We start from the raw sequence: 229,591 nt of genomic DNA on the forward strand, positions 1-229,591 counted from the left end.
CGACGGGTGCGCGGGGCCGGAGCGGCCTCCTCGGCGGCCAGGGCGGGAGCCTCGGCGACCGGCGCGACCGGCGCGGCGGGGGTGTCGGTGGTCTCGGCGGACCCGGCGGTCACCGGCGGGCCGGCCGGCCGGGAAGCGGCGCGGCGCCTGCGGCGCGGCGGCAGCTTGTCACCGGGTGCGTTGTCGACGCCTTCGGCGGCGTTGTCTTCGTGCTGTTCGAGCATGTCGGGCGGTTCTCCCGTCACGCCCCCGGGCGCCGCGTCTGAGTCCGGTCCGGCGGCACGAACGCGCGAAGTGCGCGGTGCCGCCGTCCGGGGCGCGGGCGCCGCACGGGAGCTGTATGTCTGGCTCGCCGGTTCCGTACGCCTTCTGCGGACGGCCTGGCGAAAGTCTTGTGGTCAACGCGCGGCCCGACCCAGGTGGCTCCCGGATACGAGGGCTGCGCTACGACGACCGCTCCCTACGCGGTGCCCGCACCCGGCGCCGTCGCTGAGGCGGTCGCGGCGGCCGTGGATGGGGCGGCCGTGACTGCCTCGCGGTCGGGCGCGAGCGGGTCGGTCACCGTGCCGGACTCCTCGTCGAAGAGCCCCTGCGCCAGCCTGGTCACCGCTGCGGGGACCGGCGGCGCCAGGTCGGCCACAGCTCGGAGACCGGACAGGACGTCGTCAGGTCGTACGGCAGGTGTCACGTGCCGAACAACCAGCCGCAGTATCGCACAGGCGCTGTCCAGCGGCCTATCACCCTGGGGATCGCCCGGGGCGGCCGAGGTCAGGTCGACGACGGCGGCACGGGTGTCGAAGGTGCGGATGCCGTTCTTGGTCTTGCGCTGTACTTCCACCGTCTCGGCCGCGAGAAACGTCTCGACGGCCTTCCGCGCGTCCTCGGGGTCCACGCCGTCGAGGCGCAGCTCCCAGACGGAGGCGGTCAGCCGGTCGGCCAGGCCGGAGGTGCGGGCCTCGACGGCGTCGGTGATGTCGAGCCCGTCCGGCAGGGACTCGTCGAGCAGGAGCCGGAGCGTCTGGGGGTCGCGCGCCTCGGCGAGGGCGATCTCCAGGTACTCGGCCTCGGAGCCCGTGCCCGTGGGGGCGGCGTTGGCGTACGACACCTTGGGGTGCGGGGTGAAGCCGGCCGAGTACGCCATGGGCACCTCGGCGCGGCGCAGCGCGCGCTCGAAGGCGCGCTGGAAGTCACGGTGGCTGGTGAACCGGAGGCGTCCGCGCTTGGTGTAGCGCAGTCGGATGCGCTGCACCGCCGGGGCGGGCGGCGGGCCTTCGGGCTGTCGCTTGCCCAGTGGTTCTTCTCCTCGGTGCGGGGCGGGCGCGGTGTGGCGCCGCCCACGAAATGCGGTGTGCCCTGGGGGGCCCGCCCGGCTCACCCCCGCCGGAACGGGGAGATCTCGGGTGCGGGGGCCGCGCCGGGTACGTTCGTTGTACTACCCAGAGTACGCGCCCGGGCCACCTCCGGTTCCCCGGGCCGGTCAGACGGGGCCGCCGAAGAGGGCCCGCCACACCTCGCGGGTGGCGGCGCGCACGGCCCGCGCGGCTTCGGCGGCGGGGCGTACGGCGTAGGTGTGCAGCCAGTGGCCCATGGGAGTGAGGATCACCCGGTACGCCCAGGCGAGGGGGCGGCCGACGCCGTGCCAGAGCGTCCAGGCGAGGGCCCGGCCGAGGGCGCGGGAGAGGATGCCGGCGACGTCCCAGGCCCAGCGGAGGGACGGCGCGAGGAGCCACTGCCAGAGCCATCCGGCCGGGGTGAGGAGGATCCGGTCGAGCAGCCACCACAGGGCGCGGGCGACGGGGACGACGATCCAGCGCCACAGCCACCGCAGCGGGACCAGCAGCAGGTGCTCGGCCAGCCAGGCGAACGCGCGGCCGAGCGGGACGAGGGCCTCGCGCCACAGCCACCGCAGCGGGACGAGCAGCAGGTGCTCGGCCAGCCAGGCGAACGCGCGGCCCACCGGCACCAGGACCCGGCGCCACAGCCACCGCAGCGGCACCAGCAGCAGGTACTCGGCCAGCCAGGCGAGCGCGCGGCCGACCGGGGCGAGGACCAGGCGCCAGAGGTGTTTCGCGAGGTACCGCAGGGCGTCCCAGAGCAGTCGGACGGGGACGACGACCACGAGGGCGACCGCGCGGGCCACGGCGGTGAGGCAGCCCCTGTTTTCCATGTTCACGACGAGAACGACGCGACGGCCCGGCGAAGGGTTTCCCCTTCGCCGGGCCGTCACCGGAGCGTTATGGCGCTACGTGTTCACGACCGACAGCGGCAGCAGCTTCTTGCCCGTCGGGCCGATCTGGATGTGGGTGTCCATCTGCGGGCAGACGCCGCAGTCGAAGCACGGGGTCCAGCGGCAGTCCTCGACCTCGGTCTCGTCGAGGGCGTCCTGCCAGTCCTCCCAGAGCCAGTCCTTGTCGAGACCGGAGTCCAGGTGGTCCCAGGGCAGGACCTCCTCGTAGGTGCGCTCGCGGGTGGTGTACCAGGCGACGTCCACGCCGAAGTCGGGCAGCGTCTTCTCGGCGCACGCCATCCAGCGGTCGTACGAGAAGTGCTCGCGCCAGCCGTCGAAGCGGCCGCCGTCCTCGTACACCGCGCGGATGACCGCGCCGATCCGCCGGTCGCCCCGGGACAGCAGGCCCTCGACGATGCCGGGCTTGCCGTCGTGGTAGCGGAAGCCGATGGAGCGGCCGTACTTCTTGTCGCCCCGGATCTTGTCGCGCAGCTTCAGCAGGCGCGCGTCGGTCTCCTCGGCGGAGAGCTGCGGGGCCCACTGGAACGGGGTGTGCGGCTTGGGCACGAAGCCGCCGATGGAGACGGTGCAGCGGATGTCGTTCTGGCCGGAGACCTTGCGGCCCTCGGCGATCACGTTGATCGCCATGTCGGCGATCTGCAGGACGTCCTCGTCGGTCTCCGTCGGCAGGCCGCACATGAAGTACAGCTTCACCTGGCGCCAGCCGTTGCCGTACGCGGTGGAGACGGTCCGGATCAGGTCCTCCTCCGAGACCATCTTGTTGATGACCTTGCGCATCCGCTCGGAGCCGCCCTCGGGGGCGAAGGTCAGGCCGGAGCGGCGCCCGTTGCGCGTCAGCTCGTTGGCGAGGTCGACGTTGAACGCGTCCACGCGGGTCGACGGCAGCGAGAGACCGATCTTGTCCTCGGTGTAGCGGTCGGCCAGGCCCTTGGCGATCTCGCCGATCTCCGTGTGGTCCGCGGAGGACAGCGAGAGCAGGCCGACCTCCTCGAAGCCCGTCGCCTTGAGGCCCTTCTCCACCATCTCGCCGATGCCGGTGATGCTTCGCTCCCGCACGGGGCGCGTGATCATGCCGGCCTGGCAGAAGCGGCAGCCTCGGGTGCAGCCTCGGAAGATCTCGACGGACATGCGCTCGTGGACGGTCTCCGCGAGCGGGACGAGCGGCTGCTTGGGGTAGGGCCACTCGTCGAGGTCCATGACGGTGTGCTTGGACACCCGCCACGGCACGCCGGACTTGTTCGGCACGACGCGGCCGATGCGCCCGTCCGGCAGGTACTCGACGTCGTAGAACGCCGGGATGTACACCGAGCCGGTCTTCGCGAGGCGGAACAGGACCTCCTCGCGCCCGCCGGGGCGGCCCTCGGCCTTCCACTGGCGGATGATCTCGGTCATGTCGAGCACGGCCTGCTCGCCGTCGCCGATGATCGCCGCGTCGATGAAGTCCGCGATCGGCTCGGGGTTGAAGGCGGCGTGGCCGCCCGCGAGCACGATCGGGTGGTCGACGGTCCGGTCCCTGGCCTCCAGCGGGATGCCCGCGAGGTCGAGGGCGGTGAGCATGTTGGTGTAGCCGAGCTCGGTGGAGAAGCTGAGGCCGAAGACGTCGAAGGCGCCGACGGGGCGGTGGCTGTCCACGGTGAACTGCGGCACCTGGTGCTCGCGCATCAGCTCTTCGAGGTCCGGCCACACGCTGTAGGTGCGCTCGGCGAGGACGCCCTCGCGCTCGTTCAGCACCTCGTAGAGGATCATGACGCCCTGGTTGGGCAGGCCGACCTCGTACGCGTCCGGGTACATCAGCGCCCAGCGGACGTCGGCGGACTCCCAGGGCTTGACCGTGGAGTTCAGCTCTCCACCGACGTACTGAATCGGCTTCTGCACGTGCGGGAGCAGAGCTTCGAGCTGTGGGAAGACAGACTCGGCAGCAGACATCTCGAACCTTCGTGAGCTGGCAGGGGGGCGACTCTCAAGCGTACCCCGGGGCTCAGCGGCCCAAGGACGCCCGCAGCGCCGGGGCCCCGGCCCGCTTCCGGAGTCCGGGCAGCTCCCGCTCCCGCGCCGCCGCCTCGGCCTCCTCCCGTCCGTACAGGAGTCCCCAGGTGAACGCGGACTCGCCGGCCCCGTGCGCCTGGGCCGCGAGCTCGCGCAGGGCGGTGCGGGCGACGACGCCGTCCTGGTGCTCGCCGAGCAGGGTCTGCACCGCCTTCATCCGCGTGGCCAGGCGTTTCGCGGGCTTGCCGAGGACGGGGCGGGCGGCCTCCCCGGCGTAGCGGGCGCGTTTGGCGGCCTTGCGGGCCTCGTGCAGGGCGAGGTCACGGGCCGGTCCGGGGCCGAGCGCGAGGGCGTGGCCGAAGCGGCGGTCGACCCGGTCGAGGTCCTTGCGGGCGGCGCGGGCGAGCACCCGGTCGGCCTCGCGGGCGGCGGCCGGGCGCAGCGGCGGGTCGGCGAGGAGGGCGTCGAGGGCGTCCAGGAGCGCGAGGTGGCGCGCCGAGTCGAGGGCGGCGAGCGCCGTGCGCCGGGCCTCGTCCGCGCGCCCCGCGCCGCGCCGGCGCAGCCGGGCGTGGACCGGGCCGATCCGCAGGCTCCCGGGCAGTGCGTCGAGGCGGCCGGCGAGCCGGGTGCCGAGGACCTCCTCGTCGCGGGCGGCGCCGAGCTCGCCGGCGAGCCACTTGAGCTCCGCGCCGAGCGGGCCGGTGCGATCCCGGTCGAGGACCGTGCCGTACGTCCGGAGGGCGCTGCGCAGGCGGCGGCAGGCGACCCGCATCCGGTGCACGGAGTCGGGGAGCTCGCGGCGCACGGCGGGGTCGAGGGCGACGAGCGCGTCGCGCTGGGTCCGGAGGTACGCGAGGACGGCGTGGCCCGCGGTGCCGGGGGCCGGGGCGGGGGCCGGGCCGCCGTCCGGGAGGCGGTCCGGGGCCGCGGCGCCGGTCTCGGCGAGCGCGCGGGCCAGCTTCGAGGGGGCCGCCGAGGGCCGGATGCCGGCCTTCTCCAGGCGGCGGCCGACGGCGTCGAGGACCGCCGGGTCGGCGCCGTCGGCCAGCTCGACCTCGATCTCGGTCCAGGCGGCCTCGCCGGGGCCGGTGAGGCGTTCGGCGCGCACGGTGTCGACGGAGAGCTCGGCGAGGAGGGCGCCGTCCTTCCCGGTCAGCAGGCGCACGTCGCGCCGGGAGCGCAGCCGCACGACGGGGCGGACGGGCTCGTCGCGGACCAGGGAGCGGACGAGCCCCGCCAGGGAGCCGGGCAGGGTCTCCGAGAGCGGGGCTCTGATCTCGTCGCGGATGCCGGTGGCGACGGGGAACTTCAGGTGCCAGCCGGCGTCCGCGCCGCCGGTGCGGCGGCGCAGGGTGAGCGAGGCGGCGGCGAGCCGCAGGTCGGCCGTGTCGTAGTAGACGGCGTCGAGCTCGGTGACGCCCTCGTCGGTGACGGCCGCGACCCCGGCCGCCCGGGTGAGGTCGGGGAGCACCGTCCCGTCGTCGGCCTCGTACTTGCGCTCGATCTCGCGCTTCGTCTCCGCCATACTTCGAATCTAGACGCGGAAGGGGCGCGGGGGCAGTACGGCTCAGGCCGTTATCTTCGGCTGCACCCGGATCGACTGGAGCAGTCCGATCGCCACCCAGACGGCGAACATGGACGAGCCGCCGTAGGAGACGAAGGGCAGCGGGAGTCCGGCGACCGGCATGATGCCGAGGGTCATGCCGATGTTCTCGAAGGACTGGAAGGCGAACCAGGCGATGATGCCGGCGGCGACGATCGTGCCGTACAGCTCGGTGGTCTCGCGGGCGATCCGGCAGGCCCGCCAGAGGATGACGCCGAGCAGGACGAGGATCAGTCCGGCGCCGACGAAGCCGAGCTCCTCGCCCGCGACGGTGAAGACGAAGTCGGTCTGCTGTTCGGGGACGAACTGGCCGGTGGTCTGGGAGCCCTTGAAGAGGCCCGCGCCGAGCAGCCCGCCGGAGCCGATGGCGATGCGCGCCTGGTTGGTGTTGTAGCCGACGCCGGCCGGGTCGAGGTCGGGGTTGGCGAAGGCGGCGAAGCGGTTGATCTGGTACTCGTCGAGCATCCCGAGCGCGGTGACCAGGACGGCGCCGAGGACGCCGGCGCCGATGAGGCCGAGGACCCAGCGGTTGGAGGCGCCGGAGGCGAGCAGCACGCCGAGCACGATGACGGCCATGACCATCACGGAGCCGAGGTCGGGCATCAGCATGACGATGCCCATGGGGAGCGCGGCGAGCGTGAGCGCCTTGGCGACGGTGCGGTGGTCGGGGTGGAGCTGGTCGCCCGCGTCGACCTTCGCGGCGAGCAGCATCGCCATCACCAGGATGATCGTGATCTTCACGAACTCGCTGGGCTGGAGCGAGAAGCCGCCGCCGACGACGATCCAGGCGTGGGCGCCGTTGATGGTGGCGCCGAGCGGGGTGAGGACGGCCAGGATCAGCAGGATCGACAGGCCGTAGAGGATCGGCACGGCCCCGCGCAGGGTGCGGTGGCCGAGCCAGATGGTGCCGATCATCAGGGCGAGCCCGATGCCGGTGTTGAGGACGTGCCGGAAGAGGAAGTAGTACGGGTCGCCCTGGTTGAGCGCGGTGCGGCCCCGGGTGGCGGACCAGACGAGCAGCGAGCCCATCAGGGACAGGCCGAGCGCGGAGAGCAGGATCGGCCAGTCGAGCCGGCGCAGCACCGAGTCGCGGGCGGTCAGCCGCGCCAGGGTGCCGCGCTCGGGGGCGTAGCGGGAGACGGAGAAGCCGTGGGGTGTGGTCATCCGTTCAGAGCCTCCCTCGGGTGGCGGGCGGACCCGCGAGCGGGTCGTCGGGCTTCTTCGCCGGTACGGCGGGGTCCGCGGGGTCGGCGGGCGGGTTGCCGCCCTGGTCGGCGACCTGCTTGAGCGGGTCGGCGGGGTCGACCTTGCCGGCGTCGGGGTCGTACGGGCCGATCTTCGGGGCGTCGATGGAGCCGTCCGGCTGGATCTTCGGCAGCGCCCGCTGCGGCTGCGGCAGCAGGGCCCGCTTCAGGTCCTGCTTGCCGGCGTCGTCGAGCCCGTAGAGCGCGTCGTAGATGTTGCGCACGGCGGGGCCGGAGGCGCCGGAGCCCGTACCACCCTGGGCGATCGTCATGATGATCGCGTAGTCCTTGGTGTACGTGGCGAACCAGGAGGTCGTCTGCTTGCCGTAGACCTCCGCGGTGCCCGTCTTGGCGTGCATCGGGATCTTGTCCTGCGGCCAGCCGCCGAAGCGCCAGGCAGCCGTGCCGCGGGTCGCGACTCCCGCGAGGGCCTCGTTTATCAAGTCGCGGGTGTTGGCGTCGAAGGGCAGCCGGCCGTGCGACTTGGGCGCGATCTCGGTGGTCTTCTTGCCGTCGGCACTGATGACGGCCTTGCCGACGGTGGGGTTCCACAGGGTGCCGCCGTTGGAGATGGCGGCGTAGATGGTGGCCATCTGGATGGGGGTGACGAGGGTGTCGCCCTGTCCGATGGAGTAGTTGACGGAGTCACCGGCGCGCATCAGGTTGCCTTCGAGGCAGTTCTCGTAGGAGAGCTGCTGGACGTAGTCGCCGCCGCGCTTGCCGTTCTTGCACCACCAGTCCTTGTTGGCCGCCCAGAACTTCTGCTTCCACTGGCGGTCGGGGACGCGGCCGGTGACCTCGTTGGGGAGGTCGATGCCGGTCTCGGCGCCGAGGCCGAACTGGTGGGCGGTCTTGTAGAACCAGTCCCCCGGGTTCTTCTTCGGCTTCATCCCGCCGTCCTTCTGCCACTGCTGGTGCGCCAGCGCGTAGTAGACGGTGTCGCAGGAGACCTCCAGGGCCTGCCCGATGGTGATGGAGCCGTGGCCCTGGGACTCGAAGTTCTTGAAGACCTGGTTGCCGATGGAGTACGAGGAGGGGCACGGGTAGCGCCCGTTGAAGTCGTACCCGGCGTTGACGGCGGCCGTGCTGGAGACCACCTTGAAGATGGAGCCGGGCGCGGCCTGGCCCTGGATGGCGCGGTTGAGCAGCGGGAAGTTGGAGTTCTTGCCGGTGAGGGCCGCGTAGTCCTTGGCGGAGATGCCGCCGACCCAGGCGTTGGGGTCGTAGTCGGGCTGCGAGGCCATGGCGACGATCCGGCCGGTCTTCGCCTCCATGACGACGACGGCGCCGGCGTCGGCCTTGTAGTTCTCGCTGGTGTTCTTGTCGTAGACCTTGCGGGCCTCGACCATCGCGTTGTGCAGCTCCCATTCGGCGACCGCCTGGACGCGGGCGTCGATGGAGGTGACGACGTTGGCGCCGGGGACGGCCGCGTCGCTCTTGGCCTGGCCGATGACCCGGCCGAGGTTGTCGACCTCGTAGCGGGTGACGCCGGCCTTGCCGCGCAGCTCCTTGTCGTAGGTGCGCTCCAGGCCGGAGCGGCCGACCTGGTCGGAGCGCAGGTACGGGGAGTCGGTGTCCTTGGCCTTCTCGATCTCGCCGTCGGTGACGGGCGACAGATAGCCGAGCACCTGGGAGGTGCGGGACTTGCCGGGGGCCGGGTAGCGGCGGACGGCGGCGGGTTCGGCGGTGATGCCGGGGAAGTCCTCGGCGCGCTCCCGGATCTGGAGGGCCTGCTGGGTGGTGGCCTCGTCGGTGACGGGGATCGGCTGGTAGGGCGAGCCGTTCCAGCAGGGCTTGGGGGTCTTGGAGTCGCAGAGCCGGATCTTGTTGACGACCTCGTCGGGCTTCATGCCGAGGACGCCGGCGAGCCGGGTGAGGACGGCCTTGCCGTCGTCCTTCATCTTCATCAGCTCGGTGCGCGAGGCGGAGACCACGAGCCGGGTCTCGTTGTCGGCGAGCGGGACGCCGCGGGCGTCGAGGATGGAGCCCCGGACGGCGGGCTGGACGACCTGCTGGACGTGGTTGTTCTTCGCCTCGTCGGTGTACTCCTGGCCGTTGCGGATCTGGAGGTACCAGAGGCGCCCGCCGAGGGTGAAGAGCAGGGAGAAGACGAGGACCTGGATGACGACGAGCCGGATCTGGACCCGGGGGGTCCGCCCGGTCTCGGGGATGTTGCTCATGCTGCCGCTGCCCCCTGGGTCACAGTCGCTTGACTCCCTTGATGCGTCCGGCGCGCGAGGCGCGGGTCCGGGCGGCCTTGACGCGCAGGCCGCCGCGCTGGTTGCCGATCCTGAGGCCGGTGCCGGAGGAGAGCCAGCCGGAGGCGACGTCGGCCCCGTTGGCGCCGGTGGCCTCGGCGAGCGGGTCGTTCTCGGCGCGCCGGGCCAGCGCCATGATCAGCGGCACGGTGAAGGGCGCGAGGAGCAGGTCGTAGAGGGCCGCGGTGAACAGCAGGAAGCCGAGGCCGACGTGGCGGGCGGCGGTGTCGCCGACGAGGGCGCCGACACCCGCGTACAGCAGGGTGGAGCCGAGGGCGGCGGCGACGACCACGGCCATGGGTCCGGTGGCGGACTTCAGGCGCCCGTTGTCGGGGCGGGCCAGGCCGCAGAGGTAGCCGACGACGCAGAGCACCAGGGCGTAGCGGCCGGCGGCGTGGTCGGCGGGCGGGGCGAGGTCGGCGAGCAGGCCGGCGGCGAAGCCGGTGAGGGCGCCGGTGACGTGCCCGTACGACAGGGCGAGGGCGACGACGGTGAGCAGGACGAGGTCCGGGACGGCACCGGGGAGCTGGAGCCGGGCGAGGACGGAGACCTGGACGACGAGCGCGACGACGACGAGCGCGGCGCAGAGCAGGATGCGGTTCAGCTTCACGGTGTGGCGTCCCCCTGGTCCTGCGGCGGCTGGTTCTGCTGGTCGGCGGCGGCCTGCCCGTCGGGCTTGCGCTGGTCGGCGGCCTGCCCGTCGGGCTTGCGCTGGTCGGCGGCGGCCTGGCCCTGGGCCTGGTCGGCGGGCTTCTGGCCGTCGGCGGGCTTCTGGCCGTCCGGCGGCGGCGGGGTGACCGTGACGGTGACGGTCGGCGCGGGCTTGGGCTTCTGCGGCAGCACCATGTCGCGGGGGTCGCTGCGCGGGGCCTGGACGACGACGCCGACGATGTCGAGCTTGGTGAAGCCGACGTACGGGCGGACGTAGACGTTGCGGGTGAGGCCGCCGCCCGCCGGGTCGACGCGGACGACCTCGCCGACCGGCACTCCGGGCACGAAGGGCTTGTCGGCCTGCGAGCCGAAGGTGACGAGCCGGTCGCCCTTGTTCACCTTGGCCTTGCCGTTGAGGAGCTGGACGAGGAGCGGGCGGTCGCCCTGGCCGGTGGCGAAGCCGAGTTCGTCGGTCTTCTCCATGCGGGTGCCGACGGTGAAGTCGGGGTCGTTGGCCAGCAGCACCGTGGAGGTGGAGGGGCCGACGGTGGTGACCCGGCCGACGAGCCCGGAGCCGTTGAGCACGGTCATGTCGCGGCGGATGCCGTCGCGGGCGCCGACGTCGATGGTGACGGTCCAGGAGAAGCCCTGGGCCGCTCCTATCGCGATGACCTCGGCGCCCTTGATGCCGTACTGGCCGGCGCCGGCGGTCTTCAGCATGGCGTCGAGCTCGCGCAGGCGGTTGCGGTTGCGGTCGTCGCTGCCCAGCTTGGCCTTGAGGGCGGCGTTCTCCTGCTCCAGGGCGGCGATCCGGTTGTGCCGCTCCCCGGAGTCGCGGACCGCTCCTATGGCGTTGCCGATGGGGTCGACCGCCGAGGCGACTCCGTTCTCGACGGGGCCGAAGACCGCGGCCGCGGCCTGTCGGGCACCGTCGACCGGCGACTCCTGGCCTCCTCTGATGTCCACCGTGATCAGTGCGAACGCGATGGCGATCAGCAGCACCAGGAGCAGCCGGCTCTCTCGTGTGTCCCTCACGTGCGGCGGCCGTGCCCTTCCTCGATGGTTACGGGGGGTGTGACGCGCCCCCGGGCCCGGGAGCCCGGGGGTGGATGGAGTTGTCGGGGCCGGCCCTCACGGGCCGGTCGCGCGGTGCCGGGTCAGCGGCGGGGCTGGGCGTCGAGGACCTGCTGGAGGGCCTCGAACTCCTCGACGCACTTGCCGGAGCCGAGGGCCACCGAGTCCAGCGGGTCCTCGGCGATGTGGATCGGCATCCCGGTCTCGCGGCGCAGGCGCTCGTCGAGCCCCCGGAGCAGCGCGCCGCCACCGGTGAGAACGATGCCTCGGTCCATGACGTCACCGGAGAGCTCCGGCGGGCACTTGTCCAGGGTGGTCTTCACGGCGTCGACGATCGCGTTCACCGGCTCCTCGATGGCCTTGCGGACCTCGGCGGCGGAGATGACGACGGTCTTGGGGAGGCCCGAGACGAGGTCGCGGCCGCGGATCTCGGTGTGCTCGTCCTGGTCGAGGTCGTAGGCCGAGCCGATGGTGATCTTGATCTGCTCGGCGGTGCGCTCACCGAGGAGGAGCGAGTACTCCTTCTTGATGTGCTGGATGATCGCGTTGTCGAGCTCGTCGCCGGCCACCCGGATGGACTGTGCCGTGACGATTCCGCCGAGCGAGATGACGGCGACCTCGGTGGTGCCGCCGCCGATGTCGACGACCATGTTGCCGGTGGCCTCGTGGACCGGGAGGCCCGAGCCGATGGCGGCGGCCATGGGCTCCTCGATGATGTGCACCTGGCGGGCGCCGGCCTGGGTGGAGGCCTCGATGACGGCGCGGCGCTCGACTCCGGTGATGCCGGAGGGCACGCAGACGACGACCCGGGGCCGGGCCAGGTAGCGGCGCTTGTGGATCTTGAGGATGAAGTAGCGGAGCATCCGCTCCGTGATCTCGAAGTCGGCGATCACGCCGTCCTTCAGCGGGCGCACGGCGACGATGTTGCCGGGCGTGCGGCCGATCATCTTCTTGGCCTCGGCGCCCACCGCGAGGATGCCGCCGGTGTTGGTGTTGATCGCGACGACGGACGGCTCGTTCAGAACGATGCCTCGACCCCTGACGTACACCAGCGTGTTGGCGGTCCCGAGGTCGACAGCCATGTCACGGCCGATGAACGACATTGAGTTCCCCTTGTTTCCCATGAGGATGCGTCGGGCCTTCCCTAGCGGAGCGTTGACGGCTTCTCAGGTCGGCGAGGTGGTGGCTGAGGAGGGTACGGCGTGGAGTTCTCCATCGTAGTGCCGCCCGCCCGGATACCGCGCGGCGGACCGCCTCTGCCCACCTCTGTATAGGTGACGGTAGGACGCGGCGATCCGTTCCCGGGAATGGCGTTCATATGCCTGGGGGCGACCGAATTCCTTCGGTCGCCCCAGGGGGTGGCGCTGTTCGGCTGACACGCGGTCAACCGGGGTGGGCCGGATCAGACGAGGCCCGGGAAGAAGATCTTCAGCTCGCGCGTGGCGGACTCCTCGGAGTCCGAGGCGTGGATCAGGTTCTCCCGCACGATGGTGCCGAAGTCGCCGCGGATGGAGCCGGGGGCGGCGGCGATCGGGTCGGTCGGGCCGGCCAGGGTGCGCACGCCCTCGATGACCCGCTCGCCCTCGACGACCAGCGCCACGACCGGGCCGGAGGCCATGAAGCCCATCAGCGGCTCGTAGAAGGGCTTGCCCTTGTGCTCGCCGTAGTGCTGCTCCAGGGTCTCCTGGTCCAGCTCGCGCAGCTCCAGGGCCGCGAGGGTCCAGCCGGCCTTGCGCTCGATGCGACCGATGATCTCGCCGACCAGGCCACGGCGGACGGCGTCGGGCTTCAGCAGGACGAGCGTGCGCTGGCTCACGGGGGAACTCCTTCGGAAAAACGGTGCGGGCCTTGAGGCTACAGGGCCCGCACCGGCCGCGATCACGCAGCGTCAGGCCCTGCGGAGCCTTCCCGGGCGGCCCAGCCGGCCTTGATCTCGTCGATCTTCCGGCCGTAGTGCACGGACGCCCACCACAGCACGGCGAAGACCGCGCCGAGGAAGAACATCACGGGCACGAAGAAACCGCTGGCCACCAGGCCCAGCTGGAGGACCCAGCCCGCCTGCACACCGCCCGGACGGGTGATCATCCCGCACAGCAGCACCGACAGGGCCATGGCGATCCCGCAGACCGTCCAGACGGTGGACATCTCCAGGGAGTCGTCCTTCATGGCGACCAGGCCGGCGAAACCGATCACGAAGAACTCGCCGATCAGCGTCGAGGAGCAGAGCGTGCGCATCGGTCAGCCTCGCTTCAGCAGCAGCCGGGCGTCGCCGACCGTGAAGATCGAACCGGTCACGAGGACACCCGCGCCCGCGTACTCGTCCTGCTCCTCGGCGAGGGTGATCGCCGCCTCCAGGGCGTCGTCGAGCCGGGGCTCCACGACCACCCGGTCCTCGCCGAAGACCTCGACCGCGATCGCGGCCAGCGCGTCGACGTCGGTGGCCCGGGGGTTGGAGTTCGCCGTCACCACGATCTCCGCGAAGATCGGCTCGAAGGCCTCCAGGAGCCCTCGGGCGTCCTTGTCGCCGCTGGTGGAGACGACGCCGATCAGCCGCGAGAAGCCGAAGGACTCGGTGATGCCGTCGGCGGTGGCGCGGGCGCCGTGCGGGTTGTGCGCGGCGTCCAGGATGACCGTCGGCGAGGAGCGCACGACCTCCAGGCGGCCCGGCGAGGCCACCTGGGCGAAGGCCCGGCGGACCGTGTCCAGGTCCAGGGTGCGGGCGTGCTCCGAGCCGATGCCGAAGAAGGCCTCGACGGCGGCGAGCGCCACGGCCGCGTTGTGCGCCTGGTGCGCGCCGTACAGCGGCAGGAACACGTTGTCGTACTCGCCGCCCAGGCCGCGCAGGGTCAGCAGCTGGCCGCCGACCGCGATCTCGCGGGAGACGATGCCGAACTCCATGCCCTCGCGGGCGACGGTGGCGTCGACCTCGACGGCCTTCTTCAGCAGCACCTGGGCCGCGTCGACCGGCTGCTGGGCCAGGATGACGGTGGCGTCCTGCTTGATGATCCCGGACTTCTCGCCGGCGATGGCGCCGGTGGTGTCGCCGAGCCGGTCGGTGTGGTCCAGGTCGATCGGGGTCACGACGGCGACGGAGCCGTCGATCACGTTGGTCGCGTCCCAGGTGCCGCCCATGCCGACCTCGACGACGGCCACGTCGACCGGGGCGTCGGCGAAGGCCGCGTACGCCATGCCGGTGAGGACCTCGAAGAAGGAGAGCCGGTACTCCTCGCGGGCGTCGACCAGCTCCACGTACGGCTGGATGTCCCGGTACGTCTCGACGAAGCGCTCGGCCTCGATCGGGGCGCCGTCCAGGCTGATCCGCTCGGTGATGGTCTGCACGTGCGGCGAGGTGTAGCGCCCGGTGCGCAGGTCGAAGGCGCCGAGCAGGGCCTCGATCATGCGGGCCGTGGACGTCTTGCCGTTGGTCCCGGTGATGTGGATCGAGGGATACGCGCGCTGCGGCTCGCCGAGCACGTCCATCAGGGCCGCGATCCGGGTGACCGAGGGCTCCAGCTTGGTCTCGCCCCAGCGGGTGGACAGCTCCGTCTCCACGTCCCGCAGCGCCTTGTCGACCTCGGGGTCGAGCGGGCGGGAGGGGACGGGGTCGCCCTGCGGCGGGCCGGACACGGCGCGCAGGGTGCGGCTGCCGGCCTCGATCACCGCCAGGTCGGGGTCCCTGTCGGTCTCGGTGTCGATGATCTGATCGAAATCGTCGATCCGATCGACATCGTCGAAGGCATCGGACGGGTCGTCGCTGCGGTCGCTCGGCTCACTCACGCCCCTCAGTCTACGGAGGGGGGCCGACAGGACGTTGGACCCACCCCATTCGGGACCTTCGGCCCACCGTCGCCCCGGCCCGCCGGGCAAACTTGGCGATCATGGACATAGGCATCGACCTCGGCACGGCCAACACCCTCCTCTACGCCCGTGGCCAGGGCATCGTCCTCAACGAACCCTCCGTGGTGGCCGTCCAGGCCGGCTCGCGCACGGCGCTCGCGGTCGGCGCGGAGGCCAAGGAGACCATCGGCCGCACGCCCGGGTCGATCACCGCGATCCGCCCGCTGCGGGACGGCGTGATCAGCGACTACGAGGCCGCCGAGGAGATGATCCGGCACTTCGTCCGCAAGGCCGTCCCCGGGCGCCGGCGCCCGCGCACCCGGATGGTGGTGTGCGTGCCGAGCGGGGTGACCCCGGTCGAGCGGCGGGCCATCGTGCACGCCTCGCGCTCGGCGGGCGCGCGGGCGGTGCACCTGATCGAGGAGCCGATGGCGGCGGCGATCGGGGCGGGCCTGCCGGTCTCCGACCCGCGCGGCTCGATGGTCGTGGACATCGGCGGCGGCACGACCGAGGTGGCCGTGATCTCGCTCGGCGGGATCGTCACCGCCCAGTCCCTGCGGGTCGGCGGCGACCGGCTGGACACCGCCATCGCGGACTTCGTGCGCAAGGAGCACTCGCTGCTGGTGGGCGAGCGGACCGCCGAGGACGTCAAGATCGCCATCGGCTCGGCCTGGCCGGTGCCGGGCGGCGAGGAGTTCGAGGAGTCCACCTTCACCGTGCGGGGCCGCGAGAAGGTCAGCGGGCTGCCGCGCACGGTCGAGCTGACCGTGCCCGCGGTGCGGGCGGCGCTCGACGAGCCGGTGGAGGCGATCATCGCGGCGGTGCGGGTCACCCTGGAGGAGTGCCCGCCGGAGCTGTCCGGAGACGTCATGGAGCACGGCATCGTGCTCACCGGCGGCGGCGCCCTGCTGCCCGGCCTCGACCTCCGGATGGCCTCGGCCACCGGCATCCCGGTCTTCGTCGCCGACGATCCGCTGGACTGCGTGGCCCTGGGCTCGGGCCGCTGCGTGGAGGAGTTCGACGCGCTCCAGCGGGTGCTGGGGAAGGCGGAGGTCGTGCGCTGACAGCCCCCGGGCCGTCAGCCGGCGGGTGCCTCGGGGAGACCGGCCGGGGCCTGCGGGAAGCCGGTCGGCAGCAGGGCCGTCACCACGTACGCGCCGTGCTCGCGGCGGGCCCGCAGCGAGCCGCCCATACTGCGGACCCGCTCCGTCATGGAGAACAGCCCGGTGCCGGTGGAGACGGGCGCGCGGTCCGGCGGGGTCTTGGCCAGCGGGTTGCGGACCTCGATCCGCAGCTCCCGGCCCTCGACCGCGATCGAGACGGTCACGGGCAGGCCCGGCGCGTGCTTGGCCGCGTTGGTCAGGCACTCCTGCACCACCCGGTGCACCGCCGTCTGCCGCAGCGGCGACAGCGCCCGCGCCTCCTGCGCGACCGTCAGCTCCACCGGGCTGCCCATCCGCTCGCTCTCCTCGGCCAGCGCGGCGAGCCCTTCGAGACCGGGCGTGGCGGCGGCCCCGTCGGCCCGCCGCACGATCGTCTCGTTGAGCATGTGGTGCGCGCGCCGGGCGGTGTCCGCGAGCTCCTCGAAGTCCTTCTGGCGCGCGTCGCCCCGGGCCCGTACAGCCAGCACCTCGGCCCGCACCGCGAGCACCGTGAGCTCCCGGCCCACCAGGTCGTGGACGTCCCGGCCGACCGAGATCCGCTCCTCCTGGACGGCCTGCCGGGCCGCCGACTCGCTGCGCTGGACCTGGAGGGCGAGGACGAGGTCCTGGCGGTACGCGCCGATGCCGACACCCGCCGCCAGCGCGCCGATCGGGACGACGAGGCTCAGGAACTCGCTGAGCGTCTCGCCGTGCTTGGCCGGCCAGCCGGGCAGGTTGAACAGCACGTAGGCGGCGGCCACGTAGACCAGCGTGGCGAGGACGGCGGGCCGCCGGCCCCGGAAGCGCCCGAGCGAGTACAGCGCGAACTGGATCATCGTCAGCTCGTGCAGCCACCCCATCAGGCCCAGCGCCACCACGAACGGCACCCAGGGCGCCTTCCGCCGCAGCACGAGCGTGGCCGCGCCGGCCGCGAGGACCAGGGTCGCGGTGATGCCGGTGAGCGAGTTGTCGGCGCGGGCGAGCCCGGGCACGTCCAGAACCATCAGGCAGAAGGCGCTGACGGCGGCGACGACGTCCATGGCCCGGCGCGACACGGCCCACCGGTCCGCACAGCGGCGCAGCGCGGGGAAGGCGGGGAGGCGGAACATGTCTTCCATCATCCAGGGTCCTTCGTCCCGTCGCGGTGGACTGAAGTCCCTTCTGGTGTGAGATCGGGCACTTCGCCCGGATTGCTGTTTGACTCTTAAATGTGTACGAACCACCCCAAGGGTCCGTGGACGCCACGGCCGCCGTGCTCGACGCCCTCCCCCAGGCGGCCCTCCTCGTCGACCGCGACCTGCGCATCGTGCGGGCGAACCGCCGGGTCGCCGGACTGCTGCGGCTCCCCGAGGACCTCGACCTCTCCCCCGGCACCGCCCCCGGCCCCCTTCTCGACCACCTCGCCGGGCTGCTCGACCGGCCGGACGAACGCCGCCGCCTGCTCCAGGAGTCGCGCACCCGCGCACCCGTCACCCGGGTCGCCGACTACCACCTGCGGGACGGCCGCACCCTGCGCCGCCGCCGGGCCCCGGTCGGGCACGGCGACACCTTCCTGGGACACCTGTGGCTGATCGAGGACGTCACCCGGCAGCACGAGGCGCAGGAGGGCATGTACGAGCAGGTCCGCAAGCTGGCGGCGCTCGCCGACGAGCGGGCCGCGTTCGCCGGCCGCGCGCTGCACGAGCTGCGCACCCCGCTCGCCACGGTACTGAGCTTCGCCGAACTGCTCCTGGAACCGGGCGGCGGGCGCCTCGACCCCGAGCAGGCCGAGTTCGTCGACGCGATCCGCCGCAACGCCCGCCGGATGCAGGCCGTCGCCGAGAACCTGCCGAGCGCCGCCGCCGGGGCGCCCGCCGAGGCGCCCCGTCCCGCCCCGCTGGCGGTCCACGAACTCGTCGGCCGGGTGGCCCTGGAGGCCCTCCAGCGCTCCGACGAGGGCGCCCCGTACCTGGTCGCCGACTGCCCGTCCGACGGCCCGCTCCTCCACGCCGACCCGCATCTGATCGCCGCCGCCCTGGAGGAACTGGTGGCCAACGCCTTGCGGTACACCCCCGAGGACGGGCGGGTCGAGATCATCGGCCGGCCCGGGGACGGCCACTGGACGATCCAGGTCCGCGACACCGGCATCGGCGTCCCGCTGGAGTACCAGGAGGAGATCTTCACCCCCTTCGTCCGCGCCCCCAACGCCCGCCGGGGCGGCTTCCCCGGCACCGGCCTCGGCCTGGCGGGCGCCCTGGACGCGGTCCGCCTGCACGGCGGCACCATCACCGTCCGCGACCGCGACAACCGCCCGGGCGCGGTCTTCACGCTCCGGCTGCCGCTGGGCCGCGAGAGCGGCCAGGACCCGCCGGGGGCGCCCCGTACGCCGCCCGCGCGGGAGGACGGAGCCGCCGGACGATGACCCGGGTGCTCATCGTCGAGGACGACCCCGACCTCTCGCTCGCCCTGCGCGTGCTGCTCACCCGGCGCGGCTACGAGGTCTCCCTGGCCGCCGACGGGCGCGAGGGGCTGCGGCTGCTGTTCGCCCGGCACCCCGCGCTCATGGTGCTCGACCTGCTGCTGCCGAAGCTCGACGGCTGGCAGGTGCTCGACCGGACCCGGGACATGAGCGACCTGCCCGTCCTCGTCCTGTCCGGGCTCGGCGACGTCGACGACCGGGTGCGCGGGCTGCGCTCCGGGGCCGACGACTACCTGGTCAAGCCCTTCGCGCAGGAGGAGCTGCTGGCCCGCGTCGAGGCCCTGCTGCGCCGCGCGGGACCCGGCCACTGGGCCGGCGAGCCGGTCGAGGAGGACCTGCGGCTGGTCCCCGAGCGCCGCTCCGCGATCTGGCACGGCGGGGAGATCCGGCTCAGCGACATCGAGTACCGGCTGCTCCAGCTCCTGGTCCGCAACCGGGGCCGGGTCGTCACCACCGAACAGCTCCTCGACCAGGTCTGGGACGACACCACGGCGATCGGCCGGGACCGGGTGAAGTTCGCCGTGCTCCGGCTGCGGCGCAAGCTGCGGGCCACCGGTGGCCCGCAGGCCCGCGACCCGATCGAGGCGGTCCGCGGCCTGGGCTACCGTTACGACAGCTCCGGGTGACGCGGAACACCCCGGTCCCGGGACCAAAGTCCCGCCCGTTCGTCCCGCTCCGGCGGGTCCGACGACACCGCAACCGTAGGGCAACCGTCCATCACCGCTGCGCGCGACCAACGGCCCGCAGCGTGAAGGCATGAAGACTCTCCCCGCCCGTAGCGTCGCCGTCGTCCTCGGTACCCGCCCGGAGCTGGTCAAGCTGGCCGAGCTGATCCGGGTGCTCGGTCCGGCCGCCCGTGTGGTGCACACCGGGCAGCACTACGACGAGGAGCTCTCGGGCGGTTTCCTGACCGAACTGGGGCTGCCCGAGCCGGAGTACCTGACCGGTGTCGGCGGGCAGCCCCGCGCCGTGCAGATCGCCGCCGCGCTCCAGGGCCTGGACGAGCTCTTCGCCGCCGAGCCGCCGCTGGCGGTCGTGGTCCAGGGCGACACGAACGCGGCGCTGGCCGGCGCGCTGGCCGCCAACGCCCGCGACCTGCCCCTGGTCCACGTGGAGGCCGGGCTGCGCAGCCACGACCGGGCGATGCCCGAGGAGCACAACCGGGTCCTCATCGACCGGCTCGCCGACGTGCTGTGCGCCGCCACCCCCGACAACCGCGCGCTGCTGCTCGCCGAGGGCGTCCCGGACGAGCGGATCGCCGTCACCGGCAACCCCGTCGTCGAAGCCGTCCGCGACCACCTCCCGGCGGCCGGGGACCGCGCCCTGCTGCTCGCCGCGCACGGCCTCGACGCCGACCGGTACGTACTGGCGACCGTGCACCGCCCGGAGAACACCGACGACGAGCTCGCGCTCAGCGCCGTCCTGCACGAGCTGGCCGCTCTCGCCCGCGAGCTGCCCGTCGTGCTGCCGCTGCACCCGCGCACCCGCGCCCGCGTCGAGGCCGCCGGGCTGCTGCCGCTGCTCGACGGCGTGACCGTGCTGCCCCCGGCCGGCTACGGCACCTTCCTGGCGCTGGCCCGGCACGCGGCCCTGATCGTCTCCGACTCCGGCGGCGTCCAGGAGGAGACCACCGTCCTCGGCCGCCCGCTGATCGTCGTCCGCAACTCCACCGAGCGCCCCGAGTCGCTCGCCGACTTCGCCGAGCTGGTCGGCCCGGGCCCGGGGATCGGCGCCGCCGCCCGCCGCCGCCTCTCCGAGGGCGCGCGGGGCCTGCACCGCCTCGCGAGCCTCCCCAGCCCGTACGGCGACGGCACCGCCTCCGGGCGCATCGCGGCCCTCATCGCGGAGCTCGCCGCGCGGCACCCGTCCGCGCCGACCGCCGCCCTCGCGGCCTGACCCGCGCCCGGCCCCGCGCCCGGCCCCGCGCCCGCTCCCCCGTCGCCCTCGCCCTAGCCCTAGCCCCACCGGAGACCCGACCCCCATGAGCCTCCACCTCCTCCTGTACGTCTTCCCGTTCCTGCTGCTCGGCGGCTTCCTCGTCTACTGGGCCGGCGCCCGCACCGCGTACGCCCGCCGCGAGCCCGCCCGCCCCGGCGACCCCAGCGCCTTCGACTGGCACTTCTTCGTCCCCTGCCGCGACGAGGAAGCCGTCATCGCCACCACCGTCACCCGCCTGCGCGCCGACTTCACCCACGCCCACGTCTGGGTCATCGACGACGCCAGCGACGACCTCACCGCCCCCATCGTCACCGCCCTCGCCACCCGCGACCCCCAGGTCCACCTGGTGTCCCGCCACCGCCCCGACGCCCGCGTCGGCAAGGGCGCCGCCCTCAACTCCGCCTACGACGCCCTGAACGCGCACCTCGGCGACACCCCCGGCACCGACCGCGCCCGCGTCGTCGTCTGCGTCGTCGACGCCGACGGCCAGGTCTCCCCGCACGCCCTCACCCACGTCAGCGGCCCCGACGCCTTCGCCGACCCCGACATGGGCGGCGTCCAGATCGGCGTCCGCATGCGCAACGTCGACGACGACCAGCCCCTCCCCGACCGGGGCCGCACCGCCAACGCGTACGCCCGTCTCCTCATCCGTATGCAGGACGCCGAGTTCGCCGTCTCCAACACCGCCATGCAACTCCTGCGCCGCCGCACCGGATCCGTCGGCCTCGGCGGCAACGGCCAGTTCACCCGCCTCACCGCCCTCGATCGCATCGCCGCCGCCGAACGCCGCCCCTGGCAGCACGACGCCCTCCTGGAGGACTACGAACTCGGCCTCCACATGCGCCTCGCCGGCTACCGCGTCACCCACGTCCACGACACCTGGGTCTCCCAGGAGGCCCTCCCCTACACCCGCCGCTTCCTCACCCAGCGCACCCGCTGGGCCCAGGGCAACATCCAGTGCGTCCGCTACTCCGGCCGCATCATCGGCTCCCGCCACTACACGGCCTCCGGAGTCCTCGAATCCCTCTACACCTTCTTCCAGCCCCTCGCCCACCTCGCGACCCTGGTCCTGACCGCGGTCATGCTGGTCGCCCTCGTCATGGGCGGCGGCGTCGCCGAGGTGCTGCTCTCCGCCTGGCCGCTGGCCCTCGCGCTCGGCCTCGCCTCGATCGTGCCCTTCCTGCTGTGGGGCCCGGTCTACCGCCGCGAGTTCGCCCCCGACCGCTCCCGCCTCACGGGCCTGCTGTGGGGCCTGGCGCTGTGGCTGTACGCGTACCACCTCTTCCTCGTCTCCGCCCGAGGCTTCGTCCGCCTGCTGCGCGGCCGCACCGGCTGGGCCAAGACCCGCCGCAACGCCGAGACCGCCGGCGTCGGCCCCATCGCCACGGAGTCCTGAGCGGGGACGACGTGCGGGGGTACGCGGAAGGGCCCGGAACCAGTCGTGGTTCCGGGCCCTTCCGCGTACCGTTCGTCAGGCCTGCGGCAGCTTCTCCAGCTGGGCCTGGATGCGGGCGATGTCCTCGTCCGCCTTGGCGAGCCGGCCACGGATCTTGTCGACCACGTTGTCCGGCGCCTTGGCCAGGAAGGCCTCGTTGCCCAGCTTGCCCTGGGCCTGCGCCTTCTCCTTCTCGGCGGCGGCGAGGTCCTTGGCCAGGCGCTTGCGCTCGGCGGCGACGTCGATCGTGCCGGACAGGTCCAGCGCGACCTCGGCCCCGGCGACCGGCAGGGTGGCGGTGGCCGAGAAGCCCTCGCCCTCCGGCTGGAGGCGCAGGATCTGGCGGATCGCGGCCTCGTGGGCGGCCAGCGGGGTGCCGGCCAGGGTGAGGCGGGCGGGCACCTTCTGGGCGTCCTGGAGACCCTGCTCCTTGCGGAACCGGCGGACCTCGGTGATGACCCGCTGGACCAGCGCGATCTCCTCCTCGGCGGCCGTGTCCCGGAAGCCGCTGTCCTTCGGCCAGTCGGCGATGACGACGGACTCGCCGCCGGTCAGCGTGGTCCACAGGGTCTCGGTGACGAAGGGGACCACCGGGTGCAGCAGCCGCAGCATGACGTCGAGGACCTCGCCGAGGACCCGGCCGGAGACCCGGGCGCCCTCGCCGCCGGCGAAGAACGTCGTCTTCGACAGCTCGACGTACCAGTCGAAGACCTCGTCCCACGCGAAGTGGTAGAGCGCGTCCGACAGCTTCGAGAACTGGTAGTCGTCGTAGAAGGCGTCGACCTCGGCGACCGTCTCGTTGAGCCGCGACAGGATCCAGCGGTCCGTGGCGGTCATCTCGGACGGGTCGGGCAGCTCGCCCTCGACCGTCGCGCCGTTCATCAGCGCGAAGCGCGTGGCGTTCCAGATCTTGTTGGCGAACTTGCTGGACGCCTGGACCCAGTCCTCGCCGATCGGGACGTCGACGCCCGGGTTGGCGCCGCGGGCCAGGGTGAAGCGGACGGCGTCGGAGCCGTACGTGTCCATCCAGTCCAGCGGGTTGACCACGTTGCCGAAGGACTTCGACATCTTCTTGCCGTTCTGGTCACGGACCATGCCGTGCAGGGCGATGGTGTGGAACGGCGGGGTGCCGTCCATCGCGTACAGACCGAACATCATCATCCGGGCGACCCAGAAGAAGAGGATGTCGTAGCCGGTGACCAGGACCGAGTTCGGGTAGAACTTCGCGAGGCTGTCGGTCTGCTCGGGCCAGCCCAGCGTGGAGAACGGCCACAGGCCGGAGGAGAACCAGGTGTCCAGGACGTCGCTGTCCTGGGTCCAGCCCTCGCCGCTCGGCGGCTGCTCGTCGGGTCCGACGCAGACGACCTCGCCGTTCGGGCCGTACCAGACGGGGATGCGGTGGCCCCACCAGAGCTGGCGCGAGATGCACCAGTCGTGCAGGTTGTCGACCCAGTCGAAGTACCGCTTCTCCATCTCCTGCGGGTGGATCTTGACCTTGCCGTCGCGGACCGCGTCACCGGCGGCCTTGGCGAGCGGGCCGACCTTGACCCACCACTGCATCGACAGGCGCGGCTCGATGGTGGTCTTGCAGCGCGAGCAGTGGCCGACGGAGTGGGTGTACGGGCGCTTCTCGGCGACGATCCGGCCCTCGGCGCGCAGCGCGGCGACGATGGCGGAGCGGGCCTCCAGGCGGTCCAGGCCGAGGAAGGGGCCGTGCACGGTGATGACCGCGTGCTCGTCCATGACGGCGATCGACGGGAGGTCGTGCCGCTGGCCGATCTCGAAGTCGTTCGGGTCGTGCGCCGGGGTCACCTTGACGGCGCCGGTGCCGAAGGCCGGGTCGACGTGGGTGTCGGCGACGACCGGGATGCGGCGGCCGGTGAGCGGCAGCTCGATCTCGGTGCCGATCATGTGCTGGTAGCGCTCGTCGTCCGGGTGGACGGCGACGGCCGTGTCACCCAGCATCGTCTCGGCGCGGGTGGTGGCGACGACGATCTCGGAGTCGCCCTCGCCGTACCGGATGGAGACGAGCTCGCCGTCGTCGTCCTGGTACTCGACCTCGATGTCGGAGATCGCGGTGAGGCAGCGCGGGCACCAGTTGATGATGCGCTCGGCGCGGTAGATCAGCTCGTCGTCGTAGAGCTTCTTGAAGATGGTCTGGACGGCCTGGGACAGGCCCTCGTCCATGGTGAAGCGCTCGCGGGACCAGGCGACGCCGTCACCGAGGCGCCTCATCTGCCCCGAGATCTGGCCGCCGGACTCGGCCTTCCACTGCCAGACGCGCTCGACGAAGGCCTCGCGGCCCAGGTCGTGGCGGGACTTGCCCTCCTTGGCGAGCTCGCGCTCGACCACGTTCTGGGTGGCGATGCCGGCGTGGTCCATGCCGGGCTGCCACAGCGTCTCGTAGCCCTGCATCCGCTTGCGGCGGGTCAGGGCGTCGATGAGGGTGTGCTCGAAGGCGTGGCCCAGGTGGAGCGAGCCGGTGACGTTCGGCGGTGGGATGACGATGGTGAACGGCGGCTTGTCGCTCTTCTCGTCCGCCTCGAAGTAGCCCCGCTCTACCCAGCGCTCGTACAGCTTCCCCTCTACTTCGGCCGGCGCGTACGCGGTCGGCAGTTCGGTGGGGGCGGCTGTCTGCTGCTGAGTGTTCTCGGTCACGAGCCCAGTTTAGGGGGCTTCCGGGGTCTGCCCGAAACGCGATTGTTCGGTAACGGTGTGGCCCCCGCCGCCCCGGTGGGACACGGCTTCCGCCAGGATGTCCGCCAGGCATAAACATCTTGTGAGGGGAACCTGTCCATGAGCTACAACCAGCCGGGCCCGTACGGCGGCCAGCCGCAGCAGCCCGGTCCGTACGGCCAGCCCGGCCCCTACGGCCAGCAGCCGCAGCAGCCCGGCCCGTACGGTCAGCCCCCGCAGGCCCCGCCGCCGGGATACGGCTACCCGCCCCAGGCCCCCCAGGGTGTCCCGCCGCAGCAGCAGCAGCCGTACGGCTACCCGCCCCAGGGCCAGCCGCCGCAGCCCGGCTACGGCCAGCAGCCCCCGTACGGCGCCCCCCAGGGCCCCGGCGGCTACCTGCCCCCGCCGCCGCCCGTCAAGAAGAGCAAGGCCGGCTGGATCATCGGCGGCGTCGCCGTGGTCGCGGCGCTGGCGGTGGGCGCGTACTTCGTCATAGGCGGCGGGGGCGGCGGGAACGGCGCCGTCGCCGACTCCACCAAGGGGTACAAGATCACCCCCGCGGCGACGGTCGGCGAGTACAAGAAGGAGGGCGCCGACAAGACCGACGACCCGACCGACAAGCAGAAGGCCAGCGCGGAGCTGATGGGGATCAAGAACCCCCACCCGGTCACGGCCTCCTACAAGGCGGGGGACTCGACCGACCCGCTCAAGGGCAAGAGCATGAGCCTGAACGGGATGTGGGGCGACATCGCCGACCCGTCGAAGGCGCTCGACGCCGCGTTCGCGAACTACGAGAAGGACCAGAGCGCCAAGGCCGAAGGCGTCAAGGTGACGCCGGTCGGCAGCCCCGAGGCGAAGACCCCGGCGGGCTTCGACGGTGCGCTGCTCAAGTGCCAGTACCTCAAGCTGGAGAACACCGGCGCGCAGACCTCGCCCGGCCCGAAGTCCTTCCAGGTGCCCACCTGCATCTGGGCCGACTACAGCACCCTGGGCGCCGTGAACGTCATCGACCTGTCGACGATGATGACCGGCGGGCAGGGCCTCAGCCTGGACCAGGTCGCCGAGGTCGCGGCCCAGCACTACAAGGCCTCGCGCAGCAAGGCGTAAGCCCGGCACGGCACATGGAGATGCCTTCCGTCCGACCGGGACGGAAGGCATCTCCCCACGCGGGGAACGGTCAGGCGGACTTCTCGTGCCTGCCGTCGTTCTTCACGATCCGCGGCACCAGCGTCGGGTTGACATTGTTGCGGACCACGTCGGCGGTGATGACCACGCGGGCCACGTCCTTGCGGGACGGGACCTCGTACATCACCGACTGGAGGACCTCCTCCATGATGGCGCGCAGGCCGCGCGCGCCGGTGCCGCGGAGGATCGCCTGGTCGGCGATGGCCTCCAGGGCCGGGCGGTCGAAGTCCAGCTCCACGCCGTCGAGTTCGAAGAGGCGCTGGTACTGCTTGACCAGCGCGTTGCGCGGCTCGACGAGGATCTTCAGGAGGGCTTCGCGGTCCAGGTTGTGGACCGAGGTGATGACGGGCAGACGGCCGATGAACTCCGGGATCATCCCGAACTTCACCAGGTCCTCCGGCATGACCTCCTGGAACTGGTCGCTCGCCTCGATCTCACGCTTGGAGCGGATGGTCGCCCCGAAGCCGATGCCCTTGGCGCCCGCCCGCGACTCGATGATCTTCTCCAGGCCGGCGAAGGCGCCGCCCACGATGAAGAGCACGTTCGTCGTGTCGATCTGGATGAACTCCTGGTGCGGGTGCTTCCGGCCGCCCTGCGGCGGAACGGAGGCGGTGGTGCCCTCCAGGATCTTGAGGAGCGCCTGCTGTACGCCCTCGCCCGAGACATCGCGCGTGATCGACGGGTTTTCGCTCTTCCGGGCGACCTTGTCGATCTCGTCGATGTAGATGATCCCGGTCTCGGCCTTCTTGACGTCGTAGTCCGCCGCCTGGATCAGCTTGAGCAGGATGTTCTCGACGTCCTCGCCGACATAGCCGGCCTCCGTCAGCGCCGTCGCGTCCGCGATGGCGAACGGGACGTTGAGCATCCGGGCCAGCGTCTGGGCCAGGAGCGTCTTGCCGGAGCCGGTCGGGCCGAGCAGCAGGATGTTGGACTTCGCCAGCTCGATGGCGTCGTCCCGGCCCTGCGCGCCGCCGTTCTCGCCGGCCTGGACGCGCTTGTAGTGGTTGTACACCGCGACGGAGAGCGCCTTCTTCGCCGGCTCCTGGCCGACGACATAGCCCTCCAGGAACTCGTAGATCTCGCGGGGCTTGGGAAGTTCCTCCCAGCGCACCTCGCTCGTCTCCGCCAGTTCCTCTTCGATGATCTCGTTGCAGAGGTCGATGCACTCGTCGCAGATGTACACACCGGGTCCCGCGATGAGCTTCTTCACCTGCTTCTGGCTCTTTCCGCAGAACGAGCACTTGAGCAGATCGCCGCCATCACCGATGCGTGCCACGAGGTGCTTCCCCTTCGCCTGGGAGCGCCTGGTTCAGCGACTCCTGGTGCCTCATATTCGACGGTACCTTGCCGGGCCCCCCGTTCGGGCCCCCCTTGGCACGGTTCACATGGTCGGGATTCGGCCACATGCCCCGTGCCAGGGGAAGGTCGGGCGTCAGTGCGCGGCGGCGGCCGTGCTCTTGCGGGTCGAGACGATCTGGTCGACCAGGCCGTACGCCAGGGCGTCCTCGGCCGTCAGGATCTTGTCGCGCTCGATGTCCTCGCGGATCTTCTCGATCGGCGTCGAGGAGTGCTTGGCCAGCATGTTCTCCAGCTGGTCGCGCATCCGGAGGATCTCGTTGGCCGCGATCTCCAGGTCGGAGAGCTGCTCACGGCCGGTGCCGCCGGAGGGCTGGTGGATCAGCACCCGGGCGTTGGGCAGGGCCATCCGCTTGCCGGGGGTGCCGGCGGCGAGCAGCACGGCCGCGGCGGAGGCCGCCTGGCCCATGCAGACCGTCTGGATGTCGGGCTTCACGAACTGCATCGTGTCGTAGATGGCCGTGAGGGCGGTGAAGGAGCCGCCCGGGCTGTTGATGTAGATCGAGATGTCGCGGTCCGGGTCCATCGACTCCAGGCACAGCAGCTGCGCCATGACGTCGTTGGCCGAGGCGTCGTCGATCTGGACGCCGAGGAAGATCACGCGCTCCTCGAAGAGCTTCGCGTACGGGTCGTACTCGCGCACGCCCTGCGAGGTGCGCTCGACGAAGCGCGGGACCACGTAGCGGTTGTCCATCGGCGCGCCGGTGTAGAGGCCGCTCGCGGAGAGGTTGTTCTGCATCTGGGTGTTCACCGTCCTGGTGGCGTTCGGGGGGCTGGGGCTCTTCGGCGGGCTGCCGGCGCTCAGGCGCCCGTGCCGCCGCCGCCCGGAACACCCGCGGCGTGCGTGATGATGTCGTCGATGAGGCCGTAGTCCTTGGCCTCCTCCGCGGTGAACCAGCGGTCGCGGTCGCCGTCGCGGATGATCGCCTCGACGGTCTGGCCGGAGTGGTGCGCGGTGATCTCGGCCATGCGCTTCTTGGTGCGGAGCAGGTACTCGGCCTGGATCTTGATGTCGGAGGCGGTGCCGCCGATGCCGGCGGAGCCCTGGTGCATCAGGATGTCGGTGTTCGGCAGGGCGAAGCGCTTGCCGGGGGTGCCGGCGGTGAGCAGGAACTGGCCCATCGACGCCGCCATGCCCATACCGATGGTCACGACGTCGTTGGGGATGAACTGCATGGTGTCGTAGACGGCCATGCCGGCCGTCACGGAGCCGCCGGGGCTGTTGATGTACAGGTAGATGTCCTTCTCCGGCTCGGCGGCCAGGAGGAGCATCTGGGCGGTGATCTTGTTGGCGATGTCGTCGTCGACCTGCTGGCCGAGGAAGACGATGCGCTCGCCGAGCAGCCGGTTGTAGACATGGTCGCCGAGGCCGCCACCGATGGACGGCTCACCCGCGGCGTAAGGCTTCAGATTCGTCACGTATCCACCTGCTCGTCTCCGACGGCCAGGGCCGTCTCAGCGTCTCGTTCGGAGGGCACTGCCCTCGTATTCATGGACCCTAACGCGCAGGTGGGACAACGCCATCCCGGTTCCCGAACTGTTCGCTGGGAGCGCAAGGTAGTTGGGGGCGCATAATCCGTGCGCGGATACGTCCACGGGCCCGGACGCACAGCCGTGCGTACGGGCCCGTGGCGCGGGGCTCGGCGGGCGGCCGGGGCCGCCCGCGTCCCCCCGGGTGAGGCTTACTTCTCCTCGGAGACCTCGGCGTCGCCGGTGACGGCCTCGACCGTCTCGGCGGCCTGCTCCTCGTCCTCGTCGGACAGGTCGACCTCGACGCCGTTGGTGTCGACGACCTTGGCGGCCTCGACGACCAGCGCGAGCGCCTTGCCGCGGGCGACCTCGCCGACCAGCATCGGCACCTGGCCGCCCTGGACGACGGCCTGGGCGAACTGGTCGGGGGACATGCCGGAGGAGGCGGCGCGGCGCATGAGGTGCTCGGTGAGCTCCTCCTGCTCCACGTTCAGCTTCTCCTTGTTGACCAGCTCGTCGAGGATGAACTGGGTCTTGATGCCCTTGACGGCCTGGTCCTTGGTCTCGGCGTCGAACTCCTCGACCGTCTTGCCCTGGAACTCCAGGTACTTCTCCAGGCTCAGGCCCATCTGGCCGAGCTGGTGGTGCTCCAGGTTGTGCTTGCGGGTGTTGATCTCGTCCTCGAGCAGCTTCTCGGGGACGGGGATCTCCGCGAGCTCCAGGAGCTTCTCCAGCACGCGCTCCTGGGCCTGGGTGGCCTGGTCGAACTGCTTCATGTTCTCGAGGCGCTTGCGGCTGTCGGCCTTGAGCTCGTCGAGGGTGTCGAACTCCGAGGCGAGCTGCGCGAACTCGTCGTCCAGCTCGGGGAGCTCGCGGGCGGCGACGGTGAGGACCTTGACGGTGACCTCGGCGTCCTTGCCCTCGGCGGAGCCGCCCTTCAGCTGCGAGGTGAAGGTGGCCTCGCCGCCGGCCTCCAGGCCGGTGACGGCCTCGTCGATGCCGTCGAGCAGCTCGCCGGAGCCGATGGTGTACGAGACACCGCTGGCGACACCGTCGGGCAGGACCTCGCCGTCGACCTTGGCCTCCAGGTCGATGGTGACGACGTCACCCTCGGCGGCGGCGCGCTCGACCGGGTTGGTCGACGCGAAGCGCTCGCGGAGCTGCTCCACGGACTTCTCGACGTCCTCGTCGGTGACCTCGACGGCGTCGACCTCGACCTCGATGCCGGAGAAGTCCGGGATCTCGATGGCCGGGCGGACGTCGACCTCGGCGGTGAAGGCCAGCAGCTCGCCGTCCTTCAGCTCCGTGATGTCGACCTCGGGCTGGCCCAGCGGGTTGACCTCGGCCTCGTTGACCGCCTCGGTGTAGAACTTCGGGAGCGCGTCGTTGACGGCCTCCTCCAGCACCGCACCACGGCCGAACCGCTGGTCGATCACACGAGCCGGGATCTTGCCCTTACGGAAGCCCTTGACCGTGACCTGCTGGTTGATCTTCTTGTACGCCGCGTCGAGGCTGTCCTTGAGCTCCTCGAAGGGCACCTCGACAGTGAGCCGAACCCGGGTCGGGTTCAGGGTCTCCACGGCGCTCTTCACGGTTCGGTCTCCTTGGTGGCTGATTCCTGGGTTGCGCCGGTACCGCCTGGGGGCGGTTCCGGCCGATCGGCCCGGTCAGAGAGACACACGGGCACGCAGCTTGCATAGTAACCGCAAGCGCCTCACGGCCCACAATGTGATCTTGGCTGGTCGGGGTGGCGGGATTTGAACCCACGGCCTTCCGCTCCCAAAGCGGACGCGCTACCAAGCTGCGCCACACCCCGTCGGTGCGACACGTAGGGTACATGGACGGAGACCGTCCGACGTCCCCGTTTCCCGAGGGGTGTGCGGGGACCTGCGAGGACCCGCTACGATGGCGTCCGTCGCCGCGGCCATCCGCCCGGCGTGCACTGTGCGGGCGTAGCTCAATGGTAGAGCCCTAGTCTTCCAAACTAGCTACGCGGGTTCGATTCCCGTCGCCCGCTCCATACGGCAGAGACGCCCGGTCAGAGCCGGTCCCGTGATCCACGGGACCGGCTCTTTCCGTTCGCCCGCGCCGCCCGTGCCGGGGGGCGTCATTCCTGTGGCGGTGCGCGGGATGCCGGGCGTGGACGGGGGTTGAAGAATGGGCGCTGTCCGTTTTATTGGGCTTTCCCGCACCACCCCGGGCCGGAGGCAGTCATGAAGGACCTGAAGTTCGAACAGAAGCGCGCACTGTCCCGGCTGGAGGCCGCCGACCAGCTGGCGGCGCTCGCCCAGGCGCTCCGGAAGGGCGGGGAGGCCGAGCTGCGGCTGGGCGCCGGGACCCTGGCGCTGCGGATCCCCGACGAGCTCGCCGGCGAGGTCGAGGTCGAGATCGAGGACGGCGAGATCGAGCTGGAGATCGAGCTCAAGTGGTCGACGGGCAAGCCGAAGACGAAGCCCAAGGCCGAGCCGAAGGGCAAGGCCGAGGCGAAGGGCAAGGCCGAGGCGAAGGGCAAGGCCGAGGCGAAGACGAAGCCCGTCGCCACGACCAAGCCCAAGCCCGCTGCCAAGCCGGCCCCCAAGACCAAGACCAAGGCCGCCGAGAAGCCCAAGGTCTCGAAGAGTGCCGCCAAGCCCCCCGCCAAGCCCGCCGCGAAGAAGGCGCCCGCCAAGAAGGTGCCCGCCAAGGCGGTCAAGAAGTCCGTCAAGAAGGCTCCGGCCAAGCCCGCGACCAAGGCCGCCGGCAAGGCGCCCGCCAAGAAGGCGCCCGCCAAGGCCGTCAAGAAGTCCGTCAAGAAGGTTCCGGCCAAGAAGGCCGTCACCAAGAAGGGGTGACCTCGTCAGAACTTGATGGAGCCGACCGTCTGCGTTATCGAGTCCAGGAAGCGCTGGATGTCGTCGGCCATGCCCGTCGAGGCGAGGAAGAAGCCGAACAGGACCGCGACGACGGCCGGGCCGGCCTTCAGGTTTCCGCCGCGGATCAGCACCACCAGGATGATCGCCAACAGCAGCACCACAGACAGTGAAATGGCCACAACTGATCACACCCTCGGTCGGTCTTCGCCTTGCCGCCCGGGAGCGCACGCCACAGAACACCCCCGCCGCATCTATCGTGCCATCAACTACCTTCCCAGCAGGGGCGGGTGGCCAATCGTCGCTGTAGAAATCCGGCCAACCTGACGAGATTCGTCTGGATCAGGTCGGCGGGGTCAGCCCCAACAGGGCGTGGACGTAGGTGTACTTGGCGGTCAGGCGCTCCCGGGTCGGGGGGTCGAGGCGGGCCAGGCGGGCCGGATCGGCGTTGTGGGCGAGGTCCGCCTCCTTCACCAGGAGGGCGCCGGGGGTGGTCAGGATCCGGGCCGTGTAGGAGGCCAGGTCCTCCCCCGCGCGCTTGGTGAGCGCGCGGACCATCGCCTTGACCTCCGGCGGCAGGGCCGCCCCCGCCAGCCACCGCTCCGGCAGCGCGTCGTCCTCCACGGAGTCGTGCAGCCACGCCGCCGCGATCTGGTGCTCGTCGCCGCCCCGGGCCCGTACCCCTTCGGCCACCGCGCGCAGGTGTTCCGCGTACGGGCGCCCCGCCTTGTCCGTCTGGCCCGCGTGGGCCTCGACGGCGAGGGTCTCGATCTCGGGGAGGATGAGGTACCGGGGCGGGGTGGCCGTCATGGGCGTCAGCGTAGTGCGGCTCGTGCGGGCAGGGCCGTCGCCGCCAGGCCCAGGGCGAGCGTGGCCGCCACGAAGGAGCCGTACAGGAGCGGTGGGATGTACGGGGCCTCTCCGGTGAGGCCGTTGGCCATCGGGATCAGGGTCGCCAGGGCGATGCCCGTGCCCAGCGCCACGCCCGCGCCCGTGACCAGCAGCGCCTCGCAGCGGATCATGCGCAGCACCTGGCGCCGGGTGGTGCCGACCAGGCGCAGGGTGCGCAGTTCGCGGCGCCGGTCGAGGACTCCCATCACCAGGGTGTTGGCGGCGGCGACCGCCGCGAAGCCGCCGAGGACCGCGGCCATCGTGGTGTTGGCCCAGGCGTTGAGCTCGCGGTCCCGACTCCGCGCCGCCGACCAGCCCGTGGCGTCGGCGACCGTGCCGAGCGGGGCCAGGGCGGCGGGCGGCGACGAGTCCGGCGAACAGCGTGGTCAGCGCGGTGGCGGCGACGGCCGCGGCGAACGGCAGCGGGCCGGTGTCCAGGCGGACGCCGTCGGGGATCGCGCCCTTCTCCTGGAGCCGGCCGAACCACCAGGTGGCGAGCGCCAGGCCCGGAAGGCAGCCGAGGGCGCCCGCGAGCGGCGCGACCAGCAGGGATTCGGTGGCGATCGAGCGGCGGAGCTGGCGCGGGGTCGCGCCGATCGCCCGCAGCAGGGCGAACTCGCGGGAGCGCTGTCCGACGGACAGGGCGACGGTCCCGGTGGCGGTGAAGACGGCGACGAGGGTGGCGGTGCCGCCGAAGGAGCCGCCGAGGCCGATGAGGAGCTCTTCGGCGGCGGGCAGCGCGGCGCCCTCGGCGCGGGCGCGATCGTCGCCGGTGTGCACCCGGGCCTTGCCGTCCAGGGCCTGGGTGACCTGGGCGGCGAGCGCGGCGGGGGTGGTGCCGGGTGCGGGCAGGACGGCGATGGCGGCGACGGTGTGGGGGTGGCCGGAGAGGGCGAGGGCGCGGGCGTCGGAGAACCTCGGTGGGGCGGTCGAGTCCGGCGGCGCACTGGAGGAAGGTGGACTTGCCGGAGCCGGAGGGGCCCATGACGGCGGTGAAGCTGCCGTGGGCGAGGCGCAGGTCGATCCCGCGCAGGGCGTGGACGGCGCCGGCCCCCTTGCCGTACCGGCGCCGTACCCCGGTCAGTTCGACGGCTGCCGTGCCGGGGGCGGTGTGGGGGGCCATGGGTGTCCTCCGTGCGTTCCTGGGCGCGTTTCTGGCCGCGTTCCCGAATGAGCGGCCGACGCCTCGTCGACTCTTCGAACGTACGGATTCGCGCAGGTCACGGCGATGGTGGCGGCCGGTCTCCCGGGGGTGGGGGCACCCCTACCCCCGGCCCGGCGGGTCAGCCGGTGCGGCTGATGACGAGGAGGGCGCGGTCGTCGTTGACGTCCTTGGCGCATGCCTCGATGAGGTGCCAGGCGGCGCCCTCGAAGCCGGCCGCGACATAGCGGTCGGCCTCGCCGGTGAGGCGGTCGATGCCCTCGGCGATGTCCCGGTCGGCGGCCTCGACGAGGCCGTCGGTGAAGAGCATGAGGACGTCGCCGGGGCGCAGGGAGCCCTTGACCGGGTGGAACTCGGCGCCGTCGTAGACGCCGAGGAGGGGCCCTTCGCCGGACTTCTCCTCCCAGCGTCCGCTGCCCGCGTGGAGCTGGAGGGCGGGCAGGTGGCCGGCGGAGAGGAGTTCGTAGTCGCCGGACTCCAGGTCGAGGACGAGGTGGATGGAGGTGGCGAAGCCCTCGTCCCAGTCCTGCCGCAGCAGGTAGCCGTTGGCGGCGGGCAGGAAGCCGTGCGGGGGCAGCGAGCCGAGCAGTCCGCCGAAGGCGCCGGAGAGCAGCAGGGCGCGGGAGCCCGCGTCCATGCCCTTGCCGGAGACGTCGGTGAGCAGGACCTCCAGGGTGCGTCCGCCGTTGGTGCGGGCGGCGACGACGAAGTCGCCGGAGAAGGACTGGCCGCCCGCCGGGCGCAGCGCCATCTCGCGGTGCCAGCCCTGCGGCAGGCGGGGCAGGGCGCTCTGCACCCGGATGCGTTCGCGCAGGTCGAAGAGCATGGTGCCGCCGCGCCGCCAGGGCACGCCGACGCGGGCCCGGAACTGGGCGATGAGCAGGCCGAAGAGTCCGCAGGCGGCGACGACGAGGACGGTGCCGGGGGTGACCCGGGCGGGGCCCTCGGTGTACGGGCCGAGGACGAGCGACTCGACGATGAGGGCGCCCGCGGCGGCGGCGTACAGGCCGAGCAGGCTGGCGGGCCGCAGCAGCAGTCCGCCGGCGACGATCGGGAGGGCGAGGGCGACCGGCGAGCACCACACCGGGTTGAGGAGGGTGCCGACGGTGATGGCGGGGATGGTGAGCAGGAGTCCGGCGAGGGCGATCCAGTCGGAGCCGTCGCCCCGGAAGTAGTCGACCCCGGAGCGGCGCAGCGCGATGCGGACCCGGTGGGCGCTCTTGCGCATCCGGGCCGGGTACGAGTCCACTCCGCCGCGAGGTGTCATTGGCTTGGACCCTATCCACCCGATCGGCCCTCGTGCAGGGGGACCCAGGTGACATGGCATCCGAAACCGGGTCGCGACGGACGCGGGGGCGCTGATATCGATGGCATATGACTACTGAACTGCGGGTTCTCGACCCGGCCGAGTGGGACGACTGGTTCGGCGTGCTGGAGCTCGCCTTCGGCGGGGTTCCGGAGGCGCCGGAGGAGCGGAGGCTCTGGCGGGAGCTGACGGAGTACGAGCGGTCGATCGGCGCCTGGGACGGAGACCGCTGGGTCGGCACGGCGGGGGCGTACTCGTTCCGGCTGACGGTGCCGGGCGGGGCGGCGGTCCCGGCGGCCGGCGTGACGATGGTGAGCGTGGCCGCGACGCACCGGCGGCGCGGGATCCTGACCTCGATGATGCGGCGGCAGCTCGACGACGTGCGGGCGGCGGGCGAGCCGCTCGCGGTGCTGACGGCTTCGGAGCCGGAGATCTACGGGCGGTTCGGTTACGGGGTGGCGGTGCTGTCGGCGCGGGCGACCCTGGACACGACCCGGGTGCGGCTGACCCCGCCGCCGGGCGCGGACGAGGTGTCGCTGCGGTACGCGGCGCCGGCGGAGGCGCTGGACGCCTGTGAGGCGGTGTACGCGCGCCTGGTCCCGGGCCGCCCCGGGATGCTGGAGCGGCGGCCCGGCTGGGAGAAGCTGGCGCTGCTGGACCCGCCGGACCAGCGGGAGGGGGCTTCGCCTCGGCTGTGCGTGCTGGCGGAGCGCGGGGGCGAGGTCGTCGGCTTCGCGCTGTACGCGATCAAGCCGGACTGGTCGTTCAACGGCTCGGACGGCTCCGTGCTGCTGCACCAGCTCGCGGGGCTGGATCCGGCGGCGGAGGGGGCGCTGTGGCGGTTCCTGTGCTCGGTGGACCTGACCTCGCGGGTGCGGATCCACAGCCGTCCGGTGGACGACGCCTGGCAGCACCTGGTGAGCGATGTGCGCCGGTGCCAGGTGTCGCTGCGGGACGCGCTGCACGTGCGGCTGGTGGAGCTGGGCGCGGCGCTGGAGGCGCGGACGTACCAGGCGCCGGTGGACGTGGTGTTCGAGGTCGAGGACGCGTTCTGTCCGTGGAACGCGGGGCGGTGGCGGCTGACCGGGGACGCGAAGGGCGCGGTGTGCGCCCGTACCGAGGACGCGGCCGATCTGGCGCTGTCCGTACGGGAGCTGGGCACGGCGTATCTGGGCGGGGTGTCGCTGGTCTCGCTGGCCGCCGCGGGGCGGGTGCGGGAGCTGCGGGACGGGGCGCTGGTGGAGGCGTCGGTCGCCTTCGGCTCCCCCGTCGCGCCGTGGCTGCCGCACGGCTTCTAGCCGGGCCGGGGCCGGCCGTGCCCTCCCGGGGGCAGGGCCGGCTCCGCGTCACGCCGGCTGGCAGCGGGGGCACCAGAAGAGGTTGCGGGCGGCGAGGTCCGCGGTGCGGATCTCCTCGGCGCAGACGAGGCACGGGAGGTGGGCGCGGCGGTACACGTAGACCTCGCCGCCGTGGTCGTCGACGCGGGGCGGGCGGCCCATCGCCTCGGGGGTGTGCTCGGGGCGGACGGTGTCGATGCGGTTGAGCCGGACGCCCTCGCGCATCAGCGGGACGAGGTCGGCCCAGATCGCGTCCCACTCCGCCGCGCGCAGGTCGCGGCCCGCGCGGTACGGGTCGATGCCGTGCCGGAAGAGGACCTCGGCGCGGTAGACGTTGCCGACCCCGGCGATGACCTTCTGGTCCATGAGCAGGGCGGCGATCGTGGTGCGGGACTTCGAGATCCGGCGCCAGGCCCGGCCGGGGTCGTCGTCGGGGCGCAGCGGGTCGGGGCCGAGCCGCTCGTGTATCGCGTGCTTCTCGGCGTCGGTGATGAGCGCGCAGGTGGTCGGGCCGCGCAGGTCGACGTACGCCTCGGGGTTGGCGAGGCGCAGCCGGACGGTGTCGGTCGCGGGCGGCGCGGGTGTGCCGCCGAAGTTCACCTTGCCGAAGAGGCCCAGGTGGATGTGGATCCACTCCTCGCCGGGGAAGCCGAGGAAGAGGTGCTTGCCGTGGGCCTCGGTGGCGGTGAGGACCGCGCCGTCGAGCAGGGCGGCCGAGTCGGCGAACTTGCCCTGGGGGCTGGAGGCGCGCACGGGCCGGCCGCCGAACCGTTCCCGGTAGTCGGCGGCCAGCCGGTGGATCGTGTGCCCTTCAGGCATGGGTGCTGATCAGGCCTCGTGCTGCGGGTGGTGGGCCGGGATCGCCGGGAGCTCGCCGGTCTCCTCGTAGCGGGAGAGCATGTCGATGCGGCGGGTGTGGCGCTCGTCGCCCGAGTACGGGGTGGAGAGGAAGATCTCGACGAACTTGGTCGCCTCTTCCTGGGTGTGCATCCGGCCGCCGATGGAGACGACGTTGGCGTTGTTGTGCTCGCGGCCGAGGGCGGCGGTCTGCTCGCTCCAGGCGAGGGCGGCGCGCACCCCCTTGACCTTGTTGGCGGCGATCTGCTCGCCGTTGCCGGAGCCGCCGATCACGATGCCGAGGCTGTCCGGGTCGGCGGCCGTCTTCTCGGCGGCGCGCAGGCAGAACGGCGGGTAGTCGTCGAGGGCGTCGTAGATGTGGGGACCGCAGTCGACGGGCTCGTGGCCGTGGGCCTTCAGCCATTCGACGAGGTGGTTCTTGAGTTCGTAGCCGGCATGGTCGGAGCCGAGGTAGACGCGCATGGCTCCGAGTGTGGCACGGCGGGGACGGGGTAGCGGTCAGCGGGGTCGGGACCTTGGTCCCGTCTGGTCCGGACCTTTTGTCCCGAATCTCTCCTGAATCACGATCCGGAGTCATCCCTTCCGTACCGATCGGACTCCGGGTTACATGTCTCCAGCTCGCGACCCGAGCAGCCCCCACACCTAAGGAAGCGTCCATGAACACGCAACCGACCCTGGCGAAGGAAGGCGGCGACACCGGAACCACCGGTGGCGCGCGGCAGTCCGCAGGACAGCCCGGCGGCCGGCCCGACGGCTCGAACGGCCTCCAGGCGGGCCTCAAGAACCGTCACCTCTCGATGATCGCCATCGGCGGCGTGATCGGCGCCGGCCTCTTCGTCGGCTCCGGCTCCGGCATCGCCGCGGCCGGCCCCGCCATCCTCCTGTCGTACGCGCTGGTCGGCGCGATGGTCGTCTTCGTGATGCGGATGCTCGGCGAGATGGCGGCCGCCCGCCCCTCCTCCGGCTCCTTCTCCGCCTACGCGGACCAGGCGCTCGGCCGCTGGGCCGGGTTCACCATCGGCTGGCTGTACTGGTTCTTCTGGGTGGTCGTGCTCGCCGTCGAGGCGACCGCCGGCGCCAAGATCCTGGAGGGCTGGGTCCCGGCCGTCCCGCAGTGGGGCTGGGCCCTCATCGTGATGGTGGTGCTCACCGCCACCAACCTCGCCTCCGTCGCCTCGTACGGAGAGTTCGAGTTCTGGTTCGCGGGCATCAAGGTCGTCGCCATCGGCGCCTTCGTCGTCATCGGCCTGCTCGCGGTCTTCGGCGTGCTGCCGGGCTCCGACAACCCGGGCGCGGGCTTCGCGCACCTCACCGACGCCGGGGGCTTCTTCCCGATGGGCGCGGGCGCCGTGCTCACCGGTGTGCTGATGGTGGTCTTCTCCTTCATGGGCAGCGAGATCGTCACCCTGGCCGCCGGGGAGTCGGAGGACCCGCAGCGGGCCGTCACCAAGGCCACCAACAGCGTGATCTGGCGGATCGGCGTCTTCTACCTGGGCTCGATCTTCGTCGTGCTCACCCTGCTGCCGTGGAACGACGCGTCGATCGTCGAGAAGGGCTCGTACGTCGCCGCCCTCGACTCCATCGGCATCCCGAACGCCGGCCAGGTCATGAACGTGATCGTGCTGACCGCCGTCCTGTCCTGCCTGAACTCGGGCCTCTACACCGCCTCCCGGATGGCCTTCTCGCTCGGCCAGCGCGGCGACGCGCCCCGCGCCTTCACCCGGACCAGCGCCCGGGGCGTGCCCCGGGCGGCGATCCTGTCCTCGGTGGTCTTCGGCTTCGTCGCGGTCTTCTTCAACTACAAGTGGCCCGACACCGTCTTCGCCTTCCTGCTGAACGCCTCCGGCGCCGTCGCCCTCTTCGTGTGGCTGGTCATCTGCGTGACCCAGCTGCGGATGCGCGGGATCATCCTGCGCGAGTCGCCCGAGAAGCTGGTCGTGCGGATGTGGCTCTTCCCGTACCTGACCTGGGTGACCATCGCCATGATCGTCGCCGTGCTCGGCTACATGGTCTACGACGGCGGCGCCAACCGGGAGCAGGTGCTGCTCTCGCTGCTGGTGGCCGCGCTGGTACTGGCGGTCGCGGTGGTCAAGGAGCGGCTCGTGAAGCGGGACGCGCCGGCGGCCGAGCGGGACTGACACCCCCGCATGACATGGGTGAGGCCCCGCCGGTCCGGCGGGGCCTCACCCATGCGTACGGCGGTGCCGTCAGCCCTTGCGGCCGACGAGCTTCCAGGCGGCGGGCAGCGCGCCCATCGCGAGGGCGGCCTTGAGGGCGTCGCCGACGAGGAAGGGGACGAGACCGGCGGCGACGGCCTGGCCGAGGGTCATGCCGGTGGCGAGGGCCAGGTACGGCACGCCGACCGCGTAGATGACGGCCGAGCCGAGCACCATCGTGCCCGCGGTCCGCAGCACCGAGCGGTCCGCGCCGCGCCGGGCGAGCGCGCCGACGACGGTGGCGGCCAGCAGCATCCCGAGGATGTAGCCGAAGGAGGGCATCGACCAGCCGGAGCTCGCCTCGGCGAACCAGGGCAGGCCCGCCATGCCGGCCACCGCGTACAGGCCGAGCGCGAGGAAGCCCCGGCGGGCGCCGAGCGCGGTGCCGACGAGCAGAGCGGCGAAGGTCTGGCCGGAGACCGGGACCGGGGAGCCGGGGACCGGGACGGTGAGCTGGGCGGCCAGGCCGGTCAGCGCGGCGCCGCCGACGACCAGCGCGACCTCGCGGGCGCGGGACGCCGGGATCAGGTCGGCGAGGACCGTCCCGGAGCGGAGGGAACGGACGGGGGCTATGGCGGTGCTCATCGGTACTCCGCGGGGTGAGACGACGGGGGGCGGGTGGGGACAGGCTCGACCGTATGCCAGGGGTGAGCGGCCGATCACCATCAGCCGCCCACAAAGCGAGGGTTGAGTCATTCATGGAGATCAAACAAACCCGCCCGGCCACACCGCGCGCCACGTGACGCTTGTCACTGGGGACTCGCACCCTGAGGTCCCTTTTGCGCCGAACGCCCCCCAACGGAGAGACTGTGGGGTCTCCATAAACCCTTCCAGAGCGCGAGTCCCCCACATGCACGACGCCCCAGCACCCGGACCGGAGCCCCTCGCACCCGCGCCCGAGCCCCTCTCGCACGGACTGAAGCAGCGGCACCTCACGATGCTCGGGCTCGGCGGGGTGATCGGCGCGGGGCTCTTCGTGGGCTCCGGGGCGGGCATCGCGGTCGCGGGCCCCGGCATCGTCGTCTCGTATCTGATCGCGGGCGCGCTCGCGATGCTGGTCATGCGGATGCTGGGCGAGATGTCGGCGGCGATGCCGGCCTCGGGCTCCTTCTCCGTGCACGCGGAGCGGGCGCTGGGCCGCTGGGCGGGCTTCTCGGTGGGCTGGCTCTACTGGTTCCTGCTGGTGGTGGTGCTCGCCGTGGAGGCCACCGGCGCGGCGCTGATCGCGCACGGCTGGGTGCCCGGGATCCCGCAGTGGGGCTGGGTGCTGCTCTTCATGGTGGTGTTCACCGTGACGAACCTGGCGGCGGTGAAGAACTTCGGCGAGTTCGAGTTCTGGTTCGCGGCGCTCAAGGTCGGCGCGATCGTGCTCTTCCTGATCCTGGGCACGCTGGCGATCCTCGGCTGGCTGCCGGACACCGACCCGGTCGGCCTGACGAACCTGACCGGGCAGGGCGGCTTCCTGCCGCACGGCTGGTCGGGGGTGATCTCCGGGGTGCTGGCCGTGGTCTTCGCCTTCGGCGGCCTGGAGGTCGTCACGATCGCGGCGGCGGAGTCGGACGACCCGGCGCGCAACGTGGCCCGCGCGGTGCGCAGCGCGGTGTGGCGGATCCTCTTCTTCTACGTGGGCTCGATGCTGGTGATCGTGGCCCTGCTGCCGTGGACGGCGATCGAGCCGGGCCAGTCGCCGTACGTGGCGGTGCTGGACTCCCTCGGGGTTCCCGGCGCCGGGCAGATCATGAACGTGGTGGTGTTCGTGGCGCTGCTGTCGGCGCTCAACGCCAATCTGTACGGCTCCTCGCGGATGGTGTTCTCGCTGGCCGAGCGCGGGGAGGCGCCCAAGGGGCTGCTGAAGATGTCCGGCGGCTCGGTGCCGCGCCGGGCGGTGCTGGCCTCGGTGGCCTTCGGCTTCGTCTCCGTCCTGCTCAATCTGAAGTGGCCGGATTCCGTCTTCCTCTACATGCTCAACGCGGTCGGCGCGGTGCTGCTCTTCGTCTGGGCGCTGATCGCGGTCTCGCAGCTGCGGCTGCGCCGCCGGATCGAGCGGGAGGCGCCCGAGACGCTGATCCTGCGCATGTGGGGCTTCCCCTGGCTGACCTGGACGGCGCTGGCGGCGATGGGTGCGGTGCTGGTGCTGATGCTGACCGACGACGGCGCGCGGCCCCAGGTGCTGTGGTCGGGCGGGGCGACCGTACTGGTGCTGGCGGTGGCGTGGGCGCGGGAACTGCGCACGAAGCGGAAGTAAATCTTCACCTTGTGTGAACCTGGTGACCGTATAGCGGACACTCGTTCCCTGTGAGCGGTGCGGGCGCCCAGACTGTGGGCCACCCTCCCCGTCTCAGCTAGTGAACAGGGCCCGCTCATGTCCCGGACTCCCGCGCCCGCTCCGGCCGACCGCAAGGACGCCGCGCCCGGCGCCGCCGCAGCCCCCTCCGGGGGCCTCTCGCACGGCCTCAAGCAGCGCCATCTGTCGATGATCGCCCTCGGCGGCGTCATCGGCGCCGGCCTCTTCGTCGGCTCCGGCGCCGGCATCGCCGCCGCCGGCCCCTCGATCGTCCTCGCGTACGCGATATCCGGCGTGCTCGTCATGCTCGTGATGCGGATGCTGGGCGAGATGTCGGCGGCCAACCCGGCCTCCGGCTCCTTCTCCGTGCACGCGGAGCGGGCGCTCGGCCCCTGGGCCGGCTTCACGGCGGGCTGGGCCTTCTGGTTCCTGCTGTGCGTCGCCGTGGGCCTGGAGGGCATCGGCGCCGCGAAGATCATGACCGGCTGGTTCCCGGGCAGCCCGGAGTGGGCCTGGGTCGCGCTGTTCATGCTGGTGTTCTGCGGCACCAACCTGGCGGCGGTGAAGAACTTCGGCGAGTTCGAGTTCTGGTTCGCCGCGCTCAAGGTCGGCGCGATCGTCCTCTTCCTCGGCATCGGCGTCCTCGCCATCACCGGCGTCCTGCCGGGCACCGACGCGCCGGGCACCGCCAACCTCACGGGGGCGGGCGGCTTCTTCCCGAACGGCTCCGAGGGCCTGATCGTCGGCCTGCTGGCCTCCGTCTTCGCGTACGGCGGCCTGGAGACCGTCACCATCGCGGCGGCCGAGTCCGAGCACCCCGTCCAGGGCGTGGCCAAGGCGGTCCGCACGGCGATGTGGCGCATCGCGCTCTTCTACATCGGCTCCATGGCCGTCATCGTGACCCTGGTCCCGTGGGGCGACAAGGCGGTCGTCGAGAAGGGCCCGTACGTCGCCACCCTCGACCACCTGGGCATCCCGGCGGCCGGCCAGATCATGAACGTGGTCGTCCTGATCGCCCTGCTCTCCGCGATGAACGCCAACATCTACGGCGCCTCCCGGATGGCCTGCTCCCTGGTGGCCCGCCGGCAGGGCCCGGCGGCGCTCGGCCGCACCTACGGCGGGGTGCCCCGCCCGGCGGTGCTGGTCTCCTCCGTCTTCGGCTTCGCCTGCGTGCTGCTGAGCTACTGGCGCCCGGACGACGTCTTCATCTGGCTGCTCAACACCATCGGCGCGATCATCCTGGTCGTCTGGTTCTTCATCGCCGCCTCCCAGCTGGTGCTGCGCCGCCGCACCGAGCGCGAGGCCCCGGAGAAGCTGGTCGTGCGGATGTGGGGCTTCCCGGTGCTGACCTGGGTCGCGCTCGCGGGGATGGCCGTCATCTTCTTCCTGATGGCCCGCGAGGAGGGCACCCGGGTGCAGCTCTACGCGACGGGCGGCCTGACGCTGGCGCTCGCGATCGGCGGCTACGCCCTCCAGAAGACGCGCGCCGCGCGCGGGACGGCGCCCGAGGAGGCCTGACCCCGCCCCGGCACACCCGCACCCGACAGCCCGCACCCCGAACGCAGCGCCCCGCCGAGCCTCAAGCCCGGCGGGGCGCTGCGGCGCGTCCGGCGGACCTAGGCCCAAGGTCCGATCGACCGCATGACGGGACGTCTGATCAACTTGGACAGCATCTACTGTTAGCCTGCACCTGCAAAAAGGTTGCAATAAGAAGACGTCGGCGAGAGGCTCGGCAACATGGCCATCTACACCCTTCCGGAACTGCCGTACGACTACGCGGCCCTGGAGCCGGTGATCAACCCGGAGATCATCGAGCTGCACCACGACAAGCACCACGCCGCATACGTCAAGGGTGCGAACGACACCCTGGAGCAGCTGGAAGAGGCGCGGGACAAGGACGCCTGGGGCGCGATCAACGGCCTGGAGAAGAACCTGGCGTTCCACCTCTCCGGCCACATCCTGCACTCCATCTACTGGAACAACATGGCCAGCCCGAAGGGCGGCGAGGGCGGCGGCGAGCCGCTGGCCGCCGACGGGGTCGGCGAGCTGTCCGACGCGATCACCGAGTCCTTCGGCTCCTTCGCGAAGTTCAAGGCCCAGCTGACCAAGGCCGCCGCGACCACCCAGGGCTCCGGCTGGGGCGTGCTCGCCTACGAGCCGATCAGCGGGCGCCTGATCGTCGAGCAGGTCTACGACCACCAGGGCAACGTCGGCCAGGGCTCCGTCCCGGTCCTCGTCTTCGACGCCTGGGAGCACGCCTTCTACCTGCAGTACAAGAACCAGAAGGTCGACTTCATCGACGCCATGTGGGCCGTCGTGAACTGGCAGGACGTGAACAAGCGCTACCAGGCCGCCAAGGCCAGCATCCCGCTGATCTCGTTCTGACCCCCCGGGCGCCCGGCGCCCCCCGTTCGTCCTGCTCGTGATCGTCTTCTCAACCTTCACTTGCGGGCGGAATGAAGAAGAACCCCCGCGATGACGTGAATCGCGGGGGTTCTTCCGTACGGGGGTTCTTCCGTCCGAGGAGCCGGGGCGCCTACTCGAAGCTGGGCGCCGCCGTCCGCGTGCGCTTGATCTCGTAGAAGCCGGGCACCGCCGCCACCAGCAGCGTGCCGTCCCACAGCCGGGCGGCGGCCTCGCCGCGCGGGGTCGGGGTGACGACCGGGCCGAAGAAGGCGACCTCCTCGCCGTCCGGGCCGGGGACCGCGATGACCGGGGTGCCGACGTCCTGGCCGACCTTGTCTATGCCCTCCTTGTGGGAGGCGCGCAGCTCGGTGTCGTAGGTGTCCTTGTCGGCGAAGTCCGCCAGCTCCTCCGGCAGGCCCACATCGCTCAGGGCGCCGACGATCGCCTCGCGGGTCGGGCCCTCGCCGTTGTTGTGGAAGCGGGTGCCGAGCGCCGTGTAGAGCTTGCCGACGACCTCGTCGCCGTGCAGCCGCTGGGCCGCGATCACCACGCGCACCGGGCCCCAGGCCTGGGTCTCCAGCATCTCGCGGTACTCCGGCGGCACCTCGTCGAGCCGGTCCTCGTTCAGCACCGCCAGGCTCATCACCTTCCACCGCACGTCCACCGGGCGGACCTTCTCCACCTCCAGCATCCAGCGCGAGGTCATCCAGGCCCAGGGGCACAGGGGGTCGAAGAAGAAGTCGGCGGTGGTCCTGGTCTCGGACATGTCTCTCCTCGAAAAGGGCGGGTGCGGTGCGCCTGACGGCAACACCGCCGGCCCGCCGCGCATTCCCCGGGTACGCGCGGTCATGTGCACATGGGAGGATCGGTGCTGTTTCGAACGAGCCACGAAGGAGTGACCGTGCCCGGTGAGAACCTGTCCCGCGACGAGGCCCACGAGCGGGCGGAGCTGCTGTCCGTCGACGGGTACGAGGTCCGCCTCGACCTGCGCTCGGCGGTCGGCGAGTCCACGGAGGACGTGCGCACGTTCCGCTCCGTGACGACGATCCGCTTCCGCCGCACGGGCACGGGCGACTCCACGTTCGTCGACCTGATCGCCCCCGCCGTCGACGCCGTCACCCTCAACGGGCGCGCGCTCGACCCGGCCGTCGTCTTCGACGGGGCCCGGATCGCGCTGGACGGCCTGGCCGACGAGAACGAGCTGGTGGTCGACGCCCGCTGCGCCTACAGCCGCACCGGCGAGGGGATGCACCGCTTCGTCGACCCCGAGGACGGCGAGGTCTACCTCTACACGCAGTACGAGCCGGCCGACGCCCGCCGGGTCTTCGCCACCTTCGAGCAGCCCGACCTCAAGGCGCCGTTCCGCTTCGAGGCGCTCGCGCCCGAGGGCTGGACCGTGTGGTCGAACGGGGCGGGCGAGCGGGGCACCGACGGGGTGTGGCGGTTCGCCGAGACCGCGTCCATCTCCACGTACATCACCTGTGTCGTGGCCGGCCCGTACCACTACGTCACGGACCGCTACACGCGCGTGCTGCCCGACGGCACCGAGCTGGACATCCCGCTCGGCGCGATGTGCCGCAAGGGCCTCGCCAAGCACTTCGACACGGACGACGTCTTCCTGGTCACCAAGCAGGGCCTGGACTTCTTCCACGACAACTTCGACTTCCCGTACCCCTTCGGGAAGTACGACCAGGCCTTCGTCCCCGAGTACAACCTCGGCGCGATGGAGAACCCGGGCATGGTCACCTTCCGCGAGGAGTACATCTACCGGGGCAAGGTGACCCAGGCGGCGTACGAGCGCCGGGCCAACGTGATCCTGCACGAGATGGCCCACATGTGGTTCGGCGACCTGGTCACCATGGTGTGGTGGGACGACCTGTGGCTGAAGGAGTCCTTCGCCGACTTCATGGGCTCCTTCTCGCTGGCCGAGGCGACCCGCTTCACCAACAGCTGGGTCACCTTCGCCAACGGCCGCAAGGCCTGGGCGTACCGCGCCGACCAGCTCCCGTCCACCCACCCGGTCACGGCCGACATCCGTGACCTGGAGGACGCCAAGCTGAACTTCGACGGCATCACCTACGCCAAGGGCGCCTCCGTCCTCAAGCAGCTCGTCGCCTACGTGGGCCGGGACGCCTTCCTGGAGGGCGCCCGCGTCTACTTCAAGCGCCACGCCTACGGCAACACCCGACTCGCGGACCTGCTGACCGTCCTGGAGGAGACCTCCGGCCGGGACATGAAGGGCTGGGCCAAGTCCTGGCTCCAGACCTCCGGAGTCAACACCCTCACCCCGGCCGTCACCTACGACGCCGAGGGCCGGATCACCGAGCTCGCCGTCCTCCAGGAGGGCGACGAGCCCCGTCCGCACCGCGCCGCCGTCGGCCTCTACCGGCTGACCGGCGGGGAGCTCGTGCGCTACGCCCGCGCCGAGCTCGACATCACCGGCGCCTCCACCGTCGTGACCGAGCTGGCCGGCGCCGAGCGCCCCGACCTGGTGCTGGTCAACGACGACGACCTCACCTACGGCAAGGTCCGCTTCGACGAGGGCTCGCTGGCCACCCTGCGCGCCCACCTCGGCGACCTCACCGACCCGCTGGCCCGCGCGCTGTGCTGGTCGGCGCTGTGGAACCTGACCCGCGACGGCCTGATGCCGGCCCGCGACTTCGTCCGGATCGCGCTGGAGTTCGCGGGCCGCGAGACCGACATCGGCGTGCTCCAGATGGTGCACGCCTGGACCCGGACCGCCGTCACCTTCTACGCGGTGCCCGACTGGCGCGCCGAGGGCGGCCGGCTGCTCGCCGAGGGCGGGCTGCGCGAGCTGCGCCAGGCCGAGCCGGGCAGCGAGCACCAGCTGACCTGGGCCCGCTTCTTCGCCTCGGTGGCCTCCTCCGACGCCGACCTCCAGCTCCTCACGGCCCTGCTCGACGGCGGCGCCGCGATCGACGGCCTGGAGGTCGACCAGGAGCTGCGCTGGGCGTTCCTGGAGCCGCTGACCGTGCGCGGGCGCGCCGACGAGGCCCGGATCGCCGCGGAGGTGGCCCGGGACGACACCGCGACCGGCAAGCGCCACCAGGCGCGCTGCCTGGCCGCCCGGCCCTCGGCGGCGGTCAAGGCGCAGGCCTGGGCGCAGGTCGTCGAGTCGGACGCGCTGTCCAACGCCTTGGTCGAGGCGACGATCTCGGGCTTCGCCCAGTCCTCGCAGCGCGAGCTGATCGCCCCGTACGCGGAGAAGTACTTCGCGGCCATCGAGCGGATCTGGACGGAGCGCTCGATCCAGATCGGCATGGACGTGGTGCGGGGCCTGTTCCCGGCGCTCCAGGACACCCCGGAGACGCTGGCGGCGACGGACGCCTGGCTCGCCGCGCACGCCTCGGCCGCCCCGGCGCTGCGCCGGCTCGTGCTGGAGTCGCGCGACGATCTGGCGCGTGCGCTGCGTGCGCAGGAGTGCGACGGGCGCGCCTCCTGACGACCCCTCGTGAGCAGCGGCCCCCGGCGGAATGCCCGCCGGGGGCCGCTGTTCATCGGCAGTCGAACGCGCGTACTTTAGTGCGGAGTTGTCCTGATTAGGCGACCGATTCGTAACAGCGGTTAGGGGCGGTCCGCGCGGCGGAAGACCGACGACATGAACCACAACACCCCCAAGACCCCGCTCCCCGCCCTCCCCGCCCTCCCCCGCAGCGGGGACGAGCGCCTGCGGGAGGCCCTGGAGCTGGCCGGCGCCGGATCGATGCTGACCGGGCTCGCCGCCCTCGCCCTGCACGGCTTCACCGCCACCCCGCCCGCCGGCATGATCAACCGGATCGACGTGCTGGTGCCGCGCACCCGGCGGCTGCGCTCCACCGGCCGGGTCCGGGTGGTCCGCGCGGCCGAGCCGCCGCACCCCCGGGAGCTGGGCGGCCTGCCCGTCGCCCCGGTCCCCCGGGCGCTGGCCGACGCCGTCGGGACGCTCGCCGACCCGGCCGTCGTCCGCCGGCTGCTCACCGAGGCGGTGAGCGGCGGACACTGCGAACCGGCGGCGGTGGTGCGGGAGTTGAACCGGGCCCGGCTGCTCAACCGGCCGCATGTGGTGGACGCGGTGGACGCCCTGCTGGCCGAGGGGCGCTCGCTGGCCGAGGAGCGGCTGTACACGATGGTGCGCGAGTTCGGGCTGCCGGACCCGGTGTGGAACGTGGACCTGCGGCTGCCGGGCGGCCCGCACCTCGGCGGCCTGGACGCCTACTGGCCGGACCAGGCGGTCGCCCTGGAGCTGGACACCCGGGCGCCCCGGCAGGACGACGACGCGCTCTGGTCCGAGTACACGCGCAAGCGCGAGCACCTGGAGCGGCTCGGGATCGCCGTCGTCCACGTCACCCCGCGCAAGCTGCGCGAGGCCATGGACCAGCAGGCGACCGTGGTCCGGACGGCCCTGATGGCCGCGCCGGACCGGCAGCCGGCCGCCTACGTCGTCGTCCTGCCCCGCTGAACCCCCGGTGGGCTTCCGCTACTTCTTCGGGGCCGTGCCGCAGAACTCGGCGTCGATCAGCGTCTGGCTGTCGCCCGTCCAGTCGGCGTTGAGGTTCCCGGCCAGGGAGTGCTCGCCGTCCCGGGTGGCGACGGCCTGGGAGCTGGAGCCGTGGATGCCGCCGCCGTGGCCCCACACCTCCTTGCCGCAGCTGAGCTTCTGCCGCATGAGGCCGAGGCCGTAGCCCATGCCGGGCCCGATCTCGACGGTGTCCGTCATCTCCCTCAGCTCGGCCGGCGGCAGCAGCCGGCCCTTGAGCAGGGCCCGGTAGAAGGTCTGAAGGTCGTTGGAGTCGGAGATCATCTCCCCCGCGGCGCCCGCGATGCTGGGATTCAGGGCGGTCACGTCGTACGTCGGTCCCGTGGTGTCCCGCGCGAGCTTCGAGTACGCGCCGGAGTGCGGCCCGCGCATCCGGGGGTCGGTGCCGGGGACGCTGGTGGCGCGCAGCTTGAGCGGCTTGACGATCCGGTTCTCGACCGCCTTGGCGTAGGGGCGGCCGGTGACCTTCTCGATCACCATGCCGGCGAGGACGAAGTTGGTGTTGGAGTAGTTCCAGGAGGTGCCGGGCGCGAAGTCGGGCTCATGGGCCATCGCGACGGCCACCAACTGGCGCGGGGTCCAGGTGTCATAGCGGTGCTGGAGGAAGTCGGTGCCGAAGACCCGCTGCTGGAAGGCGGGGTCGCTGGTGTAGCTGTAGATGCCGCTGGTGTGGTTGAGCAGCTGGCGGACGGTGACCTGGCGGCCGTCGTGGCCGTGGCCGGTGACGACGCCGGGCAGCCACTTCTCGACCGGGTCGTCGAGGTCGATCCGGCCCTCGGCCTGGAGCTGGAGCAGGACGGTGGCGGTGAAGGTCTTGGTGATGGAGCCGACCCGGAAGCGGTCGTTCCCCCCACGGTCGCCCGCCGTGCCGGTCCAGCGGTCCTTGCCGTCGCGGGCCTGGGCGACGACTCCGGGCACGCCCTCCGCCACGAGCGCGTCCAGCGCCTGCTGGGTCGCGGCGTGCGAGGGCTTCGGCGGCGCCGCGGCGAGGGCGGGCGAGGCGAGGGCCGTGGCGGCAAGGCCGGCCACGAGGGTGGCGGCCAGGACGGTGCGGACGGTGCGTGCGGTGCGTGCGGTGCGTGCGGTGCGTGCGGTGCGTGCGGTGCGTGCGGTGCGTGCGGTGCGTGCGGCTGACATCTCTGCGGGCTCCCCTGACGTACGTACTGCGGTGCGCTGCTTCGGTCACGGGAGGGGACCCCGGGGCACCGGCGGCGGGTTGAGCGCCTCCGGGACGGTTGAGCCGTTTTCAGCCGTTCGCCGGATCGTGGAGCGGCGAGTGCCCGAGCGGCGGGCGGTCGCGCAGGAGCTGGAGGCCGATGTCGACGAGTTCGACGCGGGTGAGCGCGGGCACGGCCTCCAGCGGGTGCCAGGCGGCGAGGTCGGTGCTGCCGCCCTGCTCGCTGCGCAGTTCGCCGCCGGTGATCCGGGCCTCGTAGAGGATCCGCAGCCCCTGCCAGTCGTAGGAGCCACCGAGCGGGCGGGTCCGCTGCCGCCGGATGGAGTCGATGCCGAGCAGGGCGGTCGCCTCGGCGGCGTACCCCGTCTCCTCCTCGACCTCCCGGACCACGGCTTCGAGGGGCAGTTCCCCGTGGTCGACGCCGCCACCGGGCAGGGTCCACCGGCGCACCCCGGCCCGGTCCACCCAGCGGGCCAGCAGGAGCCGTCCGTCCCGTACGCACACGGCGTAGGCCGCCACCCGCAACTCGGTCTGCATGAAAGGAGGTTACGGGCATCAGATCCAGTACGCGGGGTAGCGGCGGCCGGTCAGGCGCGCGCCGGCCACACCGGTGGCGACGAGGACGAGGACGGCGAGCGAGAGCAGGCCGAGGAAGGTCCAGAACGGCGGGTCCTGGAGGGCGACGATGACGGCGGTCGCGGCGGCCGGGGAGTGCGGGGCGCGGGCGGCGGACATCACCCCGAGCGCGAGGCCGCCGGCGACGGCGGCGGCCCAGGGGCCGGGTCCCGCGACCGCGAGGACGGCGAAGCCGGTGAGGGCGCAGAGCAGTTGTCCGCCGATGACGGAACGGGGCTGGGCGAGCGGTATGTCGGGCGCGCCCGCGACCAGCGCCATGCTCGCGGCGAGCGACGGGATGAGCAGCGGCTGGTGGAGCCCGGCGCCGATGGCGGCGAGCAGCAGCAGCGCGATGACGCTGACGGCGGTGGAGACGAACAGCACGCGGGGCCCGGGGCGCGGGGGCGCGGAGGGGCGGGCGGGGGCCGCGGGGGCCGCCGGGGCGGGGGCGTCAGTGGTGGCGGGGGCGGCGGTGGCCGCCGGGGCGGGCGCGGGGGCCTGGGCGTCGGCGGATGCGGCGGCGGTCACGGGCGGTCCTTCGGGGCAGGAGGCACGGGCGGGGCAGGAGGCACGGGCGGGACGGGAGACCGGGCAGGGCAGGAGATACGGGCGGGGCGGGAGGCGCGGGCAGGGCAGGAGGTACGGGCGGGGCAGGAGGTACGGGCGGGGCGGGAGGCGCGGGCAAGGCGGGAGGTACGGGCGGGACTTGGCGAACGGGCGGGGCTCGGCGAACAGATGAGGCTGAGCGAACGGGCGTGGCTCCGCGAACAGATGAGCTAAGCACACGGGCGGGTCGTCCGGCGGCGCGGGGCCGGACCGCCCGGCCCTACGCCCCGCGCGGCGGCGGGTTCGAGGGGCTGGGGACCGGGGGCGACCAGCGCAGCGGGCTCGCGTGCGGGGTCTCCGCCACCGCGTCCAGGCGGAAGCGGACGGCGCGGCCCTCGGGGCCGTACTCGGTGTGGGCCACGCCGGAGAGCCGCAGGGTGGTGCCGGTGTCCCAGTCGAGGAAGAGGAGGCCGGCGCGGCCGTCCTCCTCCAGGTTCCCGAGGGTGAGGAACATGGCGTTGCCGGGGTAGTCGGCCCAGCGCAGTTCGACGGGCGAGACGAGGTCGACGAAGCCGGGGAAGCCGCCGCGGTGGCCGGTGTCGACGCCGCCGGGGCCGGTGGTGGTGAGGAAGAAGGTGTCGGCGGCGCGGACCAGCGCCGCCTGGGCGGGGGTGAGGGCGGGCCCGTACCGCACCGGTCCGGGGCGGGAGTCCTCCGCCCGGCCGAGCAGTTCGCGCTGCTGGAGGTACTTGGGGCAGTTGGCGAAAACTCGACCCGTCTCGACGGTGAGGCCCCGGGCGCTGGGGCGCGCGGTGCCGTTGAGGCGGAGCCGGCGACGGGTGCGGGGGTCGAGGGCGAGGGTGCCGACGGGGGTGCCGGCCGCGGTGACGGCGCCGGCCAGGGGGTCGCCGTCGGGGAGGCCGCCCGCGACGGAGAGCGTGCCCGGGCCGGTGGCGCGGGCGAAGCCGGGCAGCCCGGTGAGCAGGCCCGCCCAGACCCGCCCGTCCGGGGCGGCGGCGCCGAGCACGAGCATCGGCTGGGCCTCCAGGAAGGCGGCGGCGACGGGCCGGATGCCGGGGGCGATGGACCTGCCGACGCGCTCGGCGAGGTCGCGGACGCCGACCCGGTCCTGCACGGCGAGGGAGCCGGAGTGATAGGCGCGCATGGCGGACGGACCTCCTCGGTCCTTCTCGGTTCTGCTCGGTTCCGGACAGGGCGATCGGACGGGCTAACCTTTCATTTTGACTTTAAGGGTTAGGGAGCGGCGGGCGCAACCGGTCACGTAGCCTTGAGGGGTTAGTCCGGAAACCGTCGCCGAGGAAGGCGCCCGCCATGACCGTCCCCGACCCGCGGCCCCTCGTCGGCGAGCCCGTCTCGCTCGACCTGCTCAACACCCGCTGGATGGCGGACGGCGTCCGGCAGGACCTGCTCACCGGGACCGGGGGCCTGGGGATCTGGCTGGCCTCGAACGGGCTCGACGGCCGCTTCCGCGCCGACGCCGCCACCCTGCGGCACGCCCTCACCGCCCGCGACGCCCTCGCCGCCCTGGTCGACCGGCCCGGCGACCCGGAGGCCACCGCGCGGGTCGACGCGGTCCTCGGACGCGGCCGGATCCGGGCCACGCTGACAGCCGAAGGGCCGGGCGAGGAGCCGGAGTTCACGGATCCCGCCTGGGGCCCCGGCTGGACCGCCGCACGCGATTACCTCGACCTGTTGCGCGCCCGCCCGGACCGCATCCGCGCCTGCGCGCACGAGGCGTGCATCCTGCACTTCTACGACACCTCGCGGAACGGCACCCGCCGCTGGTGCTCGATGGCCGCGTGCGGAAACCGGGCCAAGGCCTCGCGCCACTACGCGCGCGCCAAGGAAGGCTAAAGATCGTCCAAAGGGAGACGAGTCATCCGCCAACGGGCGGTCGTCTCGCCCCTGTTGGGGGGCTTTCGTCCCTCATGGCGCATCTTCCGCAGTGGCGGATGTATGCCACGTGCGCATTCCGCCTCACGGTAACTCTCCCCAAACCCCTGCCATTTGCGAAAGGCTGAGCGGTCATCCGGTACCGAAATCCGGACCCTCTTCTTTCACATTCAGGGATGTAAATGACCACCCCCGAAAAGCAGAGCTCCATACCCGGGCGCTCCACCTCCGGGACCAGACGAGCGGCCCGTATCGCCGCCGCCGCCGGCCTCGTGACCGCGCTCGTCGCGGCCGGTGCCGCTCCGGTCCTCGCCGCCGACGAGCCGTCGGCCGGCACCACCCCGGTGAAGATCGCCGACCCGGCCGACAAGCTGGGCGCCACCGACGCCCAGCGCCTGTCCGAGGCCGAGGCCTCCGGCCAGGCCAACGTCACCGTCCTCGTCGCCACCGCCCCCGGCGCCACCGAGCAGGTCGCCGGCCAGCTCGACGCGGTGCCCGGCGCCTCCGTCGGCAAGCAGGACGACAAGCTCGGCTACGTCCGGGCCACCCTGCCGACCGCCAAGGCCGACGCCGCCATCAAGGCCGCCACCAAGCTGTCCTCGGTGCAGTCGGTGGACCTCCAGGCGGAGATCAAGCAGGACGACCCGACCCCGGACGCCGGCACCACGGGCGCGGTCGACGGCACCACCGTCAAGCGCACCTACCCGGCGCCGGACCGGAAGACCCCGGCGGTCAACCCGTACAACCCCTCCCACGAGACCGGTGCGGTCGACTTCGTCAGGGAGCACCCCAAGGCCGACGGCCGCGGCGTGACCATCGGCATCCTCGACTCCGGTGTCGACCTCGGCCACCCGGCCCTGCAGAAGACCACCACCGGCGAGCGCAAGATCGTCGACTGGGTCACCGCCACCGACCCGCTCACCGAGAGCGACGGCACCTGGCGCGCCCAGATCACCCCGGTCACGGGCTCCGTGTTCACGGCCGGCGGCCAGAGCTGGAAGGCCCCGGAGGGCTCGTACCAGTGGAGCCGCTTCAGCGAGTCGGTCACCGCGGGCGGCGACCCGGCGGGCGACATCAACCGGGACGGCGACACCACCGACCGCTTCGGCCTGCTGTACGACCCGGTCGCCGGCACCGTGCGGGTGGACACCGACCAGGACGGCGACTTCACCAACAACGAGCCGATGAAGCCGTACAAGGACGGCAACCAGATCGGCTACTTCGGCACCGACAACCCCGCCACCGAGGTCGTCGAGAAGACCCCGTTCGTCGTGCAGATCCGCAAGGACGTGCCGATGGACCCGCTGGGCGGCACCTGGGTCGGCAAGAAGGCCGACTTCGTCAACATCGGTCTCGTCGAGTCCGCGCACGGCACCCACGTCGCCGGCATCACCGCCGCCAACGGCCTGTTCGGCGGCCGGATGAACGGCGCCGCCCCCGGCGCGAAGATCGTCTCCGCCCGTGCCTGCACCTGGACCGGCGGCTGCACCAACACCGCGCTGACCGAGGGCATGATCGACCTCGTCGCCAACCGCGGCGTCGACATCGTCAACATGTCGATCGGCGGCCTGCCGCTGCAGAACGACGGCGACAACGTGCGCGCCCGCCTCTACACGCGGCTCATCGACACCTACGGCGTCCAGCTGGTCATCTCGGCCGGCAACGAGGGCCCCGGCATCAACACGATCGGCGACCCCGGCCTGGCCGACAAGGTCCTGTCGGTCGGCGCGGCCGTCTCCAAGGAGACCTGGGCCGCGAACTACGGCTCCGCCGTCGAGAAGAAGTACGCCATGTTCCCCTTCTCCTCGCGCGGCCCGCGTGAGGACGGCGGCTTCACCCCGACCATCACCGCCCCCGGCTCGGCCGTGAACACCTTCCCGACCTGGCAGGCCGGCGGCAGTGTCCCCGAGGCCGGCTACACGCTGCCCGCCGGCTACGGCATGCTCAACGGCACCTCGATGTCCTCGCCGCAGGCGGCGGGCGCGAGCGCGCTGCTGATCTCCGCCGCCAAGCAGAAGAAGATCGCGCTCTCCCCGCTCACCCTGCGCACCGCGCTCGTCTCGACGGCGAAGCGCATCCCGGGTGTCGCGGCCCACGAGCAGGGCGCCGGCCTCATCGACATCGAGGACGCCTGGGAGTCGATCAAGGACGGCGCGACCGCCCACGACTACAAGGTCGAGGCCCCGGTCGACACCGCGATCTTCCCGGCCCCGCACACCGGCACCGGCGTGTACGACCGCCAGGGCGGCCTCAAGGTCGGCCAGAAGAAGGTCTACGACGTCACCCTCACGCGCACGAGCGGCCCGGACCGGTCGATCGAGCACGAGCTGGACCTGAAGTACAACGACGGCACCTTCCGGATCCTCGGCTCCGACGAGGTCCGCCTGCCGCTGAACAAGCCGGTCACCGTCAAGCTGGAAGCCCGTCCCACCTCCGCCGGCGTGCACAGCGTCATCCTGGAGGCCGACGACGAGCGCACCGAGGGCGTCGACAAGCAGATCCTCGCCACCTCGGTCGTCTCCAGCGACCTGGTCGGCCCGGGCTACGGCTTCTCGGCCACCAGCACGACGCAGCGCAACAGCAGCAAGTCGTACTTCGTCACCGTGCCGAAGGGCGCCAAGACCCTTGAGGTCTCGCTGAGCGGGCTGAAGGAGAAGAGCCAGACCCGGTTCATCACCCAGCACCCGTACGGCGTCGCCCTGGAGGACAACGCGACGAACCAGTGCTACCCGCACTACAACCCGGCGAACACCTGCCGTCCGGACCTGCGCTCCTACGCCAACCCGCTGCCGGGCGTGTGGGAGATCATCGTCGAGTCCCGCCGCACCTCGCCGGACCTGGACAACCCGTTCAAGCTGAACGTCTCGGTGCTCGGCGCCACCTTCGACCCGGCCGTCCAGACGGTCCCCGAGGCGAAGATCGGCACCCCGGCGGCCGTGTCGTGGAAGGTCTCGAACGAGTTCGCGGCCCTCGACGGGCGGCTGAAGGGCGGCTCGCTCGGCTCGCAGAAGTCCGAGAAGGCGACCATCCAGCACCACGAGCAGCAGATCAAGACCGTCACCATCGGTGAGGGCGTCGAGCGGCTCGACATCGCCATCGGCAACACCTCCGACCTGTCCGCCGACCTCGACCTCACGGTCAAGCTGGGCGACGTCCAGGTCGGCCAGTCCGCCGACGGCGACTCCGAGGAGTCCGTCAGCCTGGTCAAGCCCGCCCCGGGCACCTACACCGTCGTCATCGACGGCTACTCGGTGCAGGCGGCCGGCGGCACCAGCTACGACTACAAGGACGTGTACTACTCGTCCGCGCTCGGCTCCGTGAAGGTCGACGAGTCGAAGCCGGTCACGCTGGCCAACGGCGGCACCGCCCAGGTCTCCGCGGAGGTCGTGGTCAACGCCGCGGCTCCCGAGGGCCGCCAGTTCTTCGGCGAGGTCCGCCTGCTGAACGCCCGCGGCACCGCCGCCGGCACCGGCAGCGTGGTGATCGGGAGCGTCGTCCCGTAACGCCGGTGATCATGTGAGGGGCGGGTGCCGGAACCGGCGCCCGCCCCTTCGCCGTCCTCCCCGTGTCCGAGGCCCGTCCCGGCCCTTGGACAATGGATTGGACAAGGCGGGCCGGGACACCCGCATCATGGAAGCGCCAGCACCCTGCACAAACGTACGGAGGAGTCCCCGTGAAGGTCGGAATCGTCGGAGCCACCGGTCAGGTCGGCACAGTCATGCGGAAGATCCTGGCCGAGCGGAACTTCCCGGTCGACGAGCTGCGCCTCTTCGCCTCCGCCCGCTCCGCCGGCACCGTCCTGGACGGCGTGACGGTCGAGGACGCCGCCACCGCCGACTACACCGGCCTGGACATCGTGCTCTTCTCGGCCGGCGGCGCCACCTCCAAGGCGCTCGCCGAGAAGGTCGCCTCCCAGGGCGCCGTCGTGATCGACAACTCCTCCGCCTGGCGCAAGGACCCCGAGGTCCCGCTGGTCGTGTCCGAGGTCAACCCGCACGCGATCAAGGACCGCCCCAAGGGGATCATCGCCAACCCGAACTGCACCACGATGGCCGCCATGCCGGTCCTCAAGCCGCTCCACCAGGAGGCCGGCCTGGTCGCGCTGGTCGCCACCACCTACCAGGCCGTGTCCGGCTCCGGTCTGGCCGGTGTCGCCGAGCTCAAGACGCAGGCGTGCGCCGTGGCCGAGGCGGCCGACCAGCTGACCTTCGACGGCGAGGCCGTCGCGTTCCCCGAGCCCGGCGTCTACAAGCGCCCGATCGCCTTCAACGTGCTGCCGCTGGCCGGCTCGCTCGTCGACGACGGTTCCTTCGAGACCGACGAGGAGCAGAAGCTCCGCAACGAGTCCCGCAAGATCCTGGAGATCCCGGAGCTCAAGGTCTCCGGCACCTGCGTGCGCGTCCCGGTCTTCTCCGGCCACTCGCTCCAGGTCAACGCCCGCTTCGACCGCGCGATCAGCGTCGAGCGCGCCTACGAGCTGCTGAAGGACGCCGAGGGCGTCGAGCTCTCCGAGATCCCCACCCCGCTCCAGGCGGCCGGCAAGGACGCCTCCTACGTGGGCCGCATCCGCGTCGACGAGACCGTCGAGCACGGCCTCGCGCTCTTCCTCTCCAACGACAACCTGCGCAAGGGCGCCGCGCTCAACGCGGTGCAGATCGCGGAGCTGGTCGCGGCCGAGCTCAAGGGCTGACACCCGGGCCGAAACGGCAGGAAACACGCCAAAGGGCGCCCCTCTTCGGGAGGGGCGCCCTTCGCTTGTTCGCCCTGGGAAATGCGCGGTGCGCCGCCCGCACCCCCCGTGGAAGGATGGCCCAAACGTCACGAAACCGAGGAGTTGACCGGGTGCCTGGCACAAACCTGACCCGTGAAGAGGCGGCGCAGCGGGCGAAGCTGCTGTCCGTGGACGCGTACGAGGTCGACCTCGACCTCACCGGTGCGCAGGAGGGCGGCACCTACCGGTCCGTCACCACCGTCCGCTTCGATTCCGCCGAGGCCGGGGCCGAGACCTTCATCGATCTCGTCGCCCCCGCCGTCCACGAGGTCGTGCTCAACGGGCACAGCCTCGACGTCGCCGCCGTCTTCCGGGACTCCCGGATCGCGCTCAAGCACCTCGCCGAGGGCCGCAACGAGCTGACGGTCGTCGCCGACTGCGCGTACACCAACACCGGTGAGGGCCTGCACCGCTTCGTCGACCCGGTCGACGGCCAGGCCTACCTCTACACCCAGTTCGAGGTGCCGGACGCCCGCCGCGTCTTCGCCTCCTTCGAGCAGCCCGACCTCAAGGCGACCTTCCAGTTCACCGTGAAGGCCCCGGCCGGCTGGTCGGTCATCTCCAACTCCCCCACGCCGGAGCCCAAGGACGACGTGTGGGTCTTCGAGCCGACCCCGCGCATCTCCACGTACATCACCGCGCTGATCGTCGGCCCCTACCACTCGGTGCACTCGACGTACGAGGGCCCCGACGGCCAGGTCGTGCCGCTCGGCATCTACTGCCGCCCGTCGCTCGCGGAGTTCCTCGACGCGGACCACATCTTCGACGTGACCCGCCAGGGCTTCGGCTGGTTCCAGGAGAAGTTCGCGTACGCCTACCCGTTCGCCAAGTACGACCAGCTCTTCGTGCCGGAGTTCAACGCGGGCGCGATGGAGAACGCGGGCGCGGTCACCATCCGCGACCAGTACGTCTTCCGCTCGAAGGTGACGGACGCCGCCTACGAGCGGCGCGCCGAGACCATCCTGCACGAGCTCGCCCACATGTGGTTCGGCGACCTCGTCACCATGGAGTGGTGGAACGACCTGTGGCTGAACGAGTCGTTCGCCACCTACACCTCGGTCGCCTGCCAGGCCTCCGTCGCGGGCACCCGCTGGCCCAACGCCTGGACCACCTTCGCCAACGCGGAGAAGACCTGGGCCTACCGCCAGGACCAGCTCCCGTCGACGCACCCGATCATGGCGGAGATCAACGACCTGGAGGACGTGCTCGTCAACTTCGACGGGATCACGTACGCCAAGGGCGCGTCCGTCCTGAAGCAGCTCGTCGCCTACGTCGGCCAGGACGAGTTCTTCAAGGGCGTGCAGGCCTACTTCAAGGCGCACGCCTTCGGCAACACCCGTCTGACCGACCTGCTCGGCGCCCTGGAGGAGACCTCCGGGCGCGACCTGAAGTCCTGGTCGAAGGCGTGGCTGGAGACCGCCGGCATCAACGTGCTGCGGCCCGAGATCGAGACCGACGAGAACGGCTCCGTCACCTCCTTCGCCGTCCGCCAGACCGCCCCGGCGCTGCCGGCCGGCGCCAAGGGCGAGGCCGTGCTGCGCCCGCACCGCATCGCCATCGGCTTCTACGACCTGGACGCGGCCGGCAAGCTGGTCCGCACCGAGCGGGTCGAGCTGGACATCGAGGCGGCCGAGCTGACCGCCGTGCCGCAGCTCGTCGGCAAGACCCGTCCGGCGGTCGTCCTGCTCAACGACGACGACCTGTCGTACGCCAAGGTCCGCCTCGACGAGGTGTCCCTGAAGAACGTCACCGCGCACCTGGGCGACTTCACCGAGTCGCTGCCGCGCGCGCTGTGCTGGGCCTCCGCCTGGGACATGACCCGCGACGGCGAGCTGGCCACCCGCGACTACCTGGCGCTGGTCCTGTCCGGCATCGCCAAGGAGACCGACATCGGCGTGGTCCAGTCGCTCCAGGGCCAGGTCAAGGCGGCCCTCGACCTGTACGCGGCGCCCGAGTGGCGCGCCGAGGGCCTGGCCCGATGGGGCGCCTTCGCCCAGGAGCAGCTGCGCGCGGCGGCCCCGGGCAGCGACCACCAGCTCGCCTGGGCGCGGGCCTTCGCGGCCACCGCGCGCGAGGACGCCGAGCTGGACGTGCTCGCCGGGCTGCTCGCCGGTGACGTGGCGGTGGACGGCCTGGCCGTCGACACCGAGCTGCGCTGGGCCTTCGTGCAGCGGCTCGCGGCGACCGGCCGGATCGACGAGCCGGAGATCGCGGCGGAGCTGGAGCGCGACCGCACCGCGGCGGGCGAACGCCACGCGGCGACGGCCCGCGCGGCCCGTCCGACCGAGGCCGCCAAGGCCGAGGCGTGGGCGCAGGTCGTCGAGGGCGACACGCTGGGCAACGCGGTGCAGGAGGCCGTGATCGGCGGCTTCGTCCAGGCCGACCAGCGCGAGCTGATCGCCCCGTACGCGGTGAAGTACTTCGCCGCGATCAAGGGGATCGCGGAGACCCGCAGCCACGAGATCGTGCAGCAGATCGTGGTCGGGCTCTACCCGTCGCTCCAGGTCGCGCAGGCCACCCTGGACGCCACGGACGCGTGGATCGCCGCGAACGACCCGTCGCCGGCGCTGCGCCGCATGGTGACGGAGTCCCGCGCGGGCGTCGAGCGCGCCCTGAAGGCGCGGGCGGCGGACGCCTCGGCCGGCTGACCGGCACCGTACGAGGGAAGGCCCCGGACCGCATCGGTCCGGGGCCTTCCCCGTGGCCGGGGGCTGCTCAGCCCAGCGCGGTGAGCCACTGCCAGCCGCCGGTGCCGACGGTGGCCGGGGCGCCGAGGCCGGTGGCGGTGCCCGGCAGGAACTCCAGGTTCTCGGCCGGGCCGGCGGTACGGGTGGTCCACAGGTCCGCCAGGCCGTCCCCGTCGAGGTCGCCGGCCGAGACGGCGAGGCGCCGGTCGGCGACGGCCAGCGGGCCGCCGGTGAGCGGGGCGGGGGCGGCGGCGAGCGGGGCGGCGCCCTGGCTCGCGTACGCCCGGATCTCGCCGGTGGCGCGGTCGCGGCCCCAGACGTCGGCCTTGCCGTCGCCGGTGACGTCGCCGGGCAGGATCACGTCGTAGCCGGCCCATTCGGGGCCGCCGACCTTGACGGCGGCGCGGGGCGCGAAGGTGGGCCTCCCGTCGACGGCCGGGCCGCCTCGGTGCAGCCAGAGGCCGGTGGTGCTGCGGGCGAGGACGTCGGGCAGGCCGTCGCCGTCCACGTCCCCGGCGGCCAGCGGGAGGGCGCCGCCGTTGGACCAGCCGGTGGGGCGGCCACCCATGGCGATCCGGGTGCCGAGGACGCCGTCGCCGGTGACCGGGTAGACCCACAGCTCGTCGCCGAGGCGGGCGAGGACGTCCTCGCGGCCGTCGCCGGTCCAGTCGCCTCGGTGGCTGACGGCGGCCCCGGCCCAGCCGGTGCCGAGCTGGCGCGCCCCGGAGACCGCTCCGGTGCCGGTGCCGGGGTAGAGGCGCAGGGCGCCGTCGTCCTTGACGGCGAGGAGGTCGGGCCGCCCGTCGCCGGTCAGGTCGCCGGGCCGGGCCTTCGGCTGCGCGGCGGCGCGCAGCGCCTTGTGGTCGGAGAGCGGGGCGGTGCCGTCGGGGGCTTCGACGGCGTCGGCGCGGGTGGTGCCGAAGTCACGGGCGCTGTAGAAGACGTGGTCGAACTTCTTGCCGTCGTACGTGGTGGGCTCGCCCGTGCGGCACGCGGTGGCGCCGCTGTCCCGGCACTCCTGGGTGAAGAAGCCTGTGTCGGTGGCGTCGGCCTCCACGAAGGGTCCGGTGCCGGGCAGGCCGGCGCGGACGGGGTCGAGGGCCGGGTAGGACGGGGCGGCGTTGAAGTCGCCGCCGAGGATCACCGGGATTCCGCCGGCCCAGCCGTCGATGTGGGCCATGACCTGGGAGGAGCCGTTGTCGGGCGTGATCTTCTGGTCGAGGTGGGTGGTGCACAGGAGCGAGGTGCGCCCGTCGACGGGCCCCCGCGCGCAGAGCACCGAGCGGGGCTCGAAGGCGGTGGTCAGGCTCGCCGTGTACCGGTCGACGGCGGGGGCCTTGACGAAGACGCCGAGGCCGAAGCCGGTGTCGGTGCCCCACTTGTCGCAGCCGGAGACCTTGGTGGTGAAGCCCCAGACGGCGGTGTAGCCCGCGTCGGCGAGCGCGGTGCGCAGCGAGGTCCACTGGCCGAAGCAGAGCTCCTGGAGCATCAGGGCGTCGGCGTCCCAGGCGAGGGTCTGTTCCTTGACCTCGGCGGTCCAGGTGGGCAGGTCCAGCGGGCTCCGGCAGGGCAGCGAGTTTCCGCAGACGTTGTACGAGAGGACGCGCGCGGGCGGCGCGGTGGCGGGCTCGACGAGGTCTTCGGCCCCGGCCGGCCCCGCGGTCGTGAGGACCGCGGAGACCAGGAGGGTGAGCGCGACCATCGCTCTCTGGAGGAGTCTCATGTCCGGAGAGCCTAATGATCTCTTGCCGTGGACCTGCCAGAGCGTCCGTCAGCCGGTCAGCCGGGCGTAGCGGGCCCGGAGTCCGGCCGCGCCCTCGTCGGTGAGGCTGCCGTGCAGCCGCATCCGGGCGACGCCGCCGTCCGGGAAGGCGTCGAGCCGGACGTGGGTGACGACGGCGTGCGCGGGGAGCGTGAAGCGGTGGAGGGTGTCGGGCTGGAGACGGGTGCGGGGGATGATCTCGAACCACTCGGCGCCGCCGTCGGGGTCGCCGTTGCAGCCCTGGAGGGCGATCCAGCCGGCCGAGTTGCCCTTGAGGTAGGCGGTGTCGATCTCGACCGCGCGGACGGCGCCCTGGGCGGCGAGCCGGAAGCGCACCCAGTCGTTGGTGCCGCGCACCCGGCGGCGGCGGTTCTCCCAGCCGTCGTCCATCTTGCGGGAGGTGCCGGGCAGGATGATCTGGGTCGGCGAGGAGTAGAAGCGGTCGGAGGCGTCCTCGTAGACGCCGCCGTTGAGGACGGAGACCAGGTCGAGGGTGCCGAGGACGTCCAGCCACTCGGGGTCGGGGACGACCTCGCCGTACACCCGCAGCCGGGCGATGCCGCCGTCGGGGTGCTGGCACAGCCGCAGGTGGGTGTAGCGGCGCTCGGCGTCGACGGTGAAGCCGTTGGCGGCGTGGCCGCGCACCGGGGTGGGCGGCACGAGCTCCTCCCACTTCGCGTCCAGCAGCTCCTGGGGGCTCGGGGTGCCCTCGACGGCGGTGGCCTGGACGCTGACGCGCTGGGGGTAGTTGCCCCGGAAGTGGGCGGTGTCGACGACGATGCCCCGGATGACGCCGGGGGCGCCGAGGCGGACGATCGCCCAGTCGTGGTCCTCGGGGGCCGGGAAGGGGTGGGCGGCGTCGGCGCCGCGCCGGCGGCGGGTCTCCCAGCCGTCCATGATCTTGCCCTTGTGGCCGAAGTGCTCGGGGTCGAACACGGCCCGCTCGCGGACGAGGAGGTTCTCGCGCTCGGCGAAGAACTCGTCGTTCGCGGCGACCACTCCGGCGCCGAGGCGGCGGTCGGCGAGGTCGACCAGCTCGGTGTACGGGAAGTCCCCGGCCCGGTAGTCGGCGTAGGGGTCGCCTCCCGCGTAGGGGGCGGCGTCGTTGGCGTGCGGGTCCTGGGCGGTCGTGTCGTCGAGGCTCATGGCTCCGACTGTGCCGCCGTGACGTCGGCCGGGTCCATCGAATGTTTCCGATGTCGCCGTTCAGTTCTGCTGAAAGGTCTCCGGGGTCTCCCGCTGCACGGCGGCCCCCCGCAGCGCGGCCAGCACCCGGGCCACGGCCGGCCCCTCCTCGGCGCCGCGCCGCACGGCCGCGACGACGTGGCGGCGCGGCTGGTCGGCCGAGAGCACCCGCATGACGACCCCGGTGCGGCGCTCGGCGGCGGCCATCCGCGGGACCAGGGCGACGCCGAGACCGGCCTCGACCATGGCGAGGATCGCGGTCCAGCCGGCCGCGCTGTGCGCCTGCTCGGGGAGGAAGCCGGCGGCCTCGCAGGCGGCGGTGGTGATCTCCGACCAGGGGCCCGAGCCGCCGTAGATCCAGGGCTCGGCCGAGAGGTCGGCGAGCCGGAGCCCCGGGGCCTCGGCGAGCGGGTGTCCGGCGGGCAGGGCGACGTCGAGCGGGTCGGCGAGCAGCGGGAAGCGGCTGAACTGGGGGTCGCGGGCGGTGGGCGCGTGGGCGGCGAGCGAGAGGGCCAGTTCGGCCTCGCCGGCGGTGAGCAGCTCGTACGCCTCGGCGGCCTCGGCCTCGCGGATCCGCACGTCGAGCGCGGGGTGGGCGGTGCGCAGGGCCTGCACGGCGGGGACGACGAGGGCGGGCACGGCGGTGGAGAAGGCGGCGACCCGCACCCGGCCCGCCTCGCCCCGCAGATGGGCGTCGAGCTCGGCGTCGGCCCGCTCCAGCTGGGCGAAGACGGCCTCGGCGTGCCGCAGCACGAGGTGGGCCGTGTCGGTGAGCCGCACCCGGCGGCCCTGCGCCTCCAGGAGCCGCACGCCGAGCTGCTTCGACAGGTTGGTGAGCTGCTGGGAGACGGCCGAGGGGGTCATCAGGAGCGCCTCCGCGGTGGCGGTCACGGTGCCTCGGTCGCGGAGGGTGCGGAGGATCTGGAGCTTCTTGATGTCCCACTCGGTCATGGGCCGCAACCTACCGGGCGGAGCTCAGCGCCACCCCGCCGAGGATGAGCGCCATGCTCAGGGCGCCGGCGAGGCCGAGGTGTTCGCCGAGCAGGGCGTACGAGAGGAGGGCGACGCAGACGGGCTGGAGGTAGTAGACGACACCGGCGCGGGCGGCGCCGATGAGGGAGACGGCCCGGTTCCAGGCGAAGAAGGCGACGGCGGAGGAGAGCACGCCGACGTAGAGCAGCGGGCCGACGGTCCCGGGGCGGGCGGCGAAGCCGCCCTGGACGGCGAGGGAGACGGCGTAGGCGGGGGCCAGCATCAGCGCGCCGAGCAGGAAGGTGGCGAAGAGGAAGGCGAGCTGGTCGATCTCGGCGGGCCGGCGCTTGAGCAGGGCGCTGTACGTGGCGAAGGACAGGGCGGCGGCGAACATCCACAGGTCGCCGGCGGAGAAGTCGACGGCGAGCGAGCCCTTGCCGACGAGCAGCAGGACGCCGAGGGCGGCGATCAGCATCCCGGCGATCCGGCGCGGGCCGAGGCGCTCGCCGCCGAGCCGGGCGTAGACCGCCATGAGGACCGGGGAGGCGGCCATGATCATGCCCATGTTGGAGGCGGAGGTGGTGAGTCCGGCCTGGTGCACCAGGGTGTTGTAGAGGGTGACGCCGAAGAGCGCGGCGAGGGTCACGTAGCCGAGGTGGCGGCGGATGACGGCGCGCCGGCGCCAGAAGGGGCGGGCGGCGAAGGGGGCGACGGCGGCGAGCGCGATGAGCCAGCGCCAGAAGACGGCCTGGACGGGCGGGACGCTGTCGGCCATGTCCCGGGTCGCGACGAAGCTGCCGGACCAGACGACGGTGGCGAGCAGGGCGAGCAGCACGCCGAGGCCGGCGCCCTTCGCGAGTCCTCTCGCGGGCGCCGGCCTCTCGGTGGGGTGGCGGGTGGTGATCTCCGTCTGTGTCATGCGGGCTACCGTCGCACCGCCACACCCTCCAGGTCCATCGAAACTTCCCGACCGTTCTCTTCAGTTGAGCTGAACGATTCGCCGGCCTCGGGGGCCCCGGCGGCGGGGGCCGCGACCTCGGGGGCCCCGGCGGCTCCCTTCGCCGCCTTCGGGGTGCGGGGTCCCATCTGGCCGAGCAGGGTGGCGCCGAAGGCGATCGCCATGCCGAGCAGCTGCACCGGGCCGAGCGCCTGGCCGAGGGCGGCCCAGCCGATGACGGCGGCGGTGAGCGGGGAGAGCGGGCCGAGCAGGGTGACCGAGGAGGCGCTGAGCTGCTCGATGCCCCGGAACCAGAGGAAGTAGGAGATCGCGGTGTTGCCGAAGGCGAGGTAGGCGTAGCCGGCCAGGTTGGTGCCGGTCAGGGCGGGCGGGGCGCCCTCGATCAGGAAGGCGACGGGCAGGATGATCAGGCCGCCCGCGCTGAGCTGCCAGCCGGTGAGGGCCAGGGCGCCGACACCCTCGGGGCGGCCCCAGCGCTTGGTGAAGACGGTGCCCGCGGACATCGAGAGGGCGGAGAGCAGTCCGGCGACGACGCCGATCATGTCGAGCGCGGCGCCCGCCTTGAGGACCACGAGACTGACGCCGAAGGCGGCGGCGATGGCGGTGAGCAGCCCCTTCACGGTGGGCTTGTCGCCGAGGAACAGGGCGGCGAGACCGACGACGAAGAGCGGGCCGACCGAGGCGACGACGGCGGCGACCCCGCCGGGCAGGCGGTAGGCGGCGAGGAAGAGGAGCGGGAAGAAGGCTCCGATGTTGAGGGCTCCGAGGACGGCGGACTTCCACCACCAGACCCCCTGCGGCAGCTTGCGGGTGAGGGCCAGCAGGACGAGGCCGGCCGGGAGGGCCCGCAGCAGACCGGTGAGCAGCGGCCGGTCGGGCGGCAGGAACTCGGTGGTCACGAAGTAGGTCGAGCCCCAGGAGATCGGGGCGAGCGCGGTCAGTGCGACGGTGGCGGCCTTGCGGGACATGACGGGTTCCCCCCTGGAAGCGGTGGTCAGCTCGCCGTGTGGCTTGCTGGCAATTAACTTACCACTAAGCTACTTACTTGCAAGTGGCTTTCTTGCCATCGAGTCAGCGAAGAGGGGAAACTGGGGCCATGGACACGCACGCACAAGCCGCGGGACCCGCGCACGACGCCGTCGACGCCATCGCCGACCAGTGGGCCGCCGTCCGCCCCGACCTGGACACCCTGCCGATGGCGGTCTTCGGGCGGATCTACCGGCTGGCCGGCGCCATGCGGGGCAGGGTCGACAAGGCCTACGCGCCGTACGGGGGGATGTCGCTCGGCGAGTTCGACGTGCTCGCCACGCTGCGGCGCTCGGGCGAGCCGTACACGCTCTCCCCGCGCCAGCTCACCGCCACGCTGATGATCACGACCGGCGGGATGACGGGCCGGCTGGACAAGCTGGAGCGGGCGGGGCTGATCACCCGCAGCCCCGACCCGAACGACCGGCGCGGACTGCGGGTCACCCTCACCGAGGAGGGCCGCGTCCTCGTGGACCAGGCCGTCGGCGCCGGACTCGCGCAGCAGGCGGCGGCCGTGGAGGCGGCGCTCACCCCGGAGGAGTCGGAGCAGCTGGCGGCGCTGCTGCGCAAGCTGCTCGCCACCACGGCCTGAGGATCCGGGGGCTCAGAGGACGCAGAAGGGCGCCGCGCGGCAGCTCGTGCCGTGCGGCGCCCTCATGAGGAGCGGGTGGGGCTTACGCCTTCTTCCTGGACTTGTCGAGCACGGCCACCAGGCCGATGATCACCAGGAACAGCACCACCGGTGCCGCGACAAACAGGCCGAGGGTCTCGACGACACTCAGCTTCGGGGCCGGGTCGTCACCGTCGTCGCGGGTCAGCGCGAGCGCGGGGGACGACATGAGCAGCATCATCAGCGTCGTACCGGCCGCGACGGCGCCGGCGCGCAGGGCGTTCTTCTTGTCCACGGTGCAAAAGTAGCGAACACCTAAACCGACCGCGCGCCCGGGGGTGCCGTACGGGCCCCGACCTCCTCCGCGAGCGTCCGGAACAGCGCGTGCGCGCGGGGCGAGGCGGCCAGCCGCTCCAGGGTCAGCGGCTGCCCGTCGGGGTCCGCGAGCGGCAGCCGCCAATTGGGGTACTGGTCCCAGGTGCCCGGCAGGTTCTGCGGCCTGCGGTCCCCCACCGCGTCCGGCAGCCACATCCCGACCAGCCGCGCCGGGGTGGCCGCCAGGAAGCGGTGGAAGGCCCTGATCTCCGCCGCCTCGTCGCCCGGCCCCTCCGGCAGCAGCCCCAGCCGCTGGAGCAGCCCCAGCCACTCGGTGGTCTCGGCGGCGTCCCGGGCCCGCTCCCGCTCCAGGTCGCCGGGGAGCAGCCCGAGCCGGTGGCGGAGCGTCACATGGGCGCCGGAGAGCCGGGCCGCGGTGGGGGGCAGGTCATGGGTGGTGGCGGTGGCCACGCAGCCGGGCCGCCACGCCGCCGGGGGCAGCGGCCGCCCGGTGCCCGCCCAGTCCCGCTCGAACCAGAGCACCGAGGTGCCGAGCACCCCGCGCCGGGCCAGCGCCTCCCGGACGCCCGGCTCGACCGTGCCGAGGTCCTCGCCGATGACGAGGGCGCCCGCCCGGTGGGCCTCCAGGGCGAGGAGGGCGAGCATGGCCTCGGCGTCGTGGCGCACGTACGTCCCCTCGGCGGGCTCCGCGCCCTCGGGCACCCACCAGAGCCGGAACAGGCCCATGACGTGATCGATCCGCAGCGCGCCCGCGTGCCGCAGCAGTTCGCGCAGCAGCCCCCGGTACGGGGCGTAGCCCTCGGCGGCCAGCGCGTCCGGGCGCCAGGGCGGCAGGCCCCAGTCCTGGCCCCGGGCGTTGAAGGCGTCGGGCGGGGCGCCCACCGACATCCCGGCGGCGAAGACGTGCCGCTGGGCCCACGCGTCGGAGCCGTCCGGGTGGACGCCGACGGCCAGGTCGTGGACGATCCCGACCGCCATCCCGGCCCGCCGGGCGGTGTCCGCGGCGGCGGCGAGCTGGCCGTCCGTCAGCCAGGCCAGCCGGCAGTGGAAGTCGACCCGTGCGGCGAGCTCCGCGTCGGCCCGCACCGCCGCCTCGGCCGCGCGCGGCTCGCGCAGCTCCTTGGGCCAGCGGCGCCAGTGGTGCCCGTGCCGCTCGGCGAGCGCCTGGTAGGTGGCGTGGTCTTCCAGGGCGCGCCCGCGCTCGGCGAGGAAGTCGCGGTAGGCGGCGCGGCGGCCGGGGCCGAGCTCCACGGTGTGGATCAGTTCGAGGGCCCGCAGCTTGGCCGCCCAGACGGCGTCCCGGTCGATCAGCGCGCCCTTGCCGATGACCCGTTCGCGCAGCTCGGCGGCGTCGGCGAGGACGGCTTCGAGCTCCTCGCGCCGGTCCGGGCCGAGCAGCGCGTACTCGGGGACGTCCTCGATCCGCAGGTGCACCGGGTCCGGGAAGCGGCGCGAGGAGGGGCGGTACGGGGAGGGGTCGGTGGGCGCGCCGGGCACGGCCGCGTGCAGGGGGTTGACCTGCACGAATCCGGTGCCGTGCGTCCGGCCCGCCCAGTCGGCGAGCTCCCGCAGGTCGCCGAGGTCGCCCATGCCCCAGGAGCGGGTGGAGAGCAGCGAGTAGAGCTGGACGAGCAGGCCGTGGGCGCGCCCCTCGGGCCCCGGCGCGTGCGCGGGCGCGACGATCAGGGTGGCGGTGCCCCGGCGCCCGTCGGGGGTCTCGGCGGCGAGCCGGTGCACGCCGAGCGGGAGGGCGCTCCAGTCGGGTGCCGCGCCGGACGCGCCGCCGGTGCCGGTGGATCCGGCGAATCCGCTGGGTCCGGCGAGTCCGGTGGATCCGGTGGATCCGGTGGATCCGGTGACAGCGGGTCCGGTGACGGTGGTGCCGTCCTCGGTGGTGACGGTGAGCCGGGTGCCGGGCGGCAGCCCGAGGGCGGGGCGCGCGGGCCCGTCCCGCCAGTGGACGAGGGTGGGCGCCAGCAGGCGGGCACGGGCGGCCCGTTCGGCCGCGCCGAGCGCGGCGGTGAGCGCCTCGGGCGTGGACGCGTCGACGTCCAGGGCGCGCAGGACGGCCACCACCGTGGCCTCGGGCACGGCGACCGTGACGCCCTCGGAGGGGGCGTACTCGGTGGCGACGCCGTGCAGTTCGGCGAGACGGGCCAGGGTCACTTCACACTCCGGGTGACTCCGTGCCGCCCGCGGTGCCCCGGGCGGTGGGTTCGCTGGTCAGGGGGGCCGCCTCGATGAGCGGCGGCTCGCTGGTGAGGGGCGCGGCGTCGGCGAGCGGGGGTTCGCTGGTGAGCGGGCCCTGCCGGGGGACGCGGATCGGTGCGGGGGTCCGCTCGCGTATCCGCGGGGCGGGCTGGTCGGTCGCGTGCACGGGAACTCCCGGTTCGTCTCGGCGGTCTCGGCGGGCCCGGCGGTCTCGGCCGGTCCGGCGGACCCCCTGCGGGCTCGGCGGTCTTCGGCTGTCTTCGGCCGTCTCGGCGGGCGAGGCGGCCGGGACGGCACGGGAAGGATTACCCACTGCTCCCCGTTTTACCGGCGGAAGTTGACGAACGGGTGCCACCTCGCCGGAAGCCCGTCAGGCAAACAGGACAGTTCGACCAGCCGCATTGACACTCCGTCGGCCCGGGTGATGGGCTCGCCGTCATCGAATCGTGACCCACGGGACCGAAGGGAGCACCCGTGCACCTCGGGCACAGGAGGCGGACGGCGGCCGCGGTGGCCGTCGCGGTCATCGGCGGATTCCTCGGCGGCGCCGTCCCGGCCCCGGCCCTGGCGGTGCCCGGCACCCCGGGCGCCCTCGTCGCCTCACCCGCTCCTCCCGTCACCTCCGCCCCTCCCGTCACCCCTGTCGCGGGGCGGGCCGCCGTCGCCCCCGCCCCGCCCGCCGTCTGGCCGCGCCCCCAGTCGCTGACCGCCTCGGGCGCGCCGGTGGCGCTCGGCGCGGAGGTGACGCTCCTGGCGGCGCCCGGCGCCGACCCGCACGCCCTCGCCGCGCTGCGCGCGCTGCTGCGGTCGGGCGGTGTGCGCACGGTCCACGAGGCGCTGCCAGGCCGGGGCGTGGTGCTCCGGGTCGGCGAGGACGCCGCCGGGGCCCGGGAGGCGCTGGCGGCGCTGCGGGTGCCCGCGCGGGGCGACCTGCCGGACGGCGGCTACCGGCTCGCGGCCGGCCGCGTCCAGGGCCGGGGCACGGTGGTGCTGGACGGCACCGGCGAGGACGGCCTGTTCCACGCGGTCCAGACGCTGCGCCAGCTGCTGCGCGCCGACGGCACCCTGCCGGGTGTCCGGGTCCGCGACTGGCCCGGCACCGCCGTGCGCGGGATCACCGAGGGCTTCTACGGGCGCCCCTGGAGCCGCGAGGAGCGGCTGGCCCAGGTCGAGTTCCTCGGCCGCACCAAGCAGAACCGCTATCTGTACGCGCCCGGGGACGACCCGTACCGGCAGGCGCTGTGGCGGGAGCCCTATCCGGCCGCCGAGCGGGCCGCCTTCCGCGAGCTCGCCGACCGGGCCCGGGCCCGCCACGTGACGCTCGCCTGGTCCGTGGCCCCCGCCCAGTCGATGTGCCTGTCCTCGGAGCGGGACCTGGCCGCGCTGACGGCGAAGCTCGACGCCATGGGGGCGCTGGGGGTGCGCGCCTTCCAGCTCGGCTTCCAGGACGTCAGCTACAGCGAGTGGCGCTGCGCGGCGGACAGCAGGGCCTTCGGACGGGGTCCCGAGGCCGCCGCCCGCGCGCACGCGCGCGTGGCCGGCGCGGTCGCCCGGCACCTGGCCGAGCGTCACCCGGGGGCGCAGCCGCTGTCGGTGGTGCCGACCGAGTACTACCAGGACGGCGCGACCCCGTACCGCACGGCGCTGGCCGGGGCCCTGGACCCGCGGGTGCAGCTGGCCTGGACGGGCGTCGGGGCGGTGCCGAGGACCATCACGGGGCGCGACCTGGCCGCCGCCCGCGCGGCGCTGCGCCACCCGCTGGTCACCATGGACGACTACCCGGTCAACGACTACGCCCAGGACCGGCTCTTCCTCGGCCCCTCGACGGGCCGGGAGCCGGCCGTCGCCGCCGGGAGCGCCGCCTTCCTGGCCACCGCCATGGAGCAGCCCACCGCCTCGCGCGTGCCGCTGTTCACCGCCGCCGACTTCGCCTGGAACCCGAAGGGCTACCGGCCGAGGGAGTCCTGGCGGGCCGCCGTCGAGGACCTGGCCGGGCCGGATCCGGCCGCCCGCGCGGCGCTCGGCGCGCTGGCCGGGAACGGGGCCTCCTCGCTGCTCGCCCCGGAGGCCGAGTCGGCCTATCTGAAGCCGCTCGCGGACGCCTTCTGGGCGAGCCGCGCCGACGCCGACCGGGCGGCCCGGGAGCGGGCGGCGGGCGAGCTGCGGGCCGCGTTCACCGTGATGCGCCGGGCTCCGGAGCGGCTGGCCGGGACGGCGGGCGGCGCGCTGCGCGCGGAGGCGGGCCCGTGGCTGGAGCAGCTCGCGCGGTACGGGCGGGCGGGCGAGACGGCCGTGGACATGCTGCTCGCCCAGGCGCGCGGCGACGGGGCCGGGGCCTGGCGGGCGCAGCTGGAGCTGGAGCGGCGGCGCGAGGAGCTGGCGGGGAGCCCGGTGACGGTCGGCAAGGGCGTGCTGGACCCGTTCCTGGCGCGGGCGGTGACGGAGTCGGCGGCCTGGACCGGCGCCGACCGGGTGACCGGCCCCGGGCTGCGCGCGGACGCGGCGCCGGACGCGTACACGGTCCGGATGGGGCGCGCCCGGCCGATGGAGACGGTCACCGTGATGACGGAGCCCGGCGAGGGCGCCACGGGCACCCTGGAGGCCCTGGTGCCCGGCGAGGGCTGGCGGGCGCTGGGCCCGCTGGCGGCCTCGGGCTGGACGCAGGCGGACCTGGCGGGGCTGCGCGCGGAGGCGGTGCGGATCGTGTGGGACGGCCCGGCGGGGCGGGTGCGCTCGCTGGTGCCGTGGTTCGCGGACGAGCCTCGGGCCGGTCTGGAGCTGGAGCGCGCGGAGGCCGACGCGGAGATCGGCGGCCCGGCGGTGCGGGTGGCCGCGACCCTGGAGGGACGGCGGGCGGCGGAGCTGCGCGGGGCGCTGGCCGCGCGGGCGCCGAAGGGGATCACGGTGCGGCTGCCGGCCGAGGCGCTGGTGCCGCGCGGCACCCGGGCCACGGTGCCGCTGGAGGTGACGGTCGCGGCGGGCACGCCGGCCGGCTCGTACGCCGTCCCGGTGAGCTTCGCGGGCGAGGAACGGGTCCTGACGGTCCGGGCGTTCCCCCGGACGGCGGGCCCGGACCTGACGCGGGGCGGCACGGCCTCGTCCTCGGGCGACGAGACGCCCGGCTTCCCGGCGGCGCGGGCCGTGGACGGCGATCCGACGACGCGCTGGTCCTCGCCCGCCGAGGACGGCGCCTGGTGGCAGGTGGAGCTGGCCGAGCCGGCCCGGGTGGGCCAGGTGGTGCCGCACTGGCAGGACGCCTACGCGCGGGCCTACCGGATCCAGGTCTCCGCCGACGGGCGCACGTGGCGTACGGCCGCCACGGTCCGCGACGGGCGGGGCGGCCGGGAGGCGGTGCGGCTGGACGCGCCGGGCACCCGCTTCGTGCGGGTCCAGGGCGACGCGCGGGCCACGGAGTACGGGTACTCGCTGTGGACGGTGGAGGTGTACGCGGTGGCGGAGCCGTCGGCGCCGGGCGGCCACGAGGGCGCCGCGGGCGCCGGGGGCCCCGGGGAGGCACCCCCGCCGTCCGGTGCGGGCGACGGCGGGGGCGGGGCCCGGGATGCCCGGGAGGCGCTGGAGGAGCCGGGCGGCACGGTGCCCGGCCCCTCCTGAGCCGGGAACGCGAAAGGCCCGGCTCAACCCGTCGCCACGGCCCCCACGGGGGCGGTGACGACCGAGTCGATCCGGGCCAGCGCGTCGTCCGCGCCGTACGGCTGGAGGTAGGGCAGCCACCGCGGGTCGCGATGGCCGGTCCCGATGATCCGCCAGGCCAGTCCGGTCGGCGGGGCGGGCTGGTGCCGCAGCCGCCAGCCCAGCTCGCGCAGGTGCCGGTCGGCTTTGACGTGGTTGCAGCGGCGGCAGGCCGCCACGACGTTCTCCCAGGCGTGCGTCCCCCCGCGGCTGCGCGGAATGACGTGGTCGACGCTGGTTGCGACGCCTCCGCAGTACATGCAGCGTCCGCCGTCGCGGGCGAAGAGCGCTCTGCGGGTCAAGGGGACGGGCCCCCGGTAGGGGACCCGCACGAACCGTTTGAGGCGCACCACACTGGGCGCGGCCATCACACGGCTCTCGCTGTGCAGGAAGGCGCCGGACTCCTCGAGGCAGAGTGCCTTGTTCTCCAGGACGAGGACGAGCGCGCGGTGGAGCGGTACGACGCCGAGCGGCTCGTACGACGCGTTGAGGACCAGGACATGCGGCACGGATGCCTCCTATGACGCCGGCGGCGCGTGGCTCGCGCCGGGACGAAACTGCTCCCAGTCTCTCCTCATGCCTGGTCGGCGCGCCACCACGTACCGGTAACGGGTACCGCGCCCGGGGTGTTCTCGACCACATCGGCGGGCTGGGGGGAGTCTTCCCCGGGCGTCGCCCGTCTTCCCCTGTGTACCCGCTGTGCGCCCGCCCGCACGCCGGCCGGGGCGCGCCGTGTCCCCCGTTAGTGTGGACGGAACGCCCCACGGATTGCCCGCCCCTGCCCTGGAGGTCCCCCCGTGCCCCCCGTGTTCTGGTCCGCCCTGTCGACCGCCGACGCCCCGCCCTCCGTCCCGGTGACGCTGGACGAGGCGGCCGAGACGGCGACGAACGCCGCGGGCTGGGTGGAGCAGAACTGGTCCACCTGGCTGAACACGGGCCTGCGGATCGTGCTCATCCTGGTCGTGGCGCTGACCCTGCGGATGCTGATCCGCCGGGCCCTGACCAAGCTGATAGACCGGATGAACCGCTCGGCGCAGGCCGTCGAGGGGACGGCGCTCGGCGGTCTGCTGGTCAACGCGGAGCGGCGCCGGCAGCGCTCGGAGGCCATCGGCTCGGTGCTGCGCTCGGTCGCCTCGTTCCTCATCCTCGGCACGGCCGGCCTGATGGTCCTGGGCGCCTTCAAGATCGATCTGGCGCCGCTGCTGGCCTCGGCCGGTGTGGCGGGTGTGGCGATCGGCTTCGGCGCGCGCAACCTGGTGACGGACTTCCTCTCCGGCGTCTTCATGATCCTGGAGGACCAGTACGGGGTCGGCGACACGGTCGACGCCGGGGTCGCCTCCGGCGAGGTCGTCGAGGTGGGCCTGCGGGTGACGAAGCTGCGCGGCGTGGACGGCGAGATCTGGTACGTACGCAACGGCGAGATCAAGCGGATCGGCAACCTCAGCCAGGGCTGGGCGACCGCCGCGGTGGACGTGACGGTCCGCCCGACGGAGGACCTGGACCGGGTGTCGGCGGTCATCGGCGAGGCGGCCGAGTCGATGGCGAAGGAAGAGCCCTGGAACGAGCGCCTGTGGGGCCCGGTGGAGATCCTGGGTCTCACCGAGGTGCTGCTCGACTCGATGACGATCCGCGTCTCGGCGAAGACGATGCCGGGCAAGAAGCTGGGCGTGGAGCGGGAGCTGCGCTGGCGGATCAAGCGGCAGCTGGACGAGGCGGGCATCCGGATCGTCGGCGGGGTGCTGCCCGCGCAGGCGGAGGACTCCCCCGCCGACCCGTCGGCGGCCGTGGCGGCCCCCTCGGCCTTCGCCTCCCCGACCTCTCCCCAGTCCGCGGCGGCCACCCCGCTGCCGAAGCCGGATCTCACGAAGTAGCCGTTCCGCGTACTCCCGAGGGGCGTCCCGCCGATGATGGCGGGGCGCCCCCGCGCGTTCGGGCCGGGGTCCGCCGGGGCCTTGCTGGTCCGTACCGGTGGGACACGGGCTCTTGACGCCCCGGTGACGGGCGTCTTACCTTCCTCCCAACCCAATAGGAAAGTTTCCTAACAGTGCGGCGGGACAAGGCGGATCCGACATGGCAGGTACCACCCCGGGAACGCCCGGCACCCCGCGCGTGCTGCGGGCCATGAACGACCGGGCCGCGCTCGACCTGCTGCTGGAGCACGGCCCCCTCTCGCGCACCCGGATCGGCAAGCTCACCGGACTCTCCAAGCCGACCGCCTCCCAGCTCCTCGCCCGCCTCGAAGCCGCCGGGCTCGTGGTCGAGACCGGGACCACCGCGGGGCGCCCCGGGCCCAACGCGCAGCTGTACGCGGTGAACCCGCGGGCCGCCTACGCGGCGGGGCTCGACGTCTCGCCGAAGCTGATCCGCGCCGCCGTCGCCGACGTGACCGGCGCGGTGGTCGGCGAGTTCGAGCTGCGGACCCCCGGCCGGCCCGCCGAGGGCGGTGTGGTCCGGCAGGTCGCCGACGCGCTCACCGGCGCCGTCACCGCCGCCGGGCTCGACGGGCTCGACGCGCTGCACCGGGTGGTCATCGGCACCCCCGGCGCCTTCGACCCGGCCACCGGACGCCTGCGCTACGCCTCCCACCTGCCCGGCTGGCACTCCCCCACGCTCCTGGAGGAGCTGGCCGTCGCCCTGCCGATGCCCTTCGAGTACGAGAACGACGTCAACCTCGTCGCCGTCGCCGAGCAGCGCCTGGGCGCCGCCCAGGGCCACGAGGACTTCGTGCTGCTGTGGAACGAGACCGGCGTCGGCGCCGCCGTCGTGCTCGGCGGCCGGCTGCACCGCGGCTTCACCGGCGGCGCCGGCGAGGTCGGCTTCCTGCCGGTCCCCGGCACCCCGCTCGTCCGGCAGGTCGCCAAGGCCAACTCCGGCGGCTTCCAGGAGCTCGCCGGGGTCCAGTCGATCCCCCGGATCGCCAAGACCCTCGGCATCGACACCCGCGAGCAGCCCTACGTGGAGACCGCCGCCGGACTGCTCGCGCACGCCGCCGCCCACCACGCCGAGGACGAGCGCTACGCCCGACTCCTCGACACGTACGCCGAGCGCCTCGCGACCGGTCTCGCCGCCGTCGTCGCCGTGCTCGACCCCGAGCTCCTGGTCCTCGCCGGCGAGGCGGTCACCCCCGGCGGCGAGCCGCTGCGCGCCCGCGTCCAGGCCCAGCTCGCCGACCTCGCCGCCGCCCGTCCCCGGCTGGTCCTCGCCGCCGTGGCCCCGACCCCCGTCCTGCGCGGCGCGCTGGAAAGCGCCCTGGCCGCCACCCGCGACGAGGTCTTCGACACCTCCCGCTGACCCCGTACCGCCGTACCACCGCACCCCGCACCGCCGTAGCACCGCACCACCACCCGTACCGCCCCTGACCCCGTACGCCCCGCCCCGCCCAGGGAGACCCGCCATGCCCGCACGCCAGAGCCGGCTCGCCGCCACACTCGCCGCCACCGCCTCCATAGCCCTGTTCGCCTCCGCCTGTACCGGCTCGGCGGGCACCGGCTCCGCCGACGACCCGAACGCGCAGACGACGATCACCTTCTGGCACGGCTGGAACGCCCCGTCCGAGGTGAAGGCGATCAACGACAACATCGCCCGCTTCACGAAGGCGCACCCGAACATCAAGGTCGACGTCATCGGCGGCATCAACGACGACAAGCTCAACCAGGCGCTGCGCACCGGCGGTTCCAAGGGCCCCGACGTGGTCTCCTCCTTCACCACCTCCAACGTCGGCAAGTTCTGCTCCTCCGGCGCCCTCGTCGACCTGAAGCCCTTCATCGAGAAGTCCAGGCTGGACCTCGACACGCTCATCCCGAAGACGCTGCTCCAGTACACGCAGTTCGAGGGCAAGCGGTGCGCGATGCCGCTGCTCACCGACGCCTACGGCCTCTACTACAACAAGACCGCGTTCAAGGACGCCGGCCTCGACCCCGAGAAGCCGCCGCGCACCTACTCCGAGCTGCTGGCCACCGCCAAGAGGCTGACCAAGCCCAAGGGCGACTCCTTCGAGCAGCTCGGCTTCATGCCGAACTACCACGGCTACGAGACCACCAGCGAGCACTACCTGGGCAGCTGGGGCCCCACCTACTTCGACGCGAACGGCAAGTCGGCCGTCGGCACCGACCCCGGCATCGCCGAGATGATGACCGTCCAGAAGAAGATGGTCGACGAGCTCGGCGGCTACGAGAAGCTGGAGCGCTACCGCACCGGCCTCGGCGACGAGTGGGGGGCCAAGCACCCCTTCCACACCGGCCAGGTCGCCATGCAGATGGACGGCGAGTGGCGGCTCGGCATGGCCACCGACGCCAAGGTGCCCTTCGACATCGGCGTCGCCCCCATGCCCGTACCGGACAGCCAGGCCGCCGACTACGGCAAGGGCTTCCTGTCCGGCACGATCATGGGCATCGCGCCGCAGAGCAAGAAGCAGAACGCGGCCTGGGAACTGATCAAGTTCATGACCACGGACACCGACGCCGTCGTCGCCTTCGCCAACGGCATCCGCAACGTGCCCTCCACCTTCGCGGCCCTGAAGTCGCCGGACCTGAAGTTCGACCCGCGCTTCAAGACCTTCCTGGAGATCGCGCAGCACGAGAAGTCCAACACCCCGGCCGGCGCGATCAACGGCGACTCCTACCTCAAGACCCTCCAGGACTTCGCCCTCCAGTACGAGAAGGGCGGGGTGAGCGACCTCAAGGCCGGCCTGGCGAAGACCGCGCAGCAGATCGACACCGACATGGCCAAGGCGAACGGCGGCCGATGAGCACCCACACCCTCCGCGCCAAGCGCCGCAGGTCGGCGCTCCGGACGGCGGCCTTCATGTCACCGTGGCTGATCGGGTTCGCCGTCTTCTTCGCCTACCCGCTGGTCTCCACCGTCTACTTCTCCTTCATGAACTACGACGGCTTCACCCCGCCGTCCTTCAACGGGCTGGAGAACTGGACGTACGTCCTGCGGGACTACCCGATGTTCTGGCCCGCCCTGCGCAACACCCTGTGGCTGGTCGTCGTGATGGTCGCCTGCCGGGTCGTCTTCGGCCTCGGCATCGGCCTGCTCATCACGAAGATCAAGACCGGCGCCGGGGTCTTCCGCACCCTGTTCTACCTGCCCTACCTGGCCCCGCCGGTCGCCGCCACACTCGCCTTCGTCTTCCTGCTCAACCCCGGCACCGGCCCGGTCAACGCGCTGCTCGACGGGGTCGGGATCACCGGCCCCGGCTGGTTCACCGACGCCGCCTGGTCCAAGCCCGCGCTCACCATGCTCGCGGTCTGGGGCATCGGCGACCTCATGGTCATCTTCATGGCCGCGCTGCTCGACGTACCGAAGGAGCAGTACGAGGCGGCCGAGCTGGACGGGGCCTCGCCCTTCCAGCGCTTCCGCTTCGTGACCCTGCCGAACATCTCGCCGATCGTGATGTTCGCGGTCGTCACCGGGGTCATCCAGGCCATGCAGTACTACACCCAGCCGCTGGTGGCCGGGAAGGTCGCCTCCGGCGTGATGGGCGGCTCCGGACAGCCCTTCGAGCCCGGCTACCCCGACAAGTCCACGCTGACCCTGCCGCAGCTCGTCTACAACCTCGGCTTCCAGCGCTTCGACTACGGCGCCGCCTGCGCCATCGCCCTCGTCCTCTTCGCCCTGGCCATGCTCTTCACCGGGCTGCTGATGCGCCGCCGCGGCGGCCTCATCCAGGCAGGTGACTGACCCGTGAGCCAGGTACTCGACCCCCCGAAGACGGCGGCACGCGGCGCCGAGGGGACCTCCCCCGCCGCCCGCACCGCCCGCCGCAAGGCCCTGCTGCACTGGATCGCGGTGCACTCGCTCGGCGTCGCCGCCGCGCTCTTCTTCGTCCTGCCCTTCGTCTTCGTCCTCTTCACCTCGCTGATGAGCGACCAGCAGGCGCTCACCCGCGACCTCACCCCGAACACCTGGGAGTGGGGCAACTACGTCCGCGTCTTCGAGACCCCGGGCTTCCTCACCTGGTGGCGCAACACCCTGGTGTACGCGGGCGCCGGCACCGTCCTGACGGTGCTCTCCTCGATCCCGGTGGCGTACGCGCTCGCCAAGTTCCGCTTCCGCGGGCGCAACCTCTCGCTGCTCCTCGTGATCTCGATGATGATGCTGCCGCCGCAGGTCGTCATCATCCCGATGTACCTGTTCTGGTCCAAGGAGCTGGACCTGTCCGGCACCCTGTGGCCGCTGATCATCCCGATGGCCTTCGGCGACGCGTTCTCCATCTTCCTGCTGCGCCAGTTCCTCATGACCATCCCGAACGAATACCTCGACGCGGCCCGTGTGGACGGCTGCGGCGAACTGCGCACCCTTGTGAGGATCGTGCTGCCGATGGCGAAACCGGGGATCGCGGCCGTCGCGCTCTTCCAGTTCTTCGCCGCGTGGAACGACTACTTCGGACCGCAGATCTACGCCTCGGAGAACCCGGGGGCGTGGACCCTGAGCTACGGCCTGGAGTCCTTCAAGAGCGCGCACCACACCGACTGGAATCTGACCATGGCCGCGACCGTCCTGGTCATGGCCCCCGTGATCCTCGTCTTCTTCTTCGCCCAGAAGGCGTTCGTCGAGGGTGTCACGCTGACCGGAGTGAAGGGCTAGCCGACGTTATGAAGCTCGCTGTCGTGGGGGGCGGCTCCACCTACACCCCCGAACTGATCGACGGGTTCGCGCGCTTGCGCGACACCCTGCCCATCACCGAACTCGTCCTCGTCGACCCGGCCGCCGACCGGCTGGACCTGGTCGGCGGCCTGGCCCGGCGGATCTTCGCCAAGCAGGACCACGAGGGCCGGATCACCACCACCTCGGACCTCGACGCCGGTGTCGAGGGCGCCGACGCGGTCCTGCTCCAACTGCGCGTCGGCGGCCAGGCCGCCCGCGAACAGGACGAGACCTGGCCGCTGGAGTGCGGCTGCGTCGGCCAGGAGACCACCGGCGCCGGCGGCCTCGCCAAGGCACTGCGCACCGTCCCGGTCGTCCTGGACATCGCCGAGCGGGTCCGCCGCGCCAACCCGGACGCCTGGATCATCGACTTCACCAACCCGGTCGGCATCGTCACCCGGGCGCTGCTCCAGGCCGGCCACAAGGCCGTCGGGCTGTGCAACGTGGCGATCGGCTTCCAGCGGAAGTTCGCCGCGCTGCTCGGCGTCTCGCCCGCCGAGGTCCACCTCGACCACGTCGGCCTCAACCACCTGACCTGGGAGACCGGGGTGCGCCTCGGCGGCCCCGAGGGCGAGGACGTGCTGCCCCGGCTGCTCGCCGAGCACGGCGAGGCCGTCGCCGCCGACCTGCGCATGGACCGGGACCTGGTGGACCGGCTCGGCGTCGTCCCCTCGTACTACCTGCGCTACTTCTACGCGCACGACGAGGTCGTGAGGGAGCTCGGCACCAAGCCCTCGCGGGCGGCCGAGGTCGCCGCGATGGAGAAGGAGCTCCTGGAGCTGTACGGGGACCCCTCGCTCGACGAGAAGCCGGCCCTGCTCGCCAAGCGCGGCGGTGCCTTCTACTCGGAGGCGGCCGTGGACCTGGCCGCCTCGCTGCTGGGCGGCGGCGGCTCGCCGTACCAGGTGGTGAACACGTACAACAACGGCACGCTGCCGTTCCTGCCGGACGACGCCGTCATCGAGACGCAGGCGGCGGTGGGCCCGGCCGGTGCCGTGCCGCTGGCCGTGCCCCGGCTCGACCCGCTGTACGCGGGGCTGATCGCGCACGTCACCGCCTACGAGGACCTGGCCCTCCAGGCGGCCCTCAAGGGCGGCCGGGACCGCGTCTTCAAGGCGCTGCTCGCGCACCCGCTGGTCGGGCAGTTCGAGTACGCCGAGGCGCTGACCGACCGTCTGATCGCGCACAACCGGGAGCACCTCGCGTGGGCGTGAGAGGGATCGCGCTGGCCGTCGACGCCGGCAACAGCAAGACCGACGTCGCCGTCGTCGCCGAGGACGGCCGGGTCCTCGGCGCGGCGCGCGGCGGCGGGTTCCAGCCGCCCGTGGTGGGCGTGGAGACGGCCGTCGGCGCGCTCGCCGAGATCGTCGGCCGGGCCTGCGCCGAGGCCGGCGTCCCGGCCTCCTTCGAGGTGGTCGCGGCCTGCCTGGCCAACGCCGACCTGCCGGTGGAGGAGGCGGAGCTGCAGGCGGCCCTGGAGGCGCGCGGCTGGAGCCCCTCGGTCCATGTGCACAACGACACCTTCGCCATCCTGCGCGCCGGGATCGACGAGCCGAGGGGTGTCGCCGTGGTCTGCGGGGCCGGGATCAACTGCGTCGGGATGCTGCCGGACGGGCGGACCGCGCGGTTCCCCGCGATCGGGAAGATCTCCGGCGACTGGGGCGGCGGCGGCGGACTCGCCGACGAGGCTCTGTGGTTCGCGGCGCGCGCCGAGGACGGGCGGGGCGAGCCCACGGAGCTCGCCCGCACCCTGCCCGGGCACTTCGGGCTGCCGACGATGTACGCGCTGATAGAGGCGCTGCACCTGGGGCGGATCGAGGCCGAGCGGAAGCACGAGCTGACGCCGGTGCTGTTCCGGACCAGCGCCGGGGGCGACCCGGTGGCCGGGGCGCTGGTGGACCGGCTGGCCGACGAGGTGGTGGCGCTGGCCTCGGTCGCGCTCGGGCGGCTCGGACTGCTCGACGAGGCCGCCCCGGTGATGCTGGGCGGCAGCGTGCTGGCCGCCCGCCATCCGAGGCTCGACACCCGGATCGCCGACCTCCTCGCGGCGAAGGCGCCGAAGGCGGTGATCGGGGTGGTGGCCGCCCCGCCGGTGCTGGGCGCGGGGCTGCTCGCGCTGGACGCCTGGGGCACCGGCCCCGAGGCGGCGGGCCGGCTGCGGGAGCACTACGGGGCCTGAGCGGGCCCGGCGGCGGACCAGCCGCGGACGCGGGGCGTTCCCTCACGGGAGCGCCCCGCACGTGCGTTCACCCGTACGAGCGACGTTCGAGAAGGAACCGATCACGGCCGGATGTCGTATTCAGAGTGAGGGATGTGTGAAGGGGGGTTCGCCCGCGGAGGCTCCGCGGCCATGCGGCACGATAGGAACAAGATCGAGTCAATCCCGGTGTGCGTCCGGGCCACTGCGGCCATACTGCTGGCCGGGAGGCGGCCACCGCTCCGCCGGACGGACCGGTCGACGTCTCAGACCGAGGGGGAGGTCACGTGACACACCCGCCGAACGCGCCCGCCGCCTCGGCGGCGCAGGGCACCGGCAGCGCGCCCGCGCGACCGGGCTCCGGCGTGCCCGCGCAGTCCGGGGCCGGCGTCCCGGCCGAGGTGCCGCCGCCCGCGGCGCCCGGCGCCTGGGCGCAGGGCCGCGAGCTGCTGCGCCGGGCCGCCACGACCGAGCCCGGCCGGCTGCGGGTGCTCGGCGCCCTGCTGGCGCTGCTGGTCGTCGCCTTCGGCGCGGTCACCGCCTTCGAGGTCGCCGACCGCGCCTCCGCCACGGACGACGTGGTGGGCCGCAGCCAGCCGCTGAGCGCCGACGCCGCCGACATCTACCGCTCGCTCGCCGACGCCGACGCCACCGCCGCCAGCGGCTTCCTGGCCGGCCCGCAGGAGCCCGAGCAGATCCGCGAGCGGTACACGGACGACGTCACCACCGCCTCCCGGCTCCTGGTGAAGGCCGCCGCCAGCACCGAGGTCTCCGGCGAGTCGGCCCGCGAACTGGCCACGCTCAGCGAGCACCTGCCCCGCTACACGGGCCTGGTCGAGCGGGCCCGCGCCGCCAACCGGCAGGGCCTGCCGCTCGGCGGCGCCTACCTGCGCTACGCGAACCAGACGATGGCCCAGGAGCTGCTGCCCGCCGCCGAGCGGCTGTACGCGGCGGAGACCCGGCGGCTGCACGAGGACGACGACGCGGCCCGCGTCCCGCCCTTCCTCTCCGTCGCCCTCGGCCTCCTGGCGCTCGCCGTCCTGGTCTGGGCCCAGCGCCGCACCTACGCGCGCACCAACCGGGTGTTCAACCGGGGGCTGCTCGGCGCGACCGCCGCCTGCCTGGCCGGACTGCTGTGGCTGCTCGCCGGGCACGGACTGGCCCGCGCGGGGCTCGACGAGGCCCGCACCCGCGGCCAGGACTCCCTCCAGGTCCTCAACGAGGCCCGGATCAGCTCCCTCAAGGCCCGCGCCAGCGAGAACCTGACGGTGGTGGCGCGCGGCGCCGTGCTCACCGAGGACGGCAAGCGCGACAAGTACGAGGCGGACTACACCGCCAGCGTCTCCGCCCTCACCTCGGCGCTCGCCTCGGCGACCCGGCTCGCCGACGACGAGGAGGGCCGCGGCCCGCTCACCGAGGCCGCAGCCCGGGCCGGCGAGTGGCGCGAGCGGCACGCCCAGGCACGGGAGAAGGACGACGCGGGCGACTTCGACGGGGCGATGCAGCGGATCATCGGGCCCACGGAGTCGACCGGCCAGTCCTTCGACCAGGTCGACGCGGCCCTCGGCCGCGCCCTCGCCCACGAGCAGGACGAGTTCACCCGCGCCGCCGAGAGCGGCCGGGCCGCGCTGACCGGGCTGCCGCTGGGCGCGGCGGTGCTCGGGGTGCTCGGCGCGGCCTGCGCCGTGACGGGCGTCAACCGCAGACTGTCGGAGTACCGGTGAGAGGGGGCGGAATGCCGGAGGGCATCACGCACACGGACCCGGCGGGCCCGGCGTCCGGCGCGGCCGGCGGCCCCGGGGCGGTCCGCCTGACCGCGCGCCGGGTCGCCGGACGGCTGCGCGGCTGGGGCGGGGTCGCCGCCATGGCCACGGTCTGCGCGCTGACCGCCTCGGCGGCCCTGCTGTCGCTGCCGCACGCCTCGCCCGGCGCCGCGCAGGGGCCCGTGACGGGACCCGGGGTGGGCGTCGGCGTGCAGGTGCGGGCCGGGAGCGGCGAGAGCGCCGACGACTGCGACCGCCCCGAGGCCTCGCTGAGCCCGTCCGGCGCCGACGGCCCCGCCGTGGCCGCGATCAAGCAGCGCGGCAAGCTGATCGTGGGTGTCGACCAGAACAGCTACCGCTGGGGCTACCGCACGCCCGCCACCACCACCGTGCTGCCCGACGGGCGCAAGGAGACCAGCCCCGGCAGGCTGGTGGGCTTCGACATCGACCTGGCCCGCGCCATCGCCAAGGACATCCTCGGCGACGAGGACGCCATCGTCTTCCGGACCATCCCGACCAACCAGCGGATCGCCGCCCTGGAGAGCCGCAAGGTCGACCTCGTGGTCCGCACGATGACGATCAACTGCAAGCGCATCCAGCAGGTCTCCTTCTCCACCGCCTACTTCCAGGTCGGGCAGCAGATCCTCGCCCCCAAGGACTCGGAGATCACCGGCTACGACGCCTCCCTCAGCGGCAAGCGGGTCTGCACCGCCGAGGGCTCCACGGCCTACGAGGAGCTGGAGGAGAAGTCCTTCGGCGCGGTCTACAAGGACGTGGGTGACGGCACCAAGGACGACCCCGACCTGCTGACCGTCCCCAACCAGCTCGACTGCCTGGCCCGGCTCCAGATGGGCGAGGTCGACGCGGTCCTCACGGACAACGCGCTGGGCGCCGGCCAGGCCGCCCAGGACCCGGCCGTCGAGCTCAAGGGGAAGCCGTTCACCACCGAGTACTACGGAGTGGCCGCCAAGCTGGGCGACGACGACCTGGTCCGCCGGGTCAACAAGGTCCTCGTGGACTACCGGCAGGGACCCTGGCAGAGAGCGTACGAGACCTGGCTGAAGGCGGACCTGCCCGGGATATCCGGGCCGCCCGCACCCACGTACAAGTAGAGCGAGAGGTGACCGATGGGCGTCACGGGACCCCCTGGGCCGGTGATGGACCGGGACGAGGTGGACCGTGCGCTGGCGCGCCTCGGCGCGGAGCACAAGGCGGTCGAGGACTCGCTCCTCGCGCTCCAGGACCATGCCGGCCGCCGGCTGCTCGAAGGGGCCGAGCTGACCGGCACCACCCGAGAGCGCTGGCAGTCCACCGAGCGCACGATCACCCTGCTCTGGAGCTGTTTCGACGTCTACACCGCCGCGCTGCGCGACGCCCGTGAGGTGCGCGCCCGGCGCCGCTGGCCCGGCCGCGAGGAGCTCGCCGAGCTGACCGACCGGCTGCGCGGCGAGAGCGTGCACGTCCCGGGCGGCGGGCTGGAACAGACCCCGCTGTCCGAGCGGTTCACCCTGGAGGGGCTGGTGCGGCGGATGAACGAGCTGTACGCGGGCTCCCTCGACGTGATCGTCACCGCCGACGCCGTCTGGTCGGCGCTGCCCGCCCGGATAGACCTCCTCGCCGCCGAGCTGGGCCGCACCCGCTCGCTCGCGCACTCCGTCGGGGTCCGGCCCGGCGAGCACCCGGCCGGCGACGAGCTGGCCGGGATCACCGCCGAGCTGACCGCGCTGCGCTCCCAGGTGGTCTCCGACCCGCTGGCCTTCTGGCGCCCCGCGGCGGGCAGTTCGGCCCCCGGCGGGGGCCGCCCCGACACCGGCAGGTACGACACCGCCGCCCGCGCGCTGGAGGACGTCCGGCGCGAGATCGAGGCGGTGCTCCAGGTCCGGCAGGACTCGGAGGACCGGCTGCTGCGGCTGCGGGACGTGCTGTCCCGCGCGGACCGCACCCTCGCCGAGGCCCGGGCCGCGCGCGGCGAGGTGCTGGCGAAGATCGCCGCCTCCGAGGTGCCGGCCGTCAGCGGGCCGCCGACCGCGCTGCACGAGCGGCTGGCCGCCGCCGCCGAATACCGCAGGCACGCCCAGTGGCACCGGCTCTCGCCGCTCCTGGACGCGCTCGAACGGGAGGCGGAGGACGAACTGCACCGCGCCCGCGAGTCGCTGACGGCGGTGACCGCGCCGCTGGCGGTCCGCGCCGAGCTGCGCGGCCGGCTCGACGCGTACAAGGCGAAGGTGGCCCGGCTCGGCGCGGCGGAGGACCCGCTGCTGATCGAGCGGTACGACGCGGCCCGCCGGATGCTGTGGAGCGCCCCCTGCGACCTGCGGGTCGCCGAGCAGGCGGTGCTGCGCTACCAGCGGGCGGCGACCGAGACGCTCTCGGGGCCGAGGGACGACAGGGGGAACGAGTGGTGAGCGGGGAGTCCGGAGTGAGCAGCTGCCAGCGTCCGACGTGCGAGGGCGCGTACGAGGACATGGGCGGCGGCGAGCTGTACTGCGACACCTGCGGCCTCGCCCCGGTCGTCGCCCCCGACGGGCTGCTCGCCGCCACCCCGACGGGGCTGGCCGCCGCCGGCCGGGGCTCCGACTCCGCCCGGTCGGGCTCGCGCGCCTCCTCCCGCTCCTCGCGGTCCTCGACGTCGCGCCGTTCGGTGTCCGGCCGGCTCTCCCGGGCGCTCTCCGGGCCGGGCACCGCGCCCTCGGTGTCGGTGCGCAGCTCCGGCTCGGGCGCCTCGCAGTCGGGCCGGGGCCGGCTCGGCGCGGGCCTGGTCACGGTCCCCGAGGTGCCGCGCCCCGACCCGCGCGCCGCGGTGATGGCCAAGCCCGAGGTGCCCGAGCGGAAGCGATTCTGCTCCCGCTCCGACTGCGGGGCCCCGGTGGGCCGTTCACGCGGCGACCGGCCGGGCCGCACCGAGGGCTTCTGCACCAAGTGCGGGCACCCGTACTCCTTCGTGCCCAAGCTGCGCGGCGGGGACGTCGTGCACGGGCAGTACGAGGTGGCGGGCTGCCTCGCGCACGGCGGCCTCGGCTGGATCTACCTCGCGGTCGACAAGGCGGTCTCCGACCGCTGGGTGGTCCTCAAGGGCCTGCTCGACACCGGCGACCAGGACGCCATGGCGGCGGCGATCTCCGAGCGCCGCTTCCTCGCCGAGATCGAGCACTCCAACATCGTCCGCATCTACAACTTCGTCGAGCACCTCGACCCGCGCACCGGCTCCCTCGACGGCTACATCGTCATGGAGTACGTGGGCGGCAAGTCCCTCAAGGAGATCGCCAACGACCGGCGCACCCCCGACGGACGCCGCGACCCGCTGCCGGTCGAGCAGGCCTGCGCGTACGGCATCGAGGCCCTGGAGGCCCTCGGCCACCTGCACAGCCGCAACCTGCTGTACTGCGACTTCAAGGTCGACAACGCGATCCAGACCGAGGACCAGCTCAAGCTCATCGACATGGGCGCGGTCCGGCGGATGGACGACGAGGAGTCGGCCATCTACGGCACGGTCGGCTACCAGGCGCCCGAGGTCGCCGAGCTCGGCCCCTCGGTCGCCAGCGACCTGTACACGGTGGCCCGCACGCTGGCCGTGCTGACCTTCGACTTCCAGGGCTACACGAACGTCTTCGTGGACGCGCTGCCCGACCCCGAGGGCATCGAGGTGCTGCGCACCTACGAGTCCTTCTACCGGCTGCTGGTGCGGGCCACCGACCCGGACCCGGGGCGCCGCTTCGGCTCCGCGCAGGAGATGGCCGAGCAGCTGACGGGCGTGCTGCGCGAGGTCGTCGCCCTCCAGTCGGGCCGCCCGCGCCCGGCCCTGTCGACGCTCTTCGGGCCGGAGACCCGGGTCACCGACACCGAGCTGTTCGAGGAGCACACGGACGACGTGTCGGTGCTCGGCGCGCGGGCGCCCCGGCGCGGCCGCAAGGCACTGCCGACCTCCGTCGCCGGGCGCGGCGGCAGCTTCCTGCGCCCGCTCGACGTGCCCGCCACCGCGCTGGCGCTGCCGGTGCCCCGGGTCGACCCGGGCGATCCCAACGCCGGTTTCCTCGCCGGTCTGCTGGCCGCCGCCCCCGCCGAGCTGCTCACCGCCCTGGGCGCCGCCCCGGTGCCCTCGCTGGAGCTGCGGCTGCGGGAGCTGCGGGCGCGCCTGGAGATGGGCGAGGTCGTCGAGGCGGGCCGGGCGCTGGCCGCCCTGGAGGAGCGGCACCCGGACGACTGGCGGGTGGTCTGGTACCGGGGCGTCACCTCGCTGGTCACCGGGGACCAGGCGGGTGCCGCGCTCTCCTTCGACGCGATCTACGACGCCTTCCCGGGCGAGCCCGCGCCCAAGCTGGCGCTGGCCGTCTGCGCCGAGCACCTGGGCCAGCTGGACAACGCGGCAGAGTACTACCGGCTGGTGTGGACGACCGACCCCAGCTACGTCAGCGCCGCCTTCGGGCTGGCCCGGACGCAGCTCGCGGCGGGCGACCGGGCGGGCGCGGTGCGCACGCTGGAGTCGGTGCCGGAGTCGTCCATCCACTACACGGCGGCCCGGGTCGCCGCCGTGCGGGCCCGGCTGCGCCGCCGCCCGGCGAACGAGCCGCTGGGCGCGGACCTGACGGCCGCCGCCGCGCAGGTCTCGGCGCTCCAGGGCTTCGGTCTGGACGCGGTGCGCCGGGAGCGGCTGTCGACGGAGGTGCTGGGCACGGCGCTGGACTGGGTGCTGTCCGGGAGCCCCGGCGCGGGCCCGGCCGGCACGGTGCTGCTCGGCAGCGCACTGGACGAGCGCGGACTGCGCTTCGGCCTCGAACGCTCCTACCGGGTGCTCGCCCGGCTCGCCCAGCGGGGCGAGGAGAGGATCGAACTGGTGGAGCGGGCCAACCGCTTCCGCCCCAGGACGTGGGTGTGAGTATGTCCCTGAAGCCCAAGCTCCCGCACCCCCTGGGGACCTGCCCCGAGTGCGCCGAGCCCCTTGAGTCGGGCGACCGCTACTGCGGGGCCTGCGGGTTCGACCTGTCGGCGGTGCCGGCGGCGGAGCCCGGGGCGGACCGGCCGACGGTGCCGATCGCGCTGCCGGTGGACTGGCCCGAGGCGCCCCCCCGGGACCCCCAGTCGCTGACCACGGCCACCCAGCACCCCGGCGACCTGCCGGGCACCGACTCGGGCGGCCGGGACCTGCCGGCCGCCGGACCGGCAGCCGCACCCGCCGCACCCGCGCCCGGAGGCGGGGACTTCACCCTCGCCGCGCCCGATCCCCGGGCCGCCCTCCGGTCCGAGGGCGACGGGCGGAAGCTGTGCGTGGCGTGCCGGACCGGGCGGGTCGACCGGGACGGGTACTGCGAGCACTGCGGGCACGCGCAGCCGCGCGAGCGCGACCACATGGAGGAGGAGCTGCCCTCGGTCGCCGCCGTGAGCGACCGGGGACTGCGCCACCACCGCAACGAGGACGCCTTCGCCGTGTCCTCGACCGCGCTGCCGGACGGCTCCCCCGCCGCGCTCGCCATCGTCTGCGACGGGGTCTCCTCGGCGACCCGGCCCGACGAGGCGTCCAGCGCCGCCGCCTCCGCCGCCGGTGCCGCGCTGCTCGCCGCGCTGCCGCGCGGGACGCACCCGCAGCAGGCCATGCACGAGGCGATCGTGGCCGCCGCCGAGGCGGTCAACTCCCTGGCGGCGGAGCCCTCCAGGGAGCGCGAGCACCAGAACGCCCCGGCCTGCACCATCGTCGGTTCGATCGTCGCGGGCGGCCTGCTCGTCGTCGGCTGGGTCGGCGACAGCCGGGCCTACTGGGTCCCGGACGACCGCACCGCGCCGCCCGCGCGGCTCACCGAGGACGACTCGTGGGCGGCGCAGATGGTCGCGACGGGGCTGATGAGCGAGGCGGAGGCGTACGCGGACGAGCGCGCCCACGCCATCACCGGCTGGCTCGGCGCCGACGCGTACGAACTGGAGCCGCACACCGCCGCGTTCAAGCCGGACCGGCCGGGCGTGGTGGTGGTCTGCACCGACGGCCTGTGGAACTACGCGGAGGGCGCCGAGGACATGGCCAGGGTGGTGCCCCCGGACGCCGCCGGGCGTCCGCTGCACGGGGCGCAGGTCCTGGTCGGGCACGCCCTCGACGGCGGAGGCCACGACAACGTCACGGTCGCGCTGCTGCCGTTCGCGCTTCCGCCCGCGGGGGCAGGATCGGCCTGAGGCCGCGCCCGCCCGGCCCCGACCCCTCTCCCGTTCCTCGTCCCCCGTCCCGACACCGACTCTCCGACTTCCCCTTCACCTCACGTGACCGTGAGCCGAGGAGCCTCATCACCATGGCCAACTTCTCCAAGCCGACCGGGCCCCAGTTCTCGGTGGACGTCTACCAGAACGAGTTCCTGCCCGAGGGCGGCCGGGACGTCAACGCGATCGTCACCGTCACCGCCACCGGGGGCGGCACCGCCGCCGCCTCGGTCACCCCGGGCGGCGGGTCCGCCGCCGTGGTGCTAATGCTGGACTGCTCCGGTTCGATGGACTACCCGGCCACCAAGATGCGCGGGGCCCGCGAGGCCGCGGCCGCCGCGATCGACACGCTGCGCGACGGCACCTCCTTCGCGGTGGTCGCCGGCACCCATCTGGCCCGGGAGATGTACCCGGGCGGCCGGCGGCTCGCCGTCGCCGACTCCCGTACCCGCGCCGAGGCCAAGGAGGCGCTGCGCGGGCTGAGCGCGGGCGGCGGCACCGCGATCGGCACCTGGCTGCGGCTCGCCGCCGGGCTGCTCGACTCGGCCGACGCGACGATCCGGCACGGCATCCTGCTCACCGACGGGCGCAACGAGCACGAGTCGCCGGAGGACCTGCGGGACGCCCTGGAGGCGTGCGCGGGCCGTCTGACCTGCGACGCGCGCGGGGTGGGCACCGACTGGGAGGTCAAGGAGGTGACCGGCATCGCCTCGGCGCTGCTCGGCACCGCCGACATCGTCGCCGACCCGGCGGGGCTCGCGGCGGACTTCACGGCCCTGATGGAGCGGGCCATGGACAAGGAGGTCGCGGACGTCGCGCTGCGGCTGTGGACCCCGGTCGGGGTGGAGATCGGCTTCGTGAAGCAGGTCGCGCCGACGGTCGACGACCTGAGCGCCCGGCGCACCGAGGCGGGCCCGCGCGCCGGGGACTACCCGACGGGTTCCTGGGGCGACGAGTCCCGCGACTACCACGTCTCGGTCCGGGTCCCGGAGGCCGCGATCGGCCGGGAGATGCTGGCCGCCCGGGTCTCGCTGATCGTCCCCGACCCGGCGGGCGGCGCGCCGACGACGCTGTCCCAGGGGCTGGTGCGGGCGGTGTGGACGGACGACATGGCGATGTCCACGTCGATCAACCCGCAGGTCGCCCACTACACGGGGCAGGCGGAGCTCGCGGACGCGATCCAGGAGGGCCTGGACGCTCGCAAATCGGGCGACCGGGACGGCGCGACCGCCAAGCTGGGGCGTGCGGTGCAGCTCGCGACGGCCTTCGGCAACGCCGATACGGCGAAACTCCTTTCGAAGGTGGTGGACGTGGTCGACGCGGCGACGGGTACTGTGCGTTTGAAGGCGAAGGTCGCGGAAGCGGACGAGATGACTCTCGAAACCCGCTCCACCAAGACCGTTCGTGTGAAGAAGTGACGCCGAAGTGACGAGAGGGGGAAGCGCCGACATGCCGACCTGCCCGAACGGACACCAGTCGGTCTCCGACGACTGGTGCGAGGTCTGCGGCCACCGCATGGCCGCGGCGGCTGCGCCGACGGGTGCCGTACCGCCGCCTCCCCCGCCGCCGCCCGCGTACGGCTACCCCGGACCGGGCGGTCCGGCCGGTCCCGGCGGACACCTCGGCCACGGTGCCGGTGCCCCCGGCGGTCACGGCGGTCACGGCGGTTACGACCCGGGCGCGACCTCGCAGGCCGAGCTGTGCCCGCAGTGCCGTACCCCGCGCGAGCACGCGGCGCCGTTCTGCGAGGAGTGCCGCTGGAACTTCCTCACGAACACGGCGACCTCCTACACACCGATCGCCCCCGCCCCGCAGCAGGGCCCGCCGCCCGGGCTGAACCTGCCGCCGGGCTTCCAGTCGCCGCCCGCGCCGCCGCGCCCGCAGCAGCAGGAGCCCTTCGGCGACCCGTACGAGTACCAGGGCTCGCGGCCCTCGCAGGTGAACCGGCCGGCCGAGCCGCTGGGCGCCGACCCGACCCACCACCAGGCGCCGCCGCAGCGCCCGCAGCCGCCGCAGGTCCCGGGGGCCTTCCAGCAGGCGCCCCCTCCGCCGCCGCCCGCGCCGGGCCCCATGGCGCCGCCGCGCGCGGACGACGACTGGATGATCTCGCCGCCCTCGCAGCCGCAGCACCAGCCGCCGCACCAGCCCCACCAGCCCCAGCACCAGCCGCCGCACCAGCAGCAGCCGGGACCCCCGGCGCCGCCGGCCGCGCCGGTGCCGCCGCCGCAGTTCCGGCAGCCGGCGCCGCCCGCGGGCTGGACGGCGCTGATCGGCCCGGACCGCGACTACTTCATGGCGATGATGCAGCGCAGCGGCCCGGAGGCGACGGGGCTCAACCTGCCCGCGTACTCCCCCGAGCAGCACATCCGGCTCCAGGGCGGCCAGGTCAGCGTCGGCCGCCGCCGGCACTCCACCGGCGAGTCCCCCGACATCGACCTGTCGGTGCCGCCGGAGGACCCGGGCGTCTCGCACCAGCACGCGGTGCTGGTGCAGCAGCCGGACGGCTCCTGGGCGGTGGTGGACCAGAACTCCACCAACGGCACCACGATCAACGGCTCCGCCGACCCGATCCAGCCCTATGTCCCGGTCCAGCTCCAGGACGGCGACCGGGTCCACGTGGGTGCCTGGACGACGATCACCATCCGGCGCGGCTGAGCCCCCGCCGCCGCGGAACCCCGGGCCGAAGTCCTAAGCCCGGGGTCCTCGTCCGAGCCATCTGAGACGATGGAACGGTGAACGAGATTCCGCGCGGCACGCTTCAGGAGCAGACCTTCTACGAGCAGGTGGGTGGCGAGGAGACCTTCCGTCGCCTGGTCCGCCGCTTCTACCAGGGAGTGGCGGAGGACCCGCTGCTGCGGCCGATGTACCCCGAGGAGGACCTCGGCCCGGCCGAGGAGCGGCTGGTTCTCTTCCTCATGCAGTACTGGGGCGGCCCCCGCACCTACAGCGACCACCGGGGCCACCCCCGGCTGCGGATGCGGCACGCCCCCTTCACCGTCGACCGGGCGGCGCACGACGCCTGGCTGCGGCACATGCGGGACGCCGTGGACGAGCTGGAGCTGGCCCCGGAGCACGAGGCGCAGCTGTGGCGGTACCTGACCTACGCGGCGGCGTCGATGGTCAACACCGCGGAGTGAGACATTCCGGAGTGACACGCTCCGGAGTGACACATTCCGGCGACGGGACCCCGAATAACGGTCACGATCGCATCAAGGTCGCGTCGAAAGCGTTTTCCTGATCGATATCCCTCTGAAAGCATCCGATGAACGTTCGAAACTGAACGATCACGGTGTTTTCAGGGGGATGGGTGACGGGCTTCGTACTTCTGCGCGTCAGGGCACACCGGCTGCTTCTCGCCGCCGCCCTGCTCGCCGTTCTGCTCACCACCTCGGTCCTGGCCACGCTCGCCGCGTTCTCCGGATCCATCGGTGACGCCGCGCTCCAGGGCACCCTCCAGGGGCGCTCCGCCCCCGCCGCCGCCCTGATCGTCTCCGGCCAGGTCCCGCCCGAGAAACGGGCCACCGCCGAAGCCGCAGTCCAGGCGGGCGCCAAGGCCACCTTCGACGGGCTCCCCGTCACCGTACGGAAGCTGGAGCGCTCCGGGCCGTACGCGCTGCCCCGCTCCCTCCAGGCCCCCGCCGCCCGCTCCGGCGACCCGGACCTCACCCGCTTCGCCGCGCTCGACCGCTCCCGGATCAGCCTGGTCAGCGGCGCCTGGCCGAAGACCACCGGCGCCGCCGACACAGTCGAGGCCGCCCTCCCCGAAGAGGCCGCCAAGCTCCTCAAGATCGGCCCCGGCACCGTCCTCGACCTCACCGACCGGCTCGGCGGCAAGCCCCTCAAGGCCCGGATCACCGGCCTCTACCGGCCCGTCGACACCGCCGACCTGTACTGGCAGCTCGACGACGCCGCCGGCCGAGGCGTCAAGACCCTCGTCTTCACCACGTACGGCCCGCTGGTCACCGACCCCGCCGTGCTCGCCTCCGGCCGGCTCACCTCCGGCGGCGCCTCCTGGCTGGCCTCCGCCGACTTCACCGGCCTCACCACCGACCGGATGGCCTCGCTGCGCGCCGCCGCGTCCACGGCCCCCGACAAGATGGCCGCCGACACCACCCCCTTCGGCACCAACATCACCGCCTACACCTCGCTGTCCCGGGTCCTGGAGCAGACCGACCGCGCCCTGCTGGTCTCCCGCTCCACCCTCGGCATCGTCGCCGTCCAGCTCGTGCTGCTCGCCGCCTACGCGCTGCTCCTGGTGGCCCGGCTGCTCAGCACCGAACGCTCCGGCGAGACCGACCTGCTGCGCGCCCGCGGCGGCTCCCGGCGCCGGATCGCCGGCCTCGCCACCGTCGAGGCGCTGCTCCTCGCCGTGCCCGCCGCCATCGCCGCCCCGCTGCTCTCCGGGCCGCTCACCCGCCTCTTCGCCGACCGCTCCGCGCTCGACGCGCTCGGCGTCCGGCTCGACGCCACCGCCCCGCCCGCCGTCTGGCTGGTCGCCGCCCTCGTCGCCCTGTGCTGCGCCGCCGCCGTCGTGGCACCCGCGCTCGCCGCCGGCGACGGCGCCGCCGTCTCGCTGCGCAAGGGCCGCTCCGCCACCCTGCCCGGCTCCGTCCGCGCCGGCGCCGACATCGGCCTGCTGCTCATCGCGGGCGTCGCCTACTGGCAGCTCGACCGGCAGACCGGCGAGGGCACCGGCGGCGCGCTCACCGGCGACCGCTCCGGCGGCCTCGGCATCGACCCGCTGCTCGTCGCCGCGCCCGCCCTCGCCCTGCTCGCCGGCACCGTCCTGACCCTGCGGCTGCTGCCGCCCGCCGCGAAGCTCGCCGAGCGGCGCGCCGCCGGCGGCCGGGGACTGCCCGCCGCGCTCGCCGGCTGGCAGCTCAGCCGCCGCCCGCTGCGCGGCGCGGGCCCGGTGCTGCTGCTGGTCCTCGCCGTCGCCATGGGGATGCTGGCCATCGGCCAGAGCGCCTCCTGGAACCGCTCCCAGCACGACCAGGCCGACTTCCGCACCGGCGCCACCGTCCGGGTGCTCAGCGCGGGCCCCGGCGACCCGGCGCAGACCCAGCGGATCGCCGCCGTCCCCGGGGTGCGCGAGGCCGCCTCCGTGCACCGGGGCGGCACCGACGTCGCCGGACACCTCGCCACCGTCCTCGCCATGGACACCCGGCGGGCCGCCGACGGGATGCTCTTCCGCTCCGACCTCACCGACGCCCGGGGCGCGCACCCGCTCGCCGCCGTCCAGCCCAAGGCCGGACCCCGGCCCGGCTTCCCGCTCCCCAAGGGCGCCCGCACCCTCCACGTCGACCTGCGCGACACCGCCCCCGCCGACGCGCCCGCCGCCCAGGTCACCGCCGTCCTGGAGGACCGCTACGGCGTCCCGTACCGGCGGCTGATCGGCAGCCTGCCCGGCGACGGACGCGGCCACCGGCTCAGCCTCCCCCTCGCCGAGCTCGGCGACCCCGCGAACTTCGGCCTGGCCGGCCTGGAGATCTCCGGGCAGTCCCAGTGGGGCGAGGGCGGCGGCGGCCACCAGCTCCTCGTCGAGCGGCTGTCCGTCGACGGCCCCGGCGGCACCGCGCAGCCCCTCGGCGACGCCGCAGCCCTGGCCGGCTGGGCCGGCTCGTACGCGGCGGTGCTCGCCGACAGCCAGACCCAGAACATCCCGCTGCGCGCCCTGCCCGCGAAGAACGCCCTGGTCAGCCTGCCGTTCCACGTCGCGCCCGAGAACGCGGACGGGCGCGGCGGCACCAAGTCGTACACCCTCGCGCTGACCGCCCCCCGGCCCGCGCCGCCCAGGACCATCCCGGCGATCGTCACCGACGCCTTCCTCGCCGCCGCCAAGGCCAAGCGGGGCGACCGCCTCGACGTCACCTTCAGCGGCTCCACGCTGAGCGTGACCATCGCCGACGTCGTCCGCGAGCTGCCCACCACCGGCCCCGGCGCCCGCGCGGTCTCCGCGACCGCCCCCGCCGCCACCCCCGAGGACGGCGGCGCGGTCCTGGTGGACCTGTCCGCCGCGAACCGCGCGCTCTCCCTCACCTCCTCGACCCTGGCGCCCACCGAGTGGTGGCTGACCACCGAACCCGGCCGCGCCGCCGACGTCGCCAAGACCCTCCGGGCCCGCCCCGACGCCGACCCCGCGCTCGTCCTCGAACGGGACGAGACCGCCAACGACCTGCTCGGCGACCCGCTCGGCGCCGGACCCAACTCGGCCCTCATGGCCGTGGCCGTCGCCGCCGCGACCCTCGCCGCGGTCGGCTTCGCCGTCGGCTCGGCCGGCTCCCTGCGGGAACGGCAGGCCGAATTCGGGCTGCTGCGGGCGATCGGCGCGCCCCGCCGCCAGCTCGCCCGGCTGGTCGCCGCCGAACAGGGCCTGCTCATCGGCATCGGCCTGCTCATCGGCGTCGGCATCGGCACCGTCCTCACCCGGGCGGTCGTCCCCCTCATCGTCCTCACCGCCCAGGCGGAACGGCCCGTGCCCACCGTCCTGGTCCAGATCCCCACCGGACACGTCGCCCTGCTGCTCGCCGGAGTGGCCGCGCTGCCGCTGGCCGTCGTCGCCGCCATCGCGCTGCGCCGCACCGACCCGGCCGTGACCCTGCGGACCGAGGGGAACCACTGATGCCGCCGACCGCCCCTCCCACCCCGACGCCCCCGGCGCCCGCACCGACCCGCGGAAAGGCGGACGTCATGCCCCGCAAGCCCGCCCGCGCCGTGGCCCCCTGGGTCCGCACCCGGCTGCGGACCGCCCCGGGCACGGCCCTCGCCTACGGACTGCTCGTCCTGGTCACCGCCTTCCTCGCGGCGGCGCTGCCCCGCGCGGTCGACACCTACGAGACCGAGGGGATGCGGCACGCGGTCGAGTCGGCCCCGCCGCACCGCACCGTCGTCAAGCTCACCAACTCCGTCGCGAGCAGCCTGCCCCCGGAGCAGCAGCCCTCCGCGTACCGCCCCGACCGGCTCAAGGCCACCCGCGACCAGCTCACCCCGCTGCTGCCCAAGCCGCTCCGCCCCGACCTGGCGAACTCCGCCTACGGCGCGCGCACCACCAAGCGGGTCCAGGGCCTCGACCGCTGGCTGCCCCAGCCCGACGGGCTGCTGCCCGAGTACGTCCTCGACGCGCTCTCCGACGTGCCCGCCCACTCCACCCTGGTCGCCGGGCGCTGGCCCACGATCGGGCCGGGCGGCGCGATGGAGGCGGCGGTCACCGCGAAGACCGCCAAGGCCATGGGCTTCAAGCCCGGTTCCGTCACCCACGTGCCCGGCACCGACGGCAACAAGACCCCCATCACGATCACCGGCGTCATCGAGCCGCGCGAGCCCTCCGGCCCGTACTGGAACGTCGACCCGGTCACCCACACCCCCCTCTTCACCGCCCGCAGCGGCCTTGAGGTCAAGTGGTACTGGGTGGCCACCCTGCTGCTGGCCCCCGAGAGCGGCCCCTCGCTGCCGCGCACCCTCGGCGAGCCCGAGCAGTACTGGCGCTACGCCCCCTCCGTCGGCCACCTCACCGCCCAGGACAGCGACGCCCTGCGCGCCGCGCTCGACTCCGCCGACGCCGGGCCCGAACTCGTCACGCTGCGCTCCGCGCTCGGCCCGAACGGGCAGTTCGACACCGACCTCGACAAGGTCCTCGGCGAGTACACGGGGATGCGGGACGCCATCGCCGCCGTCGTCACCGTCGCCGCCGTCGGTGTCGGCGCCGTCGCGGTCGTCGTCCTCGCCATGACCGGCGGCCTGTTCACCACCCGCCGGCACGCCGAGCTCGCCCTGCTGCGCGCCCGCGGCGCCTCCCTGACCGGCATCGGCGTACGGCTGCTCGGCGAGACCACCGCCGTCTGCCTGCCCGCCGCCGCGCTCGGCCTGCTGCTCGCGGTGCCCCTGGTCGGCACCACCGGCGGCGCCCGGATGGGGCCCGCCGTCATCGCCGCCGGGGCCGCCGCCCTGCTCGCCTCCCTCGTACTGCCGCTGCGCGCGATGTTCCTGCACCGCCGCCCGGTGCTGCACGGCGGGCGCGAGGACCTCGTCTCCGCACGGCCCTCCCGCCGCCGCACCATCGCCGAACTCACCCTGCTGGTCCTCGCGGTGGGCGCGGTCACCGCGCTGCGCCAGCGCGGCACCGGCGTCGGCGCCGGCGACTACCTGGTCAGCTGCGCGCCCGTGCTCGTCGGCGTGATCGCCGCCTTCGTCCTCATCCGGATCTATCCCGTGCCGCTGCGCTGGGCCGCCCGGCCCACCCGCCGGCTGCGCGGCGCCATCGGCTTCCTGTCGCTGGCCCGCGCGGGCCGCGCCTCCGCCTCCGGCACCCTCCCGCTGCTCGCCCTGCTGATGGCGCTGACCACGGCCGCGTTCGGCGGCTCCGTGCTCGCGGGCGTCGCCGACGCCCGGGACCGGGCGGCGTACCTGGCCGTGGGCGCGGACGCCCGGGTCACCCACGACCTGGGCTGGACCCCGCTGCCCGGCGGACTCGCCGACACCGTACGGGGCTTCCCCGGGGTCCGCGAGGTGTCGCCGGCCCAGATCGAGTACGGCCTGGAGCTGCCGGCCCGCTCGGGGACCACCGAGAACCCCATGAGCGCCCCGCTGGTCGGCGTCGAGCCCTCCTCGTACGCCCGGCTCGCGTCCCGCACCGGCTTCGGCCCCTTCGCCGAGTCCCTGCTGAAGTCCACCGGCAAGGGCGGACCCGGCAGCGTCGGCGACACCACCCGAGTCATCCCGGCGATCGCCTCGCCGCAGGTCGCGCAGCGGCTCGGCGACAAGCCCATCGAGATCCTGGCCGCCGCCGGCCGCTTCCACGTGAAGGTGGTCGCCGTGCGCACGATCACCCCCGCGCTGCCCGACGAGGACTTCCTGATCGTCAACGCGGCCGACCTGGTCAACCGGGCCCCCACCACGCTGCTCGTCACCGGCGGCGGGAGCGGCGGCGCGGCGCTCGACGGCAAGGCGCTGCGGAGCGAGATGACCGCCAAGGGCGCCAAGCTGCACGTGACGCTGAGCCGGGAGGAGCGCTCCCGGTACGTCGACTCGCCCATGCAGACCGGCGCCGAGAACGTCTACCTCGCCGCCGTCGGCGCGGGCGCCGGCTACGCGGTCCTCGCCGTGCTCCTCTCGCTGCTCCAGGTCGCCCCCGAGCGGACCACGCTGCTGGCCAGGCTGCGCACCATGGGCCTGACCCGCGGCCAGGCCCGGCGGCTGCTGATCCTGGAGGCCCTCCCGCAGGCGCTGCTGGCCGCCGTCGGCGGCGCCCTGGTGGGCTGGGCGACGGTCCTGCTGCTCGCGCCCGGCGTCGATCTGGCCCGGCTCGCGCTGGCCGACGCCCCGGCGGAGACGCTGGCGCTCGGCGCGACGCTCCGGGCGGACGTCTGGTCGCTCGGGCTCCCGGCGGCCGGGGTGGTGCTGCTCGCGGGCGCGGCGGCGACGGTACAGGCCTGGTGGGCCTCGCGCAGGGGCTCGATCAAGGAACTCAGGGCAGGAGACGCACGATGACGACGGCATCCGAGACCTCGCTGGAAGAGCTGGAGCGGCGGGCGACGGCCAAGCGCGACCGGCCCTCGTACGGTCATGACGCCCTGATCGCCTGCGACCGGCTGGTCCGCATCTTCAGCACCGACGGCGTGGAGGTGCAGGCCCTCCAGGGCCTGGACCTGCTGGTGAAGGAGGGCGAGCTGATGGCCCTCGTCGGAGCCTCCGGCTCGGGCAAGTCGACCCTGATGAACATCCTGGCCGGGCTCGACGTGCCGACGGCGGGGGCGGCGAAGGTCGCCGGCAGCGATCTGCTCGCCATGGACGGCAAGGCCCGGCTGCGCTACCGCCGCGAGGTCGTCGGCTTCGTCTGGCAGCAGACCTCCCGCAACCTGCTCCCCTATCTGACGGCCGCCCAGAACGTGGCGCTGCCGATGCAGTTGGCGGGCCACTCGAAGAAGAAGGCGCAGCGCGCCGAGGAGCTGCTCGGGATGCTCGGCATCGCCGAGATCCGCGACCGGCGCCCCAGCCAGCTCTCCGGCGGACAGCAGCAGCGGGTCGCGATCGCGGTCGCCCTGGCCAACAACCCGTCCGTGCTGCTCGCCGACGAGCCGACCGGCGAGCTCGACTCGGCCACCGGCGAGCAGGTCTTCGCCGCGTTCCGGCGGGCCAACGAGGAGCTCGGCACGACGATCGTGATCGTCACCCACGACCAGGCCGTCGCCTCCGAGGTGCGCCGCACGGTCGCCATCCGCGACGGGCGGACCTCCTCCGAGGTGCTGCGCCGCACGGAGATCGACGCGGAGGGCCAGGAGTCGCTGGTGGCCCGCGAGTACGCGATGCTCGACCGCGCCGGGCGGCTCCAGCTTCCCGCCGAGTACACCGAGGCGCTGGGCATGGAGCACCGGGTGGCGCTGGAGCTGGAGCAGGACCACATCGGGGTCTGGCCGGACGACGTGGCCCGCTGAGGAAACCGGGCCGCCGCCGGGCGCGTCCCCCCTGTCGGGGGTGACCAGATGACGAAGGCCCTGTCGTACGCGGGCGCCGTGCTCATACCGGGCGGCGCCGGTCTGCTGCTGAACCGGTGGGCGGGCTGGACCATGCACAGCCCCGTCCGGCTCCCGGGCGTGGTCGCGCTGCTGGCCGGTCTGGGGCTGGCGGTCGCCGCCCTGTTCGCGCACAACGCCCTCTTCCGCGAGGGCGGGGGCGCCAGCGTCGCCGCGGCGCTGCTGCTGGTGGCGGGGCTCGGCGCGGTGTGGGTGGAGGCGCGGGACTCCCGGATCCGGGCCGAGGTCGTGGAGTGCGTGGTGGCGGGCGAGGTCACCGTCACGTACCACCCGACCTTCGGCGAGGGCGCCCCCGCGGAGAAGACGCTGTACCACCATCCGCTGAGCTGTCCGGGCGGCTATCCCACGCAGTTCACGGCGGAGCGGCGGGTGGCCGAGGAGAACGGCACGGTACGGATCGCCTACGACCCGGCACACCGGATGGACCCGGTCCTGGAGAGCGACAACACGGCGCACGGCTCGCCGGTGCTGCCGTCGGCCCTGCTGCTGCTCAGCGCGGGCCTCTCGGTGGCGGCGCTCGCGGCGGAGGGGCGGGAGGAACGGGACGGGCGGGAGGGGCCCGGCCGCGGACGCTTCAGGCGTCGGGGCCGGTCAGCGCCATGAGCCCGGCGGCGGTGGGCCGGAAGCCGCACTCCTCGTAGAAGCGGGTGAGGTGCGGCTCGAAGTCGACGTGCAGCCAGTGCGCCCCCGTGGCCCGCGCGGCGTCGGCGGCGGCCCGCACCAGCGCGACGCCGAGCCCGCGGCGGCGCTCGTCCGGGTGGACGGTGGTGTCGAGCACGAAGGCGTGCGCGCCGCCGTCGCCGACGACGTTCACGTAGCCGACGAGCCGCCCGTCGCGGCGGGCGGTGACGTGCAGCAGGCGGCGGGCGAGGACGGGCCCGAAGTCGGTGTCACGGTGGCCGGGCCAGGAGGCGTGGAAGAGCGCGTCGAGCTCGGCGCCGGAGAGCTCGGCGTCGACGGCGAGCCGGATGCCGGGGTAGCCGGCGGGGCCGGGACCGGGACCGAGCGCCGTCGCGGGGCCGGGGTCTGCGGCGGGGCCGGGGTCTGTGGCGGGGCCGGGGTCTGTGGCGGGACAGGGGTCTGTGGCGGGGTCCGTCACCGGGTGGCGCCGCCCGGGGTGACGCTGAGCGTCATCGGCGGCACGCTCCTCAGCGCCACGGCGCCGTACGGGGTGCGCAGCCGCAGCCAGGGGCCGGCGGCGAGCAGGGCGACCGGGAGCTCCCGGTCGGGGAGGTCGGGCAGGAAGCCGAGCGACTGGGCCGCGTGGACGGCGCGCAGCGGGAGCCCGGCGGTGGCGAGGGTGCGGGACCAGATCTCGCGGCCGATGCGGTCGCGTTCGGCCCGGGTGCGCCGCTCCTCGCCGAGGGCCTCGTCGCGGGCGCGGAACTCGGCGACCGAGGCGGCGACCGCGCCGCGCAGTTCCGCGACGGAGGGCAGTCCGGCGACCGGCTGCCAGCCGGAGCGGGGCGGCAGGACGCCGGCCCAGGGCGGTCCCGTGACGGCGCCGGGGACGGCCGCCTTGCCCGCCGACTCCTCGACGCCTTCGAGGAGTTCGCCCGCCGAGACGGTGACGTCCAGCTCCACGGGGTCGACGAGGCGGGCGGTGCGGATCGCGAGCACCTCGAACGACGGGGGCCGCCCGAAGACGGCGAGCGCGCCGGCGCCGGCCTGGAGGCGGACGGCGGCGGCGCGGTCGTAGTGCAGCAGCCGGCGCAGGAAGGCGGCGAGACCCGCCGCCTCCCTGGCGTCGGCGAAGTGCAGGGGCGCGATCACGGTCATGCGGCGGACGTCATCCCGTCGTCGACGTACTCCTGGAGGAACGCGCGCTCCTCCTCGGTGATCCGCCTCGGTCGCTGCGCCGCCAGGTCGAAGGGCACGACGACCGTCGAGGCCCGCACGTACGTGACGTCCGGGTCCTTGATCTCGTACGCGATCGTCAGCGACGCCGCGCCGATCTTGGTGACCCAGGACTCGACGGTCACCGGCTCGTGCCGGTGGACCAGCGGACGCAGGTAGTCGATCTCGTGCCGGGCCACGACGGACCCGCCGGAGAACGACGGGCTCCCGTTCCCCGGCGCCAGCCGGAACATGAAGTCGATCCGCGCCTCTTCCAGATACCGCAGGAAGACGACGTTGTTGACGTGCCCGAAGGCGTCCATGTCCGACCAGCGCAGGGGGCAGGAGTAGAGGTGTCTCGCCATGGGCCGGTCAGCCCCGGGTGAGCTTCTTGTACGTGGCGCGGTGCGGACGGGTGGCGTCCGGGCCGAGCCGCTCGACCTTGTTCTTCTCGTACGACTCGAAGTTGCCCTCGAACCAGAACCACTTGGAGTCGCCCTCGTACGCGAGGATGTGGGTGGCCACCCGGTCCAGGAACCAGCGGTCGTGGGAGACGACCACGGCGCAGCCGGGGAACTCCAGGAGCGCGTTCTCCAGGGAGGACAGGGTCTCGACGTCGAGGTCGTTGGTCGGCTCGTCGAGGAGCAGCAGGTTGCCGCCCTGCTTGAGGGTGAGCGCGAGGTTCAGGCGGTTGCGCTCACCGCCGGAGAGCACGCCGGCCGGCTTCTGCTGGTCCGGGCCCTTGAAGCCGAACGCGGAGACGTAGGCGCGGGACGGCATCTCGACCTGGCCGACGTTGATGTAGTCCAGCTCGTCGGAGACGACGGCCCACAGCGTCTTCTTGGGGTCGATGTTGGCGCGGGTCTGGTCGACGTAGGAGATCTTGACGGTCTCGCCGACCTTGATCTCACCGGCGTCGGGGTCCTCCAGGCCCTGGAGCATCTTGAAGAGCGTGGTCTTGCCGGCGCCGTTGGGGCCGATGATGCCGACGATGCCGTTGCGCGGCAGGGTGAAGCTGAGGTCGTCGATGAGGACCTTCTCGCCGAAGGCCTTGGAGAGGTTGCTGACCTCGACGACGACGGAGCCCAGGCGCGGGCCCGGCGGGATCTGGATCTCCTCGAAGTCCAGCTTCCGCATCTTGTCGGCCTCGGCGGCCATCTCCTCGTAGCGCGCCAGACGCGCCTTGGACTTGGCCTGACGCCCCTTGGCGTTGGACCGCACCCACTCCAGCTCTTCCTTGAGGCGCTTGGCGCGCTTCTCGTCCTTCTTGCCCTCGACCTTGAGCCGCTCGGACTTCTTGGTGAGGTAGGTCGAGTAGTTGCCCTCGTAGGGGATCGCGCGGCCCCGGTCGAGCTCCAGGATCCACTCGGCGACGTTGTCGAGGAAGTACCGGTCGTGGGTGATGGCCACGACGGTGCCCTTGTACTGGGCCAGGTGCTGCTCCAGCCAGTTCACGGACTCGGCGTCGAGGTGGTTGGTGGGCTCGTCGAGGAGGAGCAGGTCGGGCGCCTCCAGGAGCAGCTTGCAGAGGGCGACGCGGCGCTTCTCACCACCGGAGAGGTTGTTGACCGGCCAGTCGGCGGGCGGGCAGCCCAGCGCGTCCATGGCCTGTTCCAGCTGGGCGTCCAGGTCCCACGCGTTGGCGTGGTCCAGGTCCTCCTGGAGCTTGCCCATCTCCTCCAGCAGCGCGTCCGAGTAGTCGGTCGCCATGAGCTCGGCGATCTCGTTGAACCGGTTGAGCTTGCCCTTGATCTCGGCGACGCCGTCCTCGACGTTCTCCAGGACCGTCTTGGTCTCGTCGAGCTTCGGCTCCTGCATGAGGATGCCGACGGAGTAGCCGGGGGACAGGAACGCGTCGCCGTTGGAGGGCTGCTCCAGGCCGGCCATGATCTTCAGCACGGTGGACTTACCGGCGCCGTTCGGGCCGACCACACCGATCTTCGCACCGGGCAGGAAGCTCAGCGTCACGTCATCGAGGATGACCTTGTCGCCGTGCGCCTTGCGCGTCTTGCGCATGGTGTAGATGTACTCAGCCAAGAGAAACCGTCCGGCAAGGAGTGAGTGGGCAGATACACCCCATCTTGCCTGACCGAGCCCCGTCGGCGGAAACCAGTACCGGCCCGAAGTCCTGACCTGCGCCTTCCCCGCACCCCCGGAGTGAGCGGCCGATCACCCTCCGCCCCGGAGATCCCAGGGAGACCCCAGGGAGACCCCGGGAGACCCCGGAAGGCCCCCGGGACGCGGAACGGCCCCGCCGCGCGGTGCGCGGCGGGGCCGTTCCCCTGTTCGGCGGGCCGTGACTACTGGCCGACGGCCTTCTTGCGGCGGAGGAAGAACACCGCGCCGCCACCGACCACGACGAGCGCGACGGCGACACCGGCGATCATCGGGGTGGCGCTGGAGCCACCGGTCTCGGCGAGGTCGCCGCCACCGGTCGTGGAGCCCGTGGTGGAGCCGGTGGTGCCACCGGTGGCCGGGGTCTCGGACGGAGCCGGGGTGCCGGTCGGGGTCTCCGACGGCTTCGGGCCCGGGGTGGACGTCTTGCAGTCGAGGACGCCCTCGATGACCTTCTCGAAGCCGTTCGGGCCCGTGATGGTGAACTTGTACGTCTCGTCCTCGGCGACCGGGACGGTGATCGTCTGGGAGGCGCCGGGGGCGATCTTGTAGCTCTGGCCCTTCAGGTCGAAGGTCCAGTCCTCGTCACCCCTGTTGGAGACGGTGACGTCCACGCCGCCCTTGGCGCAGTTCTCCTTGAAGTCGACCGCCGGAACGGCGCCCTGCTTCGCCCAGGTCGCGTCGATCTGCGCGGTGACGGTGGAGTCGCTGGAGCCGGCCAGGATCAGCGTCTGCTGGCGCTTCTCCGTGGTGCTCGCGAACACGCGGCCGATGGAGACCTTGGTGGTGGACGTCAGGCTCACCTTGGCGGAGCCGTCACCGGCACCGGCCGGGACGTCGACGAAGAGCTCGTCGCCGTCGCTGACGGAGGTGACCGCCGCACCCTTGGCGTTGACGACCTTGACGCCCTGCGGCGCGTCGGCGGACAGCGCGACCTTGGTGACGCCGGCGGCGGCGTTGGTGCTGACCTTGACCGGGCCGAGGCGGCTGCCGGACTTGCCCGCGAGGGAGGTCGGCGTGACGCTGAGGGAGGCCTTGGGCTCCTCCTGCGCCGGCGCCTTCTCCGCCTCGGCGACCAGGTACTTCGCCAGCGCCTTGGCGTCGGCGTCCTTGGGCGCGGTCTCGACGTTGTCCGAGAAGTGCCAGATGGCCGCCTGCGTCGCCGCCGCGGCGTCGTCGTTGGTCAGGCGCCCCGCGTTGGCCTTGGCGGCGAGCGCCGTCAGGTCGTTGACCTCGGGGTAGGAGTGCTGCAGGATCCAGCGGATCTTGCCGGCGTTCTTGTTGTCGTGGAGCGTCGACTCGTCCCAGCCGACCTCCTTGTAGGACGTGCCCGACTTGGTCTTGGTGAACAGGTCGATGCAGTACGCCTTGAGCGAGCCGCCGCCCTTGACGCTGAGGTCGAAGAGGCCACCGCGGTAGGTGTGCGTCTCCTTGCCGACCTTGACGTCGATGTCACCGCCGTCGACGACCGACCCCAGCGTCGCCGCGGCGCCGCCGGTGCTGATCTCGTCGGCCATCGCGGGACCGGCGATCGCTATGGACCCGGCCGCGACGAGGCCGGAGACCAGAGCCGCGGCTGCAAGGCGGGCAGCGCCGCGCCTCCGTGCAGAAAACATTGGAATTTCCCCTCCAGGCAGGCTGCTCCGCGTCATCGATCGATACGCGTGGGGGGAGCACCCGCCAGCAGACTCACTGACCCACTGGAAGCAAGCGCCTCATGAGTACTGGGAATCCTAGGGACGCGAAACCCCTCCGTGCCCGCCCGTGCCATCTGATAACCATACCGACTCGAAATCGTTATCAGCGGAGGGAAGTTGATGAGGAACCGCTGGTCACGGTGTCGACATATCCCCACGACACAAGGTCAGGAAACGGCGACGAGATCGATTTGGACTGGACCATTGGCCGTACCTCCGACCGTACCCAGGGCCGGGTCCACGGCCGGCTCCGGGGTCTGCCAGAGGTCGGGCGAGGGCGGCTCCGGAGTGCCGGATCGCGCTACGCGCGCGGCCGGGACAGGCGCCTCCGGGACCTCCGGACCCTGCCGGGCCGCCCGCCGGAAGGCCGCCGTACCCCGGCTCAGGTCGTGCCCGACGGCCACCGCGTCGATGTCCACGAAGGTCTTCCGGCGCCCGTCGTGCTCCTCCTCGCGCACCTTCAACCGGCCGTGCACCACCAGCGGTTCCCCCACCGAGACCGAGGCCGCCACGTTCATCCCCAGCGAGCGCCAGGCCGAGACCGTGTAGAAGCTGGTCGGACCGTCCGCCCACAGCGCCCGCTCGCGGTCCCAGCGCCGCACCGTCACCGCGAAGCGGAACCGGGCCACCCCGCCGGTCACCGTCTCCCTGTACTCCACGTTGGTCGCCACGTTGCCGACCAGCGTCACCGTCGTCTCGTTCATGTCCCCCACCCCTCCGTGCCCCTCCGCGCGCGCACCACTCTCCTGTGCGGCCCTCGGGTGCGGCACTCGTGTACGTCCCGCCTCTTTCCGTCCCATCGTGGCCCTGAGCGGAGAAATCCGCTGAAGCCTGTGGATAGGGGGTGAGTTGGGGAAAAGTCCGTCACCCTTACGGGGGGGGGAGACCTCCGCCACTCGCTGGGGGTCGCCACTCACCGGGAACGGGCTTCGCGGCTTCACGGCTTCACGGCTGCGGGGCTGCCCGGTTGCGCGGTTGCGCGGTTGCGCGGTTGCGCCTAGCGGGACCTTGCCGCGCCCGTCCGCCGGATCGGGCCCAGCTTCGTCGCGCCGATCCGCGCCCCGCCGATCCGGGCCGTCATCCGCGTCGCGCCCGAGGCCGTCACGTACTGCTCGCGCACCTCCCGGTAGCGCATCAGCTCCGCCGCGATCGGGTCGAGCACGCGGGCCCTGCCGCACGCCGAGGCCGCCTCGCGCAACCGCCGCTCGGCCTCCTGCCCGTACCGCCGGGCCGGGCCCCGTACCGCCGCCGCGCAGGCCCACTCCACCAGCGGGCCGCCGACGATCCCGGCGAGCATGATCAGTACGGGCGGCCACAGCAGCGGCTCCACCACGCCCACGATCTGGGCCACCAGCCACAGCGCGCCGAAGATCTGCAGGAACGTCATCACCACCTGCGCGAAGACCGCGGCCGGCCACCACGCCGGGCGGGGCGGGCGGGCCGCCGGGTCGCCCATGGACACCGTCAGCTCGTCCAGCGCCTCCGGCAGCCCGTCGGCGCCCCGCAGCGCCGCCTCGCGCACCGCCTGCGCCCAGGGGCCGGGCAGCCCGTGCGCGGCCTCGTCGGAGACGATCCGCACCGCCTGCTCGACCCGCTGGCGGGCGGTCAGCTCGTCCTCGACCGGGTTCTCCAGGCGCGGGTCGGTGCTGCCGTGCGCGCGGACCCGCTCGTACCAGCGGTACAGCCGCAGCCACGGCGTGCCGCAGGCGCGGATGGCGCCGCGCCGCCAGACCCGTTCGGCCGCCTCCCCCGCGGCCTGCGCGCCGACGGCGAGCGCGAGCCGGTCGGCGAACTCCTCCCGGGCCCGCTCCCCCAGACCGGGCCGCCCGTCCGCCACGTACACCGGGCGCAGCCGGGCCGCGGCGGCGTCCACGTCGGCGGCCAGGCGGCGCTCGGGCGCGGTGCGGTCCGAGACGAAGCGGCCGAGGAGCTCGCGCAGTTCCGGTACGCCGTCCCCGGTGAGCGCGGACAGGGCGAGGACCGTCGCGCCGGGCTCGCCGTGCTCGCCGAGCGCCATGCCGTCCTCGTCGAGGAGGCGACGCAGGTCGTCGAGGACGAGGTCGGCGGCCTCGGTGCCGAGCCGGTCGGTCTGGTTGAGGACGACGAAGGTGACCTCCGCGTGTCCGGCGAGGGGCCGCAGATAACGCTCGTGCAGGGCGGCGTCCGCGTACTTCTCCGGGTCCACCACCCAGATCACCGCGTCCACCAGGCCGAGCAGCCGGTCCACCTGGTCGCGGTGGGCGGTGACGGCCGAGTCGTGGTCGGGCAGGTCGATGAGGACGAGCCCCTGGAGCTCGGCGTCGCCCGCGCCGCCGGCGAGCGGCCTGCGGCGCAGCCGCCCGGGGATGCCGAGCCGGTCGAGCAGGCCCGCGGCGCCCTCGGACCAGCTCAGGGCGATCGGGGCGGAGGTGGTGGGGCGGCGCAGTCCGGTGTCGGAGACGGGCACGCCGGCGAGGGCGTTGAAGAGGGTGGACTTGCCGCTGCCGGTGGCCCCGGCGATGGCGACGACGGTGTGCCGCGCGGAGAGCCGCTGCCGCGCGGCGGCCTCGTCGAGGACCCGCCCCGCCTCGGCGAGGGCGTCGTTCTCGACCCGGGTGCGGGAGAGGCCGACGAGTTCGTGGAGAGCGTCGAGACGGGTGCGCAGGGAGCCGCCGTAGGCGCCGCCGAGCGGGGGGAGCCCGTCGGCGTCGTCGGGGACGGCGGGGCCGGTGAGGCCGGTGGGGCTGATGGAGCTGGTTGGGCTGGTGGGGCCGACGAGGGCTTCGGGGACACCGAGAGTCCCAGGAGTCCCAGGACTCCCCAGACCCCCAGGACCCCCAGGACTCCCGGTGCCCTTCGGGGCGGCGCGTTCGGCGGCGCGGCGGGCGATCAGCCCGTCGTCCCAGCGCTCGGCGGCGGTCCCGGGGGCCCGGGGGCCGTCGTGACCGGGGCCGCCGCCCCCGTCGCGTACGGAAGCGGGACGGGCGGCGTCAGGACGTACGGCATCGCCGCGAGAGGGCACGGGGTCGGAGGGCACGGGGCCGGAGGACGCGGGGCCGGAGGACGCGGCATCACCACGCACGGCACCGCCGCGTACGGCATCGGAGGGCACGGCGGCGGAGGGCACGGCGTCACCGCGTACGGGGTCACTCACTGCGTCACTTCTCCTTCTGCAGTACGGAGAGGGCGGCGATCAGCTCGGCCTGCGGCTCGGGGGTCACGTCGAGGGCGTCGAGGGGCGCGAGGCGCCGGTCGCGTTCGGTGTGGAGGGCGCGGTCGAGGTACGTGCGGAGGAGTTCGCCGCCCTTGTCGCGCAGGAGCACGGCGCCCTGGGCGCCGAGGAGTTCGGCGAGCCGGTCGCCGGCGGCGCGGGTGCGGCGCCCGCCGAGGAGGACGGCGGCGACAAGGGCGGTGAGGGTCTCGTTGTCGGGTGCGGCGGCGGTGGCGCCGCGGGCCCGGCCGGAGGAGCGGCCCGTACCGTGTCCGGAGCCCCGGACGGTGGCGGGGCGTTCCATCCCCCGCACCTCCTCCTCGACCGTCTCCTCCAGGACGCGCCGCCAGCGCCGTACGGTCATGGCGATCCGCTCGCCCGCGTCCTTGGCGGGGCCGGTGCGGTCGGCCGGGGCGAGGGCGCCGGCGGCGGGTTCGCGGCGCCAGGTGTCGCGGACCCGCTCGTCGGCGGCGGCGACGGCGCACTGGACGAGGGCGGCGAGGGACTCGACGAGGGCGTCGAGAAGCTCCTCGGCCGAGCTGTCGCGGGGGTAGCCGCGCCAGCGGGTACGGGCGTCCCCGGCCAGGACGGCGCCGCGGCGCACCTGTTCGCGGAGCCGCCCGCCCTGCTCGCCGTACGCGCCCTCGACGGCGCCGCCGAGCCGGACGGCCGCCGCGTACTGGGCGGCGACCGCGCCGGCGAGCTCGGGCATCCGGGCGTCGAGCGAGTCGATGACGCCGGCGGCGGTGCGGCCGACGGCCTGCTGGCGGGCGGCCGGGTCCTGGGCGCAGTGGGCGAGCCAGCCGCGCAGCGGGGCGACGGCGGTGTCGGGGAGCAGCCCGCTGCCGCCGCCGGCTGACTCGGGGAGCTCGGGGATGGTGAACCGGGGCAGGTCGCCGAGCCCGGCCTTGTCGAGCAGGGCCTCGTACTGCCGGGAGACCTCGCCGATGACCTGGTGGGGGACGCGGTCGAGGACGGTGACGAGGGTGGCGTCGTACTCCTTGGCGGTACGGAGCAGGTGCCAGGGGACGGCGTCGGCGTAGCGGGAGGCGGTGGTGACCATGACCCAGATGTCGGCGGCGCAGATCAGCTCGGCGGCGAGGAGGCGGTTCTCGACGACGAGGGAGTCGATGTCGGGGGCGTCGAGGAGGGCGAGGCCGCGGGGCAGGGTGGCGGCGGTCTCGACGCGGAGGGAGTTGTCCTCCTCGGGCTCGTCGTGTTCGTCTCGTTCGTCGCGCTCGCCGCGCTCGCCTCGGGGGTGCTCCTCGTCCCGCGCGGGCAGCCAGACGCGGGTGAGCTGGGGCAGCACGCGCATCCCGGCGAACCAGTGGTGGTCCTCGGGGTGGCAGACCAGGACGGGGGTGCGGGTGGTCGGCCGCAGGACGCCGGCCTCGCTGACGCGGCGGCCCACGAGCGAGTTGACGAGCGTGGACTTGCCGGCCCCGGTGGAGCCACCGACGACGGCGAGCAGCGGGGCGTCGGGATCTCTGAGGCGGGGCACCAGATAGTCGTCGAGCTGGGCGAGCAGCTCGGCCCGGGTCTGGCGGGCCCGGGGGGCACCGGGAAGGGGGAGCGGTAGACGCACGGCGGCGACTCGGTCGCGCAGGGCGGAGAGTGCGTCGATCAGCTGAGGCCGTTCGTCCAAGGTCACCACATGTGAAGAATGACCAATTTTGGAGGCTTTTTGAAGCATATAGAGGCGCTACGCGCCGACCGAACGGATGTAGCCGGATGACCCCAGGCATAACGAGTGCACAACACCCGGCCCGAGTGGCGCGAAAAGCGCTGCGCGAATCGCACCTGCCTGCGATTATCGGACCGCTTCACCGAACCTCCACATCGTGGCACGCAGGTGAAGCAAGCGGGCCAGGGGGATCGGAGCCCTATCCTTGTCCCGTCAGGCCACACCCGCCCCACCCCGCGGACCCCGGCCCACCACCGGGCCACCGCCGGCCCCCGTAGCTCAGTGGATAGAGCAGGTGCCTTCTAAGCACTTGGCCGCAGGTTCGAGTCCTGCCGGGGGCGCAACGCCACAGACCCTCCTTCGGGAGGGTCTTTTTGCTGGTCAGGGGGCTCGGGAACGGCGGCCTCGGTGACTGGATCCGTCCGGCGAAATCCGGTCAGAGGCCGGCTTCCGGCTGCTGGGTCCCGTGGGGGCTTCCCCGAGATCTCAGGCCCGCCGTTGTCCCCGCCCGTCGGACGCGGGTGTGATGATCGCGCGCTGGTGCTACGCCGACGACGGCACCGGGCTGGTCCGGGCCGTCCGGGCCGCCGCCGCGTCCGACGGGTGGGAGGACGTCCTCTCCCTTGAGCTCGGAGGGCGGTACGTCCTGGCCGACGCCGCCTACGAGGCCGACCGGATCCTCGGCTCGGAGGCGCTTCGCGTCGTGCCGGCCCCGGGCCGCTATCGCGTCCAGTCGACGGTCGTGGATCCCGGCCCCGAGACGCGGTTCACGCTGGAGCGGCTGCTGCCCGCGTAGGGACGGCCCGCTGCCGTGCTCTCTCGTGCACGGCGTCTCAGGAACCCGCCTGGGAGACGCCCCGGACCAGTTGGGCGATGCCGTTGAAGAGGGCCTGGCCCAGGGGGGTGGGGGCGATCAGGATGCCCAGGGCCAGGACCAGGAACGCCGTGCCGCGCTCCTCGAAGCGGCTTCTGGCCTGTGTTCTGCGGCGGAGTCTCATCACCACGATGACCGCCAGCAGCACCGCCACGTTGATCGTCATCATGTGCCGTCCACTTCCGTTCAGCCCGTGTTCCGGTGCCCCGGACCAGTGCAGCGGACGGGGGCCTTCCGGCGCAGGCGGTCGGTGGGCGATGGCGGAACCCCGTCGGGTGCTGGCCTGTTGGTGCTCGGACACCCGTTCCCTTGGGGCGGGTGGGGGCTCCGTTAGGGTGGCGGGGTACGGAGGACGTGGGTGCGAGCGGGGGCTCAGGATGCGGGACGCCGATCTCGATGTCTCGGCGGGTGAACTCGGGCGGCTGGCCGGGGACCTCGACGCGATGCAGGAGTACCTGGAGCGGCAGACCCGGCGCATGGACGAGGTCGTCGACCGGGTCGCCGCCGGCTGGCAGGGGCCGACCGCCGTCGCGTACCGGTCGCTGCACCGCGGGGTCGCCGAGGACGCCGTGCGGATCCGTCAGGTGATGGTCCTGCTCGAAGCGGCCGTGCGGGCCTCCCGCGACGGCTTCAGCGAGCAGGAGCTCGACACCCTGGCCCGGGTCAAGCGGCTCCAGGACGGCGAGGACGTGTCCGCCGCCGCCCGCGCGCTCACCGTGCCCGACCCTGCGCCCGGCGCCGCGCCCGCGCCGCCGACGAGCCGCATTCTGGACGTCTGAACCACGGGGGACCAGCACCATGCCGGACGAGGATCGGATGGGCGACGACCGGATCACCGTCGACTTCGCCTCCCTTCAGCGACTCTCGGGGGACCTGGAGGACATCCTCCGCACCCTCAACGGGAAGCTCGACACGCTGTACGAGCGGGCCGCCAAGGTCGTCCTGAGCTGGGACGGCGAGGCCCGCGAGGCCTTCGTCGACGAGCTCGACAAGTGGAGCCGTTCCGCCGCCGACCTCAAGGCCGCCCAGGCCTGGCTGCACGAGGTCGTCGTCACCGGGCACCTCAACTACGCGGCCGCCAACCGGTCGGTGCTCCAGGGGTGGGGAGGGGGCGCCTGATGGCCGGGCCCGGTGGGAGCGGTGGGCCCGGCGGGGCCGGTGCCATCGACGTCAAGCCCAGCGACCTCTGGTCCGTCTCCGGGCGGGTCGCCGCCCAGCAGGACTTCCTGATGCGCGGCGCCCGCACGCTCCTGGACGAGCTCGGCAAGTACCCCGACGCCGGCGGCGCCGGCAGCGAGGCCCAGCGGTTCGCCCAGGCGTACAAGCAGATCGGCAACCGCTGGCTGGAGGTCTGGGCCAAGTCCGTCGTCAGCGTCGGCGGTGTCGCCGTCGGCTTCACCGAGACCGCCAACGCCTACACCCGCGCCGACGCGGCGGCCAACCCCCAGCCGGGCAAGACCGCCGAGCAGCGCCCTCGGCCCGCCGTCATCGACAAGGACCCGGTCTTCTCCTCCGTACCCGACATCAAGTGGGGCGACGACGACGGCGGGGACGACTTCCTGCGCGGCCTGATGGAGGGCATCCCCGAGATCGTCCGGGACGTCCTCCAGCCGCTGGCCAAGCACGTGTTCCGGGTCGGCCGGGTCGCCGACGTCCACCCCTTCCCCCAGCAGCACTACCTCAACTCCCTCTGCCACAGCTGGATGAACGTCTCCCTCGTCCTCACCACCGGGGCCGACCAGCTCACCCAGACCGTGGGCACCATCACCAACCACCAGCAGGCCGACTGGGAGGCCGCCATGCGGACCTTCTGCAGCGCCCTGTGGGGAGCGACCGCCTGGGGGCAGCAGCGCGAGGGCTACCAGTGGGCGCAGACCGCCGGCTCCGGACCCGGCACCCCGCGCCTCCCCACCGGCAGCGAGCCCGTCATGACGGTCCTCAAGGACACCGCCGACAGCATCGCCACCATCCTGCGCGAGTACGCCGAGGCCGCCGTCGACCTGAACCGCGACGTCGCCGACGAGCTGCACCGCGCCATGTGGAAGGCCGCCAAGGAGATCCTGGAGGACCTGGCCAAGCCCAAGAGCCCCAAGGACCTGCTCTCCACCGTCACCTCGGTCATCGGCAAGGGCGCGGGCCTGATCCTGTCCTTCGACGTCAAGACCGTGCTCAACATCGACACCGCGAAGCTGAACCGGATCGTCAACACCTACACCGGCATCCTCGACGGCCTCACCACCCGCATGGACGCCCTGAAGAAGCCCCTCGACGAGGCCCACCGCAGCGCCCCCAAATTCGAGGCCGGCGTGGCCCGCGCACACGGCTTCGGCGCCCGGGCCCTGGAGGAGTTCAAGGACTCGCAGGTCTGGCTGAAGGTCGACGCGAACGGGGACTACGAGCTCGACCTCGCCGCCAACGAGTACATGGGCGACGGGCACACCCTCGACAAACACGTCGGCAAGACCGACGAGCAGCTCGCGCAGCGCCTGCGCGACCAGCAGGCGAACGGTCCCACCCTGGCCTGGCCGTACGGCAAGCCGAAGCCCAGCGCCTCGTCCGCCTTCCCGGACTACGAGCGGGCGCAGGAGCTCACCGAGTACAACCTCAACCACAACAAGGCGGCCATCGAGGCCTGGATCAAGGGCCCGCCACCGCCCGCCGAAGGCAGCGTCCAGGACTTCCACGCGACGGCGCCCAACGGCGAGAACAGCGGGCGCAGCGTCTTCAAGCAGCCGCAGGACCCGAACGACCCGAAGTCCGGGTACAAGCAGTCGGGCATGGGTGCCGAGGCGTACGACGTCCAGGGGATCGACACGCGCATCCGGTACGACAGCGGTCGCCATCCGCCCTTCACCGTGATGACGTCGATGCCGTCCAAGTCCTAGGGCCGGGCCCCGGGCCCCAAGCCCCGAGCCCGAACCCCTGACGAGCAGCCCCGCACCGCCCGCACCGCCCTCACCGCCCTCACCGCCGAGAAAGGCCCGCACCGCATGTCCGTCGACCAGGCCGCATGGGAAGCCGCGGTACGCCGTCTCTACGAGGACGCGTACCCGTACGACGCCACCGGCCCGCGCCGGCACGAGGACTGGGTCCTCGACGTGCTCGCGGTGATGGGCCGGGTCCCGGACCCGAGGGGCTGGGCCGGGCTCGACGACGCGGCGGACGACCCGGAGCGGGCGGCCTCCCCCGTGTACCCCTTCGCGGCCCGGCCCGCGGAGTACGTACGGGACCGGCTGTACGAGATCGACCGGGACAGCGCCGAGAACCTGCTGCTCGCCCTCACCGACGACGGGTGCGCGCTGTCCAACCTGAGCCGCTTCACGGAGAGCGAGGAGGAGCTGCGTGCCCTGGCGCGCACCGTCCTCGCGCGGTACGGGGACGCCGCCGCCTTCCACACCAACGTGACCCGGCCCGGCGGCCCGCCCGGAACGCTCGACTTCACGTCCCCGAACTGGGGGTACGCCCCGCTCAGCGTCTACTCCGAGGACTACGGCCTGGTCGTCGTCTCCGACACGGAGGTCGGGCTGTTCTGGAACTTCTCCGACTACTGAGCCCCCGGGCCCCGGGCCCCTGGTACCGGGCCCCTGGTACCGGGCCCCTCGTCCCGGCCCCCGAGCCGCCCGCCCGCCCCCCTCGGGCGCCCTTGAGAGGATGGCCCCGTGCTGACCCGTTCCGCTTCCTATCCCGACCGGGAGACCGCCCACTGGGCCACCCAGCAGGTCGTCACCGCCAACGAGCAGGCCATCCACCGGTGGCTCGCCCAGGGCACCCGCGCCCGCCTCACCATCGAGGCCGCCTGGCCCTCCCGCGAGGAGCCCGTGGGCCGCGTCCAGCTGGAGGCCGAGCTGCTCGCCGGGCGCGGGCCCGTCGACGTGCGCGCCGCGCGGGTGGTCCTGCGCCGCGCACCCGCGAGCCCCCACGGCTTCACCGTCCTCACCACCGTGCCGTTCTACCTGTAGGGGCCCCGCCCACATGTCCATGAAGCCCCTCGAACACGACCGGCGCTACGGCGAGCTCGACCAGGTCATGCGCGCCTACCTCGGCCAGCCCGCCGACGACACCCCCGGGACCCGCAGCCGCGCCCTCGACGCCTACCTCCGCCACACCTGGCACACCCGTCCCTCGGCCATCGCCGAGGCCGAGCGTCAGCTCCGCGAGTACAGCCGCAACCCGCCCGGCCCGCTGCGCCTGGAGCTCGGCGAGTTCTACGCCGTCCCCGACACCGGGATGCCCCAGTCCGCGATCGGCGACTGGCTGCTCGTCCTCGCCGACCACCTCAAGCGGAGCATCGAGGGCGGCGAGGTCCCCGAGCCCGCCTCCCCGGGGACCCACTGGGAGTGGCACGCCCGCTTCCCCGAGACCGCCCAGTTCCTCGGCGGCTGGTTCTCCCAGGACATCGTCGACGAGTTTCCCGACCACGAGGCCGCCGTCGCCGACTACGCGGCCACCACCCACCCCCAGCTCGTCGCCCGCCTCGTCGGCGAGCTCCACGAGCTCCTCGCCCTCCCCCTCGACGACGGCGACTACGCCCTCGCCGCCGCCGAGCTCGGCATGGAGGTCGGCCCGCCCGCCCCCCACTCCCACGGCGCCTGGTTCCAGTCGGTCGCGACCGCGCTCGCCGCGGGCTGAGGCACCCCGGCGGCGGCCGACCGCGCCCGCCACCTCATCGGCGGGCGCGCGGCGAGCCCCGTAACACGCCGGGGCGGCTCCGGCCATGCGGGTGAACAGGGCCGTGGGCGCGGCCACTTCGGGTTCCCGGGCGGCCATGCTGGGGGCACTTGGGGCAGCTCCCCCCTTCATCCCCATTCATCCCCCCCATCCCCGTCACAAGGAGAGCCGGCATGCGCCGCTCGTCCGCCGCCGCACTGACGGCCGCCACCCTGCTCGCCGCCGTCCTGCCCGCCGCCCCGCGCGCCTTCGCCGACCCGGACCCGGCGACCGCCCTCGCGGCCGCCCCCGCCGCCCGCACCATCACCCAGCAGCCCGGGCACCCCGCGATCATGTACCCGGGCCGGGCGGTGACCGTCGCCGCGTTCTGTCCGGCGGGGACGAAGCCCACGGGCGGCGGGGCGACGGTGCAGAGCGACCCGCAGAGCGCGGTCTTCATCAAGGAGTCGGCCCCCGTCGACGAGAACAGCTGGCGGGTGCGCGCGTACAACGCCTCCGACGCGGTGCAGACCCTGCACCCCCGGGTGGTCTGCTCCTCGGAGACCACCCTCACCACCCACGCCGGGCCCGTGAGCCCGCTGCGGCCGGGCGAGTCGGACAACCCCAGCGAGGCGGGCTGCGGCGGGGCGCAGTACGTCGCGGGCGGCGGCTTCCAGGCGGGCGAGCAGACGTACGCCAGCCAGTCGGTCTTCGACGACGACCGGCGGTGGATCGCGCGGGCGAAGAACACCGGCTCCACGCCCTCGTCCGTCCGTGCCTTCGTCGTCTGCTCCGCCTTCGCGCCCACCCTCCGCAGCGTCCGGATGGAGTTGCGGCCCGGCGCGGTCGGGACCGTGAGCGTGGACTGCCCGGCGGGTCAGGTGCCGACCGGCGGCGGTGTGGACGGCAGCCTGGACACGCTCCTGAACTCCTCGGGGCCGACGGACACGGGCTGGACGGTACGGGCCACCAACACGGCCGCCGTCCCGCTGGGCGTGGTCTACGCCTCGGTGGTCTGCTCCACCCCCTGAGCCCTCCGCCGCCTCCCCAGGGCCCTGCTCCACCCCCTGGGCCCCGGGCCCGTCCCCGTACCCCGCGCCTGGTCGATCCTCCAGGCCCCTCCCCGCCCCGACCCCCGTATTCCGGGCCCCGAACCAGTCGTTCCGGCCAGGTGGCCGGAGTTTCACTGGCGGCATGGATCTGAACACGGTGACGGACGTGCGGGACGCGCGGCTGCGTGAGCCCTGGCGGCCGGGGGACGCCTGGCTCGGCGGGGGGACGTATCTGTTCTCCGAGCCGCAGCCGCACCTGCGGCGGCTGATCGACCTCGGCCGGATGGGCTGGGAGCCGCTCACCCGGCACCCGGACGGCTCCCTGGAGATAGCCGCGACCTGCACGATCGCCGCGCTCTCGCGGTTCGGGCGGCGCGGGCTCGACGCGGTCGCGGCGCCGCTGTTCGAGCAGTGCTGCCGGGCCTTCCTGGCCTCGTTCAAGATCTGGAACATGGCCACGGTCGGCGGGAACCTCTGCAACGGGCTGCCCGCCGGGCCGATGATCTCGCTCACCGCCGCCCTCGACGGAAGCTGTCTGCTCCAGGCGCAGGACGGCTCGCTGCGGGAGCTGAAGGTCGTCGACTTCATCACCGGCGCCGGGCGCAAGGACCTCGCGGAGGGCGAGCTGCTGCGGTCCGTGACGCTGCCCGCGCGGGCGCTGGGCTGCCGGACCGCCTTCCGGCAGGCGTCGCTGTACGGGCTCGGCCGCTCGGGCGCGCTGGTCATCGGCACCCACGACCCGGTGGACGGCTCGCTGGCCGTGACGGTCAGCGCGGCGACCGTGCGCCCGTTCCGGTTCTGGTTCCCGCTGCCGCCGAGCCGGGAGCGGCTCCGCGAGGCGGTCGAGTCGGCGGTCGCGGACGCCGACTGGTTCGACGACATCCACGGACTCCCCGAGTGGCGGCGGCACATGGGCCTGCGGCTCGCCGAGGAGGTGCGCCGCGAACTCATCGCCGAACCCCGGACCACCGAACCCCGAGCCACCGAACCCCGGACCACCGGCCCCCGAGCCACCGGCCCCCAGGAGCGTGCCCGATGAGCTTTCGCGTCCAGGTCAACGACCGGCCCTTCGAGGAGGAGCCGCGCGCCGGGCAGTGCCTGCGCACCTATCTGCGCGAGCGCGGCTGGTTCGGCGTGAAGAAGGGCTGCGACGCAGGCGACTGCGGCGCCTGCACCGTCCACGTCGACGGGGAGCCCGTGCACAGCTGCGTCTATCCGGCCGTACGGGCCGGGGGGCGGGCCGTCACCACGGTCGAGGGCCTGGCCGCGCCGGGCGGCGAACTCCACCCCGTACAGAAGAGGTTCCTCGACGCGCAGGGCTTCCAGTGCGGTTTCTGCACGGCCGGGTTCCTGATGACCACGGCGGCGCTGGAGGCCGAGCGGGGCACCGCGCACGACGACGGCAAGCTGGCCGACCTGCCGCGCGCCTTCAAGGGCAACATCTGCCGCTGCACCGGCTACCGGGCCGTCGAGGACGCCGTGCGCGGGGTCGCGCACACCGAACGGCCGTGCGCCGGAAAGGCCGTGGGCCGCAGCGTCGGCGCGCCGGCCGGGCCGCAGGTGGTCACCGGCACCGCCCGCTACACCTTCGACGTCCAGGTCCCGGGGCTGCTGCACATGAAGCTGCTGCGCTCGCCGCACCCGCACGCCCGGATCCTGGCGATCGACACGGCCGCCGCGCTGCGGGTGCCGGGTGTGGTCGCCGTGTTCACCCACGAGGACGCCCCGGACACGCTCTACTCCAGCGCCCGGCACGAGCATCCGACGGAGGACCCCGACGACACCCGGGTCCTGGACGACGTCGTCCGGTACGTCGGGCAGCGGGTCGCGGCCGTCGTGGCGGAGAGCGAGCGGGCGGCCGAGGAGGGCTGCCGCCGGGTGGAGGTGACGTACGAGGAGCTGCCGTACGTCCTCGATCCGGAGGCGGCGATGCGCCCGGGGGCGCCGGTGATCCACGCGGGCAAGGGGCCCGAGGTGCGGATCGCGCGGGTGGAGAACAACGTGGCGGGCGAGGTGCACGGGGAGATCGGGGACGTCGAGGCCGGTTTCGCCGAGGCGGCCGTGGTCTACGAGGAGACCTTCCGCACCCAGCGGGTCCAGCACGCCAGCCTGGAGACGCACGGCTGCGTGGCGTACTTCGAGCCCCGGGAGGACGGCGAGGGGGAACGCCTGACCGTGCGGTCCTCCACCCAGACGCCGTTCCTCACCCGGCGCGCGCTGTGCGCGCTGTACGGGCTGCGCGAGGACGAGGTGCGGGTGGTCGCGGGCCGGGTCGGCGGCGGTTTCGGCGGCAAGCAGGAGATGCTGACCGAGGACGTGGTCACCCTGGCCGCGCTGCGGCTGCGGCGCCCGGTGAAGCTGGAGTACACGCGCGCCGAGCAGTTCTACGGGGCCACCACCCGGCACCCGTTCACGATCGGCGTCAAGGTGGGCGCCCGCGCGGACGGCGTGCTGACCGCCGTGCGGATGCGGGTGGTGGCGAACACGGGCGCGTACGGCAACCACGGCCCGGCCGTGATGTTCCACAGCGTCGGCGAGTCCTTCGCGGTCTACCGCGCCCCGCACAAGAAGGTGGACGCCTACTCCGTCTACACCAACGCCGTCCCGGCCGGCGCCTTCCGCGGCTACGGCCTGGGCCAGGTGACCTTCGCCGTCGAGTCCGCGATGGACGAGCTGGCGCGGCTCCTCGGCATGGACCCGCTGGAGCTGCGCGAGCGGAACGTGATCGGGCCAGGCGAGGGGATGCACAGCCCGATCGGCGAGGAGGAGGACCTGCACATCGCCTCGTACGGGCTCGACCAGTGTCTCGCGGTGGTGCGGAAGGCGATCGCCGAGGACCGCAGCGCCGAGGACGCGCCCGAGGGGTGGCTGGTCGGCCAGGGCACCGCGCTGGCGATGATCGCGACCGGCCCGCCGGGCGGCCACTACGCGGACGCGCGGGTCTCGCTGCTCGCGGACGGCACGTACGACATCGCCGTCGGCACCGCCGAGTTCGGCAACGGCACGACCACGGTCCACCAGCAGATCACCGCCGGGGCGCTGGGCACCACCGGGGACCGGATCACCGTGCGCCAGTCCGACACGGACGTGGTGCGCCACGACACCGGGGCCTTCGGCTCGGCCGGCACGGTCGTCGCGGGCAAGGCGGTGCTGCTGGCCGCGTCCTCGCTCGCGGAGCGGCTGCGGAGCCTCGCCGCGCGGCACACGGGTGTCGCCCGGCACCTGTGCGTGCTCGGCGCGGAGAGCGTCGACTGCGCGGGCCGGACCGTGCCGCTGAAGGAGCTGTACGAGGCGGCGCACGCGCTGGGGGCGGCGGAGGAGCTGGCGGCGGACGGGCACTGGGGCGGGTCGCCGCGCTCGGTGGCGTTCAACGCGCAGTGGTTCCGGGTGGCGGTGGATCCGGGCTCGGGCGAGACGCGGATCCTGCGCAGCGTGCACGCCGCCGACGCCGGGAAGGTCATGAACCCGATGCAGTGCCGGGGGCAGGTGGAGGGCGGGGTCGCGCAGGCGCTGGGCGCGACCCTCTTCGAGAACGTGCGGATCGACGAGCGGGGCGAGGTGACGACGGCGGCGTTCCGGCGCTACCGGCTGCCGCAGTACGCGGACGTGCCGAGGACCGAGGTGCACTTCACCGAGACCAGCGACTCCATCGGGCCGCTCGGCGCCAAGTCGATGAGCGAGAGCCCCTTCAACCCGGTGCCGCCCGCCTTCGCCAACGCGCTGCGCGACGCGACCGGCATCCGCTTCACGGAGGCGCCGTTCACCCGCGACCGGGTCTGGCTGGCGCTGGACGGCTTGGCGCATCGACCCGGAGGATGCGCGTGACCTTCTCGTAGCAAGCTCACAAATGCCGGGCGGACGGGGGGATCCGGGCCGCAGGCACGGTTCCGGGGGCGGCGGCCGGGTATGCAGTCGCGTGGGCGGGGGACGGCCGCCGCCCCGGCGAGCGTACGAAGGGATCATCGACGATGAGCGGATCCTTCGCCCTGTGGGGCGAGCTGGCCCATCCCGTCACGCTGACCGTGGCGGACCTGCGCCGGGAGTGGCCCGCGCACCGGGCCCGGGTCGTCTTCGACTGCGCGACGGCCGGGCCGCAGCACCACGTCTTCGAGGGCCCGCTGCTGCGCGAGGTGGTGGGCCGGGCGCGCCCGGACTTCGACCCGGCGCGGCGCAAGGAGCGCTCGCGCTTCCTGCTGACGGTGAGCGGCGGCGACGGGCACCACACGGCGCTGTCCTGGGCGGAGATCGACGCCGACTTCGGGGACGCGCCGGTGCTGCTGGCCACCCGCGTGGACGGGGTGGAGCTGGACGCGGCCGGTACGCAGCTGGTCGTGCCGTCCGACCGCTGCGGCGCCCGGTACGTGAGCGCGGTGACCGGGATCTGGGTCGGCACCCTGCCGGTGCGGGTGCCCGTCGGGGCGTAGGCGGCGCGTCGAATTCCGCTCCAACAGGGAGCAAAACATGGGGAGTTCACCGTCGCGCCGGGGCCGGTGACGGCTTCCGGCGGGGTAGACACCTGGTGTGAACATGACGTCCAGGACTTCTCTCGTCGAGCGGCTCCTCCAGGACGGGGTGCGCTCCCTCGCCTTTCCCGGGGCGGTCTGGGCCGTCGGCGACGCCGGCGGGACGACGGCGGGCGGGGCCGTCGGGCTGCTCGATCCCACCCGGCGCGAGGAACCCGCGCGGCCCGACACCCTCTACGACCTCGCCAGCCTCACGAAGGTGATCGCCGTGTGGCCGGTGGTGGGCACGCTGGTCGAGGCGGGCGCGCTGCACCCGCACACCCCGCTCGGCGCCTATTGGCCGGAGGTCGCCGGGCGGCCGCTGGCGCCGGTGACCCCGCACCAGCTCCTCACCCACACCGCCGGGCTGCCACTGCGGGCCAACCTGCGGCATCTGTACGGGAGCGACCCCGGGGACGTACGGCGCGGGGTGCTGCGCGAGGCGCTGCGCAGGCCGCCCGGGGAGGCCGTCGAGTACACCGACCGGGCGGCGCTGGTGCTCGGCTACCTGGCGGAGCACCTGACCGGGCGCCCGCTGCGGGAGCTGGCGGCCGAGCGGATCTGGGCGCCGCTCGGGATGGCGGAGACGCGGTACGGGCCGCTGCCCTCGGCCGTGGCGGCGCGCTGCGCGCCGACCGAGTTCGACGACCTGACGGGCGCCCATCTGAAGGGCACCGTGCACGACTTCTCCAGCCGGCTGCTGGGCGGCGCCTGCGGCATAGCGGGCACCTTCTCCACCGCGCGGGACCTGGGGCGGCTGCTCGCGCACCTGCTGGCGGCGGGCGGGCCGGGCGGTGCGGCCGGGCCGTTCGGGCCCGGCTGGGTGGCGGACTCGCTGCGGGTCCGCACGGGTGGACTGGCGCCGCCCCGGGGCCTGTTCTGGCACCTCGCGCCGGGCACCGGCGTGCGGGACGACGTGTGGACGCACTACGGCTTCACCGGCACCGGGATGTGGGTCAGCCCGGCGCGCGGCCGCTGGGCGGTGCTGCTCACGAACAAGCTCTACTTCACGCGGGAGACGGGTCCCGTGACGGCGGTGCGCGACGCGTTCCGGGCGGCGGTGTTCTCGGCCACGTGACCGGACGGCGGTGGCGTCGTTGCACGCCGTAAACGATCAGGTAGGCGAACGACGGTGGAGGCGCGGCGATGGGTGACGAACGGACGGTGCTGGTCAGGGAGCTGGTTCTGGGGGACGCGGAGGACCTGCGGGAGGCGGCGGGGGAGCTGGCCCGGGGGGTCGCGGTGGTGCACGGCTTCGGGCACTTCTACGCGCTGACCGCCCGCCCCGAGCGGGCGGCGGTCGAGCGGGTCAACCGCTTCAAGGGGCGCCCGGCGGGGCAGACGGGCAGCGTGACGGGGCCGCCGGACGTGCTGCCGGGGCTGTTCGACTGGACCCGGCTGCCCGCGGAGCTGCCCCGGCGGCAGCTCAGATCGCTGATGGACGAGCTGTACGAGCTCGGCCCGTTCGGCTTCCGGGGGCCGGCCGCCGAGCGGCTGCCGGGGCACCTGACGGCGGTCTCGGCGGGGGTGGCGACCGTGCAGGTGATCGCGCCGGGGCGGCGGTGCCCGTCGAACGCCTTCCTGGCCTCGGCGATCGAGCGGGCGGGCACGGAGTACCTGTTCGTCACCTCGGCCAACCGCACCCGGCAGCTTCCGCACTGGCGGGGCGAAGGGGCGGTCGCCGACTTCGGCCGGGAGCCGGAGGTGCGGGTGCTCGCGCATCCGGACGACGCGGCGGCCCGGCGGCGCCATCCGCACCACGAGCCGGTGTCGACGAGCGTGCTCTCCTTCCACCGGGCCGCCGGGCGCGGCCGGTCGGGGCTGCCGGCGCTGGTCCTGGAGCGGCAGGGCTCCCTGTCGGCCGACCACATCCGCTCGGTCGCGGCCAACCACGGCTTCGCCCTGGTGCCGGCCGCCGGGGCGGCGGCCCGGCCGGCGGCCCGCGCCTACGTGCCGGTGCCGGGCGGGCCGGTGCCTCAGGCGCGGTAGGCGCGCAGGAAGGCGGCGACGCCGCCGGTGAGCAGCCGGTCGGTCTCGTCCTCCGGGAGCGGCACCACGCCGTAGTGGGAGCGCTGGAGGATGGTGGCCGAGCTGAGCGCCAGGAAGTGGCCGGCCGCGAGGGCCGCGTCGCCGTGCAGGTCGAGCAGACCGGCCTCGGCGAGTCCCGCCAGGGCCTCGGTGAGGGCCTCGGCCACGGGGGCGGGACCGGCCTGCTGCCAGGCGGCCATGACCTCGGCGGGCACATGGCCGGCCTCGGCGTGGATGTGCCGGACGAGCGCGAAGTGGTCGGGATATTCGGCGATCAGGTCGGTGAAGGCGTGCGCCAGGGCGCGCAGTTCGCGCTCCAGCAGCTCGGGGTGGGGCGGCCGGCCGGGGTCCAGCAGGGCGTGCAGCCGGGCGAGCTGGGCGTCCCGGACGGCGTGGGCGGTCCAGGTGATGACCGTGCGGAAGAGCTCGGCCTTGCCGCCGGGGAAGTGGTTGTAGACCGTGCGCGTGGAGACGCCCGCGGCGGCGGCGAGCGCGTCGACGGAGGCGCGCGCGTACCCCTCGCGGCCGAAGACCCCGCAGGCCGCGCGGACCACGGCGAGCCGCTTCTCCAGCCTGCGGGGCGGGATCTCGCGCCGGGCCCGCTCCATCCAGGCCTCGTTGCCGCTGCTCATGCACTCCTCCTCGTCGACACCGCAGCGTAACCGCCGCAATGAAATACAACGTGCGTTGTACTTTTAACAACGCTCGTTGTACTTTAGCGGAGCGCCGGACGCACCCCGCGTCCGCACCGCTCCGGGAGGGGACCCGCCATGTCCGAGAACACCGCCACCGCCACCGCCACCGCGCCCCTGCGGGTCGCCGTCCTCGTCGGCAGCGTCCGCGAGGGGCGCCAAGCCGACGCCGTCACCGACTGGTTCCTCGGTGTCGCCCGCCGCCACGGCGGCCTCGACCTCGACGTGATCGACCTCGCCGAGGTCGACCTGCCGCTCGTCATGCCGGGCTGGGGCGGGACGCCGGACCCCCGCGCCACCGCCGCGCTCGCCGAGGTCTCGCCCCGGCTGGCCGCCGCCGACGCCTTCGTGGTCGTCACGCCCGAGTACAACCACAGCTTCCCGGCCGCCCTGAAGAACCTCCTCGACTGGCACCGCGAGGAGTGGCACGCCAAGCCCGTCGGCTTCGTCTCCTACGGCGGCCTCGGCGGCGGACTGCGCGCGGTCGAACAGCTCCGGATGGTCTTCGCCGAGCTGCACGCCACCACCGTGCGCGACTCCGTCAGCCTGCACGGCCCCTGGTCCGGCCTCGGCCCGGACGGCGCCCCGCGCGACCGGGCCGTCACCGAGGGCGCCGCGAAGGGGATGCTCGGCCAGCTCCAGTGGTGGGGGCGGGCGCTGCGCACCGCCCGCGCGGCCCTCCCCTACCAGGGCTGAGCGGCGGGCGCCCGATGAGCACCCTCGCCCCCCGCGCCGCCGGCCGGACCGCCGGCCCGGACACCCCGCCCGGCACCCCGCTCGGCCGGGTCCTGGCCGTCGTCGTGATCGGCTCCGTGATGTCCGTCCTCGACGTCACCATCGTCAACGTCGCCCTGCGCAAGCTCTCCGATGCCTTCGACGCCCCGCTGGCCACCATCCAGTGGACCGCGACCGCGTACTCCCTCGCGCTGGCCGCCGTCATCCCCACCGCCGCCTGGGCGATGGGCCGGATCGGCGCCCGGCGCACGTACCTCACCGCCCTCGTCCTCTTCACCCTCGGCTCGCTGCTCGCCGCCCTCGCCTGGGACGCGGGCAGCATGATCGCCTTCCGTGCCGTGCAGGGGCTCGGCGGCGGGCTGCTCATGCCGGTGGGCATGGCGATGGTGATGCGGGCCGCCGACCCCGAGCGCTTCGGACGGGCGATGGCCCTGCTCGGACTGCCCATCCTGGTCGGCCCGGTGGCCGGGCCCGCGCTCGGCGGGCGGCTGCTCGACACCGCCTCCTGGCACTGGATCTTCCTGATCAACCTGCCGGTCGGCGCGGTCGCGCTGTTCCTCGCCGCCCGGCTGCTGCGCCCGGACGCCCCGCGCCCCGGCGACCCGGCGCCCCGGCTCGACGTGCCCGGCCTGCTGACCCTCTCCCCCGGCCTCGCGCTGCTGCTCTACGGGCTGGCGCGCGGCGGCGAGACCGGCGACTTCACCGCGCCCGGGACGCTGGTCCCCGCGCTGGCCGGACCGCTGCTCGTGGCGGTCTTCGTCCGGCGGGCCCTGACGGTCCGGGAGCCGCTGCTCGACCTGCGGCTGCTGCGGGACCGCACCTTCGCCGTCGGGACCGCCACCCTGGCGCTGTTCACCTGCGGCTACTTCGGCTCGATGCTGCTGGCCCCGCTGTACTGGCAGGGCGTGCGCGGCTTCAGCCCGACCGCCGCCGGGCTGCTGGTCGCCCCGGTCGGGCTCACCGTCGGCGTGGCCATGCAGATCGCCGCCCGGCGCGTGGACACCGCCTCGCCCCGGCGGCTGATCCCCCTCGGGGCCGCCCTCGCGGCCCTCGGCATGGCGCTGACGGCCCTGGCCACCGGCACACAAGGCGTGTCGCCCTGGCGGGTGGTCGCGGCGGCGATGCTGATGGGCGCGGGAGCGGGCATGGTCCTGATGCCGACGATGACCACGGCGAGCCGCTCCCTCGCCAAGGACCGGATGGCCGCGGCCAGCACCGCGCTCGGCATCAACTCGCAACTCGGCGCCGCCGTCGGCACCGCCCTGTGCTCGGTCGTGCTCGGTACGGCGGGCCCGGGACCGGACGGCTTCCGCACCGCGTTCGCGGTGGCGGCGGCCCTGCTGGCGGCGGCGGTGCTGCCCGCCCTGTTCCTGCCGGGCCGCACCGCCCGCGCCCGCTGACACCCGGCGCCCGCCGGGTCAGCGGGGGCCGAGGGCCGCCGCCAGGGGCACGGTGATCGCCATCGACAGGCCGCCGCCGGGGGTGTCCTCGGCGGTGATGGTGCCGCCCATGGCCTCCACGAAGCCTCGGGCCACCGCGAGGCCGAGGCCCACCCCGGCCCCGCGCGGGGCGTCCCCGTACCGCTGGAAGGGCGCGAAGATGCGGTCCTTGGCGTCGTCCGGGACGCCCGGTCCCCGGTCCACCACCCGGATCTGCACCTGCCCGGCGACGGCGCCCGCGGAGACCAGGACGGGCACGCCGCCGGGGCTGTACTTGACCGCGTTCTCCACGATGTTGGCGACCGCCCGCTCCAGCAGCCCCCGGTCGACGGCGACCATCGGCAGCGTCTCCGGGATGTCGAGCTCGACGCTCCCGTCGGGGACCCCGCCGAGCGCCATCGGCACCACCTCGTCCAGGTCCGTCTCCCGGATCACCGGCGTCACCGTCCCGGTCTCCAGGCGGGACATGTCGAGGAGGTTGCCCACCAGGTGGTCGAGCCGGTCGGCGCCGTCCTCGATGCCCTCCAGGAGCACCGCCCGGTCGGCCTCCGACCACTCCACGTCGTCCGAACGCAGCGAGGTCACCGACGCCTTGATGCCGGCCAGCGGGGTACGCAGGTCGTGGCTGACGGCGGCCAGCAGCGAGGTGCGGATCCGGTTGCCCTCGGCGAGCGCGCGGGCCTCCTCCGCCTGGTCCACCAGCCGCTGCCGCTCCAGCACCACGGCGGTCTGCGCGGCGAAGGCGCCGAGCACCCGGCGGTCCTCGGCGGGCAGCACCCGGCCGGTCAGCACGAGCACCAGCCCGTCGCCGACCGCCATCTCGACGTCCGCGCCCTCGGGCCGTTCCACCGGGGCGGCGCCCACGCAGGTCACCCGGACCCAGGGGGCGGGCTCCCCGGCCCGCTCGAAGAGGGCGACCGACTCCATCGAGAAGGTCTCGCGGAGGCGTTCCAGGAGCGCGTCCAGCCCGGTCTCCCCGCGCAGCACACTGCCCGCGAGGAACGCCAGGGTCTCCGCCTCCGCGCGCAGCCGGGCCGCCTGGTGGGTGCGCCGGGCGGCGAGGCTCACCACCGAGGCGACGGAGGCGCCGACACCGGCGAAGATGCCCAGCGCGACCATGTTCTCCGGGTCGGAGATGGTCAGTTCGCCGATCGGCGGGGTGAAGAAGTAGTTGAGGACGAGCGAGCCGACCGCCGCGGAGGCGAGCGCCGGGAGCAGCCCGCCGAGCAGCGCGGCGGCGACCGTCAGCGACAGGAACAGCAGCACGTCGTTGGCGAACCCCATGCCCGGGACGAGCGCGCCGAGGAGCAGCGCCAGCGGCAGCGGCCCGGCCACGCCGACCAGCCAGCCCCAGACGATCCGGGCCCGGGAGAGCCGGCCGCCGCGTACCCCGGGCAGCCTGCGGCCCTTGGCGACGGCGTCGTGGGTGACGATGTGGACGTCGAGGTCGGGGCCCGACTCGCGGGCGACGACGGCGCTGACGCCGGGGCTGAACACGGACTGCCAGGAGCGGCGGCGGCTGACCCCGAGGACGATCTGGGTGGCGTTGACGCCCCGCGCGAAGGACAGCAGCGCGGCGGGGACGTCGTCGCCGACGACATGGTGGAAGGTGCCGCCCAGGTCCTCCACCAGGGTCCGCTGGACGGCGAGCTCCTTCGGGGAGGCGGAGGTCAGGCCGTCGCTGCGGGAGATGTAGACGGCCAGCACCTCGCCGCCCGCGCCCTTCTCCGCGAGCCGCGCGGCCCGCCGGATCAGGGTGCGCCCCTCCGGGCCGCCGGTGAGCCCGACGACGATCCGCTCCCGGGAGGCCCAGATGGCGGAGACCCGGTGTTCGGTGCGGTACTCCTGGAGGTACTCGTCGACCCGGTCGGCGGTCCACAGCAGGGCCAGCTCCCGCAGTGCGGTCAGGTTGCCGGGCCGGAAGTAGTTGGCCAGGGCCGCGTCGACCTTGTCCGGCTTGTACACGTTGCCGTGCGCCATCCGCCGCCGCAGCGCCTGCGGCGACATGTCGACCAGCTCTATCTGGTCCGCCCGCCGCACCACCTCGTCCGGCACCGTCTCGCGCTGCCGGACCCCCGTGATCGACTCGACCACGTCGCCCAGCGACTCCAGGTGCTGGATGTTCACCGTCGATATGACGTCGATCCCGGCGGCCAGCAGCTCCTCGACGTCCTGCCACCGCTTGGGGTTGCGGGAGCCGGGCACGTTGGTGTGCGGGAGTTCGTCGACGAGGGCGACGGCGGGGCGGCGGGCGAGGACCGCGTCGATGTCCATCTCGGGGAAGACGGTGTCCCGGTACTCGATCTCCCGGCGCGGCACCTGCTCCAGGCCGTGCAGCATCACCTCCGTACGCGGCCGGTCGTGGTGCTCCACGAACGCCACCACGCAGTCCGTGCCCCGCTCCACCCGCCGGTGCCCCTCGGAGAGCATCGCGTACGTCTTGCCGACGCCCGGCGCCGCGCCGAGGTAGATGCGGAGCCTGCCGCGCCTAGCCACGGGCGGGCTCGAAGCGGTAGCCCATGCCGGGCTCCGTGATCAGGTAGCGCGGGTGCGAGGGGTCCGGCTCCAGCTTCCGCCGCAACTGGGCCATGTACACCCGCAGGTAGTTGGTGTTGCCCCGGTAGCCGGCGCCCCAGACCTCCTCCAGGAGGTGCCGCTGGGCGACGAGCCGGCCGGGGTTGCGGACCAGGATGTCGAGCAGGTGCCATTCGGTCGGGGTGAGCCGGACGTCCCGGCCGCCCCGGCGCACCTTGCGGGCCACCAGGTCCACGGTGAAGTCCTCGGTGGCGACGACGGTGACCTCGGTCCCGGGCACCGCCTCCCGGCGGCGGGCGGCGGCCCGCAGCCGGGCGAGCAGCTCGTCCATGCTGAACGGCTTGGTCATGTAGTCGTCGGCGCCCACGTCGAGGGCGTGCACCTTCTCCTCGGAGGCGCTGCGGGCGGAGAGCACGAGGATCGGCACCCGGCTCCAGCCGCGCAGTCCGGCGATGACGTCGAGGCCGTCCATGTCGGGCAGCCCGAGGTCGAGGAGCACGACGTCGGGCCGGCGGTCGGCGGCGAGCCGGAGGGCGGTGGCCCCGTCGGGCGCGGAGTCCACCTCGTACGTCCGTGCCTGGAGGTTGATGACCAGCGCCCGCGCGAGCTGCGGGTCGTCCTCCACGACCAGTACCCGGGTCATCCCGCTGCCTTCCTGTTCACGTCCGCGCGGGCCCGGGGTGCTCTCCCGGGCCCGCGGGGCCTGTCGTGTAACACTCCGGTCAGCCCTTGGCCGCCACGAGCGCCTTGAGGGCGATGTTGAGCTGGAGGACGTTGACCCGGGGCTCGCCGACGAAGCCGAGGATGCGCCCGTCGGTGTGCTCGGCGACCAGCCGCTCGACGGCGGCGACGGGGAGGCCGTTGCGCTCGGCGATCCGGTGGACCTGGAGCTTCGCGTACGCGGGGGAGATGTGCGGGTCGAGGCCGGAGCCGGAGGAGGTGACCGCGTCGGCGGGGACCTCGGAGGGCTTGACCGTGAAGCCCTCGGTGGAGTTGTCCTTGACGACGGCGGCCTTGGCGTCGGTGACCCACTTGATCAGGTCGGCGTTGTCGCCGGAGCGGTTGGTCGCGCCGGACAGGATGATCTTGTACTGGGTGTTGACGCTGTTGGTGCCGAGGCCGTTGGACGGGCGCGGCTGGAACCACTTCAGGTCCGGGCTCGGCGTCTCCTCGCCGTCCTTGAGCGGCAGGTTGTAGGTCTGCCCGATCAGTTCCGAGCCGACGACCTTCCCGCTCGCGTCCTTGATCTCGGAGCCGTTCGCCTTTCCGGGCATGGTCAGTTGGGCGATCCCGGTGACGGCGAGCGGGTAGAGCACGCCGCACACGACCGTGAGGACGAGCAGGGCGCGCAGGCCCGCCCAGAGCAACCGCCCCGCGTTTCCTACCGAGTTGTTCATGATCAGCCGATTCCGGGGATGAGGGAGAGGATCAGGTCGATGAGCTTGATGCCGACGAACGGGGCGACCAGGCCGCCGAGTCCGTACAGGCCGAGGTTGCGGCGGAGCATCTTGTCGGCGCTGGTCGGGCGGTAGCGGACGCCCTTCAGGGCGAGCGGCACGAGGGCGATGATGATCAGCGCGTTGAAGATGACGGCGGACAGGATCGCGGACTGGGGCGAGGACAGCGCCATGATGTTCAGCTTGTCGAGGCCCGGGTAGGCGACGGCGAACATGGCGGGGATGATCGCGAAGTACTTCGCCACGTCGTTGGCGATGGAGAAGGTGGTCAGCGCGCCCCGGGTGATGAGGAGCTGCTTGCCGATCTCGACGATCTCGATGAGCTTGGTCGGGTCGGAGTCGAGGTCGACCATGTTGCCGGCCTCCTTCGCGGCCGACGTGCCGGTGTTCATCGCGACGCCGACGTCCGCCTGGGCGAGGGCCGGGGCGTCGTTGGTGCCGTCGCCGGTCATCGCGACCAGCTTGCCGCCGGCCTGCTCCCGCTTGATGAGGGCCATCTTGTCCTCGGGGGTGGCCTCGGCGAGGAAGTCGTCGACGCCCGCCTCCTGGGCGATGGCCTTGGCGGTCAGCGGGTTGTCGCCGGTGATCATGATGGTCTTGATGCCCATCCGGCGCAGCTCGTCGAAGCGCTCGCGCATCCCCTCCTTGACCACGTCCTTGAGGTGGATGACGCCGAGGACCCGGGCGCCCCTGGCGTCCTGGACGGCCACCAGCAGCGGGGTGCCGCCGGCCTGGGAGATCGCGTCGGTGACCGCCTGCGCGTCCTCGGCGACCTGCCCGCCGTTCTCCTTCACCCAGGCGACGACCGAACCGGTCGCGCCCTTGCGGACCTTGCGCGCCACGCCGTCCTCGGTGAGGTCGACGCCGGACATGCGGGTCTGGGCGGTGAAGGCGATCCACTCGGCGTGGGCGAGCTCGCCCTGGTGCCGCTCGCGCAGCCCGTACTTCTCCTTGGCGAGGACGACGATCGAGCGGCCCTCGGGGGTCTCGTCCGCGAGGGAGGAGAGCTGGGCGGCGTCGGCGACCTCGGCTGCGGTGGTGCCCTTGACCGGGACGAACTCGGCGGCCTGGCGGTTGCCCAGGGTGATGGTGCCGGTCTTGTCGAGCAGCAGGGTCGACACGTCGCCGGCGGCCTCGACGGCGCGGCCGGACATGGCGAGGACGTTGCGCTGCACGAGCCGGTCCATGCCCGCGATGCCGATCGCGGAGAGCAGGGCGCCGATGGTGGTCGGGATGAGGCAGACCAGGAGCGCCGCGAGGACGATCATCGAGGTCTGCTCGTCGGCCCCGGCGTAGATCGCGAAGGGCTTGAGGGTGACGACGGCCAGCAGGAAGACGATGGTGAGGGACGCCAGCAGGATGTTGAGGGCGATCTCGTTGGGGGTCTTCTGCCGGGCGGCGCCCTCGACCAGGTTGATCATGCGGTCGATGAAGGTCTCGCCGGGCTTCGTCGTGATCTTGATGACGACCCGGTCGGACAGCACCTTCGTACCGCCGGTGACGGCCGAGCGGTCGCCGCCGGACTCGCGGATCACGGGCGCGGACTCGCCGGTGATGGCGGACTCGTCGACGGACGCGACGCCCTCGACGACGTCGCCGTCGCCGGGGATGACGTCGCCGGCCTCGCAGACCACCAGGTCGCCGATCCGCAGCTCGGTGCCGGGGACGCGCTCCTCGTTACTGCCGATGATCCGGCGGGCGACGGTGTCGGTCTTGGCCTTGCGCAGGGTGTCGGCCTGCGCCTTGCCCCGGCCCTCGGCGACCGCCTCCGCCAGGTTGGCGAAGATCGTGGTGAGCCAGAGCCAGGCGGTGATCGCCCAGCCGAACCAGTCGCCGGGGTGCGCGATCGCGAGCCCGGTGGTGACCACCGAGCCGACCAGGACCACGAACATGACCGGCGACTTCACCATCACGCGCGGGTCCAGCTTGCGCAGCGCGTCGGGCAGCGACTTCAGCAGCTGCTTCGGGTCGAAGAGCCCGCCGCCGACCCGTCCCGCGCCGGTGCCCGCGCGCGGGGTCGCGGCGTCCTCGTCGTGCGGGGCGCGGGTGGGGGTGAGGGTGCTCATGATGCCAGCCCTTCGGCGAGCGGTCCCAGTGCCAGGGCCGGGAAGTAGGTCAGACCGGTGATGATCATGATCGTGCCGACGAGAAGTCCGGTGAAGAGCGGCTTCTCGGTGCGCAGGGTGCCCGCGGTCTCGGGGACGGGCGTCTGCTCGGCGAGGGAGCCCGCCAGCGCGAGGACGAACACCATCGGGAGGAACCGGCCGAGCAGCATCGCGATGCCGATCGTCGTGTTGAACCACTGGGTGTCGGCGTTCAGGCCCGCGAAGGCGGAGCCGTTGTTGTTCGCGCCGGAGGTGTAGGCGTACAGGATCTCGGAGAAGCCGTGCGCGCCGGAGTTGGTCATGGAGTTCGCCGGCGTCGGCAGGGCCATCGCGAGGGCGGTGAAGGTGAGCACCAGGGCCGGGGTGATCAGGATGTAGCAGGCCGCGTACTTGATCTCGCGGGTGCCGATCTTCTTGCCCAGGTACTCGGGGGTGCGGCCGACCATCAGACCCGCGATGAACACCGCGATGATCGCCATGATCAGCATCCCGTAGAGGCCGGAGCCGACGCCGCCGGGCGCGATCTCGCCGAGCTGCATCCCGAGCATGGTGAGGCCGCCGCCGAAGCCGGTGTACGAGGAGTGGAAGGAGTTCACGGCGCCGGTCGAGGTGAGCGTGGTCGCCACCGCGAAGATCGACGAGCCGGCGATGCCGAAGCGGGTCTCCTTGCCCTCCATCGCGCCGCCCGCGACGTCGAAGGCGGGACCGTGGTGCGCGAACTCGGTCCACATCATAAGGGCGGTGAAGCCGACCCAGATGGTCGCCATGGTGGCGAGGATCGCGTACCCCTGCTTGACCGAGCCGACCATGCGGCCGAAGGTGCGGGTGAGCGCGAAGGGGATGAGGAGGATCAGGTAGATCTCGAAGAGGTTGGAGAGCCCGTTGGGGTTCTCGAAGGGGTGGGAGGAGTTGGCGTTGAAGTAGCCGCCGCCGTTGGTGCCCAGCTCCTTGATGACCTCCTGCGAGGCCACCGCGCCGCCGTTCCACTGCTGGGTGCCGCCCATGAACTGGCCGACCTCGTGGATGCCGGCGAAGTTCTGGATCGCGCCGCAGGCGACGAGGACCAGCGCGCCGACCACCGAGATGGGCAGCAGGATCCGGACGGTGCCGCGGACCAGGTCGGCCCAGAAGTTGCCGAGCTCGCCGGTACGGGACCGGGCGAAGCCGCGCACGAGGGCCACCGCCACGGCGATCCCCACCGCCGCCGAGACGAAGTTCTGCACCGCGAGGCCGCCGGTCTGCACGACGTGGCCCATGGCCTGCTCGCCGTAGTACGACTGCCAGTTGGTGTTGGCGACGAAGGACGCGGCCGTGTTGAAGGCCTGGTCCGGGTCGATGGAGACGAAGCCGAGCGAGCCGGGCAGGGAGCCCTGGAGGCGCTGCAGCAGGTAGAGGAAGAGGACGCTCACCACGGAGAAGGCGAGCACGCCGCGCAGGTACGCGGGCCAGCGCATCTCGGTGTCGGGGTTGGCTCCGATGGCCTTGTAGATCCACTTCTCGGGCTTGAGGTGCTTGTCCGAGGAGTAGACCTTCGCCATGTACTCACCCAGCGGCTTGTACGAGAGGGCGAGGGCGGCCGCCAGGGCGAGGAACTGCAGGACGCCCGCGAGAACAGGAGACATGTCGGGGCTCAGAACCTCTCCGGCTTGACGAGGGCGAGGACCAGATACCCCAGGAGGGCGACGGCGACGATGAGGCCGACGATGTTCTCGGCGTTCACAGCTTCGCCACCCCCTTGGCGATGAAGGCCACCAGCGCGAAGACCGCGATCGTGGTGACCACGAAGGCCACGTCGGCCATCGTGAGCTCCTGACAGAGTGAGCGGATTTATCTGACGAGCCGAGCAAACCTCGTCCGGAACGGGTCACCGCCGCCGTTGACGCCCCCCTAACGCCGCCGGGCTCCCTCTTGACGCATCTTCTACGCCGCTTCCGGACACGACCCGCTCAGGACCGGCCACGAACCGGCCACGAACCGGCCTCGAACCGATCGGGAGCCGTCCGGCACCCGGCCGGACACCCACCGGTCCGGCACCGCCCGGCGCCGGACCGGGCGGGCCGGATCCTCGTCAGAGGGCCGTCAGGGAAGACGCGCCGTCCTTGCCGCCGGAACGGGCGGGGGCTTCGCTGAAGACGGGCGCCGCGACCACCGAGGCCGGGCGCCCCGCTCCCGTTCCCCCCTGACCGCTCCCAGGAGGAGCCATGCCCTCGTCCCTGTCCGGCCGCACCGGCTCCCTCCAGCGGTCCGGCCCCCGGCGCGCCCGGCGCCGCTCCCGCCTCGCCGCCGCGCACGAGGGCGCCACCCCGGCCACCGAGGAACGGGCGGTCCGCCGGCTCGCCCGGCTCGCCGACGGACTCGTCGGCCAGAGCGCCTGAACGGGCCCGCGTTGATCCCGCACCCCGCCCACCGGCCGCCGTCCGCCGCGCGGGCCTTCCTCACCGCCGGGCCCGGCACGGCGGCCCTCGCCGAGCACGTCCTGGCCACCGGGCACGGCCGCTGGTGGAGCGACCGCGCCGAACGCCCCCGGCTCGTGGGCGTCTCCTGCGCCGGGCACACCCTGCTGGCCGGCGACCCGACCGCCGTGCCGCCCGCCGGACTCGCCCCCTTCGCCGGGCAGCACATCGAGGCCCCCGACCGCTTCCTGCCCGCCCTCGGCGCCGCCTTCGAGCGGCTCACCCCCTGGGAGCGGATGCTCTACGTGCACCGCGGCCCGGTGACCGGCCCGCACCCGCCGTGGGGCGTGACCGTGCGCCGCCTGACGCCCGGGGACGCACCGGCCCTCGCCGCCCTCGACCCCGCCATGGCCTGGATCCACGCCGGCTGGAGCGGGCCCGGCGGGCTCGCGGGCTCCGGGCACGGCTGGGCCGCCTTCCGCCGCGACCGGGTCCTCGCCGTGGCCTGCACCCGCTTCGCGGGCACCTCCTACGAGGACGTGGCCTGCGTGACGGCACCCGAGGAACGCCGCCGGCGCCTCGCACTGGCCTGCGTCACGCGCCTCACCGCCGACATCGCGGCCCGCGGCCGGACCGCGAGCTGGTGCTGCTCCCGCGACAACCGGCCGAGCCGGCTCCTCGCCTGGACCGCCGGCTTCCGGCTCGCCCGCGAGTACACGCACTACGCGACCGGGCCCGTCAGCCCGGCGTCAAGGTTGCCGTACGCCGCGTAAACGGTCTGTCAGGACGGCCCGGCGGCTCCGGCCGCCGGGCCTAGCGTCCGGTCCATGAAGTCCATGAAGCCCGCGAAGCCCGCGAAGTCTCCTTACGGGAAGGCTGCCTTGAGGCCGCGTCAGGTCGCGGCCGCCCCCGCCTCCTCCGTCTCCCCCGGCCTCCCCGACGAGCCCCCCGATCCGGCCCCCGCCGCCGCCCGTGACACCACCTGGCCCGGCGAGGCGCGGGCCGCCGCCGGGTGCGCCGGGCTGCTCCTCGCGGCCTGCGTCGGCATCGACGCCGCCGACGGCGGCATGGCCGGCTGGGGCGCGCCGCTCTGGCTCGCCCTGGCCGTCCTCCTCTTCGTCGTCCTCCTGCCCGCCCGGGTGTCCGCCGTCCCCGGGCGCCTGACCGTGCGCGGACTGTGCGCCCGGCGGACCGTGCGCACCGACCGGCTGGTGTCGGTCCGCTGGTCGAACGGGGTCGCCCAGCGGCTCGTCCTGCGGGACCGGTACGGCAACCGCGCCGAGTTCGACCCGGCCGTCCTGGTCGCCAACCCGCCGCTCTGGCACCTCCTCGACACCGACACCCGCGCCTCCCTGCGCGAGGGCACCCTGCTGTGCGGGACCACGGCCCTGGAGCAGCTGAGGCGCCGGATCGACCGGGAGACGGCCCACACGGTCTTCAGGGTCTCCGGGCTCTGAGGACCCTGGAGACCGCGCGGGCGGCGCCGGGCGGGTGGGTGGGCAGGTCAGACCCGCAGCCGCAGTCGGCACACCACCGCGTCCGTGTCCCGGCGCACCGCGTGGGCGACGACGGCGCCCCGCCGGTTCTGCAGCGGCCGCTGCCACAGCCGCTCCGGCTCCGCCTCCGGGACCAGCACCGTCACCCGGACGTCCGGGGCGGCGGCCGTCAGCTCCCGCACGTACGCGCTGACCGGGCGGCCCAGCGAGCGCCGTTCGGAGGTCAGCCGGATGAGCGGCACGCCCGGGTTCCACAGCGCCCAGTCGCGCTCCAGCGCCTCCGTCTGCTCCCGGTCCTCGGGGTCCGCATGGCAGACGGTGACCGCGCGGACCTCGTCGCCGAGCGAGACGGCGGCGGTCAGCGCCTCGCTGGTCAGCCGGGTCAGCGAGGAGACCGGCACCAGGACGAGGGAGCGCGCCCGGTGCGGCGGCGCGGGGATCCGGCCGCCGCCGAGCCGCTCGCCGATCCGGCCGTACGCCCGGTGGACGAGCTCGAACAGGCCGACGAGCAGAGGCAGGGCGATCACGATCAGCCAGGCCCCGTCGTGGAACTTGGTGGCGGTCACCACGACCGCCGAGACGCCGGTGAGCACGGCGCCGAGGCCGTTGAGGGCGGCCCGGCCCCACTGCCGGCGGGCCCGCCAGTGCAGCACCATGCCGGTCTGGGCGATCGTGAAGCCGACGAAGACGCCGATGGCGAAGAGCGGCACCAGGGTGTTGGTGTCGCCGCCGGAGAAGACCAGCAGCGCGGCCGAGACGACGGCCAGCCACACCACCCCGTGCCGGTGCACCTGCCGGTCGGCCTTCAGCCCGAAGACGTGCGGCACGTAGTCGTCCCGCGCGAGCAGCTTCAGCAGCACCGGGAGCCCGCCGAAGGAGGTGTTGGCCGAGAGCGCCAGCAGCAGCATGGTGGCGAACTGCACCACGTAGAAGGCCGCGTTGTGGCCGAAGGAGGCGTCGGCGAGCTGGGCGAGGACGGTGACGCCCTCGACCGGCTGGAGGCCGAAGCGGGAGATCAGCACCGACAGGCCGATCAGCATGACGCCGAGGAGCGCGCCCAGGGCGACCTCGGCGCGCATCGCCCGGCGGGCGGCGGGGGCGCGGAAGGACGGCACGGCGTTGGCGATGGCCTCGACGCCGGTGAGCGCGGAGCAGCCGGAGGCGAAGGCCTTGAGCAGCAGCAGCGCGCCGACGGTGGTGGCGTTGTCGGCGAGCACGGAGGCGTGTCCGGCGGAGGTCGCGGTGGAGACGGGCGCGTCCCGGAAGAGGCCGACGACGACCATGGCGAGGATCGCGCCGACGAACACGGCGGTGGGCACGAGGAAGGCGCGGGCCGAGTCGACGATGCCCCGCAGGTTCACGGCGGTGACGAGGACGAGCACGCCCAGGCAGATCGCCAGCCGGTCCCCGTAGAGCCCGGGGAAGGCGGAGGTGAGCGCGGCGACCCCGGCGGTGACGGCCACGGCGACGTTGAGGACGTAGTCGAGGACGAGCGAGGCGGCGGCGACCAGGCCGGTGCGGCGGCCGAGGTGCGCGCGGGCGACGGCGTAGGAGCCGCCGCCGTCCGGGAAGGCGGCGATGACCTGCCGGTACGAGGCCACCAGCACGGCCAGCAGGCCGGCGATCGCCAGGGTCACCGGGAGGGTGAAGCCGAGCCCGTGGGCGCCGGCGGCGGCGAGGACCAGGACGATGGCCTCGGGCCCGTACGCCACGGACGCCATCGCGTCGAGCGAGAGGGCGGCGAGCCCGGTGACGGCGGTGAGCCGGTGCCGGGCCCCCGTATCGGGAGGCTCCCCGGCACCCCGTACGGCTGAGCTCTCGGTGGTCTGGACGCCCATGCGCGCGTTCCCTTTCACGTTCGGATCCCCACAGGAGTGCCCAGCGTGGGGCGCGCTCGGGCCGGGAAGGCGCGTTCCTCCCGCGCTCTTGACGCCGCGCGGGCGCCTCCTGACGGGATCCTGACGCGCGGGGAGCGGGTAGGGGGTGGGGCGCGGGCGCTACGAGACGAGGAGGACGCCGAGCCAGGCGGCGCCGAGCCCGGCGGCGATGCTGCCCAGGACGTTGGCCGCCGCGTAGCCGCGGGCGCCCGACTCGTACAGCTTCAGCGTCTCGAAGGAGAAGGTGGAGTACGTGCTGAGGGCCCCGCACAGGCCGGTGCCGAGGAGCAGTCCCCAGCGGCTGGAGGCGATCCCGGTGAGGAGGCCGAGGACGAGGGAGCCGACGACGTTGACGGTGAAGGTGCCCCAGGGGAAGACGGAGTCGTGGCGGGCCTGGACGGCCCGGTCGGTGAGGTAGCGCAGGGGCGCGCCGACGGCGGCGCCGAGCACGACGAGCAGCCAGTTCACTCGGGCGGCTCCGGGGACTTCGGGGACTCCTGGTGCTCCTGGTGCTCCTGGTGCTCCTGGTGCTCCGCATGGTCCCGGTCCCGGACGCCGCCCGCGTAGTGCACGACCTCGCAGGCGTCGAGGAAGACGAGTCCGTCCGGAATCAGCCCCTCCAGCCGGGGCAGGAAGGCCCGGATCCGCTCCTCGGTGTCGACCATGAGGACCGCGACCGGCAGGTCCTCGCCGAGCGAGAGCAGCCGGGTGGTGTGGACGAGCGAGGAGCCGCCGAAGCCCTCGATGCCGCGGAAGACCGAGGCGCCGGCGAGACCGGCCGCGTGGGCGCGGTGGACGATCTCGGTGTACAGCGGCCGGTGGTGCCAGGTGTCGCCCTCGCCGACGAGGACCGTCAGGCGCAGGGCGGGACCCTCGGTCCGGGTCATCGCCGCCTCCTCTCGGGCGCGGGGCCGGCGACGGCCCGCGCGGCGGTGACGCCCGCCCACACGGCGGCGAGCGCGGTCAGCGCGGTCAGCGCGAGGTACGAGAGGCCGCGCGCGGCGTCCCCGGCGGCGAGCAGCCGCTGGGTGTCGAGGGAGTAGGTGGAGAAGGTGGTGAAGCCGCCGCAGACGCCGGTGCCCAGGAAGGGGCGCAGCAGGGGGTGCAGCGGGGTGAGGGTCTCGGTGGCGAAGACCATGATCACGCCCAGCAGGGCGCAGCCCGCCGCGTTCACCATGAGGATGGTCCAGGGGAACGCGTCGGCCGGGGTGGGCCAGGCCAGCGTCGCCGCGTACCGGCCGCAGGCGCCGAGCACGCCGCCCGCGGCGACCACGCCGACGACCGGAAGCTGTGCGCGGAATCCCATGGCACCAGCGTAGGCGCTCTCCGGGGACGGCCGGGGCGCGGTCCGGTCCGCGCAGGTCATGACGGGTCCGCGCGGGTGCCGGTGGAGCGAGGCGCACAGGCACGGTCTTCGGCCTGGGGCATTAACCGGAGCCCGGCCCGTGCAGCCTCGTGAAGTGATGGTCCGGGCCCGGCCGCGCGCCGGTCAAAGGCCGTCCGGCGAGTCTGTCAGATCCCCCCGCGGGGTATGGCGGTGGTCCGGCCACCATCAGGCGGCCCAGACGGGTGCCGGGTACACCTCGTCGCGGGGGGTGTCGAAGCGCGACGGTGGAGGGGCAGCTGGAGGGAGCTGCGCAACCGTCGGTCAGGAGTGTCGTGAGTACATCCGTCGCAACCAGGTTCAGGACCGTCGCCGCGCCCCGGGACGCGGCGGAAGAGGACGTGTACGGCGAGTTGTGCGCCGCGCTCTTCTCCGCCTTCCCGCGCCGCGACCAGCGGATCAAGGCCGAGCAGTACCTGCGGGGGCTGCTGACCGCGCAGGGCCGCAAGTCCATCCGCAACATCGCCGCCCAGATCGGCGGTCCGGCGGCGGAGCAGAGCCTGCACCACTTCATCTCCAGCTCGACGTGGGACTGGCGCCCGATGCGGGCGGAGCTGGCCCGGTTCCTGCAGCAGAACAGCGCCCCCCAGGCGTGGGTGGTGCGCCCCATGCCGATACCGAAGGCCGGCGACCACTCGGTCGGTGTCGACCGCCGCTTCGACCCGGAGCGCGGTCAGGTCTTCCGCGGCCAGCAGGCCTTCGGCGTGTGGATGGCCTCGGAGGAGGTCAGCGTCCCCGTCAACTGGCGGCTCTTCCTGCCGGACCCCTGGGTGAAGGACCGCACGCGGCGCGACCGCGCGGAGGTACCGGAGGGCGCGGCGGAGGAGACCCTGGAGGAGTGCGCGGTGAACGCGGCGCTCGACACCGCCCGCTGGCCGGAGGTGACCCGCAAGCCGCTGCTGCTGGACATCCGCGGCGGCGCGGGGCGGGCGGCGCTGCACCGGCTCGCGCTGGCCGGGGTGCCGGTGGTGGCGCGGATCGGCACGAGCTGCCGGCTGACCGTGGCGGACCGCTCGCTGCCGGGCTTCGGCGCGGGCCCGCTGACGGCCCAGCAGATCCTGGAGTCCCTGAAGGGGCTGCGGCGCCCGGTGAGCTGGGTGGACTCGGCGGCCGGGGTGCGCACCTCGCGGACCTCGCTGGCCACGGCGGTACGGGTCACGCTGCCCGTGCCGGCCGGGGAGCGGCAGCGCCCGCTGCTGCTGCTGGGCGAGTGGGACGACCCGCGGCGGGCCCCGGCCCGGCTGTGGATCACCGACCTGACCGGGTCGGCGGTCGGCCCGCTGCTGCGGCTGACGAAACTGTCGCGCCGGGTGGAGCGGGACTTCCGCGCGGTCGGCGAGGGCGCGGGCCTGCGGGACTTCGTGGGCCGCTCGTTCCGCGGCTGGCACCGGCACATCACGCTGGCCTCCGCGGCGCACGCGGCGACGGTCCTGTCCCCCGGCTGGAACACGGCGGCCCCCGCGGCCTTCGTCCCGCTCCAGGGACGCTCGGCGGGCTGATCCGGGGGGGCCGAAGTCCGGGGGCCGAGGGACCGGTGGACCGAGGGGACCGGTGGACCGGTGGACCGAGGGGACCGGTGGACCGGTGGACCGAGGGGACCGGTGGACCGGTGGACCGAGGGGACCGGTGGACCGGTGGCCCCTCGGTCGCCGGGCCTCCGGACCCCTCGGTCCGGACCCCGGACCCCGGGCCCCGGACTTCGGACCCCAGCCTCCGGCCCCCGGACTTCGGGCCCCGGGCCTCCGGGCCCTGGTGCCTCCCGCCCCGTCCGGCGGCCCGGCGACCCCGGGCCCGGGCCGCCGGACGGGAACCGCCCGGGGCGCGGGACGCCCGCGTGAGGCCCGGCGCCCTGGGTGCGGGCCGCCCGGTCAGCTCCCCGGGCGTTCGCAGGGCGGGGACGCGGCGCGGGCGTCGCGGAGTTCGGCGCGCTGGCGGGCCAGGACGTCGCGGGTGCGCTGGAGGCGCAGCGCCAGCTGCACCTCCAGGACGTGGCCGGGCTTCTGCCACTCCGCGCCGAGGAGTTCGCCGATCCGCTCCAGCCGCCGCGAGACCGTGTTCGGGTGCACGTGCAACGCCTCGGCCGCGTTGGTCGGGCTGCCGCCGGAGGCGAAGTACGCCTCCAGGGTGCGGGTCAGGTCGGTGAACCGCTCGGCGTCGTAGTCGAGCACGGGCCCGATCGCCGACTCGATGAAGCCGTCCACGTCGTGGTCGTCGGAGAGCAGCAGCCCGAGGAAGCCGAGGTCCTGCACGGACGCCGCCGCCCCCGAACCGCCCAGCGCGCCCATCGCGTCCAGGCAGCGCATGGCCTCCTGGTAGAGCCGGCTCACGCTGTCCGGGCTCCAGCCGGGCCCGGCGGCGCCCACCGACACGGGATGCCCGAGCAGCGGGGAGAGCTCCCCGGAGACGGCCTTCGCGGCGGCGGAGGCGTCCACCCCGGGCAGCAGCAGCACGATCGCGCCGCCGTGCACGGTCTTCAGGCCGGACACGCGGTACGCGTACGAGGAGGCCCAGACGACCGCGCGGCCCTGCTCGCCGCCCTCGGGGCGGGCCACCACGACGACGTGCGGCTTGCGCAGGTCGAGGCCGAGGCGGCGGGCCCGCTGGGCGATCTGCTGCGGGGAGTGCTGGGTCTCGGCGAGCAGGTCGTCGAGGAGTTCGTCGCGGACCGGGCCCTCGGCGACGGCCGTGGAGCGCTGCATCAGCAGCAGGAACGCGACGGACTGCGCGGCCAGTTCGAGCAGCCGCTCGTCCTCGCCGGTGAGCGGGGTCGCGGCGCGGACGACGAGCACGCCGAGGTCCTCCGAGCCGGCCAGCACGGGAGCGACCCAGGTCTGGTCCCCGTCCTCGTCCCCGGCCCTGTCCCCGGCTCCGATCCCGGCCCTGTCCCCGGCCCCGGCTCCGATCCCGGCCCCGATCCCGTCGCCGTGCCCGCTCCCCGACTCCCCCGCCGGGCCCGGGCCGCCCGGCCCGCCCGGCCCGCTCGCGGTGAGGACCGGGCGGCGGAGCGCATGGGCGTCGAGCGAGGCCTTGGCGACGGCGTCCTCGTCGAGACCGGGCAGTTCCCCGGCCCGCGCGAGGGTCCGGCCGCCCGGGTCGCGGACCAGGACGGCGCCGTCGAGCGCGTCGCCCGCGGCGGTGGCCACGTTGCCCAGGTCGCCGCCGGCGAGGATCAGGCCCATGATGCGGCTGTGCGCCTCGCCGATGTACCTCATCCGGGTGAGCCGGGTGCGGGCCCGGGAGCTGTCCCGTTCGAGCTCGGTGACCTCGGCCCTGGTCTGGTCGAGCAGCCCCGCCTTCTCGGTGGCGACGGCGGCGAGGCCGGCGAGCGCGGCGACCAGGGCGATCTCGTCCCCGGTGTACCGGCGGGCGGCGCGGTCGGCCCCGTAGAGCACGCCGAGGGTGGTGTCGCCGGTGCGCAGCGGCACCGCGAGGACGCCCCGCAGGCCCTCCGCGCGGACCAGGTCGTCCATGGCGGCGGAGTGCGGGAAGCGGGCGTCGGCCAGGTAGTCCTCGGTCCAGGCGGGCTCGCCGAGGGTGTGGACCAGGCCGCCGAGTCCGTCGCCTTCGAAGAGGACGGGGCAGCCGACCGGGTCGAGCGGGGTGAGGGCGCCTTCGGCGCTGTGCAGCAGACGCCCGCCGTGCGGGCCGCGCAGGGTGACGCAGGCCAGGTCGAGGCCGAGGAGGCGCTTGGCCCGGCGGGTGACGATCCGCAGCAGGCCGTCCAGGTCGTACGGGAGGGTCAGGTCCCGGGTGGTGTCGAGGAGGGCGGCGAGGCCCTCCTCGCTCCGCTCGCGGCGGGCGAGGGAGCGGCTGACGTCGGCGGCGAGGTGAACGGCCCTTTCCAGGGCGGCCAGTTCGGCTTCGGGGCGGCCCTCGTCGCGGGCCTGTTCGAGGAGTTCGGCGAACCGGCCCGGCGGAGCCCCGCGGGCCAGCAGCTCCAGCACGGCGAGCGCGTCGGCGCCCCCGCCTCCGTCCGCGCAGTCGTAGGACATGCCTCAACTCCCTCCGCTGGCCGAAATTAATTCGGGCGTCGACGACGGTCAACGGTGAGATCGACCACTTGATTCCCCTTTGGCCCGGGGCCCGCGGCCGCCAGTGCCCCGGAGGCCCGGCCGGCGCCCCTCAGACGAGGCTCCCGGCGAGCCCGGCCAGGGCCGGCTCGGATCTCGGCCGGAGCCAGAGGGCGCTGGACTGGGTGGGTACGCGGGGCAGTGCGGCGTCCCGTACGGCGAGGACCGAGCGGTGCAGCCGGCGCAGCCGCGCGGAGGGCTCCCGGCCGCCGTCGCGCTGGAGCCCGGCGCAGAGCCTGCGGTAGGCCTCCAGGGCGTCCTCGGCGCGCCCCGAGCGGAGCAGGGCGACCATGAACTGTCCGTGCAGCGACTCGTCGGCGGGGTGCCGGGCGGCGAGGACGGCGAGCTCGGGCACCAGCTCGACGTGCCGGCCGAGCCCCAACTGGGCCTCGACCCACTGGTCGAGCACGCTCAGCCGGGAGGCCTCCAGGCGCTCGGTCTCGGCGCGCAGCCGGGGGCCCGCGTCGACGCCCGCGTACGGCTCGCCGCGCCACAGGGCGAGGGCCTCGCCGAGGCGGAGCGCCGCGCGCGGGAGGTCGCCCGCCTCCATGGCCCGGTAGCCGGCGCCGGCGGCGCGCTCGAACTGACGGACGTCGTGGGAACCGCCGCCGGTATCGAGACGGTAGCCGCCGGACTGGGCGGCCAGGACGGTCTCGGCGGTGCGTCCCCCGGTGCCCTCGGAGGCCCGGGGGGCGCCCAGAGGACGGCCGGGCGCGGGAGCGACCCCGGTGAGCGCGGCGCCGATGAGCGCCCGCAGCCCGAAGACGTGCGACTGGAGCTCGGCCCGCGCGGCGCGCGGGGCGCCGGACGGCCAGATCTCCTCCATGAGGACGGCGACCGGGACGACCTGGTCGGCACTGGCCGCGAGCAGGGCCAGCAGTTGTCGGGGCGCGGCGGCGGTCGGGGTGATCGACACCCCGTTCTCGCGTACCGACAGCCCTCCCAGGATCCGGACGTCCACTTTGCCCCCTCAGCGTCTGTGCACGGGATGACCCTCGATGATTAGAAAAGAGACCGCGATGCATGTCAATAAGAAACCGGACGGTACGGAATCGCCGTACCGTTTGGACTCCACTTTCGTCCCCTTTGGGTGCATTCATCCCCATCAACGGAACGTCAACACTCAGGGAAACGTACCTACGGATCCAGATACTGGACCCACGGGTATCTTTTGGGGATCGTTTTCAGGCAGCGGTGCGGGCATCATCCGGCCAGCATCATAAAGAAACCGTCACGGCGGTTTGATTAGACGCGCCGAAGAGGCCGTCAGGAGGCGTTGTCCGCCACTCCCAGTGCACGGGCGCCCCTGCCGGGCTCCAGATCGAGCATGGTGAGCACCGAGGGGACGACGACGCTCGGCAGCAGGTGGTGGTAGAGCGCGGAGGCCCAGCGCTCCATCGAGGAGCGGTGCCCTTCCAGCGCGTGCGTCATCAGGTTGAGCCCCGCGTAGGAGCCGACGACGAGCGGGGCGATCTCCTCGGGGTCGGCGTGCGGCAGCAGTTCGCCGGCCTTCTTCGCCTCGGTGAGCAACCGCAGGTTGATCTCGGTCCACTCCCGGTACGGGCCGCTCCGGTTGAGCTCGTGGCCACCCTGGTCCAGGGTGAGCCGGACCGAGCCGCTGAGCACCCGGTCGCAGGTCAGCCGGTGCGCGAAGACCATGCCGACGTCGACGAACTCCTGCACCTTGGAGATCTGCGGCGGCGCCGCGGGCACCACCGACACCTGCGCGTCGATCACCGCGTGAGCGAGGTCTTCCTTGGAGTCGAAGTGGAAGTAGAGCGCGCCCTTGGTCACGCGGGCGAGCTGGAGGATGTCGGAGAGCTTGGCCGCTTCGTAGCCCCGCTCGTCGAAGACGGCCGCCGCCGCCTCCAGGATCGCCTGACGGGTACGGATCGCCCGATCCTGCTTCGCCATGGGGGTCACCGTCCCTCTCCTCGCCCGAACCGGCATCCCGCCGGCCCGAGAAAACAAACCTGGGGGTACCGATTTTCCGGCAGCGAGAACATACCCGAAGCCTTGTTCGCAGTGAACCCGGCCATCTCACGTGCTGGACGAAAATGGCCCTGACCTGCACAGATGCAAAAGGCAACGAGATACACAACGTCAGGTCTCCCCGACTCCCCCACCCTCCGGCCCCCCTGACGGCCCCTCACCGTCACGCAGGGCGACGAGAAAACAGACCTGGAGGTCCGTGAAAAGCGGTTTCCGGACCCTCGTCCCGTCGCGCGCTCAGCCTTCGAGGACGGCGGCGGCGGTCAGGAGCCCGAAGGCGGCGAGGACGAGGAGCGTGCGGACCCGGTGGAAGGCGTTCCAACGCCGCTCGAACGCCGCCCGCACCGCGCCGGCGGGCTCCCCGGCCGGCTCGGAGGCGGCGAGCGCGGTGTTGAGCGGGATGTTCCCGGCGACGGTGACGAGGTGGTTGGCGACGGCGGCCACGAGCCCGGCGACCACCAGCCACGTCCGCACACCGGTCCGCCCGTCCACGGGCACGGCCAGGGCGGCGGCGGGGAAGGCGACGGCCCCGAGGAAGACGAGCAGGAACACCGGCCTCGGCACGTACTCGTTGATCCGCCGCATGGCCCGCACGAACTCCTCGTCGGAGAGCCGGGCCAGGGCGGGCATCACCCCGGTCTGGAAGATCAGCATGAAACCGGCGTAGAGCCCGGTGCAGACGACGGCGAGGGCGATCAACAGGGCGGCCATGCACCCATGATGACCGACCAACCCGCCAACGCCCCCGGCCCACACCGGAATTCAACCGGCGCACGAATCCCCCCGCCGCGCATGTGACGCGCGAGCCGACGGAGAGGAGCGGACGGAGGTGTGGCGCATGGCCCTCAATGCGGCATCGGCGGCGGGGGCACACCGCAGTGGCAGGGACTCGCCACCTTTGTCAACAGGGGTTGTCACCGTACGCAGTCGCGTGCGTACATGGAGTGGCACACCGGACGGGCGGGGGTGGTGAGCAGTGCAAGAGACTGCGGGCTCCGTGATGCTGGCCCGCTCGGCCATGGGCCGGGCAGGGCCGGAGCTTCAGCGCCCTCCCGCGCGCCCGGTCCGGGGCACCCGGCGGATCAGCGCGGCCCTGGCGGGGCTGGCGGCCTCGGCCCGGCACGAGTTACTGACCTTCGACGACCCGGCCGCCTCGGCGTCGCGCGCGATCCCCGAGCCGTTCCTGGAGCTGGCGGGGGCGTGCATGCGGGCGGCGGCGGAGCGGGCCGGCGAGGTCCGCCGCATCGTCCCCCGGCACGCCCTCCCCCAGCTCGCGGGCACCCTCACGGTCCCGGGCCGGGCACGGGTGGCGGAGGCGATCCCGTTCAAGATGATCGTCGTCGACCGCACGGTCGCGGCCGTCCCCCTGGACCTGGAGCTCCACTACAACGGCCTGCTCCTGATCCGCGACCCGGTCGTGGTCGCCGCCCTGGTCCGGGCCCACCACATCGTCTGGGACACCGGCCAGGAGCTGGTCGGCCTGACCCCGCCGACCCGCGACCTCCCGCCCCAGCTCCGCCCCGTCCTCGAAGCCCTCCTCTCGGGCCTCACCGACGAGGCCGCCGCCACCCGCCTCGGCATGTCCCCCCGCACGTACAGCCGCCGCGTCGGCGACCTGATGGCGGCCCTGGGCACGACGAGCCGCTTCCGCGCGGGGGCGGAAGCGGCTCGTCGGGGGTGGGTGTAAGGGCTAGAGTCCTAGCTGCCAGTGGCTATATATACGCAGAGAAACACGAAGCCGCTGACACCCATAACCACTCGCAGGAGATTGAGAGCGGGCTTCCTTGCGCGCTCACGCATTTCGACAATGATCGCGGCGCATACGAGCCCAACCATCACACCAAAGGCCATGAAGGCCATGTTGGACACCCTCACCCACCCAACTTCCTTGTGTAGGGGTAGCCGGCACTAGCGCCAAGAGGCAGCCGGACACCCACCGGACTATCACATGTAGTGCTCGTAGAACTTGTCTTCTTTCGCCTGCCGTTCCTGCTCAACGAGGCGCGCCTGTCGCTCGACTTCAGCACCTTCTCGCGCAGCGGCTCTCTTGGCAACAACGCTCTGGATCACGCCTCTAATCATCTGCCCCTGGACCAACCCGGCGGCCGCGCCCTTGTATCCCTGGCCGACATAGCCAAGCGCCTGATCCGCGTCCGTTGAACCCGGATTCTTGTACTGCCAGGCCCCGACACCGACTGCCGCGCCCGCAATCGCCACACAGGCAGTCGCACCAAAAACTGATGCGATTGCAATTCCACATCCGATCCCAGCGGCAACTCCGACCAAGAACGTCTGATTGTCCTTGACCCATTCCTTCGAGGAGTCATAGACGTTACTGGCGGTGTCCTTCATCCAACCGAAGAACCCTCGCTCCCGCTCATGGCGTGCGGCATCCTCTGCCGCGCGGCGGTCAGCCGCACGCTTCTCCGCAGCCTTCCGCTGGGCCTCCACCTTCTTCTGGTCGTAGTGGTAGACCCGGTAGTTCGACGGATTCGCCCGGTAGTTCTTGTACTTCGCCTTCGACGCCTTGTCCTTCTTCGGACTGATGTCGAAGTCGCCCTTGCCGTAGTCGTAGTGGATCGACATACCGCGGTCGTCCGCCCAGCGTTCGTCGTTGTACGACGCGCCGCCGGCCGGGCCGTCGGGGCGGAGGCCCGTCGGGTCGGACTTGGTGATCGGGGAGTTGTGGGCGTAGCTGTAGGCGTTCATCTGGGCCGGGTCCTGGGGGTCCATGACCGGGTCGACCGAGAGGAACTTGCCCAGTGTGGCGTCGTATTCGCGGGCGCCGACGGTCGTCAGGCCCGTCTGCGGGTTGATCGTGCCGCCGACGAAGCCCTTCTCGCCCGGCCAGGTCGCGACCGCCGGGCCGCGGCTGTTGCCGTAGGGGTCCTGGCGGCGGCGGGTGAACGCGCCCGTGACGGCGGCGATGGCCACCAGGCCGGTGCCCTGCTGGTCGGCGCCCAGGAAGTACAGGGCACCGCTGTCCTGGCGCACGGCGACGGACTGGCCAGCGAAACTGTAGTAGCGGGTCGCCTCGACGGCGGTGCCGCCGGCCGGCAGCTTCAGCTCCATGTTGGGGAGATAGACCGTGGTGCCCCCGGCATCCGTCCGGATGACGCGGTTGCCCTCGGCGTCGTACACGTTCGAGGTGACCTTGTCGTCAGCCTCCGTGGTCGTCGCCAGCTTGCCCTCGGAGTCCCACTCCAGCTTCTGCGTGTCCGTGCCGAGGGTCCGGCTGTCGGTGTTGCCGCTCGCGTCGTAGTGGTACGTCGACGTGCGGTCGCCGGCCGCCGAGGTCTCGTCGACCTTGGTGACGGCGTGCGGACCGGCGCCGTTCTCGCCGTAGGTGAAGGTCCGGGTGACGTCCTTCGACGCGTCGAGACCGATGTCGTGGGTGACGTCCCGCGTCCGGTTGCCGATGGAGTCCGTGGTGTAGGACTTCCAGTAGGCGGCCGGGCCGCCCAGCGGGCTGGTGCCGGGAGCCGAGGCGCAGGCCGCCGGCGACGTGCCGTCCTGCGTGCTGTCGACGGTGCCGGAACCGGCCGCCGCCTCGGGGGTGGCCGCCGGGGTCCACGCCTCGGAGAGGCGCTTGCCGGTGTCGTAGGCGAAGCACTGCACGTCCGGGGTCGCGTCCGCGTCGTCGGCGATGGACAGGACGTTCCCGGACTGGTCGTAGGAGTACGACGACTTCCTCGCGGGACCGGTGATGCCCTCGACGTCCACGGTCGAGGTGAGCAGCCGGTCGGTGCCCTTCTCGTAGTCGAAGGACTGCTGCACCTGGCGCCCGCTGCCCGCGGCCATGATCAGGCCGCGGAGCTGGCCGGTGTCGCTGTAGAGGGTGTCCTTGACGTAGGTCGACGCCGAGCCCTTCATGGTGTCGGGGCGCTGCACGTCGTCGTAGGTGTAGGAGAAGGTCTCGACGGGCAGCTTGCCCGCCGCCGGCATGCCGGAGCTGTTGACGGTGCCGTCGAGCGCGTACCCCGTGGTGAACGAGTACGAGCCCTTGAGCTTGGCGTCCACCCCCGCGGAGACGTAGTAGTCGGTGCGCTGCGGGCGGTAGAGCGCGTCGCGGCTCAGGATGCTGCTGACGAAGGTCTCGACGCCGCCGACGTACCGGATGGACGCCCACGGGTAGCCGCGGAAGCCGGACCGGTCGTACATGGTCTCGGTCAGCTTCGTGCCGGTGACGGCCTCGCCGTCCCACGTCGCGGTCTCACGGCCGAGGGCGTCGTAGCTGGTGGAGATCTTCTTCTTCCGGGCGTCGATCGTCCACTTGGGCCGGTCGAGCTCGTCGTACTCGGTCGTCGTCTCGCCCGCGTCGGGGTCCGACACCGAGGTCTTGCGGCCCAGCTGGTCGTACCCGTAGCGCCAGACGTTGTTCTTGGAGTCGGTGACCGTGTCCAGCTGGCCGCGCTTGTTGTACGTGTACCTGATGCTGTCGTACTGCGTCCCGGGGCCGGCCGGCTCCGGGCTCTCGGTGCGGTAGTGGCGGATCTCGCTGACCCGGCCCTCGGCGTCGTAGATCGTCGTGGTGGGGACTCCGCCGACCGGCGGGTCGACGTGGACCCGGCTGCCGTCGTACACCGTGCTCGTGCGCCACTGCTCGACGCCCGCGATGAGCGAGATCTCCTCGGTGGTGCGGCCGAGGCCGTCGTACTCGTAGGCGGTCTGCGCGCCGACCTGGCCGTTCAGCACGGTCAGGAGCTCGTCGGCGGGGGCGCCGGCCGCGTTGTAGGTGGCGTTGGTCTTCTTCTGCTTGCCGGTGCCGTCGTAGAAGACGTCACTGACGAGGCGCGTGCCGCCGGAGCCCGGGGCCTGGGTCTGCCGCAGGCGCAGCAGGCTGTCGTAGAGCTGGTAGGAGGCCGCGTACGATCCGTCGTTCTTGATCGTCTCGGTCTTCACCACGGACGGCTTGTCGCGGCGGATGTCGTAGGTGTACTTGGTGTTCGGCGTGGAGGTCTTGGCCCGGTTGGGGAGCCACACCGAGGTGAGCCGGCCGAGCGGGTCGTACGCCAGGTCCGTGCGCTTGTTGTTGGCGTCGAGGGAACCGGTCGCCACGCCCCAGGCCGGGGAGTAGTCGGTGGTGGTGACGTGGGTCAGCGCGTTGGTGACCTTGGTCTTGGACAGCAGACCGTTGACGTCCGTGTACTCGGTCTTCGTCTCGTTCTTGAGGGCGTCCGTCACGGACGTCGGACGGCCGAACCCGTCGTAGGCGGTGGCCGTCGTCGGGTCGTAGTCGGGGGTCGTCCCGACGTAGCCCACGAGCCGCTCGTTCAGGGTGATGTCACCGGCGGCGTTGTAGGTCGCCTTGGTGTCGGTGAGCACCTGGGAGGGGCGGTCCGCCGCAGCCGCGGCGGCGCACAGGACGGTGACCGTCTCCTTGCGGGAGACCTGGTCGTAGACGTTCTTGGCCGGCACGTCGGCGTACTCGACGGTCGTGCACTTGTCGTCGTCCGGCGTGGACACGTCGCCGTAGTCGTCCGTGCTCTTCAGGCGGGTGCCCGGGACCGTGTCGTCGTAGTTCGAGACCGACTTGGTGGCGGTCCAGGTGTTGTCGTGCTGGACGTTGTACTCGCGCTTGGCCTTCGGGCGGACCACGGTGGCCCTGGTGGTGCCCCAGGTCCGCTTCTGCGTCGCGGTCTCCACCAGCGACGGCTCGGTGATCGTCTTGGAGACGACCTTGCCGCCGACGGCCCGGTCGTACGCCTGCTTCTCGATCTCGAAGCCGGTGAACTCCTTGGAGCCGGTGTACTCGACGCCCGTGGAGTCCTTCACCTTCTCCGTGCGGGTGGCCGTGCCGGTGCCGGGCAGCTTGTCGCCGTCGAGGCCCTGCAGGTACGTGTAGTCGACACGGGAGGTACGGGACTGGCCGTTGCCGCCGGTGACGCTGACCTTTCCGTAGCCCTGCCACTGGCTCCAGGTCAGGTACTTCGGGTCGTTGATGCCGTTGGGCTCGCCGTAGCGCCAGCCCGCGTCGCCCTGGTAGTCGTAGCGGGTGACGAGGTCTTCGCTCTTGCCCGTGCGGTCGGTGTCGGCGATCTCCTGGACGACGTACTTGTGGAACCAGTCCGTCTTCGGGTTCTCCTCGCCCGGCGGGGTCCAGACGACCGGGTAGCACCGCTTGGTCGAGGAACCGGGCTGGGGGAGGTTGGCGGGCGTGCACTCGCGCGGGGCGTACGTGATGTCGAGCTGCGCGCCGGTCTCGCTCATCACCGTGGTGAGACGGAAGCGGTAGAACGGGTCGGTGTTGTCGGTATCGCTGTCGACCCGGTTCATGAGGGCCTCGCCGCCGAATTCGACGGTCTGCTTGGGGGTGGTGCCCCCGTAGCGGCCCTCGTGGTCGATCTTGGAGAGCCAGAGGGACTTCGTGGCGTCGCCGTTGTCGGTGAACAGGTGCGTCAGCGTCCAGGCGTCCACGTCGTCGTACTCGCCGGCGGTCGCGCTCTTGCTCACCTGGGTGGTGATGCCGACGAGCCGCTTCGTGGTCCAGAAGGTCTGGGAGCTCTGGCTCAGCGTGCACTTGGTGTTGGCCGCGCAGTTGCGGTCGACGGGGGTGTCCGGCCACTTGGCCGAGTTGGCCATGGTGAACTTCGCCGGGGCACAGTCGAAGGACGGGTCGGCGATGCAGCGCTCGGCGGTCGTGAACACCACGCGGGCCGGGGCCTTGGTGGTGTAGACGGCGTTGTCGCGCTGGCCGTAGTCGATGCGCTTGACGTAGCCGGCGCGGTGGTACGCGGTGCCGTTGACGTCCGTCTTGGCGTTCAGCGCGTAGTAGTTGGTCTCGGGCGTGTAGTAGTACGCCCGGACGTCGCCGTGCCGGTCCTTGACGTAGTCGAGGTTCCAGCGCCATGCCTGCTTGCAGTAGGCGCTGGCGAACGTCGCGTTGTAGCAGGGCTCGCCCGCGTCGTCACCGAAGACGGGAGCGGTCCAGGTGGAGCCGGTCTCCTCCTTGCCCGCGCTCCAGCCCGGGAGCCGGTTGAGGCCGAAGTAGTACTCCGTGCCGTCCGTGGTGGTGATCTTCCAGTGCTCGCCGTCGTTGTCGCCGTTGCCGGTGACGTACGCGGCGTTGGTGAGCTGCTCGATCTTGGCGCCGTTGTCCGAGGCGAAGCGCCACTTGCCGTCCGCGTCGCCCTTGATGAGCGTGGAGGACTGCCCGTTGAGCATCACGGTGGCGTTGTCGAAGGCCCAGCACTGCTCGGTCGAACCGGTGTGACCGTCCTCCGCACAGGGCTTGTAGGAGCGCTCGATGTAGTCCGGCTCGTAGCTGAAGCCCTCACCGATCCAGGAGCCCTGGTTGTTGGTGGCGCCGGTGCGGCCGTCGGCCGACTGGGACGAGTAGCCCAGCTCGATCTGGGGCGCGATGTCACCGGGGGTCGGCACCGTCCGCAGGGGGTAGTTCCAGGAGAAGCCGCCCGAGGAGTTGGACACCGACCAGCTCGCGGAGGGAGCGAGCGGGGTGGCGCCGTAGTCGCCCTTCGCCGAGGACGGCGAGGACGTCAGCGCGTAGACGACAGCCGGGGCCTTCGCGGCGGTCGCGGTGACGTCGGAGCTGACCGTGCGTGCCGACGGGTCGTTGACGGACGCGAGGGTCTTGGGGACGGCCGCGCAGTCCTTGCCGCCGGGCGCCTTCGTGACGGCACAGCCCGGCAGCTCGACCAGGGTGAGGCGCTCGCCGTAGGCGCCGCCGGCGCCGTCGGCGAAGGCCGAGTAGTCCAGCGCGACGTGCACCGGGGACGCCGTGGTGCCGGCGTCGGCGCGCTCGACGGTGAAGAGCGCGGCACCGCCCCAGCGGGCCGCCTGCTCCCGTCCGACCGAGCTGATCTTCACCTTGGCCGGGCCGGCGGCGGCCGTACGGCCCTTCGCGTGGGCGGGTGCGACCGTGACGGGCAGGCCGCCGACCCGGGTCTTCGCGGCGGCCGGGGCGCCGGCCGCCTTCGCCGTGCGCGCGGCGGGGGCCGCGGCGGCGGGCAGGGCGACCTCGGTGCTGCCGGCGGCCGGCCAGGTCACCTTGCCCAGGCCGCGGACGGCGGCCTTGGTGGCGGCGTCCGCGGGCCGGGGCTTGGCCTTGCCCGCGTCCTTGCCGGTGACGGGGTCGGGGTTCTTCGAGAACCCGGGGAGGCCGGGAGGTGCGGGGTCGAGCGGGGTCACCGCTTGGGCGTTGCCTCCGGATACGGCCAGGGTCAGCACGATGGCCGCGCCGGCCAGCACGCTCCGGGGCATGCGCGCGTGCAGCAGTCTGCCGCGTCTAGGCATGACGGAACTCCGATGCAGAGTCGAAGAGAGAAGGGATGTCACGCGGGGCCGCCGTGTGGAAGCCCCGCGAAACGGGCGGCCCGTACCTGCGTACGAGCCGCCCGATCGGTCTGATGGGGCTAGATGTTCGGGTCGCCGATGAGGGCGCTCGCCTGCCTGATGGCCTCGGGGCTGAGCGCGCCGTCGTACACCCGGACCTCGTCCACGGCTCCGGAGAGGTACTCCCCCGCCTTGGCCGAGCGGCCCACCTGGAGACCGCCGGTGGAGGCCCAGCCGCCCGCTTCCTGGACGGCCACGGTCACCGGGTTCCCGGCGTCCACGTACAGGCGGATCTCGCGGACCACGGCGTCGTAGACGAGCGCCAGGTGGTTGCCGCCACCGTCCGCCAGGGGCGGTACGTCGAGATCGACCGCCTCGGTCTTCTTGGTGTCCGCGCCCGTCGTGTCGCTGCCCGTGAGGACGGCCTTCCAGTGCTTGGTGCCGCCGTCGTAGCGGAGCGCGAGCCGGTCGGCGTTCTGCCCCGGGAGGGACAGGACGGTCTGGGACGTGGTCGACTCGACGTTCGACAGCTGGACCCGCGCGGCCACCGTGAAGCTCTTGTCACCGCCCACGACGGGGGTGGCGGTGGCCGCCCAGTCGCCGGTGCCGTCGAGCGTCATGAATCCGTTGTCGGCCAGTGCGGGGTCGTTCCATGCGGCCCTCAGGAAGACCTTCGCGTCACCGTTGAGGGTCAGCGGTCCGCCCTTCCCGTCGACCGTGCCCACGGCGCCGCCGACCGGCGCGGTCTCGAACTGCCAGTAGGCCTTGCGCACCGGGCCGACGGTCTGGAACTGGGCGATCTCGTCCGTGGTCACCGGCCGGTTGTAGACGCGGACCTGGGACATGTCGCCGTTGAAGTTCGCCTGGTACGCGCCCTTGTGGAGCGCCCGGCCGATCTGGAAGGCGCCTGTCGCCGCCCAGGAGGTGGTGCGCGCCGCCGTGGCCGTGCCGGTGGGCGTGGCCGGGTCGCCGTCGTCGACGTAGAGACGCAGTCGCGGGCCGCCCGCGGCCTTGGCGTCGATCACGCCGGTCAGGTGGACCCACGTACCGGCCGCGTCGGCACCCACGGGCACGCGCGCGGCGTAGCTGGTGGTCTTGTCGCCGTCCGCGTCCGGGGTGGCGAAGCTCCAGGACCGGGTGGCGGCGTCGTAGCCGAGCTCGAAGCCGGCCTCGTCCGTTCCGTCCTGGCTGACGACGGTCATGTCGGCGGTCAGGTCCGAGGGCTTCACCCACGCGCTGACGGAAAGGCTGGACCGCGTGTCGACGATCGTCTTGGCGGCGCCGTCGGGAGCCTCGTCGGGAAGGGAGACGTACGCCTCCGCCGTCCCGTCGAAGTGTGCGACCGGGTCCACCGCACCACCACGTCCCGCGTTGCCGAAGGTGACCCCGTCGCGGGGCACCATCGGCTGGTCGCCGACCCCGTTGACCTTCGTGCTGCCGGCGATTTCAGCGAGGTCCCACTGGGCGACCCGGCCGGTCGCGATCAGGAAGGTGTAGTTCGCCTCGGCGCTGTGGTGTCCGGCCGCGTCGTACGCGTCGACCGAGAGGTAGTAGCGACCCGACCGGGTGGGGGTCCACTTGACCTGCGCCGTCTTGCCTCCGGTCGTGGAGACCGGCGGGTAGGTCACGCCGTCGATGGAGTACCGGTAGCCGATCACGTCGGTGTCGGTGTCCGAGGCGGTGAAGCTGAACGTGTCCTCGATGCCGATGCCGTCGTGCCAGTCGGCCGAGTTCTCGTAGCGGTCGGCCGTCACCGTGGGCTTCGAGGGAACGGAGGCGTCACGACGCAGGTAGCAGCGCCCCACTCCGTTCGCCGAGCTCCACGGTCCGTCCGCCTCGCCGTCGTTGGCGCGGGCCTGCCACGAGATCGTCGTGTTCTCGGGGATGCCAGGCATCCAGGTGCCGGTGAGCGGGACCATGCCGTCGGCGCCGTACACGAACGTGAGGTCCGCGACGTTGTTGGTGTGCTCGTTGTTCAGGTAGAAGCTGTGGTTGCTCTCGCGCCAGACGCCGATGGTGTCCGACCTGTTGCGGTCCCAGTCTCCGACGACGGGCTGGTCGCCGGCGCTGCCGTAGCGGACCGCGTACGTGTTGCCACCCGCGCTGTTGAAGTCGCGCATGTAGAACGTGAGGTTCGTCGGGTAGTACATGCCGATGGTGTCGACGCCGTCGCCGTTCCAGTCGCCCACGAGCGGGGTCATGTCGTCGGCCCCGTACACGAACGCGATGTCCGTGACGTTGTTGCTCGTCTCGTTGTTGAGGTAGAAGATGTGGCTGCTCGGCCGCCACACCCCGACCGTGTCCCGGCCGTCGCCGTTCCAGTCGCCCACGACCGGGATGTCGCCGGCGCTTCCGTAGGTGATCCGGATCGGGTTCTTGAACGACTTGTCGTCCCACAGCTCGAACGTGCGCGTCACCGGGTCGTAGGCGCCCAGGGTGTCGATGCCGTCGTTGTTCCAGTCGCCGACGAGGATCTTGCGCCCCTTGGCGTCGAACGGGATCTCGGCCGTGTTGGGGCCCGCGTCCGGGGTGGTGCGCTGGTAGATCATCGGCGACGGCGTCGCCTTCGGGTAGTACATGCCGATGCCGGTCTTGGCGGTCGGCGACGTCACGCGGTGGGTGAAGAGAGTGCCGGGGTTGGGAGACCTGGACCCGGTGGTGAACAGATAGCTCTGTTCCACGTTCTTGTCGTCCTGGTAGAAGACCTGGTACTGCATCTTCACCGGGTCGTTGGAGGCGGCCGTGTGGTCGGGGTCGCGGGCCTCGGCGCGCAGCATCGGCAGTTCGTCCACGAGGGGCGCCTTGGCCGGGTCGGTCACGCACTGGCCGCCGGGGTCGGAGCTCATGGTGGACTTCGCGACCTGCAGGGGCGGCGTGTTGTAGGTGATGGACAGGTAGGCGTTGCCGCAGATGCGCTTCCAGCCCGCGTACGCCGACTCGTCCTTGGCCCTGAGGCCGAGGGACATGGTGTTCCAGCCGCCGGTCGCGGCGGCCTTCGTGTCCGTCAGGAGCTCGCCGTTGCTGAAGTGCAGGTTGGCCTGGCTCGTGCAGCTGGTCGGCGCGATCGCCCGGTCCACCGTCAACAGGTGGTTGGACCAGCTGCCCGAGGTGTTGGACCAGTTGCTGCCCGACGTGACGGCGTAGTCCTTGCCGCCGAGCCGGTACAGGTCGATCGGCTCGGCCTTGTTGTCGTTCCAGTAGTTCTTCGCGAGACGCGCGGAGAACGTACTGCTCAGGATCGTCTTGCCCTTGTAGAAGCCCATCGGGAAGCTGAAGAGCGCGCGCCGGACGCCGATGCCCGAGCAGGAGGCCGGGGTCTGGTCGGAAGGACACCGCCCCACGCCCGCGTCGTTCGCGAACTTCCAGTCCTGGCGGTCCGGCATGCCCGACATGACCGAGGACCAGGCACTCGTGTTCGAGGTGCGCGGCGTCGGGTCGATGACCACCGGATACGTGGTGCCCTGGCCGCGCAGCAGCTTCAGATCGGGCTTGAGGCTCAGCTTGCCATCGGCCACGTCGATGTCGACCGGCGCCTTGCGGCCCCCGTCGGCCGCGTCGAACGCCGACTCCGTGGCGGTGGCGGTCCTGGCGGAGCGGGCCCCGGGAGCGAGCGCCCGGGTCGAGGCGGCGGGCGTGCCGGACGAGTCCCACATGGAGGCGCCGCCGGCCTCGAAGACCGTGCCGCCGACGGCGGAGTCGACGATCTTGAGGGCGCCGCCGGGCGCCTCGGTGGCGGTCAGGCCCTTGGTGGAGAGGCCGAGTTCGAGCGAGTCCAGCCGCGGATTGGCGGCGGCCTCCGCCGTCTTGACCACGAAGTAGTGCGAGAAGCCCTCGATGCCCGCGCGGACCGCCAGGTCGACGCCGGGGAGGACCTCGGCGTAACGGGCGGTGCTGCCTTCGATCGTGGGCTTCGGGAGGGTTCCGTCGGGCCAGGTCAGGGCGTACTCCCGCCCGACCCGGCTCATCCGGGCGAAGGGGCCTCGCCCGCCATCGGAGAACTCCAGTTCGACCGTGGACGCCTTGGGCGCCCACGCGCCGTCGCTCCGCCGGGCGAGCGTGTCGTCCACCGGCACCCAGTCGTCCCCTCGCCGGGTCCGCACGGGCTCCGTGTACTCGCGGGCCGTGAAGGACCCGTCCTCGTTGGCGAACACGTCACGGCGCTCGCCCCGGAGATTGACGGCCTCGACAGGCTGTCCGCTCTCCTTGGCGGCGGCCTTCGCCAGCTCTTCGCTGGGCGCCTCGCCCGACTCCGCGGCAGTGGCCACCGCACTGTCCGGGACTACGGCGTCCACACCTTGAGCGGCGGCCGGCATCACGGCCGTACCCCCCGCCAACACCGCCGTCAGCGTCGTGACGACGGCTCCATACGTCGTTCTGGAACGACGTCCAGCCCACCCCATCGGGTCCCCACCCTTCACTGAAGCGCAAAGTTTGCGCAATCAGATCGGGACGCTACCTCCGGGGCGCGCTTTTGACTCCAGGGATTTAGTTTCCATGTACACCGGAATGGATCGTTCCAGACATTCCATCCTGGTGATTCATCTCACAATCACCCCTGACGTGGAACTTTCCCTCCCCCGAAGTCTCCGGGTGCGCATTCCTGAAATACCGCTCCACCAGTCGGCGAAATTGACGCGGGCACACCAATTCCCGTCTCTCGCCCTTTCAGCCGAGCCAAAAGGAGCTCGGGGCCATTCGCAGGCGCCAAGTCGCCTACGACACAACGTCCTTCCGCGCGAAGCCCCGGAAAGCCAGGGCGAAGAGGATCAGGGCGTACGTCAGGGAGATCGCCGTGCCCTTGGCCATGCCGGACCACTCCAGTTGCGGCTGGAGCGCGTCCGCCCAGGCGAACTGCCAGTGGGCCGGGAGGAAGGCGCGCCAGTCGCCGAGGGCGGTGACCGCGTCCAGGACGTTGCCGATGATGGTCAGGCCGACCGCGCCGCCGACCGCGCCCAGCGGGGCGTCGGTGCGGGTGGAGAGCCAGAAGGCGAGGGCCGCCGTCACCAGTTGGGAGACGTAGACGAAGGCCGTCGCCAGGGCGAGGCGGACGAGGGCGTCTCCCGCCGGGAGGGCGCCGCCGGTCGGGAGCTTCAGCGGGCCCCAGCCGTACGCCACCGTGCCCGCCGCCAGCGCCACCAGCGGGAGCAGGACCATGGCCGCCGCGCTGAAGGCCAGGGCGACCGCCAGCTTCGACCAGAGCAGCCGGGCGCGCGGGACGGGGGCCGCCAGCAGGTAGCGCAGGGAGGACCAGCCGGCCTCCGAGGCGACCGTGTCGCCGCAGAACAGGGCGACCGGGATGACCAGCAGGAAGCCCGCCGAGACGAACAGGCAGGTCGCCGCGAAGTTGGCGCCCGAGGCCGTCGCCGTGTCCATCAGGGTGATCCGGCTGTTCTCCGAGCCGTCCGGCCCGCCGCCGATCGCGAACGCCGCGATCAGCACGAAGGGCAGGGCGGCCAGGATCAGGCCCATCACCAGCGTGCGGCGGCGCTTGAGCTGCCGCAGCGCCTCCACGCGGAACGGCAGGGTGCGGCCCGGCGCGTAGCCGGGGGCGGCGGCCGGGGCCGGGGCGGCGGCGGTCATGCGGTCTCTCCGATCAGGGTCAGGAACGCGTCCTCCAGGCGCCGGTGCGGCCCCACGCCCGTCACCGGCACCTCCAGGCGGACGAGTTCGGCGATCAGCGCGGTGGGCGTGGCGTACGCCGTGTCGGCCAGCCGCACGAGCAGGCCGGCCCCGGTCCGTACCGCGCCCAGCTTCTCCACCACCTCGTCCGGGACCGGTCCGCCCAGGGTGACGAGGAGGGTGTCGTCGGCGCCGGTGATCTCCTCGACCGGGCCCGCCTGCACCAGGGCGCCCCGGTCCATCACCACGAGGTGGGTGCAGGACTGTTCGACCTCGGCGAGCAGATGGCTGGAGACGATCACGGTCCGGCCGCCGGCCGCGTACCGGATCATCACCTCCCGCATCTCGCGGATCTGCGGCGGGTCGAGGCCGTTCGTCGGCTCGTCCAGGATCAGCAGGTCGGGCAGGCCCAGCATGGCCTGCGCGATGGCGAGCCGCTGCCGCATCCCCTGCGAGTAGGTGCGCACGGCCCGTTCGAGGGCGCCGCCCAGATTGGCGATGCGCAGCGCCTCGTCGAGGTGCGCGTCCTCGGCGGGGCGGCCGGTGGAGCGCCAGTACAGCTCCAGGTTCTCGCGGCCCGACAGGTGCGGCAGGAAGCCCGCGCCCTCCACGAACGCGCCGACCCGGGAGAGCACCGGCGCGCCCGGCCGGATCGCCTGGCCGAAGACCCGGATCTCGCCCTCGTCCGGGGTGATCAGGCCCATCAGCATCCGCAGGGTCGTCGTCTTGCCGGCGCCGTTGGGGCCCAGCAGGCCCAGGACCTGGCCCTGTTCGACGCGGAAGGACAGCTCGCGGACGCTGTACCGGTCGCCGCCCTGGTACTTCTTGGACAGGCCGGTGATCTGGAGCGGGACCTCCGCGAGCGCCGGGTCGGGCGCGGGCGGCGCGGTCCTGCGGCGGGCGGTCAGCAGCAGCGCGGCGGCGATGACGGCACCGGCGAGCGGCAGCCCCCACACCCACCAGGGCAGCCCCGCCGCCTGCGTCGTCACACCGGGCGCGGTCGGCACGGTCAGGGCGCCCTCGACGCCGACGGTGTACGTGGCGGGGGCGGCCGGCGAGGCGTAGCCGAGGTCCGTCGCGGCGAGCACCAGGCGCAGCCGGTGACCGGCCGCGACCTCGTGGTCGACGGCGGGCAGGGTCAGGTCCACGGTGCGCCCGCGCCCGGCGTCGGTGACCCGGACCGGGGTGACGAGCTGTGCGGGCAGCACCTGCTGCCGCCCGTCCGGCCCCACGTCGTACACCTTGGCGAAGAGGACGGCCGAGCCGTCGGGGGCGCTGGACGTCACACGGACCTTGACGGTCGGCGATCCGGTGATCCGCAGCGCGGCCGTCTGCGGCCTGGCGTCGAAGGCGGCGAACTGGCCGGGGAAGTCCACGGACAGGCCCACGCCGAGCGAGGAGAGCTGGGCGAGTCCGCCGCCGAGCCCGGGGACGGCGGAGACGGCGGGCGGGTTGGCGCCGGCCGGGTTGGCGAAGGTGCGGGGCGGGCCGGAGAGGGCGACGGAGACGGGCCCCGCCGCGAGTCCCGGGTACGTGTCGGCCGTCGCGCCGCGCAGGGTGGCGCGCCCGTCGGTGGAGTCGACGCCGCCGGTGCGGCTGACCCGGAAGGCGGGGCCGGTCGGGGCGGTGGCGTCCCGCTTGAGGTAGCGGTCGAACCAGGCCGAGATCCGGCCCTCGACGCGGGCGGTCTCCCGGTCGCCGCCGTCGTGCCCGCCGGCCGTCCAGTCCACGGCGACCGGGGCGCCGTTGGCGGCGATGGTGCGGGCCATGGCGTCGGACTGGCCGAGGGTGAAGAGGGAGTCCGACCGGCCCTGGACGATCAGCGCGGGCACCTTGATGCGGGCGCCGACGGCGGACGGGCTGCGCGCCTCCAGGAGGCGGCGGGCCTCGGCGTCGGGCTTCCCGGCGACGGCGACGCGCTCGTACAGGGCGCACACCTCGGGGCTGAAGCGCCCGCAGCCGGCGGGGCCGGTGCCGGGTGCGGCTCCGGGGCGGGTGGCCGCTCCTGTGCCGGAGCCGGTGCCCGCCCCCGTGCCCGCGTCTCCGCCCCCGTCCGTGCCCGCCGTGCCTGTGCCGCGCCCGGCGCCGGCGCTCTGGGGCGAGCCCGTGCCCGCCGAGAAGAAGATCCCGGCCCACAGCTTCTTGAACACGTCGTTCGGGAACAGGGCGTCGGCCAGGTTCCAGTACGTGATCTGCGGGGCGACGGCGTCCACACGCGGGTCGTGTCCGGCGGCGAGCAGCGCGACCGCGCCGCCGTAGGAGGCGCCGGTGATGCCGACGCGCGGGTCGCCGGGCTTGTCCAGCAGGACCTCGGGCCGTCCGGCGAGCCAGTCGACGAGCCCGCTGACGTCCTTCACCTCGCGCTCCGGGTCGTTGAGGCCGATCTGCCCCGTGGAGGCGCCGAAGCCTCGGGCGGACCAGGTCAGCACCGCGTAGCCGTCCCGGGCCAGCCCCTCCGCCTGGGCGCGGACGTCGTCCTTGGAGCCGCCGAAGCCGTGCCCGAGCAGGACGGCGGGGCGTCTGCCGGGGCCGCCGGCGGTGAAGTACGAGGTGTCGATCCGCACCCCGTCGAGGGCGAGCATCCGGTCCGCGCGGTGCACGGGCGGCGGGTCGTCGGAGGCGACGGCGGTCCAGGTGCCGGCGCCGCCCGCGAGCACGGCGAGGACGGCGGCGAGCGCCGCCCACCTCGGCGGACCTGCTCGTCGGGGCCCTCTCCGGGGAAGTCGCAGTTGCATGGCCCCGAGCCTAGGCGGCCGGGGCGGGCGGCTCGGCCGCCCCCGGGGGGAGCCGGGCGGCCTCCTCAGGTCGTAGACGGCACGGTCCGCGTACCGCGATCGCGGTACGCGGGAGACGGCGGGGACGGCCGGCGGCCGGCCCGAGCGGACGGCGGCGGGCCGCGCCGGGGCGCCGCGCGGGGACGACCGAAAAACGCGCCTCCACCGCGTCCGAACCCCACTCTTGTGCCGTCCATGCCAACACGAGACGGTGGAACCACCTTCTCCGCACCGCACCTCCGCACCACACGCGTACCCGTACTTGCCCGTGCCCCGTCCGGACAACGAAAGGTTCAGGTGCCCACCCCCATGAAGCGGATATCCCGCCGCATCGGCGCCCTCGTCCCCGTCATCGCCCTCGCCGCCGGCCTCCAGTTCGCCGGCTCCCCCGCCGCGCAGGGCGCGCCCGCTGGCGACCTGCGGCTCGCGCCCGCCGCCACCGCCGTCGAGAACGGCTGGATCGTCGTCCTCAAGGACGGCTCGACCCGCGCCGCCGACCTGGGCGTCTCGCCCCGCTACGAGTACCGCTCCGCGCTCAAGGGCTTCGCCGCCTCGATGTCCCGGGCGAAGGCCGCCGCCCTCGCGGCCGACCCCCGGGTCGCGTACGTCGAGCAGGACGCGACCGTCCGGATCGCCGGCACCCAGCCCGGCGCGACCTGGGGGCTCGACCGGATCGACCAGCGGGACCTGCCGCTGTCGACGACGTACACGTACGACACCACGGCCTCGAACGTCACCGCGTACATCATCGACACCGGCATCCGCACCTCGCACGCCGAGTTCGGCGGCCGGGCCTCGGTCGGCACCGACACCGTCGGCGGCGGCCAGAACGGCCAGGACTGTCAGGGCCACGGCACGCACGTGGCGGGCACGGTCGGCGGCGCCACCTACGGCGTGGCCAAGGCGGCCAAGCTGGTGGCCGTGCGGGTGCTGGACTGCAACGGCTCCGGCACCAACGCCGGGGTGATCGCCGGTGTCGACTGGGTGACGGCGAACGCGGTGAAGCCGGCCGTCGCCAACATGAGCCTCGGCGGGAGCGCGAACACCTCGCTCGACAACGCCGTGAAGCGCTCGATCGCCTCGGGCGTCACGTACGCCGTCGCCGCCGGCAACGGCAACTTCCTCGGGATGCCCGCGAACGCCTGCAACTACTCCCCGGCGCGGGTCCCCGAGGCGATCACGGTCGGCGCGACGGACTCCGCCGACAAGCGGGCCTCCTTCTCCAACTACGGGACCTGCGCGGACCTGTTCGCCCCGGGCGTCTCGGTGACCTCCGCCTGGAAGGACAGCGACACGGCCACCAACACGATCTCCGGCACCTCGATGGCCTCCCCGCACACCGCGGGCGTCGCCGCCCTCTACCTCGCCGCCAACCCCGCGGCCACCCCGGCGCAGGTCTCCGCCGCGCTGGTGGCCAACGCGACCAACGGCAAGGTCCAGGACCCGAAGGCGGGCTCCCCGAACAAGCTCCTGTACTCGCGCTGGTGACACCGACCGGCGGTGACACCGACCGGTGGTGACTAGCGGGTGAGCTGCCCGAGGAGCCCGTCCCCCGAGGGGTACGGCCGCTCCTCGGGCAGCAGCCGCTCCGCCGCCGCCGGGTCCCCGCCGCGCACCAGGGCGTGGATCTCGCGGGCGAGCGGGGTGACGTCGCGGATGCCGACCGTCCACTCGTCCGCGTACCGGCGCGACGCCTCCCCGGCGAGGCCCAGTTGGAGGGAGCGGTACGGGAGCGGGCCGAGCCGCAGGTCCCGATCCGGGTCCCACTGGACCCGGGCCGGGGCGCGCCTCAACTCCCGCTGCCAGGAGGCCCGGTCGGGGTGGAGTCCGCGCACGTAGTGCGAGAGGCAGGCGTGGCGCAGCGCCCACTCGAAGCCCTCGCGGGTGATCTCGACCGCGAGGACGGTCTCCTGACCTTCCTTCAGGCCCCAGCCGCAGCGGTACATCATCCACAGGAACGAGGGCTTGATCCAGGTCATCCGCTCGCGCTTCCAGGCGGCGGGGAACCGCCCGTCACGGGCGGCGGGCAGGCCGAGCTCCGGGCGGTACGCCTGGTAGACGGTCACCGTGGTGTCGGTGTGGAGCGCGCGGATCTGGTGTTCCGGCGGCTCGGGGAGTACTCCGTGCGCGCCGTGCGGGGGAACGGACATGGCCCCCAGAGTGCGTCGGGACGCACCCCGGGGGCCACTCGTTTTACCCCGGGTCAGTGGTTACGCGGGAAGCCCAGGTCGACGCCCGAGGGGCCCTCGGACGGGTCCGGCCAGCGGGTCGTGACGACCTTGCCGCGGGTGTAGAAGTGGATGCCGTCGTTGCCGTAGATGTGGTGGTCGCCGAAGAGCGAGTCCTTCCAGCCACCGAAGGAGTGGTAGCCCACCGGCACCGGGATCGGCACGTTGACGCCGACCATGCCGGCCTCGACCTCCAGCTGGAAGCGGCGGGCGGCGCCGCCGTCGCGGGTGAAGATCGCGGTGCCGTTGCCGAACGGCGAGGCGTTGATGAGGGCCAGGCCCTCCTCGTAGGTGTCGGCGCGCAGCACGCACAGGACCGGGCCGAAGATCTCGTCCTGGTAGGCCTTGGCGGTGGTGGGCACGTGGTCCAGGAGGGACAGGCCGATCCAGTGGCCGTCCTCGAAGCCCTCGACGGTGTAGCCGGTGCCGTCCAGGACGACCTGGCAGCCCTCGGCCGCCGCGCCGTGCACGTAGGAGGCGACCTTGTCGCGGTGGACGGCCGTGATGAGCGGGCCCATCTCGGAGGCCGGGTCGTTGCCGGGGCCGATCTTGATCTTCTCGGCGCGCTCGCGGATCTTCTCGACGAGCTCGTCGCCGATCGCGCCGACGGCGACGACGGCGGAGATCGCCATGCAGCGCTCGCCGGCCGAGCCGTAGGCGGCGGAGACGGCCGCGTCGGCGGCGGCGTCGAGGTCGGCGTCGGGCAGCACCAGCATGTGGTTCTTGGCGCCGCCGAGCGCCTGCACGCGCTTGCCGTTGGCGGCGGCGGTGGTGTGGATGTGGCGGGCGATCGGGGTCGAGCCGACGAAGGAGATCGCGGCGACGTCCGGGTGCTCCAGGAGGCGGTCCACGGCGACCTTGTCACCGTGCAGCACGTTGAAGACGCCGTCCGGCAGACCGGCCTCGGCCAGCAGCTCGGCGATCTTCATGGAGGCCGAGGGGTCCTTCTCGCTCGGCTTGAGCACGAAGGTGTTGCCGCAGGCGATGGCGAGCGGGAACATCCACATCGGCACCATGGCCGGGAAGTTGAACGGGGTGATGCCGGCCACCACGCCGACGGCCTGGCGGATCGAGGAGACGTCCACGCGGTTGGACACCTGGGTGGACAGCTCGCCCTTGAGCTGGGTGGTGATGCCGCAGGCCAGGTCGACGATCTCCAGGCCCCGGGCGACCTCGCCGAGGGCGTCGGAGTGCACCTTGCCGTGCTCGGCGACGATCGCCTCGGCGATCGCGTCGCGGTTGGCGTCCAGCAGGGCGCGGAAGCGGAAGAGGATCGTGGTGCGCTGCGCGAGCGAGGAGGTGCCCCAGGTCGCGAAGGCGTCCTTGGCGGCGGCGACGGCGGCGTCGACCTCCTCCACGGAGGCGAGCGCGACGCGCGTGGTCACGGCGCCGGTGGCCGGGTCGGTGACCGGGCCCCAGTTGCCCGACGTGCCCTCGACGCTCTTGCCACCGATCCAGTGGTTGACGGTCTTCGTCATGACGGAATGCTCCTTCTGGCTGTTACAGGTGGCGGCGTCGGGCGGTGACGTGCCGGTCGTACTCCTCGCGGGCCTTGGCCGCCGACGGGCGGGTCGACGTCTCGGCCACGGGCACATCCCACCACGCCTGGGCGGGGGGCGGGCCCGACACACTGTCTGCCGTTTCGGTCTCGACGTAGACACATGTGGGAACCGTCGCCTGCCGGGCGTCCGCGAGGGCTTCTCGCAGGTCACGCAGGGTGTGGGCGCGCAGCACCCGCATCCCTAGGGAGGCCGCGTTGGCCGCCAGGTCGACGGGGAGCGGCGGTCCGGTGAACCCGCCGTCGGGGTCCCGCAGCCGGTAGTCGGTGCCGAATCGCTCGGCGCCGACGGCCTCGGACAGGCCGCCGATCGAGGCGTAGCCGTGGTTCTGGAGGATGACCAGCTTGATCGGCAGGCCCTCCTGGACGGCGGTGACGATCTCGGTGGGATTCATCAGATACGTACCGTCGCCGACGAGCGCCCAGACGGGCCGGCCGGGTGCGGCGAGGGCGACGCCGAGGGCGGCGGGGATCTCGTAGCCCATGCAGGAGTAGCCGTATTCGACGTGGTACTGGTCGGTGGAGCGGGCCCGCCACAGCTTGTGGAGGTCGCCGGGGAGCGAGCCCGCGGCGTTGATCAGGATGTCGTCCCCGGTGACCAGAGTGTCGAGTGCGCCGAGGACCTGCGCCTGGGTGGGGCGGGCGTCCTCGCTCTCCGGGGTGTACGCGGCGTCGGTGCGGGTCCGCCAGTCGCGCTGGGCGGCGGCCCAGCGGGCGGGGTCGCCGGGCGGCCGGCCGGCATGTGCCCGGGTGAGCGCCTCGGTGAGTGCGGTGAGGCCCTCGCGGGCGTCGGCGACCAGCGGCAGGGCGGCCTGCTTGTGGGCGTCGAAGCCGGTGACGTTGAGGTTGAGGAAGCGGGCGGCGGGGTGGAAGAGGGTGCCGGAGGCGGTGGTGAAGTCGGTGTGCCGGGTGCCGACGCCGATCACCAGGTCGGCGGTGCGGGCGAGCTCGGCGGCGGTGGCGGTGCCGGTGTGGCCGATGCCGCCGACGTCGCAGGGGTGGTCGTACGGGAGGACGCCCTTGCCGGCCTGGGTGGTGGCGACGGGGATGCCGGCCCGCTCGGCGAAGGTGCGCAGGGCGTCCTCGGCGGCGCTGTACTTCACCCCGCCGCCGGCCACGACCAGCGGCCGCTCGGCGTCGGCGACGGCCCGGACGGCGGCGTCGAGTTCGGCCCGGTCGGGGCGGGGGCGGCGGACGGTCCAGGTGCGTTCGGCGAGGAACTCCTCGGGCCAGTCGTACGCCTCGGCCTGCACGTCCTGGGGCAGGGCGAGGGTGACGGCGCCGGTCTCCGCGGGGTCGGTGAGGACCCGTACGGCGGCGAGGGCGGCCGGGATCAGCGCCTCGGGGCGGGTGATCCGGTCGAAGTACCGGGACACCGGCCGCAGGCAGTCGTTGACGGACAGCTCGCCCGCCCAGGGCACTTCGAGCTGCTGGAGGACGGGGTCGGCGGGGCGGGTGGCGAACGTGTCTCCGGGGAGGAGCAGCACGGGCAGCCGGTTGACGGTGGCGAGGGCGGCGCCGGTGACGAGGTTGGTGGCGCCGGGGCCGATGGAGGTGGTGACGGCGTGCACCCGGAGCCTGCGGGACTGCCGGGCGTAGCCGACGGCGGCGTGCACCATGGCCTGTTCGTTGCGCCCCTGGTGGTACGGCATGAGCCCGGGGTACTCCACGAGCGCCTGGCCGATCCCGGCGACGTTGCCGTGCCCGAAGATGCCCCAGGTGGCGGTGACGAGCCGCTGCCGCACGCCGTCGCGCTCGGTGTGCTGGGCGGCGAGGAAGCGCACCAGGGCCTGGGCGACGGTGAGCCGGACGCTCATGCGTATCCCTCCGTGTGGTCGGGGTGGAAGCAGATCTTCCATTCCCGTTCGGGGCCGGGGCCCGCCATGACGTTGAGGTAGTAGAGCGGGTGGCCGGGCTGGGCGACGGACGGGCCGTGCCAGCCGTCGGGCACGAGGACGGCGTCGCCGGAGCGGACCTCGGCGAGGAGCTCGGCGCCGCCGGGCCGGGAGGGGCTGATCCGCTGGTAGCCATAGGCGCGGGCGGGCGCGCCCGGGGGCCGGCCAGGGGCTTCGGCCACCTCGTAGTAGTAGATCTCCTCCAGCACGGACTCCTCGCCGGGGCGGTGCTCGTCGTGCTTGTGGGGCGGGTAGGAGGACCAGTTGCCGCCGGGGGTGAGGACCTCGACGGCGATCAGCCGGTCGCAGTCGAAGACCCCGGCGGCGGCGAAGTTGCGCACCTCGCGGGCGCGGTTGCCGCTGCCGCGGGTCTCGATGGGAACCTCCGGCGCGGGGCCGTAGCGAGCGGGGAGTCGTCGCTCGCACTTCGCTCCTGCCAAAGCGAAGCGGCCTCCCGCGCCGGAGGCGATCTGGACGTGGGCGTCCCTGGGCACATAGGCGAAGTCCGAGACCCCGTCGAACACACTGGCGCGGCCTACGAGTTCGAGGATTTCCCCGTCGACGCGCACCGTACCGCCACCGGCGAGCGGAAGCACCACCCATTCACTGCCACCTGTCTCGAACCGGTGGGTCCCGCCGGGCGGAACGTCCAGGATCCGCAGCGCGCCGTACGTCCAGCCGGCCCGCTCGGGGTCGATGTCGACGGCGTAGGGGCCCCGGGCGGCGGTCCCGGCGGGCAGGTGGAGGGACCCCGGGGTGGGAGGGCCAGGGGGGCCAGGGGGGCCAGGGGAGGTGGATGGGGCGGGTGGAGCGGGTGAGGCGGAAGGAGCGGAAGAAGCGGAAGGAATGGACGAGCCGGCTGGGCCGGCTGAGGCGGCTGGGCTGGCTGGGTCGGCTGGGGTGAGCGGTGCGGGGGTGGGGTCCATGGCCGTCTCCCTACCCGAGGCGCCGGCCCTGGAGTCCGGCGACGCGCCGCCGGGGGCGGGCTCGTCACGGTCATGGCCGCGGGGCGCGGTCACCGGGCTCGGCCGCCGGCCGGGGTCGCCGGGCGCGGGCGCGGACGCGGTCACCGGGAGCGCTCCGGGAGCGTGCCGGTGCCGGTGGCGAGGGCGCGGGCGATCTCGTCCTCGTACGGCATCGCGGGCGAGCAGGCGAGCCGGCCGGCGACGATCGCGCCCGCCGCGTTCGCCCGCCGCAGGACCTCGGTCAGCTCCCGCCCGGAGAGCAGCCCGTGGGCGAGCGCCCCGCCGAACGCGTCGCCCGCGCCGAGGCCGTTGACCACCTCCACGGGCAGCGGCGGCACCTCGGCGAGGGTGCCGTCGGCGGCCAGCGCCAGTACGCCCGCGGGCCCCTGTTTGACGACGGCGAGCCGGACCCCGGCGGCGAGCAGCGCGCGGGCGGCGGCGAGCGGGGCGCGCTCTCCGGTGGCCACCTCGCACTCGTCGAGGTTGCCGACGGCGACGGTGGCGTGCCGCAGCGCCTCCTTGTAGAGCGGCGGCGCCTCGCCGGGGTCGTCCCAGAGGGCGGGCCGCCAGTCCAGGTCGAGGACGGTGGGCCCGTCGCCGGGGCGGGCGGAGCGCTCGCGGAGCGCGGCGAGGGTGGCCGACCGGCTGGGCTCGGCGCTCAGGCCCGTCCCGGTCACCCAGAGCGCCCGGGCGGCGCGCAGCGCGGGCAGGTCCAGCTCGTGCGGATGGATCTCCAGGTCGGGGGCCTTGGGGCGGCGGTAGAAGTGGATCGGGAAGTGGTCGGGCGGGAAGATCTCGCAGAAGGTGACCGGGGTCGGGTGGGCGGCCACCTCGGTGACCCAGCGGTCGTCCACGCCGAAGGCGGCCAGCTCGCGGTGGAGGTAGCGGCCGAAGGGGTCGGCGCCGGTCCGGCTGACGAGCGCGGTCCGGCTGCCCAGGCGCGCGGCGGCGACGGCCACGTTGGCCGGGGAGCCGCCGAGGAACTTCCCGAAGGTCTCGACCCGGTCCAGCGGCACCCCGCTCTGCAGCGGATAGAGGTCCACACCGATCCGGCCCATGGTGATCAGGTCGTACGGCTCCGACGTCATTCCCCGTCACCTCTCGCCTCGGTGCCCTCGCCCCGTCCCTCAGGTCTAGTCGGCGCTCCGGAAGGCTGTCAACGGCATGTCCTTACATTCGGACGTGTGTCATGGTGGCGGTCATGACGAAGCCGTCGCAGCCGTCGAGTCCGCCGTCGTCGCCGTCCTCCCCGCCGTCCCGGATCAGGGTCGGTTCCGCGCCCGACTCATGGGGCGTCTGGTTCCCGGACGATCCCCTGCAGGTGCCGTGGCAGCGCTTCCTCGACGAGGTGTCGGGGGCCGGTTACGAGTGGATCGAGCTCGGCCCGTACGGCTATCTGCCGACCGATCCGGCGCTGCTGGCCGAGGAGACCGCGAGCCGGGGGCTGAAGGTGTCGGCGGCGACCGTCTTCACCGGGCTGCACCACGGTCCAGGGGTCTGGGAGCGGACCTGGGCCCATGTCGCCGAGAACGCGGCCCTGGCGCAGGCGATGGGCGCCCGGCACCTGGTGGTCATCCCGTCCTTCTGGCGCGACGACAAGACGGGCGAGGTGCTGGAGGACCGGACGCTCACCCCGGAGCAGTGGCGGCACCTGACCGGGCTGACCGAGCGGCTGGGGCACGAGGTCCGGGAGCGCTACGGGCTGCGGGTGGTCGTCCATCCGCACGCGGACACCCATGTCGACACCGAGGAGAACGTCACCCGCTTCCTGGACGCGACCGACCCGGAGCTGGTCTCGCTCTGCCTGGACACCGGGCACTACACCTACTGCGGCGGCGACAGCGTCAAGCTGATCGAGACCTACGGCGAGCGGATCGGCTACCTCCACCTCAAGCAGGTGGACCCGGCGGTGCTGGCCCGGGTGGTGGCCGAGGAGCTGCCGTTCGGCCCGGCGGTGGCGCGGGGCGTGATGTGCGAGCCGCCGGCCGGGGTGCCGGCGCTGGAGCCGGTCCTGGCGGCGGCCCGGGCGCTGGACGTGGACCTGTTCGCGATCGTGGAGCAGGACATGTACCCCTGCGAACCCGACCGCCCCTACCCGATCGCGCTGCGCACCCGGCGCTTCCTCCGTTCCTGCGGCGTCTGATGCGTGTGCGTCACTTACGTCACGAGCATCGCCCCTTCGTCACACATGTCTCCGTTACGCGGGTTTTCGGTCACAGGCGTTCGACAGGCGCTCCCCTCCCGTCAGAAGGGCTCGTTCACCGGGCACAGGCTCAGTGATCGCGAGTGCAACCCCCGGCAGCTCCCCCGACGGCCCCCCGCCGCCGCTGCCGGGCCCTCAGGGAGGTGCCAGGCATGACGGACAGACGGCTCTGGTCGTACAAGGACATCGCCGCCCACATCAAGGTGCAGCCGGACACGGTCCGCTCCTACCGGAAGCACGGACTGCTGCCGCCCCCGGACCACGTCGAGTCGGGGAAGCCCTACTGGTACGCGGACACCATCCGCGCCTGGGTCGCGAACCGTCCCGGAAACCGGAGCCGCCGGGACTGAGCGCCCTCCCCACACCCCGGACAGGCCCCAGGGTCCCGCACCTCCCGAACCGTGGTGCGGGGCCCTTCGCGTGTCCCTCACGTGCGCTTCGTGAGCCCTCCGCGGGCCCTTCGCGTGTCCCTCGCGTCTCAGCCCACCCGCTCCTTCTCCCGGGCGGCGTCCTCCGGTTCGGGCTCGGTCCGCCCGGGGCCGCCGGGGGTGTCATGGCCTCCGGGGGTGCCGCCCTCGCTGATCCCGAAGCGGGCGTGGAAGCGGCGCAGCGGTCCGGGCGCCCACCAGGTGAGGCGGCCGGTCAGCTTCATCACGGACGGCACGAGCAGGCTGCGCACCACCATGGCGTCCATGAGGACGGCCAGGGCGACCCCGAGCCCCAGCATCTTGGTGTTGGTGACCCGCGAGGAGCCGATGGCGACCATGACCACCGCGAGGATCACGGCGGCGGCGGTGATCAGCCCGCCGGTGCGCCGCAGGCCGAACCGGACCGCGTGCTCGTGGTCGCCGGTCGTGTCGTACTCCTCCTTGATCCGGGAGAGCAGGAACACCCCGTAGTCCATGGAGAGTCCGAAGGCGACGCAGAACATCAGGACGGGCAGGCTCGTCTCGATGTCGCCGGTGGAGGTGAAGCCGAGGAGCCCGGAGAGGTGCCCGTCCTGGAAGACCCAGACGACCGCGCCGAACATGGCGGTGAGGCTCAGCGCGTTGAGCAGGACGGCCTGGAGCGGGACGATCAGGCTGCCGGTGAGCAGGAAGACCAGGACGAGGGTGACCACGACGATGATCGCCGCGGCCCAGGGCAGCCGCTCGCCTATGGCGTGCTTGGAGTCGACGAGGACGGCGGCCGCTCCGGTGACGGAGGTGGTGAACGGGGCGGGCTCGGCCCGCACTTCGCTCACCACCCGCTGGGCGTCCGGGCCGACGGCCTCGCCCTCGGGGACGACGGTGAAGTAGGCGTGGCCCGGCGCGGCGGACGGGGCGGTCACCGGTCCGTCGACCCGCGCGACCCCGTCGACCGTCCGGATCCGGTCGCGGTAGCCCGCGTACTGCGCGGGGGTGGCCGCGCCCTCGGCGAGGACGGTGATCGCGCCGCCGGGGCTGCCGGGGAAGTCCTCCCGCAGCCGGTCCTGGACCACGCGGGACTCGGCGCTCGCCGGGAGCTGCCGGTCGTCGGCGGTGCCGAAGCGCACGCCGAGGAAGGGCAGTCCGAGGAGCACGAGCCCGGTGGCCGTGGCGACGGCGAAGAGCGGCGCCCGGCGCATCACCAGCGCGGCGGTGCGCGCCCAGCCGGCCCCGGCGTCGGCGTCGGCGTCCTGGCCCGCGCCGGTCCCGGTGCCACTGCCGGTCCCGGTCCCGGCCTGCGTCCCGGCCTGCGCCCCGGCCCGGGCGCGGCGGCGGAAGAGGCGGCGCAGGTCCAGGGCGTTGACCCGGTCGCCGAGCAGCAGCAGCGCGGCCGGGAGCAGGACGAGGGCCGCGGCGGCGGCGAGCAGGACGACGGCGATCCCGGCGTAGGCGAAGGAGCGCAGGAAGTACTGCGGGAAGACCATCATCGCGGCGAGCGAGACGGCGACGGTGAGGGCGGAGAAGAGCACGGTCCGCCCGGCGGTGCGCAGGGTGATGGCGACGGCGGTGCGGGGGTCGGCGCCGCCGTCGAGCTCCTCGCGGAAGCGGCGGACCACGAAGAGGGCGTAGTCGATGGCGAGGCCGAGTCCGAGGGCGGTGGTGAGGTTCTGCGCGAAGACGGAGACGTCGGTGAGCTCGGTGATGCCGCGCAGCACCGCGTTGGTTCCGAGGATGGCGACGATGCCGATGCCGAGCGGAAGCAGGGCGGCGACGGCGCTGCCGAAGACCATGACGAGCAGGACGAGGGTGACCGGGAGGGCGATCAGCTCGGCCCGCAGCAGGTCCTCCTGGATGATCGTCTGCATCTCGTGGCGCACCGCGAGCGGGCCGCCCACGGAGACCTCGACGGGTCCGTGGGTGCCCCGGAACGCGGGGGCGACGCGCTCCAGGACCTCGCCCGCGGCCTTCTCCTCGCCCTCGATCCGGGCGGCGATGACCGCCCGGCGCCCGTCCTCGGAGCGCAGCGCAGGGGAGCCGGTGCTCCAGTAGGAGCCGACGCCGCCGACGCCGGGCTCCGCGTCGAGCCGCTCGGCGAGCCGGCGGGCCTCGGCGGCGACGGCGGGGGCGTCCACTCCGGCGGCGCCCGCGTCGACGAGGAGCAGCACATTGGGCTGGGAGGCGGGGAACTCGCGCTCCAGGACCTTCAGCGCGTACGTGGACTCGGCGTCCGGGTCCTCCCAGCCGCCGCTGCCCATCCGGTCGCCGACGCCGCTGCCCGCGAGGACGGCGAGCGCGGTGATCACGAGCGCGACCAGGAGCGAGAGCCTCGGCCGGGCCGTCACCCACCGGGTCCATCCCCCGCCGGAAGGCGCTTTCTTGACTTCGGCCATGACGCGGTGTCCCCTTCACCGTGACCCAGGCGCTCGCTTCCCGGCAGGTCGCATGGGTCGCCTATTGCCATAGACTGGCAAACACGAGTGATCGCTCGCGTTTCCTAAGAATGCGAGCGATGTCTCGTGTTTGTCAAACGCGTTGAGGAAGCTGGGGACAGCCATGTCCGGAGAAGGGCCCGAAGAGCCGAAGCCGCGCCGCCGCCAGGCCCGCGGCGAGCGCCGCATCGCACAGCTGCTGAAGGCCGCCGCCGACGTCTTCTGCGCCAACGGCTACGCGGCGAGCAGCACCAACGCCATCGCCCGCGAGGCCAGCGTCTCCCCCGGCACGCTCTACCAGTACTTCCCCAACAAGGAGGCGATCGCCATCGAGCTCGGCGGGCGCCTGCTCGCCGAGATGCGCGAGGCCCACGGCCAGGCGTTCACCCCCGCGAACCTGGCCCTGCCGCTGCCGGAGATGCTCGACGCGGTGCTCGACCCGATGATCGAGTTCAACTGCCAGAACCCGGCCTTCCTCGCCCTCATGCACGGCTCGGACGTGCCCGGCCGGATCGCCGAGGAGCACGACGCCCTGCACGCCTCGCTGCTCGCCCGGGTCGCCGAGCTGCTCGGCCACTACCTCCCGGACAGCGCGCCCGCCGAGCGCGCCCGGATAGCCGACATGACCTTCGCCGTCGTCAAGGCCGGCCTCGCGCTCGTACTGGCCGCCCCCGAGGGCCCCGAGCGGGAGGCCGTGGTCGTCGAGCTGAAGCGCGTCGTGCTGCGCTATCTCGACCCGGTCGTCGGGGAGGCGCTCACCACGATTCCGAGCCCGTGACCGGCTCGGCCGGCAGCGCCGGACCGTCCCCCGCCCGCGCCTTCGCCCGCAGCCGCAGCGCCAGCAGCGGGAAGGCGAGGACCGAGACCATCCCGGCGCCCACCAGGGCCGCCGCCTCGCCGGCCGTCAGCGTCCCGTCGTCGACGCCGATGGTGGTGATGGCGACGACCAGCGGCAGCGCCGTCGAGCTGTAGAGGACCAGCGAGCCCCGGTCGCGCCGGCCGAGGTCGCGCGGCGCGAGGAACCAGACCGGGGCGCCCCGCACCACCAGGAACAGCACCAGGAAGAGCGGCAGGAGCAGCAGCGTACGGCCGCCCGCGAGCAGCGAGTCCAGGTCGAACTCGATGCCGGTGACGACGAAGAAGACGGGGACGAGGAAGCCGAAGCCGACCGCCTCGACCTTCTCCAGGATCTGCGGCCCCGACTCGGGCGCGGCCCCGGCCAGGACCAGACGGGTGATCAGGCCGGCCACGAACGCGCCGAGCAGCACGTCGAGCCCGAGCGCCGCGGAGGCGCCCAGCATCAGCGCCAGCAGCAGGAAGACGAAGCGGACCGCGAACTGCCCGCTGCTGTGCAGGGTCTTGGCGATGATCCGGGCGAACCACGACTTGCGCGGCTTCAGCGCCCAGTAGACGGCGCCCGCGGTGAGCGCCGCGAAGGCGGCGAGCAGGGCGGTGGACTCGGCGGGGTTCCGGCCGCTCAGCAGCAGCGCCATGGCGATGATCGGGCCGAACTCGCCGACCGCGCCGAAGGCCATGACCACCGAACCGAAGCGGCCGTGCAGGTCGCCCGCGTCGCGCAGCACCGGCAGCACCGTGCCCAGCGCGGTGCTGGTCAGGGCCACGCCGATGAAGACGCCCTTGTCGTAGCCGCCGCCGAGCAGCACCCCGGCGGCGAGCCCGAGCACGAGGGCGGCCCCCCAGGCCCAGCCCGAGCGCCTGAGGGTGTCGCCGCGGACCTTGCCGAACTCGATCTCGTACCCCGCCAGGAAGATCAGCATCGTGAGCCCGAGCTCCGAGAGGCCGTCGATCAGCGCGTCGGGCTTGGCCCAGCCCAGTACGTCGGGGCCGACGACGATGCCCAGCAGGATCTCGAAGATGACGAGCGGTACGGGGAGCCAGCGGCCCGCGCCGTACGCCAGCAGCGGCGCCAGGACGGCGATCGCCATGATCAGGATCAGCGTGGTCCCCGAATGCGACATATCGGGTATCTACCATAAGCTCCGGTCAGATGTCCTGTCGGCGGAGGGACTTGGAGGTCTCGCTGTGTACGACCAGCAACCCCGCACCCAGGCGCCGCCCCCGCCCCCGCGCCCGCCCGTCGAGACGCCCCGCCCGGGGCTCTGGCGGCGCTGCCTGTGGGGCGGGCTCGCGCTGTGGGCGCTCACCGCGATCGTCACGTACGCGACGGAGAACACCACGCTGCTGCCGACGCTGATCCTGCTCGGCAGCTTCCTGGTGCCCTCGGTCTTCGTGCTCTGGGCCTACGAGCGGCACGGCCAGGACCTCGGGGTGCCGGTGATCCTCGGCTGCTTCGTCACCGGCGGGGTGCTGGGGGTGCTCGGCGCCTCCGTCATGGAGTACTACCTGCTGCACCCCTCGCTGTGGATGTTCGTGGGCGTCGGCCTCATCGAGGAGGCGGTGAAGCTGGCGGCCCTGATGTTCGTGGTGCGGCACCGGCCGTGGCTGCGCGGGGTGCGGGCCGGCCTGGTGCTCGGCGGCACCGTCGGCTTCGGCTTCGCCGCCTTCGAGAGCGCCGGGTACGCCTTCAACGCCGCCGTCACGATGGAGGGCATCGACCTGCGCTCGCTCCTGGAGACCGAGATCCTGCGCGGGGTCCTCGCCCCCTTCGGGCACGGCCTGTGGACGGCGATCGCGGGCGGCGTCCTGCTGGCCTACCGGCGGCCGGACGGGCGCTTCCGCTTCGCCGGGCCGGTCATCGGCGCGTACCTCGGGGTGGCCGTGCTGCACGCGCTGTGGGACTCCATGCACGGCATCGCGCTCTGGCTGGTGCTCCAGGTGACCACGACCAGCCTGGACCGCTCGCTCTTCGCCCAGGGCTACCTCCCGTCCCCCACCTCCCAGCAGGAGCACCTCTTCACCCTCTTCTCGGTGGGCGGCCTGGTGCTGGTCACGGCGGTCGGACTGGTCTGGCTGAGATCGCTCGCGAGAGCCGGGCGGGGCACCTCGCCGATTCATACCCCCTAGGGGTATAATATGTGCTAGTACGGCATAGGCGCACCGAGCGCACCACCCCGGAACGAGGAGAACGTCATGGCCGAACTCACCACCGTCTACCAGGTCAAGGGCATGACCTGCGGGCACTGCGAGGGCGCGGTCGCCGGCGAGATCTCCGAGATCGCCGGGGTCTCCTCGGTCAAGGCCGTCGCCGCCACCGGCGAGGTCACCGTCACCTCCGCCGCCCCGCTCGACCCCGAGGCCGTCCGCGCCGCCGTCGACGAGGCCGGCTACGAGCTCGTGGGCCCCGCCGCCTGACCCCCGCGCCACCCGGGCAGGGCCGTACCGTTGCGGTACGGCCCTGTTCTTCGTCCGCAAGCCACCCGGGACCCCCTATGACCTCCCCCTCCACGACCACCGAGCTGACGATCGGCGGGATGACCTGCGCCTCCTGCGCGGCCCGCGTCGAGAAGAAGCTCAACCGGATGGACGGCGTGACCGCCACGGTCAACTACGCCACGGAGAAGGCACGTGTCGAGCATCCCCCCGGGGTCACCGTCGACGAGCTCATCGCCACCGTCGTCAGGACCGGCTACACCGCCGAGGAACCCCCGCCGCCCGCACCCGAGCCGCGGGCCGAAGCGGAAGCGGAGGGCGGCCCGGGATCCGGCCCGGAGGGCGCCGGCGACCCCGCGCTCGCCGCGCTGCGGCAGCGGCTGACCGTCTCCGCCGTCCTGTCCCTGCCGGTCGTGCTCCTCGCCATGGTCCCGGCCCTCCAGTTCGACAACTGGCAGTGGCTCTCGCTCACCCTCGCCGCCCCCGTCGTCGTCTGGGGCGGACTCCCCTTCCACCGCGCCGCCTGGACCAACCTCAAGCACGGCGCCGCCACCATGGACACCCTCGTCTCCGTCGGCACCCTCGCCGCCTTCGGCTGGTCGCTCTGGGCCCTCTTCCTCGGCGACGCCGGCACCCCCGGGATGCGGCACGGCTTCGACCTCACCGTCACCCGCGCCCACGCCTCCTCCACCATCTACCTGGAGGTCGCCGCCGGAGTCGTCACCTTCATCCTCCTCGGCCGCTACCTGGAGGCCCGCGCCAAGCGGAAGGCGGGTGCCGCCCTGCACGCCCTGCTGCGCCTCGGCGCCAAGGACGTCGGCGTGCTGCGCGACGGCACCGAGGTCCGCCTCCCCGTCGCCGCCCTCCGCGCGGGCGACCGCTTCGTCGTCCGCCCCGGCGAGCGGATCGCCACCGACGGCACCGTCGCCGAGGGCGCCTCCGCCGTCGACGCCTCCCTCCTCACCGGCGAGGCCCTGCCCGTCGACGTCACCCCCGGCGACCCCGTCACCGGCGGCTGCGTCAACGTCTCGGGCCGCCTCGTCGTCGAGGCCACCCGCGTCGGCGCCGACACCCGGCTGGCCCGGATGGCCAAGCTCGTCGAGGACGCCCAGAACGGCAAGGCCGAGGTCCAGCGGCTCGCCGACCGCGTCTCCGCCGTCTTCGTCCCCGTAGTGCTCCTGATCTCGCTCGGCACCCTGGTCGGCTGGCTCCTCGCCACCAGCGACACCACCGCCGCGTTCACCGCCGCCGTCGCCGTCCTGATCATCGCCTGCCCCTGCGCCCTCGGCCTCGCGACCCCCACCGCCCTCATGGTCGGCACCGGGCGCGGCGCCCAGCTCGGCATCCTGATCAAGGGCCCCGAGGTCCTGGAGTCCACCCGCCGGGTCGACACCGTCGTCCTCGACAAGACCGGCACCGTCACCACCGGCGCGATGCGCCTGACCGAGGTGTACGCGTTCGAGGGCGTCGACCGCTCCGAACTGCTGCGGCTCGCCGGCGCCCTGGAGCACTCCTCCGAGCACCCGGTCGCCCGCGCCGTGGCCGCCGGAGCCGCCGAGGAGCTCGGCGAGCTCCCCGTACCGAAGACCTTCGAGAACGTGCCGGGCCTCGGCGTGCGCGGCTCCGTCGACGGGCACCTCGTGCTGGTCGGACGGACCGCGCTGCTGGCCGCCGAGGAGATCGCCGTACCGGACGGGGCGACCGGGCCCGGCGTCGTGCACGTCGCCTGGGACGGGCTCGCCCGCGGCACCCTCACGGTCGCCGACACCGTCAAGGAGACCAGCGCCGAGGCGGTCGCCCGGCTGCGCGCCCTCGGGCTGCGGCCCGTGCTGCTCACCGGCGACGGCCGGGAGGCGGCCGAGCGGGTGGCGGCCGAGGTCGGCATCGACGAGGTGATCGCCGAGGTGCTGCCCCAGGACAAGGTCGACGTGGTGCGCCGCCTCCAGGCGGAGGGGGGCACGGTCGCGATGGTCGGCGACGGGGTCAACGACGCCGCCGCGCTGGCCACGGCCGACCTGGGACTCGCGATGGGCACCGGCACCGACGCGGCGATCGAGGCGAGCGACCTCACCCTGGTCCGCGGGGACCTGCGGGTCGCGGCGGACGCCATCCGGCTCTCCCGGCGCACGCTCGCGACGATCAAGGGGAACCTGGGCTGGGCCTTCGGCTACAACGTGGCCGCGCTGCCGCTCGCGGCGGCCGGGCTGCTCAACCCGATGATCGCCGGACTCGCGATGGCGTTTTCCTCCGTTTTCGTCGTGACCAACAGCCTGCGGCTGCGTCGCTTCACGTGAATTCACCTACACGTGACGCACAGGACCTTCACAACGAGATCTAGATCACAGATATTTGGGGGTAACCATCTGGGCTGTTCGCGAGTCTAAGTGGGCGATGCCGAGAACGTCTTGGGGGACGTTCACGGGATGTCTTGGGGGACGTCCCAGGCAAGCGCGGCCGGGGCACGTGCACGGGGAGCTTTGAGCGGCCCTCCCGTACGTACCCCGGCAGACCGCGCGAGCAGACGCCCGGCCCGGATCCCGTGGGGGGAATCCGCTCCGGGAAATGGGAAGCGCCCCGACCGCCGACCCGTGGGGGGATCGACGGCGGGGCGCTTTCCGCTCACTCGGGAGCGCGGGGCACCGCGCGGGTGCGGGACCCGCCGTGGCGGGGCCCGCGGTCAGGCGCACAGGGGCCCTCGGGTCAGCGGGACGCGACCGGGACGAAGTCGCGCTCGACGACGCCGGTGTAGATCTGGCGCGGGCGGCCGATGCGGGAACCCGGCTCCTTGATCATCTCGTGCCACTGGGCGATCCAGCCCGGGAGGCGGCCGAGGGCGAACAGCACGGTGAACATCTCCGTCGGGAAGCCCATCGCGCGGTAGATGAGGCCCGTGTAGAAGTCCACGTTCGGGTAGAGGTTGCGCGAGACGAAGTACTCGTCGGAGAGCGCGTGCTCCTCCAGCTTGAGCGCGATGTCCAGCAGCTCGTCGGACTTGCCGAGGGCGGAGAGGACGTCGTGCGCGGCGGCCTTGATGATCTTGGCGCGCGGGTCGAAGGACTTGTACACCCGGTGGCCGAAGCCCATCAGGCGGACGCCGTCCTCCTTGTTCTTCACCTTGCGGATGAAGGAGTCGACGTCGCCGCCGTTGGCCTTGATGCCCTCCAGCATCTCCAGCACCGACTGGTTGGCGCCGCCGTGCAGCGGGCCCCACAGGGCGGAGATGCCGGCGGAGATCGAGGCGAACATGTTCGCCTGCGAGGAGCCGACCAGGCGGACCGTGGAGGTCGAACAGTTCTGCTCGTGGTCCGCGTGCAGGATGAGCAGCTTGTCCAGCGCCGAGACGACGACCGGGTCGAGCTCGTACTCCTGCGCCGGCACCGAGAAGGTCATGCGCAGGAAGTTCTCGACGTACCCGAGGTCGTTGCGCGGGTAGACGAAGGGGTGGCCGATCGACTTCTTGTACGCGTACGCGGCGATCGTCGGCAGCTTCGCGAGCAGCCGGATCGTGGAGAGGTGACGCTGCTTCTCGTCGAACGGGTTGTGGCTGTCCTGGTAGAAGGTGGACAGCGCGGAGACCACGGAGGACAGCATCGCCATCGGGTGCGCGTCCCGGGGGAAGCCCTGGAAGAAGCGCTTGACGTCCTCGTGCAGCAGCGTGTGCTGGGTGATCTCGTTCTGGAAGGCCGCGAGCTCGTCGGCCTTCGGAAGCTCACCGTTGATCAGCAGCGAGGCCACCTCAAGGAAGGTGGACTGCTCCGCCAGCTGCTCGATGGGGTAGCCGCGGTACCGCAGAATGCCCTGCTCACCGTCGAGGTAGGTGATGGCGGATTTATAGGCGGCGGTGTTGCCGTATCCGCTGTCCAGGGTGACCAGACCGGTCTGGGCTCGGAGCTTCCCGATGTCGAAGCCCTTGTCGCCGACGGTGCTCTCGACCACCGGGTAGGTGTATTCACCGTCCGCGTACCGCAGTACTACAGAGTTGTCGCTCACGTCATCCCTCACCGACGTAGTGCCTCTTCTTCGAGGTGCCCTGACTGTCTCTACCATCCCCCATTTGGCTCAGGAGAGTGCACTCGGGGTCGACCATTGGGCCAATCGGCGGCACTCAGTGCCGCCAACCTGCTCATCCTGCCCCCTTCGCCCCGGTTCCGGAAGTCCTCCGTGATCTTTCACACCAGAGTGCCCCCTGTGAGCCGATGTGCCAGTGCGGTAAAGCGGCGTCCGGCCGAAACCGTGCGGACCGCCTGGGCCAGGGCGCGGCGGGAGCCGACGAGGACGACCAGTTTCCGGGCGCGGGTGACGGCCGTGTAGAGGAGGTTGCGCTGGAGCATGGTCCAGGCGCTCGTGGTGACCGGGATCACCACCGCCGGGTACTCGCTGCCCTGGGAGCGGTGGATGGTCACCGCGTAGGCGTGGGCCAGCTCGTCCAGCTCGTCGAAGTCGTACGGGACCTCCTCGTCCTCGTCGGTGCGCACGAGGAGCCGCTGCTCGTCCGGGTCGAGGGCGGTCACGACGCCGACGGTGCCGTTGAAGACGCCGTTGGCGCCCTTCTCGTAGTTGTTGCGGATCTGGGTGACCTTGTCGCCGACCCGGAAGACCCGGCCGCCGAAGCGCTTCTCGGCCAGCTCCGGGCGGCCCGGGGTGATGGCCTGCTGGAGCAGCCCGTTGAGCGAGCCGGCGCCGGCCGGGCCCCGGTGCATGGGGGCCAGGACCTGGACGTCCCGGCGCGGGTCCAGTCCGAACTTGGCGGGAATCCTTCGGGCCGCGACCTCCACCGTGACCCGGGCGGCGTCCTCCGTCTCCTCCTCGGCGAAGAGGAAGAAGTCCGGCAGGCCGGTCGTGACGGGCGGCAGGCCCTCGTTGATCCGGTGCGCGTTGGTGACCACCCCCGACTCCTGGGCCTGCCGGAAGATCCGGGTCAGCCGGACCGCCGGGACCGGGCTGCCCGGGGCCAGCAGGTCGCCCAGCACCTCGCCCGCGCCGACCGAGGGCAGCTGGTCCACGTCGCCGACGAGGAGCAGATGGGCACCCGGTGCCACCGCCTTGACCAGCTTGTTCGCCAGCAGCAGGTCGAGCATCGACGCCTCGTCGACCACCACCAGGTCCGCGTCGAGCGGCCGGTCCCGGTCGTAGGCCGCGTCGCCGCCGGGCTTCAGCTCCAGGAGGCGGTGGACCGTGGACGCCTCGGCGCCGGTCAGCTCGGCCAGCCGCTTGGCCGCCCGGCCCGTCGGCGCGGCCAGCACCACCTTGGCCCGCTTGGCGCGGGCCAGCTCCACGATCGAGCGGACCGTGAACGACTTGCCGCAGCCCGGGCCGCCCGTGAGCACCGCGACCTTCCGGGTCAGAGCCAGCCGCACGGCCTGCTCCTGCTCGGGCGCCAGCGACGCCCCCGTGCGGTCCGCCAGCCAGGCCAGGGCCTTGTCCCAGGCCACGTCCCGGAAGGCCGGCAGCCGGTCCTCCGGCGCCCCCAGCAGCCGCCGGAGCTGCCCGGCCAGGGAGAGCTCCGCCCGGTGGAACGGGACCAGGAACACGCCCGTCACCGGCAGCCCCTCCGGCCCCGGCACCGACTCGCGCACGACCCCCTCCGGGTCCTCGGCGAGCTCCGCCAGGCACTCGATGACCAGCCCCGTGTCCACCTGGAGCAGCTTCACCGCGTCCGCGATCAGCCGCTCCTGGGGCAGATAGCAGTGGCCCTGGTCGGTGGACTGCGACAGCGCGTACTGCAGCCCGGCGCGGACCCGGTCGGGGCTGTCGTGCGGGATGCCGACCGCCTGGGCGATCCGGTCGGCGGTCAGGAAGCCGATGCCCCAGACGTCGGCGGCGAGGCGGTAGGGCTGGTTGCGCACGACGGAGATCGAGGCGTCGCCGTACTTCTTGTAGATCCGCACCGCGATGGAGGTCGAGACCCCCACCCCCTGGAGGAAGACCATCACCTCCTTGATGGCCCGCTGCTCCTCCCACGCCGCCGCGATGTTCCCCGTCCGCTTCGGGCCCAGCCCCGGGACCTCGACCAGGCGCTTCGGCTCCTCCTCCAGGATCCGGAGCGTGTCCAGGCCGAAGTGGGTCGTGATCCGGTCGGCGAAGACCGGGCCGATGCCCTTGACCAGTCCCGAGCCGAGATAGCGGCGGATGCCCTGGATGGTGGCGGGCAGCACCGTCGTGTAGTTCTCCACGGTGAACTGGCGCCCGTACTGCGGATGCGAGCCCCAGCGGCCCTCCATCCGCAGCGACTCCCCCGGCTGGGCGCCGAGCAGCGCCCCGACGACCGTGAGCAGGTCGGCGGAGCCGCGGCCGGTGTCGACGCGGGCGACCGTGTAGCCGCTCTCCTCGTTGGCGTAGGTGATCCGCTCCAGGACCCCTTCGAGCACTGCCAGACTGGACATGCCCCGACGGTAGCGAAGAGCTCCGACAACCCGCCGGGCCTGTGGACAACCGGCGTCGGGCCCGGCCCTCCCCCTGTGGACAACTCCGGGATGCCGGGCCGGGCGAGGAACCGTAGCGTTTCCGGCATGAGTGACGAATCATTCCAGGACGAGGTCCTGAGCGAGCTCGGCGACGACCGGCTCCAGGAGATCGCCGGGCTGCTCGGCACGGACTCCGGCGGGGCCCGGGAGCTCGTGGGCAGTTCGGTCACGGAGCTCTCCGGCGAGCTGCGTTCGGCCGCCGCCGAGCCGGCCAGCGCCGACGAGGTCCGCGCCGCCGTCACCGAGGTCTCCACGGCCGAACCGCCGCTCCAGGGCGTCGCCGCGTTCGGTGGGCTGGTCGGCGGCGGGCTGATGGCCGGGGTCCTCGCGAAGCTGGCCAAGCCGGCCGCCAACGCGGTCGCCAAGAAGACCGGCATCCCCGCCCCGACCGTCAACCGGGCCGTCGAACTCCTCGTTCCGGTGGTCCTCGCCGTCCTCACCAAGCGCGCGGCCACCCGCAAGGGCGGCGGGCTCGGGGATCTGCTGGGCGGAGGCGGGAGCGGGAGCGGCGGGGCCACGAAGTAGGGCCCCTGCCCCTGCCCCCCGGCCCCCTGCCCCCTCACCCCGCCCCGCCACCCCCTCACACCTCCTCGAACGCCCGCACCGTCTCCTCCAGGACCTCCGCCCCGTCCCGCGCCCACAGGGCCTCGTTGAAGAGTTCGACCTCCACCGGGCCCGCGTACCCGGCCCGCTCCAGCAGGACCGCCCAGCCCGCCAGGTCGATCGCGCCCGTGCCCAACTGGCCCCGGCCGTTCAGGACTCCGGCCGGGAGCGGGGTGGTCCAGTCGGCGAGCTGGAACGCGTGGACGCGGCCCGCCGCGCCCGCGCGGGCCACGGCCGCCGGGGCCCGGTCGTCCCACCACAGGTGGTACGTGTCCACGACGACGCCGACGTGCGCGGCGGGGAAGCGCTCGGCGATCTCCAGGGCCTGGTCCAGGGTGGAGACGACGCAGCGGTCGGCGGCGAACATCGGGTGCAGCGGCTCGATCGCCAGCCGGACGCCCCGCTCCGCCGCGTACGGGACGAGGGCGCCGATCGCGTCGGCGACGCGCGCGCGGGCCCCGGGCAGGTCGCGGCCGCCCTCGGGGAGCCCGCCCGAGACGAGGACGAGGGTGTCGGTGCCGAGCGCCGCCGCCTCGTCGACCGCCGCGCGGTTGTCCGCCTCCCAGTCGTCGGCCGCGAAGAAGCCGCCCCGGCACAGGCTGGTGACGGTGAGCCCCGCGTCCCGTACGAGGGCGGCGGCCGCCCCGGTCCCGTAGGCCCGCACCGGCTCGCGCCACAGGCCGACGCCGGGGACGCCGAGGCGGGCGCAGTGGGCGACGAGTTCGGGCAGCGGGAGCTGCTTGACGGTCATCTGGTTGAGGGAGAGGCGGTCGCGGTTCACCGGGCGGCCCCGTACACGGCGAGCAGGGAGCGCATCCGGGCGGCGGCGAGCTCCGGGTCGGGGAACAGGCCGATTCCGGCGGCGAGTTCGTGGGCGCGGACGAGGTGCGGCAGGGAGCGGGCGGACTGGAGGCCGCCGGCCATCGTGAAGTGGTCCTGGTGGCCGGCCAGCCAGGCGAGGAGGACGACGCCGGTCTTGTAGTGGCGGGTCGGGGCCTCGAAGAGGTGGCGGGCGAGCGGGACCGTCGGGTCGAGGACGGCGCGGAAGCCCTCGGGGTCGCCCGCGTCGAGCAGCCGCAGCGCCTCGGCGGCCCGTGGGGCGAGCGGGTCGAACACGCCGAGCAGGGCGTCGCTGAAGCCGTGCGCGTCGCCCGCGACGAGCTCGGGGTAGTGGAAGTCGTCGCCGGTGTAGCAGCGGACGCCCTCGGGCAGGCGGCGGCGCAGCGCGACCTCGCGGCCCGCGTCGAGGAGGGAGACCTTGACGCCGTCGACCTTGCCGGGGTGGGCGGCGACGATCTCCAGGAGGGTCTCGGTCGCGGTGTCGAGGTCGGCGGAGCCCCAGTAGCCGGTGAGTGCGGGGTCGAACATCGGGCCGAGCCAGTGCAGGATGACCGGCTCGCGCGCCTGGCGGATCAGGCGCCCGTAGATCTCGGCGTAGTCCTCCGCGCGGGCCGCGGCGGCGGCGAGCGCGCGGGAGGCCATGAGGACGGCCCGGGAGCCGGTGTCCTCGACGAGGGCGAGCTGTTCCTCGTACGCGGCGGCGACCGCCGGGAGTCCGGCGGGGCCGGTGAGCTGGTCGGTGCCCGCCCCGCAGACGATCCGGCCGCCGACGGCCCTGGCCTCGGCGGCGGAGCGGCGGATGAGCTCGGCGGCGCCCGTCCAGTCGAGCCCCATGCCGCGCTGCGCGGTGTCCATCGCCTCGGCGACGCCGAGTCCGTGTGCCCAGAGGTGCCGCCGGAAGGCGAGGGTGGCGTCCCAGTCGACGGCGGCGGGGCCGTCGGGGGTGGTGTCGGCGCGCGGGTCGACGACGACGTGGGCGGCGGCGAAGACGGTACGGGAGGCGGGGACGGTACGGGAGGCGGGGACGGCCCCCGGAGCCGTACGGCGTGTTCCGGGGTCCCCGGTCACAGCGTCACCTCCGGGACGTCCAGGCGGCGGCCCTCGGCGGCGGAGCGGAGGCCCAGTTCGGCGAGCTGGACGCCCCGGGCGCCCGCGAGGAGGTCCCAGTGGTAGGGCTCGCCGAGGACGACGTGGCGCAGGAAGAGCTCCCACTGGGTCTTGAAGCCGTTGTCGAACTCGGCGTTGTCCGGGACTTCGTTCCACTGCGAGCGGAAGGAATCCCCGGCGCCGAGCGGGAGGTCGGGGTTCCAGACCGGCTTGGGGGTGGCCGAGCGGTGCTGGACGCGGCAGCCGCGCAGTCCGGCGACGGCGGAGCCGTGGGTGCCGTCGACCTGGAACTCGACGAGTTCGTCGCGGTGGACGCGGACCGCCCAGGAGGAGTTGATCTGGGCGACGGCGCCGCCCGCCAGCCCGAAGATGCCGTACGCGGCGTCGTCGGCGGTCGCCCCGTACGGCTTCCCCCGCTCGTCCCAGCGGCGCGGCACGTGGGTGGCGACCTGCGCGGTGACGGTGGTGACCCGGCCGAAGAGCTCGTGGAGCACGTACTCCCAGTGCGGGAACATGTCCAGGACGATGCCGCCGCCGTCCTCCGCGCGGTAGTTCCAGCTCGGGCGCTGGGCCTCCTGCCAGTCGCCCTCGAAGACCCAGTAGCCGAACTCGCCCCGTACGGACAGGATCTCGCCGAAGAACCCGCCGTCGACCAGGCGCTTGAGCTTGCGCAGCCCGGGGAGGAAGAGCTTGTCCTGGACGACGCCGTGGCGGATGCCGGCGGCTTCGGCGAGCCGGGCGAGCTCCAGGGCCTCGGCGAGGCTCCCGGCGGTGGGCTTCTCGGTGTAGACGTGCTTGCCGGCGGCGATGGCCGCGCGGAGCGCGCCGGGGCGGGCGGAGGTGACCTGGGCGTCGAAGTAGACCTCGACGGTGTCGTCGGCGAGGACCGCGTCGAGGTCGGTGGACCAGTCGGTGAGGCCGTACCGCTCGGCGAGGGCGCGCAGGGCGGGCTCGCGGCGGCCGACGAGGACCGGTTCGGGCCACAGGACGCGCCCGTCGCCGAGGTCGAGGCCGCCCTGTTCGCGCAGGGCGAGGATCGAGCGCACGAGGTGCTGGCGGGTGCCCATGCGGCCGGTGACGCCGTTCATGGCGATACGGATGGTTCTGCGGGTGGATGTCACGGTGCTGCCCTCTCCCCTGCTCACCGGCACGACTGTCCCGCGCTTCCCCTCTCCGCACGGCCGGCACGGATAGAAAGCGCTTTCTACAGGCGGTGACGCTAGCCTGCCGACATCACCGCCGACAAGGCCCTGGAGGTACGTACGCGATGACCGTCACCCTGGCGGACGTGGCCGACCGCGCGGGCGTCTCCCCGGCGACCGTCTCGCGCGTCCTCAACGGCAACTACCCGGTCGCCGCCGCCACCCGGGAGCGGGTGCTGCGCGCGGTCGAGGAGCTGGACTACGTCCCCAACGGGCCCGCGAGCTCGCTCGCCGCCGCCACCTCCGACCTGGTCGGGATCCTGGTCAACGACATCGCCGACCCCTTCTTCGGGATCCTCGCCGGGGCGGCGCAGAGCGCGATCGGCGAGCACGGCACGGGGCGCGGCGGCGGCGAGAAACTGGCCGTGGTCTGCAACACCGGCGGCTCGCCCGAGCGCGAGCTGACCTATCTGACCCTGCTCCAGCGGCAGCGGGCCGCCGCCGTGATCCTCACCGGCGGCACCCTGGAGGACCCGGAGCACCTGGCGGCGACGGCGGCCAAGCTGGCGCGGCTCGCGGACGCGGGCACCCGGGTGGTGCTGTGCGGCCGGCCGCCGGTGCCCGGGGACACGACGGCGACGACGCTCGCCTTCGACAACCGGACCGGCGGGCGGCTGCTCACCGAGCACCTGCTGGCGCTGGGACACCGGCGGATCGGCTACGTGGCGGGGCCGGCCGACCGGACGACGACCCGGCACCGCCTGGAGGGGCACCGGGCGGCGCTGGCGGCGGCGGGGGTGCCCGAGGGGCCGGCCGTGTACGGCCGCTACGACCGCCCGTCGGGCTACGAGGCGACCGCCGAGCTGCTGCGCCGCGACCCGGCGCTGACCGCCGTCGTCGCCGCGAACGACACGGTCGCCCTGGGCGTGTGCGCGGCGCTGCGGGAGCGGGGCCTGAGCGTCCCGGACGACGTCTCCGTGGCAGGCTTCGACGACCTGCCGTTCGCGGTGGACGCGGTCCCCGCCCTCACCACCGTACGGCTCCCCCTGCACGAGGCGGGCCTGCGCGCGGGGCGCCTGGCGGTGGGCGCGGAGGACACGCCGCCGGACGGCCTGCCGCCGGTCCCGGCCGAGCTGGTGGTCCGCGGCTCGACGGCACGGCCCCGGGGGTAGCGGGCCGCTATCGCGGTGACGGACGGCACTTGGAGGACGACATGGCGACGATCATGATCGACTTCCCCTCCGGCCTCTTCGGCCACGCCCCCGGCCTCGCCATCGTCGCCCCCGGGGGAGATCGTCGCGAAGACCGACGGCTTCCCCCGCGCCGAGGGCCGAGGCCCTACTCCCCCGCCGTCAGCCCCGTCGCCGCCAGGACCGCCGCGACGGTCTCCTCCACCGTCTGATGGGCGTTGTCGATCCAGACGCCCTCGCCGGTCAGCTCCTCGCGCATGGCCTCGTCGAGGAAGGCCCAGTTGGTCGTGAGCTTCTTGTGGCGGGCGTTGTTGCGTTCCCAGGCCTTCTCCGGGCCGGGGGCCAGGACCACCACGTGGAGCGGGCCCGCCGTGCGGTGGGCGCGGTAGAAGTCGAGGTGGGAGCGGCGTACGACCACGTCGTCCAGGACGGGGACGAAGCCGGCGGCGGTGAAACTGTCCGCCAGGAGGCAGGCGTTGCGGGCGCGCAGCAGGATCTGCCGGTCCGCCTCGGGGTCGCCGTCCGGGGTGGGCCAGTGGCCGCCCCGGACGATCAGCTCCTGGAGGTGGTCGACCTCGATGCGCGCGGCGCGCGGCAGCCGGGCCGCGAGGGCCGCCGCGACGGTGCTCTTGCCGCTGCCCGGGATGCCGACGAGGAGGACGGCGCCGGGGGCGGGGACGGGACTGTCGACGGTGACGTTCTCGAAGGTCATACACGCTCTTCCGGTACGGATACGGACGCGGGCGCCACTGCGGATACGGGCGCCGACACGGACGCCGGCGCGGGAACGGTACGGGGCTCGGGGGCCGCCGCGCCAGCGGTTTCCCGGGCCGGGCGCCCGCGCAGGTTCACCGAGGCCAGGGCCACGCCGCCCACCAGGAGCGCGGCGGCGCACCAGCGCGGCGGGCTGACGCCCTCGCCGAGGAAGAGGGCGGCCGAGGTCATCCCGAAGACCGGGACCAGCAGGGAGAAGGGGGCCACCGAGGAGGCCGGGTGGCGGCGCAGCAGCCAGCCCCAGGCGCCGAAGCCGAAGACGGTGGTGATCCAGGCGACGTAGACGATGACCCCGGCGCCGGTCCAGTCGAGCCCGCGCAGGGCCGCGAGGTCCCGTTCGGGACCTTCGAGGAGGAGGGAGAGGGCGAGCAGCGGCAGGACCGGGACGGTGCTGACCCAGACCATGAAGTTGAGGGCGTCGGGCGGGGCGGCCTTGCGGGTGAGGACGTTGGAGACGCCCCAGCACACGGCGGCGGCGACGATCAGGGCGAAGCCGGTGAAGGAGGCGCCCGAGGCGCCCTCGTCGACGGCGGCGACGGCGATGCCCGCCAGGGCGACGCCCATGCCCAGCAGCTTGATCCGGCCGGGCCGTTCGCCGAGCGCGAGGAAGGCGAACAGGGCGGTGAAGACGGCCTGGACCTGGAGGACCAGGGAGGACAGGCCGGCCGGGGCGCCGAGGCTCATGCCGGTGAAGAGCAGGCCGAACTTGGCGACGCCGAGGGCGAGTCCGACGCCCACGATCCACTTCCAGGCCACCTTGGGACGCCCGACGAAGAAGACCGCGGGGAGGGCGGCGACGAGGAAGCGGAGGGCGGAGAAGAGCAGCGGTGGGAAGTGGTCGAGGCCGATCTCGATGACGACGAAGTTGACTCCCCAGACGGCGGCGACCAGGGCGGCGAGGGCGAAGTGGGCGGGGCGCATACCGATGAGGATCACCCGGCCGAACCATGTAGCACCAGCACGGATTCCTTCATGGTTGGATGAAGCACAGCTAACGAGAGGAGCCGGGGCCATGCTCGACCTCGGACGTCTGCGCGCCCTGCACGCCGTCTCCGTCCACGGCAGTGTCGGCGCCGCCGCCACCGCCCTCGGCTACACCCCCTCGGCCGTCTCGCAGCAGATCGCCAAGCTGGAGCGGGAGACCCGTACCACCCTGCTCGAACGCAGCGGGCGGGGCGTCCGGCTCACCGACGACGCCCGCCAGCTCGCCGACACGGCCCAGCAGTTGATGTCGCTGGTGGAGGCGGCCGAGGTGCGCCTGGAGGAGCGCCGGGGGCTGCCCGCCGGGCGGCTCACCATCGGCTGCTTCGCGAGCGCGGCGCGCGGTCTGATGCCCCGCGCGCTCGCCGATCTGGCCCGCCGTCACCCGGAGCTGGACGCCCGCCTGTCGGAGGTGGACCCGCACCTGTCCGTGGACCTGGTCGCCCGGGGCGTGATCGACCTGGCCGTCGCGCACGACTGGGACATCGCCCCGCTCCCCGTACCGCCCGGTGTGGAGCAGGAGGTGATCGGCGACGACCGCTGCGACGTCCTCGTGCCGCGCGGGCACCCGCTGGCCGCGCGGGACGCGGTGCGGCGCGAGGAGCTGGCCGGGGAGCGCTGGATCACCCAGCCGCCGGGGACGGTGTGCCACGACTGGCTGATGCGGACCCTGCGGGCGACCGGCCGCGAGCCGCTGATCGCCCATCAGGCGGAGGAGAACCACACCCAGGTCGCCTTGGTGGCCGCCGGGCTCGGGGTCGCGCTCGTCCCGCGCCTGGGCCGCGGCCCGCTGCCGCCGGAGGTGGCCCCGGTGCGGCTGGACCCGGTGCCGACCCGGCGGCTGCGGGCGCTGTGGCGGACGGGGGCGGCGCGCCGGCCCGCGATCACCGAGACCGTCCGCACCCTCCAGGAGCTGTGGCCCCAGGTGGTCTCCGCCGCCTGAGCGGCCCCGTCCGCCCCACGCGTTTCTTGCGCGGGTCCTTGACCTGGCAGTTACTTTCCGGCTATCCGTGGCTCCTTGGAAGTTTCCTTCACTCTTCCTCCCACCCAGCACGGCCGGAAGGAGCAACAGTTGCACCACCGCGCCCCCACCCCGTCCCGTCGCACCCTGCTCACGGTGACGGCGGCGGCCGCCGTCGCCGCCGTCACCGGCGTGACCGCCCCCTCGGCCCACGCCGCCCCCGCCCCCGCCGAGGAGCGGGACCGAGGCGACCGCCGCCTCCGGGAGCTGATCGCCCGGATGTCCCTCGCGGAGAAGGTCGGCCAGCTCTTCGTCATGCGGGTGTACGGGCACTCCGCCACCGACCCCGACCAGGCCGACATCGACGCCAACCTCAAGGAGATCGGCGTCCGCACCGGCGCCGAGCTCGTCGAGCGCTACCACGTCGGCGGCATCATCTACTTCGCCTGGGCGCACAACACCCGCGACCCGCACCAGATCGCCGGGCTCTCCAACGGCCTCCAGCGGGCCGCCCTCGCCCAGGACACCCCGATCCCGCTGCTCGTCTCCACCGACCAGGAGCACGGGATCGTCGCCCGGGTCGGCAGGCCCGCCACCCTGCTGCCCGGCGCCATGGCGCTCGGCGCCGGCGGCTCCGCGGAGGACGCCCGCGCCGCCGGCCGGATCGCGGGCGCCGAACTGGCCGCGCTCGGCATCCGGCAGGACTACGCGCCGGTCGCCGACGTCAACGTCAACCCGGCCAACCCGGTCATCGGCGTCCGCTCCTTCGGCGCCGACCCCGAGGCCGTCGCCACGCTGGTCGCCGCCCAGGTCAAGGGCTACCAGCGGGCCGGCATCGCGGCCACCGCCAAGCACTTCCCCGGCCACGGCGACACGGCCGTCGACAGCCACAACGGGCTGCCCGTCATCACCCACACCGCCGAGGAGTGGGCGGCCGTGGACGCGCCGCCGTTCCGGGCGGCGATCCGGGCCGGCATCGAGTCGATCATGACGGCGCACATCGTCGTCCCCGCGCTCGACCCCAGCGGCGACCCGGCCACCCTCTCCCGGCCGATCCTCACCGGCATCCTGCGCGAGCGCCTCGGCTTCGACGGCGTGGTGGTCACCGACTCGCTCGGCATGGAGGGGGTGCGCACCAAGTACGGCGACGACCGGGTCCCGGTCCTCGCCCTCAAGGCGGGCGCCGACCAGCTCCTCAACCCGCCGGACCTGTCCGTGGCGTGGCACGCGGTCCTCAAGGCCGTCGAGGGCGGCGAGCTGACCGAGGCGCGGCTCGACGAATCGATCCTCCGCATCCTGCGGCTGAAGCGGCGCCTCGGCCTCTTCGAGGAGCCGTACGTCAGCTCCGCGGGGGTGGACCGCACAGTCGGCACCCGGGCCCATCTGGCCCGCGCCGACCGGATCGCCGAGCGCACCACGACGCTGCTGGTCAACGAGGAGGGCTTCCTCCCGCTGAACCGCCGCACCCACCCCCGGGTGCTGGTCGTCGGCGCCGACCCGGCCTCGCCGTCCGGGACCACCGGGCCGCCCACCGGCGTCCTCGCCGCCGCGTTCACCGAACTCGGCCACACCGCGCGGGCGCTGTCCACCGGGATCACCCCGACCCCGGCCCTGATCGAGCAGGCGGTGGCCGCCTCGGCCGGACAGGACGTCATCGTCGTCGGCACGTACAACCTGAGCGCGACGAGCAGCCAGCTCACCCTGCTGGCACGGCTCGTCGCGACCGGGGTGCCGGTGGTGACGGTCGCGCTGCGCAACCCGTACGACGTGGCCCGCACCGCCGGGCAGCGCGCCACGCTCGCCGCGTACTCCTGGACCGACGTCGAACTGCGCGCCGCCGTCCGGGTGATCGCGGGCCGGGCGAGGCCGCGCGGCCGGCTGCCGGTGGCGGTGCGCAGCGCGGCGGACCCGGAGCGGGTGCTGTACCCGGTCGGCTACGGCCTCTCGTACCACTGAGAGCCACCGAGAGCCGCCGGCAGTCGCTGACAGCCGCTGACAGCCGCTGACAGCCGCTGAGCAACGGCGTGAGCCGGCACCCCCCGTTCGGGCGGGGTGCCGGCTCACGGCGCGTACGGGCCTACGGGCCTACGGGCCTATGGGCTTACGGGCGCAGGCCGTGCTCGCGGGTCGCGTCCTCGTCGACGGCCCGGTCGATGCGGGCGTCGAAGCGGGCCAGCGGCTTGGCCGCGGCGACCGCCGGGGCGTCGACCCCGGCCCAGGCGAGGATGCGGGCGGTGGCCTTGGCCTTCTCGGCCTCGACCAGACCGGCCACGTTGGCGCCGTGGTTGGCGCCCGGCGCGTAGTACACGTAGCTGTCGCGGGCGCCCTTGCCGAGGTGGAAGGGCTCCGAGCCCCACGGGTCGTTGCCGCCGTAGACGAACAGCATCTGGTTCGCGTTCTTGCGGACCCACTGGTCCACGTCCCGCATGACCCACGGCTTGAACTTCATCGGGATCTCGCGCGGCACGAAGTTGCGCGCGGGCTGGTAGCCGTAGCGGGTCAGACCGCGCAGGTGCGGCTGCTTGATGGAGGGCGAGCCGAGCTCGGTCGCCGCCTGGTAGTAGTACGGCGTGTACCCCTCCAGGCCCTGGTCGGTGTAGGCGGACCAGCCGGAGTAGGCGTCGATCGTGTCGTAGACGACGTCGTCGGTCGCGGTCTTCGCGTCCGGGATCTGGTCGCAGACGTCCTGGCCGTAGTACTGCCAGAAGCCCCACACGAAGTCGAGGACGACGGCCTCGTACGCCTTGTCGACCGAGCCGATGGTGTTGAAGGTGACGCCCTCGGTCTTCGCCCAGTCCGCGTACTTCTTCTCCAGCGGGGCGCGGCGCACCAGCGCCTCGCGCTGCATGGCGTTCAGGCGGTCGCGGCAGTCCTTCGTGCCGACGTTCTCGAAGAACCGGTCGTAGGCCGAGTCCTCCTTCTCCACCACGTCGTTGGGGGCCACGTAGGCGACGACGCCGTCCATGTCGCGCGGGTAGAAGCGCTCGTAGTAGGTGGCCGTCATGCCGCCCTTGGAGGCGCCGGTGGAGAGCCACTTCTTGCCGTAGAGCGGCTTCAGCGCGGTGAAGATGCGGTGCTGGTCGCTGGCGGCCTGCCAGATGTCCAGCTTCGACCAGTCGGCGGGCTGCGGCCGGGACGGCGTGAAGAAGCGGTACTCCATGGAGATCTGGTTGCCGTCGACGATCCGGGTCGGCTCGGCCCGGCTGGGGGTGGTGCTCAGCCCGTAGCCGCTGGTGCGGAAGACGGTGGGGCGGTCCGTGTCCTTGTGCAGGACCGAGATCCGCTGCTGGAAGGTGCCGGCCCAGGGGCGGCGGTGGTCGACCGGCTGCTCGTAGTTCAGGACGAAGTAGCGGTAGCCGGCGTACGGCTTCTCTTCGATCAGGCTCATCCCGGGGATCGCCAGCAGGCGGTCCTTGATGTCCGTGCTCTGCGCGTCGGCGACGGCGGTGCTGCCGGTCTCCGTGTCCGCGGCGGTGGCCACGCCCGTGGATCCGACGGTGCCTATGAGCACCGAAAGCGACACCAGCCATCTGAGCGACTTACGCATTCACCCTCCCCTTGGTTCACAACGGTGTCGTGAACCTAGCCGGGCCGACGTGCGGACCGCCAGACCCGGTTGGGCATTACATACGCTTCAGCACAGGATCCAGCCGGTCGCGACGGACCGCCCGCCGACCGAGGCGGACGCGCGGACGCAGCGGTTGAGGGCGTGCACCGTGACGGGGCCCGCCTGGCGGGCGAAACGGCCCGAGCTGACGGCTGCCCGGCCGCCGCGCGGCTGGAGCGAGACCGACATGGCCCGGGGGCCGCCCGGCCGGGCGACGACGAGCGCGCAGACGTACTGCCGGGTGCGGTAGAGGCGCAGCTCCCCGGTGGCGAAGGCGACGACCCGGCTGGGGCGCCCGTGGCAGACGGACGCCGCCTCGGCCGGACCCGCGGCGGGGCCGACGGCCACCAGGGTCCCGGCGGCGAGCAGCAGGGCGAGGACGTAGCCGGACAGGCGCCGGCCCGGGCCGGTCCGCCGCGCGTCGCGCATCCGCGCTCCTCCCCTCGGGTGGTCCCCTGGTCCGCCTCTTGCGTTCGTCGTACACGCTTACGACGCGGCCGGGGGCTGTTCGGTTGCCTCGCCCCGCCTTGCCGCTGCCCGGGGCCGGTCCGGCCCTAGGCGAAGGTCGTGGCGACCAGCAGCAGGAAGACCAGTTCGGCGGCCAGCTGCACACGGAAGGCCAGCAGGCGGACCCGCTCGCGGGAGGCGGCGAGCGCGACGACCAGGGCGACGAGGGCGAGCAGCAGGCTCGCGGCGTACAGCCAGCCCGGGTTGGAGCCGCACCCCTCGCCGTAGCCGACACAGCGGCCGGCGTTCTCGGCGGTGAGCGCGAGGATCCCGGCGAGGATGGTGGCGGGCACCAGCAGACCGGCCGAGACCAGGGCCCAGACGTGGATCCGGCGGCGGGTGGCGGGAGCGGCGGGGACGGGGTTGCTCATGCCCCGATCACACCGCGCGCCGGACCCGGGCACATGAGCCCGGGTACTCAGATCCCCTGGTGTCCGGCCCCCGCACCGCCGGCCCCCGCACGGGGCGGCACGCGGGAGGGGACCTACCGCACCCGCTCCGGCTCCGCCTCGCCCGCGTCCCCGGCCCCCTCGGCCCCCTCGCCGATGAAGGTGCGCCACAGCGCGGCGTACACCCCGTCGCGGGCCAGCAGCTCCTCGTGGGTGCCGTCCTCGGCGACCCGGCCGTGGTCCATCACGACCACCCGGTCGGCGCGCGCCGCCGTGGTGAGGCGGTGCGCGACCACCAGGGTGGTGCGGCGCCCGGCGAGCCGGTCGGTGGCCGCGTTGACCTGCGCCTCGGTGGCCAGGTCCAGGGCGGCGGTGGCCTCGTCGAGCAGCAGCACGTCCGGGTCCACCAGCTCCGCGCGGGCCAGGGCGATCAGCTGGCGCTGGCCCGCCGAAAGGTTCCGGCCACGCTCGGCGACCTCGTGGAGATAGCCGCCGTCCAGCGTGGCGATCATGTCGTGGGCGCCGACCGCGCGGGCCGCCGCCTCCACCTGAGCGTCGGTGGCGTCCGGACGGCCGTACGCGATGGCGTCGCGGACCGTCCCGGCGAACAGGTACGCCTCCTGCGGCACGACCCCCAGCCGGTGCCGGTACGCGGTGAGGTCCAGGTCGCGCAGGTCGGTGCCGTCGGCCGTGACCCGGCCGCCCGTCGGGTCGTAGAAGCGGGCGACCAGCTTCACCAGCGTCGACTTGCCGGCGCCCGTCTCGCCGACGAACGCGACCGTCTGGCCCGCCGGAATGCGCAGGTCGATGCCGGTCAGCGCGGTCTCCTCGCCGTCGCCGGTCTCGCCCCCGTACGCGAAGGACACGTCCTCGAAGGCGATCTCCCCGCGCAGCGACAGCACGTCCAGCGGGGCGTCCGCGGCGGCGGTCGAGGTCGGTTCCTGGAGCAGCTCCTGCATCCGCTTGAGCGAGACCGCGGCCTGCTGGTAGCCGTCGAAGACCTGGGAGAGCTGCTGCACCGGGGCGAAGAACAGGTCGATGTAGAGCAGATAGGCGACCAGGGCGCCGGTGGTGAGCGAGCCCGCCTCGATCCGGTTCGCCCCGACGATCAGGACGGCCGCCGCGGCCACCGAGGACAGCAGCGTCACGAACGGGAAGTAGACGGATATCAGCCACTGGCCGCGCACCCGGGCCTCGCGGTACTCCTCGCTGCGGGCCGTGAAGCGCTCCGCGCCCGCCCGCTCACGCCGGAAGGCCTGCACGATCCGCAGTCCCGACACCGACTCCTGGAGATCGGCGTTGACGCCGCTGATCCGCTCGCGGGCCAGCTCGTACGCCTTCACGCTGGCGCGCCGGAAGTAGTACGTGGCGACGGCCAGCACCGGCAGCGTCGCGAAGACGACCAGCGCCAGCTCGACGTCGAGGACGAGCAGGGCGCCCATGATGCCGAAGAAGGTGACGACCGAGACGAAGGCGGTGACCAGGCCCGTCTGGAGGAACGTCGACAGCGCGTCGACGTCCGTCGTCATCCGGGTCATGATCCGGCCGGTCAGCTCGCGCTCGTAGTAGTCCAGGCCGAGCCGCTGGAGCTGCGCGAAGATCTTCAGCCGCAGCGCGTACAGGATCCGCTCGCCGGTGCGCCCGGTCATCCGGGTCTCGGCGGTCTGCGCCACCCACTGGACCAGCACCGTCAGCAGCGCCAGCGCGGAGGCCGCCCAGACGGCGCCGATCGCGAGCTGGTTCACGCCCTGGTCGATGCCGTGCCGGATGAGCACCGGCAGCAGCAGTCCGGCGCCCGCGTCCAGGGCGACCAGACCGAGGCTGATCAGCAGCGGCGCGCCGAAGCCGCGCAGCAGCCGGCGCAGCCCGTACGACTCCTCGGGGGCGACGGCGCGGGCCTCGTCGATGTCGGGGGTGTCCACGGCGGGCGGCAGCGCCGCCACGGCGGCCAGCAGCTCGGGCGTGGCGCCGGGGGCCACCGTGTCCCGGTCGTCGGTCTCCCCGCGCACCCACAGGGCGGGCGTGATGCCCCGCTCGGCGTCGAACTCGGCGTCCAGCTCCGCCCGCAGCGTGCGGTCCTCCGGCACCTCGGCGGGCGGCGCGTGGCCGGGCGAGACGGCGCCCAGCTCGTCGGGGTCGGTGAGCAGCCGCCGGTAGAGCTCGGAGCGCTCCTCCAGCTCCTCGTGGGTGCCGATGTCGGCGAGCCGGCCCCCGTCGAGGACGGCGATCCGGTCGGCGAGGCCGAGGGTGGAGCGGCGGTGCGCGATCAGCAGGGTGGTGCGGCCCGCCATGACGGACTTGAGGGCCTCGTGGATCTCGTGCTCGACCCTGGCGTCGACGGCCGAGGTGGCGTCGTCGAGGAGCAGCAGCCGGGGGTCGGTGAGGATCGCGCGGGCCAGCGCGAGCCGCTGGCGCTGGCCGCCGGAGAGGGTGAGGCCGTGTTCGCCGACCTTGGTGTCGTAGCCCTCGGGCAGCTCGGCGATGAAACGGTCCGCCTGGGCGGCCCGCGCGGCCGTCTCGATCTGCTCCCGGGTGGCGTCGGGCGCCCCGTACGCGATGTTGGCGCGGACGGTGTCGGAGAACAGGAAGCTGTCCTCGGGGACCAGGCCGACGGCGGCGCGCAGCGAGTCGAGGGTGAGCTCGCGGACGTCGAGGCCGCCGACCAGGACGGCGCCGTGCGTCACGTCGTAGAAGCGGGGCAGCAGCAGCGAGACGGTGGACTTGCCGGAGCCGGAGGCGCCGACGACGGCGACGGTCTCGCCGGGCCGGATCTCCAGCGAGAAGCCGTCCAGGACCGGGCGGCCGTCCTGGTACGCGAAGGAGACGTCGTCGAACTCGACGCCGGCGGGCACGTCGGCCGGGAGCTCCTTCGTGCCGTCCGTCAGGCTCGGCTCGGTGTCGATCAGCTCCAGGACCCGCTCCACGCCGGCCCGCGCCTGCTGGCCGACGGTCAGCACCATGGCGAGCATCCGGACCGGGCCGACCAGCGACGCCAGGTAGGAGGAGAAGGCGACGAAGGTGCCCAGGGTGATCTGGCCCCGGTAGGCGAGCCAGCCGCCGAGGGCGAGGACCGCGACCTGGCCGAGCGCGGGCACCGCCTGGAGGGCGGGGGTGTACTTCGCGTTGAGCCGGACGGTGCGCAGCCGCCCGGCGAACAGCTTCCGGCCGGCCTCCCGGATCTTGCCGGTCTCCTGTTCCTCCTGGCCGAAGCCCTTGACCACGCGGACCCCGCCGACGGCCCCGTCGACGACGCCGGCGACGCTCGCGGCCTGCGCCTGCGCGTACCAGGTGGCGGGGTGGAGGCGGGTGCGGCTGCGGCGGGCGATCCACCACAGGGCGGGGGCGACGGCGACGGCGACGAGGGTCAGCGGCGGCGAGAGCACCGCCATCACGGCGAGCGATATGAGGAACAGCAGCACGTTCCCGATGGTCATCGGGAGCATGAAGAGCAGGCCCTGGATGAGCTGGAGGTCGCTGGTGGCCCGGCCGATGACCTGCCCGGTGGACAGCTCGTCCTGGCGGCGCCCGTCGAGCCGGGTGATCGTCCGGAACATCTCGGTGCGCAGGTCGTGCTGCACGTCGAGGGCGAGCCGGCCGCCGTAGTAGCGGCGCACGTAGGTCAGCGCGTACACGACGACGGCGGCGGCGACGAGCAGTCCGGTCCACAGGCCGATCGAGCCGCTCTTCGCGCCGATCACGTCGTCGATGATCACCTTGGTGATCAGCGGGACGAGCGCGAGCACCGCCATGCCCGCCAGGGAGGACCCCAGCGCGAGCACCACGTTCGCCTTGTACCGCCACGCGTAGCCGGTCAGCCGGCGCGCCCAGCCCCGCTCCCCCGCCTGTTCCTGCCCCACCGCCGCCACGTGGCGCCTCCCGTCCGTGCTGCTCTACCGGAAGGGCCAACGCGGGCGACGTGCCATTTCATCCCGCCGCAACAAAGTGGCGGGGCGGCCGCGCCGCCGGCTCACACGAAGGCGAAGCCGACCGCGTGGACGCCGAGGAAGGCCGCGGCCGCGCCCGGAGGGTCCCGGGCGGGCCCCCGGCGAGGAGGACCCGCCGGAGGGCCGGACGGTTGCCCGGGGGCCGGTTCCTACAGGTGCGTGGGCTCGAACATGCGCAGGAGGGCCGGGAGGACCACGACCGAGGGGCCGGGGGTCTTCAGGGCCGCCGCGAGGTCGTCCGTGAGGGTCTCCGGGGAGGACAGGGTGCCCGGTACGCCGAAGGAGGCGGCGAGGGCGACGAAGTCCGGGCGGGCCAGCTCGGTGGCGGTGGCCTCGCCGAAGGCGTCCGTCATGTACTCGCGCAGGATGCCGTAGCCGCCGTCGTCGACGATCAGCCAGGTGACGTCGAAGCCGTACTGCTTCGCCGTCGCCAGCTCCGCGATCGAGTACATCGCGCCGCCGTCGCCGGAGACCGCGAGGACCGGCCGGGTCGGGTCGGCCGCCGCCGCGCCGAGGGCCGCCGGGAAGCCGTAGCCGAGGCCGCCGGCGCCCTGCGCGGAGTGCATGGTGTTGGGGTGGCGGGCGTCGAAGGCGGACCAGGCCCAGTAGGCCAGGATCGTCATGTCCCAGAAGCTGGGCGCGGTGTCCGGCAGCGCCGCCCGGACCGCGTCCACGATCCGCCGCTCCAGGCCCAGGTCCTGCGCGTCCAGCCGCTCCCGCACCTTGCCGAGGACCTCGGCGACCCGCGCGGGCGCCGTCGGGTCGGGGCGCTCCGGGACCGTCTCCAGGAGGGCCTGGAGGGCGAGCCGGGCGTCGGCGTGGATGCCGAGGGCGGGGTGGTTGGACTCCAGCTTCCCGGGGTCGGCCTCGATCTGGATCACCCGGCCGCGCGGGGCGAAGGTGTGGTAGTTCGAGGACAGCTCGCCGAGCCCGGAGCCGACCACGAGCAGGACGTCCGCGTCCTCCAGGAAGTCGGTGGTGTGCCGGTCCTCCAGCCAGGACTGGAGGGACAGCGGGTGCTCCCAGGGGAAGGCGCCCTTGCCGCCGAAGGTGGTGACCACGGGGGCGTTCAGGCGCTCCGCGAGCGCGAGCAGCTTGCCGGAGGCGTCGGCGCGGACGACTCCGCCGCCCGCGATGACCGCGGGCCGCTCGGCCCGGGCGAGCAGGTCGGCCGCGACGGCCGTCAGCTCGGGGCGCGGGACGACCTCCTCGGGCGTGGCGTCCATGGCGGTGACGACCGGCAGGGCCGTCTCGGCGAGGAGCACGTCCTGCGGGATCTCCACCCACACGGGCCCGTGCGGGGCGGTGAGCGCGGACTCCCAGGCGGCGGCGATCGCGGACGGGATCTGGGACTGGGTGCGGACCGTGTGGACCGACTTCACGACGTCCCGGAAGGAGGCCTGCTGGTCGCGCAGCTCGTGCAGATAGCCGTGCCGGCCGCCGCCGAGCCCGGCCACCGGGACCTGGCTGCCGATGGCGAGGACGGGCGCGGAGGCGGCGGCCGCCTCCTGGAGCGCGGCGAGCGACATCAGGGCGCCGGGGCCGGTGGAGAGCAGCAGCGGGGCCGCCTCGCCGGTGACCCGGCCGTACGCGTCGGCGGCGAAGCCCGCGTTGTTCTCGACGCGCAGGCCGACGTAGCGCAGGGCGGAGCGGCGCAGGGCGTCGAACATGCCGAGGGCGTGCTGGCCGGGGAGGCCGAAGACGGTGGTGGCGCCGAGCCCGGCGAGGGTCTCGACGACGAGGTCGCCGCCGTTGCGCCCGGCGGGCGGGTTGAGGGCGGCGGCCGTCTGGGCGGCGGTGGGGCGCAGCACGAGGTCGTGGTCGTGGGTCATGAGGTCCCTTGGCGTGGCTCGGTGGTCGGGTGCGGCCCGGTGGAGGGGGCGGGGGGTGAGGGTTCCGCCTCGTGGAACGGTCACCCCCGCCCCCCCTCGGCGCGCTACTGGGCCGCGCGGCCCGCGGCGATCTGGCGGGACATGATCGTCGTCAGCTCGTACGCGGTGTGGGAGGCGGCGACGGCGGTGATCTCGGCGTGGTCGTACGCGGGGGCGACCTCGACGACGTCGGCGGAGACCAGGTTGCAGGAGGACAGGCCGCGCAGGATCTCCAGGAGCTCGCGGGAGGTCATGCCGCCGGCCTCGGGGGTGCCGGTGCCGGGGGCGTGGGCCGGGTCGAGGCAGTCGATGTCGATGGAGATGTAGAGCGGGCGGTCGCCGATGCGCTGGCGGAGCTGGTCGGCGACCTCGTCGGCGCCGCGCCGGTAGATGTCCGCGGAGGTGACGATGCCGAAGCCCATCTTCTCGTCGTCGGTGAGGTCCTGCTTGCCGTACAGCGGGCCGCGGGTGCCGACGTGGGAGAGCGCGGAGGTGTCGAGGATGCCCTCCTCGACGGCCCGGCGGAACGGCGTGCCGTGGGTGTACTCGGCGCCGAAGTAGGTGTCCCAGGTGTCGAGGTGGGCGTCGAAGTGGAGCAGGGCGACGGGGCCGTGCTTCTTCGCGACCGAGCGCAGCAGCGGCAGCGCGACGGTGTGGTCGCCGCCGAGGGTCATCATGCGGGCGCCGGTGGCGAGCAGGTCGTCGGCGGCGGCCTCGATGGTCTCGACGGCCTCGTTGATGTTGAACGGGTTGGCCGCGATGTCACCGGCGTCGGCGACCTGGGCGAGGGCGAACGGGGAGGCGTCCTGCGCCGGGTTGTAGGGGCGCAGCAGCCGGGAGGCCTCGCGGATGGCGTTGCCGCCGAAGCGGGCGCCGGGGCGGTAGGAGACGCCGCTGTCGAAGGGGATGCCGACCACGGCGACGTCGGTGGTGCCGACCTCGTCGAGCCGCGGCAGCCGGGCGAACGTCGCGGGACCGGCGTACCGCGGGACGCGGGACGAGTCGGTGGGGCCGCGGAAGGCGTTCTGGTCGCTGCTGCTCATGGTCGGGTCCTCCTGGGGTGTATCGGTGGTTCCGGCGGGCCCCGGGTCTCGGGGCCCGCCGGGCGTCTGCGACGCGGCCGCCGTCAGGCGGTCGCGGGTGCCGGGACCGAGGGGTCGGCCTCGGCGGGGGTGTCCTGGCCCGCCAGCCGGGCGCGCCAGTTCGCGAGCACGGCGGCGTCCGTCGGGCGGGTCGCCAGGGAAACGATCACATATGCGGCGAGCGAGGCCAACAAACCATAGTAAACAGGCTCATTTGCCAAGATTCCGTAAGTCCACATCAGGCCGATCACGGCCAGACCGCCGACGCCGACGGCGGCCAGCGCGCCCTGGACGGTGCCCCGGCGCCACAGCAGCCCGCCGAGGATCGGCACGAGCAGCCCGGCGACCAGCAGGTTGTAGGCGACGGTGAGGGCCTGGACGACGTCGTTGAGGGCGATGGCGATGCCGATGACGGCGACGCCCATGAGGAGGATGAAGAGCCGGTTCCCCTTCACCTCGTCGTGGTCGTCCCCTTCCCTCTTCGCCACGGCACCGCGCAGACGTGACCAGATGTCGTTGTTGGCGACGGTGGCACAGGCGATGAGGGCGCCGGAGGAGGTGGACATGACGGCGGCGAGCGCGGCGGCGAGGACCAGGCCCCGGACACCCATCGGCAGCTCGTCCTTGACGATGGTGGCGAAGGCGTCGTCGGCGCTGGGCAGCTTGGGGTACATCACCCTGGCCGCGGTGCCGATGACGGCGCCGGCCAGCGCGTACACGAGGCAGTAGGTGCCGGCGACGGTGCCGCCCCACTTGGCGACCTTGTCGGTGCGGGCGGTGAAGACCCGCTGCCAGATGTCCTGGCCGATCAGCATGCCGAAGGTGTAGATCAGCACGTACGTGAAGATCGTCTCGCCGCCGATGCCGAGCGGCTCGAAGTACGAGGTCGGCAGCGCGGCCCTCATCTCGGCGAAGCCGCCCGCCTTGACCACGGCGATCGGCAGCAGCAGGAGCAGCACGCCGATGGTCTTCACCACGAACTGCACCATGTCGGTGACGGTGATGGACCACATGCCGCCGAGCGTCGAGTAGGCGACGACGATGGCGCCGCCGAGGACGATCGCGACCGTGCGGGGCAGGTCGAAGAGGACGTCGAAGATCGTGGCGTACGCGATGGTCGAGGTGACCGCGAGCATCAGGGTGTACGCCCACATGACGACACCGGAGATCATCCCCGCCTTGCCGCCGTAGCGCAGGTCGAGCATCTCGGAGACCGTGTAGACCTTCAGGCGCGCGATCCGCGCGGAGAAGAACACGGACAGGGCCAGCAGGCCGAGGCCGATGGTGAAGACCATCCAGGCGCCGGAGAGGCCGTACTTGTAGCCGAGGCCGACGCCGCCGATGGTGGAGGCGCCGCCGAGGACGATCGCGGCCATGGTGCCGGAGTACATCCAGGGCCCGAGGCGGCGTCCGGCGACCAGGAACTCGCTCTTGGACTTGGCGCGGCGCATGCCCCACCAGCCCATCGCCAGCATCCCGGCCAGATACAGGACGATCACTGTGTAGTCGACGGCCATGGGGCCCTCCTTCGCGCACCTCGGTGGCGTGTCGTGCGGGGGATGTGACCGGAGGCTGGTCGCGGGGACATCCGCCCGTACCCGCGGCCTCCGGATGGCACGACAGTAGGTGGCCGGAATGCGACGCTGAAGTGTACGTTTCCTCCACTGCTCACACGCTGGATGTACGAAGGGTCCACCCATGGCCGCCCCCGGCCCCGCGACACCCCCCGCGCCCCCGGTCCCGCTGACGGCCCTGCTGGCCCGCAAGGAACTGGGGCTGCGGCTCCTGGCGGGCCCCGGCGAGGTCTCGCTCCACTGGGTGCACACCTCGGAGATGGCCGACCCCTACCCGTACCTCCTGGGCGGCGAGCTGCTCATGACGGCGGGCGTGCAGCTCACCGATCCGGCGCGCTACGTGGCGCGGGTCGTGGCGGCGGGGGCGGCGGCGCTGGGCTTCGGGGTGACACCGGTGTACGACACGGTGCCGACGGCGCTGATCGAGGCCTGCGAGCGGCACGGCCTGCCGCTGCTCGAAGTGCCGCCCGCGACCCCGTTCACCGCCGTCGCGCGGGCCCTGTGGCGCCTGATGGCCGAGGCCCGGACGAACGAGCTCCGCAGGGTGAGCGAGGCCCAGCAGTCCCTGGCCGCGGCCGCCGCGAGGCCGGCTCCGGTCCCGGCGGTCCTGGGCGCCCTGGCCGCCCGGCTCGGCGGCCGGGCGGTGCTCTTCGGGCCGGAGGGTACGGAACCGACGACGGCCGGCCGCGAGATCCCCGCCGAGGCGGCCCGGGCGCTCACCGAGCTGGCCGGTGTGCTGGGCCCCCGCCCCGGCGGCCCGGCCACGGCGAGCGGCGACGGGGGCGGGCTGCGCCTCACCGCCTACGCGCTGGGCGGCGGCGAGGCCCTGACCCTGGGCGTGGCGACGGAGACCCGCGAACCGGGCGACCACACCATCGCGGGCGTCGCCGTCGTCCTGCTCTCCCTCCTCACGGCCCCGCACCGGGCGGCCGACGTGACGCCCCGGGACACGGCCCTGGTCCGGCTGCTCCTGGGCGCCTCCCCCGCGGACGCGCTCGGCCCGGGCCCCTGGACGGTGGTCCACGCGCGGGGCGGCGACGGCACCCCGTTCGCGGCGGCGAGCCTGGCCGCCGCCCTGGGCACGGCGCTGCTGGACCCGGGCACCGCGCCCGACGACGACGGGGAGGACCACGCGACCCCCGTCCGCCTGGTCCTCCCCGGCTCCGCCCCGCTCACCGCCCAGCCCGGCTGGACCCTGGGCGCCGGCGCCCCCGCCGCCCCCGACGCCCTGGCCGCCGCCGACGCCCAGGCGGCCCGGGCCCTGCGCCGGGCGGAGGCGACCAGGACCCCGCTGGTCCGGCACCGGCCGGCCGGCCTGGCCGGTCTCGTCGACGAGGACGAGGCCGCCGCGTACGCCCGCGAGCTCCTGGCCCCGCTGACCCCGCCGCTCGCGGAGACCCTGCGCACCTGGCTGTCCCTGCACGGCAGCTGGGACCGGACGGCGGCGGCGTCGGACATCCACCGCAACACCGTCCGCCAGCGCATCGCCCGCTGCGCGGCGCTCCTCGGCCGGGACCTGGACGACCCCGACGTGCGGATGGAGCTGTGGTTCGCCCTCAGGTGAGCCGGAGGATCACCACAGCTTGTTGACGGCGGTGGTGGCCGTCGTCTTGAACCCCGCCAGCGGCGCGTCCTTCAGGTCGCCCATCTGCCCCCACCGCACGAAGGTGACGGTCTTGCCGTCGCGCCCCACGGCGAACAGGTGGATGTCGGTGTTGCCGACCTGCGGGTCGGCGGTGTCCAGGCTGTAGACCCAGGCGCCCTCCTCCACGGCGAGCTTGCCGTGGAAGGCGCTGACGGCCTTGAGGCCCGGGTTCTGCTTCTCCAGCACCGGGCCGCAGCCGGCGAGGGAGGTCCGCAGGGTGTCGACCAGCTTCACGGCCTCGGCCTCGGTGCGGGCGACCGTGGTGATCTGGACGCCGTTGGTGTCGAGCTCGGTGCGGAACTCGCGGTAGCGGCTGTTCTGCGCCGGGATCTTGTACGGGGCGCAGAGGGCGCCGCCGTTCTCCGGGACGCCGGTGAAGACCTGGGTGGCGGTCCACGGCGTCGCCGACGCGGGCATCTGGGCGGCGGCGAGGAAGGCGGGCTGCGCGGCGGCCTGCGCCGGGGCCGTGGCGAGGGCCGCGAGGCCCAGGGCGGCGGTGGCACAGGTGGCGAACGCGGTACGGAGCTTGCTCATGCTGGTGGATCCCCCGTCGGGTGGTTCGGTCGATTGCCCCTCCAGCGTCGGCCCGCCGCCCGCCGCCCCGCAACGGCACCGCGCACCCCACCCGTCCCGGAACCATTCCACCCCCGCTGACGTGCAAGAACGTGAAGGGTGGGACGCAGGGGCGAAGGGGATGGAATGCCGAAGGACGCCGCCGTCGAGGAGTTCGCGGGGCTCGTGCGCGCGCTGAAGGCGCGGGACGGGAGGAGCTACGAGGCGCTGGGCCGGCGGCTGAGCGTCAGCGCGTCCACCCTCCACCGCTACTGCTCGGGCGCGACCGTCCCCGAGGAGTTCGCCGTGGTCGAGCGCCTCGCCCTGCTGTGCGGGGCGGACGAGGAGGAGCGGCGGGCCCTGGCGGCGGCCTGGACCCGCGCGGACACCGCCCGCCGCCCCCCGCCGCCGGAGCCCGGCGCGGCGGCGGGCGGGCCCGGCCCCGGCGCGGCGGCGCCCGGCTCCGGCCCCGGCCCGGACCGGGAGTCCGAGCCCGCACCGCCCGTCCCCGGCCCCGCGCCCGAGCGGCCGAAGCGCCGGTGGGGCCGGGTGGGCGTGATCGCCGGGGCGCTGGCGGCCGTGGCGGCGGTGACGCTCGGCGCCGTCCTCCTGCCGGGGAGGACCCGGGGCGGCGGGGCGGCCGCGCCCCCGGCGAAGGCGTCGGCATCGGCATCCCCGTCGACGCCCGCGCCCGCGCCCGCCCCCGCACCGCCCCCACTGACCTGGACGGTCGCCTCGGACCTCTGGCAGAACGGCTGCGCCCACACCTACCTCGTGGACCGGACGCCCCCGCCCCCGCCGGAGGCGGCCGACGCGCGCCGCTGGGCGAGCGCGCGAGGGGCCGTGGACGGCGGGGAGACGCTGGTGCGGGTGTCGGTGCAGGGCAAGGGCACGGCGGCGGTGGTGCTCCAGGCCCTGCACGTGCGGGTGGTGGACCGGGGCACGCCGCCGTCCTGGGCGGCGTACCGGATGGACGGGGGGTGCGGCGGCGCGGTGACGCCGCGCCGCTTCGAGGTGGACCTGGACCGGCCGCGTCCGGTCGCACGGGCGCTGGACGGCTACGACGCCTCCGGGCAGGAGGGCCGGACGCTGCCGGCGGTCTCCTTCCCGTACGCGGTCAGCGTGACCGACCCGGAGGAGCTGCTGGTGTCCGCCCGGACGGCGGGGTGCGACTGCCGCTGGTACCTGGAGCTGGAGTGGAGCTCGGAGGGGCGCCGGGGCACGGTCCGGATCGGCGACGAGTCCGGCGCGCCGTTCCGGACGAGCGGGGCGGCGGACCGCCCCTCGTACACGTACGACTCCGCACGCCGGGCCTGGATCACAGACGCGGAGTCTGGACAGGCCGGGTGACCGCTGGGTAACTTCAATCAGGACAGACTGAGCAAGCGCTTAGACAGCCGCCGCCCGCACACCCGGAGGAGACGCACCGTGCGCCGTACCGTATTCAACGAGGACCACGAGGCGTTCCGGGAGACCATCCGCGCCTTCATCGAGGCCGAGGTCGTCCCGGTCTACGACGAGTGGTTCGCGGCCGGCCAGGCGCCCCGCGACTTCTACGGCAAGCTCGGCGAGCTCGGCATCTTCGGCATCAACGTGCCGGAGGAGTTCGGCGGCGCCGGCCTGGACACCCACAAGTTCGAGGCCGTCCTCTACGAGGAGACCTCCCGCGCGGGCGTCCAGTTCGGCGGCTCCGGCGTGCACGTGCTGCTGGCCCTGCCGTACATCAAGATGCTCGCCACCGACGAGCAGAAGAAGCGCTACCTGCCGAAGTTCGTCACCGGCGAGGAGATGTGGGCGCTCGCCATGACCGAGCCGGGCACCGGCTCCGACGTCGCGGGCATGAAGACCACCGCCAAGCTCTCCGAGGACGGCACCCACTACGTCCTCAACGGCGCCAAGACCTTCATCACCGGCGGCGTCCACGCCGACCGCGTGATCGTCTGCGCCCGCACCTCCGCCCCCTCGGCCGAGGACCGCCGCTTCGGCATCTCCCTCTTCGCCGTGGACACCACGTCCGAGGGCTACTCGATCGGCCGCAAGCTGGACAAGCTCGGCCTGCGCACCTCGGACACCGCCGAGCTCGCCTTCGTCGACGTGAAGGTCCCCGTCGAGGACCTCATGGGCGAGGAGGGCAAGGGGTTCTCCTACCTCGGCCACAACCTGGCCTCCGAGCGCTGGGGCATCGCCTTCGGCGCCTACGCCCAGGCCAAGGCCGCGATCCGGTTCGCCCAGCAGTACGTCACGGACCGCACGGTCTTCGGCAAGACCGTCGCCTCCTTCCAGAACACCAAGTTCGAGCTGGCCGCCTGCCAGGCCGAGGTCGACGCCGCCGAGGCCGTCGCCGACCGCGCCCTGGAGGCCCTGGACGCGGGCGAGCTGACCCCCGCCGAGGCCGCCAGCGCCAAGCTCTTCTGCACCGAGGTCGCGCACCGCGTCATCGACCGCTGCCTCCAGCTGCACGGCGGCTACGGCTACATGAACGAGTACCCGATCGCCCGCCTCTACGCCGACAACCGCGTCAACCGCATCTACGGCGGCACCAGCGAGATCATGAAGTCGATCATCGCGAAGTCGATGGGCCTGTAAATAGGTGCCCGAACCGCACACGGCACTGGATGACCTGCTCGGTCTGCTCGACCTGGAGCGGATCGAGCGGGACATCTTCCGGGGCGGGTCCCGCCGGTCGATCGTCCCCCGCGTCTTCGGCGGCCAGGTGGCCGCCCAGGCGCTGGTGGCGGCCGGCCGCACGGTCCCCGAGGACCGCCTCGCCCACTCCCTGCACGCGTACTTCCTGCGCGCCGGGGACCCGGGCGCGCCGATCGTCTACACGGTCGACCGCATCCGCGACGGCCGCTCCTTCACCACCCGCCGGGTGGTCGCCGTCCAGCACGGCCAGCCGGTCTTCCACCTCTCGGCGTCCTTCCAGACGTACGAGGAGGGCCTGGACCACCAGGCGGACATGCCGACCGCCCCGGACCCGGAGTCGCTGCCGGCCGCGGCCGAGATGCTGCCCCGCCACCTCCCCGCCGAGGTCGCGAGCCGTCTGGTCGAGGCCCGCGCCGCCGTGGACCTCCGCTACGCCGAGGTCCCCCCGTGGGGCACGGTCGGCCGGCCCCGCGCGCCCCGCTCCCAGGTCTGGTTCCGCACCAACGGCAAACTCGCCGACGACCCCCTCCTCCACATCGCGCTGGCGACCTACGTCTCCGACATGACGCTCCTGGACTCGGTCCTGCTGGCCCACGGCCGGGGCGGCTGGGCCGTCGGCGACGTCGTCGGGGCGTCCCTGGACCACGCCATGTGGTTCCACCGCCCCTTCCGGGCCGACGAATGGCTCCTCTACGACCAGGAGTCGCCCACCGCCTCCGGCGGCCGGGGCCTCGGCCAGGCCCGCATCTTCACCCAGGACGGCCGGCTGGCCATCTCGGTCATCCAGGAGGGTGTCGTTCGCGTCCCGCGCGCATGACCGGACATACCGTCCGGTTCATGGCGGAGAACGGCGAGAGCACCTTCACAGTGATCGTGGCGGCGATGGCCAACCTCGGCATCGCCGCCGCCAAGGCCGTCGCGGGTGTGATCAGCGGCTCCAGCGCGATGCTGTCGGAGGCGGCGCACTCCCTCGCCGACACCGTCACCGAGTTCATGCTCCTGACCGCCCTCAAGCGCAGCGAGAAGCCCGCCGACGAGGACCATCCGCTCGGCTACGCCAACGAGCGCTACGTCTGGGCGATGCTCGCGGCGGTCGCCACCTTCGTCGGCGGCGCCGTCTTCTCCCTCTACGACGGCATCCACACCCTCGTCGAGGGCGAGGAGGTGGGCGACCCCCTGATCTCCTACATCGTCCTGGGCGTCGCCTTCCTCCTGGAGGGCTTCAGCCTGCGCACCGCCGTCAGGCAGGTCCAGGCCGAGGCGACCCGTATGAAGGCGCCCTTCTCCCGCTACCTCCGGCTGACCCCCGACACCACCGTCAAGGCCGTCGTGATGGAGGACTCGGCCGCCCTCGCCGGACTGATGCTCGCGGCGGGCGGCCTGCTGGGCGTCGAGATCACCGGCTCCAGCGTCTGGGACGGGGTGGCGTCCCTCCTCATCGGCCTGCTCCTCGTCTACGTGGCCTGGGTGCTGGGCCGCTCCAACGCCGAACTCCTCATCGGCCGCCCGCTCCCCCGCCCCATGCGGCAGAGCGTCCGCGAGGAACTGCTGGCCGTGGACCACGTGGTCGGCGTCCTGGACCTGACGACGCTGATCCAGGGCCCGGACGAGGTGATGATCGCGGCGAAGGTCGACTTCCGGGACATGTCCACGGCCGCCGACGTGGAACGCGCCTGCGAGACGGCGGAGGCCCGCCTCCGCGCCCGTTTCCCGGCGATCCGCCGCGTCTACCTGGACCCGACCCCGGGCCGCGCCGGACAGCCGGACCCCCGCCCCGCGACGGGTGCCGGCTAGGGGGTGTCTTCTGGATCAAGTCCGGGGAGAGTAATGCCTGGTCTGGCCGAGGCTAGCCCGGCATCATCGCGGCATGGGTAAGGACATCTGGGGCTTCATCGAGTGCCACCGTGACTATCGAGACCATGAGGCAGACTCGTTCTGGCACGCCACCATCGACCTGGACCACCTGAAGGTGCCGCGGAACTACGACGCTTTTGGCTGTCTGTTCGGCGTCTGCGACAACGAGCAGTTCGTGCCGGTGGCTCCTGTCCGTGGACTGCCTGCCGACGTATCGAACCGTGTCCGCGACGGCCATGAGACGACGGCCGGGCGAAGCGCGAGCTGGGTCAGCTGGGCAGAGCTCAAGCGGGTCGACTGGGATGAGGAGTCCGCCGAGCCGGATGCCTACATCCGCGAGTATTACCGTGATCCGCAAGGCGACTGGCAGTTCCTCCAGCGGCACTACTCCGCTCCTCAGCGATTCGTCGACCTCTGCGGGCAGCCGGCTCATATCGCGGTCCGGCCCAGGGAGCACTTCCCGGAGGGCTCCCAATGGATCGATGAAGACCAGATGTTCCGTGTTGAGCGCCTCAGGCGCCGCGACGTAGTGCCAGACCATGAGTGGGGCCCTGTCTGGACCGTCATGCGCACCCTCGCCGAACTGCACGGCGACGACGACGTCAGGCTGGTCGTCTGGTTCGACGACTGACGTCACCTCGCCGCCCAGATGAAGGTCCCGGCGATGTGGAGCGCGGCGAGATAAATTGTGGCGGTCTTGTCGTATCGGGTGGCGAGCCCGCGCCACTGCTTGAGGCGATTGATGCATCGCTCTACGGTGTTGCGCTGCTTGTAGGCGTCGCGATCAAACGCGGGAGGCCGACCTCCAGTCTTGCCGCGGCGTATGCGATTCGCGACCTGGTCCGCAGGCTGAGGAATCACGGCTCTGATGCCACGTCGTCGCAGGTAGCCACGAATTGCGCGAGGCGAGTACGCCTTGTCCGCCAAGAGCACGCGCGGGGTTGTACGGGGTCGACCGAGAGCACGAGGCACTCGCAAGCGGGCCATCACCTGCTCAAACGCTGGTGCGTCACCGGCCTGGCCGGGCGTGACGGTGAAAGCGAGCGGGCGACAGCGGCTGTCCGCGACGAGATGGATCTTGGTGGTTAAGCCGCCGCGGGAGCGTCCGAGGGCATGATGGTCCGGCTCGCCGGCCGGGCCCCCTTTTGACGGGCCCCGGCGGCGTGCTGATGAGCTCGGACGATCGTGGAGTCGACCGAGACGATCCAGTCGAGGTCGCCTTCCGCGTCGGCCCTGGCGAGCAGCGCGGTGAAGACCTTCTCCCAGGTCCCGTCGGCGGCCCACCTCCGCAGCCGGTTGTGGGCGCCTTTCCATGAGCCGAAGCGCTTGGGCAGGTCCATCCATGGCGTGCCGGTGCGGTACTTGAACGCGATCGCGTCGATGACCTGCCGATGATCACGCCATCGCCCTCCGCGTCTCGGTGTTCGGTCCGGCAGCAACGGCTCGATTCTCGCCCACTGGGCGTCAGTCAACGACACACATCAACCAACGATCGGATGATCCGAAGGAAATGCCCTAGCCGAGGCCCGCGGCGTCCAGCAGGTACGCCGTCATCGGCTCGTAGAACCTCGGGTCCACCACGTGGTCGTCCAGCGGTACCGTGACCTGCATCGTCCCCTCCGCCTCCGCCAGGAACAGCGCCGGGTCGTTGCAGTCCGCGTACCCCACGGACTCGATCCCGCGCTGCGCCGCCCGGCCGGCCCAGCCGTGGTCGGCGACCACGAGGTCCGGCGCGGCCTCGCCGGACGCGGCCAGCGCGTCCAGGACCGCGTTCATGGGCTCCGGGGAGTGCGTGTGCCACAGGCTGGCGCCCCGCTCGAAGACGGCGACGTCGGCGAACTGCACCACGTACCCCTCGTCGGCGGTCAGCCCGCCGGGGATCCGCACGATGTCGCAGCCCCGGGCGCGCAGCGCGGCGGCGACCCGGCTGTGGGCGTCGATCAGGGCGCCGGGATGGCCGGTCGCGAACAGCACCCGCTCCTTGCCCGCGGCGGCCTTGGCGAGCCGGGCGGCCATGCGGTCCAGGGCGCCGACGGTCAGCTCGGGGTCGATGGTGTCCTGTCCGGCGCGGTGCGCCGGGTCGTCGACGACGCCGCAGCGCTCGGCCATCACGGCGAGCACGTCCTGCTCGTCGGTCCAGCGGTCGCCGAACTCCAGGCCGAACCAGTAGTGCCGGTCGCCGTTGGCGAGCCTGCGGTAGTGCGCCAGGTTGTTGTCGCGGGGGGTGGCGACGTCGCCCGCGATGCGGGTCCGGACGAGGTGCTCGACGAGGGCGGGGCGGCTGAGTATCGGCATGGGGCCATTGTGCCGTGACGGGTCCGGGCGCGCCCGGACCCCTCCCCGCCGTCGTCGGCAGGGGCGGCGGCTCAGGCGAGCGAGCCGAAGGCCCCGTGCGCCAGCGCGCGCAGGAGGCGTTCCGTGTCGGAGCGGCCCAGCGGCGCGCCGAGGTGCGGGGTCGAGTTGAGGAGGCCGAAGACGGCGTGGACGGCGGCGCGGGCCTCGGGTTCGGGGGCGGCGGGGTACAGGTCGCGGACGACGGCGACCCAGAGCTCGACGTACTGCCGCTGGAGCTGCCGGACCCGCTTGCGGTCCTCGTCCTTGAGCCGGTCGAGCTCGCGGTCGTGGAGAGTGATCAGCGGCCGGTCGTCGAGCGCGAAGTCGATGTGCCCGTCGATGAGGGAGCCGAGGACGGCGCGGGGGTCGCCGGCGGATTCGGCGACCCGCAGCCGGCCGCCGTCGAGGAGGCGCTCGCTGATGCCGACGAGCAGCTCGGCGAGCATCGCGTCCTTGCCGGGGAAGTGGCGGTAGAGCCCGGGGCCGCTGATGCCGACGGCGGCTCCTATCTCGTCCACTCCCACGCCGTGGAAGCCGCGCTCGGCGAAGAGGCGGGCGGCCTCCTTGAGGATCTGCTGGCGCCGCGTCGGGGCGTCGGTCCGTCCGGTCGGGGTCGGCGTCGTGGTCATGGATTCGATTCTAGACAACCCCGTTAGCGCTCGTTAACCTGAAGCCCTACGCGTTAACGCTCATTAACCAAGCGGACCGAGTGGACCGAGCAAGGGAGCTCGACGGATGCAGCAGGCACCTGTGCTGACGAGTGCGGCGGACCCCGCCTCGCCTGCCTGGCAGGCCAACGAGGCGGCCCACCACGAGCTGGCCGCCACGCTCCGCGCCAAGCTGGCCGCCGCCGCGCTGGGCGGCGGCGAGAAGGCCAGGGCCCGGCACACCGCGCGCGGCAAGCTGCTGCCCCGGGACCGGGTGGACACCCTGCTCGACCCGGGCTCGCCCTTCCTGGAGCTGGCACCGCTCGCGGCGAACGGGATGTACGGCGAGCAGGCCCCGGCCGCCGGCGTCATCGCGGGCATCGGCCGGGTGAGCGGGCGCGAGTGCGTGATCGTGGCGAACGACGCGACCGTCAAGGGCGGCACGTATTACCCGATGACGGTGAAGAAGCACCTGCGGGCCCAGGAGGTGGCGCTGGAGAACCGCCTCCCCTGCCTCTACCTGGTCGACTCCGGCGGCGCCTTCCTGCCGATGCAGGACGAGGTCTTCCCGGACCGGGAGCACTTCGGCCGGATCTTCTACAACCAGGCCCGGATGTCCGGCGCGGGCATCCCGCAGATCGCGGCGGTCATGGGCTCCTGCACCGCCGGCGGGGCGTACGTCCCGGCGATGAGCGACGAGGCCGTGATCGTCCGGAACCAGGGCACGATCTTCCTCGGCGGCCCGCCGCTGGTGAAGGCGGCGACCGGCGAGGTCGTGACGGCGGAGGAGCTCGGCGGCGGCGAGACGCACTCCCGGATCTCCGGCGTCACCGACCACCTCGCGGAGGACGACGCGCACGCCCTGCGGATCGTGCGGAACATCGTGGCGACCCTCCCCGAGCGCGGCCCGCTGCCCTGGGCGGTGGAGCCGGCCGAGGAGCCGAAGGTGGACCCGGCGGGGCTGTACGGGGCGGTGCCGGTCGACTCGCGGACCCCGTACGACGTGCGCGAGGTGATCGCCCGGGTCGTGGACGCCTCCCGCTTCCAGGAGTTCAAGGCGGAGTACGGGCAGACCCTGGTCACCGGCTTCGCCCGGATCCACGGGCACCCGGTCGGCATCGTCGCCAACAACGGCATCCTGTTCGCGGAGTCGGCCCAGAAGGGCGCGCACTTCATCGAGCTGTGCGACCAGCGCGGCATCCCGCTGGTCTTCCTGCAGAACATCACCGGCTTCATGGTCGGCAAGGCGTACGAGCACGGCGGCATCGCCAAGCACGGCGCCAAGATGGTGACGGCCGTGGCGAGCACCCGGGTGCCGAAGCTGACGGTCGTGGTGGGCGGTTCGTTCGGCGCGGGCAACTACTCGATGTGCGGCCGGGCGTACTCGCCGCGCTTCCTGTGGATGTGGCCGAACGCCAAGATCTCGGTGATGGGCGGCGAGCAGGCCGCCTCGGTCCTCGCCACGGTCAAGCGCGACCAGCTGGGCGACGCCTGGAGCGCCGAGGAGGAGGCGGCCTTCAAGGCCCCGATCCGCGAGCAGTACGAGACCCAGGGCAGCGCCTACTACGCGAGCGCCCGGCTCTGGGACGACGGGGTCATCGACCCGATGGAGACCCGGCAGGTCCTCGGCCTCGCCCTGACCGCCTGTGCCAACGCGCCCCTGGGAGACCCCCAGTTCGGCGTCTTCCGGATGTGAGGGTGTGAGGACGTCCATGTTCGACACAGTGCTCGTCGCCAACCGCGGCGAGATCGCCGTCCGGGTCATCCGCACGCTGCGGGAGATGGGGGTCCGCTCGGTCGCCGTCTACAGCGACGCGGACGCCGCCGCCCCGCACGTACGGGAGGCGGACACGGCGGTGCGGATCGGCCCGCCGCCGGCCGCCGAGTCGTATCTGAGCGTGCCGGCCCTGCTCGACGCGGCCCGGCGCACGGGCGCGCAGGCCGTGCACCCCGGATACGGGTTCCTCGCGGAGAACGCCGGCTTCGCGCGGGCGTGCGCGGAGGCGGGCCTGGTCTTCATCGGGCCGTCCGCCGAGGCGATCGCCCTGATGGGCGACAAGATCCGGGCGAAGGAGACGGTGAAGGCGGCGGGCGTGCCCGTCGTGCCGGGCGCCGCCGACCCCGAGCTCGCGGACGCGGCCCGGGAGCTGGGCGCGCCGGTGCTGCTGAAGCCCAGCGCGGGCGGCGGCGGCAAGGGGATGCGGCTGGTGCGGGACCTGTCGGTGCTGGAGGAGGAGATCGCGGCGGCGCGGCGCGAGGCGCGGTCCTCGTTCGGCGACGACACGCTGCTGGTGGAGCGCTGGATCGACCGGCCTCGGCACATCGAGATCCAGGTCCTGGCGGACGCCCACGGCACCGTGGTGCACCTGGGCGAGCGGGAGTGCTCACTGCAGCGGCGGCACCAGAAGGTCATCGAGGAGGCGCCGAGCGTCCTGCTGACGCCGGAGCTGCGGGCGGCGATGGGCGCGGCGGCGGTGGAGGCGGCGCGGTCCTGCGGCTATGTGGGCGCGGGCACGGTCGAGTTCATCGTGCCGGGCGGCGACCCCTCGGCGTACTGCTTCATGGAGATGAACACCCGGCTCCAGGTGGAGCATCCGGTGACGGAGCTGATCACCGGCCTGGACCTGGTGGAGTGGCAGCTGCGGGTGGCGGCGGGCGAGCCGCTGGGCTTCGCGCAGGAGGACGTGCGGCTGGACGGCTGGGCGGTGGAGGCGCGGATCTGCGCGGAGGACCCGGCGCGCGGCTTCCTGCCCTCGGGCGGCACGGTGCTGGCGCTGCGCGAGCCGAGGGGCGGCGGGGCGCGGACGGACTCGGGGCTGAGCGAGGGCACGGAGGTGTCCTCGCTGTACGACCCGATGCTGTCGAAGGTGATCGTGCACGCACCGGACCGGGCGACGGCGCTGCGCCGGCTGCGGGCGGCGCTGGCGGAGACGGTGACGCTGGGCGTGCCGACCAACGCGGGCTTCCTGCGCCGGCTGCTGGCCCACCCGGACGTGGTGTCGGGCGAGCTGGACACGGGCCTGGTGGAGCGGGACGCCAAGTCCCTGGTCCCGGAGGGCGTGCCGGAGGAGGTGTACGCGGCGGCCGCCGCGGTGCGCCTGGCGGGTCTGGCGCCGGTGGCGCGGGACGGCTGGACCGATCCGTTCTCGGTGCCGAGCGGCTGGCGGCTGGGCGGGACGCCCGCGCCGACGGCGTTCCCGCTGCGGGTGCCGGGGCAGGAGCCGGTGACGGTGGAGGCGCCCGCGCTCTCGACGGTCGCGGAGGGCTCGGTGACCGTCGTGGTGGACGGGGTGAGCCACCGCTTCCACCGGGCGGGCGGCTGGCTCGGCCGGGACGGCGACTCCTGGCAGGTGCTGGACCACGATCCGGTGGCCGAGGCCCTGTCCGGGGCCCGGCACGGCGGCGCCGACACGCTGGCCGCGCCGATGCCCGGCACCGTGACCGTGGTGAAGGTGGCGGTCGGCGACGAGGTGGAGGCCGGGCAGAGCCTGCTGGTGGTGGAGGCGATGAAGATGGAGCACGTCATCTCCGCCCCGCACGCCGGCACGGTCACCGAGCTCGACGTCACGCCGGGCACGACGGTCGCGATGGACCAGGTCCTGGCGGTCGTCGCCCCACGCGAGGAGCCCGCGAGGCCCGAGGAGAAGGCGGAGGAGGGGGCATGAGCGGTCTGCCGATGCGGGTGTCCGATCCGGCGCTGCCGGCCCGGGTGCGGATCCACGAGGTGGGGCCCCGGGACGGGCTGCAGAACGAGAAGACGGTCGTCCCGACGGCGGTGAAGGCCGAGTTCGTGCGCCGGCTGGCGGCGGCGGGCCTCTCGACGGTGGAGGCGACGAGCTTCGTGCACCCCAGGTGGGTGCCCCAACTGGCGGACGCGGAGGAGCTGTTCCCCCAGGTCTCGGGGCTCCCGGTGCGGCTGCCGGTGCTGGTGCCGAACGAGCGGGGTCTCGACCGGGCGCTCGCGCTGGGCGCCCGGCACGTGGCGGTGTTCGCCTCGGCGACCGAGTCCTTCGCGAAGGCCAACCTGAACCGGACCGTGGACGAGGCCCTCGCCATGTTCGAGCCGGTGGTGATCCGGGCGATAGAGCAGGGCCTGACGATCCGCGGCTATCTGTCGATGTGCTTCGGCGACCCCTGGGAGGGCGCCGTCCCCGTCGAGCAGGTGGTGCGGGTGACGAAGGCGCTCGCCGAGATGGGCTGCGACGAGCTGAGCCTGGGCGACACGATCGGCGTCGCCACCCCGGGGCACGTCCAGGCGCTGCTGTCGGCGCTGAACGAGGCGGGGGTGCCCACCTCCCGGCTCGCCGTGCACTTCCACGACACCTACGGGCAGGCCCTGTCCAACACGCTCGCCGCGCTCCGGCACGGCGTGACCACGGTCGACGCCTCCGCGGGCGGCCTCGGCGGCTGCCCGTACGCGAAGAGCGCGACCGGCAATCTGGCCACCGAGGACCTCGTGTGGATGCTCGACGGCCTCGGCATCGAGACCGGGGTCGACCTGGCCGCCCTCACCGCCACCAGCGGGTGGATGGCCGAACAGCTGGGGCGGCCGAGCCCGTCCCGTACCGTCCGCGCGCTCTCCCACAAGGAGTCCTGAGCATGTCCCTCGACCACCGGCTCTCCGAAGAGCACGAGCAACTCCGCCGCACCGTCGAGGAGTTCGCCCACGACGTCGTCGCCCCGAAGATCGGCGACTTCTACGAGCGCCATGAGTTCCCGTACGAGATCGTCCGCGAGATGGGCCGCATGGGCCTGTTCGGGCTGCCGTTCCCCGAGGAGTACGGCGGGATGGGCGGCGACTACCTGGCGCTGGGCATCGCGCTGGAGGAGCTGGCCCGGGTGGACTCCTCGGTGGCGATCACCCTGGAGGCGGGTGTCTCGCTGGGCGCGATGCCGGTCTTCCGCTTCGGCACCGAGGAGCAGAAGCGCCAGTGGCTGCCGAAGCTGTGCTCGGGCGAGGTGCTGGGCGCCTTCGGGCTGACCGAGCCGGGCGCCGGCTCGGACGCGGGCGGCACCCGCACGACGGCCGTCCGGGACGGCGACGACTGGGTGATCAACGGCTCGAAGTGCTTCATCACCAACTCCGGTACGGACATCACGGGTCTGGTGACGGTGACGGCGGTGACCGGCCGGAAGCCGGACGGGCGCCCGCTGATCTCGTCGATCATCGTGCCCTCGGGCACGCCGGGCTTCACGGTCGCGGCGCCGTACTCGAAGGTCGGCTGGAACGCCTCGGACACCCGCGAGCTGTCCTTCCAGGACGTGCGCGTCCCGGCGGCGAACCTGCTCGGCGAGGAGGGCCGGGGCTACGCGCAGTTCCTGCGGATCCTGGACGAGGGCCGGGTCGCGATCTCGGCGCTGGCGACGGGTCTCGCGCAGGGCTGTGTGGACGAGTCGGTGAAGTACGCGAAGGAACGTCACGCCTTCGGCCGCCCGATCGGCGACAACCAGGCGATCCAGTTCAAGATCGCCGACATGGAGATGCGGGCCCACATGGCCCGCGTCGGCTGGCGGGACGCCGCCTCGCGCCTGGTCCTGGGCGAGTCCTTCAAGAAGGAGGCGGCGCTGGCGAAGCTGTACTCCTCGACGGTCGCGGTGGACAACGCCCGCGAGGCGACCCAGATCCACGGCGGCTACGGCTTCATGAACGAGTACCCGGTGGCCCGGATGTGGCGGGACTCGAAGATCCTGGAGATCGGCGAGGGCACGAGCGAGGTCCAGCGGATGCTGATCGCCCGGGAGTTGGGCCTGTCGGCCTGACCCGTACGCGCACGGCGGAGCCCGTCGCCCCCTCGGGGGCGGCGGGCTTCCCGCCGCTCCGGGCCGCTTCCGACCCCACCCCTGTCGGTACTGATGAGGTTAGGCTAACCTACCTTCGTCTACCCCCGGCCGACCCCGGCTCGTACCGAAAGCGACTCCGCCATGCCCAGCACCGCCCGAGCCTCCCTCCTCACCCGCCGCGGCCTGATCGCCGCCGGCGGCGCCCTCGGGCTCGTCGCCACGCTCACCGCCTGCGGTGGCGGCGACGCGAAGGGCGGCGACGCGCCCGCCAAGGCTTCCGAGAAGGCCGGCCCGTGGAAGTTCACCGACGACCGGGGCACCGTCGTCGAGACGAAGAGCACCCCGAAGAACATCGTGGCCTTCACCGGCACCGCCGCCGCCCTCAAGGACTTCGGCGTCGACGTCAAGGGCGTCTTCGGCCCGACCACCGTCAAGGACCCGAAGACCGGCGCGGTCACCGCCGACGTGCAGGCCGGCGACCTCGACATCAACAAGGTCAAGGTCATCGGCAACGTCTGGGGCGAGTTCAAGACGGAGGAGTACCTCAAGCTCCAGCCCGACCTGCTCGTCACCGACATGTGGGAGAAGAACGACCTCTGGTACGTCCCGGCGGAGCAGAAGGACAAGATCGCCAAGATCGCGCCGAGCGTCGCCCTGTGGGCCGCCGACAAGACCATGCCCGAGGTGCTCCAGCGGCACGCCGACCTCGCCGCCGCGCTCGGCGCCGACGTGAACACCGAGCAGATCAAGAAGGACAAGGCCCGCTTCGAGGCCGCCGCCGAGCGCGTCCGCAAGGCCGCCGCCGGCAAGAAGGACGTCAAGGTCCTGATCGGCTCCGCCTCCCCGGACCTCTTCTACGTCTCCACCCCGGTCCGCCCGACCGACACGCTCTTCTTCCAGAGCCTCGGCGTCAACATCGTGACGCCCACCGCCCTGGACCAGGGCGGCTGGTTCGAGGGCCTGAGCTGGGAGAACGTCGACAAGTACAAGGCCGACGTCATCATGCTCGACAACCGCACCTCGGCCCTCCAGCCCGAGGCCCTGAAGTCGAAGCCCACCTGGGCCGCGCTGCCCGCCGTCAAGGCCGGCCAGGTCATCCCGCGCGTGACCGAGCCCATCTACTCGTACGCCAAGTGCGCCCCGCTCCTGGAGGACCTGGCCAAGGCCCTCGAGAACGCCAAGAAGGTGTCCTGACCCATGACGCACGCCGAGACCGCCCCGTTCCAGTTCTTCAGCCTCCAGGTCGACCGGACCCGGCGGCTCGGCCCCACCCTGGTCCGCGTCACCTTCACCGGTGAGGACCTGAAGGGCTTCGCCGCCGGGGGCCGCGACCAGTCGCTCTCGCTCTTCCTGCCGCACCCGGGACAGGACGCCCCGGTCCTGCCGCCGCTGGACGAGCCGGACATGTACGCGATCCTCGGCGCCTGGCGGGCCATGCCGCACGACGAGCGGGCCGTGATGCGCTCGTACACCGTCCGCGAGCAGCGCCACTCCCCCGTGCCCGAGATGGACATCGACTTCGCCGTGCACGAGGACGGCGGGCCCGCCTGCCGCTGGGCCCAGCACGCGAAGCCCGGCGACCGGGTGGTCGTGCTCGGCCCCGCGGTCGCCGACAACACCGGGGTGCGCTTCCGGCTCCCCGAGGACGCGGACGCGGTGCTGATCTGGGGCGACGAGACGGCCCTGCCCGCCGTCTCCGGAATCCTGGAGTGGCTGCCGGCCGAGACCCGCGCCCACGTCTACCTCGAAGTCCCCTACTCCGGCGACCGCATGGAGCTGGCGACCGAGGCCGACGCGACGATCACCTGGCTGGTACGGGAGGAGGGCGCGCCGTCCGCCGTCGAGGCCGTGACGGCCGCCGAACTCCCGGGCGAGGCCCCGTACGTGTGGATCGCGGGCGAGTCCGGCGCGGTGAAGGCGCTGCGCCGGCACTTCGTGCGGGAGCGCGGGCTCGACAAGCGGCGGGTGACCTTCGTCGGCTACTGGCGCAAGGGCCTCTCGGAGGACGCCCTGCGCGAGGTGCCGGACGAGGCGGTCCAGGACGCGGAGCGGGACGGCACCCCGGCGGCGGCCTAGCGGCGGCGCCGGACCCGGAGTCTCCGTACCCCTCGGCACCCCGGCGCCCCGGCACCCCTCGGCGTCTCCCGGCGTCTCTGGGCGTCTCTAGATCCCCCCCACAGGGCCGACGGCCCCTCAACCCTCGCGGGTTGGGGGGCCGTTGTTGTGTACCGGGATTAGGTTAGGCTAACCTTACTTTCGCCTTGACCGACCGTGTCCCCCAAACCCGGAAGGGCCCCCACATGCGTTCCCACCTGCTCAACGACACGACGGCGGAGTCATACCGACGCTCCGTCACCGAAGGAGTGGAGCGGGTGGCGCGGAAACTCGCCACGACGCGCGGCCCGTTCAGCGGCATCACGCCCGCCGAACTCGCCCCCGTGGTCGACGCGGTGGACCTGGACCGCCCGCTCGGCGACGCCTCCGCCGTCCTCGACGAGCTGGAGGACGTCTACCTCCGCGACGCGGTCTACTTCCACCACCCGCGCTACCTCGGGCACCTCAACTGCCCGGTGGTCATCCCCGCCGTCCTCGGCGAGGCCGTCCTCTCCGCCGTCAACTCCTCCCTGGACACCTGGGACCAGAGCGCCGGCGGCACCCTGATCGAGCGCAAGCTGATCGACTGGACCACCGGCCGGATCGGCCTCGGCGCCGCCGCCGACGGCGTCTTCACCAGCGGCGGCACCCAGTCCAACCTCCAGGCGCTGCTGCTGGCCCGCGAGGAGGCCAAGGCCCCGGCCGGCTTCTCCGGCCCCGCCGACCTGGCGAAACTGCGGATCTTCTCCTCCGAGTGCAGCCACTTCAGCGTCCAGAAGTCGGCCACCCTGCTCGGCCTCGGCGCCGACGCCGTCATCTCCATCCCGGTCGACCGCGAGAAGCGGATGCAGTCCGTCGTCCTCGCCGCCGAGCTGGAGGCCTGCCGCGCCGAGGGCCTGGTCCCGATGGCGATCGTCGCCACCGCCGGCACCACCGACTTCGGCTCCATCGACCCGCTGCCCGAGGTCGCCGCCCTCGCCGCCGAGTACGGCGCCTGGATGCACGTCGACGCCGCCTACGGCTGCGGGCTGCTCGCCTCGCGCACCCGCCGCGAGCTGCTGGCCGGCATCGAGCGGGCCGACTCGGTCACCGTCGACTTCCACAAGTCCTTCTTCCAGCCGGTCAGTTCCTCGGCCCTGCTGGTCCGCGACGGCGCCACCCTGCGCCACGCGACCTACCACGCCGACTACCTGAACCCCCGCCGCGCCGTCACCGAGCTGATCCCCAACCAGGTCGACAAGTCCCTCCAGACCACCCGCCGCTTCGACGCGCTCAAGCTGTGGATGACCCTGCGCGTCATGGGCGCCGACGGCGTCGGCGAGCTCTTCGACGAGGTCTGCGACCTGGCCCGGGCCGGCTTCGAGCTGCTCGCCGCCGACCCGCGCTACGACGTGGTCGTCGAGCCGCAGCTCTCCACCCTGGTCTACCGCTACATCCCCGAGGCCGTCACCTCGCCCGAGGAGATCGACCGCGCCAACCTCCACGCCCGCAAGGCCCTGTTCGCCTCCGGCGAGGCCGTGGTCGCGGGCACCAAGGTCGACGGCCGCCAGTACCTGAAGTTCACCCTGCTCAACCCCGAGACGACCGTGGCCGACATCGCCGCCGTCCTCGATCTGATAGCCGGCCACGCCGAGCAGTACCTGGGAGAGAACCTTGTCCACGCCTGAGACGACCTATGACTTCATCGGCATCGGTCTCGGTCCGTTCAACCTCGGCCTGGCCTGCCTGACGGAGCCCATCGACCAGCTGAACGGGGTGTTCCTGGAGTCCAAGCCGGACTTCGAGTGGCACTCGGGGATGTTCCTCGAAGGCGCCCACCTCCAGACCCCGTTCATGTCGGACCTGGTCACGATGGCCGACCCGACCTCCCCGTACTCCTTCCTGAACTACCTGAAGGAGAAGGGCCGGCTCTACTCCTTCTACATCCGCGAGAACTTCTATCCGCTGCGGACGGAGTACAACGACTACTGCCGCTGGGCCGCCGCGAAACTCTCCAACGTGCGCTTCTCCACCACCGTCTCGGCCGTCACCTTCGACGAGGCCGCCGAGGAGTACGTGGTGGCCACCGAGTCCGGCGAAACGTTCCGCTCCCGCCGCCTCGTGCTCGGCACCGGCACCCCGCCGCACATCCCCGAGTCCTGCGCGGACCTGGGCGGCGACTTCCTCCACAACTCGCGCTACCTCCCGAACAAGGAGGCGCTCCAGAAGAAGAAGTCGATCACCCTGGTGGGCAGCGGCCAGAGCGCCGCCGAGATCTACTACGACCTCCTCTCCGAGATCGACGTCCACGGCTACCGGCTCAACTGGGTGACCCGCTCCCCGCGCTTCTTCCCGCTGGAGTACACCAAGCTCACCCTGGAGATGACCTCCCCCGAGTACGTGGACTACTTCCACGCCCTCCCCGAGGCCACCCGCTCCCGCCTGGAGACCGCGCAGAAGGGCCTGTTCAAGGGCATCGACGGCGAGCTGGTCGACGCGATCTTCGACCTGCTCTACCAGAAGAACCTGAACGGCCCGGTCCCCACCCGCCTGCTCACCAACTCAGCGCTGCGCACGGCCGCCTACGACGAGGCCACCGGGAGCTACACGCTCGGCTTCCGCCAGGAGGAGCAGGAGAAGGACTTCACCGTCGAGACCGAGGGCCTGATCCTCGCGACCGGCTACAAGTACGCCGTCCCCGCCTTCCTGGAGCCGGTCGCCGGCCGCTTCCGCTGGGACACCCAGGGCCGCTTCGACGTGGCCCGCAACTACTCGATCGACACGACGGGCCACGGCGTCTTCCTCCAGAACGCCGCCGTGCACGCCCACTCGGTCACCTCGCCCGACCTGGGCATGGGCGCGTACCGCAACGCGTACATCATCGGGGAGATGCTGGGTTCCGAGTACTACCCCGTCGAGAAGACCATCGCTTTCCAGGAGTTTTCGGTATGACCGTGTCGATACGCCCGCTCGATCCGCTCAAGGACGCGGAGCTGATCCACCCGTGGGTCACCCACCCCAAGGCCGCCTTCTGGATGATGCAGGACGCGAAGCTCCAGGACGTGGAGCGCGCCTACATGGAGATCGCCGCCCACCCGCACCACGACGCCTTCATCGGGCTCGTGGACGGTGAGCCCGCCTTCCTCATGGAGCGCTACGACCCGGCGGAGGCCGAGCTCGTCGGCCTCTACGAGGCGCAGCCCGGCGACGTCGGGATGCACTTCCTCGTCGCGCCCACCGACACCCCCGTGCACGGCTTCACCCGGCTGGTGATCACCGCCGTGATGCGCGAGCTGTTCGCCGACCCGGCGACCGCCCGCGTGGTCGTCGAGCCCGACGTCCGCAACACCGCCGTGCACGCGCTCAACGCCGCCGTCGGATTCGTTCCGGAGCGGGAGATACAGAAGCCCGAGAAGGCCGCGCTGCTGAGCTTCTGCACCCGCGCCCAGTTCGAGGCCGCCACGGCCGCCACGGGAGCCACAGCATGAGCACCTTCGCCGACCCCGTCGCCCACCTCACCCCCGAGCGCTGGGCCGACGCCAACCGGGCGCTGATCCGCAAGGGCCTCGCCGAGTTCGCCCACGAGCGGCTGCTCGACCCGCAGGAGCTCGGCGAGGGCCGCTACCGGGTGCTCAGCGACGACGGGCGCACCGAGTACCGCTTCACCGCCGACCGCTTCGCGCTGGACCACTGGCAGATCTACCCGGACTCGATCAGCTGCCACTCCGGCAACGAGCAGCTCCCCCTCGACGCCCTGCGCTTCGTCACGGGGCTGCGCGGCGCCCTCGGCCTGAGCGACGAGATCCTGCCGGTGTACCTGGAGGAGATCTCCTCCACGCTGGCCGGCACGGCGTACAAGGCGACCAAGCCGCGGGTGACGGCGGCGGAGCTGGCCCGTGCCGACTTCCAGGCGATCGAGACCGGGATGACCGAGGGCCACCCCTGCTTCGTCGCCAACAACGGGCGGCTCGGCTTCGGCGTGGACGAGTACCGGGCGTACGCCCCGGAGGCGGCGTCCCCGATCCACCTGGTGTGGCTGGCCGCGCACCGCGACCGCACCACCTTCACGGCGGGCGCGGGGATCGACTACGAGACCTTCGTGCGCGCCGAGCTCGGCGACGCGGCCGTGGACGGCTTCGCGGCCGTCCTGGCGGCCCGCGGCCTCGACTTCGCGGACTACCTGCTGATGCCGGTGCACCCGTGGCAGTGGTGGAACAAGCTGTCCGTCACCTTCGCCGCCGAGGTCGCCCAGCAGCGGCTGGTGTACCTGGGCGAGGGCGACGACGCCTACCTGGCGCAGCAGTCCATCCGTACCTTCTTCAACACCGCCGACCCGGCGAAGCACTATGTGAAGACGGCGCTGTCGGTCCTCAACATGGGCTTCATGCGCGGCCTCTCGGCGGCGTACATGGAGGCCACCCCGGCCATCAACGACTGGCTGGCGGGCCTGATCGAGTCGGACTCCGTCCTGAAGGCGGCCCGCTTCTCGATCATCCGCGAGCGCGCGGCGGTGGGCTACCGGCACCTGGAGTACGAGGCGGCCACCGACCGCTACTCGCCCTACCGCAAGATGCTGGCGGCGCTGTGGCGCGAGTCGCCGGTGGCCTCGCTGGGCGAGGGCGAGCGGCTGGCCACGATGGCCTCCCTCCTCCACGTCGACCACGCGGGGGCCTCGTTCGCGGGCGCCCTGGTCAAGGAGTCGGGCCTGGCCCCGGCGGAGTGGCTGCGCGGCTACCTCGACGCGTACCTGCTGCCGGTGCTGCACTGCTTCTACGCCTACGACCTGGTCTACATGCCGCACGGCGAGAACGTGATCCTGGTCCTGGACGAGAAGGGCGCGGTGGTCCGCGCGGTGTTCAAGGACATCGCCGAGGAGATCTGCGTGATGGACCCGGACGCGGTGCTGCCGCCGGCGGTGGAGCGGGTGCGCGCCGAGGTCCCCGAGGACATGAAGCTGCTCTCGGTCTTCACGGACGTCTTCGACTGCTTCTTCCGTTTCCTGGGCGCCACGCTGGCGGCCGAGGGGACGGTGCCGGAGGACGAGTTCTGGCGTGCGGTCGCCGACTGCGTGAAGCGCTACCAGGCGGCCAACCCGGCGCTGGCGGACCGCTTCGCCCAGTACGACGTCTTCGCGGAGACCTTCGCGCTGTCGGCCCTCAACCGCCTCCAGCTCCGCAACAACCGCCAGATGGTGGACCTGGCGGACCCGTCGGCGGCGCTCCAGCTCGTCGGCGACCTGGTGAACCCGATCGCCCGGTTCGCCTGAGCCCCACCCACCCCACGGCCCGGCGCGGGCCCCGGCGGAGTACGGTCCTCCGCCGGGGCCCGCGCCGTCGCGCGTCTGCCTACTCGGCCTCCCACGGCACCTGCGGCGAGCGGTGGTAGCCGATGCCGAGGGCGGTCAGGCGCGGGCCCTGCGCGGCGAGGCGGAGCCTGTACGCCTCCCAGTCGTGGGTGGCGGCCGGGGACCAGCCGAGCTCGGCGATGCCGGGCAGGCGGGGGAAGGCCATGGTGTCGATGTGGGCGCTCCGCGAGATCGTCTCGGTCCACAGCGGGGCCTCCACGCCCGCGATCGCCGATTCGGGCAGGCCGGGCAGGAGGGTGGCGGGGTTCCAGTCGTAGGACCGCTGGACCTCGACGTAGCCGGCCCAGGAGAGGCCGAGCGGGGTGTCCTTGGTGTACTTCATGTCGAGGTAGGCGCGGTCGGCGGGCGACAGGATGACCCCGGTGCCGTTCCGGCCGGCCGCCGCGACCCGCTCCTTCTCGGCGGCGGAGCCGCGGTCCAGGCCCCAGTACTGGACGAGGGCGCCCTCGGCGGGCCGGGCGCCGGTCAGCTGGTGCCAGCCGATGACCGTCTTGCCGTACTTCGCGACGACGGGCTGGACCCGGTCCATGAAGGCGACGTAGTCCTCGTGGCTGGTGGAGTGGGCCTCGTCGCCGCCGATGTGGAGGTAGCGGCCCGGGGTGAGGGCGGCGAGCTCGCGGATCACGTCGTCGACGAAGTCGTACGTGATCTCCTTCGGCACGCACAGCGAGCTGAAGCCGACGGAGGTGCCGGTGTAGAGCGGCGGGGCGACGCCGTCGCAGTTGAGTTCGGCGTAGGAGGCGAGGGCCGCGTTGGTGTGGCCGGGCAGGTCGATCTCGGGGACGACCTCCTGGTAGCGGGAGGCGGCGTAGCGGACGATCTCGCGGTAGTCGTCCTTGGTGTAGAAGCCGCCGGGGCCGCCGCCGACCTGGGTGGAGCCGCCGTACGTGGCGAGCCGGGGCCAGGAGTCGATGGCGATGCGCCAGCCCTGGTCGTCGCTGAGGTGCAGATGCAGCTTGTTGATCTTGTAGAGGGCGAGCTGGTCGATGTAGCGCTTGACCTGGTCGACGGTGAAGAAGTGGCGGGAGACGTCGAGCATGGCGCCCCGGTAGGCGAAGCGCGGGGTGTCGGTGACGGTGCCGCCGGCGATCTGCCAGGGGCCGGGCTGGACGGTGCGCTTCTCGACGGCGGCGGGGAGCTGCTGGCGCAGGGTCTGGACGCCGCGGAAGAGCCCGGCGGGCCGGTGCGCGGTGAGGGTGACGCCGGTGCGGCCGGAGCGCAGCTCGTAGCCCTCCTCGCCGAGCGCGGTGGCGCGCGGGGAGACGCGGAGCAGGATGCCGCCCCGGGCCGCGTCGTCGGCGTGGGCGTCGACGACGGGCAGCGGGTAGCCGGTGGAGGGGCGGAGCAGTCCGGCGAGGTAGCGGCCGATGGCGCGGGACTCGCGGGCCTGGGCGCCGCCGGTGCCCGGGTCGACGCGGACGACGCTGGAGCGGCCGAGGGTGTACGGGGCGCCGCCGGGGGCGACGGCGGCGGGCGCGGGCACGACCGCGCCGAGCGGGCGGGGGGCGGCGGGTTCCCGGCCGTCGGCGCGCGGGGGGCCGACGGCGCCGACGGTGGCGAGGCCGGCGGCGACGAGGAGGAGTGAACCGAGGAGTCGCGGAAACGTTCTGCGCTGTCTCACGGGCCTGTCCCTTTCGATGACGGTCGATGGGCGTGCGGCGAGCGTGGCGTATCCGTTCGGTCACCATGCGTACCCCGCGCCTCAGTCGCGGTCAAGGTGTAGACCAATTAGCCCATTCGGCGGCGCGATCATGGCTCCTGCTGCCCGATTTCGGGCAGGATTCTTGCAATGCCCCTCGGGTACCCCTCAGTATTCACGGGTGCTCGAACGCCGACCGTCGCACGACGACCTCATCGACCATCTGGTCCGCAGCACCGCGCTCCAGCGCGGTGAGGCCGCCCGGGTGGTGCTCGACGTGCTGGCGTACTTCGACGAGTCGACCGAGGACTTCGTCCGGCGCCGCCATCGCGAACTGCAGTCGGGCGGCTCGGTGAACGCCGAGATCTTCGAGC

Annotated in this window: 179 protein-coding genes, 3 tRNA genes and 3 pseudogenes (1 of these 185 only partly in view); 89 read left to right on the top strand and 96 right to left on the bottom strand. The window is 73.2% G+C overall.

Annotated features, from left to right (window positions below; translation table 11 throughout):
* The 13 genes from ACZ6J5_RS05550 to folC all read right to left on the bottom strand — a co-directional run.
* Positions 1–224: hypothetical protein (locus ACZ6J5_RS05550; RefSeq protein WP_469387894.1), on the bottom strand; the 224-nt coding region annotated here is incomplete at its 3' end.
* Positions 225–460: 236 nt separating this feature from the next.
* Positions 461–1,249 (bottom strand): TIGR03936 family radical SAM-associated protein, encoded by a 789-nt coding sequence (locus ACZ6J5_RS05555; protein WP_469387896.1) that lies wholly within the window; start codon positions 1,247–1,249, stop codon positions 461–463.
* A 228-nt stretch (positions 1,250–1,477) separates the two neighbouring features.
* Positions 1,478–2,167, bottom strand: coding sequence for a hypothetical protein (locus tag ACZ6J5_RS05560; RefSeq protein WP_469387898.1), 690 nt, complete (start codon positions 2,165–2,167; stop codon positions 1,478–1,480).
* 75 nt (positions 2,168–2,242) lie between these two features.
* Positions 2,243–4,174, bottom strand: a complete 1,932-nt coding sequence (locus ACZ6J5_RS05565) for a TIGR03960 family B12-binding radical SAM protein (RefSeq protein WP_469387899.1) — start codon at positions 4,172–4,174, stop codon at positions 2,243–2,245.
* A 52-nt stretch (positions 4,175–4,226) separates the two neighbouring features.
* Positions 4,227–5,759, bottom strand: coding sequence for a CYTH and CHAD domain-containing protein (locus ACZ6J5_RS05570; protein ID WP_469387901.1), 1,533 nt, complete (start codon positions 5,757–5,759; stop codon positions 4,227–4,229).
* A 42-nt stretch (positions 5,760–5,801) separates the two neighbouring features.
* The gene (gene rodA / locus ACZ6J5_RS05575; protein ID WP_469387903.1) at positions 5,802–7,001 is read right to left on the bottom strand and encodes a rod shape-determining protein RodA; all 1,200 of its coding nucleotides are present in this window, start codon (positions 6,999–7,001) and stop codon (positions 5,802–5,804) included.
* Positions 7,002–7,005: 4 nt separating this feature from the next.
* Complete coding sequence (gene mrdA, locus ACZ6J5_RS05580; RefSeq protein WP_469387904.1) at positions 7,006–9,261, bottom strand: penicillin-binding protein 2; 2,256 nt, start codon at positions 9,259–9,261, stop codon at positions 7,006–7,008.
* 19 nt (positions 9,262–9,280) lie between these two features.
* Complete coding sequence (gene mreD / locus ACZ6J5_RS05585) at positions 9,281–9,949, bottom strand: rod shape-determining protein MreD (protein WP_469387905.1); 669 nt, start codon at positions 9,947–9,949, stop codon at positions 9,281–9,283.
* Complete coding sequence (gene mreC / locus ACZ6J5_RS05590; protein WP_469387907.1) at positions 9,946–11,025, bottom strand: rod shape-determining protein MreC; 1,080 nt, start codon at positions 11,023–11,025, stop codon at positions 9,946–9,948. The genes mreD and mreC overlap by 4 nt, the downstream gene beginning before the upstream one ends.
* A gap of 122 nt (positions 11,026–11,147) precedes the next feature.
* Positions 11,148–12,167, bottom strand: a complete 1,020-nt coding sequence (locus tag ACZ6J5_RS05595) for a rod shape-determining protein (protein ID WP_046905593.1) — start codon at positions 12,165–12,167, stop codon at positions 11,148–11,150.
* Between the two features lie 299 nt (positions 12,168–12,466).
* Positions 12,467–12,880, bottom strand: a complete 414-nt coding sequence (gene ndk, locus ACZ6J5_RS05600) for a nucleoside-diphosphate kinase (RefSeq protein WP_469387910.1) — start codon at positions 12,878–12,880, stop codon at positions 12,467–12,469.
* A gap of 62 nt (positions 12,881–12,942) precedes the next feature.
* Entirely contained in the window at positions 12,943–13,299 is a 357-nt protein-coding gene (locus ACZ6J5_RS05605; protein ID WP_469387911.1) for a DUF4233 domain-containing protein, read from the bottom strand.
* Between the two features lie 3 nt (positions 13,300–13,302).
* The gene (gene folC / locus ACZ6J5_RS05610; protein ID WP_469387913.1) at positions 13,303–14,841 is read right to left on the bottom strand and encodes a bifunctional tetrahydrofolate synthase/dihydrofolate synthase; all 1,539 of its coding nucleotides are present in this window, start codon (positions 14,839–14,841) and stop codon (positions 13,303–13,305) included.
* A gap of 101 nt (positions 14,842–14,942) precedes the next feature.
* Here folC and ACZ6J5_RS05615 point away from each other — a divergent pair, with 101 nt between their 5' ends.
* A complete protein-coding gene (locus tag ACZ6J5_RS05615; RefSeq protein WP_469387915.1) occupies positions 14,943–15,965 on the top strand; it encodes a rod shape-determining protein in 1,023 nt (340 codons plus the stop codon).
* A 14-nt stretch (positions 15,966–15,979) separates the two neighbouring features.
* Here the strand turns inward: ACZ6J5_RS05615 and ACZ6J5_RS05620 are convergent, their stop codons facing one another.
* The gene (locus ACZ6J5_RS05620; RefSeq protein WP_469387917.1) at positions 15,980–17,152 is read right to left on the bottom strand and encodes a sensor histidine kinase; all 1,173 of its coding nucleotides are present in this window, start codon (positions 17,150–17,152) and stop codon (positions 15,980–15,982) included.
* A gap of 125 nt (positions 17,153–17,277) precedes the next feature.
* On the opposite strand from ACZ6J5_RS05620, the gene ACZ6J5_RS05625 reads away from it, so the two are divergent.
* The 4 genes from ACZ6J5_RS05625 to ACZ6J5_RS05640 all read left to right on the top strand — a co-directional run bounded on the left by ACZ6J5_RS05625 (position 17,278) and on the right by ACZ6J5_RS05640 (position 21,835).
* Positions 17,278–18,444 carry a sensor histidine kinase gene (locus ACZ6J5_RS05625; RefSeq protein WP_469387919.1) on the top strand — a complete coding sequence of 389 codons (1,167 nt, stop codon included), beginning with the start codon at positions 17,278–17,280 and terminating at the stop codon, positions 18,442–18,444.
* Positions 18,441–19,127, top strand: coding sequence for a response regulator transcription factor (locus ACZ6J5_RS05630; protein ID WP_469387921.1), 687 nt, complete (start codon positions 18,441–18,443; stop codon positions 19,125–19,127). Before ACZ6J5_RS05625 ends, ACZ6J5_RS05630 begins: the two co-directional genes overlap by 4 nt.
* Positions 19,128–19,257: 130 nt before the next feature.
* A complete protein-coding gene (gene wecB, locus ACZ6J5_RS05635; RefSeq protein ID WP_469387923.1) occupies positions 19,258–20,397 on the top strand; it encodes a non-hydrolyzing UDP-N-acetylglucosamine 2-epimerase in 1,140 nt (379 codons plus the stop codon).
* Positions 20,398–20,482: 85 nt separating this feature from the next.
* Positions 20,483–21,835, top strand: a complete 1,353-nt coding sequence (locus ACZ6J5_RS05640) for a glycosyltransferase family 2 protein (RefSeq protein WP_469387925.1) — start codon at positions 20,483–20,485, stop codon at positions 21,833–21,835.
* Positions 21,836–21,910: 75 nt separating this feature from the next.
* Here ACZ6J5_RS05640 and ACZ6J5_RS05645 read toward each other — a convergent pair whose 3' ends face one another.
* Complete coding sequence (locus ACZ6J5_RS05645) at positions 21,911–24,532, bottom strand: valine--tRNA ligase (protein WP_469387927.1); 2,622 nt, start codon at positions 24,530–24,532, stop codon at positions 21,911–21,913.
* A gap of 138 nt (positions 24,533–24,670) precedes the next feature.
* Here ACZ6J5_RS05645 and ACZ6J5_RS05650 point away from each other — a divergent pair, with 138 nt between their 5' ends.
* Entirely contained in the window at positions 24,671–25,657 is a 987-nt protein-coding gene (locus ACZ6J5_RS05650; RefSeq protein ID WP_469387929.1) for a hypothetical protein, read from the top strand.
* A 70-nt stretch (positions 25,658–25,727) separates the two neighbouring features.
* On the opposite strand, the gene clpX is transcribed toward ACZ6J5_RS05650, so the two are convergent.
* The 5 genes from clpX to ACZ6J5_RS05675 all read right to left on the bottom strand — a co-directional run bounded on the left by clpX (position 25,728) and on the right by ACZ6J5_RS05675 (position 30,377).
* Positions 25,728–27,011 (bottom strand): ATP-dependent Clp protease ATP-binding subunit ClpX, encoded by a 1,284-nt coding sequence (gene clpX, locus ACZ6J5_RS05655; protein WP_030494070.1) that lies wholly within the window; start codon positions 27,009–27,011, stop codon positions 25,728–25,730.
* Positions 27,012–27,167: 156 nt separating this feature from the next.
* Entirely contained in the window at positions 27,168–27,830 is a 663-nt protein-coding gene (locus tag ACZ6J5_RS05660; protein WP_362475886.1) for an ATP-dependent Clp protease proteolytic subunit, read from the bottom strand.
* Positions 27,831–27,892: 62 nt separating this feature from the next.
* On the bottom strand, positions 27,893–28,510 hold the full coding sequence (locus ACZ6J5_RS05665; protein WP_469387931.1) for an ATP-dependent Clp protease proteolytic subunit: 618 nt from the start codon (positions 28,508–28,510) through the stop codon (positions 27,893–27,895).
* A gap of 263 nt (positions 28,511–28,773) precedes the next feature.
* Complete coding sequence (tig, locus tag ACZ6J5_RS05670) at positions 28,774–30,153, bottom strand: trigger factor (RefSeq protein WP_469387934.1); 1,380 nt, start codon at positions 30,151–30,153, stop codon at positions 28,774–28,776.
* 147 nt (positions 30,154–30,300) lie between these two features.
* Positions 30,301–30,377, bottom strand: a tRNA-Pro gene (locus ACZ6J5_RS05675).
* Positions 30,378–30,507: 130 nt separating this feature from the next.
* On the opposite strand from ACZ6J5_RS05675, the gene ACZ6J5_RS05680 reads away from it, so the two are divergent.
* Together ACZ6J5_RS05680 and ACZ6J5_RS05685 are read left to right on the top strand one after the other, a co-directional pair.
* Positions 30,508–30,581: transfer RNA gene (locus ACZ6J5_RS05680), tRNA-Gly, on the top strand.
* A gap of 193 nt (positions 30,582–30,774) precedes the next feature.
* Positions 30,775–31,392, top strand: coding sequence for an amphi-Trp domain-containing protein (locus tag ACZ6J5_RS05685; protein WP_469387936.1), 618 nt, complete (start codon positions 30,775–30,777; stop codon positions 31,390–31,392).
* 5 nt (positions 31,393–31,397) lie between these two features.
* Here ACZ6J5_RS05685 and ACZ6J5_RS05690 read toward each other — a convergent pair whose 3' ends face one another.
* The 5 genes and pseudogenes from ACZ6J5_RS05690 to ACZ6J5_RS05710 all read right to left on the bottom strand — a co-directional run bounded on the left by ACZ6J5_RS05690 (position 31,398) and on the right by ACZ6J5_RS05710 (position 34,730).
* Positions 31,398–31,592 (bottom strand): hypothetical protein, encoded by a 195-nt coding sequence (locus ACZ6J5_RS05690; RefSeq protein WP_046905580.1) that lies wholly within the window; start codon positions 31,590–31,592, stop codon positions 31,398–31,400.
* A 160-nt stretch (positions 31,593–31,752) separates the two neighbouring features.
* Entirely contained in the window at positions 31,753–32,220 is a 468-nt protein-coding gene (locus ACZ6J5_RS05695; RefSeq protein ID WP_469388657.1) for an HD domain-containing protein, read from the bottom strand.
* Between the two features lie 5 nt (positions 32,221–32,225).
* A pseudogene (locus tag ACZ6J5_RS05700) lies at positions 32,226–33,141 on the bottom strand (ABC transporter permease); the annotation flags it as partial.
* Positions 33,142–33,220: 79 nt separating this feature from the next.
* Positions 33,221–33,424: pseudogene (locus tag ACZ6J5_RS05705) on the bottom strand (ATP-binding cassette domain-containing protein); the annotation flags it as partial.
* A 160-nt stretch (positions 33,425–33,584) separates the two neighbouring features.
* Positions 33,585–34,730, bottom strand: coding sequence for a PP2C family protein-serine/threonine phosphatase (locus ACZ6J5_RS05710; protein WP_362475747.1), 1,146 nt, complete (start codon positions 34,728–34,730; stop codon positions 33,585–33,587).
* A 107-nt stretch (positions 34,731–34,837) separates the two neighbouring features.
* Between ACZ6J5_RS05710 and ACZ6J5_RS05715 the strand changes: the two genes are divergently transcribed.
* Positions 34,838–36,067 carry a GNAT family N-acetyltransferase gene (locus ACZ6J5_RS05715; RefSeq protein WP_469387939.1) on the top strand — a complete coding sequence of 410 codons (1,230 nt, stop codon included), beginning with the start codon at positions 34,838–34,840 and terminating at the stop codon, positions 36,065–36,067.
* Between the two features lie 48 nt (positions 36,068–36,115).
* Here the strand turns inward: ACZ6J5_RS05715 and ACZ6J5_RS05720 are convergent, their stop codons facing one another.
* Together ACZ6J5_RS05720 and ACZ6J5_RS05725 are read right to left on the bottom strand one after the other, a co-directional pair.
* Positions 36,116–36,925, bottom strand: a complete 810-nt coding sequence (locus ACZ6J5_RS05720) for an Fpg/Nei family DNA glycosylase (protein ID WP_469387941.1) — start codon at positions 36,923–36,925, stop codon at positions 36,116–36,118.
* A 9-nt stretch (positions 36,926–36,934) separates the two neighbouring features.
* Positions 36,935–37,426 (bottom strand): ribose-5-phosphate isomerase, encoded by a 492-nt coding sequence (locus ACZ6J5_RS05725; protein ID WP_469387943.1) that lies wholly within the window; start codon positions 37,424–37,426, stop codon positions 36,935–36,937.
* Positions 37,427–37,620: 194 nt separating this feature from the next.
* On the opposite strand from ACZ6J5_RS05725, the gene ACZ6J5_RS05730 reads away from it, so the two are divergent.
* A complete protein-coding gene (locus ACZ6J5_RS05730) occupies positions 37,621–39,102 on the top strand; it encodes an amino acid permease (protein ID WP_469387946.1) in 1,482 nt (493 codons plus the stop codon).
* A gap of 69 nt (positions 39,103–39,171) precedes the next feature.
* On the opposite strand, the gene ACZ6J5_RS05735 is transcribed toward ACZ6J5_RS05730, so the two are convergent.
* Complete coding sequence (locus tag ACZ6J5_RS05735) at positions 39,172–39,765, bottom strand: biotin transporter BioY (RefSeq protein ID WP_469387949.1); 594 nt, start codon at positions 39,763–39,765, stop codon at positions 39,172–39,174.
* A gap of 265 nt (positions 39,766–40,030) precedes the next feature.
* On the opposite strand from ACZ6J5_RS05735, the gene ACZ6J5_RS05740 reads away from it, so the two are divergent.
* The 3 genes from ACZ6J5_RS05740 (at position 40,031) to ACZ6J5_RS05750 (ending at position 43,849) form a co-directional block, all read left to right on the top strand.
* Complete coding sequence (locus ACZ6J5_RS05740; RefSeq protein WP_469387953.1) at positions 40,031–41,425, top strand: amino acid permease; 1,395 nt, start codon at positions 40,031–40,033, stop codon at positions 41,423–41,425.
* A gap of 117 nt (positions 41,426–41,542) precedes the next feature.
* Entirely contained in the window at positions 41,543–42,982 is a 1,440-nt protein-coding gene (locus tag ACZ6J5_RS05745; RefSeq protein WP_469387956.1) for an amino acid permease, read from the top strand.
* 219 nt (positions 42,983–43,201) lie between these two features.
* A complete protein-coding gene (locus ACZ6J5_RS05750; protein WP_469387958.1) occupies positions 43,202–43,849 on the top strand; it encodes a superoxide dismutase in 648 nt (215 codons plus the stop codon).
* 151 nt (positions 43,850–44,000) lie between these two features.
* On the opposite strand, the gene ACZ6J5_RS05755 is transcribed toward ACZ6J5_RS05750, so the two are convergent.
* Positions 44,001–44,636 carry a mycothiol-dependent nitroreductase Rv2466c family protein gene (locus ACZ6J5_RS05755; RefSeq protein WP_469387960.1) on the bottom strand — a complete coding sequence of 212 codons (636 nt, stop codon included), beginning with the start codon at positions 44,634–44,636 and terminating at the stop codon, positions 44,001–44,003.
* Between the two features lie 135 nt (positions 44,637–44,771).
* Between ACZ6J5_RS05755 and pepN (ACZ6J5_RS05760) the strand changes: the two genes are divergently transcribed.
* Both pepN (ACZ6J5_RS05760) and ACZ6J5_RS05765 read left to right on the top strand, forming a co-directional pair.
* Positions 44,772–47,333 (top strand): aminopeptidase N, encoded by a 2,562-nt coding sequence (gene pepN, locus ACZ6J5_RS05760; protein WP_469387962.1) that lies wholly within the window; start codon positions 44,772–44,774, stop codon positions 47,331–47,333.
* A 156-nt stretch (positions 47,334–47,489) separates the two neighbouring features.
* A complete protein-coding gene (locus ACZ6J5_RS05765; protein WP_469387964.1) occupies positions 47,490–48,329 on the top strand; it encodes a hypothetical protein in 840 nt (279 codons plus the stop codon).
* 18 nt (positions 48,330–48,347) lie between these two features.
* On the opposite strand, the gene ACZ6J5_RS05770 is transcribed toward ACZ6J5_RS05765, so the two are convergent.
* The 4 genes from ACZ6J5_RS05770 to ACZ6J5_RS05785 all read right to left on the bottom strand — a co-directional run bounded on the left by ACZ6J5_RS05770 (position 48,348) and on the right by ACZ6J5_RS05785 (position 51,910).
* Positions 48,348–49,544 carry a serine hydrolase domain-containing protein gene (locus ACZ6J5_RS05770; RefSeq protein ID WP_469387966.1) on the bottom strand — a complete coding sequence of 399 codons (1,197 nt, stop codon included), beginning with the start codon at positions 49,542–49,544 and terminating at the stop codon, positions 48,348–48,350.
* 109 nt (positions 49,545–49,653) lie between these two features.
* Positions 49,654–50,121, bottom strand: coding sequence for an NUDIX hydrolase (locus ACZ6J5_RS05775; RefSeq protein WP_469387970.1), 468 nt, complete (start codon positions 50,119–50,121; stop codon positions 49,654–49,656).
* 18 nt (positions 50,122–50,139) lie between these two features.
* Positions 50,140–50,727 (bottom strand): HPP family protein, encoded by a 588-nt coding sequence (locus ACZ6J5_RS05780; protein ID WP_469387972.1) that lies wholly within the window; start codon positions 50,725–50,727, stop codon positions 50,140–50,142.
* A gap of 298 nt (positions 50,728–51,025) precedes the next feature.
* Positions 51,026–51,910: a pyridoxamine 5'-phosphate oxidase family protein gene (locus tag ACZ6J5_RS05785; protein ID WP_469387974.1), complete on the bottom strand. Its 885-nt coding sequence runs from the start codon at positions 51,908–51,910 to the stop codon at positions 51,026–51,028.
* Positions 51,911–52,077: 167 nt separating this feature from the next.
* Here ACZ6J5_RS05785 and ACZ6J5_RS05790 point away from each other — a divergent pair, with 167 nt between their 5' ends.
* The 4 genes from ACZ6J5_RS05790 (at position 52,078) to pepN (ACZ6J5_RS05805) (ending at position 60,078) form a co-directional block, all read left to right on the top strand.
* Positions 52,078–52,620, top strand: a complete 543-nt coding sequence (locus tag ACZ6J5_RS05790) for a CGNR zinc finger domain-containing protein (RefSeq protein WP_469387977.1) — start codon at positions 52,078–52,080, stop codon at positions 52,618–52,620.
* A gap of 221 nt (positions 52,621–52,841) precedes the next feature.
* On the top strand, positions 52,842–56,162 hold the full coding sequence (locus ACZ6J5_RS05795) for a S8 family serine peptidase (protein ID WP_469387981.1): 3,321 nt from the start codon (positions 52,842–52,844) through the stop codon (positions 56,160–56,162).
* Positions 56,163–56,332: 170 nt separating this feature from the next.
* Complete coding sequence (locus ACZ6J5_RS05800; RefSeq protein ID WP_469387983.1) at positions 56,333–57,349, top strand: aspartate-semialdehyde dehydrogenase; 1,017 nt, start codon at positions 56,333–56,335, stop codon at positions 57,347–57,349.
* A 152-nt stretch (positions 57,350–57,501) separates the two neighbouring features.
* Entirely contained in the window at positions 57,502–60,078 is a 2,577-nt protein-coding gene (gene pepN, locus ACZ6J5_RS05805) for an aminopeptidase N (protein ID WP_469387986.1), read from the top strand.
* Positions 60,079–60,145: 67 nt separating this feature from the next.
* Here pepN (ACZ6J5_RS05805) and ACZ6J5_RS05810 read toward each other — a convergent pair whose 3' ends face one another.
* Genes ACZ6J5_RS05810 through ACZ6J5_RS05830 form a run of 5 tightly spaced genes read right to left on the bottom strand, consistent with a single transcriptional unit; the run spans position 60,146 to position 65,962 of the window.
* Positions 60,146–61,840 carry an FG-GAP-like repeat-containing protein gene (locus tag ACZ6J5_RS05810; protein ID WP_469387988.1) on the bottom strand — a complete coding sequence of 565 codons (1,695 nt, stop codon included), beginning with the start codon at positions 61,838–61,840 and terminating at the stop codon, positions 60,146–60,148.
* A gap of 48 nt (positions 61,841–61,888) precedes the next feature.
* On the bottom strand, positions 61,889–63,025 hold the full coding sequence (gene alc, locus ACZ6J5_RS05815; protein WP_469387990.1) for an allantoicase: 1,137 nt from the start codon (positions 63,023–63,025) through the stop codon (positions 61,889–61,891).
* A gap of 60 nt (positions 63,026–63,085) precedes the next feature.
* Positions 63,086–64,015 (bottom strand): LysR family transcriptional regulator, encoded by a 930-nt coding sequence (locus ACZ6J5_RS05820; RefSeq protein WP_469387993.1) that lies wholly within the window; start codon positions 64,013–64,015, stop codon positions 63,086–63,088.
* Between the two features lie 10 nt (positions 64,016–64,025).
* Positions 64,026–64,955, bottom strand: coding sequence for a DMT family transporter (locus ACZ6J5_RS05825; protein ID WP_469387995.1), 930 nt, complete (start codon positions 64,953–64,955; stop codon positions 64,026–64,028).
* Positions 64,956–64,960: 5 nt separating this feature from the next.
* Positions 64,961–65,962, bottom strand: a complete 1,002-nt coding sequence (locus ACZ6J5_RS05830; protein WP_469387997.1) for an EamA family transporter — start codon at positions 65,960–65,962, stop codon at positions 64,961–64,963.
* A 128-nt stretch (positions 65,963–66,090) separates the two neighbouring features.
* Between ACZ6J5_RS05830 and ACZ6J5_RS05835 the strand changes: the two genes are divergently transcribed.
* Positions 66,091–66,612 carry a MarR family winged helix-turn-helix transcriptional regulator gene (locus ACZ6J5_RS05835; protein ID WP_469388000.1) on the top strand — a complete coding sequence of 174 codons (522 nt, stop codon included), beginning with the start codon at positions 66,091–66,093 and terminating at the stop codon, positions 66,610–66,612.
* An 82-nt stretch (positions 66,613–66,694) separates the two neighbouring features.
* On the opposite strand, the gene ACZ6J5_RS05840 is transcribed toward ACZ6J5_RS05835, so the two are convergent.
* The 3 genes from ACZ6J5_RS05840 to ACZ6J5_RS05850 are packed head-to-tail and all read right to left on the bottom strand — an operon-like array spanning position 66,695 to position 69,490.
* Complete coding sequence (locus ACZ6J5_RS05840; RefSeq protein ID WP_469388003.1) at positions 66,695–66,925, bottom strand: hypothetical protein; 231 nt, start codon at positions 66,923–66,925, stop codon at positions 66,695–66,697.
* Positions 66,926–66,945: 20 nt separating this feature from the next.
* The gene (gene malQ, locus ACZ6J5_RS05845; RefSeq protein ID WP_469388005.1) at positions 66,946–69,132 is read right to left on the bottom strand and encodes a 4-alpha-glucanotransferase; all 2,187 of its coding nucleotides are present in this window, start codon (positions 69,130–69,132) and stop codon (positions 66,946–66,948) included.
* Position 69,133: 1 nt separating this feature from the next.
* Positions 69,134–69,490, bottom strand: coding sequence for a hypothetical protein (locus ACZ6J5_RS05850; protein ID WP_469388007.1), 357 nt, complete (start codon positions 69,488–69,490; stop codon positions 69,134–69,136).
* A 161-nt stretch (positions 69,491–69,651) separates the two neighbouring features.
* Here ACZ6J5_RS05850 and ACZ6J5_RS05855 point away from each other — a divergent pair, with 161 nt between their 5' ends.
* The gene (locus tag ACZ6J5_RS05855; protein ID WP_469388010.1) at positions 69,652–72,789 is read left to right on the top strand and encodes a beta-N-acetylglucosaminidase domain-containing protein; all 3,138 of its coding nucleotides are present in this window, start codon (positions 69,652–69,654) and stop codon (positions 72,787–72,789) included.
* Positions 72,790–72,812: 23 nt separating this feature from the next.
* Here ACZ6J5_RS05855 and ACZ6J5_RS05860 read toward each other — a convergent pair whose 3' ends face one another.
* Positions 72,813–73,376 carry an HNH endonuclease gene (locus ACZ6J5_RS05860; protein WP_469388013.1) on the bottom strand — a complete coding sequence of 188 codons (564 nt, stop codon included), beginning with the start codon at positions 73,374–73,376 and terminating at the stop codon, positions 72,813–72,815.
* Between the two features lie 297 nt (positions 73,377–73,673).
* Between ACZ6J5_RS05860 and ACZ6J5_RS05865 the strand changes: the two genes are divergently transcribed.
* The 19 genes from ACZ6J5_RS05865 to ACZ6J5_RS05955 all read left to right on the top strand — a co-directional run bounded on the left by ACZ6J5_RS05865 (position 73,674) and on the right by ACZ6J5_RS05955 (position 100,787).
* Positions 73,674–74,738 (top strand): mechanosensitive ion channel family protein, encoded by a 1,065-nt coding sequence (locus ACZ6J5_RS05865; RefSeq protein WP_469388658.1) that lies wholly within the window; start codon positions 73,674–73,676, stop codon positions 74,736–74,738.
* 199 nt (positions 74,739–74,937) lie between these two features.
* The gene (locus ACZ6J5_RS05870) at positions 74,938–76,158 is read left to right on the top strand and encodes an ROK family transcriptional regulator (protein ID WP_469388015.1); all 1,221 of its coding nucleotides are present in this window, start codon (positions 74,938–74,940) and stop codon (positions 76,156–76,158) included.
* Positions 76,159–76,261: 103 nt separating this feature from the next.
* Positions 76,262–77,614, top strand: coding sequence for an ABC transporter substrate-binding protein (locus ACZ6J5_RS05875; RefSeq protein WP_469388017.1), 1,353 nt, complete (start codon positions 76,262–76,264; stop codon positions 77,612–77,614).
* The gene (locus tag ACZ6J5_RS05880; RefSeq protein ID WP_362475815.1) at positions 77,611–78,552 is read left to right on the top strand and encodes a carbohydrate ABC transporter permease; all 942 of its coding nucleotides are present in this window, start codon (positions 77,611–77,613) and stop codon (positions 78,550–78,552) included. Before ACZ6J5_RS05875 ends, ACZ6J5_RS05880 begins: the two co-directional genes overlap by 4 nt.
* A gap of 3 nt (positions 78,553–78,555) precedes the next feature.
* A complete protein-coding gene (locus tag ACZ6J5_RS05885) occupies positions 78,556–79,458 on the top strand; it encodes a carbohydrate ABC transporter permease (protein ID WP_469388020.1) in 903 nt (300 codons plus the stop codon).
* Positions 79,459–79,466: 8 nt separating this feature from the next.
* A complete protein-coding gene (locus ACZ6J5_RS05890) occupies positions 79,467–80,732 on the top strand; it encodes a 6-phospho-beta-glucosidase (protein ID WP_469388022.1) in 1,266 nt (421 codons plus the stop codon).
* Positions 80,723–81,697 (top strand): N-acetylglucosamine kinase, encoded by a 975-nt coding sequence (locus ACZ6J5_RS05895; RefSeq protein ID WP_469388024.1) that lies wholly within the window; start codon positions 80,723–80,725, stop codon positions 81,695–81,697. The genes ACZ6J5_RS05890 and ACZ6J5_RS05895 overlap by 10 nt, the downstream gene beginning before the upstream one ends.
* A gap of 305 nt (positions 81,698–82,002) precedes the next feature.
* The gene (locus ACZ6J5_RS05900; RefSeq protein WP_469388026.1) at positions 82,003–83,439 is read left to right on the top strand and encodes a hypothetical protein; all 1,437 of its coding nucleotides are present in this window, start codon (positions 82,003–82,005) and stop codon (positions 83,437–83,439) included.
* An 11-nt stretch (positions 83,440–83,450) separates the two neighbouring features.
* Positions 83,451–84,590 carry a glutamate ABC transporter substrate-binding protein gene (locus tag ACZ6J5_RS05905; RefSeq protein ID WP_469388028.1) on the top strand — a complete coding sequence of 380 codons (1,140 nt, stop codon included), beginning with the start codon at positions 83,451–83,453 and terminating at the stop codon, positions 84,588–84,590.
* Positions 84,591–84,605: 15 nt separating this feature from the next.
* Entirely contained in the window at positions 84,606–85,883 is a 1,278-nt protein-coding gene (locus tag ACZ6J5_RS05910; protein ID WP_469388030.1) for a coiled-coil domain-containing protein, read from the top strand.
* 59 nt (positions 85,884–85,942) lie between these two features.
* Positions 85,943–88,351 (top strand): serine/threonine-protein kinase, encoded by a 2,409-nt coding sequence (locus ACZ6J5_RS05915; protein ID WP_469388659.1) that lies wholly within the window; start codon positions 85,943–85,945, stop codon positions 88,349–88,351.
* Positions 88,352–88,353: 2 nt separating this feature from the next.
* Positions 88,354–89,634, top strand: a complete 1,281-nt coding sequence (locus ACZ6J5_RS05920) for a PP2C family protein-serine/threonine phosphatase (RefSeq protein ID WP_469388660.1) — start codon at positions 88,354–88,356, stop codon at positions 89,632–89,634.
* A 113-nt stretch (positions 89,635–89,747) separates the two neighbouring features.
* A complete protein-coding gene (locus ACZ6J5_RS05925; protein WP_469388032.1) occupies positions 89,748–91,073 on the top strand; it encodes a vWA domain-containing protein in 1,326 nt (441 codons plus the stop codon).
* A 31-nt stretch (positions 91,074–91,104) separates the two neighbouring features.
* On the top strand, positions 91,105–92,310 hold the full coding sequence (locus tag ACZ6J5_RS05930; protein ID WP_469388034.1) for an FHA domain-containing protein: 1,206 nt from the start codon (positions 91,105–91,107) through the stop codon (positions 92,308–92,310).
* Between the two features lie 77 nt (positions 92,311–92,387).
* On the top strand, positions 92,388–92,792 hold the full coding sequence (locus ACZ6J5_RS05935; RefSeq protein WP_046907220.1) for a globin: 405 nt from the start codon (positions 92,388–92,390) through the stop codon (positions 92,790–92,792).
* A gap of 170 nt (positions 92,793–92,962) precedes the next feature.
* Positions 92,963–96,277 (top strand): FtsX-like permease family protein, encoded by a 3,315-nt coding sequence (locus ACZ6J5_RS05940; RefSeq protein ID WP_469388037.1) that lies wholly within the window; start codon positions 92,963–92,965, stop codon positions 96,275–96,277.
* 68 nt (positions 96,278–96,345) lie between these two features.
* Positions 96,346–99,141 (top strand): FtsX-like permease family protein, encoded by a 2,796-nt coding sequence (locus ACZ6J5_RS05945; RefSeq protein ID WP_469388040.1) that lies wholly within the window; start codon positions 96,346–96,348, stop codon positions 99,139–99,141.
* Positions 99,138–100,085, top strand: coding sequence for an ABC transporter ATP-binding protein (locus ACZ6J5_RS05950; protein ID WP_469388042.1), 948 nt, complete (start codon positions 99,138–99,140; stop codon positions 100,083–100,085). Before ACZ6J5_RS05945 ends, ACZ6J5_RS05950 begins: the two co-directional genes overlap by 4 nt.
* 48 nt (positions 100,086–100,133) lie before the next feature.
* Positions 100,134–100,787 (top strand): hypothetical protein, encoded by a 654-nt coding sequence (locus ACZ6J5_RS05955; RefSeq protein ID WP_469388044.1) that lies wholly within the window; start codon positions 100,134–100,136, stop codon positions 100,785–100,787.
* Here ACZ6J5_RS05955 and ACZ6J5_RS05960 read toward each other — a convergent pair.
* The 8 genes from ACZ6J5_RS05960 to ACZ6J5_RS05995 form a co-directional block, all read right to left on the bottom strand.
* Positions 100,759–101,283 (bottom strand): GNAT family N-acetyltransferase, encoded by a 525-nt coding sequence (locus ACZ6J5_RS05960; protein WP_469388046.1) that lies wholly within the window; start codon positions 101,281–101,283, stop codon positions 100,759–100,761. The genes ACZ6J5_RS05955 and ACZ6J5_RS05960 overlap by 29 nt on opposite strands.
* Entirely contained in the window at positions 101,280–101,963 is a 684-nt protein-coding gene (locus ACZ6J5_RS05965) for a DUF8010 domain-containing protein (protein ID WP_469388048.1), read from the bottom strand. Before ACZ6J5_RS05965 ends, ACZ6J5_RS05960 begins: the two co-directional genes overlap by 4 nt.
* On the bottom strand, positions 101,960–102,385 hold the full coding sequence (locus ACZ6J5_RS05970) for an acyl-CoA thioesterase (protein ID WP_362475840.1): 426 nt from the start codon (positions 102,383–102,385) through the stop codon (positions 101,960–101,962). The genes ACZ6J5_RS05965 and ACZ6J5_RS05970 overlap by 4 nt, the downstream gene beginning before the upstream one ends.
* A 7-nt stretch (positions 102,386–102,392) precedes the next feature.
* A complete protein-coding gene (gene ettA, locus ACZ6J5_RS05975) occupies positions 102,393–104,057 on the bottom strand; it encodes an energy-dependent translational throttle protein EttA (RefSeq protein WP_469388050.1) in 1,665 nt (554 codons plus the stop codon).
* A 263-nt stretch (positions 104,058–104,320) separates the two neighbouring features.
* Positions 104,321–105,652: a Cys-Gln thioester bond-forming surface protein gene (locus ACZ6J5_RS05980; RefSeq protein ID WP_469388053.1), complete on the bottom strand. Its 1,332-nt coding sequence runs from the start codon at positions 105,650–105,652 to the stop codon at positions 104,321–104,323.
* Between the two features lie 347 nt (positions 105,653–105,999).
* Positions 106,000–106,536 (bottom strand): single-stranded DNA-binding protein, encoded by a 537-nt coding sequence (locus ACZ6J5_RS05985; RefSeq protein ID WP_469388055.1) that lies wholly within the window; start codon positions 106,534–106,536, stop codon positions 106,000–106,002.
* 293 nt (positions 106,537–106,829) lie between these two features.
* The gene (locus ACZ6J5_RS05990; protein WP_469388057.1) at positions 106,830–108,965 is read right to left on the bottom strand and encodes a YfjP family GTPase; all 2,136 of its coding nucleotides are present in this window, start codon (positions 108,963–108,965) and stop codon (positions 106,830–106,832) included.
* Positions 108,966–108,969: 4 nt separating this feature from the next.
* The gene (locus tag ACZ6J5_RS05995; RefSeq protein ID WP_469388059.1) at positions 108,970–110,667 is read right to left on the bottom strand and encodes a dynamin family protein; all 1,698 of its coding nucleotides are present in this window, start codon (positions 110,665–110,667) and stop codon (positions 108,970–108,972) included.
* A 307-nt stretch (positions 110,668–110,974) separates the two neighbouring features.
* On the opposite strand from ACZ6J5_RS05995, the gene ACZ6J5_RS06000 reads away from it, so the two are divergent.
* Positions 110,975–111,047: transfer RNA gene (locus ACZ6J5_RS06000), tRNA-Arg, on the top strand.
* Positions 111,048–111,232: 185 nt separating this feature from the next.
* Entirely contained in the window at positions 111,233–111,502 is a 270-nt protein-coding gene (locus tag ACZ6J5_RS06005) for an Imm21 family immunity protein (RefSeq protein ID WP_469388061.1), read from the top strand.
* Between the two features lie 37 nt (positions 111,503–111,539).
* Here ACZ6J5_RS06005 and ACZ6J5_RS06010 read toward each other — a convergent pair whose 3' ends face one another.
* The gene (locus ACZ6J5_RS06010; RefSeq protein WP_469388063.1) at positions 111,540–111,749 is read right to left on the bottom strand and encodes a hypothetical protein; all 210 of its coding nucleotides are present in this window, start codon (positions 111,747–111,749) and stop codon (positions 111,540–111,542) included.
* A 208-nt stretch (positions 111,750–111,957) separates the two neighbouring features.
* Here ACZ6J5_RS06010 and ACZ6J5_RS06015 point away from each other — a divergent pair, with 208 nt between their 5' ends.
* The 12 genes from ACZ6J5_RS06015 to ACZ6J5_RS06070 all read left to right on the top strand — a co-directional run bounded on the left by ACZ6J5_RS06015 (position 111,958) and on the right by ACZ6J5_RS06070 (position 123,770).
* Positions 111,958–112,359 carry a WXG100 family type VII secretion target gene (locus ACZ6J5_RS06015; RefSeq protein ID WP_469388065.1) on the top strand — a complete coding sequence of 134 codons (402 nt, stop codon included), beginning with the start codon at positions 111,958–111,960 and terminating at the stop codon, positions 112,357–112,359.
* Positions 112,360–112,378: 19 nt separating this feature from the next.
* The gene (locus ACZ6J5_RS06020; protein ID WP_469388068.1) at positions 112,379–112,699 is read left to right on the top strand and encodes a WXG100 family type VII secretion target; all 321 of its coding nucleotides are present in this window, start codon (positions 112,379–112,381) and stop codon (positions 112,697–112,699) included.
* Positions 112,699–114,465 (top strand): RNase A-like domain-containing protein, encoded by a 1,767-nt coding sequence (locus tag ACZ6J5_RS06025; RefSeq protein WP_469388070.1) that lies wholly within the window; start codon positions 112,699–112,701, stop codon positions 114,463–114,465. The genes ACZ6J5_RS06020 and ACZ6J5_RS06025 overlap by 1 nt, the downstream gene beginning before the upstream one ends.
* Positions 114,466–114,570: 105 nt before the next feature.
* Positions 114,571–115,131 carry a hypothetical protein gene (locus ACZ6J5_RS06030; protein WP_469388074.1) on the top strand — a complete coding sequence of 187 codons (561 nt, stop codon included), beginning with the start codon at positions 114,571–114,573 and terminating at the stop codon, positions 115,129–115,131.
* Between the two features lie 108 nt (positions 115,132–115,239).
* Complete coding sequence (locus ACZ6J5_RS06035) at positions 115,240–115,539, top strand: RNase A-like domain-containing protein (protein ID WP_469388076.1); 300 nt, start codon at positions 115,240–115,242, stop codon at positions 115,537–115,539.
* A 13-nt stretch (positions 115,540–115,552) separates the two neighbouring features.
* The gene (locus tag ACZ6J5_RS06040; protein WP_469388078.1) at positions 115,553–116,209 is read left to right on the top strand and encodes a contact-dependent growth inhibition system immunity protein; all 657 of its coding nucleotides are present in this window, start codon (positions 115,553–115,555) and stop codon (positions 116,207–116,209) included.
* 212 nt (positions 116,210–116,421) lie between these two features.
* Positions 116,422–117,258 carry a hypothetical protein gene (locus ACZ6J5_RS06045; RefSeq protein ID WP_469388080.1) on the top strand — a complete coding sequence of 279 codons (837 nt, stop codon included), beginning with the start codon at positions 116,422–116,424 and terminating at the stop codon, positions 117,256–117,258.
* Positions 117,259–117,421: 163 nt separating this feature from the next.
* Positions 117,422–118,318 carry an FAD binding domain-containing protein gene (locus ACZ6J5_RS06050; protein ID WP_469388083.1) on the top strand — a complete coding sequence of 299 codons (897 nt, stop codon included), beginning with the start codon at positions 117,422–117,424 and terminating at the stop codon, positions 118,316–118,318.
* Positions 118,315–121,104, top strand: coding sequence for a molybdopterin-dependent oxidoreductase (locus ACZ6J5_RS06055; protein WP_469388085.1), 2,790 nt, complete (start codon positions 118,315–118,317; stop codon positions 121,102–121,104). Before ACZ6J5_RS06050 ends, ACZ6J5_RS06055 begins: the two co-directional genes overlap by 4 nt.
* Positions 121,105–121,247: 143 nt before the next feature.
* Entirely contained in the window at positions 121,248–121,703 is a 456-nt protein-coding gene (locus tag ACZ6J5_RS06060; RefSeq protein WP_469388088.1) for a molybdopterin-dependent oxidoreductase, read from the top strand.
* A gap of 103 nt (positions 121,704–121,806) precedes the next feature.
* Positions 121,807–122,859: a serine hydrolase domain-containing protein gene (locus tag ACZ6J5_RS06065; protein WP_469388091.1), complete on the top strand. Its 1,053-nt coding sequence runs from the start codon at positions 121,807–121,809 to the stop codon at positions 122,857–122,859.
* A 68-nt stretch (positions 122,860–122,927) separates the two neighbouring features.
* Positions 122,928–123,770 (top strand): hypothetical protein, encoded by an 843-nt coding sequence (locus ACZ6J5_RS06070; RefSeq protein WP_469388094.1) that lies wholly within the window; start codon positions 122,928–122,930, stop codon positions 123,768–123,770.
* Here the strand turns inward: ACZ6J5_RS06070 and ACZ6J5_RS06075 are convergent.
* A complete protein-coding gene (locus ACZ6J5_RS06075) occupies positions 123,758–124,441 on the bottom strand; it encodes a TetR/AcrR family transcriptional regulator (RefSeq protein ID WP_469388097.1) in 684 nt (227 codons plus the stop codon). The genes ACZ6J5_RS06070 and ACZ6J5_RS06075 overlap by 13 nt on opposite strands.
* A 138-nt stretch (positions 124,442–124,579) precedes the next feature.
* On the opposite strand from ACZ6J5_RS06075, the gene ACZ6J5_RS06080 reads away from it, so the two are divergent.
* Together ACZ6J5_RS06080 and ACZ6J5_RS06085 are read left to right on the top strand one after the other, a co-directional pair.
* The gene (locus tag ACZ6J5_RS06080; RefSeq protein WP_469388099.1) at positions 124,580–125,197 is read left to right on the top strand and encodes an NADPH-dependent FMN reductase; all 618 of its coding nucleotides are present in this window, start codon (positions 124,580–124,582) and stop codon (positions 125,195–125,197) included.
* A 14-nt stretch (positions 125,198–125,211) separates the two neighbouring features.
* Positions 125,212–126,636 carry a DHA2 family efflux MFS transporter permease subunit gene (locus ACZ6J5_RS06085; RefSeq protein WP_469388101.1) on the top strand — a complete coding sequence of 475 codons (1,425 nt, stop codon included), beginning with the start codon at positions 125,212–125,214 and terminating at the stop codon, positions 126,634–126,636.
* 18 nt (positions 126,637–126,654) lie between these two features.
* Here the strand turns inward: ACZ6J5_RS06085 and ACZ6J5_RS06090 are convergent, their stop codons facing one another.
* The 6 genes from ACZ6J5_RS06090 to kdpF all read right to left on the bottom strand — a co-directional run bounded on the left by ACZ6J5_RS06090 (position 126,655) and on the right by kdpF (position 134,492).
* Complete coding sequence (locus ACZ6J5_RS06090; protein WP_469388103.1) at positions 126,655–129,171, bottom strand: ATP-binding protein; 2,517 nt, start codon at positions 129,169–129,171, stop codon at positions 126,655–126,657.
* Positions 129,164–129,853 carry a response regulator gene (locus ACZ6J5_RS06095; RefSeq protein WP_469388105.1) on the bottom strand — a complete coding sequence of 230 codons (690 nt, stop codon included), beginning with the start codon at positions 129,851–129,853 and terminating at the stop codon, positions 129,164–129,166. Before ACZ6J5_RS06095 ends, ACZ6J5_RS06090 begins: the two co-directional genes overlap by 8 nt.
* 79 nt (positions 129,854–129,932) lie before the next feature.
* Positions 129,933–130,607, bottom strand: coding sequence for a potassium-transporting ATPase subunit C (locus ACZ6J5_RS06100; protein ID WP_469388107.1), 675 nt, complete (start codon positions 130,605–130,607; stop codon positions 129,933–129,935).
* A gap of 2 nt (positions 130,608–130,609) precedes the next feature.
* Positions 130,610–132,733 carry a potassium-transporting ATPase subunit KdpB gene (kdpB, locus tag ACZ6J5_RS06105; RefSeq protein ID WP_469388109.1) on the bottom strand — a complete coding sequence of 708 codons (2,124 nt, stop codon included), beginning with the start codon at positions 132,731–132,733 and terminating at the stop codon, positions 130,610–130,612.
* Positions 132,730–134,394, bottom strand: coding sequence for a potassium-transporting ATPase subunit KdpA (gene kdpA / locus ACZ6J5_RS06110; RefSeq protein ID WP_469388111.1), 1,665 nt, complete (start codon positions 134,392–134,394; stop codon positions 132,730–132,732). The genes kdpB and kdpA overlap by 4 nt, the downstream gene beginning before the upstream one ends.
* A gap of 8 nt (positions 134,395–134,402) precedes the next feature.
* The gene (gene kdpF, locus ACZ6J5_RS06115) at positions 134,403–134,492 is read right to left on the bottom strand and encodes a K(+)-transporting ATPase subunit F (RefSeq protein WP_063785316.1); all 90 of its coding nucleotides are present in this window, start codon (positions 134,490–134,492) and stop codon (positions 134,403–134,405) included.
* Positions 134,493–134,973: 481 nt separating this feature from the next.
* On the opposite strand from kdpF, the gene ACZ6J5_RS06120 reads away from it, so the two are divergent.
* The 3 genes from ACZ6J5_RS06120 to ACZ6J5_RS06130 all read left to right on the top strand — a co-directional run bounded on the left by ACZ6J5_RS06120 (position 134,974) and on the right by ACZ6J5_RS06130 (position 136,622).
* On the top strand, positions 134,974–135,147 hold the full coding sequence (locus ACZ6J5_RS06120; RefSeq protein WP_469388114.1) for a hypothetical protein: 174 nt from the start codon (positions 134,974–134,976) through the stop codon (positions 135,145–135,147).
* An 11-nt stretch (positions 135,148–135,158) separates the two neighbouring features.
* A complete protein-coding gene (locus ACZ6J5_RS06125; RefSeq protein ID WP_469388116.1) occupies positions 135,159–135,938 on the top strand; it encodes a GNAT family N-acetyltransferase in 780 nt (259 codons plus the stop codon).
* A gap of 108 nt (positions 135,939–136,046) precedes the next feature.
* Complete coding sequence (locus tag ACZ6J5_RS06130) at positions 136,047–136,622, top strand: hypothetical protein (protein WP_469388118.1); 576 nt, start codon at positions 136,047–136,049, stop codon at positions 136,620–136,622.
* Positions 136,623–136,669: 47 nt separating this feature from the next.
* Here ACZ6J5_RS06130 and ACZ6J5_RS06135 read toward each other — a convergent pair whose 3' ends face one another.
* From ACZ6J5_RS06135 to crcB (ACZ6J5_RS06150), 4 genes are all read right to left on the bottom strand, one after another.
* The gene (locus tag ACZ6J5_RS06135; protein WP_469388119.1) at positions 136,670–138,499 is read right to left on the bottom strand and encodes an APC family permease; all 1,830 of its coding nucleotides are present in this window, start codon (positions 138,497–138,499) and stop codon (positions 136,670–136,672) included.
* Between the two features lie 159 nt (positions 138,500–138,658).
* Entirely contained in the window at positions 138,659–139,006 is a 348-nt protein-coding gene (crcB, locus tag ACZ6J5_RS06140; RefSeq protein ID WP_469388123.1) for a fluoride efflux transporter CrcB, read from the bottom strand.
* Positions 139,003–139,425, bottom strand: coding sequence for a DUF190 domain-containing protein (locus tag ACZ6J5_RS06145; RefSeq protein WP_469388124.1), 423 nt, complete (start codon positions 139,423–139,425; stop codon positions 139,003–139,005). The genes crcB (ACZ6J5_RS06140) and ACZ6J5_RS06145 overlap by 4 nt, the downstream gene beginning before the upstream one ends.
* The gene (gene crcB, locus ACZ6J5_RS06150; protein WP_469388126.1) at positions 139,422–139,844 is read right to left on the bottom strand and encodes a fluoride efflux transporter CrcB; all 423 of its coding nucleotides are present in this window, start codon (positions 139,842–139,844) and stop codon (positions 139,422–139,424) included. The genes ACZ6J5_RS06145 and crcB (ACZ6J5_RS06150) overlap by 4 nt, the downstream gene beginning before the upstream one ends.
* A gap of 353 nt (positions 139,845–140,197) precedes the next feature.
* Here crcB (ACZ6J5_RS06150) and ACZ6J5_RS06155 point away from each other — a divergent pair, with 353 nt between their 5' ends.
* Positions 140,198–141,421: an IS701 family transposase gene (locus ACZ6J5_RS06155; protein WP_469388129.1), complete on the top strand. Its 1,224-nt coding sequence runs from the start codon at positions 140,198–140,200 to the stop codon at positions 141,419–141,421.
* Positions 141,422–141,790: 369 nt separating this feature from the next.
* On the opposite strand, the gene ACZ6J5_RS06160 is transcribed toward ACZ6J5_RS06155, so the two are convergent.
* The 4 genes from ACZ6J5_RS06160 to ACZ6J5_RS06175 all read right to left on the bottom strand — a co-directional run bounded on the left by ACZ6J5_RS06160 (position 141,791) and on the right by ACZ6J5_RS06175 (position 146,695).
* Positions 141,791–143,914, bottom strand: a complete 2,124-nt coding sequence (locus ACZ6J5_RS06160) for a helix-turn-helix domain-containing protein (protein WP_469388131.1) — start codon at positions 143,912–143,914, stop codon at positions 141,791–141,793.
* Positions 143,915–144,044: 130 nt separating this feature from the next.
* Positions 144,045–144,953, bottom strand: coding sequence for an AfsR/SARP family transcriptional regulator (locus ACZ6J5_RS06165; RefSeq protein WP_469388133.1), 909 nt, complete (start codon positions 144,951–144,953; stop codon positions 144,045–144,047).
* 305 nt (positions 144,954–145,258) lie between these two features.
* On the bottom strand, positions 145,259–145,906 hold the full coding sequence (locus tag ACZ6J5_RS06170) for a ScbR family autoregulator-binding transcription factor (RefSeq protein ID WP_469388135.1): 648 nt from the start codon (positions 145,904–145,906) through the stop codon (positions 145,259–145,261).
* A gap of 315 nt (positions 145,907–146,221) precedes the next feature.
* Positions 146,222–146,695 (bottom strand): anthrone oxygenase family protein, encoded by a 474-nt coding sequence (locus ACZ6J5_RS06175; RefSeq protein ID WP_469388137.1) that lies wholly within the window; start codon positions 146,693–146,695, stop codon positions 146,222–146,224.
* A gap of 265 nt (positions 146,696–146,960) precedes the next feature.
* Here ACZ6J5_RS06175 and ACZ6J5_RS06180 point away from each other — a divergent pair, with 265 nt between their 5' ends.
* Complete coding sequence (locus ACZ6J5_RS06180; RefSeq protein WP_469388140.1) at positions 146,961–147,671, top strand: helix-turn-helix transcriptional regulator; 711 nt, start codon at positions 146,961–146,963, stop codon at positions 147,669–147,671.
* Positions 147,672–147,928: 257 nt separating this feature from the next.
* Here ACZ6J5_RS06180 and ACZ6J5_RS06185 read toward each other — a convergent pair whose 3' ends face one another.
* The 4 genes from ACZ6J5_RS06185 to ACZ6J5_RS06200 form a co-directional block, all read right to left on the bottom strand.
* Positions 147,929–154,204 (bottom strand): RHS repeat domain-containing protein, encoded by a 6,276-nt coding sequence (locus ACZ6J5_RS06185; protein ID WP_469388142.1) that lies wholly within the window; start codon positions 154,202–154,204, stop codon positions 147,929–147,931.
* Positions 154,205–154,356: 152 nt separating this feature from the next.
* Complete coding sequence (locus ACZ6J5_RS06190; RefSeq protein ID WP_469388144.1) at positions 154,357–158,541, bottom strand: LamG-like jellyroll fold domain-containing protein; 4,185 nt, start codon at positions 158,539–158,541, stop codon at positions 154,357–154,359.
* Positions 158,542–158,989: 448 nt separating this feature from the next.
* A complete protein-coding gene (locus ACZ6J5_RS06195; RefSeq protein WP_469388146.1) occupies positions 158,990–159,856 on the bottom strand; it encodes an ABC transporter permease in 867 nt (288 codons plus the stop codon).
* Positions 159,853–162,630 (bottom strand): alpha/beta fold hydrolase, encoded by a 2,778-nt coding sequence (locus ACZ6J5_RS06200; protein WP_469388148.1) that lies wholly within the window; start codon positions 162,628–162,630, stop codon positions 159,853–159,855. Before ACZ6J5_RS06200 ends, ACZ6J5_RS06195 begins: the two co-directional genes overlap by 4 nt.
* Before the next feature lie 348 nt (positions 162,631–162,978).
* On the opposite strand from ACZ6J5_RS06200, the gene ACZ6J5_RS06205 reads away from it, so the two are divergent.
* A complete protein-coding gene (locus ACZ6J5_RS06205; protein WP_469388151.1) occupies positions 162,979–164,157 on the top strand; it encodes a S8 family peptidase in 1,179 nt (392 codons plus the stop codon).
* Between the two features lie 32 nt (positions 164,158–164,189).
* Here the strand turns inward: ACZ6J5_RS06205 and ACZ6J5_RS06210 are convergent, their stop codons facing one another.
* From ACZ6J5_RS06210 to iolC, 5 genes are all read right to left on the bottom strand, one after another.
* Positions 164,190–164,819, bottom strand: coding sequence for a DUF4291 domain-containing protein (locus ACZ6J5_RS06210; RefSeq protein ID WP_469388153.1), 630 nt, complete (start codon positions 164,817–164,819; stop codon positions 164,190–164,192).
* A 53-nt stretch (positions 164,820–164,872) separates the two neighbouring features.
* A complete protein-coding gene (mmsA, locus tag ACZ6J5_RS06215) occupies positions 164,873–166,375 on the bottom strand; it encodes a CoA-acylating methylmalonate-semialdehyde dehydrogenase (RefSeq protein ID WP_469388155.1) in 1,503 nt (500 codons plus the stop codon).
* Between the two features lie 22 nt (positions 166,376–166,397).
* The gene (gene iolD / locus ACZ6J5_RS06220) at positions 166,398–168,272 is read right to left on the bottom strand and encodes a 3D-(3,5/4)-trihydroxycyclohexane-1,2-dione acylhydrolase (decyclizing) (RefSeq protein WP_469388157.1); all 1,875 of its coding nucleotides are present in this window, start codon (positions 168,270–168,272) and stop codon (positions 166,398–166,400) included.
* Positions 168,269–169,090, bottom strand: coding sequence for a 5-deoxy-glucuronate isomerase (gene iolB, locus ACZ6J5_RS06225; protein ID WP_469388661.1), 822 nt, complete (start codon positions 169,088–169,090; stop codon positions 168,269–168,271). The genes iolD and iolB overlap by 4 nt, the downstream gene beginning before the upstream one ends.
* Positions 169,091–169,416: 326 nt before the next feature.
* Positions 169,417–170,403, bottom strand: coding sequence for a 5-dehydro-2-deoxygluconokinase (gene iolC, locus ACZ6J5_RS06230; protein WP_469388159.1), 987 nt, complete (start codon positions 170,401–170,403; stop codon positions 169,417–169,419).
* Between the two features lie 113 nt (positions 170,404–170,516).
* On the opposite strand from iolC, the gene ACZ6J5_RS06235 reads away from it, so the two are divergent.
* Both ACZ6J5_RS06235 and ACZ6J5_RS06240 read left to right on the top strand, forming a co-directional pair.
* Positions 170,517–171,458, top strand: coding sequence for a sugar phosphate isomerase/epimerase family protein (locus ACZ6J5_RS06235; protein ID WP_469388161.1), 942 nt, complete (start codon positions 170,517–170,519; stop codon positions 171,456–171,458).
* A 212-nt stretch (positions 171,459–171,670) separates the two neighbouring features.
* Positions 171,671–171,868: a helix-turn-helix transcriptional regulator gene (locus tag ACZ6J5_RS06240; RefSeq protein ID WP_362477803.1), complete on the top strand. Its 198-nt coding sequence runs from the start codon at positions 171,671–171,673 to the stop codon at positions 171,866–171,868.
* A gap of 128 nt (positions 171,869–171,996) precedes the next feature.
* Here the strand turns inward: ACZ6J5_RS06240 and ACZ6J5_RS06245 are convergent, their stop codons facing one another.
* Positions 171,997–174,315, bottom strand: a complete 2,319-nt coding sequence (locus ACZ6J5_RS06245; RefSeq protein ID WP_469388163.1) for an MMPL family transporter — start codon at positions 174,313–174,315, stop codon at positions 171,997–171,999.
* Between the two features lie 163 nt (positions 174,316–174,478).
* Here ACZ6J5_RS06245 and ACZ6J5_RS06250 point away from each other — a divergent pair, with 163 nt between their 5' ends.
* Positions 174,479–175,132: a TetR/AcrR family transcriptional regulator gene (locus tag ACZ6J5_RS06250; protein ID WP_469388167.1), complete on the top strand. Its 654-nt coding sequence runs from the start codon at positions 174,479–174,481 to the stop codon at positions 175,130–175,132.
* Here ACZ6J5_RS06250 and ACZ6J5_RS06255 read toward each other — a convergent pair.
* The gene (locus ACZ6J5_RS06255) at positions 175,110–176,333 is read right to left on the bottom strand and encodes a cation:proton antiporter (RefSeq protein ID WP_469388169.1); all 1,224 of its coding nucleotides are present in this window, start codon (positions 176,331–176,333) and stop codon (positions 175,110–175,112) included. The two genes, ACZ6J5_RS06250 and ACZ6J5_RS06255, sit on opposite strands and share 23 nt — an antisense overlap.
* 64 nt (positions 176,334–176,397) lie before the next feature.
* Here ACZ6J5_RS06255 and ACZ6J5_RS06260 point away from each other — a divergent pair, with 64 nt between their 5' ends.
* The 3 genes from ACZ6J5_RS06260 to ACZ6J5_RS06270 all read left to right on the top strand — a co-directional run bounded on the left by ACZ6J5_RS06260 (position 176,398) and on the right by ACZ6J5_RS06270 (position 179,939).
* Positions 176,398–177,339 (top strand): PrsW family intramembrane metalloprotease, encoded by a 942-nt coding sequence (locus tag ACZ6J5_RS06260; protein ID WP_469388171.1) that lies wholly within the window; start codon positions 176,398–176,400, stop codon positions 177,337–177,339.
* 66 nt (positions 177,340–177,405) lie between these two features.
* Complete coding sequence (locus ACZ6J5_RS06265) at positions 177,406–177,627, top strand: heavy-metal-associated domain-containing protein (RefSeq protein WP_469388173.1); 222 nt, start codon at positions 177,406–177,408, stop codon at positions 177,625–177,627.
* 77 nt (positions 177,628–177,704) lie between these two features.
* Positions 177,705–179,939, top strand: a complete 2,235-nt coding sequence (locus tag ACZ6J5_RS06270; protein WP_469388175.1) for a heavy metal translocating P-type ATPase — start codon at positions 177,705–177,707, stop codon at positions 179,937–179,939.
* 406 nt (positions 179,940–180,345) lie between these two features.
* Here the strand turns inward: ACZ6J5_RS06270 and ACZ6J5_RS06275 are convergent, their stop codons facing one another.
* A complete protein-coding gene (locus ACZ6J5_RS06275; protein ID WP_469388178.1) occupies positions 180,346–181,635 on the bottom strand; it encodes a citrate synthase in 1,290 nt (429 codons plus the stop codon).
* A 179-nt stretch (positions 181,636–181,814) separates the two neighbouring features.
* Positions 181,815–184,028 carry an SF1B family DNA helicase RecD2 gene (recD2, locus tag ACZ6J5_RS06280; protein WP_469388180.1) on the bottom strand — a complete coding sequence of 738 codons (2,214 nt, stop codon included), beginning with the start codon at positions 184,026–184,028 and terminating at the stop codon, positions 181,815–181,817.
* A gap of 126 nt (positions 184,029–184,154) precedes the next feature.
* On the opposite strand from recD2, the gene ACZ6J5_RS06285 reads away from it, so the two are divergent.
* Positions 184,155–184,634 (top strand): DUF937 domain-containing protein, encoded by a 480-nt coding sequence (locus ACZ6J5_RS06285; RefSeq protein ID WP_469388183.1) that lies wholly within the window; start codon positions 184,155–184,157, stop codon positions 184,632–184,634.
* Positions 184,635–184,689: 55 nt separating this feature from the next.
* Here the strand turns inward: ACZ6J5_RS06285 and ACZ6J5_RS06290 are convergent, their stop codons facing one another.
* The 3 genes from ACZ6J5_RS06290 to ACZ6J5_RS06300 are packed head-to-tail and all read right to left on the bottom strand — an operon-like array spanning position 184,690 to position 187,747.
* Positions 184,690–185,463, bottom strand: a complete 774-nt coding sequence (locus ACZ6J5_RS06290) for a sugar phosphate isomerase/epimerase family protein (protein ID WP_469388662.1) — start codon at positions 185,461–185,463, stop codon at positions 184,690–184,692.
* Between the two features lie 26 nt (positions 185,464–185,489).
* Positions 185,490–186,620 (bottom strand): dihydrodipicolinate synthase family protein, encoded by a 1,131-nt coding sequence (locus ACZ6J5_RS06295; RefSeq protein WP_469388185.1) that lies wholly within the window; start codon positions 186,618–186,620, stop codon positions 185,490–185,492.
* Positions 186,617–187,747 carry a Gfo/Idh/MocA family protein gene (locus tag ACZ6J5_RS06300; RefSeq protein ID WP_469388664.1) on the bottom strand — a complete coding sequence of 377 codons (1,131 nt, stop codon included), beginning with the start codon at positions 187,745–187,747 and terminating at the stop codon, positions 186,617–186,619. The genes ACZ6J5_RS06295 and ACZ6J5_RS06300 overlap by 4 nt, the downstream gene beginning before the upstream one ends.
* A 179-nt stretch (positions 187,748–187,926) precedes the next feature.
* Between ACZ6J5_RS06300 and ACZ6J5_RS06305 the strand changes: the two genes are divergently transcribed.
* On the top strand, positions 187,927–188,973 hold the full coding sequence (locus tag ACZ6J5_RS06305) for a LacI family DNA-binding transcriptional regulator (RefSeq protein WP_469388188.1): 1,047 nt from the start codon (positions 187,927–187,929) through the stop codon (positions 188,971–188,973).
* Positions 188,974–189,139: 166 nt separating this feature from the next.
* On the opposite strand, the gene ACZ6J5_RS06310 is transcribed toward ACZ6J5_RS06305, so the two are convergent.
* Both ACZ6J5_RS06310 and ACZ6J5_RS06315 read right to left on the bottom strand, forming a co-directional pair.
* Entirely contained in the window at positions 189,140–189,703 is a 564-nt protein-coding gene (locus tag ACZ6J5_RS06310) for an AAA family ATPase (RefSeq protein WP_469388190.1), read from the bottom strand.
* A complete protein-coding gene (locus ACZ6J5_RS06315; RefSeq protein WP_469388665.1) occupies positions 189,700–190,686 on the bottom strand; it encodes an EamA family transporter in 987 nt (328 codons plus the stop codon). The genes ACZ6J5_RS06310 and ACZ6J5_RS06315 overlap by 4 nt, the downstream gene beginning before the upstream one ends.
* A gap of 91 nt (positions 190,687–190,777) precedes the next feature.
* Between ACZ6J5_RS06315 and ACZ6J5_RS06320 the strand changes: the two genes are divergently transcribed.
* Both ACZ6J5_RS06320 and ACZ6J5_RS06325 read left to right on the top strand, forming a co-directional pair.
* Positions 190,778–191,689, top strand: coding sequence for a LysR substrate-binding domain-containing protein (locus tag ACZ6J5_RS06320; RefSeq protein ID WP_469388193.1), 912 nt, complete (start codon positions 190,778–190,780; stop codon positions 191,687–191,689).
* 129 nt (positions 191,690–191,818) lie between these two features.
* On the top strand, positions 191,819–193,663 hold the full coding sequence (locus ACZ6J5_RS06325; protein WP_469388195.1) for a glycoside hydrolase family 3 protein: 1,845 nt from the start codon (positions 191,819–191,821) through the stop codon (positions 193,661–193,663).
* Positions 193,664–193,808: 145 nt separating this feature from the next.
* On the opposite strand, the gene ACZ6J5_RS06330 is transcribed toward ACZ6J5_RS06325, so the two are convergent.
* From ACZ6J5_RS06330 to ACZ6J5_RS06360, 7 genes are all read right to left on the bottom strand, one after another.
* Positions 193,809–195,254: an aminopeptidase gene (locus ACZ6J5_RS06330; RefSeq protein ID WP_469388197.1), complete on the bottom strand. Its 1,446-nt coding sequence runs from the start codon at positions 195,252–195,254 to the stop codon at positions 193,809–193,811.
* A gap of 87 nt (positions 195,255–195,341) precedes the next feature.
* Positions 195,342–195,743, bottom strand: a complete 402-nt coding sequence (locus ACZ6J5_RS06335; protein ID WP_469388199.1) for a hypothetical protein — start codon at positions 195,741–195,743, stop codon at positions 195,342–195,344.
* A 125-nt stretch (positions 195,744–195,868) separates the two neighbouring features.
* Positions 195,869–196,192, bottom strand: a complete 324-nt coding sequence (locus tag ACZ6J5_RS06340; protein WP_469388201.1) for a hypothetical protein — start codon at positions 196,190–196,192, stop codon at positions 195,869–195,871.
* 113 nt (positions 196,193–196,305) lie between these two features.
* Positions 196,306–200,076, bottom strand: a complete 3,771-nt coding sequence (locus tag ACZ6J5_RS06345; protein ID WP_469388204.1) for an ABC transporter ATP-binding protein — start codon at positions 200,074–200,076, stop codon at positions 196,306–196,308.
* A gap of 227 nt (positions 200,077–200,303) precedes the next feature.
* Complete coding sequence (locus tag ACZ6J5_RS06350; RefSeq protein ID WP_469388206.1) at positions 200,304–201,986, bottom strand: thiamine pyrophosphate-binding protein; 1,683 nt, start codon at positions 201,984–201,986, stop codon at positions 200,304–200,306.
* A gap of 104 nt (positions 201,987–202,090) precedes the next feature.
* Positions 202,091–203,068 carry an agmatinase gene (gene speB, locus ACZ6J5_RS06355; RefSeq protein WP_469388208.1) on the bottom strand — a complete coding sequence of 326 codons (978 nt, stop codon included), beginning with the start codon at positions 203,066–203,068 and terminating at the stop codon, positions 202,091–202,093.
* 83 nt (positions 203,069–203,151) lie between these two features.
* Entirely contained in the window at positions 203,152–204,624 is a 1,473-nt protein-coding gene (locus tag ACZ6J5_RS06360) for a sodium:solute symporter family protein (protein ID WP_469388210.1), read from the bottom strand.
* Between the two features lie 181 nt (positions 204,625–204,805).
* Here ACZ6J5_RS06360 and ACZ6J5_RS06365 point away from each other — a divergent pair, with 181 nt between their 5' ends.
* Positions 204,806–206,245 carry a helix-turn-helix domain-containing protein gene (locus tag ACZ6J5_RS06365; RefSeq protein ID WP_469388213.1) on the top strand — a complete coding sequence of 480 codons (1,440 nt, stop codon included), beginning with the start codon at positions 204,806–204,808 and terminating at the stop codon, positions 206,243–206,245.
* A 9-nt stretch (positions 206,246–206,254) separates the two neighbouring features.
* Here ACZ6J5_RS06365 and ACZ6J5_RS06370 read toward each other — a convergent pair whose 3' ends face one another.
* Positions 206,255–206,860 (bottom strand): hypothetical protein, encoded by a 606-nt coding sequence (locus ACZ6J5_RS06370; RefSeq protein WP_469388215.1) that lies wholly within the window; start codon positions 206,858–206,860, stop codon positions 206,255–206,257.
* A gap of 165 nt (positions 206,861–207,025) precedes the next feature.
* On the opposite strand from ACZ6J5_RS06370, the gene ACZ6J5_RS06375 reads away from it, so the two are divergent.
* The 5 genes from ACZ6J5_RS06375 to ACZ6J5_RS06395 all read left to right on the top strand — a co-directional run bounded on the left by ACZ6J5_RS06375 (position 207,026) and on the right by ACZ6J5_RS06395 (position 212,009).
* Positions 207,026–208,228, top strand: a complete 1,203-nt coding sequence (locus ACZ6J5_RS06375) for a helix-turn-helix domain-containing protein (RefSeq protein WP_469388217.1) — start codon at positions 207,026–207,028, stop codon at positions 208,226–208,228.
* Positions 208,229–208,306: 78 nt separating this feature from the next.
* Complete coding sequence (locus ACZ6J5_RS06380; protein WP_469388219.1) at positions 208,307–209,464, top strand: acyl-CoA dehydrogenase family protein; 1,158 nt, start codon at positions 208,307–208,309, stop codon at positions 209,462–209,464.
* A 4-nt stretch (positions 209,465–209,468) separates the two neighbouring features.
* A complete protein-coding gene (locus ACZ6J5_RS06385) occupies positions 209,469–210,341 on the top strand; it encodes an acyl-CoA thioesterase (RefSeq protein WP_469388221.1) in 873 nt (290 codons plus the stop codon).
* Positions 210,342–210,361: 20 nt separating this feature from the next.
* The gene (locus ACZ6J5_RS06390; RefSeq protein ID WP_469388223.1) at positions 210,362–211,318 is read left to right on the top strand and encodes a cation diffusion facilitator family transporter; all 957 of its coding nucleotides are present in this window, start codon (positions 210,362–210,364) and stop codon (positions 211,316–211,318) included.
* Between the two features lie 73 nt (positions 211,319–211,391).
* Positions 211,392–212,009, top strand: coding sequence for a hypothetical protein (locus ACZ6J5_RS06395; protein ID WP_469388225.1), 618 nt, complete (start codon positions 211,392–211,394; stop codon positions 212,007–212,009).
* A 2-nt stretch (positions 212,010–212,011) separates the two neighbouring features.
* Here the strand turns inward: ACZ6J5_RS06395 and ACZ6J5_RS06400 are convergent.
* From ACZ6J5_RS06400 to ACZ6J5_RS06410, 3 genes and pseudogenes are all read right to left on the bottom strand, one after another.
* Positions 212,012–212,856: pseudogene (locus ACZ6J5_RS06400) on the bottom strand (IS5 family transposase).
* Between the two features lie 37 nt (positions 212,857–212,893).
* Positions 212,894–213,673 (bottom strand): phosphatase, encoded by a 780-nt coding sequence (locus ACZ6J5_RS06405; protein ID WP_469388227.1) that lies wholly within the window; start codon positions 213,671–213,673, stop codon positions 212,894–212,896.
* Positions 213,674–213,744: 71 nt separating this feature from the next.
* On the bottom strand, positions 213,745–214,341 hold the full coding sequence (locus ACZ6J5_RS06410) for an SACE_7040 family transcriptional regulator (RefSeq protein ID WP_469388230.1): 597 nt from the start codon (positions 214,339–214,341) through the stop codon (positions 213,745–213,747).
* A 106-nt stretch (positions 214,342–214,447) separates the two neighbouring features.
* Here ACZ6J5_RS06410 and ACZ6J5_RS06415 point away from each other — a divergent pair, with 106 nt between their 5' ends.
* The 10 genes from ACZ6J5_RS06415 to ACZ6J5_RS06460 all read left to right on the top strand — a co-directional run bounded on the left by ACZ6J5_RS06415 (position 214,448) and on the right by ACZ6J5_RS06460 (position 227,479).
* A complete protein-coding gene (locus tag ACZ6J5_RS06415; RefSeq protein WP_469388232.1) occupies positions 214,448–216,055 on the top strand; it encodes a carboxyl transferase domain-containing protein in 1,608 nt (535 codons plus the stop codon).
* 16 nt (positions 216,056–216,071) lie between these two features.
* A complete protein-coding gene (locus ACZ6J5_RS06420) occupies positions 216,072–218,024 on the top strand; it encodes an acetyl/propionyl/methylcrotonyl-CoA carboxylase subunit alpha (RefSeq protein WP_469388234.1) in 1,953 nt (650 codons plus the stop codon).
* On the top strand, positions 218,021–218,956 hold the full coding sequence (locus ACZ6J5_RS06425) for a hydroxymethylglutaryl-CoA lyase (protein WP_469388236.1): 936 nt from the start codon (positions 218,021–218,023) through the stop codon (positions 218,954–218,956). Before ACZ6J5_RS06420 ends, ACZ6J5_RS06425 begins: the two co-directional genes overlap by 4 nt.
* A 2-nt stretch (positions 218,957–218,958) precedes the next feature.
* A complete protein-coding gene (locus tag ACZ6J5_RS06430; RefSeq protein ID WP_469388239.1) occupies positions 218,959–220,119 on the top strand; it encodes an acyl-CoA dehydrogenase family protein in 1,161 nt (386 codons plus the stop codon).
* Positions 220,120–220,281: 162 nt separating this feature from the next.
* On the top strand, positions 220,282–221,334 hold the full coding sequence (locus ACZ6J5_RS06435; RefSeq protein WP_469388242.1) for an ABC transporter substrate-binding protein: 1,053 nt from the start codon (positions 220,282–220,284) through the stop codon (positions 221,332–221,334).
* A gap of 3 nt (positions 221,335–221,337) precedes the next feature.
* On the top strand, positions 221,338–222,216 hold the full coding sequence (locus ACZ6J5_RS06440) for a siderophore-interacting protein (RefSeq protein ID WP_469388243.1): 879 nt from the start codon (positions 221,338–221,340) through the stop codon (positions 222,214–222,216).
* Between the two features lie 224 nt (positions 222,217–222,440).
* Complete coding sequence (locus ACZ6J5_RS06445; protein WP_469388244.1) at positions 222,441–223,901, top strand: pyridoxal phosphate-dependent decarboxylase family protein; 1,461 nt, start codon at positions 222,441–222,443, stop codon at positions 223,899–223,901.
* Positions 223,888–225,165: a lysine N(6)-hydroxylase/L-ornithine N(5)-oxygenase family protein gene (locus tag ACZ6J5_RS06450; protein WP_469388245.1), complete on the top strand. Its 1,278-nt coding sequence runs from the start codon at positions 223,888–223,890 to the stop codon at positions 225,163–225,165. Before ACZ6J5_RS06445 ends, ACZ6J5_RS06450 begins: the two co-directional genes overlap by 14 nt.
* Positions 225,162–225,701, top strand: coding sequence for a GNAT family N-acetyltransferase (locus tag ACZ6J5_RS06455; RefSeq protein ID WP_469388246.1), 540 nt, complete (start codon positions 225,162–225,164; stop codon positions 225,699–225,701). Before ACZ6J5_RS06450 ends, ACZ6J5_RS06455 begins: the two co-directional genes overlap by 4 nt.
* Positions 225,698–227,479 carry an IucA/IucC family protein gene (locus tag ACZ6J5_RS06460; protein ID WP_469388247.1) on the top strand — a complete coding sequence of 594 codons (1,782 nt, stop codon included), beginning with the start codon at positions 225,698–225,700 and terminating at the stop codon, positions 227,477–227,479. Before ACZ6J5_RS06455 ends, ACZ6J5_RS06460 begins: the two co-directional genes overlap by 4 nt.
* A gap of 79 nt (positions 227,480–227,558) precedes the next feature.
* On the opposite strand, the gene ACZ6J5_RS06465 is transcribed toward ACZ6J5_RS06460, so the two are convergent.
* On the bottom strand, positions 227,559–229,199 hold the full coding sequence (locus tag ACZ6J5_RS06465) for a family 20 glycosylhydrolase (RefSeq protein ID WP_469388248.1): 1,641 nt from the start codon (positions 229,197–229,199) through the stop codon (positions 227,559–227,561).
* 199 nt (positions 229,200–229,398) lie between these two features.
* On the opposite strand from ACZ6J5_RS06465, the gene ACZ6J5_RS06470 reads away from it, so the two are divergent.
* Positions 229,399–229,591, top strand: partial view of a hypothetical protein gene (locus ACZ6J5_RS06470; protein ID WP_351662955.1) — the 5' portion only. Its footprint extends 83 nt past the window's final position; only the first 193 of its 276 coding nucleotides appear in the window; the start codon lies at positions 229,399–229,401; the stop codon falls past the right edge of the window.

The organism is Streptomyces sp. NPDC042100, assembly GCF_055582325.1.

What these genes read in the sequence shown, in the direction of transcription:
- ACZ6J5_RS05595 (WP_046905593.1), bottom strand. Translation starts at nt 12,167, where the DNA reads ATGTCGTTCATCGGCCGTGACATGGCTGTCGACCTCGGGACCGCCAAC.
- ACZ6J5_RS06235 (WP_469388161.1), top strand. Translation starts at nt 170,517, where the DNA reads ATGACGAAGCCGTCGCAGCCGTCGAGTCCGCCGTCGTCGCCGTCCTCC.
- ACZ6J5_RS05640 (WP_469387925.1), top strand. Translation starts at nt 20,483, where the DNA reads ATGAGCCTCCACCTCCTCCTGTACGTCTTCCCGTTCCTGCTGCTCGGC.
- ACZ6J5_RS06195 (WP_469388146.1), bottom strand. Translation starts at nt 159,856, where the DNA reads ATGACCGCCGCCGCCCCGGCCCCGGCCGCCGCCCCCGGCTACGCGCCG.
- ACZ6J5_RS06435 (WP_469388242.1), top strand. Translation starts at nt 220,282, where the DNA reads ATGCCCAGCACCGCCCGAGCCTCCCTCCTCACCCGCCGCGGCCTGATC.
- ACZ6J5_RS05725 (WP_469387943.1), bottom strand. Translation starts at nt 37,426, where the DNA reads ATGCGCGTCTACCTCGGCTCCGACCATGCCGGCTACGAACTCAAGAAC.
- ACZ6J5_RS05560 (WP_469387898.1), bottom strand. Translation starts at nt 2,167, where the DNA reads ATGGAAAACAGGGGCTGCCTCACCGCCGTGGCCCGCGCGGTCGCCCTC.
- ACZ6J5_RS05795 (WP_469387981.1), top strand. Translation starts at nt 52,842, where the DNA reads ATGACCACCCCCGAAAAGCAGAGCTCCATACCCGGGCGCTCCACCTCC.
- ACZ6J5_RS06245 (WP_469388163.1), bottom strand. Translation starts at nt 174,315, where the DNA reads ATGGCCGAAGTCAAGAAAGCGCCTTCCGGCGGGGGATGGACCCGGTGG.
- mrdA (WP_469387904.1), bottom strand. Translation starts at nt 9,261, where the DNA reads ATGAGCAACATCCCCGAGACCGGGCGGACCCCCCGGGTCCAGATCCGG.
- ACZ6J5_RS05615 (WP_469387915.1), top strand. Translation starts at nt 14,943, where the DNA reads ATGGACATAGGCATCGACCTCGGCACGGCCAACACCCTCCTCTACGCC.
- ACZ6J5_RS05930 (WP_469388034.1), top strand. Translation starts at nt 91,105, where the DNA reads ATGCCGACCTGCCCGAACGGACACCAGTCGGTCTCCGACGACTGGTGC.
- ACZ6J5_RS05650 (WP_469387929.1), top strand. Translation starts at nt 24,671, where the DNA reads ATGAGCTACAACCAGCCGGGCCCGTACGGCGGCCAGCCGCAGCAGCCC.
- ACZ6J5_RS06255 (WP_469388169.1), bottom strand. Translation starts at nt 176,333, where the DNA reads ATGTCGCATTCGGGGACCACGCTGATCCTGATCATGGCGATCGCCGTC.
- ACZ6J5_RS05695 (WP_469388657.1), bottom strand. Translation starts at nt 32,220, where the DNA reads ATGACGGCCACCCCGCCCCGGTACCTCATCCTCCCCGAGATCGAGACC.
- ACZ6J5_RS06060 (WP_469388088.1), top strand. Translation starts at nt 121,248, where the DNA reads ATGAGCGGATCCTTCGCCCTGTGGGGCGAGCTGGCCCATCCCGTCACG.
- ACZ6J5_RS05980 (WP_469388053.1), bottom strand. Translation starts at nt 105,652, where the DNA reads ATGGCCGACGAGATCAGCACCGGCGGCGCCGCGGCGACGCTGGGGTCG.
- ACZ6J5_RS05785 (WP_469387974.1), bottom strand. Translation starts at nt 51,910, where the DNA reads ATGCGCGCCTATCACTCCGGCTCCCTCGCCGTGCAGGACCGGGTCGGC.
- ACZ6J5_RS06250 (WP_469388167.1), top strand. Translation starts at nt 174,479, where the DNA reads ATGTCCGGAGAAGGGCCCGAAGAGCCGAAGCCGCGCCGCCGCCAGGCC.
- ACZ6J5_RS05755 (WP_469387960.1), bottom strand. Translation starts at nt 44,636, where the DNA reads ATGTCCGAGACCAGGACCACCGCCGACTTCTTCTTCGACCCCCTGTGC.
- ACZ6J5_RS05710 (WP_362475747.1), bottom strand. Translation starts at nt 34,730, where the DNA reads ATGACACCTCGCGGCGGAGTGGACTCGTACCCGGCCCGGATGCGCAAG.
- ACZ6J5_RS05630 (WP_469387921.1), top strand. Translation starts at nt 18,441, where the DNA reads ATGACCCGGGTGCTCATCGTCGAGGACGACCCCGACCTCTCGCTCGCC.
- ACZ6J5_RS06010 (WP_469388063.1), bottom strand. Translation starts at nt 111,749, where the DNA reads ATGATGACGATCAACGTGGCGGTGCTGCTGGCGGTCATCGTGGTGATG.
- rodA (WP_469387903.1), bottom strand. Translation starts at nt 7,001, where the DNA reads ATGACCACACCCCACGGCTTCTCCGTCTCCCGCTACGCCCCCGAGCGC.
- ACZ6J5_RS05605 (WP_469387911.1), bottom strand. Translation starts at nt 13,299, where the DNA reads ATGCGCACGCTCTGCTCCTCGACGCTGATCGGCGAGTTCTTCGTGATC.
- ACZ6J5_RS05880 (WP_362475815.1), top strand. Translation starts at nt 77,611, where the DNA reads ATGAGCACCCACACCCTCCGCGCCAAGCGCCGCAGGTCGGCGCTCCGG.
- ACZ6J5_RS06290 (WP_469388662.1), bottom strand. Translation starts at nt 185,463, where the DNA reads ATGACCGTCAAGCAGCTCCCGCTGCCCGAACTCGTCGCCCACTGCGCC.
- ACZ6J5_RS05820 (WP_469387993.1), bottom strand. Translation starts at nt 64,015, where the DNA reads ATGACCGAGTGGGACATCAAGAAGCTCCAGATCCTCCGCACCCTCCGC.
- ACZ6J5_RS06205 (WP_469388151.1), top strand. Translation starts at nt 162,979, where the DNA reads ATGAAGCGGATATCCCGCCGCATCGGCGCCCTCGTCCCCGTCATCGCC.
- ACZ6J5_RS06075 (WP_469388097.1), bottom strand. Translation starts at nt 124,441, where the DNA reads ATGAGCAGCGGCAACGAGGCCTGGATGGAGCGGGCCCGGCGCGAGATC.
- ACZ6J5_RS05765 (WP_469387964.1), top strand. Translation starts at nt 47,490, where the DNA reads ATGAACCACAACACCCCCAAGACCCCGCTCCCCGCCCTCCCCGCCCTC.
- ACZ6J5_RS06210 (WP_469388153.1), bottom strand. Translation starts at nt 164,819, where the DNA reads ATGTCCGTTCCCCCGCACGGCGCGCACGGAGTACTCCCCGAGCCGCCG.
- ACZ6J5_RS06375 (WP_469388217.1), top strand. Translation starts at nt 207,026, where the DNA reads ATGCCGAAGGACGCCGCCGTCGAGGAGTTCGCGGGGCTCGTGCGCGCG.
- ACZ6J5_RS06120 (WP_469388114.1), top strand. Translation starts at nt 134,974, where the DNA reads ATGCCCTCGTCCCTGTCCGGCCGCACCGGCTCCCTCCAGCGGTCCGGC.
- ACZ6J5_RS06330 (WP_469388197.1), bottom strand. Translation starts at nt 195,254, where the DNA reads ATGCGTAAGTCGCTCAGATGGCTGGTGTCGCTTTCGGTGCTCATAGGC.
- ACZ6J5_RS06025 (WP_469388070.1), top strand. Translation starts at nt 112,699, where the DNA reads ATGGCCGGGCCCGGTGGGAGCGGTGGGCCCGGCGGGGCCGGTGCCATC.
- crcB (WP_469388126.1), bottom strand. Translation starts at nt 139,844, where the DNA reads ATGGGATTCCGCGCACAGCTTCCGGTCGTCGGCGTGGTCGCCGCGGGC.
- ACZ6J5_RS06445 (WP_469388244.1), top strand. Translation starts at nt 222,441, where the DNA reads ATGCGTTCCCACCTGCTCAACGACACGACGGCGGAGTCATACCGACGC.
- ACZ6J5_RS06040 (WP_469388078.1), top strand. Translation starts at nt 115,553, where the DNA reads ATGTCCATGAAGCCCCTCGAACACGACCGGCGCTACGGCGAGCTCGAC.
- ACZ6J5_RS06455 (WP_469388246.1), top strand. Translation starts at nt 225,162, where the DNA reads ATGACCGTGTCGATACGCCCGCTCGATCCGCTCAAGGACGCGGAGCTG.
- ACZ6J5_RS05985 (WP_469388055.1), bottom strand. Translation starts at nt 106,536, where the DNA reads ATGAACGAGACGACGGTGACGCTGGTCGGCAACGTGGCGACCAACGTG.
- wecB (WP_469387923.1), top strand. Translation starts at nt 19,258, where the DNA reads ATGAAGACTCTCCCCGCCCGTAGCGTCGCCGTCGTCCTCGGTACCCGC.
- ACZ6J5_RS05945 (WP_469388040.1), top strand. Translation starts at nt 96,346, where the DNA reads ATGCCCCGCAAGCCCGCCCGCGCCGTGGCCCCCTGGGTCCGCACCCGG.
- ACZ6J5_RS06095 (WP_469388105.1), bottom strand. Translation starts at nt 129,853, where the DNA reads ATGACCCGGGTACTGGTCGTGGAGGACGACCCGCAGCTCGCGCGGGCG.
- ACZ6J5_RS06065 (WP_469388091.1), top strand. Translation starts at nt 121,807, where the DNA reads ATGACGTCCAGGACTTCTCTCGTCGAGCGGCTCCTCCAGGACGGGGTG.
- ACZ6J5_RS06350 (WP_469388206.1), bottom strand. Translation starts at nt 201,986, where the DNA reads ATGACCCACGACCACGACCTCGTGCTGCGCCCCACCGCCGCCCAGACG.
- iolD (WP_469388157.1), bottom strand. Translation starts at nt 168,272, where the DNA reads ATGAGCGTCCGGCTCACCGTCGCCCAGGCCCTGGTGCGCTTCCTCGCC.
- ACZ6J5_RS05770 (WP_469387966.1), bottom strand. Translation starts at nt 49,544, where the DNA reads ATGTCAGCCGCACGCACCGCACGCACCGCACGCACCGCACGCACCGCA.
- ACZ6J5_RS06430 (WP_469388239.1), top strand. Translation starts at nt 218,959, where the DNA reads ATGTCCCTCGACCACCGGCTCTCCGAAGAGCACGAGCAACTCCGCCGC.
- ACZ6J5_RS06135 (WP_469388119.1), bottom strand. Translation starts at nt 138,499, where the DNA reads ATGGGCGTCCAGACCACCGAGAGCTCAGCCGTACGGGGTGCCGGGGAG.
- ACZ6J5_RS05570 (WP_469387901.1), bottom strand. Translation starts at nt 5,759, where the DNA reads ATGGCGGAGACGAAGCGCGAGATCGAGCGCAAGTACGAGGCCGACGAC.
- ACZ6J5_RS05925 (WP_469388032.1), top strand. Translation starts at nt 89,748, where the DNA reads ATGGCCAACTTCTCCAAGCCGACCGGGCCCCAGTTCTCGGTGGACGTC.
- ACZ6J5_RS06390 (WP_469388223.1), top strand. Translation starts at nt 210,362, where the DNA reads ATGGCGGAGAACGGCGAGAGCACCTTCACAGTGATCGTGGCGGCGATG.
- ACZ6J5_RS06070 (WP_469388094.1), top strand. Translation starts at nt 122,928, where the DNA reads ATGGGTGACGAACGGACGGTGCTGGTCAGGGAGCTGGTTCTGGGGGAC.
- iolC (WP_469388159.1), bottom strand. Translation starts at nt 170,403, where the DNA reads ATGACGTCGGAGCCGTACGACCTGATCACCATGGGCCGGATCGGTGTG.
- ACZ6J5_RS06175 (WP_469388137.1), bottom strand. Translation starts at nt 146,695, where the DNA reads ATGGCCGCCCTGTTGATCGCCCTCGCCGTCGTCTGCACCGGGCTCTAC.
- ACZ6J5_RS06360 (WP_469388210.1), bottom strand. Translation starts at nt 204,624, where the DNA reads ATGGCCGTCGACTACACAGTGATCGTCCTGTATCTGGCCGGGATGCTG.
- ACZ6J5_RS05825 (WP_469387995.1), bottom strand. Translation starts at nt 64,955, where the DNA reads ATGACACAGACGGAGATCACCACCCGCCACCCCACCGAGAGGCCGGCG.
- ACZ6J5_RS06005 (WP_469388061.1), top strand. Translation starts at nt 111,233, where the DNA reads ATGATCGCGCGCTGGTGCTACGCCGACGACGGCACCGGGCTGGTCCGG.
- ACZ6J5_RS06420 (WP_469388234.1), top strand. Translation starts at nt 216,072, where the DNA reads ATGTTCGACACAGTGCTCGTCGCCAACCGCGGCGAGATCGCCGTCCGG.
- ACZ6J5_RS06045 (WP_469388080.1), top strand. Translation starts at nt 116,422, where the DNA reads ATGCGCCGCTCGTCCGCCGCCGCACTGACGGCCGCCACCCTGCTCGCC.
- ACZ6J5_RS06030 (WP_469388074.1), top strand. Translation starts at nt 114,571, where the DNA reads ATGTCCGTCGACCAGGCCGCATGGGAAGCCGCGGTACGCCGTCTCTAC.
- mmsA (WP_469388155.1), bottom strand. Translation starts at nt 166,375, where the DNA reads ATGACGAAGACCGTCAACCACTGGATCGGTGGCAAGAGCGTCGAGGGC.
- kdpB (WP_469388109.1), bottom strand. Translation starts at nt 132,733, where the DNA reads ATGAGCACCCTCACCCCCACCCGCGCCCCGCACGACGAGGACGCCGCG.
- ACZ6J5_RS06160 (WP_469388131.1), bottom strand. Translation starts at nt 143,914, where the DNA reads ATGTCCTACGACTGCGCGGACGGAGGCGGGGGCGCCGACGCGCTCGCC.
- ACZ6J5_RS05910 (WP_469388030.1), top strand. Translation starts at nt 84,606, where the DNA reads ATGGGCGTCACGGGACCCCCTGGGCCGGTGATGGACCGGGACGAGGTG.
- ACZ6J5_RS05830 (WP_469387997.1), bottom strand. Translation starts at nt 65,962, where the DNA reads ATGTCCCGCAAGGCCGCCACCGTCGCACTGACCGCGCTCGCCCCGATC.
- ACZ6J5_RS06440 (WP_469388243.1), top strand. Translation starts at nt 221,338, where the DNA reads ATGACGCACGCCGAGACCGCCCCGTTCCAGTTCTTCAGCCTCCAGGTC.
- ACZ6J5_RS06410 (WP_469388230.1), bottom strand. Translation starts at nt 214,341, where the DNA reads ATGACCACGACGCCGACCCCGACCGGACGGACCGACGCCCCGACGCGG.
- ACZ6J5_RS06080 (WP_469388099.1), top strand. Translation starts at nt 124,580, where the DNA reads ATGTCCGAGAACACCGCCACCGCCACCGCCACCGCGCCCCTGCGGGTC.
- ACZ6J5_RS05715 (WP_469387939.1), top strand. Translation starts at nt 34,838, where the DNA reads ATGACTACTGAACTGCGGGTTCTCGACCCGGCCGAGTGGGACGACTGG.
- ACZ6J5_RS05920 (WP_469388660.1), top strand. Translation starts at nt 88,354, where the DNA reads ATGTCCCTGAAGCCCAAGCTCCCGCACCCCCTGGGGACCTGCCCCGAG.
- ACZ6J5_RS05565 (WP_469387899.1), bottom strand. Translation starts at nt 4,174, where the DNA reads ATGTCTGCTGCCGAGTCTGTCTTCCCACAGCTCGAAGCTCTGCTCCCG.
- ACZ6J5_RS05740 (WP_469387953.1), top strand. Translation starts at nt 40,031, where the DNA reads ATGCACGACGCCCCAGCACCCGGACCGGAGCCCCTCGCACCCGCGCCC.
- ACZ6J5_RS06460 (WP_469388247.1), top strand. Translation starts at nt 225,698, where the DNA reads ATGAGCACCTTCGCCGACCCCGTCGCCCACCTCACCCCCGAGCGCTGG.
- ACZ6J5_RS06335 (WP_469388199.1), bottom strand. Translation starts at nt 195,743, where the DNA reads ATGCGCGACGCGCGGCGGACCGGCCCGGGCCGGCGCCTGTCCGGCTAC.
- ACZ6J5_RS05720 (WP_469387941.1), bottom strand. Translation starts at nt 36,925, where the DNA reads ATGCCTGAAGGGCACACGATCCACCGGCTGGCCGCCGACTACCGGGAA.
- ACZ6J5_RS06300 (WP_469388664.1), bottom strand. Translation starts at nt 187,747, where the DNA reads ATGAACGGCGTCACCGGCCGCATGGGCACCCGCCAGCACCTCGTGCGC.
- ACZ6J5_RS05685 (WP_469387936.1), top strand. Translation starts at nt 30,775, where the DNA reads ATGAAGGACCTGAAGTTCGAACAGAAGCGCGCACTGTCCCGGCTGGAG.
- ACZ6J5_RS06340 (WP_469388201.1), bottom strand. Translation starts at nt 196,192, where the DNA reads ATGAGCAACCCCGTCCCCGCCGCTCCCGCCACCCGCCGCCGGATCCAC.
- ACZ6J5_RS05955 (WP_469388044.1), top strand. Translation starts at nt 100,134, where the DNA reads ATGACGAAGGCCCTGTCGTACGCGGGCGCCGTGCTCATACCGGGCGGC.
- ACZ6J5_RS06265 (WP_469388173.1), top strand. Translation starts at nt 177,406, where the DNA reads ATGGCCGAACTCACCACCGTCTACCAGGTCAAGGGCATGACCTGCGGG.
- kdpA (WP_469388111.1), bottom strand. Translation starts at nt 134,394, where the DNA reads ATGTCTCCTGTTCTCGCGGGCGTCCTGCAGTTCCTCGCCCTGGCGGCC.
- ACZ6J5_RS06050 (WP_469388083.1), top strand. Translation starts at nt 117,422, where the DNA reads ATGGATCTGAACACGGTGACGGACGTGCGGGACGCGCGGCTGCGTGAG.
- ACZ6J5_RS06365 (WP_469388213.1), top strand. Translation starts at nt 204,806, where the DNA reads ATGGCCGCCCCCGGCCCCGCGACACCCCCCGCGCCCCCGGTCCCGCTG.
- ACZ6J5_RS06200 (WP_469388148.1), bottom strand. Translation starts at nt 162,630, where the DNA reads ATGCAACTGCGACTTCCCCGGAGAGGGCCCCGACGAGCAGGTCCGCCG.
- ACZ6J5_RS06270 (WP_469388175.1), top strand. Translation starts at nt 177,705, where the DNA reads ATGACCTCCCCCTCCACGACCACCGAGCTGACGATCGGCGGGATGACC.
- ACZ6J5_RS06015 (WP_469388065.1), top strand. Translation starts at nt 111,958, where the DNA reads ATGCGGGACGCCGATCTCGATGTCTCGGCGGGTGAACTCGGGCGGCTG.
- ACZ6J5_RS06170 (WP_469388135.1), bottom strand. Translation starts at nt 145,906, where the DNA reads ATGGCGAAGCAGGATCGGGCGATCCGTACCCGTCAGGCGATCCTGGAG.
- ACZ6J5_RS05970 (WP_362475840.1), bottom strand. Translation starts at nt 102,385, where the DNA reads ATGGCGAGACACCTCTACTCCTGCCCCCTGCGCTGGTCGGACATGGAC.
- ACZ6J5_RS06415 (WP_469388232.1), top strand. Translation starts at nt 214,448, where the DNA reads ATGCAGCAGGCACCTGTGCTGACGAGTGCGGCGGACCCCGCCTCGCCT.
- ACZ6J5_RS06395 (WP_469388225.1), top strand. Translation starts at nt 211,392, where the DNA reads ATGGGTAAGGACATCTGGGGCTTCATCGAGTGCCACCGTGACTATCGA.
- ACZ6J5_RS05950 (WP_469388042.1), top strand. Translation starts at nt 99,138, where the DNA reads ATGACGACGGCATCCGAGACCTCGCTGGAAGAGCTGGAGCGGCGGGCG.
- ACZ6J5_RS05745 (WP_469387956.1), top strand. Translation starts at nt 41,543, where the DNA reads ATGTCCCGGACTCCCGCGCCCGCTCCGGCCGACCGCAAGGACGCCGCG.
- ACZ6J5_RS06315 (WP_469388665.1), bottom strand. Translation starts at nt 190,686, where the DNA reads ATGCGCCCCGCCCACTTCGCCCTCGCCGCCCTGGTCGCCGCCGTCTGG.
- ACZ6J5_RS05660 (WP_362475886.1), bottom strand. Translation starts at nt 27,830, where the DNA reads ATGCAGAACAACCTCTCCGCGAGCGGCCTCTACACCGGCGCGCCGATG.
- speB (WP_469388208.1), bottom strand. Translation starts at nt 203,068, where the DNA reads ATGAGCAGCAGCGACCAGAACGCCTTCCGCGGCCCCACCGACTCGTCC.
- ACZ6J5_RS06185 (WP_469388142.1), bottom strand. Translation starts at nt 154,204, where the DNA reads ATGCCCCGGAGCGTGCTGGCCGGCGCGGCCATCGTGCTGACCCTGGCC.
- ACZ6J5_RS05915 (WP_469388659.1), top strand. Translation starts at nt 85,943, where the DNA reads ATGGGCGGCGGCGAGCTGTACTGCGACACCTGCGGCCTCGCCCCGGTC.
- ACZ6J5_RS06055 (WP_469388085.1), top strand. Translation starts at nt 118,315, where the DNA reads ATGAGCTTTCGCGTCCAGGTCAACGACCGGCCCTTCGAGGAGGAGCCG.
- ACZ6J5_RS06310 (WP_469388190.1), bottom strand. Translation starts at nt 189,703, where the DNA reads ATGACCTTCGAGAACGTCACCGTCGACAGTCCCGTCCCCGCCCCCGGC.
- ACZ6J5_RS05835 (WP_469388000.1), top strand. Translation starts at nt 66,091, where the DNA reads ATGGACACGCACGCACAAGCCGCGGGACCCGCGCACGACGCCGTCGAC.
- ACZ6J5_RS05810 (WP_469387988.1), bottom strand. Translation starts at nt 61,840, where the DNA reads ATGAGACTCCTCCAGAGAGCGATGGTCGCGCTCACCCTCCTGGTCTCC.
- ACZ6J5_RS06145 (WP_469388124.1), bottom strand. Translation starts at nt 139,425, where the DNA reads ATGACCCGGACCGAGGGTCCCGCCCTGCGCCTGACGGTCCTCGTCGGC.
- ACZ6J5_RS06320 (WP_469388193.1), top strand. Translation starts at nt 190,778, where the DNA reads ATGCTCGACCTCGGACGTCTGCGCGCCCTGCACGCCGTCTCCGTCCAC.
- ACZ6J5_RS05620 (WP_469387917.1), bottom strand. Translation starts at nt 17,152, where the DNA reads ATGTTCCGCCTCCCCGCCTTCCCCGCGCTGCGCCGCTGTGCGGACCGG.
- ACZ6J5_RS06305 (WP_469388188.1), top strand. Translation starts at nt 187,927, where the DNA reads ATGACCGTCACCCTGGCGGACGTGGCCGACCGCGCGGGCGTCTCCCCG.
- ACZ6J5_RS05890 (WP_469388022.1), top strand. Translation starts at nt 79,467, where the DNA reads ATGAAGCTCGCTGTCGTGGGGGGCGGCTCCACCTACACCCCCGAACTG.
- ACZ6J5_RS05735 (WP_469387949.1), bottom strand. Translation starts at nt 39,765, where the DNA reads ATGAGCACCGCCATAGCCCCCGTCCGTTCCCTCCGCTCCGGGACGGTC.
- ACZ6J5_RS06100 (WP_469388107.1), bottom strand. Translation starts at nt 130,607, where the DNA reads ATGAACAACTCGGTAGGAAACGCGGGGCGGTTGCTCTGGGCGGGCCTG.
- ACZ6J5_RS06370 (WP_469388215.1), bottom strand. Translation starts at nt 206,860, where the DNA reads ATGAGCAAGCTCCGTACCGCGTTCGCCACCTGTGCCACCGCCGCCCTG.
- ACZ6J5_RS06425 (WP_469388236.1), top strand. Translation starts at nt 218,021, where the DNA reads ATGAGCGGTCTGCCGATGCGGGTGTCCGATCCGGCGCTGCCGGCCCGG.
- ACZ6J5_RS05750 (WP_469387958.1), top strand. Translation starts at nt 43,202, where the DNA reads ATGGCCATCTACACCCTTCCGGAACTGCCGTACGACTACGCGGCCCTG.
- ACZ6J5_RS05775 (WP_469387970.1), bottom strand. Translation starts at nt 50,121, where the DNA reads ATGCAGACCGAGTTGCGGGTGGCGGCCTACGCCGTGTGCGTACGGGAC.
- ACZ6J5_RS06405 (WP_469388227.1), bottom strand. Translation starts at nt 213,673, where the DNA reads ATGCCGATACTCAGCCGCCCCGCCCTCGTCGAGCACCTCGTCCGGACC.
- ACZ6J5_RS05790 (WP_469387977.1), top strand. Translation starts at nt 52,078, where the DNA reads ATGACCGTCCCCGACCCGCGGCCCCTCGTCGGCGAGCCCGTCTCGCTC.
- ACZ6J5_RS05875 (WP_469388017.1), top strand. Translation starts at nt 76,262, where the DNA reads ATGCCCGCACGCCAGAGCCGGCTCGCCGCCACACTCGCCGCCACCGCC.
- ACZ6J5_RS06085 (WP_469388101.1), top strand. Translation starts at nt 125,212, where the DNA reads ATGAGCACCCTCGCCCCCCGCGCCGCCGGCCGGACCGCCGGCCCGGAC.
- ACZ6J5_RS06240 (WP_362477803.1), top strand. Translation starts at nt 171,671, where the DNA reads ATGACGGACAGACGGCTCTGGTCGTACAAGGACATCGCCGCCCACATC.
- ACZ6J5_RS05965 (WP_469388048.1), bottom strand. Translation starts at nt 101,963, where the DNA reads ATGACCGTGATCGCGCCCCTGCACTTCGCCGACGCCAGGGAGGCGGCG.
- ACZ6J5_RS05870 (WP_469388015.1), top strand. Translation starts at nt 74,938, where the DNA reads ATGGCAGGTACCACCCCGGGAACGCCCGGCACCCCGCGCGTGCTGCGG.
- alc (WP_469387990.1), bottom strand. Translation starts at nt 63,025, where the DNA reads ATGAGCCTCGACGACACGACCGCCCAGGACCCGCACGCCAACGACGCC.
- ACZ6J5_RS06020 (WP_469388068.1), top strand. Translation starts at nt 112,379, where the DNA reads ATGCCGGACGAGGATCGGATGGGCGACGACCGGATCACCGTCGACTTC.
- ACZ6J5_RS05905 (WP_469388028.1), top strand. Translation starts at nt 83,451, where the DNA reads ATGCCGGAGGGCATCACGCACACGGACCCGGCGGGCCCGGCGTCCGGC.
- recD2 (WP_469388180.1), bottom strand. Translation starts at nt 184,028, where the DNA reads ATGTCCAGTCTGGCAGTGCTCGAAGGGGTCCTGGAGCGGATCACCTAC.
- ACZ6J5_RS05730 (WP_469387946.1), top strand. Translation starts at nt 37,621, where the DNA reads ATGAACACGCAACCGACCCTGGCGAAGGAAGGCGGCGACACCGGAACC.
- ACZ6J5_RS06285 (WP_469388183.1), top strand. Translation starts at nt 184,155, where the DNA reads ATGAGTGACGAATCATTCCAGGACGAGGTCCTGAGCGAGCTCGGCGAC.